This is a genomic window from Streptomyces sp. NBC_00442 (assembly GCF_036014195.1).
GTDB lineage: Bacteria > Actinomycetota > Actinomycetes > Streptomycetales > Streptomycetaceae > Streptomyces.
Window position 1 is genome coordinate 7,075,942 of the sequence record NZ_CP107918.1, and the last position, 227,225, is coordinate 7,303,166.

At 71.7% G+C, this 227,225-nt stretch carries 205 protein-coding genes, 4 pseudogenes and 3 riboswitches (2 of these 212 only partly in view); of the genes and pseudogenes, 98 read left to right on the forward strand and 111 right to left on the reverse strand.

Features of this window, described 5'->3' with window-relative positions; all coding sequences use genetic code 11:
* Positions 1-296 carry the start of a hypothetical protein gene (locus OG432_RS31805; protein ID WP_443058498.1) on the reverse strand. Its footprint begins 841 nt before the window's first position, so the window shows 296 of its 1,137 coding nt (coding positions 1-296); the start codon lies at positions 294-296; its stop codon lies off the left edge, out of view.
* 193 nt (positions 297-489) lie between these two features.
* Here OG432_RS31805 and OG432_RS31810 point away from each other — a divergent pair, with 193 nt between their 5' ends.
* The 5 genes from OG432_RS31810 to OG432_RS31830 all read left to right on the forward strand — a co-directional run bounded on the left by OG432_RS31810 (position 490) and on the right by OG432_RS31830 (position 5,698).
* The gene (locus tag OG432_RS31810) at positions 490-954 is read left to right on the forward strand and encodes a MarR family winged helix-turn-helix transcriptional regulator (RefSeq protein WP_328314404.1); all 465 of its coding nucleotides are present in this window, start codon (positions 490-492) and stop codon (positions 952-954) included.
* On the forward strand, positions 951-1,946 hold the full coding sequence (locus OG432_RS31815) for an ATP-binding cassette domain-containing protein (protein ID WP_328314405.1): 996 nt from the start codon (positions 951-953) through the stop codon (positions 1,944-1,946). Before OG432_RS31810 ends, OG432_RS31815 begins: the two co-directional genes overlap by 4 nt.
* Positions 1,906-2,781 (forward strand): ABC transporter permease, encoded by an 876-nt coding sequence (locus OG432_RS31820; protein ID WP_328314406.1) that lies wholly within the window; start codon positions 1,906-1,908, stop codon positions 2,779-2,781. The genes OG432_RS31815 and OG432_RS31820 overlap by 41 nt, the downstream gene beginning before the upstream one ends.
* A 28-nt stretch (positions 2,782-2,809) precedes the next feature.
* Entirely contained in the window at positions 2,810-3,610 is an 801-nt protein-coding gene (locus tag OG432_RS31825) for a class I SAM-dependent methyltransferase (RefSeq protein WP_328315331.1), read from the forward strand.
* Positions 3,611-3,754: 144 nt separating this feature from the next.
* Complete coding sequence (locus OG432_RS31830; protein ID WP_328314407.1) at positions 3,755-5,698, forward strand: hypothetical protein; 1,944 nt, start codon at positions 3,755-3,757, stop codon at positions 5,696-5,698.
* A gap of 117 nt (positions 5,699-5,815) precedes the next feature.
* Here the strand turns inward: OG432_RS31830 and melC2 are convergent, their stop codons facing one another.
* The 5 genes from melC2 to OG432_RS31855 all read right to left on the reverse strand — a co-directional run bounded on the left by melC2 (position 5,816) and on the right by OG432_RS31855 (position 10,682).
* Entirely contained in the window at positions 5,816-6,643 is an 828-nt protein-coding gene (melC2, locus tag OG432_RS31835; protein WP_328314408.1) for a tyrosinase MelC2, read from the reverse strand.
* Between the two features lie 54 nt (positions 6,644-6,697).
* Positions 6,698-7,090 (reverse strand): apotyrosinase chaperone MelC1, encoded by a 393-nt coding sequence (gene melC1, locus OG432_RS31840; protein ID WP_328314409.1) that lies wholly within the window; start codon positions 7,088-7,090, stop codon positions 6,698-6,700.
* Positions 7,091-7,475: 385 nt separating this feature from the next.
* On the reverse strand, positions 7,476-8,567 hold the full coding sequence (locus OG432_RS31845) for a phosphatidylinositol-specific phospholipase C domain-containing protein (RefSeq protein WP_328314410.1): 1,092 nt from the start codon (positions 8,565-8,567) through the stop codon (positions 7,476-7,478).
* A 146-nt stretch (positions 8,568-8,713) separates the two neighbouring features.
* On the reverse strand, positions 8,714-9,184 hold the full coding sequence (locus OG432_RS31850; RefSeq protein ID WP_328314411.1) for a subtilase-type protease inhibitor: 471 nt from the start codon (positions 9,182-9,184) through the stop codon (positions 8,714-8,716).
* A gap of 367 nt (positions 9,185-9,551) precedes the next feature.
* Positions 9,552-10,682 carry a D-alanyl-D-alanine carboxypeptidase family protein gene (locus OG432_RS31855; RefSeq protein ID WP_328314412.1) on the reverse strand — a complete coding sequence of 377 codons (1,131 nt, stop codon included), beginning with the start codon at positions 10,680-10,682 and terminating at the stop codon, positions 9,552-9,554.
* A 733-nt stretch (positions 10,683-11,415) separates the two neighbouring features.
* Between OG432_RS31855 and OG432_RS31860 the strand changes: the two genes are divergently transcribed.
* From OG432_RS31860 to OG432_RS31875, 4 genes are all read left to right on the forward strand, one after another.
* Positions 11,416-12,648, forward strand: a complete 1,233-nt coding sequence (locus OG432_RS31860; RefSeq protein WP_328314413.1) for a carbohydrate-binding protein — start codon at positions 11,416-11,418, stop codon at positions 12,646-12,648.
* Positions 12,649-12,900: 252 nt separating this feature from the next.
* Entirely contained in the window at positions 12,901-13,473 is a 573-nt protein-coding gene (locus OG432_RS31865) for an LPXTG cell wall anchor domain-containing protein (RefSeq protein WP_328314414.1), read from the forward strand.
* 64 nt (positions 13,474-13,537) lie between these two features.
* Positions 13,538-14,236, forward strand: coding sequence for an RNA polymerase sigma factor (locus tag OG432_RS31870; protein ID WP_328314415.1), 699 nt, complete (start codon positions 13,538-13,540; stop codon positions 14,234-14,236).
* Entirely contained in the window at positions 14,233-14,733 is a 501-nt protein-coding gene (locus OG432_RS31875) for a hypothetical protein (protein WP_328314416.1), read from the forward strand. Before OG432_RS31870 ends, OG432_RS31875 begins: the two co-directional genes overlap by 4 nt.
* A 52-nt stretch (positions 14,734-14,785) precedes the next feature.
* On the opposite strand, the gene lepB is transcribed toward OG432_RS31875, so the two are convergent.
* The 3 genes from lepB to OG432_RS31890 form a co-directional block, all read right to left on the reverse strand.
* Positions 14,786-15,772 carry a signal peptidase I gene (lepB, locus tag OG432_RS31880; RefSeq protein WP_443058499.1) on the reverse strand — a complete coding sequence of 329 codons (987 nt, stop codon included), beginning with the start codon at positions 15,770-15,772 and terminating at the stop codon, positions 14,786-14,788.
* A 50-nt stretch (positions 15,773-15,822) separates the two neighbouring features.
* Positions 15,823-16,929, reverse strand: coding sequence for an alpha/beta hydrolase (locus tag OG432_RS31885; RefSeq protein ID WP_328314417.1), 1,107 nt, complete (start codon positions 16,927-16,929; stop codon positions 15,823-15,825).
* A gap of 95 nt (positions 16,930-17,024) precedes the next feature.
* Positions 17,025-17,567, reverse strand: a complete 543-nt coding sequence (locus tag OG432_RS31890; RefSeq protein ID WP_328314418.1) for a YceI family protein — start codon at positions 17,565-17,567, stop codon at positions 17,025-17,027.
* Positions 17,568-17,735: 168 nt separating this feature from the next.
* On the opposite strand from OG432_RS31890, the gene OG432_RS31895 reads away from it, so the two are divergent.
* The 3 genes from OG432_RS31895 (at position 17,736) to OG432_RS31905 (ending at position 21,621) form a co-directional block, all read left to right on the forward strand.
* A complete protein-coding gene (locus OG432_RS31895; RefSeq protein WP_328314419.1) occupies positions 17,736-18,941 on the forward strand; it encodes a sensor histidine kinase in 1,206 nt (401 codons plus the stop codon).
* Positions 18,942-18,946: 5 nt separating this feature from the next.
* On the forward strand, positions 18,947-19,597 hold the full coding sequence (locus OG432_RS31900; RefSeq protein ID WP_328315333.1) for a response regulator transcription factor: 651 nt from the start codon (positions 18,947-18,949) through the stop codon (positions 19,595-19,597).
* A gap of 314 nt (positions 19,598-19,911) precedes the next feature.
* A complete protein-coding gene (locus OG432_RS31905; protein ID WP_328314420.1) occupies positions 19,912-21,621 on the forward strand; it encodes a ricin-type beta-trefoil lectin domain protein in 1,710 nt (569 codons plus the stop codon).
* Positions 21,622-21,628: 7 nt separating this feature from the next.
* Here the strand turns inward: OG432_RS31905 and OG432_RS31910 are convergent, their stop codons facing one another.
* On the reverse strand, positions 21,629-22,225 hold the full coding sequence (locus OG432_RS31910; protein ID WP_328314421.1) for a Type-2Aa cytolytic delta-endotoxin: 597 nt from the start codon (positions 22,223-22,225) through the stop codon (positions 21,629-21,631).
* Between the two features lie 283 nt (positions 22,226-22,508).
* Between OG432_RS31910 and OG432_RS31915 the strand changes: the two genes are divergently transcribed.
* The 3 genes from OG432_RS31915 to OG432_RS31925 all read left to right on the forward strand — a co-directional run bounded on the left by OG432_RS31915 (position 22,509) and on the right by OG432_RS31925 (position 27,199).
* On the forward strand, positions 22,509-23,996 hold the full coding sequence (locus tag OG432_RS31915) for an aldehyde dehydrogenase family protein (protein ID WP_328314422.1): 1,488 nt from the start codon (positions 22,509-22,511) through the stop codon (positions 23,994-23,996).
* A gap of 88 nt (positions 23,997-24,084) precedes the next feature.
* Entirely contained in the window at positions 24,085-25,635 is a 1,551-nt protein-coding gene (locus OG432_RS31920) for an APC family permease (RefSeq protein WP_328314423.1), read from the forward strand.
* Entirely contained in the window at positions 25,607-27,199 is a 1,593-nt protein-coding gene (locus OG432_RS31925) for a GMC family oxidoreductase (RefSeq protein WP_328314424.1), read from the forward strand. Before OG432_RS31920 ends, OG432_RS31925 begins: the two co-directional genes overlap by 29 nt.
* A 97-nt stretch (positions 27,200-27,296) precedes the next feature.
* Here OG432_RS31925 and OG432_RS31930 read toward each other — a convergent pair whose 3' ends face one another.
* Positions 27,297-27,770 (reverse strand): Lrp/AsnC family transcriptional regulator, encoded by a 474-nt coding sequence (locus OG432_RS31930; RefSeq protein WP_328314425.1) that lies wholly within the window; start codon positions 27,768-27,770, stop codon positions 27,297-27,299.
* Between the two features lie 59 nt (positions 27,771-27,829).
* On the opposite strand from OG432_RS31930, the gene OG432_RS31935 reads away from it, so the two are divergent.
* Positions 27,830-29,047, forward strand: coding sequence for a trans-sulfuration enzyme family protein (locus OG432_RS31935; RefSeq protein ID WP_328314426.1), 1,218 nt, complete (start codon positions 27,830-27,832; stop codon positions 29,045-29,047).
* A 16-nt stretch (positions 29,048-29,063) separates the two neighbouring features.
* Here OG432_RS31935 and OG432_RS31940 read toward each other — a convergent pair whose 3' ends face one another.
* The gene (locus OG432_RS31940; protein WP_328314427.1) at positions 29,064-29,582 is read right to left on the reverse strand and encodes a hypothetical protein; all 519 of its coding nucleotides are present in this window, start codon (positions 29,580-29,582) and stop codon (positions 29,064-29,066) included.
* 298 nt (positions 29,583-29,880) lie between these two features.
* On the opposite strand from OG432_RS31940, the gene OG432_RS31945 reads away from it, so the two are divergent.
* Positions 29,881-32,118 carry an RICIN domain-containing protein gene (locus tag OG432_RS31945; protein ID WP_328314428.1) on the forward strand — a complete coding sequence of 746 codons (2,238 nt, stop codon included), beginning with the start codon at positions 29,881-29,883 and terminating at the stop codon, positions 32,116-32,118.
* A gap of 19 nt (positions 32,119-32,137) precedes the next feature.
* On the opposite strand, the gene OG432_RS31950 is transcribed toward OG432_RS31945, so the two are convergent.
* Positions 32,138-32,554, reverse strand: coding sequence for a PPOX class F420-dependent oxidoreductase (locus tag OG432_RS31950; protein WP_328314429.1), 417 nt, complete (start codon positions 32,552-32,554; stop codon positions 32,138-32,140).
* A 207-nt stretch (positions 32,555-32,761) separates the two neighbouring features.
* Here OG432_RS31950 and OG432_RS31955 point away from each other — a divergent pair, with 207 nt between their 5' ends.
* A complete protein-coding gene (locus tag OG432_RS31955; protein ID WP_328314430.1) occupies positions 32,762-33,796 on the forward strand; it encodes a methyltransferase in 1,035 nt (344 codons plus the stop codon).
* Positions 33,797-33,820: 24 nt separating this feature from the next.
* On the opposite strand, the gene OG432_RS31960 is transcribed toward OG432_RS31955, so the two are convergent.
* From OG432_RS31960 to OG432_RS31975, 4 genes are all read right to left on the reverse strand, one after another.
* Complete coding sequence (locus tag OG432_RS31960; RefSeq protein WP_328314431.1) at positions 33,821-34,294, reverse strand: hypothetical protein; 474 nt, start codon at positions 34,292-34,294, stop codon at positions 33,821-33,823.
* 80 nt (positions 34,295-34,374) lie between these two features.
* Positions 34,375-34,830 carry a hypothetical protein gene (locus OG432_RS31965; protein ID WP_328314432.1) on the reverse strand — a complete coding sequence of 152 codons (456 nt, stop codon included), beginning with the start codon at positions 34,828-34,830 and terminating at the stop codon, positions 34,375-34,377.
* 68 nt (positions 34,831-34,898) lie between these two features.
* Positions 34,899-35,639, reverse strand: a complete 741-nt coding sequence (locus tag OG432_RS31970; protein WP_328314433.1) for an SDR family NAD(P)-dependent oxidoreductase — start codon at positions 35,637-35,639, stop codon at positions 34,899-34,901.
* A 95-nt stretch (positions 35,640-35,734) separates the two neighbouring features.
* On the reverse strand, positions 35,735-36,259 hold the full coding sequence (locus OG432_RS31975; RefSeq protein ID WP_328314434.1) for a MarR family winged helix-turn-helix transcriptional regulator: 525 nt from the start codon (positions 36,257-36,259) through the stop codon (positions 35,735-35,737).
* A 137-nt stretch (positions 36,260-36,396) separates the two neighbouring features.
* Between OG432_RS31975 and OG432_RS31980 the strand changes: the two genes are divergently transcribed.
* Positions 36,397-36,813, forward strand: coding sequence for an organic hydroperoxide resistance protein (locus tag OG432_RS31980; protein WP_328314435.1), 417 nt, complete (start codon positions 36,397-36,399; stop codon positions 36,811-36,813).
* Between the two features lie 21 nt (positions 36,814-36,834).
* Here the strand turns inward: OG432_RS31980 and OG432_RS31985 are convergent, their stop codons facing one another.
* The 4 genes from OG432_RS31985 to OG432_RS32000 all read right to left on the reverse strand — a co-directional run bounded on the left by OG432_RS31985 (position 36,835) and on the right by OG432_RS32000 (position 41,870).
* Positions 36,835-37,788 carry an NAD-dependent epimerase/dehydratase family protein gene (locus OG432_RS31985; RefSeq protein ID WP_328314436.1) on the reverse strand — a complete coding sequence of 318 codons (954 nt, stop codon included), beginning with the start codon at positions 37,786-37,788 and terminating at the stop codon, positions 36,835-36,837.
* A 264-nt stretch (positions 37,789-38,052) separates the two neighbouring features.
* Positions 38,053-39,555: an MFS transporter gene (locus OG432_RS31990; protein WP_328314437.1), complete on the reverse strand. Its 1,503-nt coding sequence runs from the start codon at positions 39,553-39,555 to the stop codon at positions 38,053-38,055.
* A gap of 132 nt (positions 39,556-39,687) precedes the next feature.
* Entirely contained in the window at positions 39,688-39,891 is a 204-nt protein-coding gene (locus tag OG432_RS31995) for a hypothetical protein (RefSeq protein WP_328314438.1), read from the reverse strand.
* Positions 39,892-40,085: 194 nt separating this feature from the next.
* Complete coding sequence (locus OG432_RS32000) at positions 40,086-41,870, reverse strand: M4 family metallopeptidase (protein ID WP_328314439.1); 1,785 nt, start codon at positions 41,868-41,870, stop codon at positions 40,086-40,088.
* 397 nt (positions 41,871-42,267) lie between these two features.
* Here OG432_RS32000 and OG432_RS32005 point away from each other — a divergent pair, with 397 nt between their 5' ends.
* The 3 genes from OG432_RS32005 to OG432_RS32015 all read left to right on the forward strand — a co-directional run bounded on the left by OG432_RS32005 (position 42,268) and on the right by OG432_RS32015 (position 47,573).
* Positions 42,268-46,032 (forward strand): nSTAND1 domain-containing NTPase, encoded by a 3,765-nt coding sequence (locus tag OG432_RS32005; RefSeq protein WP_328314440.1) that lies wholly within the window; start codon positions 42,268-42,270, stop codon positions 46,030-46,032.
* Positions 46,033-46,225: 193 nt separating this feature from the next.
* Positions 46,226-47,110, forward strand: coding sequence for a C40 family peptidase (locus OG432_RS32010; protein WP_328314441.1), 885 nt, complete (start codon positions 46,226-46,228; stop codon positions 47,108-47,110).
* 76 nt (positions 47,111-47,186) lie between these two features.
* On the forward strand, positions 47,187-47,573 hold the full coding sequence (locus OG432_RS32015; RefSeq protein WP_328314442.1) for a hypothetical protein: 387 nt from the start codon (positions 47,187-47,189) through the stop codon (positions 47,571-47,573).
* Between the two features lie 116 nt (positions 47,574-47,689).
* Here OG432_RS32015 and OG432_RS32020 read toward each other — a convergent pair whose 3' ends face one another.
* Complete coding sequence (locus tag OG432_RS32020) at positions 47,690-48,739, reverse strand: trypsin-like serine peptidase (protein WP_328314443.1); 1,050 nt, start codon at positions 48,737-48,739, stop codon at positions 47,690-47,692.
* Between the two features lie 285 nt (positions 48,740-49,024).
* Between OG432_RS32020 and OG432_RS32025 the strand changes: the two genes are divergently transcribed.
* Entirely contained in the window at positions 49,025-50,062 is a 1,038-nt protein-coding gene (locus OG432_RS32025; protein ID WP_328314444.1) for a PHP domain-containing protein, read from the forward strand.
* Between the two features lie 137 nt (positions 50,063-50,199).
* On the opposite strand, the gene OG432_RS32030 is transcribed toward OG432_RS32025, so the two are convergent.
* Positions 50,200-50,385: a hypothetical protein gene (locus OG432_RS32030; protein ID WP_328314445.1), complete on the reverse strand. Its 186-nt coding sequence runs from the start codon at positions 50,383-50,385 to the stop codon at positions 50,200-50,202.
* A 182-nt stretch (positions 50,386-50,567) separates the two neighbouring features.
* Between OG432_RS32030 and OG432_RS32035 the strand changes: the two genes are divergently transcribed.
* A complete protein-coding gene (locus tag OG432_RS32035; RefSeq protein WP_328314446.1) occupies positions 50,568-51,269 on the forward strand; it encodes a ribonuclease H family protein in 702 nt (233 codons plus the stop codon).
* A gap of 72 nt (positions 51,270-51,341) precedes the next feature.
* Here OG432_RS32035 and OG432_RS32040 read toward each other — a convergent pair whose 3' ends face one another.
* Together OG432_RS32040 and OG432_RS32045 are read right to left on the reverse strand one after the other, a co-directional pair.
* Positions 51,342-52,031 (reverse strand): hypothetical protein, encoded by a 690-nt coding sequence (locus tag OG432_RS32040; RefSeq protein WP_328314447.1) that lies wholly within the window; start codon positions 52,029-52,031, stop codon positions 51,342-51,344.
* A gap of 148 nt (positions 52,032-52,179) precedes the next feature.
* Complete coding sequence (locus tag OG432_RS32045) at positions 52,180-53,337, reverse strand: glutamate--cysteine ligase (RefSeq protein WP_328314448.1); 1,158 nt, start codon at positions 53,335-53,337, stop codon at positions 52,180-52,182.
* Between the two features lie 338 nt (positions 53,338-53,675).
* Here OG432_RS32045 and OG432_RS32050 point away from each other — a divergent pair, with 338 nt between their 5' ends.
* The 8 genes from OG432_RS32050 (at position 53,676) to OG432_RS32085 (ending at position 68,078) form a co-directional block, all read left to right on the forward strand.
* Positions 53,676-54,113 carry a DUF6299 family protein gene (locus tag OG432_RS32050; protein ID WP_328314449.1) on the forward strand — a complete coding sequence of 146 codons (438 nt, stop codon included), beginning with the start codon at positions 53,676-53,678 and terminating at the stop codon, positions 54,111-54,113.
* A 340-nt stretch (positions 54,114-54,453) separates the two neighbouring features.
* Positions 54,454-55,872 carry an MFS transporter gene (locus tag OG432_RS32055; RefSeq protein ID WP_328314450.1) on the forward strand — a complete coding sequence of 473 codons (1,419 nt, stop codon included), beginning with the start codon at positions 54,454-54,456 and terminating at the stop codon, positions 55,870-55,872.
* Between the two features lie 178 nt (positions 55,873-56,050).
* The gene (locus OG432_RS32060) at positions 56,051-57,343 is read left to right on the forward strand and encodes a condensation domain-containing protein (RefSeq protein WP_328314451.1); all 1,293 of its coding nucleotides are present in this window, start codon (positions 56,051-56,053) and stop codon (positions 57,341-57,343) included.
* Positions 57,344-57,541: 198 nt separating this feature from the next.
* Positions 57,542-60,823: a non-ribosomal peptide synthetase gene (locus tag OG432_RS32065; RefSeq protein ID WP_328314452.1), complete on the forward strand. Its 3,282-nt coding sequence runs from the start codon at positions 57,542-57,544 to the stop codon at positions 60,821-60,823.
* Positions 60,823-62,739 (forward strand): amino acid adenylation domain-containing protein, encoded by a 1,917-nt coding sequence (locus OG432_RS32070; RefSeq protein WP_328314453.1) that lies wholly within the window; start codon positions 60,823-60,825, stop codon positions 62,737-62,739. Before OG432_RS32065 ends, OG432_RS32070 begins: the two co-directional genes overlap by 1 nt.
* 46 nt (positions 62,740-62,785) lie before the next feature.
* Positions 62,786-64,579, forward strand: a complete 1,794-nt coding sequence (locus OG432_RS32075) for a non-ribosomal peptide synthetase (RefSeq protein ID WP_328314454.1) — start codon at positions 62,786-62,788, stop codon at positions 64,577-64,579.
* Positions 64,569-67,466, forward strand: a complete 2,898-nt coding sequence (locus OG432_RS32080; protein ID WP_328314455.1) for a condensation domain-containing protein — start codon at positions 64,569-64,571, stop codon at positions 67,464-67,466. Before OG432_RS32075 ends, OG432_RS32080 begins: the two co-directional genes overlap by 11 nt.
* Before the next feature lie 117 nt (positions 67,467-67,583).
* Positions 67,584-68,078, forward strand: a complete 495-nt coding sequence (locus tag OG432_RS32085) for a DoxX family protein (protein ID WP_328314456.1) — start codon at positions 67,584-67,586, stop codon at positions 68,076-68,078.
* A gap of 24 nt (positions 68,079-68,102) precedes the next feature.
* Here OG432_RS32085 and OG432_RS32090 read toward each other — a convergent pair whose 3' ends face one another.
* Positions 68,103-69,509 carry a lipase maturation factor family protein gene (locus OG432_RS32090; protein WP_328314457.1) on the reverse strand — a complete coding sequence of 469 codons (1,407 nt, stop codon included), beginning with the start codon at positions 69,507-69,509 and terminating at the stop codon, positions 68,103-68,105.
* A gap of 463 nt (positions 69,510-69,972) precedes the next feature.
* On the opposite strand from OG432_RS32090, the gene OG432_RS32095 reads away from it, so the two are divergent.
* On the forward strand, positions 69,973-70,377 hold the full coding sequence (locus OG432_RS32095; RefSeq protein ID WP_328314458.1) for a peptidase inhibitor family I36 protein: 405 nt from the start codon (positions 69,973-69,975) through the stop codon (positions 70,375-70,377).
* Positions 70,378-70,556: 179 nt separating this feature from the next.
* Here the strand turns inward: OG432_RS32095 and OG432_RS32100 are convergent, their stop codons facing one another.
* A complete protein-coding gene (locus OG432_RS32100) occupies positions 70,557-71,132 on the reverse strand; it encodes a TerD family protein (RefSeq protein ID WP_328314459.1) in 576 nt (191 codons plus the stop codon).
* 147 nt (positions 71,133-71,279) lie between these two features.
* Positions 71,280-72,332, reverse strand: a complete 1,053-nt coding sequence (locus tag OG432_RS32105; protein WP_328314460.1) for a trypsin-like serine peptidase — start codon at positions 72,330-72,332, stop codon at positions 71,280-71,282.
* Between the two features lie 282 nt (positions 72,333-72,614).
* Here OG432_RS32105 and bla point away from each other — a divergent pair, with 282 nt between their 5' ends.
* On the forward strand, positions 72,615-73,601 hold the full coding sequence (bla, locus tag OG432_RS32110; RefSeq protein WP_328314461.1) for a class A beta-lactamase: 987 nt from the start codon (positions 72,615-72,617) through the stop codon (positions 73,599-73,601).
* Positions 73,602-73,605: 4 nt separating this feature from the next.
* Here the strand turns inward: bla and OG432_RS32115 are convergent, their stop codons facing one another.
* A complete protein-coding gene (locus OG432_RS32115) occupies positions 73,606-74,166 on the reverse strand; it encodes a uridine kinase family protein (protein ID WP_328314462.1) in 561 nt (186 codons plus the stop codon).
* A 135-nt stretch (positions 74,167-74,301) separates the two neighbouring features.
* Between OG432_RS32115 and OG432_RS32120 the strand changes: the two genes are divergently transcribed.
* Positions 74,302-74,631, forward strand: coding sequence for a LuxR family transcriptional regulator (locus tag OG432_RS32120; protein ID WP_328314463.1), 330 nt, complete (start codon positions 74,302-74,304; stop codon positions 74,629-74,631).
* Between the two features lie 166 nt (positions 74,632-74,797).
* On the opposite strand, the gene OG432_RS34985 is transcribed toward OG432_RS32120, so the two are convergent.
* A complete protein-coding gene (locus OG432_RS34985) occupies positions 74,798-75,187 on the reverse strand; it encodes a scabin-related ADP-ribosyltransferase (RefSeq protein WP_443058620.1) in 390 nt (129 codons plus the stop codon).
* Positions 75,188-75,718: 531 nt separating this feature from the next.
* Between OG432_RS34985 and OG432_RS32130 the strand changes: the two genes are divergently transcribed.
* The gene (locus OG432_RS32130) at positions 75,719-76,510 is read left to right on the forward strand and encodes a phosphodiesterase (RefSeq protein WP_328314465.1); all 792 of its coding nucleotides are present in this window, start codon (positions 75,719-75,721) and stop codon (positions 76,508-76,510) included.
* A gap of 45 nt (positions 76,511-76,555) precedes the next feature.
* Here the strand turns inward: OG432_RS32130 and OG432_RS32135 are convergent, their stop codons facing one another.
* A complete protein-coding gene (locus OG432_RS32135) occupies positions 76,556-77,635 on the reverse strand; it encodes a hypothetical protein (protein WP_328314466.1) in 1,080 nt (359 codons plus the stop codon).
* Positions 77,636-77,786: 151 nt separating this feature from the next.
* Here OG432_RS32135 and OG432_RS32140 point away from each other — a divergent pair, with 151 nt between their 5' ends.
* Positions 77,787-78,125, forward strand: a complete 339-nt coding sequence (locus tag OG432_RS32140; RefSeq protein ID WP_328314467.1) for a thioredoxin family protein — start codon at positions 77,787-77,789, stop codon at positions 78,123-78,125.
* A 38-nt stretch (positions 78,126-78,163) separates the two neighbouring features.
* Here OG432_RS32140 and OG432_RS32145 read toward each other — a convergent pair whose 3' ends face one another.
* Positions 78,164-79,459 (reverse strand): PP2C family protein-serine/threonine phosphatase, encoded by a 1,296-nt coding sequence (locus OG432_RS32145; protein ID WP_328314468.1) that lies wholly within the window; start codon positions 79,457-79,459, stop codon positions 78,164-78,166.
* 123 nt (positions 79,460-79,582) lie between these two features.
* Here OG432_RS32145 and OG432_RS32150 point away from each other — a divergent pair, with 123 nt between their 5' ends.
* Complete coding sequence (locus OG432_RS32150; protein WP_328314469.1) at positions 79,583-80,521, forward strand: maleylpyruvate isomerase family mycothiol-dependent enzyme; 939 nt, start codon at positions 79,583-79,585, stop codon at positions 80,519-80,521.
* Positions 80,522-80,669: 148 nt separating this feature from the next.
* On the opposite strand, the gene OG432_RS32155 is transcribed toward OG432_RS32150, so the two are convergent.
* From OG432_RS32155 to OG432_RS32165, 3 genes are all read right to left on the reverse strand, one after another.
* A complete protein-coding gene (locus OG432_RS32155; RefSeq protein ID WP_328314470.1) occupies positions 80,670-80,837 on the reverse strand; it encodes a hypothetical protein in 168 nt (55 codons plus the stop codon).
* A 169-nt stretch (positions 80,838-81,006) separates the two neighbouring features.
* A complete protein-coding gene (locus OG432_RS32160; RefSeq protein WP_328314471.1) occupies positions 81,007-81,411 on the reverse strand; it encodes a hypothetical protein in 405 nt (134 codons plus the stop codon).
* 344 nt (positions 81,412-81,755) lie between these two features.
* On the reverse strand, positions 81,756-82,673 hold the full coding sequence (locus OG432_RS32165; protein WP_328314472.1) for a MurR/RpiR family transcriptional regulator: 918 nt from the start codon (positions 82,671-82,673) through the stop codon (positions 81,756-81,758).
* Positions 82,674-83,467: 794 nt separating this feature from the next.
* Here OG432_RS32165 and OG432_RS32170 point away from each other — a divergent pair.
* Positions 83,468-84,259 carry a DUF305 domain-containing protein gene (locus tag OG432_RS32170; protein WP_328314473.1) on the forward strand — a complete coding sequence of 264 codons (792 nt, stop codon included), beginning with the start codon at positions 83,468-83,470 and terminating at the stop codon, positions 84,257-84,259.
* Positions 84,260-84,407: 148 nt separating this feature from the next.
* On the opposite strand, the gene OG432_RS32175 is transcribed toward OG432_RS32170, so the two are convergent.
* Positions 84,408-85,073, reverse strand: a complete 666-nt coding sequence (locus OG432_RS32175) for a TetR/AcrR family transcriptional regulator (RefSeq protein ID WP_328314474.1) — start codon at positions 85,071-85,073, stop codon at positions 84,408-84,410.
* A gap of 122 nt (positions 85,074-85,195) precedes the next feature.
* Between OG432_RS32175 and OG432_RS32180 the strand changes: the two genes are divergently transcribed.
* Together OG432_RS32180 and OG432_RS32185 are read left to right on the forward strand one after the other, a co-directional pair.
* The gene (locus tag OG432_RS32180) at positions 85,196-86,419 is read left to right on the forward strand and encodes a cytochrome P450 (protein WP_328315334.1); all 1,224 of its coding nucleotides are present in this window, start codon (positions 85,196-85,198) and stop codon (positions 86,417-86,419) included.
* A gap of 20 nt (positions 86,420-86,439) precedes the next feature.
* Positions 86,440-86,631: a ferredoxin gene (locus tag OG432_RS32185; protein ID WP_328314475.1), complete on the forward strand. Its 192-nt coding sequence runs from the start codon at positions 86,440-86,442 to the stop codon at positions 86,629-86,631.
* A gap of 210 nt (positions 86,632-86,841) precedes the next feature.
* Here the strand turns inward: OG432_RS32185 and OG432_RS32190 are convergent, their stop codons facing one another.
* Positions 86,842-87,450 (reverse strand): TetR/AcrR family transcriptional regulator, encoded by a 609-nt coding sequence (locus OG432_RS32190; protein WP_328314476.1) that lies wholly within the window; start codon positions 87,448-87,450, stop codon positions 86,842-86,844.
* Positions 87,451-87,561: 111 nt separating this feature from the next.
* Between OG432_RS32190 and OG432_RS32195 the strand changes: the two genes are divergently transcribed.
* Positions 87,562-88,752 carry a cytochrome P450 gene (locus OG432_RS32195; protein WP_328314477.1) on the forward strand — a complete coding sequence of 397 codons (1,191 nt, stop codon included), beginning with the start codon at positions 87,562-87,564 and terminating at the stop codon, positions 88,750-88,752.
* Between the two features lie 5 nt (positions 88,753-88,757).
* The gene (locus OG432_RS32200) at positions 88,758-88,976 is read left to right on the forward strand and encodes a ferredoxin (protein WP_328314478.1); all 219 of its coding nucleotides are present in this window, start codon (positions 88,758-88,760) and stop codon (positions 88,974-88,976) included.
* An 88-nt stretch (positions 88,977-89,064) separates the two neighbouring features.
* Here OG432_RS32200 and OG432_RS32205 read toward each other — a convergent pair whose 3' ends face one another.
* The 6 genes from OG432_RS32205 to OG432_RS32230 all read right to left on the reverse strand — a co-directional run bounded on the left by OG432_RS32205 (position 89,065) and on the right by OG432_RS32230 (position 96,181).
* Positions 89,065-89,685, reverse strand: a complete 621-nt coding sequence (locus tag OG432_RS32205; protein ID WP_328314479.1) for an L-threonylcarbamoyladenylate synthase — start codon at positions 89,683-89,685, stop codon at positions 89,065-89,067.
* Between the two features lie 94 nt (positions 89,686-89,779).
* Positions 89,780-90,955, reverse strand: coding sequence for an alanine--tRNA ligase-related protein (locus tag OG432_RS32210; RefSeq protein ID WP_328314480.1), 1,176 nt, complete (start codon positions 90,953-90,955; stop codon positions 89,780-89,782).
* Between the two features lie 326 nt (positions 90,956-91,281).
* On the reverse strand, positions 91,282-91,782 hold the full coding sequence (locus tag OG432_RS32215; RefSeq protein WP_328314481.1) for a histidine kinase: 501 nt from the start codon (positions 91,780-91,782) through the stop codon (positions 91,282-91,284).
* Between the two features lie 218 nt (positions 91,783-92,000).
* Positions 92,001-93,542 carry an FAD-dependent oxidoreductase gene (locus OG432_RS32220; RefSeq protein ID WP_328314482.1) on the reverse strand — a complete coding sequence of 514 codons (1,542 nt, stop codon included), beginning with the start codon at positions 93,540-93,542 and terminating at the stop codon, positions 92,001-92,003.
* 182 nt (positions 93,543-93,724) lie between these two features.
* Positions 93,725-95,452, reverse strand: a complete 1,728-nt coding sequence (locus OG432_RS32225; RefSeq protein ID WP_328314483.1) for a TIGR03767 family metallophosphoesterase — start codon at positions 95,450-95,452, stop codon at positions 93,725-93,727.
* Positions 95,453-95,788: 336 nt separating this feature from the next.
* Positions 95,789-96,181, reverse strand: coding sequence for an SH3 domain-containing protein (locus OG432_RS32230; protein ID WP_328314484.1), 393 nt, complete (start codon positions 96,179-96,181; stop codon positions 95,789-95,791).
* A 251-nt stretch (positions 96,182-96,432) separates the two neighbouring features.
* Between OG432_RS32230 and OG432_RS32235 the strand changes: the two genes are divergently transcribed.
* Positions 96,433-97,089 (forward strand): peptidylprolyl isomerase, encoded by a 657-nt coding sequence (locus OG432_RS32235; RefSeq protein ID WP_328314485.1) that lies wholly within the window; start codon positions 96,433-96,435, stop codon positions 97,087-97,089.
* Positions 97,090-97,240: 151 nt separating this feature from the next.
* Here the strand turns inward: OG432_RS32235 and OG432_RS32240 are convergent, their stop codons facing one another.
* On the reverse strand, positions 97,241-98,353 hold the full coding sequence (locus OG432_RS32240) for an alpha/beta hydrolase (protein ID WP_328314486.1): 1,113 nt from the start codon (positions 98,351-98,353) through the stop codon (positions 97,241-97,243).
* A gap of 202 nt (positions 98,354-98,555) precedes the next feature.
* Positions 98,556-98,993 (reverse strand): DUF4345 domain-containing protein, encoded by a 438-nt coding sequence (locus tag OG432_RS32245; RefSeq protein WP_328314487.1) that lies wholly within the window; start codon positions 98,991-98,993, stop codon positions 98,556-98,558.
* An 86-nt stretch (positions 98,994-99,079) separates the two neighbouring features.
* Here OG432_RS32245 and OG432_RS32250 point away from each other — a divergent pair, with 86 nt between their 5' ends.
* Positions 99,080-99,688: a TetR/AcrR family transcriptional regulator gene (locus OG432_RS32250; protein ID WP_328314488.1), complete on the forward strand. Its 609-nt coding sequence runs from the start codon at positions 99,080-99,082 to the stop codon at positions 99,686-99,688.
* Between the two features lie 107 nt (positions 99,689-99,795).
* Here the strand turns inward: OG432_RS32250 and OG432_RS32255 are convergent, their stop codons facing one another.
* A complete protein-coding gene (locus tag OG432_RS32255; protein WP_328314489.1) occupies positions 99,796-101,679 on the reverse strand; it encodes an ABC transporter ATP-binding protein in 1,884 nt (627 codons plus the stop codon).
* Between the two features lie 117 nt (positions 101,680-101,796).
* Positions 101,797-102,045, reverse strand: coding sequence for a chaplin (locus tag OG432_RS32260; protein WP_443058621.1), 249 nt, complete (start codon positions 102,043-102,045; stop codon positions 101,797-101,799).
* Positions 102,046-102,346: 301 nt separating this feature from the next.
* Here OG432_RS32260 and OG432_RS32265 point away from each other — a divergent pair, with 301 nt between their 5' ends.
* The 3 genes from OG432_RS32265 (at position 102,347) to OG432_RS32275 (ending at position 104,119) form a co-directional block, all read left to right on the forward strand.
* On the forward strand, positions 102,347-102,988 hold the full coding sequence (locus OG432_RS32265) for a hypothetical protein (protein ID WP_328314491.1): 642 nt from the start codon (positions 102,347-102,349) through the stop codon (positions 102,986-102,988).
* Positions 102,985-103,719, forward strand: a complete 735-nt coding sequence (locus tag OG432_RS32270) for a hypothetical protein (RefSeq protein WP_328314492.1) — start codon at positions 102,985-102,987, stop codon at positions 103,717-103,719. Before OG432_RS32265 ends, OG432_RS32270 begins: the two co-directional genes overlap by 4 nt.
* Before the next feature lie 112 nt (positions 103,720-103,831).
* Complete coding sequence (locus tag OG432_RS32275) at positions 103,832-104,119, forward strand: hypothetical protein (protein ID WP_328314493.1); 288 nt, start codon at positions 103,832-103,834, stop codon at positions 104,117-104,119.
* 1 nt (position 104,120) lies between these two features.
* Here the strand turns inward: OG432_RS32275 and OG432_RS32280 are convergent, their stop codons facing one another.
* Positions 104,121-104,615, reverse strand: a complete 495-nt coding sequence (locus OG432_RS32280) for an NUDIX hydrolase (RefSeq protein ID WP_328314494.1) — start codon at positions 104,613-104,615, stop codon at positions 104,121-104,123.
* A gap of 181 nt (positions 104,616-104,796) precedes the next feature.
* On the opposite strand from OG432_RS32280, the gene OG432_RS32285 reads away from it, so the two are divergent.
* Both OG432_RS32285 and OG432_RS32290 read left to right on the forward strand, forming a co-directional pair.
* Positions 104,797-105,141 (forward strand): hypothetical protein, encoded by a 345-nt coding sequence (locus tag OG432_RS32285; RefSeq protein WP_328314495.1) that lies wholly within the window; start codon positions 104,797-104,799, stop codon positions 105,139-105,141.
* A 617-nt stretch (positions 105,142-105,758) separates the two neighbouring features.
* Entirely contained in the window at positions 105,759-107,231 is a 1,473-nt protein-coding gene (locus tag OG432_RS32290) for a condensation domain-containing protein (protein ID WP_328314496.1), read from the forward strand.
* 99 nt (positions 107,232-107,330) lie between these two features.
* Here OG432_RS32290 and OG432_RS32295 read toward each other — a convergent pair whose 3' ends face one another.
* From OG432_RS32295 to OG432_RS32305, 3 genes are all read right to left on the reverse strand, one after another.
* Positions 107,331-107,984 carry a hypothetical protein gene (locus OG432_RS32295; RefSeq protein WP_328314497.1) on the reverse strand — a complete coding sequence of 218 codons (654 nt, stop codon included), beginning with the start codon at positions 107,982-107,984 and terminating at the stop codon, positions 107,331-107,333.
* A gap of 90 nt (positions 107,985-108,074) precedes the next feature.
* The gene (locus tag OG432_RS32300; RefSeq protein ID WP_328314498.1) at positions 108,075-109,490 is read right to left on the reverse strand and encodes an FtsW/RodA/SpoVE family cell cycle protein; all 1,416 of its coding nucleotides are present in this window, start codon (positions 109,488-109,490) and stop codon (positions 108,075-108,077) included.
* A gap of 342 nt (positions 109,491-109,832) precedes the next feature.
* A complete protein-coding gene (locus OG432_RS32305; protein ID WP_328314499.1) occupies positions 109,833-111,383 on the reverse strand; it encodes an MFS transporter in 1,551 nt (516 codons plus the stop codon).
* Positions 111,384-111,684: 301 nt separating this feature from the next.
* On the opposite strand from OG432_RS32305, the gene OG432_RS32310 reads away from it, so the two are divergent.
* From OG432_RS32310 to OG432_RS32320, 3 genes are all read left to right on the forward strand, one after another.
* Entirely contained in the window at positions 111,685-113,121 is a 1,437-nt protein-coding gene (locus tag OG432_RS32310; protein ID WP_328314500.1) for a hypothetical protein, read from the forward strand.
* 173 nt (positions 113,122-113,294) lie between these two features.
* Entirely contained in the window at positions 113,295-114,635 is a 1,341-nt protein-coding gene (locus OG432_RS32315; protein ID WP_328314501.1) for an AAA family ATPase, read from the forward strand.
* Positions 114,632-115,903, forward strand: a complete 1,272-nt coding sequence (locus tag OG432_RS32320; protein WP_328314502.1) for a vWA domain-containing protein — start codon at positions 114,632-114,634, stop codon at positions 115,901-115,903. The genes OG432_RS32315 and OG432_RS32320 overlap by 4 nt, the downstream gene beginning before the upstream one ends.
* 172 nt (positions 115,904-116,075) lie before the next feature.
* Here the strand turns inward: OG432_RS32320 and OG432_RS32325 are convergent, their stop codons facing one another.
* From OG432_RS32325 to OG432_RS32340, 4 genes are all read right to left on the reverse strand, one after another.
* Positions 116,076-116,303: a DUF5133 domain-containing protein gene (locus tag OG432_RS32325; protein ID WP_328314503.1), complete on the reverse strand. Its 228-nt coding sequence runs from the start codon at positions 116,301-116,303 to the stop codon at positions 116,076-116,078.
* A gap of 133 nt (positions 116,304-116,436) precedes the next feature.
* Positions 116,437-117,432: an FAD binding domain-containing protein gene (locus OG432_RS32330; RefSeq protein WP_328314504.1), complete on the reverse strand. Its 996-nt coding sequence runs from the start codon at positions 117,430-117,432 to the stop codon at positions 116,437-116,439.
* The gene (locus tag OG432_RS32335) at positions 117,429-118,145 is read right to left on the reverse strand and encodes a 2Fe-2S iron-sulfur cluster-binding protein (protein ID WP_328314505.1); all 717 of its coding nucleotides are present in this window, start codon (positions 118,143-118,145) and stop codon (positions 117,429-117,431) included. The genes OG432_RS32330 and OG432_RS32335 overlap by 4 nt, the downstream gene beginning before the upstream one ends.
* A 93-nt stretch (positions 118,146-118,238) precedes the next feature.
* Positions 118,239-118,670, reverse strand: coding sequence for a nuclear transport factor 2 family protein (locus tag OG432_RS32340; protein WP_328315335.1), 432 nt, complete (start codon positions 118,668-118,670; stop codon positions 118,239-118,241).
* Positions 118,671-118,827: 157 nt separating this feature from the next.
* On the opposite strand from OG432_RS32340, the gene OG432_RS32345 reads away from it, so the two are divergent.
* Entirely contained in the window at positions 118,828-119,397 is a 570-nt protein-coding gene (locus tag OG432_RS32345) for a PadR family transcriptional regulator (protein ID WP_328314506.1), read from the forward strand.
* A 180-nt stretch (positions 119,398-119,577) separates the two neighbouring features.
* Positions 119,578-120,408, forward strand: a complete 831-nt coding sequence (nadE, locus tag OG432_RS32350) for an ammonia-dependent NAD(+) synthetase (RefSeq protein WP_328314507.1) — start codon at positions 119,578-119,580, stop codon at positions 120,406-120,408.
* A gap of 85 nt (positions 120,409-120,493) precedes the next feature.
* On the opposite strand, the gene OG432_RS32355 is transcribed toward nadE, so the two are convergent.
* From OG432_RS32355 to OG432_RS32375, 5 genes and pseudogenes are all read right to left on the reverse strand, one after another.
* The gene (locus tag OG432_RS32355) at positions 120,494-120,847 is read right to left on the reverse strand and encodes a hypothetical protein (RefSeq protein ID WP_328314508.1); all 354 of its coding nucleotides are present in this window, start codon (positions 120,845-120,847) and stop codon (positions 120,494-120,496) included.
* Positions 120,848-120,946: 99 nt separating this feature from the next.
* Positions 120,947-122,287, reverse strand: coding sequence for an efflux RND transporter periplasmic adaptor subunit (locus OG432_RS32360; RefSeq protein ID WP_328314509.1), 1,341 nt, complete (start codon positions 122,285-122,287; stop codon positions 120,947-120,949).
* A gap of 1,204 nt (positions 122,288-123,491) precedes the next feature.
* Positions 123,492-123,645: pseudogene (locus OG432_RS32365) on the reverse strand (maleylpyruvate isomerase N-terminal domain-containing protein); the annotation flags it as partial.
* Between the two features lie 81 nt (positions 123,646-123,726).
* Positions 123,727-124,227 carry a diadenosine tetraphosphate hydrolase gene (locus OG432_RS32370; protein WP_328314510.1) on the reverse strand — a complete coding sequence of 167 codons (501 nt, stop codon included), beginning with the start codon at positions 124,225-124,227 and terminating at the stop codon, positions 123,727-123,729.
* Between the two features lie 98 nt (positions 124,228-124,325).
* Positions 124,326-124,796 (reverse strand): annotated as a pseudogene (locus OG432_RS32375) (GNAT family N-acetyltransferase); the annotation flags it as partial.
* Positions 124,797-124,823: 27 nt separating this feature from the next.
* On the opposite strand from OG432_RS32375, the gene OG432_RS32380 reads away from it, so the two are divergent.
* From OG432_RS32380 to OG432_RS32390, 3 genes are read left to right on the forward strand one after another with little or no spacing between them, the layout of a single operon-like run.
* Positions 124,824-124,979: a hypothetical protein gene (locus OG432_RS32380; RefSeq protein ID WP_328314511.1), complete on the forward strand. Its 156-nt coding sequence runs from the start codon at positions 124,824-124,826 to the stop codon at positions 124,977-124,979.
* Between the two features lie 50 nt (positions 124,980-125,029).
* Entirely contained in the window at positions 125,030-125,269 is a 240-nt protein-coding gene (locus tag OG432_RS32385) for a hypothetical protein (RefSeq protein WP_328314512.1), read from the forward strand.
* On the forward strand, positions 125,269-125,643 hold the full coding sequence (locus tag OG432_RS32390) for a toxin Doc (RefSeq protein WP_328314513.1): 375 nt from the start codon (positions 125,269-125,271) through the stop codon (positions 125,641-125,643). Before OG432_RS32385 ends, OG432_RS32390 begins: the two co-directional genes overlap by 1 nt.
* A 40-nt stretch (positions 125,644-125,683) precedes the next feature.
* Here OG432_RS32390 and OG432_RS32395 read toward each other — a convergent pair whose 3' ends face one another.
* Positions 125,684-126,481, reverse strand: coding sequence for an aminoglycoside N(3)-acetyltransferase (locus OG432_RS32395; protein ID WP_328314514.1), 798 nt, complete (start codon positions 126,479-126,481; stop codon positions 125,684-125,686).
* A 277-nt stretch (positions 126,482-126,758) separates the two neighbouring features.
* Between OG432_RS32395 and OG432_RS32400 the strand changes: the two genes are divergently transcribed.
* Both OG432_RS32400 and OG432_RS32405 read left to right on the forward strand, forming a co-directional pair.
* A complete protein-coding gene (locus OG432_RS32400; RefSeq protein ID WP_328314515.1) occupies positions 126,759-127,394 on the forward strand; it encodes a TetR/AcrR family transcriptional regulator in 636 nt (211 codons plus the stop codon).
* Positions 127,395-127,515: 121 nt separating this feature from the next.
* On the forward strand, positions 127,516-129,702 hold the full coding sequence (locus OG432_RS32405; RefSeq protein ID WP_328314516.1) for a HelD family protein: 2,187 nt from the start codon (positions 127,516-127,518) through the stop codon (positions 129,700-129,702).
* Between the two features lie 49 nt (positions 129,703-129,751).
* Here OG432_RS32405 and OG432_RS32410 read toward each other — a convergent pair whose 3' ends face one another.
* From OG432_RS32410 to OG432_RS32430, 5 genes are all read right to left on the reverse strand, one after another.
* Complete coding sequence (locus OG432_RS32410; RefSeq protein WP_328315336.1) at positions 129,752-130,993, reverse strand: nitrate/nitrite transporter; 1,242 nt, start codon at positions 130,991-130,993, stop codon at positions 129,752-129,754.
* Between the two features lie 172 nt (positions 130,994-131,165).
* Positions 131,166-132,926: an ABC transporter ATP-binding protein gene (locus OG432_RS32415; protein ID WP_328314517.1), complete on the reverse strand. Its 1,761-nt coding sequence runs from the start codon at positions 132,924-132,926 to the stop codon at positions 131,166-131,168.
* The gene (locus OG432_RS32420; protein ID WP_443058622.1) at positions 132,923-134,569 is read right to left on the reverse strand and encodes an ABC transporter ATP-binding protein; all 1,647 of its coding nucleotides are present in this window, start codon (positions 134,567-134,569) and stop codon (positions 132,923-132,925) included. Before OG432_RS32420 ends, OG432_RS32415 begins: the two co-directional genes overlap by 4 nt.
* A 403-nt stretch (positions 134,570-134,972) precedes the next feature.
* Positions 134,973-135,680, reverse strand: coding sequence for a DUF899 domain-containing protein (locus OG432_RS32425; RefSeq protein WP_328314519.1), 708 nt, complete (start codon positions 135,678-135,680; stop codon positions 134,973-134,975).
* Positions 135,681-135,845: 165 nt separating this feature from the next.
* Positions 135,846-136,205 (reverse strand): hypothetical protein, encoded by a 360-nt coding sequence (locus OG432_RS32430; RefSeq protein ID WP_328314520.1) that lies wholly within the window; start codon positions 136,203-136,205, stop codon positions 135,846-135,848.
* A 224-nt stretch (positions 136,206-136,429) separates the two neighbouring features.
* Here OG432_RS32430 and OG432_RS32435 point away from each other — a divergent pair, with 224 nt between their 5' ends.
* The 5 genes from OG432_RS32435 (at position 136,430) to OG432_RS32455 (ending at position 140,650) form a co-directional block, all read left to right on the forward strand.
* Positions 136,430-136,912 (forward strand): hemerythrin domain-containing protein, encoded by a 483-nt coding sequence (locus tag OG432_RS32435; RefSeq protein ID WP_328314521.1) that lies wholly within the window; start codon positions 136,430-136,432, stop codon positions 136,910-136,912.
* A gap of 58 nt (positions 136,913-136,970) precedes the next feature.
* Complete coding sequence (locus tag OG432_RS32440) at positions 136,971-137,423, forward strand: hypothetical protein (RefSeq protein ID WP_328314522.1); 453 nt, start codon at positions 136,971-136,973, stop codon at positions 137,421-137,423.
* A 317-nt stretch (positions 137,424-137,740) separates the two neighbouring features.
* The gene (locus OG432_RS32445) at positions 137,741-139,030 is read left to right on the forward strand and encodes an APC family permease (RefSeq protein ID WP_328314523.1); all 1,290 of its coding nucleotides are present in this window, start codon (positions 137,741-137,743) and stop codon (positions 139,028-139,030) included.
* Between the two features lie 178 nt (positions 139,031-139,208).
* Entirely contained in the window at positions 139,209-140,012 is an 804-nt protein-coding gene (locus tag OG432_RS32450) for a hypothetical protein (RefSeq protein WP_328314524.1), read from the forward strand.
* A 103-nt stretch (positions 140,013-140,115) separates the two neighbouring features.
* A riboswitch (cobalamin riboswitch) is annotated at positions 140,116-140,242 on the forward strand.
* On the forward strand, positions 140,216-140,650 hold the full coding sequence (locus OG432_RS32455) for an enoyl-CoA hydratase-related protein (protein WP_328314525.1): 435 nt from the start codon (positions 140,216-140,218) through the stop codon (positions 140,648-140,650). (Overlaps the previous riboswitch by 27 nt.)
* Here OG432_RS32455 and OG432_RS32460 read toward each other — a convergent pair.
* From OG432_RS32460 to OG432_RS32485, 6 genes are all read right to left on the reverse strand, one after another.
* Positions 140,637-141,398 carry a (2Fe-2S)-binding protein gene (locus tag OG432_RS32460; RefSeq protein ID WP_328314526.1) on the reverse strand — a complete coding sequence of 254 codons (762 nt, stop codon included), beginning with the start codon at positions 141,396-141,398 and terminating at the stop codon, positions 140,637-140,639. The genes OG432_RS32455 and OG432_RS32460 overlap by 14 nt on opposite strands.
* The gene (locus tag OG432_RS32465; protein ID WP_328314527.1) at positions 141,395-142,261 is read right to left on the reverse strand and encodes a CbtA family protein; all 867 of its coding nucleotides are present in this window, start codon (positions 142,259-142,261) and stop codon (positions 141,395-141,397) included. Before OG432_RS32465 ends, OG432_RS32460 begins: the two co-directional genes overlap by 4 nt.
* 27 nt (positions 142,262-142,288) lie before the next feature.
* Positions 142,289-142,495, reverse strand: coding sequence for a CbtB domain-containing protein (locus tag OG432_RS32470; RefSeq protein ID WP_328315337.1), 207 nt, complete (start codon positions 142,493-142,495; stop codon positions 142,289-142,291).
* A gap of 49 nt (positions 142,496-142,544) precedes the next feature.
* A riboswitch (cobalamin riboswitch) is annotated at positions 142,545-142,684 on the reverse strand.
* Positions 142,685-142,788: 104 nt separating this feature from the next.
* Positions 142,789-145,113, reverse strand: a complete 2,325-nt coding sequence (metE, locus tag OG432_RS32475; protein ID WP_328314528.1) for a 5-methyltetrahydropteroyltriglutamate--homocysteine S-methyltransferase — start codon at positions 145,111-145,113, stop codon at positions 142,789-142,791.
* A gap of 167 nt (positions 145,114-145,280) precedes the next feature.
* Positions 145,281-145,505, reverse strand: a riboswitch (cobalamin riboswitch).
* Positions 145,506-145,637: 132 nt separating this feature from the next.
* Positions 145,638-146,855: a metallophosphoesterase gene (locus tag OG432_RS32480; RefSeq protein ID WP_328314529.1), complete on the reverse strand. Its 1,218-nt coding sequence runs from the start codon at positions 146,853-146,855 to the stop codon at positions 145,638-145,640.
* Between the two features lie 100 nt (positions 146,856-146,955).
* Entirely contained in the window at positions 146,956-148,176 is a 1,221-nt protein-coding gene (locus tag OG432_RS32485) for an epoxide hydrolase family protein (RefSeq protein ID WP_328314530.1), read from the reverse strand.
* 103 nt (positions 148,177-148,279) lie between these two features.
* On the opposite strand from OG432_RS32485, the gene OG432_RS32490 reads away from it, so the two are divergent.
* From OG432_RS32490 to OG432_RS32500, 3 genes are all read left to right on the forward strand, one after another.
* Positions 148,280-148,882, forward strand: coding sequence for a CGNR zinc finger domain-containing protein (locus OG432_RS32490; protein WP_328314531.1), 603 nt, complete (start codon positions 148,280-148,282; stop codon positions 148,880-148,882).
* A 34-nt stretch (positions 148,883-148,916) separates the two neighbouring features.
* Positions 148,917-149,162, forward strand: a complete 246-nt coding sequence (locus tag OG432_RS32495; protein WP_328314532.1) for a DUF6243 family protein — start codon at positions 148,917-148,919, stop codon at positions 149,160-149,162.
* A 281-nt stretch (positions 149,163-149,443) separates the two neighbouring features.
* The gene (locus tag OG432_RS32500) at positions 149,444-150,115 is read left to right on the forward strand and encodes an NAD(P)H-binding protein (protein ID WP_328314533.1); all 672 of its coding nucleotides are present in this window, start codon (positions 149,444-149,446) and stop codon (positions 150,113-150,115) included.
* A 247-nt stretch (positions 150,116-150,362) separates the two neighbouring features.
* Here OG432_RS32500 and OG432_RS32505 read toward each other — a convergent pair whose 3' ends face one another.
* Genes OG432_RS32505 through OG432_RS32515 form a run of 3 tightly spaced genes read right to left on the reverse strand, consistent with a single transcriptional unit; the run spans position 150,363 to position 152,921 of the window.
* Entirely contained in the window at positions 150,363-151,130 is a 768-nt protein-coding gene (locus OG432_RS32505) for an FAD:protein FMN transferase (protein WP_328314534.1), read from the reverse strand.
* Positions 151,123-151,545: an FMN-binding protein gene (locus OG432_RS32510; RefSeq protein WP_328314535.1), complete on the reverse strand. Its 423-nt coding sequence runs from the start codon at positions 151,543-151,545 to the stop codon at positions 151,123-151,125. Before OG432_RS32510 ends, OG432_RS32505 begins: the two co-directional genes overlap by 8 nt.
* Positions 151,546-151,556: 11 nt before the next feature.
* Complete coding sequence (locus OG432_RS32515) at positions 151,557-152,921, reverse strand: ferredoxin reductase family protein (protein ID WP_328314536.1); 1,365 nt, start codon at positions 152,919-152,921, stop codon at positions 151,557-151,559.
* Between the two features lie 170 nt (positions 152,922-153,091).
* On the opposite strand from OG432_RS32515, the gene OG432_RS32520 reads away from it, so the two are divergent.
* Both OG432_RS32520 and OG432_RS32525 read left to right on the forward strand, forming a co-directional pair.
* Positions 153,092-153,826 carry a response regulator transcription factor gene (locus OG432_RS32520; protein WP_328314537.1) on the forward strand — a complete coding sequence of 245 codons (735 nt, stop codon included), beginning with the start codon at positions 153,092-153,094 and terminating at the stop codon, positions 153,824-153,826.
* Positions 153,823-155,247 (forward strand): sensor histidine kinase, encoded by a 1,425-nt coding sequence (locus tag OG432_RS32525; RefSeq protein WP_328314538.1) that lies wholly within the window; start codon positions 153,823-153,825, stop codon positions 155,245-155,247. Before OG432_RS32520 ends, OG432_RS32525 begins: the two co-directional genes overlap by 4 nt.
* A 77-nt stretch (positions 155,248-155,324) precedes the next feature.
* Here OG432_RS32525 and ppdK read toward each other — a convergent pair whose 3' ends face one another.
* The 4 genes from ppdK to gap form a co-directional block, all read right to left on the reverse strand.
* The gene (gene ppdK / locus OG432_RS32530; RefSeq protein WP_328314539.1) at positions 155,325-157,982 is read right to left on the reverse strand and encodes a pyruvate, phosphate dikinase; all 2,658 of its coding nucleotides are present in this window, start codon (positions 157,980-157,982) and stop codon (positions 155,325-155,327) included.
* 177 nt (positions 157,983-158,159) lie between these two features.
* Positions 158,160-160,553: a glycoside hydrolase family 65 protein gene (locus tag OG432_RS32535; protein WP_328314540.1), complete on the reverse strand. Its 2,394-nt coding sequence runs from the start codon at positions 160,551-160,553 to the stop codon at positions 158,160-158,162.
* Entirely contained in the window at positions 160,550-161,287 is a 738-nt protein-coding gene (locus tag OG432_RS32540) for an HAD family hydrolase (RefSeq protein WP_328314541.1), read from the reverse strand. Before OG432_RS32540 ends, OG432_RS32535 begins: the two co-directional genes overlap by 4 nt.
* Positions 161,284-162,297, reverse strand: coding sequence for a type I glyceraldehyde-3-phosphate dehydrogenase (gene gap / locus OG432_RS32545; RefSeq protein WP_328314542.1), 1,014 nt, complete (start codon positions 162,295-162,297; stop codon positions 161,284-161,286). The genes OG432_RS32540 and gap overlap by 4 nt, the downstream gene beginning before the upstream one ends.
* A gap of 770 nt (positions 162,298-163,067) precedes the next feature.
* Here gap and OG432_RS32550 point away from each other — a divergent pair.
* A complete protein-coding gene (locus OG432_RS32550; protein ID WP_328314543.1) occupies positions 163,068-163,940 on the forward strand; it encodes a universal stress protein in 873 nt (290 codons plus the stop codon).
* 13 nt (positions 163,941-163,953) lie between these two features.
* Here the strand turns inward: OG432_RS32550 and OG432_RS32555 are convergent, their stop codons facing one another.
* Complete coding sequence (locus OG432_RS32555) at positions 163,954-164,700, reverse strand: polyphosphate kinase 2 (protein ID WP_328314544.1); 747 nt, start codon at positions 164,698-164,700, stop codon at positions 163,954-163,956.
* On the opposite strand from OG432_RS32555, the gene OG432_RS32560 reads away from it, so the two are divergent.
* Entirely contained in the window at positions 164,699-166,411 is a 1,713-nt protein-coding gene (locus tag OG432_RS32560) for a sensor histidine kinase (RefSeq protein ID WP_328314545.1), read from the forward strand. The genes OG432_RS32555 and OG432_RS32560 overlap by 2 nt on opposite strands.
* A gap of 9 nt (positions 166,412-166,420) precedes the next feature.
* On the opposite strand, the gene OG432_RS32565 is transcribed toward OG432_RS32560, so the two are convergent.
* Positions 166,421-167,113, reverse strand: coding sequence for a response regulator transcription factor (locus OG432_RS32565; RefSeq protein WP_328314546.1), 693 nt, complete (start codon positions 167,111-167,113; stop codon positions 166,421-166,423).
* A gap of 239 nt (positions 167,114-167,352) precedes the next feature.
* Between OG432_RS32565 and OG432_RS32570 the strand changes: the two genes are divergently transcribed.
* The 3 genes from OG432_RS32570 to OG432_RS32580 all read left to right on the forward strand — a co-directional run bounded on the left by OG432_RS32570 (position 167,353) and on the right by OG432_RS32580 (position 171,566).
* Positions 167,353-168,222, forward strand: coding sequence for a universal stress protein (locus OG432_RS32570; RefSeq protein ID WP_328314547.1), 870 nt, complete (start codon positions 167,353-167,355; stop codon positions 168,220-168,222).
* Between the two features lie 127 nt (positions 168,223-168,349).
* Entirely contained in the window at positions 168,350-170,692 is a 2,343-nt protein-coding gene (locus OG432_RS32575; RefSeq protein ID WP_328314548.1) for a phosphoketolase family protein, read from the forward strand.
* A 25-nt stretch (positions 170,693-170,717) separates the two neighbouring features.
* Positions 170,718-171,566, forward strand: a complete 849-nt coding sequence (locus OG432_RS32580) for a universal stress protein (RefSeq protein WP_328314549.1) — start codon at positions 170,718-170,720, stop codon at positions 171,564-171,566.
* A gap of 54 nt (positions 171,567-171,620) precedes the next feature.
* On the opposite strand, the gene OG432_RS32585 is transcribed toward OG432_RS32580, so the two are convergent.
* Complete coding sequence (locus OG432_RS32585; protein ID WP_328314550.1) at positions 171,621-172,265, reverse strand: CBS domain-containing protein; 645 nt, start codon at positions 172,263-172,265, stop codon at positions 171,621-171,623.
* Between the two features lie 350 nt (positions 172,266-172,615).
* Between OG432_RS32585 and OG432_RS32590 the strand changes: the two genes are divergently transcribed.
* Both OG432_RS32590 and OG432_RS32595 read left to right on the forward strand, forming a co-directional pair.
* On the forward strand, positions 172,616-173,689 hold the full coding sequence (locus OG432_RS32590; protein ID WP_328314551.1) for a zinc-dependent alcohol dehydrogenase family protein: 1,074 nt from the start codon (positions 172,616-172,618) through the stop codon (positions 173,687-173,689).
* Between the two features lie 19 nt (positions 173,690-173,708).
* Positions 173,709-174,389: a helix-turn-helix domain-containing protein gene (locus tag OG432_RS32595; protein WP_328314552.1), complete on the forward strand. Its 681-nt coding sequence runs from the start codon at positions 173,709-173,711 to the stop codon at positions 174,387-174,389.
* Between the two features lie 153 nt (positions 174,390-174,542).
* Here OG432_RS32595 and OG432_RS32600 read toward each other — a convergent pair whose 3' ends face one another.
* Entirely contained in the window at positions 174,543-175,529 is a 987-nt protein-coding gene (locus tag OG432_RS32600; protein ID WP_328314553.1) for an Acg family FMN-binding oxidoreductase, read from the reverse strand.
* A gap of 272 nt (positions 175,530-175,801) precedes the next feature.
* Between OG432_RS32600 and OG432_RS32605 the strand changes: the two genes are divergently transcribed.
* The 3 genes from OG432_RS32605 (at position 175,802) to OG432_RS32615 (ending at position 179,391) form a co-directional block, all read left to right on the forward strand.
* Positions 175,802-176,701 carry a universal stress protein gene (locus OG432_RS32605; RefSeq protein WP_328314554.1) on the forward strand — a complete coding sequence of 300 codons (900 nt, stop codon included), beginning with the start codon at positions 175,802-175,804 and terminating at the stop codon, positions 176,699-176,701.
* Entirely contained in the window at positions 176,698-177,564 is an 867-nt protein-coding gene (locus OG432_RS32610) for a universal stress protein (RefSeq protein ID WP_328314555.1), read from the forward strand. The genes OG432_RS32605 and OG432_RS32610 overlap by 4 nt, the downstream gene beginning before the upstream one ends.
* Positions 177,565-177,651: 87 nt before the next feature.
* On the forward strand, positions 177,652-179,391 hold the full coding sequence (locus OG432_RS32615) for a sensor histidine kinase (RefSeq protein ID WP_328314556.1): 1,740 nt from the start codon (positions 177,652-177,654) through the stop codon (positions 179,389-179,391).
* Positions 179,392-179,401: 10 nt separating this feature from the next.
* On the opposite strand, the gene OG432_RS32620 is transcribed toward OG432_RS32615, so the two are convergent.
* The 3 genes from OG432_RS32620 to OG432_RS32630 all read right to left on the reverse strand — a co-directional run bounded on the left by OG432_RS32620 (position 179,402) and on the right by OG432_RS32630 (position 181,348).
* The gene (locus tag OG432_RS32620) at positions 179,402-180,094 is read right to left on the reverse strand and encodes a response regulator transcription factor (protein ID WP_328314557.1); all 693 of its coding nucleotides are present in this window, start codon (positions 180,092-180,094) and stop codon (positions 179,402-179,404) included.
* 103 nt (positions 180,095-180,197) lie between these two features.
* Positions 180,198-180,845, reverse strand: a complete 648-nt coding sequence (locus OG432_RS32625; protein WP_328314558.1) for a CBS domain-containing protein — start codon at positions 180,843-180,845, stop codon at positions 180,198-180,200.
* A gap of 38 nt (positions 180,846-180,883) precedes the next feature.
* The gene (locus OG432_RS32630) at positions 180,884-181,348 is read right to left on the reverse strand and encodes a Crp/Fnr family transcriptional regulator (protein WP_328314559.1); all 465 of its coding nucleotides are present in this window, start codon (positions 181,346-181,348) and stop codon (positions 180,884-180,886) included.
* Positions 181,349-181,591: 243 nt separating this feature from the next.
* Here OG432_RS32630 and OG432_RS32635 point away from each other — a divergent pair, with 243 nt between their 5' ends.
* A complete protein-coding gene (locus OG432_RS32635; RefSeq protein ID WP_443058505.1) occupies positions 181,592-183,490 on the forward strand; it encodes a PAS domain S-box protein in 1,899 nt (632 codons plus the stop codon).
* Between the two features lie 350 nt (positions 183,491-183,840).
* The gene (locus OG432_RS32640) at positions 183,841-184,299 is read left to right on the forward strand and encodes a DoxX family protein (RefSeq protein ID WP_328314561.1); all 459 of its coding nucleotides are present in this window, start codon (positions 183,841-183,843) and stop codon (positions 184,297-184,299) included.
* 462 nt (positions 184,300-184,761) lie between these two features.
* On the opposite strand, the gene OG432_RS32645 is transcribed toward OG432_RS32640, so the two are convergent.
* Positions 184,762-185,268: a cupin domain-containing protein gene (locus OG432_RS32645; RefSeq protein WP_328314562.1), complete on the reverse strand. Its 507-nt coding sequence runs from the start codon at positions 185,266-185,268 to the stop codon at positions 184,762-184,764.
* Between the two features lie 147 nt (positions 185,269-185,415).
* On the reverse strand, positions 185,416-185,952 hold the full coding sequence (locus OG432_RS32650) for a dihydrofolate reductase family protein (protein ID WP_328314563.1): 537 nt from the start codon (positions 185,950-185,952) through the stop codon (positions 185,416-185,418).
* Positions 185,953-186,041: 89 nt separating this feature from the next.
* Here OG432_RS32650 and OG432_RS32655 point away from each other — a divergent pair, with 89 nt between their 5' ends.
* From OG432_RS32655 to OG432_RS32670, 4 genes and pseudogenes are all read left to right on the forward strand, one after another.
* On the forward strand, positions 186,042-186,545 hold the full coding sequence (locus OG432_RS32655; protein ID WP_328314564.1) for a MarR family winged helix-turn-helix transcriptional regulator: 504 nt from the start codon (positions 186,042-186,044) through the stop codon (positions 186,543-186,545).
* A gap of 43 nt (positions 186,546-186,588) precedes the next feature.
* Positions 186,589-186,813: pseudogene (locus OG432_RS32660) on the forward strand (ISAzo13-like element transposase-related protein); the annotation flags it as partial.
* Between the two features lie 83 nt (positions 186,814-186,896).
* Positions 186,897-187,004 (forward strand): annotated as a pseudogene (locus tag OG432_RS32665) (DUF5655 domain-containing protein); the annotation flags it as partial.
* A 273-nt stretch (positions 187,005-187,277) separates the two neighbouring features.
* Positions 187,278-187,784, forward strand: coding sequence for a hypothetical protein (locus OG432_RS32670; RefSeq protein WP_328314565.1), 507 nt, complete (start codon positions 187,278-187,280; stop codon positions 187,782-187,784).
* 957 nt (positions 187,785-188,741) lie between these two features.
* On the opposite strand, the gene exaC is transcribed toward OG432_RS32670, so the two are convergent.
* The 7 genes from exaC to OG432_RS32705 form a co-directional block, all read right to left on the reverse strand.
* On the reverse strand, positions 188,742-190,265 hold the full coding sequence (gene exaC, locus OG432_RS32675) for an acetaldehyde dehydrogenase ExaC (protein ID WP_328314566.1): 1,524 nt from the start codon (positions 190,263-190,265) through the stop codon (positions 188,742-188,744).
* A 141-nt stretch (positions 190,266-190,406) separates the two neighbouring features.
* Positions 190,407-191,708 carry a GAF domain-containing protein gene (locus OG432_RS32680; RefSeq protein WP_328314567.1) on the reverse strand — a complete coding sequence of 434 codons (1,302 nt, stop codon included), beginning with the start codon at positions 191,706-191,708 and terminating at the stop codon, positions 190,407-190,409.
* Between the two features lie 111 nt (positions 191,709-191,819).
* Positions 191,820-192,395 (reverse strand): N-acetylmuramoyl-L-alanine amidase, encoded by a 576-nt coding sequence (locus OG432_RS32685; RefSeq protein ID WP_328314568.1) that lies wholly within the window; start codon positions 192,393-192,395, stop codon positions 191,820-191,822.
* On the reverse strand, positions 192,392-193,453 hold the full coding sequence (locus tag OG432_RS32690; protein WP_328314569.1) for an acetamidase/formamidase family protein: 1,062 nt from the start codon (positions 193,451-193,453) through the stop codon (positions 192,392-192,394). Before OG432_RS32690 ends, OG432_RS32685 begins: the two co-directional genes overlap by 4 nt.
* A complete protein-coding gene (locus OG432_RS32695) occupies positions 193,450-194,952 on the reverse strand; it encodes an APC family permease (RefSeq protein ID WP_328314570.1) in 1,503 nt (500 codons plus the stop codon). The genes OG432_RS32690 and OG432_RS32695 overlap by 4 nt, the downstream gene beginning before the upstream one ends.
* 155 nt (positions 194,953-195,107) lie before the next feature.
* Positions 195,108-196,379, reverse strand: a complete 1,272-nt coding sequence (locus OG432_RS32700) for an SWF or SNF family helicase (protein WP_328314571.1) — start codon at positions 196,377-196,379, stop codon at positions 195,108-195,110.
* Positions 196,376-199,231, reverse strand: coding sequence for a DEAD/DEAH box helicase (locus OG432_RS32705; protein ID WP_328315338.1), 2,856 nt, complete (start codon positions 199,229-199,231; stop codon positions 196,376-196,378). Before OG432_RS32705 ends, OG432_RS32700 begins: the two co-directional genes overlap by 4 nt.
* Before the next feature lie 271 nt (positions 199,232-199,502).
* Here OG432_RS32705 and OG432_RS32710 point away from each other — a divergent pair, with 271 nt between their 5' ends.
* From OG432_RS32710 to OG432_RS32720, 3 genes are all read left to right on the forward strand, one after another.
* Positions 199,503-200,567, forward strand: a complete 1,065-nt coding sequence (locus tag OG432_RS32710; RefSeq protein ID WP_328315339.1) for a fatty acid desaturase family protein — start codon at positions 199,503-199,505, stop codon at positions 200,565-200,567.
* An 88-nt stretch (positions 200,568-200,655) separates the two neighbouring features.
* Complete coding sequence (locus OG432_RS32715; protein ID WP_190026176.1) at positions 200,656-200,838, forward strand: hypothetical protein; 183 nt, start codon at positions 200,656-200,658, stop codon at positions 200,836-200,838.
* 140 nt (positions 200,839-200,978) lie between these two features.
* Positions 200,979-201,530, forward strand: a complete 552-nt coding sequence (locus OG432_RS32720) for an MOSC domain-containing protein (RefSeq protein WP_328314572.1) — start codon at positions 200,979-200,981, stop codon at positions 201,528-201,530.
* Positions 201,531-201,667: 137 nt separating this feature from the next.
* On the opposite strand, the gene OG432_RS32725 is transcribed toward OG432_RS32720, so the two are convergent.
* The 3 genes from OG432_RS32725 to OG432_RS32735 form a co-directional block, all read right to left on the reverse strand.
* A complete protein-coding gene (locus OG432_RS32725) occupies positions 201,668-202,666 on the reverse strand; it encodes a hypothetical protein (protein WP_328314573.1) in 999 nt (332 codons plus the stop codon).
* A 117-nt stretch (positions 202,667-202,783) separates the two neighbouring features.
* Positions 202,784-203,065, reverse strand: a complete 282-nt coding sequence (locus OG432_RS32730) for a hypothetical protein (RefSeq protein WP_328314574.1) — start codon at positions 203,063-203,065, stop codon at positions 202,784-202,786.
* Positions 203,066-203,226: 161 nt separating this feature from the next.
* Complete coding sequence (locus tag OG432_RS32735) at positions 203,227-203,826, reverse strand: class I SAM-dependent methyltransferase (RefSeq protein ID WP_328314575.1); 600 nt, start codon at positions 203,824-203,826, stop codon at positions 203,227-203,229.
* A 259-nt stretch (positions 203,827-204,085) separates the two neighbouring features.
* On the opposite strand from OG432_RS32735, the gene OG432_RS32740 reads away from it, so the two are divergent.
* From OG432_RS32740 to OG432_RS32755, 4 genes are all read left to right on the forward strand, one after another.
* On the forward strand, positions 204,086-204,508 hold the full coding sequence (locus tag OG432_RS32740; RefSeq protein WP_328314576.1) for a roadblock/LC7 domain-containing protein: 423 nt from the start codon (positions 204,086-204,088) through the stop codon (positions 204,506-204,508).
* A gap of 122 nt (positions 204,509-204,630) precedes the next feature.
* Positions 204,631-205,614, forward strand: a complete 984-nt coding sequence (locus OG432_RS32745) for a DUF6397 family protein (RefSeq protein WP_328314577.1) — start codon at positions 204,631-204,633, stop codon at positions 205,612-205,614.
* A 104-nt stretch (positions 205,615-205,718) separates the two neighbouring features.
* Positions 205,719-206,657: an ATP-grasp domain-containing protein gene (locus OG432_RS32750; RefSeq protein ID WP_328314578.1), complete on the forward strand. Its 939-nt coding sequence runs from the start codon at positions 205,719-205,721 to the stop codon at positions 206,655-206,657.
* Positions 206,658-206,701: 44 nt separating this feature from the next.
* Complete coding sequence (locus OG432_RS32755; RefSeq protein ID WP_443058623.1) at positions 206,702-207,604, forward strand: ATP-grasp domain-containing protein; 903 nt, start codon at positions 206,702-206,704, stop codon at positions 207,602-207,604.
* A gap of 90 nt (positions 207,605-207,694) precedes the next feature.
* Here the strand turns inward: OG432_RS32755 and OG432_RS32760 are convergent, their stop codons facing one another.
* The 5 genes from OG432_RS32760 to OG432_RS32780 form a co-directional block, all read right to left on the reverse strand.
* Complete coding sequence (locus tag OG432_RS32760; RefSeq protein ID WP_328314580.1) at positions 207,695-208,303, reverse strand: histidine phosphatase family protein; 609 nt, start codon at positions 208,301-208,303, stop codon at positions 207,695-207,697.
* A gap of 297 nt (positions 208,304-208,600) precedes the next feature.
* On the reverse strand, positions 208,601-209,803 hold the full coding sequence (locus OG432_RS32765) for an ABC transporter permease (protein WP_443058508.1): 1,203 nt from the start codon (positions 209,801-209,803) through the stop codon (positions 208,601-208,603).
* Positions 209,800-210,582: an ABC transporter ATP-binding protein gene (locus OG432_RS32770; RefSeq protein ID WP_328314581.1), complete on the reverse strand. Its 783-nt coding sequence runs from the start codon at positions 210,580-210,582 to the stop codon at positions 209,800-209,802. Before OG432_RS32770 ends, OG432_RS32765 begins: the two co-directional genes overlap by 4 nt.
* A complete protein-coding gene (locus OG432_RS32775) occupies positions 210,579-211,643 on the reverse strand; it encodes a peptidoglycan-binding protein (protein ID WP_328314582.1) in 1,065 nt (354 codons plus the stop codon). The genes OG432_RS32770 and OG432_RS32775 overlap by 4 nt, the downstream gene beginning before the upstream one ends.
* Positions 211,640-212,158, reverse strand: coding sequence for a hypothetical protein (locus OG432_RS32780; protein ID WP_328314583.1), 519 nt, complete (start codon positions 212,156-212,158; stop codon positions 211,640-211,642). The genes OG432_RS32775 and OG432_RS32780 overlap by 4 nt, the downstream gene beginning before the upstream one ends.
* Positions 212,159-212,336: 178 nt before the next feature.
* Between OG432_RS32780 and OG432_RS32785 the strand changes: the two genes are divergently transcribed.
* Both OG432_RS32785 and OG432_RS32790 read left to right on the forward strand, forming a co-directional pair.
* Complete coding sequence (locus OG432_RS32785) at positions 212,337-213,035, forward strand: response regulator transcription factor (protein ID WP_328314584.1); 699 nt, start codon at positions 212,337-212,339, stop codon at positions 213,033-213,035.
* Positions 213,035-214,198, forward strand: a complete 1,164-nt coding sequence (locus tag OG432_RS32790) for a sensor histidine kinase (RefSeq protein ID WP_443058624.1) — start codon at positions 213,035-213,037, stop codon at positions 214,196-214,198. Before OG432_RS32785 ends, OG432_RS32790 begins: the two co-directional genes overlap by 1 nt.
* A gap of 29 nt (positions 214,199-214,227) precedes the next feature.
* Here OG432_RS32790 and OG432_RS32795 read toward each other — a convergent pair whose 3' ends face one another.
* Positions 214,228-214,725 carry a DUF2000 family protein gene (locus tag OG432_RS32795; RefSeq protein ID WP_443058510.1) on the reverse strand — a complete coding sequence of 166 codons (498 nt, stop codon included), beginning with the start codon at positions 214,723-214,725 and terminating at the stop codon, positions 214,228-214,230.
* On the opposite strand from OG432_RS32795, the gene OG432_RS32800 reads away from it, so the two are divergent.
* Complete coding sequence (locus OG432_RS32800) at positions 214,724-215,524, forward strand: helix-turn-helix transcriptional regulator (RefSeq protein WP_328314587.1); 801 nt, start codon at positions 214,724-214,726, stop codon at positions 215,522-215,524. The genes OG432_RS32795 and OG432_RS32800 overlap by 2 nt on opposite strands.
* Before the next feature lie 33 nt (positions 215,525-215,557).
* Here the strand turns inward: OG432_RS32800 and OG432_RS32805 are convergent, their stop codons facing one another.
* The 6 genes from OG432_RS32805 to OG432_RS32830 all read right to left on the reverse strand — a co-directional run bounded on the left by OG432_RS32805 (position 215,558) and on the right by OG432_RS32830 (position 222,187).
* Entirely contained in the window at positions 215,558-216,157 is a 600-nt protein-coding gene (locus OG432_RS32805) for a hypothetical protein (RefSeq protein ID WP_328314588.1), read from the reverse strand.
* Entirely contained in the window at positions 216,154-217,401 is a 1,248-nt protein-coding gene (locus OG432_RS32810; protein WP_328314589.1) for an MAB_1171c family putative transporter, read from the reverse strand. Before OG432_RS32810 ends, OG432_RS32805 begins: the two co-directional genes overlap by 4 nt.
* Positions 217,402-217,444: 43 nt before the next feature.
* Positions 217,445-218,089, reverse strand: coding sequence for a toxin (locus OG432_RS32815; RefSeq protein ID WP_328314590.1), 645 nt, complete (start codon positions 218,087-218,089; stop codon positions 217,445-217,447).
* Positions 218,090-218,170: 81 nt separating this feature from the next.
* A complete protein-coding gene (locus OG432_RS32820; protein WP_328314591.1) occupies positions 218,171-218,638 on the reverse strand; it encodes a hypothetical protein in 468 nt (155 codons plus the stop codon).
* 517 nt (positions 218,639-219,155) lie between these two features.
* Positions 219,156-219,731 (reverse strand): DUF2165 domain-containing protein, encoded by a 576-nt coding sequence (locus OG432_RS32825; protein ID WP_328314592.1) that lies wholly within the window; start codon positions 219,729-219,731, stop codon positions 219,156-219,158.
* 167 nt (positions 219,732-219,898) lie between these two features.
* Entirely contained in the window at positions 219,899-222,187 is a 2,289-nt protein-coding gene (locus OG432_RS32830; RefSeq protein WP_328314593.1) for a D-alanyl-D-alanine carboxypeptidase, read from the reverse strand.
* 189 nt (positions 222,188-222,376) lie between these two features.
* Between OG432_RS32830 and OG432_RS32835 the strand changes: the two genes are divergently transcribed.
* Positions 222,377-224,239 (forward strand): immunity 49 family protein, encoded by a 1,863-nt coding sequence (locus tag OG432_RS32835; protein WP_328314594.1) that lies wholly within the window; start codon positions 222,377-222,379, stop codon positions 224,237-224,239.
* On the opposite strand, the gene OG432_RS32840 is transcribed toward OG432_RS32835, so the two are convergent.
* A complete protein-coding gene (locus OG432_RS32840; RefSeq protein ID WP_328314595.1) occupies positions 224,236-225,243 on the reverse strand; it encodes a LacI family DNA-binding transcriptional regulator in 1,008 nt (335 codons plus the stop codon). The genes OG432_RS32835 and OG432_RS32840 overlap by 4 nt on opposite strands.
* Positions 225,244-225,655: 412 nt before the next feature.
* Between OG432_RS32840 and OG432_RS32845 the strand changes: the two genes are divergently transcribed.
* Positions 225,656-227,225, forward strand: partial view of a GH92 family glycosyl hydrolase gene (locus OG432_RS32845; RefSeq protein WP_328314596.1) — the 5' portion only. The gene runs 1,613 nt beyond the window's last position; 1,570 of the gene's 3,183 nt are visible here — the first part of the coding sequence; it begins with the start codon at positions 225,656-225,658; its stop codon lies beyond the right edge, outside the window.

Genomic DNA, 227,225 nt, shown 5'->3' on the forward strand with positions numbered 1-227,225 from the left:
ATCACCAGGCCGAGCACCGACATGAGCAGCGCCGCGAGGAACTGCCCGGTCCGCTCGGGGAAGGGGTTGAACATGCCGGCCGTCAGAAAGCTGACGGGCCCCATCTGGAGCTCGGGGTGGTGGGCGTAGAGGTTGAGACCGCCGGTGCCGTCGCCCGAGGGGCCCTGGTAGATGAGTTCCCCGCCGGCCCGCAGATAGTGCCAGGAGAAGCCGCCGTTGGGCTCCACCAGGGCGAACCAGAGCGCGGTCCATGCGGAGAGCAGGATCAGATGCATTCTCTGACTGATGGCCGGCACGTGCGTTCAGCTCCTGTTTCCCTGCCCGATGCGAATGGCGTTCCGTGGAGCGCGCGGGGGCCCCGGGGAAAGATGTCATGCGGCCCCGGTCCGTTCTCACAGTGGGTCCACATGTGCTGCGCGCCACACCGTGCGGTCCGTCGGCGCCGACGCCCTCTGGCCGATACCTCTCACCCAGAGGTAAAATCGCCTCATGGCCGCCGAAGAGGCACAAGCGCTCGACGACTCGTTCGCGGACGTGCTCGCGGGCGTGCAGCGGCTCATCAGGAGACGGCTGCGGGGCGGCCTGGGCGTGCCCCGGCTGCGCGGTGCCCAGGTCGAGTTGCTCCGCCTGGTCGCCGCCCGGCCCGGCATCGGCGTTTCGGCCGCCGCCAAGGAGCTCCACCTGGCGGGCAATTCGGTCTCCACGCTGGTCAACCAGCTGGTGCGGGACGGCTACATGAGGCGCGAGACCGATCCGGGCGATCGCCGCTCGGCCCGGCTTCACGCGACGCCCGCCGCCCTCGGACGGCTGGGTGACTGGCAGCGCCGCCGCGCCGCGCTCGTACGGGAGCAGGTGGCGCGCCTGGACGCCGCAGACCGGGCAGCCCTGGCCGCCGCCCTCCCGGCACTGCGCCGGCTCGCCGACAACCTGCACGAGGAATCGGAGGGTTCATGAGCGACGACGACGCGGTGCGCGGTGACGACGCGGTGCGCGGTGACGACGCGAGGCGCGATGACGAGGCGCCGAGCGATGACCAGGCGCTGCGCGACGGCGGCGCGGTGCCGGGCGACAAGAGTGCGGGGCGCCCCGCCGACCGGGGCGACACTGCCGGGCCGGTCCACGCGGCGGTGCGCTGCGAGGGACTCGCGTACGCCTTCGGCGGGACCCGTGCGGTCGACGCGCTCGATCTGACCGTCGCGGCCGGCGAGGTCTTCGGGCTGCTCGGCCCGAACGGCGCGGGCAAGACCACCGCGATCCGCTGCATCACCACCCTGCTGCCCGTGCCCGCGGGCCGCGTCCACGTGTTCGGCCACGACGCGGCGAAGGAGCCGATGGCGGTGCGCCGGCTGCTCGGCTACGTACCGCAGCAGCTGTCGGCCGACGCGGGCCTGACCGGTCGGGAGAACGTGACCCTGTTCGCCCGGGTCTTCGACGTCCCGCGCAGGGAACGCGCCCGCCGCGTCGAGCAGGCCCTGTACGCCGTCGACCTCACCGAGGCCGCCGACCGCATGGCCAAGACCTACTCGGGAGGCATGATCCGCCGCCTCGAACTCGCCCAGGCCCTGGTCAGCGCGCCCCGGCTGCTCATGCTCGACGAGCCGACGATCGGCCTCGACCCGATCGCCCGCACCAGTGTGTGGGAGCACATCAACGCGGTGCGCCGGGCCACCGGAATGACCGTCCTCGTGACCACCCACCACATGGACGAGGCCGACCAGTACTGCGACCGCCTCGCCCTGATGCACCGCGGAAGGATACGAGCCCTCGGCACCCCCGAAGGCCTCAAGTCCGAGCTGCGCGAGCGCATCGGGGGCGCCACCCCGGACGATCCGCCGCCCACCCTGGAGGACGTCTTCCGCGACGTCGCCGGCAGCGGCCTGGACAGCAAGGGAGGTGACTTCCGCGATGTCCGCAGCACCCGCCGCACCGCAGCCCGCCTCGGCTGACCCCGGCGCCGCCGCCCTCGACGCCGACGGGAAGCTCGACCTGCTCCTGGTCCCGCCGCGCCCCCGCACCGGGTGGCGTGTGCTGCCCGCCCGGGTCGCCGCCCTGTGCGCGGTCGAGCTGCAAAAGCTCCGGCACGACCGCGCCGAGCTCTACACCCGGGCCGTGCAGCCCGCCCTCTGGCTGCTGATCTTCGGCGAGACCTTCACCCGCATCAAGGCGATCCCCACCGGCGGCATCCCCTACATCGACTATCTGGCGCCGGGCATCATCGCCCAGTCCGCCATGTTCATCGCCATCTTCTACGGCATCATGATCATCTGGGAGCGGGACTCGGGCATCCTGACCAAGCTCCTCGTCACCCCGACCCCGCGCTCCGCGCTCATCACCGGCAAGGCCTTCGCGGCCGGGGTCAAGGCGCTGATCCAGGCCGTCGTGGTGATCGTGATCGCCGCACTGCTCGGCGTGGCCCTCACCTGGAACCCGCTGCGGCTGCTCGGCGTGGCCGTCGCCGTGATCCTCGGCTCCGCGTTCTTCTCCTGTCTGTCGATGACCATCGCCGGGATCGTGCTGACCCGCGACCGCCTGATGGGCATCGGACAGGCCATCACCATGCCGCTGTTCTTCGGCTCCAGCGCCCTCTATCCGGTGTCGATCATGCCGGGCTGGCTCCAGGCCGTCAGCAAGGCCAACCCGCTCAGCTACCAGGTCGACGCCCTGCGCGGACTGCTGCTCGGCACCCACGCCCATCTCGCCCTGGACTACGGGGTGCTGGCCGTCGCGGCCGCGCTCGGCATTCTCGCGGCCTCCTCGCTCCTGGGCCGCCTGGCCCGCTGAGCACTGCCATCATGATCCCATGGCCCCCGTGAGCGACGACGACGGATACCTCCTGGACAACCGGCGCACCGAAGCCGGCGAACGCTTCGACGCGCTCGCCGAACTCTTCGACGCCTCGACGTTCCGCCACTTCGAGGCCCTCGGCCTGCGCCCGGGGCACCACGTCTGGGAGGTGGGCGCGGGAGGTGCCTCCGTGCCGCGCGGCCTCGCCGAACGGGTCGGGCCCCAGGGGCGGGTGCTCGCCACCGACCTCGACACCGGCCGGATCGCCGGAACCGCACTCCCTGCGCAGGCCGAGGTCGCCCGCCACGACGTGGGCCGGGACCCGGCACCCGAGGGCCCCTTCGACTTCGTCCACGCCCGCCTCGTCCTGGTCCACGTCACCGACCGGGAGCGCGCCCTGCGCACCATGGCCGGGGCGCTGCGCCCCGGCGGCGTCCTGCTGATCGAAGACGCGGATCCCGCGCTCCAGCCCCTGCTGTGCCTCGACGAGTACGGCCCCGAACAGGAACGCGCCAACCGCCTGCGCCGGGGCTTTCGGACACTCCTCGCCGAACGCGGCGCCGACCTCTCCTACGGCCGCAAACTCCCGCGACTGCTGAGGGAGTTGGACCTGGAGCAGGTCGAGGCCGACGCGTACTTCCCCGTCACGTCGCCCGCCGGCGCCGTCCTGGAAGCCGCGACGGTGCGCCACGTCAGGGCGCTGCTCGTCGACCGGGGCCTCGCCACCGACGAGGACATCGAGCGCCATCTGGCGAGCGTCGCCGCGGGCCGCCTCGATCTGGCGACCTCCCCGATGATCTCCGCCTGGGGCCGCCGCCCGGCCTGACCGACGGGCCCCGACGCGGAGCCGCGTCGGGGGGCCGAGGGCCGAGCGGCCGCCCCGGGAAGCGCTCGCGGTGTGACTGTCATCCGATTCGCTCGTTTGTAGGGCATCGACACAGCGACCGCCAGCCGGAGAAGGTGCCCCGCCATGCCAGCCTCTCAACGCGAGCGTCATCCCCGTCCCGCCGGACCGGTGCCCGGCCTCGGCCAGGCGGAGGCGACGCTCGTCGAGCACTACCCCAGGCTCGTCCGGCTGGCCTACCTCATCCTTCCGCCTCGGCTCGGCCGCCACCGGCGCGTGCTCGCCGCGCACGGCGTGGTGCAGAGTGCGCTGCCCGCCCGTCCATCGCCGGCCAAGCAGGGGCCCGTACCCGTACCCGGACCACGGAGTGAGGAGGCTCCGGCGCTCGGCTGGATCCTGCGGCGCGTGGTCGGCAACGCGCTGTCGTACGAGCACGGGGCCGCCCGCTGGCGCAGGGCCGTACGGCCCGCGCTGCCCGCCGTGTGGGGGCTGAGGCTGACGCCCCGCATCGGCGGCGCGGAGGAACTGGCCCTCGAGCAGCAGCTGGCGACCGTCCCCGCGGCGGTCCGCGCGGCCTTCGTGCTGCGCCACCTGGAGGGATGTACGCCGGATGTCGCGGCCGAGCTCCTGGCGGCGGCCGGAGCCCCCGATCCGGCGGCCGCACTGCGCGATGCCGAGCGGCTCGGCCCGCGGGACGGCACCCGGGCCGGAGCGCTGCTCGACTCCGTCGAATTCGACCCGTGCACCGTGCAGGCCCGGCCGACGGATCTGCTGCGCCGCCGCCATTGGCGGCGTGGGGGTGCGGCGGCCGCCCTGCTCGTGGCGGTGATGCTGACTGTGGGCCAGAGCGCCAGGGGCCCGGGGGCGCCGGATCCCACCGGCCGCGCCGCCGTCGCGATCCCGTCGGTCGACGCGGCGTCCCTGATGCGCGCCCCCGCCGACGCCTGGCAGTCGAGCTCACGCATCGACTTCACGGTCTGGCCGGCGCGCGGCGCCCTCACCGGCGACCGTGCGCTCCTGGACCGCGCGCTGCGGGCCTGGGCGCGACCTGGCCCTGGCGTCCATGTGTCGGCCGCACCCAGGACCGGGACCGGACCTCCGGCCGCCGCGCCCCAACTCCTGTACGCGGGACGGGCGGACGACGCCGACGTGGTCCTCCTGTACGACGGCGAACGCGTCGTGCGCTATGCGCAGACGGCGGGGCGGCCGCCAGAACTGGCCTTCTCCCGCGCCGACAACGCCGATGTCACCACGGCGGCCGCCCTCGTCCTCACCCGCACCGGACGCGGGACGCGCTTCCTGCTCGCCCCCTGGGTCGCCGAGTCGACCACCCGCGACCTGCTGGCACCCGACACCCCGGCCCGCCCGCTGCACACCGCCGACGACGGCGTCAGCGACGCGGTGACGCCCCCGGGCCTCGGCGGCCCGTGCTCCAACTGGCCCGCCCTGCAACTGCGTTCGTCCGAGCGCATCGCCGAGAAGCACGCCTTCCTACTCACCGACCTCGGCGGCCTGTCACCCGTCCACCTCACCTACACCCCGCCGCCGGGCGGCGGCGCCCCGGCCCGCGCTCCCCGCGAAGCCACGAGCGCGGCGGCCTTGGTGAGCTGGGCCCATACGGCCTGCGCGCTGCGCTCCACGGCCGGAGGCGGCGTACGTGCCGTGAACAACTGGGTGTTCGCGCAGCAGCAACTGCCCGAGGGCGCGGGCACGGCGGCATGGCTGTGCTCCAGGGCCGACACCTGGAACGGACCGGGCCGGGCCGTCGTACGGTTCCAGCCGCCCACGACGCCGGCGCGGGAGCCCGGCACCCTGATCGCCGACGCGCGCGACACGTCGTACTGCAGCCGCTTCAACCAGCACATCCTCGCCGACACCCGCTGGAGCTCCCCTTCGGGCGCCCCCTATCTCCTCGCCGCGGGGAGCCGAGCCGTCACCCGGATCAGCGTGACCGGGCAGGTGCGCGCCGACGTCACCGGTACGACCCTCGCGGTGAAGGCGGCCCCGGACCGGTCGGCCCGGCTCAGCGCATCGCTGAGCACCGGAAGGACGCTCGGCGCGGTCCGGTGAGGCGGCGAGCGCGCCGCCCGGCCGTCGGGCGGCGCGCACCGGCGTGGTGCTGGGTCGTGTCTTCGAAGTCCCCTCCGGCCCGCCCTACGGGTGGAGACGCCACGTCGAAGACACTTCCTAGGCCACGGTGTCGTAGGTGTAGAACCGGGTGTGGTCGAGCAGGTCCGCCGGGGTCACGTCGTTCCAGGGGCGCATGGTGTCGTGCAGGTCCACCACATCGCGGGTGCCGGCCGCCGGGAGGTAGGGCGAGCCCGGGTGGAGGGCCTGCCACCGCGCCCAGAGCCGGTCCACGAACGCGTGGTGCAGCCAGAACACCGGGTCGTTGGGGGAGGCCCCCGTCGCCATGTTGCCACCCACCCAGACATGGACGCGGTTGTGCAGATTGACCCCGCGCCATCCCTCCAGATGGTTGCGGAAGCCGTCGGACGCGCTGTTCCACGGTGCCATGTCGTACGTCGTCATCGCGAGGACGCCGTCGACCTGGGCCGGGGTCGGCAGCTGGGCGACCGAGGAGCCGAGGGTCCGGCGCAGGTAAGTGCGGCCGTCCACACGGGTGTTGAGGGGCCAGGCGCCCGCGCCGTGCGCGAAGGGGCCGTCCATCACCTGCCCGTCCCGGTCGCGTCCGGTGCCGCCCAGGAAGTCGGCGGCCCACAGGGAGGCGCCCGGTGTGCGGTCGGCCGTCCAGTCCCAGTAGGGCAGGGTGACCGACGGCTCGACCGACTGCAGGGCCCGCTCGAACTCGATGAGGAACCTGCGGTGCCATGGCAGGAACGACGGCGAACGGTGACCGACCCGGTCGCCGGTGTCGGTGTCGCTCATGATGAAGGAGTTGTGGGTGCGGACGAAGGCGTCGTACCTCCCGTCGCGCTTGAGCTGAAGCAGCGCGTCGACGAGGCGGCGCTTCTCCGGGGCGGTGAGATCCGCCTGATTCTTGCGAACGGCCATGGTGGAGCTCCTGGTTGAGCCGGCGTACGGACGAAGCGGACGTGGGGGCGCGGGTCAGACGAGCGGGACGAGGGCGGCGCCCTGGAGCTCCACCACGGCGGCGCGAGCGATGGCGAGGGGCGTGGCGGAGGGCTCGTAGTGGTTCACTACGCTGATCCAGGTGCCGTCGGCGTTCCGCATCACATGCAGCTCCTCGCCGTCTATCCGCACGGAGTAGCCGCCGCCGTGGTGCGGGTGCCCGGAGCCCGGCAGGCCCTGTATCCGGCGTCCCTGGAAGACCTCGTCGAAGGGGCCTGGCGCGCCGTGCGGGGCGTCGCCGGCGGTGCGGGCGGGGGGCGCGGTCGCGGCGTGCGCCGTGCCGGCGAGGGTGAGCCCGGCGAGCGCGCCGGCGGTAACGCCGATGGCCTGGCGGCGCGTGGGCCGCGACGGTACGGATTGGTAGGACATGCCAAACCCCTTGGGCGTGCGGTCGGTTGGCGCGGCCGGGCCCGGTGCGGGCCCCGGCCGGCGAGCGGTACGCCCCCATGCCTACCGGCCGCGGCCCCTGCACGAGAAGTGAGAGCCAACTGGTTGGCCGCTATGCGGACATGTCCAGATTCGTAGTGCAGTGTTCAACGGCGGGAATCCTGTTGGCGCCGCCTCACCGGTGGGCTCGATACAGAAAATTCCTCTGGAATATGCCAACTCCGTGCAGATCTTGCTGTCCTGGCGCCGGGCGTGTGGCGGCCCCCACGCGGTGAAGGTGACCGGATCGGTGCACCGCGGTCCGGCCAGTGGCCGAAAGGCCCGAGCCCCCAGGTCGGCGCCGACCTGGGGGCTCGGGCCTTTCGCGTCAGTTCGCCCCGCGCGGCAGCGCGAGCGACTGGATCTGGGGGAGGGCGGTCCAGTCGTTGGAGGCGACGCTGGCATGGGCGGCGGCGAGCCGCGCCACGCGTGCCTGTGCGTCCGCCGGTGACGGGTTCTTGTCGTCGAGCGCCGGTGACACGTTCTGGGCGTCGGTCATGACGAGAAAATAGTGGTGGGTGTCGTACCAGGCGGTGTCGATGGTGCCGTTCAGATACGTTGCCGCGTCGCCGTCGAAGACGACGAACCACGGCCGGATCGAGGTGTCCGCGTAGCGTGAACGAGGGTCGCCCGCCTGGGCGTTGTGCACGGCGGGGAAGACCTGGGCCTGCGCGGCGTGGCCCGCCGCCGTCAGGTCGCGCAGGTAGCGCGCGTACTCCACGTCCGTCCACAGCCGGTCGGTGGGGTTGCCCTCCTCGACGGTGCCCGGAATCACCTCCAGCATCACCTTGCCCGCGAGCTGCTCCCGCGTCGGCCAGTTGCCCGCGGCCGCCGCTTCGTCGAGGGTGGCGTACTGTCCACCGCCCGGCTTGGCGAGCAGGTCCGCGGGCCGGAACACGGTGGAGCCGAGATGGGCGGCGATGGCCTGGTCGAGCTGGGCGGGGCCGAGCCCGAAGGTGGACTGGAAGCCCGCCTTCATCTCCAGCTTGATGACGAGCGGCGGGTGCCCGGGGTGGGCCCCGAGCCAGACCCGTACGTCGTCGAGACAGCTCTCCAGATCCTTGTTGGCGCCGCCGGAGTAGAGCTGGGCCGGCGTCGAGGCGTCGACGCAGTTGTTGCTGTTGCCCAGGGGGTTGGAGTGGCTGACCTTCCATTCCTTGGTGATGAAGTCGTCCCACACGTCGAGCTCGATCATCGACGTGCCGGTGTCCAGGGCCTGTGCGAGATGGGGGAAGGCGGCCGGGTCGTAGGTGTTGTGCAGGCCGGAGACGGTGGCCCCGGACAGCGGCAGGCTCCCGGGTCCCGCGGCTTGTGCGCTGTTGCCGACGCCCGCCGTGGCGAGCGCGAGGCAGGCACCGAGCGCGCCGAACAGGGCTGTCCGAAGCCGGGGCGTGAAGCGACTGGGCCGGGGATCCGACACGGTTCCTCCAAGTGGGGGGCGGCATTCCATCGGTACGGTGCCATCGCCGAGTGAACCGGCGACGACATGCCAAGTAACACGAGAGGGAATGCGGTTGTCACCCCCTGCGGCAGGCCCGGCCCGCGGGGGGCGCCCCGCAGGGCAGGTCAGAAGTTGAAGACGGCTTCCGAACCGGCGTCCTTCATACAGGAGTTGCCGTAGGTCTGGACGTGGGTGACGTGCTTGCCCTCCCAGACGCCGTCGGCCCGCACCGTGACCGGGTTCCACAGCTTGTTGCACAGGCGGGGGGCGCCGGGGGCGACGAGCACGGTGAAGTCACCCTGCGCACGCTTGAGTTCAGCGCACGCCGCGGCGGGCGTGGGGTGCGTGCCGGAGGGCTTCGGGGCGCAGCTCAGGGTGACCGCACGCTGGACGGCGTTCTGCTGGTCGCCGGTGCCGGGCTCGATCGTGAGCACGAGCGCGGACGGCGCGTACAGGCTCATCGGCTGCGCGGCACCGGCGTTGGCCGGAGCCGGAGCCGGAGCCGGAGCCGGAGCCGGGGCCGCGACCGCGGTGCCGACCAGTCCATTGGCCAGCAGAGCGACGGCGACGGCACTGACTGCTGCGATCTTCCGCATTTCGAACACTCCTGGGGGTTGGTTTCCGAAGAACGAACAGGAGTCTGTCCCCCCGGGGTGGCGTCCGCGTGCCGCGACGGACACATTCGGTCACGGGAAGTCACCCGGCGCAGCCGCGTTCGTGCAGGGCGCCGCAGGGGTGCGCAGGTCGCCGCGTCGGGCAAGGTCGGCCAAAAGAAAGGTGTATTGACGGGGGTTGCGTCGTTTTCAAGGCAGTCGGAGACTCAATTCTGCGATTCTTAGGCCTGATTGAGGGGTGGTCAGGACGCGATCCGGCGCGATGCCCTCCCGGACCGTGGCCGCGCGACGCCTTCCCGGACCGCGGCGGCGCCATGCCGGCGAGGTCGCGGTCCGGCCGCGCGGGGACTCACCGCGGGTGGCGTCCCGCGGCCTTGCGGCTCGTGCGACGGCGCACCAGGAGGAGGACCGTCGTTCCGCCGGCCAGGGCCACGGCGGCGGACCCGGCGGCCGACCAGGACGACTGGTCCTCGCCGGCCCCCTCGGAGGGCTTGACCGCCGCCACCCGCGCGGCGCGCACTTGGGCGTGCTGTGCCGACTTGGTGGGCCGCACCGGTTCCAGGGAGCCGACCGCGTCCACGTGGTCCCAGGCTCCGAAGCCCCAGTCGAGCAGGGCGCGGGCCTCCTCGTAGACCTCGAATCCGCCGCCGGACTGCGGGTTCATGACGGTCACCAGCAAGGTGCGCTCACCTTGCTTCGCCGCCGCGACCAGGGTGTTGCCCGCATTGCTCGTGTAGCCGTTCTTGACGCCGATGATCCCCGGGTAGCGGCCGACCCCGTCGGCGCCCGAGAGCAGACGGTTGGTGTTCATGATTCCGTACGAACCGCCCCCGCCGGGGAACTGTGCCGACGAGGTCGAGCAGTACTCGGCGAAGTCCGGGCGGGCGAGCCCCGCGCGGCCGAACACCGCGAGGTCGAACGCGGACGAGACCTGGCCGGGGGTGTCGTAGCCGTCGGGCGAGACGACCTCGGTGTCCAGGGCGCCGAGCCGCCGGGCCTCGGCCTGCATCTGGGCCGCGGTCTGCTCCCAGCCGCCGTTGAGCGACGCGAGCACGTGAACGGCGTCGTTGCCGGAGCTGAGGAACACCCCGCGCCACAGGTCGGACACCTGGTAGGTGTGCCCGGCCTCCACCCCCACCAGGCTGCTGCCCGCGCCGATTCCGGCCAGGTCCTCCTCGGAGACGGTGTGCCGGTCCTCGGCGCGCAGATGGGGGAGCGCGGTGACCGCGAACAGCGTCTTGAGCGTGCTGGCCGGCGGCAGCTTGCGGTGGGCGTCGCGGGCGGCGAGGACCTTGCCGGTGCGGGCGTCGGCGACCACGAACGAAAGGGCCGACACGTCACTCGGAAGGGCGGGGGCGCCGGGCCGCGGCCGGACCTGCTGGCCCGCCCCCGGCCCCGGCTGGGGCACGGAGGCGGAGCTGTCGGGCGTCGGAGCGAGGCAGCACAGACCGATGGCGGCAGTGGCGGTGAGCACTGCCATGGAACGGAATCCGGACCTGATGACCATTCAGCCACCGTAGGAACAGAACGGACATTCCGCAGGTCGGCTTGTGCCGTCCGGCCTACACGAAGCCATCCCGCGGCGGCGAGTCCGGCACCGGGCGGTCGGTTGCGCCGGGGTGGACGGGGGCTGGGGGATGCCGGTGCCGTGGTGGGTGCGGGGGTCGGTGGGTGCCGGTTGCCGTGCGGCGGCGTGCGGCGTGGGCGGGAGTTCGCCGGGAAGGAGGCGTGCGGTCCGGTGGCCCCGCGGGGCCGGTTCAACGTCCTGGGTCCGCACCTTGGACCCCGCTGGGTCGGGCCGGCCTTGGTTCGGCGAGCTCGTGCTCCGCGCCGTCGGGCCCAGCGTGGCCAGGTCAACGCCTTGGACCGGCGCGGTCGGCCCCGCATGGTCAGGTCAACGCCTTGCGCCGGCGCGGTCGGCCCCCGCGCGGTTGGCGCCGCGCAGCCGGGCCAACGCCTTGGGCCCCGCGTTGGGCCCCGGCGTAGTGCCCCCGACCTCCGCCCCTGCGGGGGGATCCGCATCGGCTCAACGGCCTTGGACCGGGGGGGGCATGGGGGCGCCGTCCCTGCCGGGGTGTCCCTTGTGGCCGGATCTGTGGGTGCGGGGTCGGTTCCGTTCGTTCAAGGAATCGCAATGGTCTAGTCCAAGTCGTTGACGTGTTCCGGCCACCGGCCAATTCTGGGAGCCCCTCCCACCCCCAGGAGACCTCGACATGAAGCCACTTCGTGCTCTCCTCTGCGGCGCCGCGAGCGCCGCTCTGGCCGCGGCCGGCCTCACCTCCTTCGTGGCCGGCCAGGCCTCGGGCGCGACCGCCGACGCGGCCGGGCTCGGCAGTCGCTGGTACGCCGCGGCGCCGTATCTGATGCCCCTCGACAACGATCCGCCCAACGCCCCCGCCATCATGGACGCCACCGGCCTCAAGGCCTTCCAGCTGGCCTTCGTGCTCGCCCCCAACGGCGGTGGCTGCAGCCCGACGTGGGGCGGCACGGCCCCCGTCTCCTCCGACACCGCCGTCGCCGGCGTGATCTCCTCGATCCGCGCCAAGGGCGGAGACGTCTCGGTCTCCGTGGGCGGCTACGGCGGCACCAAGCTCGGCCAGAACTGTTCGGACGCGGCCACCACAGCCGCCGCGTACCAGCAGGTCATCACCAAGTACGGACTCAAGGCGATCGACTTCGACCTCGAAGAGCCCGAGTACGAGAACACCGCGGCCATCGCCCACGAGATAGGCGCCGCCAAGATCCTCCAGCAGAACAACCCCGGCCTGTACGTGTCGGTGACCACCGCCGGCACCGCCGACGGCACCGGCTGGTTCGGCAAGCAGATGCTGAACGAGGCAAAGACGCAGGGCTTCGTGCCCGACAACTTCTCGATCATGCCGTTCGACGGCGGGTTCAGCGGCGCCGCCGCACAGACCAGCGCGCTGACCAACTTCAACTCCGTACTCCAGTCGACGTTCGGCTGGAACGCGGCGACCGCCTACGCCCACGAGGGCTTCTCCGGCATGAACGGGCGCAGCGACTCCGGTGAGTACTTCTCGCAGGCCGACTTCCAGACGGTCCTGGACTACGCGACGAGCCACAACATGGCCCGGTTCACCTTCTGGTCCCTCAACCGGGACCGGCAGTGCACCCCGCCCGACAACGGCGGCAGGACGTCCGGAACGTGCAGCAGCGTTCCGCAGGGAGCCTGGGACTTCGCGAAGTACTCGGTGAAGTTCGCCGGTGCCACCCCGCCCGACTCGCCCCCGCCGTCCTCCCCGCCGCCCTCCTCGCCCGGCGGCGGCACCTGCGCGGCGGCGGCCTGGACCTCTGGCGCGGTCTACACGCAGGGCAACGAGGTCTCCCACAACGGCCACACGTGGAAGGCCAAGTGGTGGACACAGAACGAAGAGCCCGGGACCACGGGGGAGTGGGGGGTCTGGCAGGACGAGGGCTCCTGCTGATCTCCCGCAGGACGGCTCCGGCCCGCGCACCGCACCGCGCCGGCCGGAGCCGCCGTCGTCCGCGCACTGGATCGGCCCGCCGGACTCCGTCCGCCCCGGTCCGCCCCGGTCCAGCGAGGGGAGGGGAGGGGAGGAGGGTGCGGCCGTGCGCGGAAGTTTTTCCGGTCCGTCGGCAACCCCCGTCGCCGCCGCACGTCGTCAGGGGTGAAGGCGCGATTCCGCGCCGCACCGCCGACCGTGGAGATGCACAACGTGACCGTCCCCCAGCACACTTCCGCCACCACCGCGCCCCGCGGCCCGCGCCGCCTCAAGGGCGCCGCGGCGGCGACCGGGCTGCTCCTGGCCCTCGCCGTCCCCGCGCTCGCCGGCCCCGCGCACGCCGACGGGCCGGGCGTCGCGCCCAACGGCGTCGCCCCGGCCGCGATGGCCGGGCCGCGCAGCGCCGTCGTCTCATCGCCGGTCAAGCGGGCGGGCCAGAGCAAGCCCGTGGCCGTGCGGCCGTCGGCCAAGCCGTCGGCGACCGAGCCCCCGTCGCAGCCGCGTCCCGCGCCGGCCGCGGCGACCGAACCGCCCTCCGCCGCACCACAGGTCAAGCAGCCCGCGGGGGCCGAGCCCGCGGCGGCCCCGGCCGGGAGCGCCGCCGAGCCCAGCGCGGCGCCCAGGCCGCCGGGGGCCGCCCCGGCCCCCGCTCCGGCCGGCCAGAAGGAACTCGCCCATACTGGGGCGTCGTCCAAGGCCACCACGATCATGGGCGTCGGAGCCGGCGCGCTGATCCTCGCGGGCGTCGGCGCTGTGTTCGCCGTCCGGCGCCGGCACGAGAACTGAGGCATGCCACGGCCCCGTTCCGCGGCGCGCGGGGCGGGGCGCTGCCCGCGCACCCGAGGAACTGATGGAGCACACCGCCCTACTGCACCCGGCCCCCCTCTTCCCGCGCGTCCCCACGTCCTGGTGGCGCGTACTGCTGCGCCGGAGTCCTGCCGCGCGGGGCGACGCGCGCGCTGAGCCGTTCACGCCGGGAGCGGCGGGACCGCGGCCTTTCACACCGGGAGCGGTGACGCCGGACCGGAGCGCCCGGGGCGCGGCCCGCGATCCGGGCGCCGCGCCGCCGACCGTCAGCGAGCTCTACCACGCCCACCGGCTGAAGATGGTGCGTCTCGCCGTCATGCTCGTGGACGACCGGGCCGCCGCCGAGGACATCGTGCAGGACGCCTTCACCGCGCTCTACCGGCGTCACGGCGAGCGGATCGAGGAGATCGACAACGCCCTCGCCTATCTGCGCACCGCCGTCGTCAACGCCTCGCGCTCCGTGCTGCGCCGCCGCCGCACCGCACGCGGCTACACCCCTCCTCACGTACCCGACGCGCCCTCCGCGGAGGAACGCGTGGTGCTCGACGAGGAGCACCGCGAAGTGCTCGCCGCTCTCGGGCAGTTGACGCCGCGCCGACGCGAGGTCCTCGTCCTTCGGTACTGGAGCGACCTCACGGAGGCGGAGATCGCGGCGACCCTCGGCATCAGCCGGGGCTCGGTCAAGTCCATCGCGAGCCGCGCGCTCGACGCGCTGGAGAAGATCCTGGAGGCACGGGCATGAGCGGCCACTGGAGCGAGCCCGAGGACCCGGGGCGCCCCGTCGAGCGCCGGCTGCGCGCGGCACTCGCCGCTCGCGCGGACGGCATCACCCTCACCGGCCTGCGCCCCGCCGAACCGCCGGGACCCCCTCTGCGCCGGACCCCGCTGGCGCGGCTGAGGCTGCGCCGGTTCGCCCTGCCGCTGGCCGGGCTCGCCACGGCCGCCGCCGTGGTCATCGGCTACGTCTCGGTCACCTCGGGCCCCGGCGAGCAGCGGCAGCTCCCCGCGAACTCGCCGGGACCGGTGCAGTCCCCGCCCGCGCCGGCGCCGTCCGGAACGCCCAGTCCCGAGCCCTCGCCGCCGTCCAGCGCCCTGCCGTCGGTCGCCGGCTCGTCGCGTCCCGGCCGGACGCCCCCGGCCGAGCCGTCGAAGGCCCCGGCGCCACCGCGGGCGGCGGGGTCCTCGCGGGGCGCCGAACCGGGCCGGCCCCTCCCGTCGTCGCGGCCCGTCGCGCGCTGACGGCCCCGGCGGCGCGCGAGGGCGTACCGGGGCCGGCGGTTCCCCGCGCCGGTCAGGCCTCGCGGCCGCCGGTGCGGCGCCGGTGCCACAGGACCGCGGGCGCCGCACCCGCCAGGGCGAGCGCGCCCGGCGCGAGGGCGCCCGCCGCGTTGATGCCCGCCTGGTCGAAGGTGGCGGGGACGGGCAGCGTGGCCCAGCGGGTCACGGGCCAGGCGATCACGAAGGCGCGGCCCACGGCCTCGTCGACCGGGACGAGCCCGTGGTTCTTGTCGGTCTGGTGGTAGCGGGAGTCCTCCGAGTCCTGCCGGTGGTCGCCCATCACCCACATCTTTCCCTTGGGCACGGTCACCTTGAACTGGCCGCCGTCCTGGTCGACGGTGCACGGGGTGTTGCCGGGGTAGACGTACGGCTCGTTCAGGGGCTTCCCGTTGACCGTCACTGGCCCGGTGCCCCTGCACTCCACGGTGTCGCCCGCCACCCCGATGACCCGTTTGATCAGGTCGTGTTCGTTGGCCGACGGCAGCACGCCGATGAACGACAGGGCCTTCTGTACGAGGTTGGGGTCCGAAGTCGGCTGATCGCGCAGCCAGTTGTCGGGATCGTGGAAGACGACGACCTCGCCGCGCTCCGGCCGGGCGCCGAACCACGGCGTCAGCTTGTCGACGAGGACACGGTCTCCGGGCTGCAGCGTGTTCTGCATCGACTCCGACGGAATGGAGAACGCCTGCACCAGGAACGTCTTGATGAGGAGGGCGAGCACCAGCGCGACGCCGATGAGGATCGGCAGTTCCTTCCAGAAGGAGCGGTGCCTGCCGCGCCGGGCGTCACGCGGACCGTCCGGCTCCACGCCGCCGGCCCCCGTGCCAGCGCCGCCGGCCCCCGTGTCCCCGCCCGCACCGACCGCTGCATTCCCCACGCCTGCTCCTTCGCTCCCTTGTGCGGTCCGTGCGCCTGACGTCCTGGACCCGCGCCGTGCCCGACGAACGGTAGTTCCCGTCCGCCCCGATCCCCGGGGGCTTCGGGGGGTGTTCGGCCGCATTCCTGCATCCGAAGGACGCGGGCCCGGCCCCGGCGCCCGGCCCGCGCCGCTCAGGAGGCGGGGACGGGGCCCTCCATGTGCTGGCTGATCCACTGGATCAGGCCGCCCGTGGCCATGTTCGGCACGTACGTCTTGGCGTTGTGGCCGCCGCCCTGGATGACGCTGAGCTTCGTCTTGACCGGGCCCTTGGTGTACTTGGCGATGAACTGCTCGATCTTCGGCTTGGCCTCGGCGTCGGAGCCCACGGTGCCGACCTGGAAGGCCAGATAGACGTCCGGGCTCTTCGCGGCGATCAGCTTCTGCGCGAGGACGTTCGGGTTGTTCTCCGCCTTCTCCTTGTCGTGCCCGGCCCACAGGCGGGAGTCGGGGACGATGTCGGGTCCTGAGGCGATGACCGCCTTGAACTGGCCGGGCTTTTGCAGCACGCTCTTGAGGCCGGCGAAGCCGCCGGTGGAGGAGCCCATGAAGGCCCACCCGTCACGGGACTTGACCGTGCGGAAGTTGGCCTTGATCAGGTCGGGCACGTCCTCCGTGAGCCACGTGCCCATCTTGGGCTGACCGGGGATGTCGCTGGCGTCCCAGTACAGGCCGCCCGTGTCCGGATGGGGGTTGAGGACCGGCATCGCGAGGATGAACGGCAGGCTCTTGCCCTCCTTGGACCACGTGGAGATGCTCGACTCCAGCTTGAGGTCGGTGCCCATCCAGTAGTTGGTCGGGTAGCCGGCGCCGCCGGGCAGCGCCACCATCACGGGGAAGCCGCTCCCGGCGTACTTCGGATCCTTGTACTCCGGCGGGACCCACACCCAGACCTTGCCCGTGAAGCCCGACTTCTTGCCCTCAAGGGTCGTCACAGCGATCTTCGTCCCGTTCTCGGGGACCGTGCCGGCCACCGTGAACTTGGCCTCGGGTCCCGTCGGCATGAGGACCTTGGAGTCAGGCTTCCCCGCGTCGCCGCCCCCCGGCTTGTCGCCGCCGCTTCCGCCCGGACCAAAACTGATCGCGTCGCCCTTGTCGGAGAAGACGTCGAAGTAGTTCAGGACGGGCCAGGCGATCAGGCCGAGTACGGTGACGGCGACCACGCCGAGTATCCAGTGTTTGGCGCGCCTGGCCCGGCGGTGGCCCCGAGACTGGTAGGCCCCGTTGCGGGGGTGGGTCATTGCGATCGCTCCGGGTGGTTCTGTGGCCCAAGGGCATGGGTGTTCGTTCCACCAGGGCTGATGGGCACAGAGGGCCGAAGGGTTCCGGATTTGTCTTACAAATCTTGGGCAAGGGGCCTTCCGCCGCGCACGCACCGGACCCGTACCGCCACGTCGAGGTGACGGCCGGCCATGCCACGGGACGCGGTCACCCCGAACACGGTGCGGTCGACGCGGGCCGTGGCGCGGGCCGTGAACGACCCGGCCGACGAGGCGGACTCCGCCACGGACAGGTGCACCGGCCGGGCGATGCCGCGCACCGTGAGGGTGCCGTGCAGCGTCGTACCGTCCAGGCGGTCCGCGGCGAAGGTCATCAGTGGGTGGCGGGCGGTGTCCAGGAAGCGTGCCGAGCGCACGGCGTCGTCCCGCTGCCGGCTGCCGGTGGCGAAGCTCGCCGCGTCGAGCTCCACGCGGACGGCACAGTCGTCCAGCGGCTCGTTGATGTCGATGCTTCCCGAGCGGATCGCGAAGGTGCCGCGCACCGGCAGGAGCCCGAACACGTGCCGGGTCGTGAACTCGATGATCGAGGCGTCCGGGTCGATCTCGTAGTGCCCGAGGGCCGGCGCCGCCGTCGTGTGGGTTGTCCGGTTGGTGTCCATGCCTCCGATTGCACCGCGGGGGGCGCGCCGCGCGGCAGAGCGGGCGGGAGGGATACGGCCCGACGAAAGGAGTGCGGCCGGGGGCGGCATGCGACTTTCGTAGGGGGTGCGGGGCCGGACGTCGGCTGTCCGGGGGCGTTCGCCCGTCCGTGACCTACCGTGAACGGCATGAGTGAAGGACGCTGGCACCGCCGCCATCCGATCGCCGTGGACACGGCGATCGCGCTCTGCTTCACGCTGGCCGACACCGCGGCCACGCTGACCGGCGCGACCTGGTGGCCCGAGCGGCCCGGCACCCTCGCCTGGGTCCTGCTCGGCGCCCAGGCGCTGGCCTGCCTCACGTTGGTGGCCCGCCGCAGGGCGCCGCTGACGGTGGTCGCGGTACTCGGCGCGTTCACCCTCGCCGTGACCCTGCTGATCTCGCCCCTCGACGCCCTGACGCCCGCGCACCCGGGCAACGTCTGGGCCCCGTTCTCGACGGCGCTCGCGGCCTACGGTCCGGTCTTCTACGGCAGGACCGCCCGCAACCGGCGTACGGCGTATCTCGTGCTCGGCCTCTTCACGCTCGTCGTCGCCCGCCCCTGGGAGCCGTCCTTCACGGTGATCACCGTCGGTCTGCTGCGCACGGCGGTCGGCCCCCTGCTCGCCCTCTACTTCGACGCGCGCAGGCGCCTGGTGTGTGCCCTGACCGAGCGCGCCGAGCGGGCCGAGCGGGAGCGCCATCTGCTCGCCGAGCAGGCGTGCGCCGAGGAACGCGCCCGGCTCGCCGGCGAGATGCACGACGTGGTGACGCACCGGGTGAGCCTCATGGTGCTCCAGGCCGGCGCGCTGCGGGTGACGGCGTCCGACGAGGCGACCCGGCGGGCGGCGGAGGAGCTGCGGGCGGCCGGCTGCCAGGCCCTTGAGGAACTGCGGGATCTGGTCGGCATCCTGCGCACCGCGCCGGAGGACGACCGCACCCCCACGCCCGACGGGCTCGGCGCCCTCGTCGCCGAGTCGACCGCGGCGGGCGTGCCGGCCGAACTGGTCGAGCGGGGCGACCGCTCGCTCGCCTCCCCGGTGGTCGGCCGCACCATGTACCGCATCGTGCGCGAGGCGCTGACCAATGTGCACAAGCACGCCCCGGGCGCCCGCGTCGCCGTGCGCGTGGAGTACGAGGAGAGCCGGGTGTGTGTCGTCGTCCGCAACACCGCTCCGGCCGGGCGGCCCGACAGCGAGCTGACGCGCACCGGATCGGGCCTCGGCATCACGGGTCTTCGCCGGCGCGTCGAACTCGTCCATGGCAGCCTGCGGGCGGGACCCGAACCCGACGGCGGGTTCTGTGTGGCGGCCGACCTGCCCGCCTATGTACCGACAGCGGAAGCGGTGGCGTGAGAGCAGTGGTGCGCGTGGTGGTGGTGGACGACGAGGCGATGGTCTGCGGGTTCCTGCGGACCATCCTCGGCTCGGCCGACGACATCGAGGTGGTGGCCGAGGCGCACGACGGCGCGGCGGGCGTGGCGGCGGTCCAGCGCCACCGGCCCGACGTCGTCCTGATGGATCTGCGGATGCCGGGCATGGACGGGATCACCGCCATCGAGCGGCTGGCGCGCGGCGGGGACATGCCGCCGGTCGTGGTGCTCACGACGTTCGACGCCGACCAGTACGTCCTGCGGGCGCTGCGCGCCGGCGCCTCCGGCTTCCTGGTGAAGTCGACCCCGCCGGAGGATCTCATCGGCCTGGTACGGGTGGCCGCCGAGGGGCACACCGTGCTGTCGCCCGCCGCGGCCCGCCGGCTCGTCGCGGCCTCGACCGACGCCCTGTCGGCCCGCGACCGGGCCCGCGACCGGGTCGCCCGGCTGACAGAGCGGGAGGTCGAGGTCCTCGCGGGCCTGGGGGAGGGGCTCTCCAACGCGCGGATCGCGGCCCGCCTCCATCTGTCGGAGGCGACCGTCAAGGGGTACGTGTCGCGCATGCTCGACAAACTGGAATGCGCCAATCGCACCCAGGCGGGTCTGCTCGCCCACGACGCGGGCATCGTGGCCCCGTAGCGGACCGTCTCAACTGCCTTGAGCGATAGGCGAGTTGCGCCCGAGGGGCCCCCGGCCTGCGCGGGCGGGCGCGGCGCCGGGTGACGACGACGCGACGGCCGGCCCCGGACACGCCGTGGCAATGCGGGGCCCGGCGCCGGGCGCGGCGGATGCTTGTTTCTGCTCGCTCGATGGGAGCCATTGACAACAACGAGCGTCAGTACTGCACTGGCGGGTGCCCTCCGGCAGGCTCGTGCCGGCGGGATCGGCACCTTCCCCTGCCCTCCTACGCATGGCGCCCGGCCCCCATCGGCCGGGCCAGGAAGGAATCTGTCGTGCCGTCACCTTCGCTCCGCCGGACCGGAGCCGCAGCCCTGCTGGCAGCCGCCCTGACCGTCCCGCTGACGGCGACCGGGGCCTTCGCCTCGCCCGCCTCCCCCTCCGCCCCGACCACGGCCGCCCGCAGCGCGCCGTCGGCCGTCACCCCGCCGATGGGGTGGAACAACTGGGCCCACTACATGTGCGACATCAGCGAACGGACCGTCGTGCGCAACGCCGACGCGCTGGTCTCATCGGGCCTCGCCGCCAAGGGCTACTCCACCGTCACCGTGGACGACTGCTGGATGGCCAAGAGCCGGGACGGCGCGGGCCGTCTCGTGGCCGACCCGGTGCGGTTCCCGCACGGCATGGCCTGGCTCGGCTCCTATCTGCACGCGCGCGGCCTGAAGTTCGGCATCTACGAGGACGCGGGCTCGGCCACCTGCGAGGGATACCCCGGCAGCGGCCGTCCCCAGGGCGGCGGGGACGACCACTTCGCCCAGGACACCGACACGTTCGCGTCGTGGGGCGTCGACTACCTCAAGCTCGACGGCTGCAACATGTACGTGGCCCCCGGCCAGAGCAAGGAGGACGCCTACCGTCAGGCGTACGACAGCGAGGCCGCGGCCCTGCGGGACTCCGGCCGCGACATCGTCTTCTCCGAATCGGCCCCCGCCTACTTCCAGCCGAACACCGAATGGGGCAGCCCCGACTGGTTCTCCGTGCTGTCGTGGGTCGGCAAGGACGGCCAGCTGTGGCGCGAGGGCACCGACATCGTCGTCTACAACCCGCAGAAGCCGAACGCGAGCCGCTGGGCGAGCGTGCTGCACAACTACGGCTACAACCGCTGGCTCGGCCGCTATGCCGAGCCCGGCAACTGGAACGACCCCGACTTCCTGCTGGCCGGAGACCCCGGCCTGAGCGCCGACGAGGGGCGCAGCCAGGTGGCGCTCTGGGCGATGATGGCCGCCCCGCTGATCCTCTCCTCCGACGTGGCATCCCTGACCCCGGCCGGGCTCTCGGCCCTCGGCAACGCCGGGCTCATCGCCGTCGACCAGGACGCCCTCGGCCGGCAGGCGGGGGTGGTCGCCACCGACGGCGCCACCGATGTGCTGGCCCGGCCGCTCGCCGGCGGTGACAGGGCCGTGGCCGTGCTCAACCGCTCGTCCGCCGCGCGGACCGTGTCCACGAGCCTCGCCTCCATCGGCCTGCCCGGCTGCCGGGTGAGCGCCAAGAACCTGTGGACCGGGGCGCGTTCGTCCACGTCGTCGGCGCTGACCGCGACCGTCCCCGCCCACGGCACCGCGATCTGGCGGCTCACCCCGGGCGGCGGGTGCGCCCCGGCGGTCCCGACGGGGCAGCTCACCGGCAACGGCGCGAACTGCGCGGACGTGTCCGGCGGCGGCACCGCGAACGGCACCCCGGTGGTCCTGAATCCGTGCACCGGCGGCGCCGGCCAGCGCTGGACCCTGGCCGGCGACTCCACCGTGCGCTCGCTCGGCAAGTGCCTGACCGCGAGCGGCGGCGCGGGCGGCGCGGCCGTCCTGTCCTCGTGCACGGGTGACGACGCCCAGCGCTGGACGCCCGACCCGGACGGCGCGCTGGTCAACGCGGGCTCGGGACTCTGCCTCGATGTGTACGGAGGTGGCACGGCCGCCGGCACCAGGCTGGACGCCTGGACCTGCGGCGCCCATCAGTCCAACCAGACCTGGGCGCTGCCCGTGTGAGGACGGATCAGCCGGTGGGGGCGAGCTCCTGGCGCACGCTGATGGCATCGACGCGGAGGGTCACCGCCACGGTGTCCTCGGCGCCGAGCGACAGGAGCGCCGCCCTGTCCGCGCCCACGGTCACCTCGACCCGGAAGGCGACGAGGTAGAGGTGACCGTCGGTCTCCTCGTCCTGGAGCGCGAAGAGCAGGTTGCAGAAGTAGCGGGTGCCGTCGGCGCCGTCCCGGAAGGTCAGGTGGGCCTCTCCCTCCTGGTCGCCGAGGCCGAGGAAGACCTGGGCCAGCGCGGCGTCGGTCCGCTCCCAGAAGGCGTGGTTGCCGAACGGCTCGACCAGGGCCTGGCGCACGGCCTGCTTCAGCGTGAGCACCATGACCTGGACGGGGGCGGTCTCCTGGAGGCCGAAACCGGGGATGATCTTGACGAGGGTGCTGTCCGGCAGGGCGCGCGCGGCCGAGCGCACGGCGCCGAAGTCGAAGTCCCCGGTCGCGGGGGCGATCGCCTCCTGGAGCACGGCCTCGGCGGCGCGCACCTGGCCGAGCGCGTCCTGGCCGACTTCGACGACCGTCTTGAACGCGGCCCTTGTGGTGGTGGCCCGGTCAACCATGGCTGCTCCCGAGGAGATTGGAGGTGATCAAATGCCGACGCGCCAGTATGCCCAAGCGGTCACGAAGCGGCGGAGCGGTCTCACATTCCGTACGTGAAACGCCCCGTATGCTCCACCGGCGACCGCGATGTGGCGGAGTGTCACCGAAGTGACCTCGCCTGACCTGCGAAGACCACACAAAGTGACGCCCGTCACTTCGGGTGATTATTTCGGCATAGTCCCCGCGCGTACGGGCAGGGGCGCAGATGGCCCTGTCCCAGCACCGCATCGGAGGATCCGAACCATGCCCGAGCTCTTCATCGACGGCCAGTGGAGTGCCGCCGTCGACGGGCGGACCCGTGAGATCCGGTGTCCGGCCGACGGTGCCCTGGTCGCCACGGTCGACGAGGCGGGACCCAAGGACACCGCGCACGCCATCGCCGCGGCCCGAGCCGCCTTCGACCACGGGCCGTGGCCGAGGACGGCCCCGGCCGAGCGCGGTGCGCTGCTCCTTCGCGTCGCCGACCTCCTCGTGCGCGACAAGGAACTCCTCGCGCGGGCCGAGTCGCTCGACACCGGCAAGCGGCTCGTCGAGTCCCGCTACGACATGGACGACATCGCCAACTGCTTCCGCTACTTCGCGACTCTGGTGGGCGCCGAGGGCGCGGGCCGTGTCGTCGACACCGGCAACCCGGTCGTCGACAGCCGCGTCGTGCACGAGCCGGTCGGTGTGTGCGGCCTGATCACGCCGTGGAACTACCCGCTCCTCCAGACCGCATGGAAGGTCGCCCCGGCGATCGGCGCGGGCAACACCTTCGTCCTGAAGCCCAGCGAGCTGACCCCGCACACCGCGATCCACCTCATGAAGCTCCTGACCGAGGCGGGTCTTCCGGCGGGCGTCGCCAACCTGGTGCTCGGCGCGGGCTCCGAGGCCGGCGCGCCGCTCGCCGAGCACCCCGACGTCGACCTCGTCTCCTTCACCGGCGGGCTCGTCACCGGCCGGCGCATCATGGCCGCCGCCGCGCCCACCGTGAAGAAGACCGCCCTCGAACTCGGCGGCAAGAACCCCAACATCGTCTTCGCCGACGTGGCCACGACCGGGGCGAGCTTCGACGCCGCCGTCGACAACGCGCTGACCGCCGTGTTCCTGCACTCCGGCCAGGTGTGCTCGGCCGGCACCCGGCTCCTGGTCGAGGACGCGCTGCACGACCGCTTCGTGGACGAACTCGTACGCAGGGCCCGACTGATCCGGCTCGGCGGCCCGTTCGACGAGCGCGCCGAGACCGGCCCGCTGATCTCCGCCGCCCACCGCGAAAAGGTCGAGGCGTACGTCGCCGCCGGAATCACCGAGGGCGCCGTCCTTCGCTGCGGCGGCGAGCGCCCCGACTCCCCGGACCTGGAAGGCGGTTACTACTATCCGCCGACCGTCCTCGACGAGTGCTCGGCCGACATGAGCGTGGTGCGGGACGAGTCCTTCGGCCCGGTCCTGACCGTCGAGCGCTTCACCGACGAGGACCAGGCCGTGCGCCTGGCCAACGACACCGTCTACGGTCTGGCCGGCGCGGTGTGGACCACCGACGAGGCCAGGGCCCGTCGGGTGGCGGCCGGCCTCCGGCTCGGCACGGTATGGATCAACGACTTCCACCCGTACGTCCCGCAGGCCGAATGGGGCGGCTACAAGCAGTCGGGCACGGGGCGCGAACTCGGGCCCGCGGGCCTGGCCGAATACCAGGAGACCAAGCACATCTGGCGCAACACCGCCCCCGCGCCCCAGGGGTGGTTCGAGAGCTGAGCCGCTGACACCCGACCGGCCGTTCCCGCGACGGCCGGTCACCCCATCCGTGCCCCCTCCTGAATCCCTGCCTACTTGGAGTCTGGTCATGAGCATGACGAAGGATGACGACGATCTCCGGGAGTTCGGTTACAGACCCGAACTCAAGCGCACCCTCGGCAACTTCCACACGTTCGCCGCGGGCATCAGCTACATCTCGATCCTCACCGGTACCTTCCAGTTGTTCTACTTCGGCTTCGGCTTCGGCGGCCCCGCCTACTGGTGGTCCTGGCCGCTGGTCTTCGTCGGCCAGCTGATGGTCGCCCTGTGCTTCGCCGAACTCGCCGCCAAGTACCCGGTCGCGGGCTCGGTCTACAACTGGGCGAAGAAGCTCGGCGGCCCGCACGTCGGCTGGCTGGCCGGCTGGATGATGCTGATCGCCTCGATCGTGTCGATCGCCGCGGTGGCCCTCGCCTACCAGGCGACCCTGCCGCAGATCTCCAAGGTGTTCCAGATAGTCGGCGACGGCACCGGCACCTACGACGTCGCCACCAACGCCGTGATCCTCGCCGCGGTCCTGATCCTCTTCACCACCCTGGTCAACGCGTTCGGCGTCAAGCTGATGGCCCGGATCAACACGGCCGGCGTCTTCCTCGAACTCGTCGCCACCGTCGTCCTGATCGTCCTGTTCGCCGTCCACGTCGTGCGCGGTCCCTCGGTGGTCCTCGACACCCACGGCCACGGCGGCAGCGGCAGCTTCGGCTACATGGGCGCCTTCCTCACCGCCGCCCTCGCCTCCGCCTACGTGATGTACGGCTTCGACACCGCTGCCTCGCTCGGCGAGGAGTCCGTCGACCCGTCCCGCAACGCGCCGCGCGCCATCCTGCGTGCCCTGCTCGCCTCGTTCGTGCTCGGCGGCCTGATCCTGATCCTCGCCCTGATGAGCGTCTCCAGCCTCGACGGCAAGGGCATCACCACCGACGGCCTGCAATACGTGGTGCTCGACGTGCTCGGCGACACCGGCGGCAAGCTGATGCTGTGGTGCGTCCTGATCGCGGTCACCGTGTGCGCGCTCGCCGTGCACACCGCCGCCATCCGTCTCGCGTTCGCGATGTCCCGGGACAACAACCTGCCCGCCGCGTCCCTCATGGCCAAGGTCAGCCCGCGCTTCCAGACGCCCGTGCTGCCCGCCGTGGTCATCGGCGTACTGGCCCTGGCGATCCTCCTGGTGAACATCCGCCAGCCGCAGATCTTCTCGGTGGTCACCAGCATCGGCATCATCATGATCTACGTCGCCTATCTCCTGGTGACCCTGCCGATGCTGATCGCGCGACTGCGCGGAAAGTGGACCCCGGCCGGCGACGGCAAGTTCTCGCTCGGCCGCTGGGGCCTGCCGGTGAACATCGTCGGCGTGCTGTGGGGCGGCGCGATGACCATCAACCTGGCCTGGCCGCGCGCCGAGGTCTACAACGCCACCGCGCCCTACCACTGGTACCTGCGCTGGGGCGCCTTCCTCTTCGTCGGAGCCGTCCTGCTCGGCGGCTTCGCCTACTACTGGTTCGTGCAGCGCCACAAGACCGGCGTCCTCGCGAGCCACGCCGCAACGGAAACCGAAAGCGAGTCGCAAACCGATGCCGACACAGTCCACACAGCCCACTGAAACCCCCGCGCTCACCGAGGAGTTCGACTACGTCGTCGTCGGCGGCGGCACGGCGGGCAACGTGGTCGCGGCCCGGCTCAGCGAAGACCCCTCGGTCACCGTCTGCGTCCTGGAGGCGGGCCCCTCCGACGTCGGCGACGACAACGTCCTCAAGCTGGACCGCTGGATGGGCCTGCTCGAATCAGGCTACGACTGGGACTACCCGGTCGAGCCGCAGTCCCACGGCAACAGCTTCATGCGCCACGCCCGCGCCAAGGTGCTCGGCGGCTGCTCGTCGCACAACTCCTGCATCGCCTTCTGGGCGCCCGCCGAGGACCTCAACGCCTGGGAAGCGGCGGGCTGTTCGGGCTGGGGAGCCGACGACATCTTCCCGCTCTACCAGCGCCTGGAGACCAACGACGCCCCGGGCGACCACCACGGCCGCAGCGGCCCGGTGAAGATCCGCAACGTCAAGTCGTCCGACCCGTGCGGCGCCGCGCTGCTCGAAGCGTGTGCCCAACAGGGCATCCCCACCACGCAGTTCAACGACGCCAGGACGGTGATCCGGGGCGCCAACTGGTTCCAGATCAACTCCGACGAGAACAACACCCGCCAGTCCTCATCGGTCGCCTATCTGCACCCCGTGATGGACAAGCGCCCCAACCTCGTCGTGCGCACCGGTGTGCGCGCCAAGAAGCTCGTCATCGACGAGAACCGCCGCTGCACCGGCGCCGAGTACCTCGACCCGGACCTCATCCACACCCGCACGGTCACCGCGCGGCGCGAGGTCATCGTGTCCTGCGGCTCGATCGACACCCCCAAGCTGCTGATGCTCTCGGGCATCGGCCCCGCCGCCCATCTGCGCGAGGTGGGCGTGGACGTCCTGGTCGACGCCCCGGGCGTCGGCGAGAACCTCCAGGACCACCCCGAGGGCGTCATCATGTGGGAGGCCAAGCAGCCCATGACGACGGCCTCCACCCAGTGGTGGGAGATCGGCATCTTCGCCGACACCCAACCCGGCCTGGAACGGCCCGACTTGATGTTCCACTACGGTCAGGTGCCGTTCGACATGAACACCGCCCGGTACGGCTACCCCACCACGGAGAACGCGTTCTGCCTCACGCCCAACGTGACGCAGGCCAAGTCGCGCGGCACCGTGCGCCTGCGCACCCGCGACTACCGGGACAAGCCGATGGTCGACCCGCGCTACTTCACGCACGAGCACGACGAACGCGTCATGACGTACGGCCTGAAGCTGGCCCGCGAGATCGCGGCGCAGCCCGCGCTGAGCGGCTGGGCGGGCGCCGAACTGGCCCCGGGGCCCGACGTGCGCACCGACGACGAGCTGCTCGACTACATCCGTAAGACCCACAACACCGTCTACCACCCCGCCTCGACGGTGAAGATGGGCGCCGACGACGACGCGATGGCGCCCGTCGACGCCCGGCTGCGGGTCAAGGGCATCGACGGACTGCGGGTCTGCGACGGCTCGATCATGCCCGACCTCGTCACCGTCAACCCGTGCATCACCACGATGGCGATCGGCGAGAAGTGCGCCGACCTGCTGAAGGCCGACGCGCGCTGACGTCCGCCGACCGGTTCCGGGCCCCTGCGAACGGGGCTCGGAACCGGGCCGGGCGGCAGCCGTTCCGGCCGGCCGCACGGGACTTCGACGACGCGACCTAGGCCGGGGGAAGCAGCGGCCCGCACTCCCACTGCTGGAAGATCAGCCGGGTCTCCACCCGCGCCACCTCGGGCCGCGAGGTGAACTCGTCCAGGACGAGCCGCTGGAGGTCCGCCGTGTCCGCGACGGTCACGTGCACCAGATAGTCGTCGGGTCCGGTCAGATGGAACAGCGACCGGGACTCCGGCAGCGCCCTCACCCGCTCCACGAACGGGCCGATCAGGTCGCGCCGGTGCGGACGCACCTGCACCGACAGCAGGGCCTGAAGCCCCCGCCCCAGCTTCGCGGGATCGACGCGCAGCTGATAGCCGAGGATCACGCCGGCGCGGCGCAGCCGTGCGACGCGGTCCAGGCAGGTGGAGGGCGCCACACCCACCTCGGCGGCCAGATCACGGTAGGTCGTGCGGGCGTCGTTCTGCAGAAGCCGCAGAATGTGCAGATCCACCGGGTCAAGTACGACGGATTCGGCCATGGCCCGAACGTAACACGGAGTGCGGCGCCGGGAGCCCGCTGACTGTTCACAGTGGCCCCATGGACGCCGACACCACACCTGTGGACGCCAGAGCCGTGGACACCCTCGCCGTGCACGCGGGCCGCGAAGACCTCGCAGGCCTCGGACTGCACGCCCCGCCCATCGATCTGTCCACCACCTACCCCTCGTACGACAGCAGGGGCGAGGCCGCCAGGATCGACGCCTTCGCCGCCACAGGCGAGGCCCCCGAGGGACCGCCGGTCTACGGCCGGCTCGGCAATCCGACCGTCGCCCGTTTCGAGTCGGCGCTCGCCACCCTGGAGGGCACCGAGTCCGCGGTCGCCTTCGCCAGCGGCATGGCCGCGCTCTCCGCCGTCCTGCTCGCCCAGCACGCCACGGGCCGGCGCCACGTCATCGCCGTGCGCCCCCTGTACGGGTGCAGCGACCACCTCCTGACCGCGGGACTCCTCGGCACCGAGGTCACCTGGGCCGACCCCGAAGGCGTCGCGGACGCGATCCGTCCCGACACCGCGCTCGTCATGGTGGAGAGCCCCGCCAACCCGACGCTCGCGGAGGTGGACCTGGCCGCGCTCGCCGAAGCCTGCGGGACGGTGCCGCTCCTGGTCGACAACACCTTCGCGACGCCCGTGCTCCAGCGGCCCGTCCAGAGCGGCGCCCGCCTGGTCCTGCACAGCGCGACCAAGTACCTCGGCGGACACGGCGACGTCCTCGGGGGAGTCGTCGCCTGCGACGAGGCCTTCGCCCGCCGGCTGCGCCAGATCCGCTTCGCCACCGGCGGCGTCCTGCACCCGCTCGCGGGCTACCTCCTCCTGCGGGGCCTCTCGACCCTGCCCGTACGGGTACGGGCCGCCTCCGCGACCGCCGCCGCACTCGTGGCGCGCCTGGCCGCCGACCCCCGGGTGCTGCGCGTCCACTATCCGAAGGTGGGCGGCGCCATGGTGGCCTTCGAGACGCTCACCGATCCGCACGAGGTGATCGCCCAGGTGCGGCTCATCACGCCGGCGGTGAGTCTCGGCAGCGTCGACACCCTCATCCAGCACCCCGCCTCGATCAGCCACCGCATCGTGCCGGAGGACGACCGCGCCGCCTCGGGCGTCAGCGAACGGCTGCTGCGCATGTCGGTGGGGCTCGAAGACGTCGAGGACCTGTGGCGCGATCTGGACCGGGCGCTCGGCGAGTCGCTCGCCACGCCTGTCCCGACCGACGGAGTGCGGGTCCTGCACCCGACGACGCAGGCGGAGCTCGCCGACGCGTGAGGGGCAGGGCGGGCGCTCAGCCTCGGGTCTTGTTCCGGGTGAACTCGTCCTTGCCGAATCCGGCCCAACTGACCTCCAGCTTCGACCCGTTGAGCCGGGCCGTGCCCCGGGTGCGGCTGGTGTTGCCGTCCTGGCAGGTCAGATGCAGCGTCGCCGTACCGGCGGCGCCGCTCGTCGTTCCGCTGCACTGGTGCTCGCCCAGCACGGTGGCGCTCTTGCCCGTGATGACCAGCGCGACGGGCTTGTTCTGGGTCACCGCCACCCAGTTGCCGTCGAGCGCGCCGGCCGCCGGGGCGCCCTTGCCGGGGGTGCCGTTCCCCGTGGAGCCGGGGGGAGTCGAGGCGCCCGGACGGGACGGTGTCGCGGCGGGCGGCGGGGTGTCCGTCGCCGGGGCCTGCCCGGACGCGGTGGCCGACGGACCGCCGGACGGCTTGTCCGACGCCTTGTCCGAGCCGCCGCTGCTGCACCCCCCGGCGAGGAGAGCGGCGGCCAGCCCCACGGAGGCGAGGCCGGTGGTACGCAAGAACCTGTGCACTGCTGATCGTCCCCTTGCGACGCAATTTCCGGACGCGTCAAGCTATCAGCCGACGGCCGCGCGCACCTGAACTTCTTCCGTACCTGAACTCTTGACGGGCTCGCCGCGCCCTCCTAACTTCACACCTTGAAGAAAGCCGTGAACCCCACGGTCACCAAGAACGCCCCGCGCACCTCCCCACTTCTCCCGCGCACCTCGTGCCTTCTCCCGCGCACCTCCCCACTTCTCCCGCGCACCTCGTAACTCCTCCCGTACACCCCCCACTTACTCCGTGCATGCCGCGGTACTGGAGAGACGTATGAGAATTCCCGGCACCCCCACCAGGCCCCCGCACCCCGGAGCCCGGTTGCTCAGGGCGGGCCGCCCCACTCCGCTCCTCGCCCTCGGCGCCCTGCTCGCCTCCCTCGTCTCGGCGACCGCCCTCGCCCCCGCGGCGCAGGCCGCCGCCGTGCCCACGGGCTGGGTCACCGTGGCCGCGAGGAACAGCGGGAAATGCGTGGACGCGGCCGCGGCCGGCGCCGCCGACGGCACGGCAGTCCAGCAGTACGCCTGCAACGCGAGCGCCGCGCAGCAGTGGCAGTTCCAGGCGACGGACGGCGGCTATGTCCGCGTCGGCAACCGCAACGACGCGAGCAAGGTGTGGGACGTCACCGACGTCTCCACCGCCGACTCCGCGCCGGTCCAGCTCTGGACGTACGGCGGAGGAGCCAACCAGCAGTGGCTTCCCGTCCAAGAGGCGGGCGGCACCTACCACTTCGTGAACCGCAACAGCGGCAAGTGCCTGGACGTGCCGAGCGCCTCGACGGCCGACGGCGCCCGCATGCAGCAGTACGCCTGCAACGGCAGCGCGGCACAGTCCTTCGCCCTTGACGCCGCGAGCGGACCCCAACCACCCTCCGGAACACCGGACTTCGGGCCCAACGTCACGGTCTTCGACCCGTCGATGCCGGCCGCCACGATCCAAAGCAGGCTCAACCAGGTCTTCGCGCAGCAGGAGAAGAACCAGTTCGGCGCCCAGCGCTATGCCCTGCTCTTCAAGCCCGGCACCTACAGCGCCGACGCCAGCGTGGGCTTCTACACCCAGGTCGCGGGGCTCGGCCTCTCGCCGGACGACGTCACCATCAACGGCGCCGTGCACGCGGAGGCCGACTGGTTCCAGGGCAACGCCACCCAGAACTTCTGGCGCTCCGCCGAGAACCTGTCGGTCAACCCCACCGGGGGCAGCGACCGTTGGGCGGTCTCGCAGGCCGCCCCCTACCGCCGCATGCACGTGCGCGGTGACCTCCAGCTCGACGACGGCGGCTGGTCGAGCGGCGGCTTCATCGCCGACTCCAAGATCGACGGACAGGTGCGCTCCGGCTCCCAGCAGCAGTGGCTCTCCCGCAACACCCAGTGGGGCAGCTGGAACGGCTCCAACTGGAACATGGTGTTCGTCGGCGACGTCAACGCCCCCGCGGGCACCTTCCCCAACCCGCCCTACACGACGGTCGCGCAGTCCCCCGTGACCCGAGAGAAGCCCTTCCTGTACGTGGACGGCGCGGGCGCCTACAAGGTGTTCGTGCCTGCTCTGCGCACCAACACCCAGGGCACGACCTGGTCGGGCGGCAACCAGAGCGGCGGCTCGCTCGGGATCGACACCTTCTTCGTCGTGAAGCCGGGAGCCACCGCCACCGACATCAACCAAGCCCTCGCCCAGGGCAAGAACCTCCTGTTCACGCCCGGCGTCTACCACCTCGACCAGACCCTGAACGTGACCCGGCCCGACACCGTGGTGCTCGGGCTCGGACTGGCCACCCTGGTCCCCGACAACGGCATCACCGCGATGAGCGTGGCCGACGTCGACGGCGTGAACCTTGCAGGGCTGCTCATCGACGCCGGTACCACCAACTCCCGGACGCTGATGCGGATCGGGCCGGACGGGTCGAGTGCCCGGCACGGCGCCGACCCGACCTCGCTGCACGACGTCTTCTTCCGCATCGGGGGCGCCGGCGTCGGCAAGGCGACCCAGAGCCTCGTCGTCAACAGCTCGGACGTCATCGGCGACCACATGTGGCTGTGGCGCGCCGACCACGGCAGCGGCGTCGGCTGGACCAGCAACACCGCCGCCAACGGCCTCGTCGTCAACGGCGCCGCCGTCACCCTGTACGGCCTGTTCGTGGAGCACTACCAGCAGCACCAGGTCATCTGGAACGGCAACGGCGGCCGCACCTACTTTTTCCAGAACGAAATGCCCTACGATCCGCCGGGCCAGGGCTCCTGGATGAACGGATCGACCCGCGGCTACGACGCGTACAAGGTGGCGCCCGGCGTGACCAGCCACGAAGCGTGGGGCCTCGGCAGCTACTGCTACTTCAGCTCCGATCCGTCCGTGGCGGCCGACCGCGCCTTCGAGGCCCCCGCCGCGCCAGGGGTCCGCTTCCACGACATGGTGACGGTCTCCCTCGGCGGTACCGGAACCATCGGCCACGTCATCAACAACGAGGGAGGGCCCTCCAACGCGGCGAGCAACGTGGCCGACCTCGTGTCGGGCCCCTAGAACGGGCCGTGTCGGGCCCCTAGAACGGGCCCTGGTCCCGCTGAGCCGGCCCGGCGCCGAGGGTGATCCGCAGGGCCACCGTGCCGCTCGTGCCGCGCCTCACCCTGCTGCCGAGCAGGGTGAGCCGGCCGAGCACCCCGTACTTGCGGGCCAGCAGCGTCCGGCAGGCCGCCGTGGTGGCGGCGTCGCACACCACGGCCGTCGCCGGGTGCTGTTCGCCGGTCGGGTTGCCACGCACGTCGCACGGCCCGACCAGCACCCCGGGCCGGTTGCGGACGCGCTTGACCTTCCAGGAATCGGTGACCGTCCAGACCATCAGGGCGTCACCGTCCCGGACCACCCACACCGGCGTCGCGACACCCGTGCCGTCCTTCTTGTAACTCGTGACGAGGAGGTACTTGCCGGCGCCGAGCCGGTCCAGCACATCGGCACTCATGACGCCATCCTTGGGGTCGCGAAGCGTGGAAGGCCTTTGTAGCAGGCGGGCGCCGGAACAGGCCCGCGCGGACCTGTTCCGGCCCACGGGGCGCGCTGTGACCGGAAGGCGACTTGACCCTCATGCGCCCCGGTGAACCCCCACCGTCGCACGCCCGGCACTGCCACGATGGGAGGACACCTTCCTTGTGATGACAGGAGCAGACCCTTGGCGACCAGCTCGGACCACCCGACCGGCCCCACCGACCGGTTCTCGCCCTCCCCGCTGAACCAACTGCTGTACGGCCACATCCACTCGGCCGCGGTCAGGGCCGTGGCCGAGCACCGCATCGCCGACCGCCTCGCCGACGGGCCCCGTACCGCCGAGCGGCTCGCCGCCGACAGCGGGCTGCACGCCGACACGCTCCGGCGCGTCCTGCGGCTGCTCGCGGTCCACGGGCTGTTCACCCAGGACGCGGAGGGTGCCTTCGGTCTCACCGAGGCGGGCCAGGCGCTGCGCACCGACGTACGCGGCTCGCAGCGCACCGCGGCCCTGCTGCTCACCGACGAGATGTTCCGCCGGGCGGCCGACGGAATCCCGGACGCCGTGCGGACCGGGAGGACGCCGTTCGAAGCCGCCTACCACGTCTCGTTCTTCGACCACTTGGCCGCCTCGCCCGAGCAGCGCGCGCTCTTCGACTCGGGGATGGCCTCGATGTCCGGCCGCACCGACGACCTCATCGTGGAGAGCTATCCCTTCCCCGCCGACGGCACCGTCGTCGACGTCGGGGGCGGACGCGGCAGCTTCCTGCACGCCGTGCTCCGTCGTGAACCGGCCCTGAACGGCGTCCTGTTCGACCTGCCCGACACCGTGTCCGACCACGAGCTGGACACCGAGGAGGTGAAGGGGCGCTGGAGCGTGCGGGGCGGCGACTTCTTCTCCGGCGTACCCGAGGGCGGCGACCTCTACCTGCTCAAGCGCATCCTGCACGACTGGAGCGACGAGGAATGCCTGCGCATCCTGGCGGCGGTCCGCGGGGCGATGGCGCCGGGCAAACGGCTGCTCGTCGTGGACTCGGTACTGCCGGACAACGGCGAGGCACACCCCGCGGTGGAACTGGACATCATCATGATGATGCTGGTGACCGGAAGGGAGCGCACGGCCGGGGAGTTCGAGGACCTGCTCTCCCGGTGCGGGTTCCGCCTGAACCGGGTCCTGCCGACGCCGTCCCTGCCCTCGATCCTGGAGGCCGAAGCCGTGTGACGGCTCCGGGCCGCGCCGCCGTCCTCAGAGCGCCGCCACCACATTGCGCAGGAACAGTGCGACGAGCGAGGCGACGGCGAGGATGACGACCCAGGAGGCGAAGCCGGTGTGCCGGCTCTTGCGGTTCTTCGTGCGGTTCTTCGTGCGGTTCTTCGTGCGGCCGGGTCTTGGCTGTCCCGGAGCCCGCACGCCGTCGTAGGCGGACGCGCCCACCGCGGCGTCGGCGAGCAACCTGCGGCAGACCGCGGCGAGTTCACTCGTGCCGATCGTGAGACTGACCACCGCTTCGGAGCGGGCCGGAGCGGTGGTGCCCCCGTCGAGGATCCGGCCCGCGCGGATCAGTACCTGGTCCTTGCCGCCGGTGGGGGAGAGGCTGATCCAGCGCTCGACGTGTGCCCCGCGGATGACCACGCCGCCCGTCCGCTCCCGGTACACGGTGTGCTCCCGCCACAGCAGACCGGCCAACTCGCTTGCCGTGTCCCGCAGTTGTGCGCTCACGCTTCCCCCCACATCCCCATGTGTTCGAACAAGCATCGCACTCTAGCGGGAGCGGTGGGTGGCGCGCGAACCCGGCTCACTCACCCGTCGGGTTCGACTTCGAGGTAGTGGTGGCGGCGCGGCCCGCGGTAGGCGAGGGCCACCCATCCGAGCGGCCGCAGCGCGGTGGCGCAGCGCCCGAGCGACGCGCCAGCCTCGTACTCGGCGCCGCTGCCGGGCGGCCCGAGCCATTCCACACGAACGCTCCCCGGGCGTTCGGCGGCGCTGGCGCGGTAGCCGGTGGTGATGCGTGCGCCCTCGCCGTCGACGGCGGAGGGCGGGATCCCCGCGGCCTCCAGCGCGATGGCGATCGCGCGTACGGGTTGGAGCCGCTCCCACGGCGCCGGAGCCGATGCGGCGGGCCCGGCCAGCACCCGGCGGATGCGCAGCAGCCCGTCGAGGGCGGCCCGTACGGCGGCCTCCCGGTCCGCGCCGGACACGGCCGGTCCCTCTCCCGTGGCCGGTTCGAACGGCCCCGTCGCCTCGCCGTCGGCCATGGCCCACCTCCCTGGATCCTCAGCATGCCGAGGGCCCCGGCCCCTTGTCGAGCGAGGAGAGCTCGGGGTCACCGGCCGCCGGAGACCCGCAGGACCGTGCCGGTGGTGTACGAGGCGTCGGGGGAGAGGAGCCAGGCGACGGCGGCGGCGATCTCGGACGCCTCGCCGGGACGGCCCAGCGGGATGCCGGCGGCCGCCCGTGCGGGGCGGCCGGGGTCGCCCATCGTGGCGTGCATGTCCGTGTCGATGATGCCAGGGGCGACCGCGTTGACCCGGATGCCGTCCGGCCCGAGTTCCTTGGACAGGCCGATGGTGAGGGCGTCCGTGGCGGCCTTCGACGCGGCGTAGTGCACGTAGTCGCCGGGACCGCCCAGGGTGGCCGCCGCGGAGGAGATGTTGACGATGGCGCCGCCGCCCAGCGCGGCCATGTCGCGCGCCGCCCGCCGGCAGCACAGGAGATACCCGATGACGTTGACGTCCATGACCCGGCGCAGGTCCTCGGTGCGGGCGTCGGCGAGACGGCCGAGCGGCCCGGTGACTCCGGCGTTGTTGACCAGCCCGCTCACCGCGCCGAGTTCCGCGGCCGCGGTGTCGAACAGTCGCTCCACGTCCGCCTCGTGCGAGGTGTCGCACCGCACGGTGACGCAGCGGGCCCCGGTCTCGCGCACCGTCTCGGCCACCTCCTGAGCGGCGACGTCGTTGCTCAGGTACCCGAGGGCGATGTCGTGCCCGTCGGCGGCGAGCCGGACGCAGGTGGCCGCCCCGATTCCCCTGCTGCCCCCTGTGACGATGGTGACCGGACGTGCCACGTGCTGCCTCCCGCGTTTGCGCTGCCGATGATCTTCCGGCCCCCAGTCCTACCGCACGGGCCGCGGATCGCGGCGGGGCGCCCCCTCGGTGTGGATCACTCTCCGGCGCAGACCGCCCCGTCGACGTCGCCGTCGTGGTCGGTCACCGGCGGCGTCTGTGCGGCGTCGAGTCCCTCGGTCAGGGTGGCCAGGAGGGTGCGCAGGGTGCGGAAGTCGTCCGGGGGAAGAGGCACGGCTTCGGCGATGCGGTGCGGCACGGCACGGGCGCGTTCGCGCAGCGCGGTGCCCCGGTCCGTGAGGCGGATGGTGACGGAGCGCTCGTCCGCCGGGCTGCGCCGCCGTTCGACGAACCCCGCCGATTCGAGGCGCTTGAGCAGCGGCGACAGGGTGCCCGAGTCCAGCCGCAGCTTGGCGCCGATGCTCTTGACGGGCAGCTCGCCGTGTTCCCAGAGCGTCAGCATCACCAGGTACTGCGGATAGGTCAGCCCCAGATCCTTCAGGAGCGTGCGGTAGACGCCGTTGAAGGCGCGCGATGCCGCGTGCAGCGAGAAGCAGAGCTGGAGGTCGAGCCGCAGGTAGTCCTCGTCGTCGTGCGTGCGGGCGGGGGGCTTGGTCACCATGCGGCCAGGCTAACACGCACGCCATTTAGTTGTGCACAACTTAATTGTGTGCTTCAGTGGGTTCCGGGCAGCCGAGGCTTTCCCCGTACGGAGCCGCACCGGCTCCGTACGGACGGACACGAGAGGAACCGATTCCCATGGACGCGCTCTACACCGCAGTGGCGACCGCCAATGGCCGCGAGGGCCGCACCGTCAGCTCCGACGGCCGGCTCGACCTGCCGCTCGCCTTCCCGCCGGCCCTCGGTGGCAATGGCGAGGGCACCAACCCCGAGCAGCTCTTCGCCGCCGGATACGCGGCGTGCTTCGCCAGCGCCATGGGGTCGGTCGCCCGTCAGCTGAAGCTCGACGTCAAGGACGTCTCGGTCACCGCCGAGGTCGGCATCGGCAAGGACCCCGCCGACGGCGGCTTCGGCATCGGAGTCGTCATGCGCGTCGAGCTCCCCGAGCACCTGGAGGGGGACAGCGGCGCCAAGCTCGTCGAGCTGACCCACGCGGCCTGCCCGTACTCCAAGGCGACCCGCGGCAACATCCCGTTCGAGATCGTCATCGAGTAGTGGTCCGCCCGCACGCCACGGTCAGGCGTGCTCGGCCAGCAGGCCGCGGTACCACGCCAGGGTGGCGTCAAGGGTGTCGCCCATCGGGACCGGGGATGTGGCGAACGCGGCCTCGAAGGCGCCCGAGTTCATGATCTGCGGCTCGGTGTGCTGGTAGAACATCTCGGCGTACGCGTCCACGAAGACCTGGTCGAACGGGCCGAAGGGGCGCAGCTCGTCAAGGGTGACGATCTTCAGGGGGCCTCCGACGCGGTCCTCGATCATCCCGAGCACCTCGCGGGTGGTGAGGGTCGGAGCGGTGGGCAGGTGCCAGACGCGCCCGTCGCCCCGCGGGCTCTCGCCGAGCGTGGCGAGCCCGGCGGCCACGGCCCGGATGTCGGTGTAGCTGTGCGGCAGATCGATGTTCCCGAGGGTCAGCACCTCGCCGCCGGTCAGCGCCGCGGGGAAGACGGCCCCACCGAGGGTGGAGTTGAGGACGCCGGGCCCGATGAAGTCGGCGGACCGGCCGAGCACCACCGACGCCCGGCCCTCGCGGTGGGCGGCCAGGTACTTCTCGTCCAGCTCCGCACGCATCCTGCCCTTGTGCGTGGTGGCGCGCCACGGGGAGTCCTCGGTCATGACGTCGCCGTGCGTCTCGCCGTACGGGTAGAGCGTGTCCAGGACGACGAGGCGGGCCCCCTGCGCCTCCACGGCGCCCAGCACGGCCTCCTGGATGCGGGGCATGACGTCGACCTGGAGGTGGTAGGCGACGTTCACGCAGTGGTAGACGACCCCCGCTCCCGCCACGGCGGCCGCGGCGCCCTCGCGGGTGCCGACATCGCCCTTCACGCGGTCGACGCCCGTCATCGCGGCGCCGGTTCCCGACCGGTCGACGAGGCGGACGGGGTGCCCCCGGTGGGCGAGTTCGGCGGCGACCGCGGTGCCGGCCGGGCCCGCGCCGAGGACCACGTGCAGGTCGCTGTCGTTGTGCTTCATGTCGGTTCCCCTCGTGGGCCGGGCGTCGTTCTCGCACCGGCTTTGTTATGTGGCGTGCCGTTAGTTAGAGACTATAACGCTCGCGATCGCCTCATGCAATACGTGCTTCCCGGCGCACGGAGGGGCACGTGAACACGTCGCATGGCACGTGAACACGTCGGATCGCAGGCGAACACGACGAAGGGCGGCGAGCACGTGCTCGCCGCCCAACTGGCCTTCCGGTCCTGATCGCCGCCCGCTTCGGTCACGAGCACGCGGTCGCGCTCACCCCGCGGGCGCCGCCGGCGGGGTCTCGCCCTTCGCGCCCAGCCGCGCCGAAAGCGGGGCCGCGATGTCCTCGAGGGACTTGCCCTCCGCGTCGATCGCGAGGAACGCGGCCACCACGCCGGCCGCCGTCATCAGTGCGGCGCCGATGCTGAAGGCGATGACGGCGTCGCCGACGACTCCGCTGGACGTCAGTGCCGAGAACACCAGCGGTCCCGAGATGCCGCCCGCGGCCGTTCCGATGGCGTAGAAGAAGGCGATCGCCATGGCCCGGGTCTCCATCGGGAAGATCTCGCTCACCGTCAGATACGCCGAACTGGCGCCCGCCGAAGCGAAGAACAGCACCACGCACCAGCACGCCGTCATGGTGGTCGCGCTGAGCCACCCCTGCGCGAAGAACCACGCGGTGACGAAGAGCAGCAGACCGGACAGCACATACGTCCCGGCGATCATCTTGCGGCGGCCGACGGTGTCGAAGAGTTTGCCGAGGAAGAGCGGCCCCAGGAAGTTGCCGAAGGCGATCACGGCGAAGAAGTAGCCGGTCGTTCCGCTCGACACGTCGAAGAACTTCACCAGGATCGAGCTGAAGCCGAACGTGATCGCGTTGTAGAGGAACGCCTGACCGATGAACAGGGAGAAGCCGAGCACGGCCCGCTTGGGATACGAGCGGAACAGGGTCCGGGCGATCTCCAGGAACCCCACGCTGGTGCGCTGCTCGATGGTGATCGAGCTCCCCGGCTCCGGCAGCCGCTCGCCCTTCTCCTCCTCCACCGTGTGTTCGACGTCGTCGAGGAGCTGCTCGGCGCCCTCCTCGCGGCCGTGGATGAACATCCACCGGGGGCTCTCCGGCACGTGCCGACGCACCAGCAGGATGACGAGACCGAGGACCACACCCAGGGCGAACGTGAGCCGCCAGCCGATGTCCTTGGGCAGGAGGTCCGTGTTGAGGGCGAGGACGGAGAGCAGCGCGCCGCCCATCGCGCCGAGCCAGTAGCTCCCGTTGATGATGAGGTCCACCCGGCCGCGGTACTTGCTCGGGATCAGTTCGTCGATGGCGGAGTTGATGGCCGCGTACTCGCCGCCGATGCCGAAGCCGGTCAGGAAGCGGAAGAGGAAGAACCACCACGCGGTGAAGGACAGCGCCGTCATCGCCGTCGCGGCGAGATACACCGCGAGGGTGACGAGGAACAGCTTCTTGCGTCCGAACCGGTCGGTCAGCCAGCCGAAGAACAGTGCCCCGAAGCAGGCGCCCGCCACATACAGCGCGGCGCCCAGGCCGGTGACCTGGGCGTCGCTGATGGCGAGCCCACTGCCGGGCTCCGAGAGCCGGCTCGCGATGTTCCCGACGACGGTGACCTCGAGCCCGTCCAGGATCCACACGGTGCCCAGGCCGATCACGATCATCCAGTGCCAGCGCGACCACGGAAGCCGGTCGAGCCTGGCCGGAACAGAGGTCGTGATGGTTCGTGGCTCGGGCCCGGGGCCCTGCACCGTGCTGCTCATGAACTGCCTCCTGCCGCCGCGATCCGAACCGCATCTGCCGGACGCGAGTACCCGGCGTGCGCCCGTCATACTCCCCGCAACCACCGGCCTGACGGCGGACCCCGGGCCCAGGGTCTGTGCGCCGGACGGGCCCTACGGGACCTCGCGAAGGAACAGTGCGCCGCACGTGTGGCAGAACGGGTGGGCGCGCTCGGTCCCCCAGGCCTCGGCGGGCAGTTCCGCCACGCCTTCGGCGACCTCGCGTCCGCACATGGAGTGTTGCTCCTCGCCGCGCACCATGTGCCATTCCTTGACCACGCCGTCCGGAAGCTGTTCGGCCACGATGTAGTGCCGCACCGGTCACTCCTCATCCGTCTCGGTCCGCGTCCACTCGCACGCGTCCACCTGCGCGGCCGCGGACGCCGGGCAGGTGCCCCGGCCCTTGTGACCCTGTCACCGCTGCCACGCCGACGCATGCCGGACCCCGCCGAAGGGGGCAGAGCATGCCACTGCCGCCCCGCGGTTCGCGGGGCGGCAGAGGTGGGGCTGGATCAGCTGCCGGCGGGGGCGTTCGCCGGGGTCACGTTGACGGCCGCCCAGGCCTTGTCGACCGTCTTGTACTCGGTGCTGCTCGCACCGTAGAGGTCGGCGGCGGCGCTCAGCGTTGCGGTGCGGGCGTCGTGGAAGTCGGTCGTGGAGACCATGTACCGGGTGAGTGCCCGGTAGAAGATCGCCGTCGCCTTGTCCCGGCCGATACCGGTCACCGTCGAACCGTCGTACGTGGGCGAGTCGTAGGCCACGCCGTTGATGGTCTTCTTGCCGCTGCCCTCGGCCAGCAGGTAGTAGGCGTGCGAGGAGACGCCGGAACCGGCGTGGACCTCGGTGTCGTAGGACGCCTTCGACCAGTAGTCGACGGTGCCTTCGAGCTTGTCGAGGGACGGCTTGTCCAGGCGGCGCAGGAACTTCTGCTGGAGCCCGAGCTTTTCGCCCATCAGGTAGTTCGGCGGGTTGTTGGGGTTGTTGGTGGCGAACTCGACGTTGCTGCCGAAGATGTCGGCGAGCGACTCGTTGAGCGCGCCGGGCTCGCCGAACTGGTTGTCGTCCGCGTCGACGCGGGTCGGCTGGAGGTTCGCCGTCGCGTCCACGACGCCGTGGGTGAGCTCGTGGCCGGTGACGTCGAGGACGACCAGCGGCTGCGCGAACGTCTGCCCGTCGCCGTCGCCGTAGAGCATGCAGCCGCAGTCGGAGGACCAGAACGCGTTGCCGACCTTGCTGCCGAAGTGGACGAGCGCGTGGGCGCCGGCGCCGTCGTTCTTGATGCCGTTGCGGCCCAGGGTCTTCTTGTAGAAGTCCAGGGTGCTGGTGATCCCGTACTGCGCGTCGACGGCGACCGTGGCGCGGTTGCTCGTTCGGCCGGTGCCCCAGCTGTTGGTGGTGCTGGTGAAGGCCTTGCCGCCGGAGAACTGGTCGAGTTCCTTGTTGCCGGCGTCCCGGGTCTCGGTCTGGCCGCGGCTCGGGTCCTTGAGGGTGAAGGCGCTCTTCGCGGTCTGGGTGGTGGTCAGCGGCACGCTGCCGACGAACAGGGACGAGCCGGTGCCGGTGGCCGCGGCGGGGAAGCCGGTCGCCCTGGAGGAGGCGAACGGGGCGGGGGAGGGGGAGCTCAGCGACGGGCTGAGGGTCTGCCCGCTCTTGCGGAGCTTGTCCTGGACGGTCGGCGAGATGAAGGAGTCGCCGGCCGGGGTGTTGCTGAGGACGGCGCCGCTGGCCGCGTCGACGACCACGGTGCGGGCGCCGGACTCGGCGGTGGAGCTGTTGGTCACCTGTATCTGGTAGGCCAGTGCGGTGCGTCCGGCTCGGGCGTCCACCACGAGCCGGGCGGAGCCCGCCGTGCCCTTGGCGGTGGCCGCGGCCTTCGCCTGCGCCTGTGCGGCCGTCACCTTGGCGCTCGTGGTGGTCACGGCCACCTGCCGGCGCAGGGCACGCGTCACGCCCGTGTAGGCGGATCTGTTGTCGAGGTGGATGACGAGATCGCCGCCGAGGACGGGGAGTCCGCGGTGCGAGCGGACGAAACGGACGTGCTGCTTGCCGTCCGGGTCGACCAGGACGTCGGTGGCCTGAAGCGTGTCGTCCTTGCCGACCCCGGTGGCCGAGGAGTGGGCGACGGCCGCGGCGCGGGCCGCGTCGATCACCGGCTGGAAAACGGCGGTCGCGGCGGGGGCGGTGGCCCCCGTGGCGGTCGGAGCGGCGAAGGCCGTGGCCCCGCCTCCCGCCGTGATGGTGATGGCCGTGGTGACGGCCAGGGATATCGCGAGGCTGCGTATGTGGGGTGTACGCACGGTGGGGGGTCCTTAGAGGTGCGGGGGCGGTCGGCTCAACAACCACCCGTACGCACGGTGCTGTTGTGCACCGCGGGGACCATGAGGTCCCGGCCGGAACCCTGCTATGCCTGGCATGAACATGTAAAGAGGGATGATCGAGTTTCTGTGCTCCCGGAACCGGGATTTAACAATTGGTCCGGACTCGGTGGCCGGAAGGTGTCCAAACTCCCCGGCTGTGGGCACAGATGAGCGATCGCGCGGAAAGGTTGCCTCGCCCCGCCCGCGGCCTCGCGGGGCCCCGCCGGGGACCGGCCCCGCCGAACGGATCGTGCCCGTACGTCCGTTGACGACCGGAACCGGACGGAGTTCATCCTTTTCAGGCGTACGCCCCGTCCGTCACGGAAAGGTAGGACCCGTGCCAACGGACGACGAAACGGCCGGGGGATTCGCAGCGGAGCTGCGGCGCCTGCGGTCCCTGCGCAAGGTGTCCCTCACGGGACTCGCCCGCTCGATCCACTACAGCAAGGGGTACCTCAGCAAGATCGAGAACGGCAGCAAACCGCCCACCCTGGACGTCGCCCGCCGCTGCGACGACGTACTCGAAGCACGGGGCGCGCTCCTGCGCCTGCTGCCGAGACAGGCGGCCCCGCCGACGGCCCGCACCGGACACCCCAGTGATCCCGACCCGGGCGTGTGCCCCTACCGCGGACTCGCCGCGTACGGGCCGCAGGACGCCGCCTGGTTCTACGGTCGCGAGAGCGCGACGGCCCATCTCACCGGCCGGCTCGCCGAACGGATGGGCCGCGGACCGCTCGCCGTGGTAGCGCCCTCGGGCGCCGGCAAGTCCTCGCTCCTCCAGGCCGGCCTGCTGCCCGCCCTGCGCCGCGGCGCGCTGCCCGTACCCGGTTCGGACCAGTGGCCGGTCGTCGTGTGCACCCCGACCGCCCACCCGCTCAAGGAACTCCTGCGCTGCGCCGCGGACGTGCTCGGCGCCGCGGGCTCGCAGATCACCCCCGAGGCGCTCGCCGAGCGGCCCGGCGTGCTGCTCGACGCCTGCGCGGCGCGCGGCCCGCGCCGCGGTCTCGTCCTCGTCGTCGACCAGTTCGAGGAGGCCTTCACCCTGTGCGGGAGCGACCGCGAGCGCCGCGAATTCGTCGCCGTGCTCCATGCCCTGGCAACCGCACGCGACACCGACGGCACCGCCGCCCGCGCCGCCGTCGTCATCGGCCTGCGCGCCGACTTCTGCGGCCGCTGCCTCGACCACCCCCACCTCGTGGACGTCTTCACCCACGGCCTGTTCGCGCTCGGCCCGATGTCCGGCGCCGAGCTGCGCCACGCCATCACGGGACCCGCCGAGCGGGCCGGGCTCACCCTCGAACCGGGCCTGGTGGAACTGCTGTTGAGGGACCTCGGCAACGACTGCGCCACCTCGGCCGGCTCCCTGCCCCTGCTCGCCCACGCCCTGCTCGTCACCTGGCAGCAGCGCGCCGGCCGGATCCTCACGGTCAGCGGCTACGAGACGACGGGAGGCATTCACGGAGCGGTCGCGCGCACCGCCGAGTCGGTGTACGGGCGGCTCGACCCCACCGAGCGATCGACGGTACGCCAGCTCCTGGTGCGCCTCGTCAATGTCGCGGAGGACAGCGCCCAGACCCGCAGGCCCGTCGAACGCGCGCTCCTGATCGGGCAGTTGAGCGACCCGGACTCCGGCATCCGCGCCCTCGACGCGTTCGTGCGGGCCCGGCTCGTCACGGCCGGCAGCGAGACGGTGGAGATCACCCACGAGGCGCTCCTTTACGCCTGGCCGCGACTGTGCGGCTGGATCGACGCCGACCGGGCGGGCCTCGTCCTGCGCCAGCAGGTCTGCGACGCCGCGAACCAGTGGGCGCGGGCCGGCCGGGACCCGAACCTGCTCTACCGCGGCGCCCGCATCGCCGCGGTGCGCGATCATGCGCACCAGGCCACCGAACGCGACCAACTCGGCCCGCTGGAGCGGGAGTTCCTCGACGCCTGCGAGACGGAGGAAGCGCGCGGCACACGTCAGGCGCGACGCCAGACCCGGATCCGGCGCGCCCTGCTCGCCACCCTCGTGGGCCTCCTCGCCCTCGCGGTGACGGCGGGCTCCCTCGCCTTCCAGCAGCGCCGGCGCGCCCTCGACCAGAGCCGCACCGCCCAGTCGCAGGCCCTGGCCGTGCGGTCCGGAGCCCTTGCCGCGGGCCGGCCGGAAGCCTCCATGCTGCTCGCCGCCGACGCCTACCGCACCGACCGCACCCCGCAGGCACGCGGCGCCCTGCTCAGCACCCAGGCACAGTATTTCGACGGGCGGCTGCGCGGCCATGCGGGTCCGGTCAACTCGGTGGCGTTCAGCCCCGACGGAACGACCCTCGCCTCGGCGAGCTCGGACGCCACCGTGCGACTCTGGGACACCACGAAGCGCCGGGTCACCGCCGTCCTGAGCGGCCACACCGGGGCGGTCACCGCGGTCGCCTACGGCGCCGACGGCACACGCATCGCGACGGCCGGCGCCGACGGCACCGTACGGCTCTGGGACGCGGCGACCCACCGGATGACCGCGACCCTGCGAGGACACCAAGGGGCCGTGCGTTCCGTGGCGTTCAGCCCCGACGGCCAGACGCTGGTATCCGGGGGAACCGATCGCACCGTACGCCTGTGGAACGTACCGGGCGCGACGGCGCGCACGGTCCTCACCGGGCACGACGACGCCGTGATGTCCGTCGCCTACAGCCCCGACGGACACAGCGTCGCCTCGGCGTCGATGGACCGCACCGTACGGCTCTGGGACGTCACGGGCAGCCTGCCGCCCAAGGTCCTCACCGGGCACAGCGACCAGGTGCTCGGTGTGGCGTTCAGCCCCGACGGGCACACCCTGGCATCGGGCGGCGCGGACCGCACCGTCCGGCTGTGGGACCTGCCCGAGGGGACGGCGCACGGCGTGCTGACCGGACACAGCGACGACGTGAACGCCGTGGCCTTCACCCGCGGCGGCGACACCGTCCTCAGCGCGGCCGGCGACGGCACCGTCAAGCTGTGGGACGCCGTCAACCACCGCGTGGTCGCCACCCTGTCCGGCCACACCGACTACGTTCTCGCCATCGCCGCGGGACCCGGCGAACGCCTCGCCACCGGCGGCTTCGACCAGTCCGTCGTCCTGTGGGACCCCGGCCGCCCGGCGCTCACCGCCCGCCCGTTCACCGAGGCCTGGCAGTCGGCGTTCTCCCCGGACGGCACCCTGCTCGCCTCCGCGCAGGCGGACCGCACCGTCCGGCTGTGGGACGTGGCCCGCCACCGGCTGCGCACCACCCTCACCGGCCACGACGGATCGGTGTTCGCCGTGGCCTTCTCGCCGGACGGCCGCCTCGTCGCCTCGGCGGGAGCCGACCGCACCGTGCGGCTCTGGGAGGCCGCGACCGGCCGGCTGCGAGCGACCCTGACCGGCCACGACGGGTCGGTGTTCGCGGTCGCCTTCTCGCCCGACGGGCGGCTGCTCGCCTCCGCGAGCGCCGACCGCACCGCGATCCTGTGGGATGTGGCGACCCGGCGCCCCCGCGCCCGGCTCAGCGGCCACGAGGACTTCGTCAACGCCGTAGCGTTCAGCGCCGACGGCCACACTCTGGCCACCGGAAGCGACGACTTGACGGTCCGTCTGTGGAAGGTGCGCGACCCGGTCGGCGGGCCGGGTCCGGTGCTGCGCGGCCACGCCGGTTCGGTGCGCTCCGTCGCCTTCGCCCCCGACGGGCGGACCCTGGCCAGCGGTGCCAACGACGGCACCGTACGCCTGTGGGACCTCGCACACCGCACCACGGCCCACACGCTGGCGGGCCACAGCGGCTCGGTGCGCGCGGTCGCCTTCAGCCCCGACGGCGCGACGCTCGCCTCCAGCGGCAGCGACCAGACGGTACGGCTGTGGGACCCCGCACGCGCCGCACACCTCGCCACGCTCAGCGGACACACCGGCGCCGTCTGGGGCGTCACCTTCGACCCCGGGCGGCCCGGCACGCTGGCGAGCAGCAGCAACGACGGCACCGTCCGGCTCTGGAACACGGACGTGCCGCGCCAACAGGCCCAGGTGTGCCGCCTATTGGGCGACGCGGGGCCCGACCGCTGGGCGCGCCTACTGCCCGACCTGCCCTTCCGGGCCCTGTGCCCCGACCCCGGGTGAGCGGCGCGGGCGTGCTGTTTCCCGGGTGTTTCCCGTTTCCCGTCGGCACAGGAGACGCCCGCCTCCTCGACAGCGCCGCCCGGCACGGCACAGTCTCGAACCACCGCGGCAGGAGATCCCGTTGAGCACGGGAGACCGGTCGCGGTCCGCCGGGCGGCAGCCCGGCGCACGCACGACGAAACGGGGAAACGACATGCACCACACCCTTGCCAGAGCCCGCCGCACCCTCGCCGCCGCCGGCGTCCTGGCGGCCTGTGCGATCGTGCCGGCCGCACACCTCTCGACGGCCGCGCCCCACGGCACGGCGGCACAGGCCACCCGCGCCGCGGCCGGCGGCTGCGACGTGCTCGCGCCGGGTGCGTCCGCCGCCGCCGAGGCAGCCGTGCGGGCCGCCTGCTCGCAGCTCGGCGTCTGGTACACCTGGGGCGGCGGCCACGGGCCCCAACCCGGCGCCACCTACGGGCAGGTGGACCCCACCGACCCGGCCAGCGACCACGACCCGGAGCGCCGCGGCTTCGACTGCTCGGGCCTGGTGCGGTACGCCTACGCCCAGGCCACCGGGCAGGACATCCTGGCCGGCACCGCCAACAGCCAGTACCACTCCTCGCACGTCACCGCCCGCTTCGACGCGGGCCAGGGCACCGGGCCGCTGCTGCCCGGAGACCTGATGGCGTGGGGCGGCGCCGACTCCATCCACCACATCGCCGTCTATCTGGGCGCGGGCAAGATGGTCGAGGCCCGCCAGTCCGGCACCCATGTGATGGTCAGCGACGTGCGGCTCGGCGGCGACTACAACGGCGCCGTACGCATCGGCGGATCCCCGGGCCAGGAGGGGAACTTCTCCACCTGGGGGACCGACGTGTGGACGCACACCCAGCCGTCGACGACCAGCGCCCGCGTCAACAAGTTCGCGGGGCCGACCCGCGTGAAGATCGCCTGCCAGAAGCACGCCCAGCTCGTCGAGGCCGACGGGTACCGCAACGACGCCTGGTCCTACCTGCCCGACTACCGGGCATGGATCACCAACATCTACATCCAGGGCCCCGCGTGGCTGGACGGCGTCCCCACCTGCGCCTGAACCATCCCCCCCCCCACACACACGTACGCCACACGCCACACGCACGACATCACACCCGATACGCGAGGAGTTCGCAGTGAACGCACGCAAGAAGATCGCCCTGTTCCTCTCCGCCACCGCGCTGACGGCCGGTCTCACCACGGCCGGTCTGCCCTCCGCCGTCGCCGCGCCCGCCAAGTCGGCCGGGCCCGCCGCCGAGTGCGGGGTCCGCTCGGACGGCCGGTTGTACTGCGGCAACGCGGTCGGCGCGAAGGGCTACGCCGACCGCTCCTACCGCTCGGCCACCCGCGGCACCCTGACCACCGGGTTCAACTGGTTCGTGTGCTGGGGCCACGGCGACCCGCACCAGGGCGGCAACGACATCTGGTACTGGACCCAGCTCGACAACGGCGCCTGGGGCAATGTCCCGGCCGTCAGCGTGAAGACCGGCCAGGACCCGGCCCCCGGCCTGCGCCAGTGCTGAGCGCACCGTCCCCCTGAGACACCGGGCCGCCCGTCGAATCCCCCGACGGGCGGCCCGGCCGTGTTCTCGACCAGGCTTTCACTGAAGGCAGTTGAGTCATCAAAAGCCGCGACGCGTCACGGCAGGAGCAGGGAGTCCTGGGGCCCGACCCCCTGGGCCCTCTCGAACAGGGCGCCGATCCCCGCGTCGAAGCGCGCCGTGTACGAGACGTCGGACAGGAAGCCGCCACCGCGCTCGGCGCCGCCCAGTACCCCGACCACGATGCCCTCGCCCTCCTGCGCCGAGATCACCCACGGGCTGCCGGACACCCCGCTGGAGAAGCCGGCGCAGCGCGCCTGCCGGAAATCGCCGTACGCGGGCTCGGAATCCACGGTGCAGATGTGCTGGCCCGGCCGGTTGTGCGGATAGCCGATCAGTGTGACCCGGCCGAGATCGGACGGTAACCGTTCCGGGTGCGGCGGCACGTGGAAGGCCGAGCCCACCGCCTCCTGGACGCTTCGCCCGCCCACCCGGGCCACCCGCACGAACGCCCAGTCGTACGGCCAGTGCTCCGCCCCCTTGCGGGCCTCGGCGAACCGGGGGTCCGCGAGCGAGGCGAGGACCGGCCACCGGCCCCGCGGGGCGATGCCGTCGTGGTAGCCGGGTGCGAACGACGCGCCGTCAAGCGGAAGACAGTGCGCCGCCGTCACCAGCAGATCCCCGTGCCGGCTGTCCACCACGGCCGCCGTGCACGTCTTCTGGCCGCCGGGCCGCAGAAAGACCCCCACCACCGGATACGAGCACGCCGGCCGCACGTCGTGCGGATCGGGGCGGCGCCGCTCCGCGGCACAGCCCGCGGGTGCCTCCCGCGGCGGGCTCCGGTACTCCACACTGCCGGCTCCGGCTCCGGCTCCGGCTCCGGCTCCGGTTCCCGCGGGCGGCCCTGCGTGGGGACTCGCCGGACGCACCCCCGTCCGCAGCGGCGTCGACGCGGCCGAGGGGCCGGCGCGCACGGCCATGGCCTCGTTCCCGGAGCCGGCGGGGGAGGACGAGGAAGACAGGGAGGACGGGTAGGACGGCGAGATCATCAACGGGCCGGTCACCAGCAGGAGCACGGCGGCACCGAGGAGCAGGCCGCCCGCCCTTCCCGGCCGGTACCCGCCACGAGCATCTCTTCGCACAAGCACTCTTTCGAGGCTAGGGCCGGGTCGGCGATGGCACCCGCCCCGACACGGCCGCCGAGGGGGCGCACCACGGGCACGGCCAAGCGCCCCTCCCCGCGCGGGCGCGGGCGCCCCCTGCCCCGCGCGGCTGCGGGCCACCCGGGCCTGAGGGAAGCTGGGAGGACGGTCCCGACGGGGCGGATGCCGCTGCCGTGCCCCGCACAAGAATCGGCGGCCCCCGCGGGGTCGAGCCACACAGACGTCGGTCCCACCGTCGTCGGCCCCACCGTCCGCACAGGAGGTGTGTGCATGGATCCCGTGTCGGCCCTCAAACGGATCGCCTTCCTGCTCGAACGTGCGCAGGAGGCCACCTACCGCGTCCGTGCCTTCCGTACCGCGGCCGAAGCGGTCGCGGAGATGCCTCCGGACGAACGCGCGGCGCGCGCGGCGGTCGCCGGGCAGCTGGAAGCGGTGAAGGGGATCGGGCCGAAGACCGCCCGTGTGGTGCGTGAGGCGCTCGCGGGCGAGGTGCCGGGCTACCTCCAACGGCTTGAGGCCGACGTCGAAGCCGCGGCGCCGCTCGTCGAGGGCGGCGACAGGATGAGGGCCGCCCTGCGGGGCGACTGCCATCTGCACTCCGACTGGTCGGACGGCGGCAGTCCCATCGCCGACATGGGCCGCGCCGCCGCGGACCTCGGGCACGCATGGGCGGTACTCACCGACCACTCGCCCCGGCTGACCGTCGCGAACGGCCTCAGCGCGGACCGGCTGCGCCGCCAGCTGGACGTGGTGGCGGGGCTGAACGAGGAGTGGGCCCCGTTCAGGCTGCTCACCGGCATCGAGTGCGACATCCTGGACGACGGCTCCCTCGACCAGGAGGACGAGTTGCTCGACCGGCTCGACATCGTCGTCGTGTCCGTGCACTCCAAGCTGCGTATGGACGCCGACGCCATGACCCGGCGCATGGTCGCGGCGGTGAGCAACCCACTCGCGGACGTCCTCGGGCACTGCACCGGTCGCCTGGTCACCGGCCGCGGGCGTCCCGAGTCCCGGTTCGACGCCGACGCGGTCTTCGCGGCGTGCGCCGACGCGGGGACCGCGATCGAGATCAACAGCCGGCCGGAACGGCTCGACCCGCCGCGCCGGCTGCTGACCCGGGCCGTCGAAGCGGGCGTCCTGTTCGCCATCGACACCGACGCACACGCGCCGGGTCAGCTCGACTGGCAGGTCTACGGCTGCGCCCGTGCCGAGGAGTGCGGTGTCCCGCCGGAGCGCGTCATCACGACGTGGCCCGTCGACGACCTGCTGTCCTGGGCCCGCACCCGCGCGGTCCCCGCGAAGGCGTGAGCCCCAGTACGAGGCCGGGGGCAGGCGCGGGCGCTCTCACATGCGCGGTGCGAGACCCCGCACAGCCGGAAGCCGGGGCGCTCGCCCCGCTTCGGGCGGGCGCCCCGGCTCCCGTGTCATGCCGTGCCGGGAGGGAGTCAGGAGTGGTCGGTCTCGGCGTTGCGCGTCAGGCGCTCCGCCCGCTCCTGGTCCTCACGAAACTGCTCCATGGGGTCCTCGGTGAGCCCGGACGTCCGCTCCCGGGTCCGGGACGACTTCGACTTCCCCTTCGCCTGCTCGGCGGCTTGCTGTGCCTTGTCCCTGAACTTCTCGGCCTTGCCCATGGAGCGTCACTCCTGCTGGTGGGTGGGATCCAACCCATCCACCGTGGCACGCCCCCGCGGTCACCGCGCGGCCAGTGGTCACGCTGGTGGTCACACACGGTCCCCTGGTCACACACGGTGATGAGGTCGGGTGGTGAGGGCCGGCGGTCCGGGCGGGGTGACGGCGGTGGGATGATGGCCCGATGTCTGATCGTGTTGTTGTTGCCGCGTGTGATGGGGCGTCGAAGGGCAACCCGGGGCCCGCCGGCTGGGCCTGGGTGATCGCCGATCCGCAGGGCCGGCCCGAGCGCTGGGAGGCGGGTCCGCTCGGCACCGCCACCAACAATGTCGGTGAACTCACCGCCCTTGAACAGCTCCTCGAAGCCGTCGACGCGGGCACCCGCATGCAGGTGCGGATGGATTCCCAGTACGCCATGAAGGCGGTGACCCAGTGGTTGCCGGGCTGGAAGCGCAACGGCTGGAAGACCTCAGCGGGCAAGCCGGTCGCCAACCGTGAACTCGTCGAGCGTATCGACGAGTTGCTCACCGAGCGCCATGTGGAGTTCGTCCATGTGGCCGCGCACCAGGTCGGTGGGGACCCGCTGAACGCGATCGCGGACCAGGCCGCGAGCGACGCGGCCACCTCCCAGCGTGCCGCCGGGACCGCTCTGGGTGACCTGGAGTTGCCGGTACCGGCCCCGGCTCGCGCGTCCGCCACGCGCGCCCGGCCCGCCACCGCGCGCAAGGCGTCGTCCACGGCCGGGTCGGCGCCGTCGGGCAAGCCGCGGACCATCAAGGCGAAGTTCCCCGGACGCTGCCCGTGCGGTCAGCCGTACGCCGCCGGCACTCCCATCATGAAGCGCGACGGAGGCTGGGGTCACCCGGACTGCAGCCCTGTGGCGTGAGGCACGGGGCTGCTTGTCACCTCTCCGGTCGACGGCCGCGCGTGTGCCGGGCGACCCGGCACCACGCACCGGTCAGTTGGTGGCCGCGGGGGTGACCGCGTCGGCCTCCTTCTTGACGTCGGCGTCCGCGGACCCGGTGGACGTGGCGGCGGCGGTGGCGTCGGGAGCCGTGTAGAACACGGAGCGGTTCTGCCGGGTGCGCTGCGCCTCGCCCTTGGCGACGAGGTTTTCGAGGGTGTTGCGCACCACGGTGCCCGCGATGGTGCGGTCGGGGTGTGCCTCGGTGAGACCCGTCGTGATCTCGGCCGCCGAGCGCGGCTCACCGCTCTGGGCGAGGTGGGCCGCGACGAGGTCCCGCAGCGTGGTGGGGGTCGCGGACGATGCCTTGCCGGACTTCGCGGCCTTGCCCGCCTTGGTCCCGGCCTTGGTCGCCGCGGCTGCCTTGCTCGTCCTGGCGGCGGGCGCGGCCTGCTTCTCGGCGGCGCGACCTGCGGACTTCCGCGCGGAACGGGCCTGCGGGATCCGCGTCGCGGACGCCGCGGCGGCCTTCTTGGACGACGCCTTCCCGGCGGCCGGCGCGGCGGGCCCGCCCACCGCCTGCTGCATGGAGGCGAGCAGCGCGTGGTTGTTCTCCAGGGTGGTCAACTGCTCCTGGAGCGCGCTGATCTGGGCGGAGATGTGTTCGCGTTCGGCGACGTTGCCGTCCAAGTCGCTCTGGATCTGGGCGGCGTACTGGGACTGGAGTGTGGTGCTGTCCGGCACGGGGGTTCCTCCGAGGTGTGTGCGTACGTGATTGTTGCCGGATGTTACGCGTCTCGTCTGTGTGAGGTACCCAGTTCACGGGAGATGAGACCGGTCGGGGCCATGGGGCGGTATGAACCCATGGCCCCGGCCGCCATCGAGTGATGTCTCACCCCGAGGGTGTGGGGCGTGTCCAATCCGGTGCCGGGTAACGGAGTTGGCGTTCGCCCAGGGTGTGCCGCACACATGCTGCGACCACATCGCTGAGACTCCCGGTATGGGCGAACAGGGCGCGCTGGATGCGGGCACCATTGCCTCGGGCCTGGAGTTCGGCGGTCGTCTTGCGGGCCCAGGCGAGGTCCCCGCTGTCGTCGAGTGCCTCCCGCACGTGGTCGAGCAGGGCCGCCGCGACCACCTGTGGGGTGGCCGGCCGCATGGTCAGCGGGTGCAGCAGGTCGCCGTCGAGCCCCGAGCGCGCGGCGCGCCACGCGGCGAGCCGCAGCAGGCTCACCCCGTGCACCAGGGGTTCGTTCCCGCTCCGCCAGTCCCGTGCCGCGGTCTCGACCAACGCACGGGACAGACATGCCACGAGCAGGGTGGTGGTGGCCTCAAGACAGACGTCCGCGACGCGGATCTCCACGGTGGGATAGCGGTGCGAGAGCCGGGCGTCGAAATAGATCATGCCCCGGTCGCGGATCACACCGCTGGTCACCATGGCGTCGACCTGGGCGTGGTAGCGCTCCGCGGAGCCGAACGAGCCCGTGGGTCCCGACATGGGCCACCGGCCCCACACCCTGCTGCGGTAACTGCTGTACAGGGTGTCCGTGCCCTGCCAGTACGGCGAGTTCGCGCTGAGCGCGGTCAGGACGGGCAGCCACGGCTGGATCCGGTCCACCACCGCGACGCCCTCCTCGTCCGATGCCACCGACACATGCACATGGCAGCCGCAGGTGAGCTGTTCCTGGGTCGTCAGACCGAACTGCTCCTCCATCCACTGGTACCGGTGACTCACGTTGACCGCGGGCCGGGCCGGGAGGGGAGAGGTGGCCAGCGCGGCGAGCGCGACTCCCGCCTGCCGCGCGTGACGGGCCGCCACGCGCCGCCAGCGCACTATCTCGACTCCCAGCTCGTCCATGTCGTGCTGCGGACGTGTGCCGAACTCCAGCTGATGGCCCTGTAGTTCACGGGCGAACACGCCTGCAGGGACGCCGCCCTCCCCGGCGGCACACTTGGTCAGCCGGTCGAGCACCTCCACGGCGCGGGCGCATGGCGCTCCGGTGCCCGGATCGACAAGGAGCAATTCCTCTTCCACGCCTACGGTGCGCACATCGACGCTCCCATCCTGTCGCGCGACCCCCGTCGGGCGGCACGGAAAACGGCCGGGGAACCAGCATGCACGGCCGGTGGCGCCCCCGGCTCGCGGAGATGGGGCCCTCTTTCGGTCATGCGCGGGCAGACCGGTTCCCCCCGGCCACAGCAGCGCCGCGACACACCCGCGGTCACTCGCGCCACCCCCCCCGTGTCCCCGGTGGACACGCCGGGGACCGGGGAGGATCCCCGACGGTCGGGCGGGTTGGCGGTATTGGTTGGGCCCGGGGTGGGCGCGGACCGCGCCCACCCCGGGCCCAACCCACAGAAACGCAGTGACAAAGGAGAGACTTGCCGATGCGCGTACGTCTTGTCGCCGCCGGGGCGGTCGCCGCCGCCGGAGCCCTTCTCGGCGCGGCCTCGGGCCCGGCCGGGGCCGCCCTCTCGGACACCGTGACCGCAAGCCCGAACGGGACGGTCGCCAAGGACGGCACCGTCACCCTGTCGGGCACCTACAGCTGTTCCCCGCCGACGGGGTCCGGCCCGATCTTCGTGTCGAGCGGGGTGCTGACCGGTTCCGTGCTCCACGGGATCGGCGGTACGCCGGCCACGTGCGACGGCGCGGAACACACATGGGTCAACACCGAGAAGCTCAGCCACCCGGAAACGGTGCCGCCCGGCGAGGCCGTGGTCCAGGCGACCCTGATGCGTCTGGACACGCGGACCGGCCTGCCGCTGCCCGTCGTCCTCGCCACCGACCGGCACGCCGTGGACCTCCGCGCCGTCGAGGGCTGAGAGGCCGGGGCCCGTCACTCCCGACGCGGCCCATTGCCTCCGACGAGGCTCGTCACCCCCGACGTCTGAGCGGGCATGTGGTTGCTTCCGCAAGTGTGGGGGCGGTGAGTTTCGGACATACCTGCATCGATGGGGTGTGAGGGCCTGCCGCCCCCTGGAATCACGTGCCCCGGGGGCCAGGAAGTCCTGTGCCATCGGGCCCCAACACCTACGATTCATCCGGCCGTTGCCCGGTTCTGGCCTACGATTTTCTTGATCGAGAGCCAGAACGGCACAAGAAACGACTGAAAGTGTCCTGTTTGTTTTGACTCCTGATCGGCGCGCGGTGAAGGTCTCGTGCATGTCCCCTTCGTCCCGGGCCGCTCCCAGCGGTCTGCTCCGTATGCGCGATTTCCGTCTGCTGCTCGCCGGAGCCGCGGCCGGGCAGGCCGGCGCCCAAGTCACCCTGGTCGCCCTGCCGTTGGTGGCCGTCCTCGAACTCGAAGCGCCCGCCTTCCAGGTGGGGCTGCTCACCGCGGCGGAGACCGCGGCGTTCCTGCTCATCGGTCTGCCCGCGGGGGCCTGGGTCGACCGGATGCGCAAAATACCCCTGATGATCCGCGCCGATCTGATCCGCTCCCTGGCGATGGCCAGCATTCCGGCCGCCGCCGTCGCGGACGCGCTGACCATGGCACAGCTCTATGTGGTGGCCCTGGTCACCGGCGTCGCGACGGTCTTCTTCGACGTGGCCCACCAGAGCTATCTGCCCCATCTCCTGCCCAGGGAGCAGTTGGTGGCCGGCAACGGGGCGCTGGAGACGGTACGTTCCTCGGCCCAGGTGGCCGGGCCCGGCCTCGGTGGCGGCCTCGTCCAAGCTGTGGGGGCGCACCTGGCGATCGTCGCCGACGCGGTCGGCTACGCCGTCTCGGCCCTGTTCCTCCTGGCCATCCGCCGCCCCGAGGCCGCACCCGAACCCGTACCCGGCGCGTCCCTGCGCAAGGACGTCGTGGAGGGCCTGCGCTTCGTGCTCGGTCAGCCGCTGCTGCGGGTGATCGCGGGTACCACCGGGCTCGGCAACTTCTTCACCGCCATGCTGATGGCCACCCAGACCATCTTCCTGGTCCGCGTCCTCGGCCTGGCGCCGGCGGCGGTCGGCGTCATGCTCTCGGCGTCGGCCGTCGGCGGCCTCGCGGGTGCGCTGAGTGCGGGGCGCTTCGCCGCCCGCTTCGGCCAGGCCCGCCTGATCTGGCTGTCGGCTCTCGTCAGCGGGCCCTTCGCCCTGCTGTGGCCGCTTTCGGGCAGGGGCGCCGCCGCCGCGCTGTTCGCGCTCGGCTCCGCCGTGGTCTTCTTCGGCGCCGTCGTCTACAACGTCGCCCAGGTGAGCTTCCGTCAAACTCTTTGCCCACCACGCCTGTTGGGCCGGATGAACGCGACCCTGCGCTTCGTCATGTGGGGCACCCTTCCGCTCGGCGCCCTCGTCGGCGGCGCCGTGGCCGACGCGTTCGGAGCGCGTGCGGCGCTGTGGATCTGCGCGGCCGGCTTCCTCGTCGTCCCGCTGCCCCTGCTGCTCTCGCCGCTGCGCCGAATGCGGGACCTCCCCGCGCCGGCGCACTCCGAGGACACCGTGCCGCAGGGTACCGAGCGACACGACGACGGGCGACACGACGCCGAGCGACACGACACCGAGCGACACGACGCCGAGCGACACGACGCCGAGCGACACGACGACGGGCGGCAGGACGTCGCGCACGGTCACGACGAGAACGTTCCTGTCGCCTGACCGTCACCGGCCGGGCAGGGCAACACCCCTTGGCGGCGCACCGGTTCGAACGCGCCTGCGGGGGAGGGCCCCCGCCCTCGACAGCCCCTCGACGGCCCCACCCTCGGACAATCCCGTCCCGACAGTCCCGCCCCCGACAGTCCCGCCCCGACAGTCCCCGACCCCGAGAGAGGATCACGTGCACCCCAGCATCACGGGCCAGTACCTCGCCCGCTACCAGCGCCTCGGCGCGGGTGACCCGGCCCCCGGACTGCTGCCCGTCACCGGAGCCCAGCGGCGCTTCCTGCTCGTGCGCGCCCTGGACCCGGCCGGCCGCGCCGACATCGTCCCGATGTTCTTCGCCTTCCCGCGCGGCACCGTCGACCCGGCGCGCCTGCGCGCCGCGGCGAACCACCTGGCCGCCCGCCACCCCGTCCTGCGCTCCCGGGCCTGTGTCGTGCGGGGCACGCCCGTCCTGCGGCCCGAGCCCGCCGACGTACCGCTGGAGCACATCGCCCCCGCGCCCGGCGAGGACGCGCGGGACGCCTTGCGGCGCGCCCTGGCCGGGTGGGTCGCCGACGGTCCGCCGCTGCGGCTCCTCCTCGCCCACGACGGCCCGAACGCCGAGGAGGAGGTGCTCGCCGTCGTCCTCGACCACACCGCATGCGACGGCCAGTCCCTCGCCCGCGTCGTCGAAGAACTCGGCGCCGCCTACCGCGACCGCACCGGACCCCACGACCTGCCGCCCGCCGACGCGGCCGCCGAACTCGCCGCCTACAAGGACGCCGTACTGAGCCAGCTCGCCGCCGAGGACCGCGCCGCATCGCCCCGCGCGCTGGCCTACTGGGCTGAGCGACTGCACCCCGCCCACGAGCAGGCGCCGCTGCCCGGAGCGCGGCGCATGTCGGCGGAACTGCCCACAGGCGCAACGGAGTTGCTGCTCCCCTCGCCTCCGGGAGGCGTACCCTTCCCGGCTCTGCTCGACGCCTGCCGGGCGGCGGCCTCGGCCCTGTACGGAATCGGACCCGTCTCGCCCATCGGCTACCCCTGGGGTGGCCGCCCGGCCGGCGCCGGGCCCGTGCTCGGCTGCTTCCTCAACACCGTGGTCTTCCCCGCCGACACCGCGAACACGCCCGCGCCCGAGGTGACGGCCACCCAGTGGTGGGACGACCTGGACCGCGCCGACACCCCCTTCGACGACGTGGTGCGGGCGGTCCGGGCCGGCGGTTCCGCCTGGTCCGGCAGGCTCGACGGGCTCCTCACCGTCGACGACGCCCGCTACCTGACCCCCCTGCGGCTGGGTGCGACACCGGGCCGTGAGGTGCACATCGACGGCCGGCAGCTCCGCGCGCCCTTCGCGGTCTCCGCCACTCAGGGGCCCGAACTCCACCTCCGCATGGTGTGGGACCGCGCGGTCCTCGACGACCGTGCCGCCGAAGACGCCTTCGCGGCCCTGTGCGCGGCGCTGCCCGCCGGTGAGCCCGTCCACTGACACCGCCCGCACGCGCCGCGCCGTACGCGGCAGCCGACGCGCGACCACGTGACTCCCGACAGCCCAGCCGCACCCAGCCACCGCCAGTCACACCCCGACATCCGGCCGGCCGCGCGATCCGCGACCCGGCCGGCGCACCGCCGTGCGGGCGCACGACCGCGTCCCGCACTCCCGACCCGACAACCCAAGGGATCGCCCATGCTCCCCCTCTCCTCCTCGCAGGAGATCGTCTGGCTGCACGAACAAGTGCAGCCGGGCAGCCGCGCCTACAACTTCACCGCCTCCCTCGACCTGTGGGGCACCCTCGATGTGGACGCGCTGCGCAGCGGCCTCACCGCCACCCTCGCCCGCCACCCCGGTCTCCGTCTCGAACTGGTGCCCGTGGCGGGCGCCATGCCCGGCCAGCGGGTCGCCGACGTCTGCACGCCGCGGCTGCGCACCGTGGACATCACCTGGGAGGCCGACCCCGAGGCCGCCTTCGAGGAGCTGCTGAGGGCCGAGGCGGAGACCCCGCTCGACACCTTCGACGCACCCCTGCTGCGCTGGACCCTCGTCAAACTCGGCGAAGACCGGCACCGGCTCATCCACGTCGAGCACCATCTGATCCACGACGGGCACTCGTTCGCCATCCTGCTGAACGACGTCTTCAGCGTCTACAGCGCCCAAGTGCGCGGTGAATCCATTCAGTTGGGCGAGGCGAGCTCATACGCCGACCATGTGCGGGACCGGGCCGGCGACGTACGGGCCGAGGAGCTGAGCGCCGGCCTGGAGTACTGGGCGGACACCCTGCGCGACGTCTCGTACGACATGCCGCTGCCCGGACTCGCCCGGCCGGGGGCACGGCGGCGCCACCACGGCGGGCAGCTGCGCCAGTCGATCGGCGCGGACCTCGCGGAGCGGCTGCGCGCCCACACCCGTGAGCGCGGCCTCACTCCGTTCGCCACACTCCTCGGACTCTTCGCCGAACTGCTGCGGCGCCACAGCGGACGCAGCCAGATGGTGGTGGGAACCGCCGTGGGCAACCGCCCGCGCGGCTACGAGGACGCCGTCGGCATGTTCGTCAACACCATCCCGCTCCGTCTCGACCTGGACCCCGGCGCTCCCGCCGAGGACACCATGGACGAGGTCACCGACACGCTCATCCGTGCGCTCCCGCACCAGGAAGTGCCGGTCCAGGAGCTGACCCGGGCCCTCGGGCTGCACACGTCGGGCGCCGACAACCCGCTGTTCGACGTCATGTTCAGCGCCCACGACGCGCCGCTGCCCGAACTCGACGTGCCCGGCCTCGACATCACCCTCTTCGAGGGCTTCAACACCGGCACCACCCGCTTCGACCTCGACGTGGTGCTGCTCCCCGACGACCGCCGCGGCGTGAGCCTGCGCCACGGCGCGGCCGGCATGACCCTCGTGTGGGACTACGACGCCGATCTCTTCGGCGAAGATGTGGCGAAGCTGCTCGCCGGACGCTTCCTCGACCTGCTGCGCGCCTATCTCGACGCCCCGGCCACCGTCCTCGCCGACCTGGCGCTCCCCGCGGCGCCCCCTCAGGCGGACCCCGCGCCCGCCGTGGCGGCCGGCCGCGATCCGCTCGACCCGGCCGCCGCCCAGGATCCGTCGCTGCCCGCGTTCCTCATCGGTGCCCGCCGGATCACCTACGGAGAACTCGACGACCGGGTGACCTCGCTCGCCGGGCGGATGCTGGCCGCCGGCGTGAGCGCGGGGCAGCCGGTCGCCGCGCTGCTGCCGCGCGGCGCCGACTCGGTCGTGGCGCTGCTCGCCTGCCTGCGGACCGGCGCGGTGTACTGCCCGCTGTCGCCGTCCGATCCGGCCGCCCGCCGTGAGCTGCTGCTCGACCGGTTGGCACCCGCCTTGGTCCTCACGGCCCCGGGCACCGCGGTGAGCGTCCCCGCGGGCCTGCCGAGCGCGGCGGTCGACGCGGCCGTCCTGCCGGATGCCCGCGCGGCGGACGTGGTGCCCGATGCGGCGTACGTCATCCACACCTCCGGCTCGACCGGCACACCCAAGGCCGTCGCCGTCGGCCGGGCCGCCCTGGTCAACCATCTGACCGGGGCGGCCGAGCGGTTCGCGCTCGCGCCGGGCGACCGTGTGCTGCTCTTCGCCCAGCCGTCGTTCGACGTGGCCCTCGAAGAGGTGCTTCCCTCGCTGTACGCGGGCGCCTGTCTGGTCGTACCGGAGCAGGACGTACCGACCGGCGGGGAGCTCGCGCGGACGCTCGCCGCCGCCCGCGTCACCGTCGCCAACCTGCCCACCAGCTACTTCCTCGCCACCCGCCAGGACCTCCTGCCGGCGCTCACCGAGGGACGCTGGGCGCCGCGGCTGCTCGTTCTCGGCGGCGAGCGCATCCCCGCCGACGTGATGCGTACGTTTTTCGCCGAGGCGGGCACGGACCGCGAGCCCGGCTCCCGAACGGGCGCGCACACCGGCACCGGCATCAACTCGGGCACCGGGACCGGCCGCCCCGCGTTCACCGTGCTCAACGTCTACGGCGTCACCGAAGCCGCCATCAGCTCCACCGTGCACGAGATCACTGCGGACAGCCTCGTCGAAGGCGCCGAGATCCCGCTCGGCAGCGAGCTTCCCGGCGAACGGATCCACATCCTGGACCAGGCGCTGCGTCCGCTGCCCACCGGCGCGGTCGGCGAACTTGCCGTCGCGGGCGCCGGCCTCGCCGAGGGTTACGTCAAGAACCCGGAGGCCACCGCGGCCCGCTTCGTCACCGTCGGCGCACTCGGCGGTGAGCGCGTCTACCTCACCGGAGACCTCGGCTACCGCGGCGAGGACGGCCTGCTGCGCTTCCTCGGACGGCGCGACAACCAGATCAAGCTGCGCGGCCACCGCATCGAACTCGAAGAGGTGGAGGCCGCGGCCTCCGCGGCGCTCGGCGGCCGGTCCTGCGCCGTCGTCCTCGACCGCGAGGCCGACGGCGGCCCCCGTCTCGTCGCCTTCCGCGAACGCGCCGACGAAGTCGAGGAATGGGACGAGCGGGCGCTCCACGCCGAGCTGAGCCGCCGCCTGCCCGGCGCCCTCGTGCCCTCCCGCTGGGTGCTCCTCGACACCATGCCGACCCTTGCCGGAGGAAAGCCGAACCGAGTGGCCCTGGCCCGCACGGCGGCCGAGACGGCGCCCGTCGCGCCCATCGAGGAGGCGGCCCCGATGTCGGACCCGGCCCGCTCCGGCGACCCGGCCGTCGTCCTGCTCGCCGAAGGCTGGCGCGAGGTGCTCGGCCACGACCGCTTCGATGAGACCTCGCACTTCTTCCACATCGGCGGCCACTCCCTGCTCGCCGCGCAACTGGCGGCCTGGCTCGAACCGCGCCTGGGCGAGCGCCCCTCGTTGCGCCTGCTCTTCCAGCACCCGGTCCTCGCCGACCAGGCCCGCGCCCTCAGCGAGACCGCACGCACCGAGACCGCCCGCACCGAGACGACCGTCCCCGCCCTCAGCACGCCGAAGGAGTCCTGATGACACAGCAATTGAGGAACCGTCAGTCCGGGGAGCGTCCCGGCGACGTCCGGTCGGGTACCGCCCCGAGCATCCTGCGCGGCGCCCCCCTCGCCGAGCCGGCGGCTGCCGGCCGGGGAGTCCTCGCGCGCTACGAGGAGTGGGTGCGCCGCTCACCCCAGGCCCCCGCGGTGATCGACGGGGAGCACCGGTGGTCCTATGCGCGGCTCGACGAGGCCGCCGACGCGGTCGCCGCGACGCTGACGGGCCGTGTCGGGCCGGGGGACATCGTCGGGGTGTGCCTCGACCGGTCGGCCGCCCTGGTCGTCACCGCGATCGCGCTGGCCCGCATCGGGGCGGTCTACCTGCCGCTCGGCCCGCGCCCCGGAGAGCGCCGCATCGCGGCGGTCGCCGAAGACATCGGCGTCGCCTGCCTCATCGGCGCCCCGGACGTTCTGACGAAGCATCACCAGGCAGACGAAATGGTCGAGTTGCCGGTGTCCGGCAAGGGAGCCAACGCGGCTTCCTCCGTCGTGGCCGCCTTCACGCCGGTGACGCCCGGCGCGCGCACCGCGCCCGTCGAGGCCCTGTACGCGGTGCTCACCTCCGGCTCCACCGGCCGGCCCAAGGCCGTCACGGTCGCCGGGGCCGCCCTGGCCGCCCTCGTCGACTGGTACCGCGAGGAGACCGGGCTCGCCCCTGGCGACCGCCAGTCCCTCCTCATCGGTGTCGCCTTCGACCCCCACCTGCTGGAACTGTGGTCGGGCCTGACCTGCGGCGCGGCCCTCATACCCGCCCCCGACGAGGTCCGTTGGGACCCGGCCGCCCTCACCGACTGGTGGCGTGCGGCCGAGGTGACGGCCTGCGTCGCGGCCACCCCCATGATCGAGCCGCTCCTCGACCGGCCGTGGCCGCCTGAGCTGAAGCTCCGTCACCTCATGGTCGGCGGTGACCGGATGCGCCGGCGCCCCGGCCCGGACGTCACCGCCACCGTGTACAACGCCTACGGCCCGGCCGAAGCCACCGTCGTCACCACCACCCACGCCATGCGGGCGAGCGACCCGGACGTCGGCAGCGACGAGGCACCGCCGATCGGCACGCCGATCGCGGGCGCCACCGTCGCCGTCACCGACGCCGAGGGCCGCGTCCTCGCGCGCGGCGAGGACGGCGAGCTGCGCATCGGCGGAACCTGTCTCGCCCTCGGCTATCTCGACCCCGAGCTGACCGCCCGCCGCTTCACCGTCCCGCCGGCCGAACTCGCCGGCCTGGAGCGCATGTACCGCACCGGTGACCGGGTGCGCATGCTGGACGACGACCGCCTGGTCTTCCTCGGACGCCTCGACGACCAGGTCAAGATCAGCGGGGTGCGGATCGAACCCGCCGAGGTCGAGGCCGCGTTCGAGCAGCACCCCGCGGTCCGCAGCGCCGTGGTCACCGCACCGCGCGACGCGCGGGGCCGCGCCCGGCTCGTCGCCCACGTACTGCCGGTCCCCGGTACCACGCCCGGCGCCGACGACCTCCTCGCCGGCGTCCGGGCCTGGCTGCCCGAACAGGCCGTCCCCTCGACCGTGCGGATCGTGGACGACTTCCCGCTGGACGCCAACGGCAAGGTGGACCGGCCCGCCCTCCTGAAGCAGGCCGAACAGGAACCCGGGGCCGGCACGGCCGAAACCGCCGTGCCCACGGACGCCACCCCCGACGAACGGCTCGTGCTCGCCACCGTCCGCGACCTGCTCGGCCGCCCCGAAACCACCCTCGACGACAACTTCTCCGACGCCGGCGGCACCTCCCTCCTCGCGGCCCGCCTCCTGGAAGCACTGGAGAAGGCGACCCGCGTACGCCTGAGGGCGCCGGAGCTGCTGCGCCAGCCCGACCTGAGGGCGATCGCCGCGGTACTCGACAAGCGCCGCGCCGCGGCCCGCACACCAGGGCCCTGACGTGAGAGCCCACAAGACCCTCACCGACGACCGGAAGGAACCGACCGTGACCGTGACCCGGACCGGCCTGCCCGCCCTGGTGGCGCGCCACGCCGACCGCACCCCGCACGCCCTGGCCGTGGCGGACGGCGACACCACGCTGACCTACGCGCAGCTGGCCGCGTCCGCCCGCCGGCTCGCCGCCCACCTCACGGAACACGGCGTACGTTCCGGTGACTCCGTGGCGCTCCTGATGCCCCGCTCGGCCAGGACCGTCGTGGCCCAGCTCGCCCTGTGGTGGGCGGGCGCGTCCTGCGTACCGCTGGACCCGGCCCATCCCGCGCCCCGCACCGCGGCCGTGCTCGAAGACTCCGGCGCGACCCTGACCGTCGGCGACGGCAAGCTGCTCGAAGCCGCCGCGCCACCCGGCGCCATCCTCGCCCTGCCGGACGACGAGCGGCTGACCGATGCACGGACCACGACCGAGGAACCCGGCCCCGACGACACCGCGTTCGTCATGTTCACCTCCGGCTCCACCGGCCGCCCCAAGGGCGTCGCCGTCCGCCACGGCGCCGTCGCCGAACTCGTCACCGACCCCGGCTACGTCACGGTCACCGCCCGCGACCGGGTCCTGCTGCACTCCCCGGCGACCTTCGACGGCTCCACGTTCGAGGTCTGGTCCGCGCTCGCCAACGGCGCCGCCGTCGTGGTGTGCACCACCGAACGACCCTCGTTCGAGGACCTGGCCAGGGATGTGGAACGGCACGGCGTCACCGTCGCGTTCTTCACGACGGCCCTGTTCCACCAGCTCGCCATGCGCCGCTCGCGCCTCTTCGCGCTGCTGCGCACCGTCGTCGTCGGCGGCGAGGCGATGGCCGCCCAGCACGCCCGCGCCGTCCTGCGCGCCTTCCCCTGGGTCGAACTCGTCAACGGCTACGGACCGACCGAGACGACCACCTTCGCCACCGCCCACCGCGTCACCGACGCCGACTGCGACGGCCCGGTCCCCATCGGCCGCCCCATAGCCGGCGCCACCACCCACATCCTCGACGAACAGGGCCGGCCCACACCCGACGGCACCCGCGGCGAGCTGTGGATCGGCGGGAGCCGGCTGGCCCGCGGCTACACCCGGCGGCCCGAGCTGACCGCGGAGCGCTTCGTCGACCACCCGGAGCTCGGCCGCCTGTACCGCACCGGCGACCTCGTGTCGGCCCGTCCCGACGGCACCCTCGACTTCCACGGCCGCACCGACGATCAGATCAAGGTGCGGGGCTTCCGGATCGAGCCCGGCGAGATCGAGCACGCCCTGCGCGAGCAGCCCGGGGTGGACGACGCCGCCGTCACGCTGCGCCGCCCCACCCCCGAGGACGCCCGCCTCGCCGCCTACGTGGTGGCCGGGCCCGGCCCCGTACCGCGCTCCGAGACGCTCCGGGCCCGCCTCGCCGCCGTCCTGCCCGCGCATCTCGTCCCGGACGAGCTCACGTTCGTCGACCGCCTGCCGCTCACCGGCTCCGGCAAGGTGGACCGCCGTGCCCTCGCCGAGCCCGGCACCGCAGCCCGGACCGCGGGCGCCGCCGCACCCCTGACCCCGCTCCAGCAGGCCGTCGCCGATGTGTGGAGTCGCTCGCTCGGCTGCGAAGTGACGCGGCCCGACGCCGGCTTCCTCGACCTCGGCGGCCACTCCCTGCTCGCCCTCGTCGTCGCCGAGGACCTGCGCGAAGAACTCGGGGTCGAGCTGACCCTCGCCGAGTTCTTCACCGCCCCCACGGTGGCCGGACACGCCGCCCTGGTCGAGCGCGCCCTGCTCGCCGCCCACACCGATCCGCACTCCGACGCGCTCGAGGACACCGATGGCCACTGACACCTCCGCCGCCCTGCAGGAAGAGCTGCTGCGCAGGGCCCGTGCCCGCGCCGCGGGTCGTCCCGCGGCCCAGGCGCCCGCAGCCGTCCGCGAGTTCGGCCCCGCCCCGCTCACCCACGCACAGCGCCGCATGTGGCTGATGGAACGCCTCGGCCAGAACGGCGCCCAGTACAGCGTGCCGTTCGCCACCCGGCTGCGCGGCCCGCTCGACCTGGACGCCCTGAGCGCGGCGCTCACCGAGCTGGTACGCCGCCACGGGATCCTGCGTACCCGCTACGGACGCGACGGCGACGAGCCCTGGCAGGAGACACTCCCCGCCCCCGACACCCTCACGGTCGACCTCGTCGAATCGCCGGGCGACGGCGACGGCGACGGATCCGGTCTCCTGGCCGCCGAGGCCCGCCGCCCCTTCGACCTGGCCGACAGCACCACCCCGCGCGCCCTCGTCCTGCGCCACGGACCGCAGGACCACACCGTCCTGCTGACGTTCCATCACATATCGATCGACGGCGGCTCGTTGGAGACCGTGGCCCACGAAATCGCCACCCTCTACGCCGCTGCGCGCGACGGCCGCACCGCCACGCTGCCCGAGCCGCCGCAGTACGCGGACTTCGCGCGCCGTGAGCACGCCGACGCGGCCCGCCTCGACGCCGGCCTCGCCCACTGGACCCGCACGCTCGCCGGAGCCGCCCCGCCGCGGCTGCCCCGGCCCGCCGCGCCGCCCGCGGATGCGGCACGGCGCCCGGCGGCGACCCGCACCGCCGCACTCGCCGACCACGTGCTGCCCGCCCTGCGCGAGCTCGGGCGCACGCGCCACGCCACCGTCTTCACGGTGGGCCTCGCCGCCGCGTTCGCCGCACTGCACCGGCTCACCGGCGAGCGGGACCTCGTCATCGGCTGCGCCGCCACCCACCGTGAGGGCCAGGCCATGCGCGGCCTGGTGGGGCTGTGCGTCAACACCCTCCCGGTACGCGTCGACCTGTCCGGCGACCCCGGCTTCGCCACCCTCGTCGAGCGGGTTCGCGACGCGCTGCTCGCGGCCCAGCAGCACCGCGACGTGCCCTTCGACCTGATCCTGGAACGCCTCGGGGCCGGAGCCCGGGGGGACGACGGCACCGCCCTGGTGCGCGTCACCACCGACGTCGTCGGCGCTCCGACGGCCCTCGAACTGCCGGGACTTGAGGCAACCGCCGTCGATGTCGGCCTGGGCGAAGCCAAGTTCGACCTGACGCTCGGCCTCCTGGACACCCGGCGCCCCGAGAGCCTCGTCCAGTACGCGCGGACCGCCCTGGACGACGAGACGGGTGAGGCACTCGGGACGTCCTTCGCCGAACTGCTCACCGCCGTCGCGGCCGATCCCGCTCTCCCGCTCTCCCGCCTGCCCGGCCGCCTCGCCGAACCCCCGTCCGTCCAGGGGCACCCCGCACAGGCCCGCCTCCTGGCCCACCCGGACGTGGCCGACGCACACGTACCGGATCCGCAGGGCGGCCCGCTGCTCGCGTATGCCGTACTGGACCGCATCGGAGGGCCCTCACCCGTCCAACTCCGCAGCCATCTGCGCGACGTTCTCGGGCGTGACCTCGTGCCGGCGGCCGTCATGCTGCTGGACGCGATGCCGCGTGCGGCCGACGGCTCGGTGGACACCGCCCGGCTGCCCGCAGCCCCGCGCACCACGTCGCCCGGAAGCCGCCACATCGAAACGGTGACGGAGGCGTTCGCCGGGCTCCTCGGCCGGCGGCCGGGACCGGACGACGACTTCTTCGCGCTCGGCGGCCACTCCCTGGCCGCGGTCCAGCTCGCCGAACGCCTTCGCTCCACCCTGACCCTGCCGCTGATCGGCCTCGACATCATGCAGACCCGTACGCCACGGGCCGTCGCGGCGCTTCTCGACGCGCGCGCGGCGCAGCGGGCGGCAGCCGCCGCGGCGACGGCATCGTCATCGACGGCGTCGCCCCGGCCGCGCCGGGTGCGGGAAGGCACGGTCCTGGTGACGGGCGGCACGGGCGGGGTCGGCGCGTTCGTCCTGCGCGAACTCGCCGCCCAGGGACGGCCGGTGATCGCGCTGGCCCGGCCCGAGTCCGCGCACCTCGTCGCCGGCGACGGCATCGACGTGATCGAAGGTGACCTCGGCGACCCGGACAGCCTGCGCGCGGCCGTCGAGAGCGCCGACGCGGTGATCCACGCCGCGTGCACCTTCACCCGTCCCGAGGTGGACGTCGCCGCGATGCGGGCCATGGCCGACGCCTGGCGCGCCGGCCCCTTCGTGTTCGTCAGCAGCGTCGACGCCTACGGCCACCCGTCGGCCGCCGAGGTCGCGGAGGAGTCGCCCTCGCAGGCGCCACTGAGCGCGTATGGACAGGCCAAGCTGGACTGCGAACGGCTCCTGCTGCGCGCGGCGGGCACCGGCGGCCGGGGCGGCGCGAGCGCCGTGCGCTCACCCATCGTCTGGGGAGCCCACGACCGGCTGCGCGACCAACTGCGCTGGGGCGCAACGGGATTGCTGTACCAGGCCGCGCTCGCCGGACGGCCCGTCGGACTGCCGGCCCCCGGCGCCGGCGGACACGACTGGTACGGGGCGCCCTGGGTGCACGCCGCCGCCCTGGCCCGCGCCGTGACCTCCTGCCTCGACGCGCCCGTCCACGGCGTGGCCAACGCGGTCGGCGGGCACGTGGCGTGGTCCGACCTGACCGCCGAGCTGGTGACTTTGCTCGACAGCGACAGCGCCGTCACCTTCGACGACGCGGTGCACCAGGACCTCGACCACCGCTGGCACTACCGCGCGGACCGTCTGGCCACCGCCCTGCGGCCCGCTCCGGGTGAGGACCTGCACACGGTGCTCGCCTCGATGATCAAGCCGACGGGGGAGCGGCCTTCGTCGGGGGCCTGAGAAGAAAAGTCAGGGGCGGGCGGTGGGGGCGATGAGTTCCGGCCGGGCGTCAGGTCTCTCCTCCTGAACGCCAGGGCCGGCCGTCGGCCCGCGCGCCACCACCCCCAAGGAGTCCCCATGACCCACAGCGAAGCCCCCGCCGCCCGCACCGCCGCCACCTCCTCCACCGGTGCGGGCGCCCCCTCCTCCTCCGGTGCGGCGGGTGCTGCGGGTGCGGCGTCCACGCGGCGCCGTCGCGCGGCCGTCGCGGCGACGACGGCACGGATCGTGCTCGCCCTGTTCTACGGGATCGCGAGCGCCCTGCCGAAGCTGCTGGCGTTGCCGGCGGCCGTCACGGTCTTCGACGAGATGGGCTGGGGGAGCGGCGGAATGTACGCCATCGGCGCCCTCGAACTCGCGGGCGCCGTCGGCCTGTTGATCCGTCCGCTGTCGAGCCTGGCGGCCCTGTGCCTGAGCGCCCTCATGGTGGGGGCGTTCATCACCCAGATCACCGTCATGGGCGGTGAGAACGCGGCGACCCCGCTGATCCTGACGGTCCCGCTCCTCGCGATCGCCTGGCACGAGCGGAGCCGGCTGTCCGGACTCCGGGATCTGCTGGGCGTGCGTCGTTGACGGGCCGTACGGCGCGCCCGACGATCACCGCAGGCTCGTCGGGGGCAGGAACTCGCGCGGTGACTCCCGGTGCCACCACGCGCCGGTGGTCCTCAGTTCCTGCCACGTGGTGAAGCGGTAGCGCCACACGCGGGCGCGGACGAAGAGCGGAGGGCCGTCGGGAAAGGGGTTGTGCCGCAGCAGGCGCAGCGTGTCGCGGTCATGGGTCAGGAGCCGCTCGACGAACGCGCTGAACCAGGAGTATCCGTACGAGGGCGAGAGTGCCACGAACCAGAGCATCCAGTCGAGCCGCAGATGGTAGGGCGCGAACTGGCGCGGCAGCCGCCGCACATCACCCGGCTTCCCGTGGAACGTGTACTCCCGCCACACCGTCTGCGGTGTGATCCTCGCGTCAGCCGTACCCTCGACGACCACCTCGTGGCGGATGCGCGTGATGCTCCCGAAGGCCCCGTAGGAGTTCACCACATGCAACGGCTCGTACGTGGTGTTCATGCGCTGCCGGCGCGACAGGAGATTGCGGGCGGGGCGGTAGCTCAGTGCCAGCGCGAGGACCGCGACGAGGACGACCACGGTCGCGTACCAGAGTGGGGGGCCGGGCAGCGGGGGTGCGCCGGCGAGGCGTGGGCCGTCCACGGCGGAGGCGGCCAGGACGATGGTCAGCCAGTTCAGCCAGGCGAAGTTCCCGGACAGGACCAGCCACAGCTGGGTGCACACGATGAGGACCGCGGCCGCGCCCGCCACCGGTTGAGGGGTGAACAGGGCCACCGGCACGACGAGTTGGACGACATGGTTGGCGGCGGCCTCGACGCGGTGGACCGGTTTGGGAAGACGATGGAAGAACCAGCTCAGCGGACCCGGCATCGGCTGGGTCTCGTGGTGGTAGTACAGGCAGGTGAGATCGCGCCAGCAGGAATCACCGCGCATCTTGATGAGACCCGCACCGAACTCGACACGGAACAGCACCCACCGCAGCAGCCACATGAGGATCACGGGCGGCGCGACCTCGTCGTTGCCCAGAAAGACGGCGAGGAAGCCGGCTTCGAGCAGCAGCGACTCCCAGCCGAAGCCGTACCAGGTCTGACCGACGTTGACGATCGACAGGTACAGCGCCCACAGGACCGCCCAGAACAGCATCGCCGCCCAGAGGGGCACGGCATCCGCGGCCCCCGCCACGACGGCCGCGGCGAGCAGCGCTCCCGCCCAGGCGCACGTCGCGAAGAGCCGGTCCGAGTACCGCAGATGAAAGAGGCTGGGCGCATCACGGAACGGCACGCGCCGAACGAAGTCGGGCACGGGCAGCATGCCGCGTTCACCGATCAGCGCGCGGAACTGACGCGCCGCCGCGACGAACGCCACCAGATACACCGCCGCCAGAGAGCGCTGGAACACGAGCCTGCCGAGCCAGTACGCCGGCGACGAGAACCACTCCACGGCGGGGACGCCTCCTGGTCAGGGCGGTCAGGGCGGTCAGGGCGGTCAGGGCGGTCGGGCGAGCGGGCCGGGCGAAGGTCTGTGGGCCCTTCGTAGCGGGGATCGGCGTCCCAAGTCCAGGCGAGTGACGACCACATCACCCGCGCGCACGAGAACCCTGATCATCGGAAGAGGCCGGGCGGGCACCGCCCGCATCGAGCCGACACCTCACACGAGGCGCGGCGAACGGCTGGCGGTTTCGTTCCGGGGCGCCCGCCGCACCCCATGCCCCGGCGGGACCACATGGGGCGGTGCGCCATGTGGGGCGGCCCCATGGAACGTGCGCCGTGCCGCCCAGTGGTCCCGGCGGGCGATATCGCGACAGCCGGTATTCCCCTCGTCGGCGAGCCCGGTGCGTGCGAGCGTCTTTGCGTCGTGGACCGGCACGGGACCGGTCCCGTCCATCCCGACAGGGGACATCAGCATGGCCATACGCAAGGCGACCAGGGCCGCGCTCGGCATCGGCGCCATGACTCTCTGCCTGGCCGCGGCGACCTCCGGGGTCGCGTTCGCCGGACCGGGCAACAACAACGGCGCCACCGTGACGGGCGTGACCGGCGTCAGCCCGGACGAGGGGTGCACCCCCGGATACTTCTGTATCTACACGGGCGCCAACTACACCGGAACCATGTTCCGCATGTACCACTGCGCCGAATACAACCTCAACTACTGGAACGGCGTCGGCTCCTGGATCAATGACAACACCGGCGGGGCACACGCCCTGATCCAGGACCGGAACTACACGACGCTGGTCAACACCGACCCGACCACCAACTGGTACAACGGCAGCTACAACTTCTCGTCCGCGTGGCACGTCAAGGCGTGCTGACGCGTCGCGGCCCCCGGAGCACCGGCCCCCGGCGAGCCGCCGCCCGCCGCCCGTGGAGAGACCCGCGGGCGGCGGGACGTACGACATGGCGCCGCGCCCCCTCCGACTGACTGCTCAGGCGCCGAGCGCCAGGTGTCAGGTGTCAGGTGTCAGGGTGCCGGGTGTCAGGGCCCCGGGTGTCAGACGTTGACGCCGAAGTCCGAGGCGATCCCGGCGAGTCCGGAGGCGTACCCCTGACCGACGGCGCGGAACTTCCACTCCGTGCCGTGGCGGTAGAGCTCACCGAAGACCATGGCGGTCTCGGTCGAGGCGTCCTCGCTGAGGTCGTAGCGGGCCAGCTCGGCGCCGCCCGCCTGGTTGATCACGCGGATGTAGGCATTGCGTACCTGGCCGAAGCTCTGGCCACGGGACTGCGCGTCGTGGATGGACACCGGGAAGACGATCTTCGCGACGGGCGCGGGAACCGATGTCAGGTCGATGTTGATCGTCTCGTCGTCGCCCTCGCCCTCACCGGTGAGGTTGTCGCCGGTGTGCTGGACCGAACCGTCGGGGCTGGTCAGGTTGTTGTAGAAGACGAAGTGGCTGTCGGAGAGCACCTTGCCGCTCTCGTTGCACAACAGCGCGCTGGCATCGAGGTCGTGGTCCGTGCCGGTGGTCGTCCGCACGTCCCAGCCGAGGCCGACGGTGACGGCGGTCAGGCCTGGGGCTTCCTTGCTGAGCGAGACATTTCCGCCCTTGGCGAGGCTCACGCCCATGTTGTTCCTCCGTGGTTGTGCCGGATGCGTCCTCGAATGAGAACGCCCGGCACGGCGCTACGGTTCCATGGTTGCGCAATCCCTGAACTGTGGGTGTGGCCGCCGCACCCAGCGTCCAGGGCCGGCCCGGCCCGACGGGCCCGGTCCTCAGGAGGCGGGTCCGGCCGGCGGGGCCCCCGAGGTCGCGGCCTCGTACAGGTCCTGGATGGCGGTGCCGAAGTACGCGCTGTAGGAGACCTGAGGGGTATTGCCCCCGGTGTGGTAGCCGCCGATCACCCCGACCACGGCCCAGCCGTCCGTCCACGGCACCAGCATGGGCCCGCCGCTCGTGCCGCCCACGAAGCCGTCACAGGCGATGCGCGAGAAGGTGCCCGGGTCGGCTTCGTCGTCGCTGACCCACCGGGTGGTCCGGCTCACACACTCCAGCGGCTTCTGCGCGTTGCCGGGGTAGCCGATCATCCGCACCGGGGTGTGGGAGTACCCGGACCCGGTGAGCAACTCGACCGAGCCGACCGCATCCTGGAGCCGCTTCCCGTCCTCGTTGGGCTCGGTGACCGCGAACCCGAAGTCATAGGCGGCGCCCGCGTGTTCGCCCCGGTCGTAGTACTCCTGGGAGACGTACACACCGTTGTCCTTGACGGGGAAGATCCCGAACGGCTTGAGGCCGTCGTGGTACTGCGGCACAAAGCCCAGGTGGTGCAGCGGCGAGGTGCCGGCGTACCCCTTGAGGCAGTGTCCCGCGCTCAGCACCAGATCGTGGCCGGGACTGCGCACCACCGAGCCGCTGCAGGTGCGCCCGGTACCGGAGGCGTCGGTCCAGAAGAACGTGCCGGCCTCGGGGATGCCGTCGAAGCTCCTGCTCGGCGGGATGACTTCGCCGGGCCGGGGCCCGTCCACGGAGGGCGGGGCGGTGCGGGCCCCCGGTGCCCCGTTCGTGTCGCCGGCGTCGGGCCGCGCGGCCGCCATGCGCGCGGCGCTCCAGTAGTCACCCAGGCGCGCCGCCTCGCGGTTCGGCCCGCCCGCGGAGGCTGCGGAGGCCGGGAAGCCCGCGGAGGTCGAAGGGGTCGGGGAGCCCGGGGACGCCAGGGGCGCGCCGGGAGCCGGGGACGCCGCGAGCGCCGTGGAGCCGAGCCCGGCCGAGACCAGCAGGGCGGCCGCCGTCACGGCGGCGTGTCGGATGATCCTGACCTTGCGCACCATCGATTCCCCTCTGCCTGGACCCATGTGACGATTCACCATACGGCGACGCGGTGATGGGCAGAAGCGTCCGAAGTCACCCGGGCGCGGCGCCGCGGTGACCGGACGACAGGGCGTGTGCCGGGCCGTCGCGACGGTGTCCCGCGCGCTTCCCGCATCGTCCCCGCATCATCCTTGCCGCGCCCGCGTGTACGCGGCCGGAGCAGCGGCGATAGGCGGATCGCTATGGCCGCGTTTCCCGGTCGCCTCTTGGACGCGGCGTCGCGCGCCTGTTCTGCTGGAGGCATGCGAGACAACACGACACGCCTTGCTTCCCTGCGCCACGCCCGCACCAAGGGCCCCGCGGTGCTGCTCGCCCTCATGGCGTTCACCACCACCGCCGCCTCGACCGCGCAGGCGGCCGAAGCCCGAGAAGCGGCGCCTGACCACACCCGCTCGGTACAAGCGCCACATGGTGTGCCCGGCACACATGTGGCCGACGAACTACGGCAGTTGGAGGCGACCCAGCATGTGCGGATCGGCGCCTTCGCCCTGGACACCGGTACGGGGCGGACCGTCTCCTACCGGGGCGGCGAGAGCTTCCCCTCACTGTCCACGTTCAAGGCGTTGGTTTGCGCCGCGGTTCTCGACCGGGCGCGGCACACGGAACCGGGGCTCATGGACAAGGTGGTCCACTGGACGAAGGCCGACGAGGTCGCCAACTCTCCCCTCACCAAGGGCAACGGGGAGAAGGGCATGACGGTCGCCGAGCTCTGCCGTGCGGCCATCACCCGGAGCGACAACACCGCGGGCAACCTGCTGCTCCACCAGGTCGGCGGTCCCGCGGGCCTGACCCGCTACTACCGTTCCCTCGGCGACCCGGTCTCCCGACTGGACCGCTGGGAACCGGAGTTGAACGACTGGCGGCCCGGCGAGCGACGGGACACCACCACGCCCGCGGCGGTGGGACGGGACCTCGCCAAGACCTCCCTCGGCTGCGCTCTGGTGCCGCAGGACCGGGACCGCCTGAACACGTGGCTCCGCGCCACCTCCACGGGCGACGCCCGCATCCGCGCCGGTGTTCCCAAGGACTGGACCGTCGGCGACAAGACCGGTACCAGTGACGCCTACGGGTCCGCGAACGACATCGCGGTCGCCTGGCCCCGCTCCGGTCGTCCGGTGATCATCGCGATCTACACCAACCACACGACCGCCGACGCGGCCACGGACGACGCGGTGGTCAAGAACGCCGCGACGGCGCTGGTGGACGGGTTGGGACTGTCGGCCAGCTGACGGCTCAACCGCCGGGTGGGCGGTCCGCTTGGGCGGCGGCCTCCCACACGGCACGGGCCAGCACTGTGGGTGCGAGGGTGGCGTCCACCGTCAGGTCGCAGGAATGGCGCAGCGGCTCGACGTGCCGGGCGTGGGCGTCCCGACGGTGGTCGAGGTAGTTCCGGAGGAGCACGTCGAGGGGGAACCCCTCGCGCAGACATTTGCGCGCGATCTTGCGTGCCAGCCGGAGATCGGCCGGCAGATCGACGAACACATCGAGGCGGGCATGCCGCGTTCTAGGGGCTACGTGGTGGGCAAACATGCCGTCGACGACCACGTGGGTGGCGTCGCCCAGGGCAGTGCCGGTGTCGCGGCTCAGGCGGTCCATGTCCATCGAGCGGGGATCTCCCACGTCCAGGCGCGGGACTCCCATTGCGTCGCGGGTCCACACGCCTCGCTCCGGGGTGCGCACGTAGTAGTCGTCGCCGTGCAGGACCCGTACGGGCCCCTCGGGTGCTTCGGCCAGCAGCGCCGCGGCCAGCGTCGTCTTGCCGGCGCCCGCCCCGCCGGTCAACGTCAACAGCATCCGGTTCCCCCGTTCGCGGCGAGATCCGATGATCGCACGGTCCTGCGCGCTCCGGCGCGTCCTGGCGTGCCGCCGGCGCGCGGTTCTGCCATGGTCGGCCTGTACGTCGTCGCGCGCAGGAAGTGAGAGCAGGACATGGAGAAGTTTTCCCTGGAAGCCATCGCCCGAGCTCAGCTGAGGGCCGCCCGGGAGTCGGGAGCGGGGCGCAGCGCGTCCACCGTGATCGGCGGGCACGAACGCGTACTGCGTCAGACGGTCATCGCCCTGACCGCGGGGCACTCGCTGAGCGAACACGCGCTCGGAGGTGAGGCGACGCTCCTGGTGTGGTCGGGCCGGGTCAGGCTCGCCTCGGGTACGGACACCTGGGAGGGGCGCGACGGCGACCTTCTGGCCGTGCCGGGCACGGCGCACACCGTGGAGGCGCTGGAGGACTCGGCGTTCGTACTGACCGTCGCCATGACATGAGACGGCCCCATGACATGAGACGGCCCCATGTCGTGAGACGGCCCCATGACGTGTGACGGCCTCATGACGTGTATCGGCCCCTGAGGTGAGACGGTCCACTGTCGTCCGGCCGGGCCCGGCGTGAGCGAGTCCCTCGGCGGTGGGGGCGTGTGCTGTGCCCGAGCGGTCAGCGAGTGGCCGTCACGGACAGCTGGTAGTGGCGGTTGAGCTGACAGCCGAGGGCCTCGTAGCTGTTCACCTTGGTGGCGGGGCCGGTCTTCAGAAGCCGGTACTTGCACGCCTTCTTGATGTGGTTCCCCTGGATCCCGCCGGGAAGCCGATCTCCTGTGTTCCACAGGTAGGGCGACCTGCACCCGTTGACGCGGGCCGTCGCGTTCACGTCGATGCCGCCCGGGGCCTCGATCTCGTACATCCACCCCGTCCTCGTCGCACCGTAAGTGGCGAACTTCTGTGCCACCCACTGCGCACAACTAGTGCTGACGTGCGCGGTGTTCTGGCCGCCGCCCTTGACGATGTACTCGGCGAGCGGGGTGACTTCTCGCCCCGTGGGGTGAATCCGTCCTCGAAGAGCTGCCGCACGGTGTCACGGGTGTCGCCCCGCCGGAGTGTGTTGGTGTCGTCGCGCCACTGCCAGTGCTCGGCCGTCGCGGCCTGCCGGATGGCCGGAGCGATCAGGAGCGCGGTGGTGGTGCGGTACCAGCCCGAGGAGCGGAACCGGCCCACCGGCCCACCGGCCCGCAGGGACCCGTATCCGGCGACGAGGCCGTCGATGACGGCGCGTGCCGACCCGTCCCGCCGACGGGGGCGGCGACCGCCGGTGAGGTGACGGGAAATCAGTCATATCGGCCCGCCCCTTGCCCGACGTCGGCTGCGTCCTCTGCCCGATCCGTGGCACCGTCCCATGCCCAAGCGGCGACACGCCCCCTGCGCAGGCGATGCCCAGGCGGCGACACCGCCCCCTGCGCAGGCGATGCCCAGGCGGGGAGACCGTGCCATCCGGAGCGGCGTCAAAGCCCCTGCCCCAGGCGCGCGTTCGCCGTCGGCGTGACCGGCCGTGGGTCGTGGCGCGGTGGGGAAGGGTACGAGGATGACCTTGGCGATAGCTCACCTCAGCGATCCGCACATCACGGCAGGCGCACTGGCCGGGGGCCCGGCCGCATCGCTGAGCCGTGCGCTGGGCCGCGTCCTCGCACTCGACCCGCAACCGGACGCCGTGGTCATCACGGGTGATCTCGTCGACCGTGGCCGGATCGAGGAGTACGCGGTCCTGCGTGAAATCCTCTCCGGATTCCCCCTGCCGCTGCATCTGGTCGTCGGCAACCACGACGACCCCGAAACGGTGCGGGCCGTGTTCGGCGGCACCACGTTCCTCGGCGGCGCTCAGGAAACGCACTACGCCGTGGAGCATCCCGAGTTCACTCTTGTCGTGGCCGACTCCCAAGTGCCCGGCTCGCCGGCCGGCCGCCTGGGTCCGGCTCAACTCGGCTGGCTGGACGCGGCACTTGCGCGCCGTCCGGACGTTCCCGCCCTCGTCTGTCTGCATCATCCGCCTCTCCCCGTCGGGATCCCGTTCCTGGACGCCATGGGACTGGCGGACGGTGCCGAACTGGCGGAGACGCTGCGGTCGCATCCCCGCGTGGCACGTGTGCTCGCGGGCCACGTCCACCGCACTGTCACCGCGAGCTTCGCCGGTACCACCCTGGCCATCGCCCCCAGCGCGCACCTACAGAGCGGGCTCGCCATGAACGGCGGACTCCCCAACTATCTCGACGAGCCGACCTCGTTCCTCCTGCACCTGCGCGCGGGAGCCGAGTGGGTGACCCACGTCGTCGCCGTCAGTCACGCCGGTGCGCCGGTGGCTGCCTGGTCCGGGCCGTGACCGGCGACCGTTGCGCCACGAGGAGCCGCCATATGTGACGCACCGTCAGGAATTGAATCCAACATGCACGTGGTCGTGGTGGGTGTCGTCCGAGAAGAACTGGTTCACCGTGGCGCCTCCGGTGAGCCGCACGGGGCCGCCGACGTTGTACGAGCCGGCCGCGGCCGCGGCCCGCATGAACGAGGTGATCAGCGTGCGAGAGGTCGCGGGGTCGACCACGGCGCGGCCGTCGATGCGCCACACGTCGAAGGCCCGGCCCAACGGGTGGTCACTGGGGCGGTCGGTGCCGAACACGTCCAGCGGGTGTCCTGAGCGTACGACACTGACCGACAGGCGGTAGGCACCGGCGAGTTGGAGCATGGCGCGCAGTACGCTCTCGTGCACCGCGCCGCTGCGGATGTCGGCGACGGAGGCGGGCGGAAGCTCGATCCGGGACTGTGCGAGGACCTCCCGCGCCGCGGGGGACAGCGGGCCGGCGGGGCCCGGCGCAGCGGGGTGCAGCGTGGTGACGCGCCAGCCGTCCGATGTGCGATCGAGCCGCACATCGACTGTCGTGCCGCCGGACTTCACCCTGGTGCCCTCAAGGGTCGGTTGGTCGCAGACGACCAGAACGCTGGCCGTGTCGGACAGGATCCCGCCGTACTGGGCGTCGATGACGCGGACGACCGCCGCATCCGCGGAAGGCCTCAACGATCCCGTTTCACGGGCGAGTCGAGAGGCGGATTCTTCGGGGATGCCCAGCGTGGCGGCCCGGCCGGCCGCCGCGTCCTGACCACCCTGCCCGACCGGCCATGTGCCGAGCGCCTCCACGAGCCTGACGGCGGCGACCTTCGCCGCGGGATCGATCTCGCCGGGGCCGGGCCGCCACGCCACGGCATGGGGCAGTTCGGAAGGGGAGCTCGCGGAAGCCGGGGGTGTGGACGGCCCGGCGGTGGGTGATGTGGTGCCGGGAACCATGGTGGCAGACGGGGAGCGGGCCGTCGTGGGTCTGGCGGTGGGCGATGCCGTGTGCGGCCCGCCCGAGCAGCCGGTGGCGCTCAGGCACCAGGCCGCCGTGCCCAGCAGGACCGAACGGCGGGCGACATCTCCGGCCAGGGGCCCGGAAGGCGGGGGAGGCAGGACCATGACCGGCTCCTTGGGCGGGCGGCGGACGCAGTGCCGTCAGTATCCGCCCCACGAGCCGGACGTCGGCGCACCTCGCCGGGCGGCCGCCGGAATTCGATCGACGACGGGTCATGATGGGGGCCGTAGTGCGGATCGGAACATGAGGAGCGCCATGGCCCGCAGGGTTCACCAGCCACGGGAGAACGAAGAATTCGCTTTCATCCTCGCGATGGCCGAAAGCCCGGTGCTCGCCTACTTCTACGGGACGTGGCCCAAGGCCGTCGAGGCGTGCAAAGCGATGAGCGCCGTCGTGGATGACGCCGCCGAGGCCTACGCCGAGCGCCTGACGGTGGTCAAGGTCGACATGACCCGCTGCCCCGAACCCGTACGGCGTTACGGTGTCACCGGCGCGCCCACCGTCGTCCTGATCAAGGAGGGGGAAGCGGCGGCCACCGGCACCGGCCCCATGGACCGGGCGACGCTGACGCGATTCCTGGACGCCGTCATCTGAGCGCGCCGTCGGCCTGTGATCCGCCGGAAACCCTTGGGTCAGCGACTGGAGGGCGAAGAGGGCGAAGGGGGCGAAGAGGGCGGAGTTGGAGGGGCTGGGGGAGCCGGAGGAGCGGGCGGACCGAGCCGCTCGATCGCCACCATCGCGGCGTCGTCGCCCAGAGACCGGGCGGGAGTGTGGGCGAGCAGGTCGTCCCGCAGGTGGCTCAGCAGGGCGCGGGGCCCGGTGCCGCGCCAGGCGGCGGCACGCTCCGCCAGCGGGTAGAAGTCGCCGCTCGCGTCGCGGGCTTCCAGCACGCCGTCGGTGTAGAGCAGCAGGATGTCACCGGACTCGAACGGGAAGGTCTCGGCGATAAGTTGGGACGGGGCGAGGCTCAACAGACCCAGCGGCGGTGCCGGCTGGGTCACCTCCAGGGGGACGACGCGGTTGCCGCGCAGGAGCAGCGGTGGTGGATGGCCGCAGTTGACGAGCCGCAGTGTTCCACCGGTGTCGGGAATGTCGAGCAGGGCCGCCGTGATGAACGCCTCGCTGTGGTCGCCGGCGCCAGGCCCGACGGACCCGCCCTCCCCATCGGCGCCGACATGGGTGTCGAACCCATCCTCGCCCCGGTTGTGGGTGTCGAACCCATCCTCGCCTTCGGAGCTCACCGCGTGTTCCTGGGCGCCGTCCAGGTCGGGGGCCACCGCACGTTCGAGGTAGGCGGCAAGTGACGGCAGGTCGGCCTCCTGATGGGCCGCGGCACGGAAGGCGCCCAGCACGAGAGCCGCGTCCCCGACCGCTTCCAGCCCCTTCCCCCGTACGTCGCCGATGATGAGCCGGGTGCTGAGGGCGGTGCGGGCCGCCGCGTACAGGTCGCCGCCGATCCGTGCCTCGGCGGCCGCGGCCAGGTAGACGCTCGCCACACGCAGTGGCCCCAGTCGCTCGCGCAACGGCCGCAGCACGACCAGCTGCGCCGCCTCGGCGACGGAACGCAGCTGCACCAGCTCCTTCTCGTGCACTTCGCGCAGATGGGCGAAGACGGTCACGAACACCGAGATGAGGAGCAGCGTGATGATCTGGAAGGTGTGGTTGAGGTCGCTGACGCTGCCGCGCACCATCGCGACGATCACTTGGGCCAGCACGGCGACGGCACCGATGAGCGCGGTGGTGCGCGGCCCCGCGAACGATGCCGCCACGGCGGGGGCCGCGGCCAGGAACGGGCCGAGATGCACATCGGGCGGTGCCAGGAGGTCCACCACGGTGACGAGTGCGATCATCGCGAAGGGAACCGCGGGCAGCGCGTGCCGTGGCGCCAGGGAGCGAGGGCGGGCGGCGCGCGGTGCCTGGAGATCCATCAGTCCTGCATACACCGGACCGTGCTCCCCGCGCCGCTGGCGTGGCCGAACGGGTCATGACCAGCGCGCGGGCGTGGCGCCCCGGCGAGGGCGCGACCGACGAGACGAGGAAGAGTGCAATCGATGGACAGGGACGAGAGCGTGGACGGACGTATGAATGAGGACATGGGCACGGGCGCGAGCGCGAACACGGGCGAGGACGCGGGCGCGGGCGACGGCCTGGACGGCGGGGCCGGCCTGGACAGGGGAGCCGGCTCCCTCGATGCGCGGTGGGTGGCCGAGCCGGCGATCCACTGCGCCGCGGTGCTGACGGAGACCACTCGCTTCGTGACGGCCGTCGAGGGGGCCGACCTCGCGACGCCGGTACCGAGCTGCCCCGGCTGGACCCTCGTCGATCTGATCCGGCACACCGGAAGCGTGCAGCGGATGTTCTCCGGCCTGCTGCGCGGCCGCGTCCAGGAACGACCCCTCACCCGCGACACGGAACTCGATCTGCCGACGAGTGACCACGCATATCCCGCCTGGCTGCGCGCCAGTTCCCACGTGGCGGCCGATGTGTTCGCCGACACCACTCTGGACGCCCCGATGTGGGTGTGGGGCGCCGATCCGCATGCCCGGTTCTGGGTGCGGCGCATGCTCTTCGAGACGCTGGTGCACCGCGTGGACGCGGAACTCGCCCTGGGCTCAACGCCGTTGATCGACCCGGCCCTCGCGGCCGACGGGGTGGACGAGTTCTTGGTCAACCTGCCCTTCGCCGCGTCGTTCGCGCCCAGGACCAGCCACCTGCGCGGCACGGGCGAGGGCATTCGCTTCCGCTGCACCGACCGGGCGGGGGACTGGCTGGTGCGTCTGCGCCCCGACGGCTTCGGACTGGACCCGATTCCGGCCGACGCGGCGGGCGTCCCCCTCGCCGACACCGCTCTCGCCGACGCCACCGTCGAAGGGGCCGCCGCCGACCTGCTGCTGTTCCTGTACGGGCGCCTGGACCTCACGACGCGGGCCCTCACATCGTCCGGGGACGAGGCCCTGCTCAGGCACTGGGTGGCGAATTCCGCGTTCTGACGACGGCCGGAGGGCGGCGGTCGGAGGGTGACGGGCGAACGGCCGTGTGTGCTCGGCCCCAACAGGGCGAACGAGTGGCTTCCGGCGGTTTCCCGACACCACCCGCACGTCCCCAGGGTCAGGTCGTGTTCTCGCGAACCAAAGCCGCCTAGTTGTGTCCGAACTTCCGCGGGTGCTTGTGCGCGACCTCGGGCGTCGGGAGCGATCGCTCCGGTGTGCCGGGGGTCTTCGGCTGCTCGCTGGTCTCGGGGGTGGCGCTGCGATCGTGGCCGCCGGTGCGCGCTCCCCGGTTCTGGCGGGTCTGCTTCTTGCTCATGGTGGTCGCCCCCTGATGGGCACGTCGGGATTGAGCCACCTCCACGCTTCCACGCGTCCCGGTAGATCGCATGTCGGGCGGGGGCAGGCGCGCGGGGTGCGGGCCTCGGGCGTGGGAGTCGGGTGTGCGTACGACGTCCCTCGCCGTGCCCGCCCGGACGGTCACCCGCTCACCGTCGCTGCGCGGGTGACCTGCGGGGCGGCACGCCGTCGTCCACGAGGGCTTCCATGACGAGCCGGACGCCCCGGGCCAGGCGGCCCAGTTGTTCCAGTTCCATCGCGTACATCCTGATGGTGTTCTCGATGACGGCCGGGGCGACGCCCAGCGTGGGCAGTTCGGCGCGGCTGGTCTGCAGCGCGACGCGCACCGCGCGGATCTCGTGCTGCACCTGGATCTGGGCGTGCCGGGCCAACAGCACGTGGTGGCGCACCAGGGGTGAGTAACCGGCGTAGCGGGCCGGCAGCAGGTCGCGCAGCCAGCGTGTGGCGGTGCGTTCCCAGTCACGGCTCCCGGGCGGTTTTACCTGGCAGGGCCAGTCCGGGCTCAGCGTGGTGGTGGGGGCCGTAGGAGGCATGCTCGTCGCTTCCGGTGGGTGCCGACTCTGATCGAGAGGTGATGGGCGGCCCCGGCTCAGGGGTTAGCCGGGGCCGCCACGGGGGCCATCGGATCCGACTGCCTGGATCGGACATCCGGCGCGACGTGAGGAGGAGGGCGTCACGCCGGAAGTTCGTTCTCAGAGGGACTGGGGTCGCTCTCCTTGGCGTGGGGGGAGCGATGGCCGCCACGGCTCAGTAAACATATATACCGTTGAGTAAACAAGGGTATGAAAAATTTCATGCGCCGTGATGGTGTGAAGATCCTGCGGACCGACGGGGCGAATCCGGCCCTGAGGGAACAATCGGAAGGCTGACGGCCCCGTTAGAGGAAGAATCCGTGTTTGTCGGCGGCCTGCTCGTACTCCTCGAGCCGCGCCTGCGTCCGCTCGGGATCCGCGTCCGCCATCGCCTGCAGGATGGCCGCGGCGAGGACACCGGGCGCCGCGTACGAGTCGAACACCAGCCGGGAGCCGGTACCGGCGGTCAGCGCGACATCGGCCTCCTCGACGAGCGGGCCGAGGGTCGTGTCCGTGACCAGCGCGATGCGCAGTCCGGCGCTGCGGGCGGCGCGCATCGCCGCCAGCGTCTCCTTGGCGTGCCGCGGCATGGCGAACGCCAGTACCCAGGTCCCGCCCGCCGAGCGGGACTGCAACAGCGCGTCGTAGGCGACGCTGCCGCCGCGCGTCACCAGTCGCACATCGGGGTGGATGCGCCGGGCCGCGTACGCGAAGTACTCGGCAAGGGACACCGAGATGCGCAGGCCAAGGACGGTCAGCGGCACCGAGAGGGCAAGCTCGCGGCCGATCTCGAGGACTTGCGTGGTGTCGGCGACCAGGCGACGCACGTTCTCCAGGTTCTCGATCTCGGCGTCCACCGCGGCCTGGAGCTCGTTGTGCCGGCTCTCCTCGCGGCCCTCGGGCGTGCCGGCGACCGCGCTCAGGGCGATCGGCTGCAGCGCCTCGCGCAGGGCGGGGTAGCCGCTGTAGCCGAGCGACGCGGCGAAACGCGTCACGGACGGCTGGCTCACGCCGACCCGTTCGGCGAGTTCGGTGATCGAGAGGAAGGCGGCGTCGGTGAGATGGTCGATGAGGTACTGGGCGATGCGCCGCTGACCGGGGGAGAGACGGTGTCCGTCGAACAGCGCGCGGACCCGGTCCGCCGGGACACGCTCGTGGTGCGCGGAGTGCCCGCTCGGCGTGATCGCAGCCGACTGGGCGCGTACCTGCTGCCCCGATGACACCGACGGGCCTCCTTCTCGTGCCATGTGTGCTCAAAACATAGCCCACCCCTGGTGCGGACCAGCCCAAATTCCACCACTGACCTGGTTATTTCGGCCGAGCGCACAGACATGGCAGGGGTGCGGCACGTGCCGCTCGGGATGATCGTCCGAGAGGGGGCCACGCCGGGGCCGAGGTCCCGACGACTAAACCCGGTGGGGGTATCCTCGGGCCGGAACGCGGCAGTCGTACGAGTGAGAGGACCGGGGCGGCAGTGGATCGACGGCGCACGGACAGGGCGGCGGGTCCGTCCCGGCTGACCGTGCTGTGTGCCGTGCTGTTCGGGCTGTTCTCCATGCACGGGGCTCCGGCGAGCGCAGCTGCCGGCTGCCATGGACCGACGGCCATGTCGGCGCCCATGAGCGCGTCCCTGACCATGGGGCACGCGCCTATGTCCGCTCCGGCGGCCGAACACCCCGGACGCCCCGCACATCCCGGACAGCACGCCGCCCCGGTCGCCACCGTGGCGGCCGGGGAACTGTGTGTGTCCACCCCCGCCCGCGAGCGGTTGCCGTTGGCCGCTACCGGCCTGCTCGCCCTGCTCGGCCTGGTGGTCCTGGTGGTACGGGAACTCGCGGGACCCCGCTCGGCGCTCGGCTCGGCGCGGACCGCCGCTCGGCGGCAGAGGTCTGCTCCTTCAGGTGTGCGTCGCGCGGACGTGACGGACGCGGCCGGCCAGGCTCCCGGCCGGCCCGGTCACGTTCTCCGTCCGTTTCCGTGCCCCACCAGGGGCGCACCCACCCGAAGGAACCTTTCGATGTTCGCTTCCCACACCGCTGCCTCCCACACCGCTGCCTCCCAGGCCTCCGGCTCCCAGAGCGCCGCCTCCCAGACCTCCCGCTTCCTCGCCCGTCGCCGCACTCTCACGACCGTCGGGGCCGTCGCCCTTCTCGCGCTGGCGCTGACGGCATGCGGTTCGTCCAGCGACTCCGGGTCCGGCGACTCCGCGACGGCCGGCATGCACCACGGCCCGGCCACCACCCCGTCCTCCGGCGCCGCGCACTCCGCCGGCCCGTTCAACGACGCGGACGTGGCGTTCGCTCAGCAGATGATCCCGCATCACCAGCAGGCGCTGGAGATGGCACGGCTCGCCGGCGGGCGTGCGGCCGACCCGGAGGTCAGGAATCTGGCCGCCGCGATCGAGAAGGCCCAGGACCCCGAGATCGACACGATGAAGGGCTGGCTGAAGTCCTGGGGCAAGCCGCTGCCTTCGTCCCCGGCCTCGCCGTCGGCCTCGGCTTCGTCCTCGGCCTCGATGGGGGACATGCCGGGGATGAACCACGGCTCGGGCGGCACGGGCGGCGCCTCCGCCATGCCCGGCATGATGTCCGATCGGGACATGCGTGATCTCACCTCCGCCAAGGGCAAGGACTTCGACCGGAAGTTCGTCACCCTGATGATCGGCCATCACCAGGGCGCGGTCGCCATGGCCAAGGACGAGCAGAAGAAGGGCGACAACCCGGACGCGAAGCGCCTCGCCGGTAACGTCATCGCCGCGCAGAACGCCGAGATCGAGCAGATGAACAAGATCGTCGCCCGCCTGAAGTAGCACCTGCCGCAGACACAACACCTGTCGTAGAAGTAGCACCTGCCGTTGAAGTAGCGCCTCGCGCGGCGGAGGACGCGAGCGCGGGTGCCGCCACTCGCTTCGGCGAAGACCGGCACCCGCGGCCCGCGTGCTTCTTCGACATCGTCAACTAGTGCGCCTCGTCGGCCACTTGGGTGTGCGCCCGCCGGCAGGGGGGCGGGGTCAGCAGCAGCGGAAGGTACACGTCGTCGACGATGTCCGTGATGACCTCGTCCTCCACGGGGGCGCCGAACAGCAGGAACTGATTGCGCAACAGATCGGTCGCGACCGTGGCCCGCCGGGAGGTCAGCACCCACGGTTCCACCTCGCCACGGGCGACGGCGCGTTCGAGGACGACCCGGATCGTGGCGGGCCGCACGGTGTGGATGCGCTGGCGGATCAGCTCGGCCAGTTCGGGATCGCGGGTCATCTCCGCGAGGAGCCCTCGCATGATGTCGCCGAGCGGAGTGGCCATGGTGGCCGCCATCTGCCGGAGCAGGAGCAGTACGTCGCCGCGCAGTTCACCGGTGTCGGGGAGATCGACCTCGGAGATCTTCCCCACCTTGCAGGCGTCCACGACCAGTTGGGCCCGGCTCGGCCAGCGGCGGTAGACGGCCGCCTTTCCGGTACGGGCCCGGACGGCCACCCGCTCCATGGTCAGTGAGGCGTAGCCGACCTCGGCGAGCTCGTCCAAAGTCGCCAGCAAAATGGCGCTTTCCAGCTCCTCGCCGCGACGGCGCGGGCCTTTGCGGTGGTCAAGGGGTGGTCCGGTGGCCGGTTCGGCACGGTTGGGCACCCCCGCCTCCTGTGTCTGTCGCATAGGGGCCGTTGCGTTCTCCAGGGGGGACAGCCTAGCCTCCAACTTAGAGAACAGTCCGTTCTTTAACGTCTGAGGTTTCGAGGGTTTCGATGACCGAGATGACAGAGCACGCCACACCGTTCCCCACGCCGCAGGAGGCCCCGGCCTTTCCGGCGGACCGTACGTGTCCCTACCAACTGCCCGATACCTACAGCCAGTTGCGGGACGAGCCGGAGTCGCTGCGCCCCGTGACGCTCTATGACGGACGACGCGCCTGGGTGGTGACCAAGCACGAGGCGGCGCGCGCGTTACTCGCCGATCCCCGGCTGTCCTCCGACCGTCAGCACGCCGACTTCCCCAGCACCTCCCCGCGCCTCAAGGCGTTCCGTCAGGGCCGCCCCGCGTTCATCGGCATGAACCCTCCGGAGCACGGGACGCGCCGGCGCATGGTGATCAGTGAGTTCACGGTGAAGCGCATCAAGGGGATGCGTCCGGACGTCGAACGCATCGTGCACGGCTTCATCGACGACATGCTCGCCGCCGGGCCCACCGCCGACCTGGTCAGTCAGTTCGCGCTGCCCGTACCGTCCATGGTGATCTGCCATCTGCTCGGCGTCCCGTACGCCGACCACGAGTTCTTCCAGGACGCGAGCAGGCGTCTTGTGCAGGCCGTGGACGCCGCCGGCGCCGTCGCCGCCCGGGACGACTTCGAGCGCTACCTGGACGGGCTGATCACCAAGATGCAGTCCGAACCCGGCACCGGGCTCCTCAACAAGCTGGTGGCACACCAGTTGGCGGACGGTGAGATCGACCGCGACGAGCTGATCTCCACCGCGCTGCTGCTGCTCGTCGCCGGCCACGAGACCACGGCCTCGATGACATCGCTCAGCGTCATCACGTTGCTCGAACACCCCGACCAGCACGCCGCCCTGCGTGCCGACCCGTCCCTGGTGCCGGGAGCGGTCGAGGAGCTGCTGCGCGTGCTGGCCATCGCCGACATCGCGGGCGGCCGCTTCGCCACCGCCGACATCGAGATCGACGGGCAGCTCATCCGCGCCGGCGAAGGGGTGATCGTCACCAACTCCATCGCCAATCGCGACAGTTCGGTGTTCGCGGACCCGGACAGCCTCGATGTGCACCGCTCGGCCCGCCACCACCTCTCCTTCGGCTATGGCGTGCACCAGTGCCTCGGCCAGAATCTGGCCCGCCTCGAACTCGAAGTCATCCTCACCACCCTGTTCGACCGAATTCCGACCCTGCGCCTGGCCGTCCCCGTGGAGCAGTTGACGCTGCGCCCCGGCTCGACGATCCAGGGCGTCAACGAACTCCCGGTCACTTGGTGACCGGGAGGAAAGGAGGGCCCATGCGGGTCTCAGCGGACCGGGACGTCTGTGTCGGCGCCGGACTGTGCGCGCTGACCGCGCCCGGCGTCTTCGACCAGGACGACGACGGCCTCGTCGATGTGATCACCCCCGATCCCGACGGGGCGCAGCAGGCCGCCGCCCGCCAGGCCGGCAGTCTCTGCCCGTCGGGCGCGGTCCGCGTCACCGAATAGCGCGTCCGTCGAGGCGTACGACGCCGGATGGGACCGGACCCGCCGCGGCCGGCTTCAGGCCGGGACCGGACCCGCCCGGTCCGGACCCGCCCCGGCCGGCTTCGGCCCGGTCCGGCTCCGCACCCCGAGCCCGGTCCGTCGTCGTACGTCTCGGTGTGCCGAGGGCGCGCATATCCCTTTGTCCCGGGCGGAGTTGATGAGGGGCGAGCGTCATCGCGGATCGCTCTCGGGGGGAGCCGACCACAGGTGGTCGAGCGTGTCGACCACGAGGCGACAGACGGTGTCCGGATCCGCGCTCGCCAGCGGCTCGCGCGCGACGACCGTCCGCATGAGGCCGATGCCGAGCAGCCAGGCCATGGCCAGATCCGCACGCAGCGCCCCGTCCGCGGCGCCGGAGAGCGCGGCCAGCGCGCTCTGGTACTGCTCGCCCAGCTCCCGCAGTGTCCCGGTCGCCTCGTCGCCCCGGCCCATCGACCGCAGATAGACCTCCAGGGAGCGGTCCGCGGTCCCGGCCGCGCTGCTCGTCAGCATCGAACGAAGCGCCGTCTCGAAGAGTTCCTCCGGCGGCGTGGCGTGCAGCTGTTCCAGGCCGCCCTGGGCGACGACTTCCGTGAGCAGGCCCTGCTTGGAGCCGAAATACCGGAACAGCAATGCCTGGTTGGCCCCGGCCCGCTCCGCGATGTCGCGGACCGTCGTCCCTTCGTAGCCGCGCTCCGCGAACAGGTCACGGGCGGCGTCGAGCAGCCGACGCCGGGTGGCTCCGGCGTCGCGGCGGCGCTCGCCGACGGGCGCGCCGGGCGCATCAGGGGCGTGATCCATGGGGTCGGTCCTCTCAGACGGCCCGTCAGGATAACGGCCACAATGCGCCGTTGACCGCCCGGAGGGGCCGCCCTACCGTTGTAAGCAGCTGCTTACATCCGGGAGGCCGCAGTGACGACAGCCGACACCACACCCCTCGCCTACCCCTTCAACACCTCCGACGGGCTTCAGCTCGCCGACGCCTATGAGCGCGTACGCGAACTGCCCGGCCTGTTACGGGTCCAGATGCCGTACGGCGAGTCCGCCTGGCTCGTCACCCGTTACGCGGACGCGAGGCTCGTCCTCGGCGACCAGCGCTTCAGCCGGGCCGTGGGTGTCCTGCACGACGAACCCCGCCAGTCCGAAGGGCGCACCAACAGCGGGATCCTCGGCATGGACCCGCCCGATCACACCCGGCTGCGTTCCCTGGTGGCGCGGGCGTTCACCGTCCGTCAGGTCGAGAAGTTGCGGCCGCAGGTGCGCGATCTCACCGCGAGCCTGCTCGACGACCTGGAAGCGGCGGGCCCGCCCGCCGACCTGGTGGACACCTATGCGCTGCCGCTGCCGGTCGCGGTGATCTGCCGCCTGCTCGGCGTGCCCACCGAGGACCGCCCGCGCTTTCGGGTGTGGAGCGACGCGGCCCTGTCCACGAGCTCCCTCACCGCAGCGGAGTTCGAGGCGAACCGCGAGGAACTGCGCGCCTACATGGGCGAGTTGATCGCCATGCACCGGCAGGAGCCGCAGGACGACCTGATGACCGCGCTCATCGAGGCCCGCGACGGCGGCGACCGCCTCTCCGAGCTGGAACTCGTCGATCTGTGCGTGGCGGTCCTGGTGGCGGGACACGAGACCACCGCATCCCAGATTCCCAACTTCACCCTGACCCTGCTGGACCACCCCGACCAGCTGGCGCAGCTGCGGACGAGGCCGGAACTCGTCGCCAACGCGGTGGAGGAACTGCTGCGGTTCGTGCCGCTGGGCAGCGGAGCGAGCCAGCCCCGGTACGCCACCGAGGACGTCGAGGTGGGCGGCACCCTGGTGCGGGCCGGCACACCGGTCCTGGTGGCGACCGGCGCCGCCAACCGCGACGCGCTGCGCTTCACCGCCCCCGGAGTGCTCGACATAAGCCGCGAGGGCAACCAACACCTCGGTTTCGGCCACGGCGTCCACCACTGCCTGGGAGCCCCGCTGGCCAGGCTGGAGCTGCAGGAGGCGCTGAGCGCGCTCATCACCCGCTTCCCCGGCCTGAAACTGGCAGGCGACGTCACCTGGAAGTCCGAGATGCTGGTCCGGGGCCCGCGCGTCATGCCGGTCGCGTGGTGAGCGCCATGACCTGGACCGTACGTGTGGATCCACACCTCTGTCTGGCCTCGGGCATGTGTGCCGGGGCCGCACCCGACGTCTTCGCCCTCGACGGCGAGCACGCGCGGGTGCTGCCCGACGGGATCGAGCCGGACGAACGCATCCTGGACGTGGCCGACGCCTGCCCCGCCCAGGCGATCACCGTGCACGACGGCAGCACCGTCGTCGGCCCCCGCCGGGACTGAGATCCCGGCGGCCGGCGCCGTCGGAGCGGTCGTCGGCCGGTGCGGTGGTACGGGCTCCGGGCTCCGGGGAGCGGGCGGCCGCTGGTGGCTACTCGAAGCGCGAGGTGTCGCCCGCTCCCCGGCGTACGATCTCCAGCTCGCCGCTGGAGAAGTCGATCACGGTCGTCGGCTCGGTGCCGCAGTCCCCGCAGTCCAGGACGGCGTCCACCACGTGATCGAGGCGTTCCTTGATCTCCCAGCCCTGCGTCATCGGCTCGTCCTCGTCGGGCAGCAGCAGGGTGCTGGAGAGCAGCGGTTCGCCGAGCTCGGCGAGCAGGGCCTGAGCCACGGCGTGGTCGGGGATGCGGACGCCGACCGTCTTCTTCTTCGGGTGCAGCAACTGCCGCGGCACCTCCCTCGTCGCGGGAAGGATGAACGTGTAACTGCCGGGCGTCGCCGCCTTGATGGCGCGGAACACGTCGTTGTCGATCTGCACGAACTGACCCAGCTGGGCAAAGTTCTCGCATACCAGGGTGAAGTGGTGGCGGTCGTCCAGAGCACGGATGGACCGGATCCGGTTGATGCCGTCACGGCTGCCGATCTGACAGCCCAACGCGTAGCAGGAGTCGGTCGGGTAGGCGACGAGCGCGCCGGAACGGATGCTGTCGGCCACACTGCTGATGGTGCGCCGCTGGGGATTGTCGGGGTGCACGTCGAAGTACTTTGCCATTCGCCGAGTCTAAGGTCCCGGCCGCGGGGCGGCCCGTTCCGACGGGGGCGGGGCCTTGACACGGGCCCCGCCCCGGCGCCGGCCGATGAATGACTCACCCCAGGGCGTCCCCGCGCAGGCCGAGCACGAGGTCGCGGGGCAGCCCGTGGGTGTCGTGCAGGTAGCTGTAGTCCTCCTCGTCGAGCTGAGTGGAGAAGCGGGGTTGGGACAGGATGTGGCGGCCCCGTTCCAGGAGCCTGGTGAAGCGCAGCTCCTCGTCCAGCAGCACCTCGCGCACCCGACCGCTGGGCCCGTTCTGTCCGAAGTGGTCCAGGGTGTGCCGGAACAGTTCCTCCGGCAGATCACCGAGGGTGCGGGACGGATCGTCCCGCCACAGCGTGGTGAGTACCCGCCGGACGAGCCTTCGCAGCACGTATCCGCGCCCGGTGTTGGACGGCAGGACACCGTCGCCGATCACGACGATGCCGGACCGCAGGTGGTCACAGACCACCCGCAGCGGTTGTTCCGGCAGCTGCCACAGTGACGGCACCGTACGCATCCACGGCTCGAACAGATCGGTCTCGAAGACCGACTCCTTGCCCTGGAGGACGGCGACGAGCCGCTCAAGGCCGAGCCCGGTGTCGACGTTCGGCTGTGGCAGCAGGCCGAGGGTGCCGTCGTCGCCGCGGCGGTAACGCATCATCACGTGGTTCCACACCTCCACCCAGCGCTCGTCGCCGGTCGGTGTCGACTGCGGCGGGCCCTCTCCCGTCCAGACGAAGATTTCCGTGTCGGGGCCGCAGGGGCCGGTCGGACCGTTGGACCACCAGTTCTCCCCGGTGGTCAACTCGACCGGGACGCCGCGCTCCTGCCAGGTCCGGAGGGAGTCGGTGTCGGGGCCGGAGCGTTCGTCGCCGCCGAACACCGTGGCGTACAGCAGACCCGGGTCCACTTCCAGTCCCTCGACGAGCAGGTCGTGGCCCCATTCGATGCTCCGCGAACCGTCGTAGTCCCCGAGCGACCAGGTGCCGAGCATCTCGAAGACCGTCAGATGGGTGGAGTCGCCGACCTCGTCCAGATCCGTGGTGCGCAGACAGCGCTGCACATTGACCAGGCGCCGGCCGAGCGGATGGGGCCGGCCCTCCAGGTAGGGAGTGAGGGGATGCATGCCGGCGGTGGTGAACAGGACGGAGTCGCCGGGCGGCGAAAGCAGCGTCGACCCCGTGATGCGCCGGTGGCCCCGGTCCTGGAAGTACTCGACGAACGTGCGGATGACGTGTTCGGTGTTCATGACTGCGGGATTCCTTCGCTGCGGGGCAGCCGGAAAGGGACCGCGGTCGGCGTGGGATGCGCACAGGCTTCGGAACGGGAGTCCGACGATCCACCGGCGGGCCGTTTCCGGTCGCCGGGGGAGTGGGAAATGAGGTCAGGCGGCGGCAACCGGCGAGCTGGTCGCTCGCGCGGTCGAGTTGCCGATACAGATGATGACCTTCATGACGTCCACGGTAGCCGCCGGGGCGGTCGGGCGCACGCGAGTTCCGGTGGACGTGGGTGAGGTCACTCCTCGCAGGCCGGGAGACGGGGGAGCGGGCCGCCTGCCCGGGGCACGCCGGTGGCTCACGCCGTTCCGCTCTCCTCGGCAGCCCGCTCCGCCGCCTCGACCTGAGCGGTGAACTCCTCGGCGGACAGGCGTTCCAGGCTGCCGCCATGGCGCCGGGCCAGCTCGTCGGCCGGCTGCTGCGAGGACTCGTGCAGATCGACGACCAGCATGGACGCCCCGTCCTCGACCCGGCCGCTGAGCATGATCAGTCCGGCGCCGTCCTCCATGAGCTGACGGTTCTCCGCCGCGTTGGCCAGGGCGGCTCCCGCCGCGCTGCCCAGGAGCACTCCGATCGGGCCGCCCAGCAGCCCCACGAGACCACCGACCAGTCCACCGCCCACCGTCGGCACTCCCGCACCCCGCACATGGTTCTCCGGCACGTCCAGGACGCCGTCCGCCGACCGTTCAAGGACCGCCGCCTGGCGCAGCCCCGGCAGCGAGACCGCTTCCTCGTAGGCGGAACGGCACCGCTCGGGACGGGCGAAGGAGATCAGCAGAACGTGGTGGGTATCCGCCATCGCAGGTCTACTCCTCGGTGCGGGGCGTACGGCTCGGGCCCTCCCAGTGGACCGCCCCCGCCGCCGTCGCGCCAGGCGGACACGGCCGTCGGGAGGCTGGGTGCCCAGGGCCGGGCGCGCTCCAGGGGCTCCGGGTGCGCGGGCCGATCGCGGAGGCCGAGCGCGGAGGCCGAGCATGGAGGCCCCGGCGCGACGAAGGCGGGAGGGGCCGGGGCTGCTCAGGTCTCGGGGCCGCCGAACCACTGCCCGGCCGCTCGTTCGAACGCCGGCCGGTCGGGGACGCGATCGCCGGCCCAGGCCACTACGCCGTCGGGCCTGACCAGCACGGCGCCCAGGCCCAGGTCGTCCTTCGCGGGACCGGCCGCGTACCGGATCCGGGTCTCCCAGCCCCGCGCCGCATCGCGCAGGCGCCGGTCGTCGCTGAAATCGAGCGCGACGCCCCGTCCGTCCCGCGTCAGATCGGCGAGGCGGGTACCGTCAGCGAGGCAGAACTCCGGGACGCCGCGACCGACGAGCGGGTGCTCGTCGCCGAGGTCGTAGCGGATCCACGCGCCCGACAGCCGCTCGGACACATAGGCCGCTCCGTCGGGGGTCGCGATCAGGTCGCGCACCACATCTTGGATCGCTCGGCCATGTGGGTCGGGTCGCATGACCGCCACCTGGGCGCGCGACCAGTCGAGCACGGCCGCGCCGATGGGGTGCCGCTCGCGGGTGTACGTGTCGAGCAGCCCGTCCGGTGCGTGCTTGTGCACGGTCGCCGCGAGTTTCCACCCGAGGTTCACGGCGTCGCCGATGCCGAGATTGAGTCCCTGCCCGCCGAGCGGGGAATGGATGTGAGCCGCGTCCCCCGCGAGCAGGATGCGTCCTTGACGGTAGGTCGTCGCCTGCATCGCCCGGTCGGTGAAACTGGAGGCGAGAGCCACATCGCTCAGGGTCACGTCGGTGCCCGCTATGTGGCGCAGCACCGCTTGGAGGTGGTCCCGCGTGGGTGGCCGCGAGCGGTCGAAGGCACCGCCGTCGAAGTCCATCATGCCGATGTGTCCCGGCGAGAGCTGGAGGTACATGCCCGTCGGCGTCAGCGTGAACCCGAACTCCAACTTCTCGGGTTCGGCCACGGTGGCATGCAGGGCGTAGCCGGTGAACTGCGGTTCCGTACCGGTGAAGGCGAAGCCCACGAGCCCGCGCACCGTACTGCGCCCGCCGTCACAGCCGACGAGCCAGCGCGCCTCGTACGCGTGCTCACCCGCCCGTGCCACCACACCCTCGTCGTCCTGGGCGATGTCGGTCACCGTGACGCCGCGCCGGATGTCCACGCCGAGCCGGGACGCCTGCTCGGACAGCAGTGTCTCCACCGCTTCGAGGTGGGTCACCATGGGCCCCGTCGCCGGGGTGGGAAGCCGGTACGGCATGGCGGTGTCGTCCATCAGCGCCGGGTCGAGCATCATGCCGGCGAAATGGCCCCCACCGCGCCTGGGCGGCCATGCGCGTGCGGCAGGACCCGCCTCGACGCCGGTGACGACGTCGGAGCCGGGGATGTGGTCGGCACCCGATGCCGTGACCAGCCGGTCCAGCATCCCGCGCCGGTAGAACGCCTCGATCGACGCCGCGGACAGGCCCCGCAGACCGAGCGGCATCGCCTTTGACGGAGAGCCGGTTTCGCGCTCACGCTCCAGTACCAGGACGGAACAGCCCGCGAGGCCCAGCTCGCAGGCGAGGAACAGACCCACGGGGCCGGCACCCACAATCACGACGTCATGCATGGGGAATCCCCTTCACCAACCGACGGCCGGGCGGGACACCCGGCCTGACTCCTCCACGGTGCCGTCTCCCACCGACACCCGGCCTACAGTCCCCGACACGCCGCCGACACCACGGCTACGACGCCGGGACGGCCTCAAGTCGGCGCCACGGTCGGTGCTCGCTGGGCCCGCGAGGTGAGCGGCTACTTGGCCGGGTGGGCCAGGAGCAGCTCGGTGTTGTGGTCGATGGAGGAACCGAGCCTGGCGGTCGGCGTGCCATAGGGGTCGTTGTACGACAACTCGCGGTACAGGGCGGCGAGTCCGCGGTCGGAGGTGTCGCCGAAGTCCGTCGTGTAGGGCGCGGCCGACTCGATGAGCGTGGTGAACAAGGAGAGCGTCCCGTCCCCGTTGTCCGCGATCTCGATGATCCGGGCGTGCTGCGGATAGTCGACGTGCGACGCGGTGTTGATCTCCCAGAAGGCGCGCTCGGGGACCGCGTGGCCGTGCGGGGTGATCCGGTTCTCGTGGGTGTGGCCGTTCACCCAGGCCACCACGTTCGGGTAGCGCTGGAGCAGCGAGACCAGAGCGTTGCCGTCGTGGCGCCCCTCGAAGGGGTGGTACGGGTCGGGCAGCAGGTTGCCCATGGTGGTGCTCGTGTGGTGGCTGAACACCACGATGAGCGAGTCGTTCGAACCGCCGCGCACCACATGCCCGTCGGTGTCGTACCAGTGGCCGCTGTGCGACTTCAGGACCGCTTCGAGCCAGGCGAGCTGAGCGGTGCCGAGTGAACCGTCCGCGAATCCGGCCCGGTTGGTGGTGTCCAGGCTGATGCCCAGCACCCCGTTCGCGAGCGGGAAGGTGTAGTACAGATGGCCGCTGTGGGCCGCGTCGGACGTGAAGCCGTGGCCGACCGGGCCGGCGCCGGCGTACGCCGGGTCCAGGTGCGCCTTGGCGAACTCGGCCGGGGTGAAGGGGCGACGGCGCTCGTCCGGGGTCACCTTGCGGATGGCCCCGCCCTTGCCGAGCAACGTGCCGAGCAGGATCACCGCCTGGGCCGGGTCGTGGCGCAGGGCGGTAGCGAGCTTCGCCGCGGTGGCGTCGTCGCAGCCCTCGATCTTTCGGTCGCCGGTGTACAGATCGTTCAGCAGGCCGAGGTCGGGCAGGCTGCCCTCGATGCTGTCGTCGTGGTTGCCGACGGTCGTGTACCAGGGCACGTCGAGGCCGGGTGCGTCGAAGGCGCGGGTCGCGCCGGAGAGGAAGCCGGGTATCTGCGGGAGCCCCTTGGCCTTGTAGGTGTCCTGGAAGGACAGCTCGGGGTTCCAGTAGGAGGCGCTCCCGGAGTTCTGCACGCCTTCGTACCGGGCGGTGTCACCGCTGCTCGGGGTGACGCGGCCGCCGCTCATGACGCTCAAGTACCAGTCGAGCTCGATGAGTTCGTGGTTGTCGGTGTTGTCACCGGTGGCCATGACCGTGCTGAACGGCAGCCCGGTGTACGGTCCCTGGCGCACCGAGTTGACCCGCTCGACGAGCGAGGACGCGCCGCGCACCGTGAGGGCTTCCTGAGGGCGGTAGGCGCTGTCGTTGTACTGGGCCAGATACTCGAACCGGACCGGCGACTCGGTGTCCGCCAGGTGCAGGTCGGTGAACTGCACGAAGGAGGCGAGCCCGGTGCGCCGGTCGTCCCGGCCCGCGACGGCGCCGGCGAGCTCGCCGCGGACCACGAGCGGCCAGCCGGGGCCGGCCACCAGGCGCTTGTACGCGCCGGTTCCGACGGGTGCCGCGGCCTGTTCCAGCGTGGTTCCACCGATGCGTACGGCCCGCGCGGCGGTCACCGCCAGGGCCCGGTCCTGCGCCGTCGCCGACCACAGCGCGGCCCCCGCGGCCGCGGCGGACATCCTGGTGACGAACTGACGCCGGCTCATTCCGCGCATGTGGGATCCCCCTGGTGACGCTGACGGTCGATGGCGCGGCAGCCTTCGGAAGCGGCCGCGCGGGCACACACTACTGATGGGTAGCCGTATGTACAGGTGCCGGGGGGAAACTTGGGGGAAACAAAAAGCGGAAGGCTCCGCCGCGGGTGAATCGCGAGGCGCCCGGTGCGCCGCCGACGGGCGTCACGGGCTCACGGCCGCCCGGCGGCCGGTGGTGGCGTGCGGGTGGCCATGTCGACGGCCACTGGTCGGGCGGCTGTGCGGATGGCGCGGGGTGATACGGGTGCGACACGTCAACGGCCGCTGGCCGAGCGGCCGTTGACGCCTCGATTCACTTCACTTGCAGTACGGAACGGCCGCCAGGTTCTGCACGTAGCGTGCGGCGATCCAGCCGGACTTGCCCGCTCCGAGCCGGTACCAGAGCTTGTTGCCGTCCACGTTCTGGCCGGTCTTCTTGCACTGGAGTGCGGTGACCGTTCCATTGGGCAGCAGGGTGAGCCGCTTGGAGGTGGTGTTCGCTTCCTGGTGGACCCACAGGCCGCCGTTGGCGACGATCTTGCCCTTGGGCTCGGCCGCCGCCGGTGCGGCGCCCGCCGTCTGGACGGCAGGCGTGCCGTCGGCCGTCGGCGTCGCCGCCGACGCCCCGCCCGCTGCGAACAGGACCCCCGACCCCGCGAGTGCTGCGACGGCGCCCGCGACGACGGCCCTGCGCATGCCGGATACGTACATGCTGTTCCCCTTTTCTTCCCTTTGGGTGGTGCGCCCTGTAGGACAGCGGATCGTGCCGATCCGTTCCATCCGCAGTGAAGAACTTCCTTAGTGTGTAGGGCAGTTGATGTGACCAATGCCGGTGCGGTTGGTGGCGCCGGGCTGGTGGCGCCTGGGGCGCGGGATCACGCGTGAGGCGGCATGGCGCGCGGGCCGCCAAGAAGGAATGATGCGGCCATGTCACGCTCATTCCTTCGGAAGGATGCCGTCAAATGCTCCGCAGAAAAGGCGCGTTGCTCGCCGCTGTCGTCCTGATCCCGCTCGCCACGGCAACACAGGCCGGCGCGGCCACCGCGCCCGCACCGGCCGCCGGCTGCGCCTACACTCCGGCGGTCCCCGCCGACAACTACAAGGGGATTCCGAAGTTCGACCCGGTCAAGGCGGCCCGGCCCTTCAAGGCGACGCTGCGCACCGGCCAGGGCGCCGTCACCTTCAAGGCGCTGACCGACAAGGCGCCCTGCACGACCAACTCCTTCCGGTTCCTCGCCGAGAAGGACTACTTCAACGGCACGCACTGCCACCGGCTCACCACCGCGCGGCTGTACGTGCTGCAGTGCGGCGACCCGACCGGCACGGGCAGCGGTGGGCCCGGATACTCCTTCCCGGACGAGAACCTGACGGGGGCCACCTATCCGGCCGGAACGGTGGCTATGGCCAACGCCGGCCCCGACACCAACGGCAGTCAGTTCTTCTTCGTGTGGAAGGACACCAAACTGTCGCCCGCCTACACCCCGTTCGGGACGGTCACGGCGGGGCTCGATGTCCTGCAGAAGATCGCGGCCGGCGGCGAGGACGACCAGAACGGGCCGGGTGACGGCTTCCCCACGCTGCCCGTGAACATCAAGCGCGTCCAGATCAAGAAGGCGTGATCAGACAGGCGTGATCAGACAGGTGTGATCGAGCAGGTGTGAGCACGGGGGCGTGATCGGGAGGACGTCACCGTGCGGCCCGCGCCGTTCGTTCGGCTCGTGGGGCCCGCGCCGTTCGTTCGGCACGTTCGGCACGTTCGGCACGATCGGCTCACTCGGCGGAGAGGTGCGTGCTGAGCCACTGCAGGGACGGCGGGATCTCCCGGAGCCACGTGTTGAAGTTGTGGCCGCCGGACGCGAGCGTGATCGACGAGACGCGCGCGGGCTCCTTGACCTTGGCGATGAACTTCTGGGTGGCCCGGAAGTTGCTCTCGCCCTGGTGGGACGTGGTGACCAGGAAGGACGAGTTGCCCTGCGGCAGATGGTCGAGGCTCCACAGGAGGTCGGAACGGTTCTGCTCGTGCTTGTTGCCGTGGAACAGGTCCCCGGAGTCCATGTCCACGTCCGGCGCGTAGTCCGCGGACAGGCCGACGCCCGCCGCGTAGGCCTCCGGGTGTTGCAGGGCGATCTTCAGCGCGCAGTAGCCGCCCGTGGAGTCACCGATGAAGCCCCAGTTGCGCGGCTTCGTACCGACGCGGTACGTGCCGGAGATCGCCTTGCGCAGATCATCGGCGAAGAACGTCTCCGTCTGCGGGCCGCCCGGGATGTCGATGCACTGGGTGTTGCGCGGCGGGGCGACGGTGGGCCGCATCATCACCAGGATCATCGGCTGCGTCTTCTTCTGCTTGGACAGGGTCCACGCCGTCTTCGGGTAGTGCAGCCCCTTGATGAGGTTCTCGGCGGTGCCGGGGAAGCCGGTCAGCACGACGGTGACCGGGAAGCTCTTCGTCTCGTAGCCCTGCTGGAAATACTCCGGCGGCAGGTAGACATAAGCGGGCGTGACGATTCTGGAGCGCTGCCCCTGCACCGACACCCGCTGCACCTCGCCGCCGATGCTCGGCTTGCCGGCGCCCGGCACGTCGACCTTCTGCTTTCCGTCCACCGTGATCCCCGGGTTCGCGGCCGCCTGCGCGCCGAGAACCCCCACGCCGTCCTGCCGGCCGAACAGGTCGGCCCACGAGCCGTAGAAGAGGAACGTCTTGTTGGCCGCGAGGCCCACGGAGGAGAAGAGCAGGAGCTGGACGGCGCACATCAGGCCCACCCGCCCCACCACCGGCCGCCAGCCCCGCCCCGAGAGCCGTGGCCACTGCCATACGACGAGGAGGGACAGCAGGACCGTGGCGAGCACGGCCGTTGCCAGAGCGGTGGTACTGGTCAGCCCCATGGGATCAAGACACTCTCTGGAAAAGGTCGTCCCGGACGCGCGCCCGGTGGCGCCGCCCAGGTGCACCGCCTCGCGATGCGCACCGGACTAGACCGTGATCCGACCGGATTCGTTCCCTAGTGATCGACTACCTTTCGGCAACCTTTCGATCACGTACGGAATCCGGCGGATCGCGGTGCTCGCGCGGTGGGGGAGCCGGCCCTCAGGGTGTCGCGCGCGTCGCTGCGAGCGCCGCCTCCTCGGCCCGCCGGCGGCGTGCCGCCGTGTCCCGCTCGTCGGCGGGCGCCAGCCAGAAGTAGAGCGGCGGCAGGGCGAGTTCGATGCCCATCAGGACGAGCTGGAACCAGTCGGGACGGCCGAGCGCGGCCCAGGACAGCAGCCTGGCGGCGCCGCCGAGGAAGAAGATCCCGGCGAGCAGACGCACCGCGTTGGAGGGGATCGGTGACTGCCGTGCGACCCAGATCCACGCCACTCCGTACCCGAGGAAGATCGCCCCGAAGAACCGCATGAGGCTGTCCACGGTGGGGCCGGGCGAGCCGGCGCCGGGCACCGAATCCATTCCGACGACCAGATGCGTCGCGCCGATCGCCACATCGGCGATGCCCATCGCCCAGGAAAGCCACGTGAGGAGCTTCGCCATGGTGGAGTCCCTTCGCCTTAGTAGGCATGTGTCTACTAAGGCGACCATAGGATCGCTGGTAGACACACGTCAAGTAACCTGGCTCGGTGACCACGCGCCGCAGGCTGACCCCCGACGAGCGCCGCGCACAGCTGCTCGACGTCGGAGCCCATCTGTTCGCGGCGAAGCCGTACCACGACGTCCTGATGGAGGATGTCGCCCAACGGGCCGGTATTTCCCGGGCGTTGCTCTACCGCTACTTCCCCAACAAGGGCGCCCTGTTCGCCGCGATCTTCCAGCAGGCCTCCCACCGACTGCTCGACGGCACGCGCATCGACCCGGCCGGCCCGCTCATCGAGCAGCTGTCCGCCGGGCTCGACCTGCACTTCGACTACTTCGCGGCGAACAAGAACACCGTGCTCGCCGCCAACCGGGTGCTCGCGGGCGACCCGGTGATCCAGGCGATCATCACCGACGAACTCGCCGAGTTGAGCCGCCGCGTGCTCGACGCGACCGGGCTCGACGGCGCGGCCAGGGACCTGGTCTCGGCCGCGCTGACGAGCTGGCTGGTCTTCGTGCGGGCGCTGTGCGTGGAATGGCTCACGAGCGGGCCCTTCACCCGGGCCGAACTGCACGACATGTCCATCGGCGCCCTGCGCGGTGCGCTGGGTGCCGTCACCGACGTCGACCGGCTCCTGGGCGCCCCGGGCGGCTGAGCACCACGGGCACTCCGGGCGAGGTGCCCGGACCGGGCAGCCCGGGGGGCCGGCTCCCCCCCCCGGCTACCGCGGTCCGGGTCAGCCCAGGGCGGACCGCGGTCCGGTCAGCCCAGGGCGGGCGCGCCGCCGGGGCGCTCGAACTGGGTGCGGTACAACTCCTCGTACCGTCCGCCGAGTTCGAGCAGTGCGTCGTGGGTCCCGCTCTCCACGATCCGGCCGTCCTCGACGACCAGGATGTGATCGGCGGAGCGCACCGTGGAGAGGCGGTGGGCGATGACCACCGCCGTCCGCCCCTCCAGCGCTTCGCCGAGCGCCTCCTGCACCGCGGCCTCGGACGTGTTGTCGAGGTGGGCCGTGGCCTCGTCGAGGATGACGACACGCTGGCGGGCCAGCAGCAGCCGCGCGATCGTCAGGCGCTGGCGCTCGCCGCCGGAGAGCCGGTAACCGCGCTCGCCCACCACGGTGTCCAGGCCGTCGGGCAGCGAGGCGACCAGGTCGTCCAGACGGGCGCGGCGCAGCGCGTCCCACAGGTCGTCCTCGGCCGCGTCCGGCCGGGCGAGCAGCAGGTTGGCGCGCACCGACTCGTGGAAGAGATGGCCGTCCTGGGTGACCATGCCGATGGTGTCCCGGATCGAGTCCGCGGTCAGGTCCCGCACGTCGATGCCGCCGAGCCGCACCGTGCCCTCGTCGGCGTCGTACAGCCGCGGCAGCAGTTGGGCGACCGTCGACTTGCCCGCGCCGGACGATCCGACCAGGGCCACCATCTGGCCGGGTTCGGCCCTGAACGAGACGCCGTGCAGGACCTCGGTGCCGCCCCTGGTGTCGAGGCTGGACACCTCTTCAAGGGAGGCCAGGGAGACCTTGTCCGCGGAGGGATAGCCGAAGCGCACCTGGTGGAACTCCACGGACACGGGACCCGGCGGGACCGCACGGGCGCCGGGCTTCTCCGCGATGAGCGGCTTCAGGTCGAGCACCTCGAAGACCCGCTCGAAGCTGACCAGCGCGCTCATCACCTCCACGCGGGCACCGGCCAGCGACGTGAGCGGCGCGTAGAGGCGGGTCAGGAGCAGGGCCAGCGAGACGACCGCGCCCGCTTCGAGGGTGCCGTGCAGCGCGTAGTAGCCGCCGAGCCCGTAGACGAGGGCGAGTGCGAGGGCCGACACCAGGGTCAGCGCGGTGATGAACGCCGACTGTGCCATCGCCGTACGCACCCCGATGTCGCGCACCCGGCGGGCCCGCGCGGCGAACTCGGCGGATTCGTCGGCGGGGCGCCCGAACAATTTGATCAAGGTCGCGCCCGGCGCCGAGAACCGCTCGGTCATCCGGGTGCCCATCGCGGCGTTGTGCTCCGCGGCCTCTCGCTGGAGGCGCGCCATACGGGTGCCCATCCGGCGGGCGGGCAGCACGAACACGGGCAGCAGCACCAGCGCGAGCAGCGTGATCTGCCAGGAGATGCCGAGCATCACCGCGAGCGTGAGCAGCAGGGTCACCAGGTTGCTGACCACGCCGGACAAGGTGTTGCTGAACGCCCGTTGCGCGCCGATGACGTCGTTGTTGAGGCGGCTGACCAGCGCGCCGGTGCGGGTCCGCGTGAAGAACGCCACCGGCATCCGCTGCACATGGTCGAAGACGGCGGTACGCAGATCGAGGATCAGTCCCTCACCCAGCGTCGACGACAGCCACCTGCTCACGATGCCGAGCGCCGCCTCCGCTACGGCGATCACCGCGATGAACAGGGCGAGGTGGGTGACGGTCCCGCTCTCCTTCCCGCCGACGATCGCGTCGACGACCCTCCCGGCCAGCAGCGGGGTGGCCACCGCGAGCAGAGCCGTGGCGACGCTCACGACCAGGAAAAGGGCGATGCGTCGCCGGTGCGGGGCGGCGAACGCGGCGATGCGGCGCAAGGTGGCCCGGTTGAAGGGACGCTTGTCCTGCTGCGCGTTCATGACGTTGTGGAGCTGTGTCCACGCGGTGGCTTCCATACTCATGCGAGGAACGTACGACCTCGACATGGCTTGAGGTCAACGCGTGTGCGGGTGCACATCGCGCGACAGCGCCCCGGAACCTGAACGCGGTTCCGGGGCGGAGTGACGCGGTGTGACCGGTCAGTCGTTCTTGCAGGTGTTGCCGGCCGACGGGTTGAGCAGCCCGATGAGGTCGATGGTGTTGCCGCACACGGGGAGCTGAACACCGATGGGGACCTGGATGACGTCGCCGGACAGCACGCCGGGGGAGTTCTCCGCCGTGCCCGTGACGGGCGGCACCGGGTCGGCAGCGGCGGCGGCGCCGGCCGCGCCCATCACGGCGGTGGCGGCCAGGAACGTTGCGGCGAGTGCGGTACGGATACGCACGATTTCCTCCTGTTTGTGGGGAATGCTTATGAACAGACTCTCCGGGGTCGGGCCCCGGCGAAAGCCGCGTGACCCGTTGGGGTGAGAGGTGGGGGAGGGAACCATGTGTTACCGGCACGTAGGTTGATCGCTCAACCTGAGCACGCATCAGGTGTGTGCGGGCCATCCCGGGCACCCCCGCAAGGGCGTTGGCCGCCCCCACGTGAAGTCACTTGGCCCGTACCGGGTTTATTCGGCCGCGTCGCGCTCACTCGTACAGAGCGCCCCTGGAACGGGGGCGGTTCAGCGAGCGGGAAGGCAGGCCATGTCCAGTGGTGTCGTCATCATCCTGATAGCGGTCGCGGTGATCGTTGTCGCGGCGGTGGTCCTCGGCATGTTCGTCGCACGCCGCGGCAACGGGCTGCGCCGTCGGTTCGGACCCGAGTACGAACGGACGGTCGCCCAGCACCATGGCGACGTCAAGGCGGCGGAGAAGGACCTCGACGAGCGGGTGCGCCGCTACGGCAGCCTCAAGGTCGAGCCCCCGACGGCAGAGGCGCGCAGCCGGTACGCCGCCGAATGGGCACGTGTCCAGGAGGAGTTCGTGGATTCCCCGGCGCGGGCGGTCGCCGACGCCGAGGCGCTGCTCGGCCGGCTGGCGCAGGAACGCGGCTTCCCGGACGGAGCATCCGGGGAACAGCTCGCCGCACTCTCGGTGCACCACCCCGACCACCTCGACGGCTACCGCAGGATTCAGGGCGTGGCCCAGAACCCCGACGGGCGCCGCCGCAGCACGGAAGAACTGCGCGAGGCCCTTGTGCAGGCCCATGAGTTCTTCGCCGTCCTCGCCGGTGAACGCCGTGGGCACAAGGCCGGGGCCCTCGCGCCCCGGAACAACCGGCATGCGTCGCACACGTCCCGCGACGACCTGAACCACCGAGACACCGCCCGAGGGAGCCAGTCATGACCCACGCCGAGCAGCCCATACCCGACCGGCCCGCGACGGAGCGGCCCACGCCCGAGCGGCCCGTGTCGCAGAGCCCCGCGTCCGCCGGCCGGCCCGTCGAGCAGAGCGGCCCCGATCAGGGCGTGGGTGAGCGCCCCGCACGGCAGCCGTCCCTCGACGAGCGCCCCGCCGAGGTGCGACCCGCCGACGTGCGTTCTGCCGGCGGCGCCCCGGGCGTCACCGACCCGGCCGTACCGGGGCGCGCCGCGCAGGAGCGCGTCGTACCCGAGCGGGCCGCCGCCGGATCGCCCGTAGCCGGATCGACCGTGGCCGGGCACTCCCTCGACGGCCCCGGCGTCACCGAAGGCGACGTGCCCGGACGGGACGCACGGGGATCCGATGCGCTGCCCGGTGCCGGATCCCATGACCCGGCCGCCACCCTGGACGAGGCCGGGCAGCAGGGCGACGCCGTGCAGCGCGACGAGGCCGTGGTGCGGTCCGACGCACGAGACAAGCTTCAGCTCAGGCTCCAGCACGCGGTCGGCGGGTTCGTGGACGAGCCGCGCGCGGCCGTCGAGGAAGCCGCGTCGGCCGTCGACGACCTCGCCGAGCACATCATCGAAACGCTCGGGCACCGCCGTGGCGCGCTCCGGGCGTCCTGGCAGGACACGACCGGCGGGGCGGCCACCGAGGACCTGCGCATGGCCCTGCGCGAGTACCGCCGGCTCGCGGAGCGCCTGCTCAGCCTGTAGGCCCGGCGCTCATCGCATCGCGTGCGGCGCCCCGGCCGGATCCGCCCGGCAGGGCGCCGCGCACCCGTCACGAACCGAGGCTCAACCCTCCTGACACCGCAAGGAGTTGGACATGTCCAGACGCTATGGAGGAAACCCGGCGGCGACCGGCATCCTCATCATCGTGGACCTCATGGCGCTGATCCTGATCCTCTGGATCGCCTTCTTCCTGGTCAACGCCAACACGGCCAACGACGTCGTGTCCTGGGTACGCAATGCCGCGGACTGGCTCTCGGGCTGGTCGCGGGACATGTTCCACATCAAGTCCGACACCTGGCGCACGGTGGTCAACTACGGTCTGCCGGCGGTCGTCTACCTGCTGGTCGGCCACGCCGTCGCCGGCCGCGTCAGCCGGGCCTGACTCATCGCTGACGGGCCAGGTAACGGGCATAGGCGTCCCGGCTGTCCGAGACGAACGTCCAGCTCGTCATGGCCCGCTCCAGCTCGTCACCGGTCAGCCACCCGTGCCAGGCGACTTCGGTGGCGTCCGGTGCCAGGTCGCCCTCCTCCATCACGGCCTCGTGCACCGCGAACCAGTACGGGCTGAGCTCGCCCTGGCACAGGAACCTGAACAGCGGACGGACCTCCGCCTCGACGCCCAGCTCCTCGTGGAGTTCCCTGCGCGCCGCGTCCTCGTAGGACTCGGCCACGCCTACGGCTCCGGCCACCAGCCAGCTGTACTGGCCCGGGAACCGTGAGCTGGTGTCGGGGCGCCGGTGCACGAGATAGCGGCCCTCCGCATCGCGGCACAGCACCATCGCCATCCGGTACAGCCACCCCTCCCGCACGGCCTGGCCGCGCTCGACCACGCCGATGACGCGGTCCTGCTCATCCACACGTTCCACTCGCTCGCCCATGGCTCGATCGTCCACGATCACGCCTGTCAAGTGTGAGGCGGCCCCCGTGAACGTCACCACCGGGGCGCGGTGTGCCCGGCTCACTCGTTCGGCAAGGCCCAGTGGCCCTCGGACCCGGGGTGCCGAACAGTGGATCAAGAGTGGGGGTCACCCGGAGCCGACCATTGATGAGGAGCGCGTCATGCGCCGTTGTGCCATTGTTGCCGCGATCGTCCTGTGCGGTGCTCTCACCGCAGGGGCCACCGCACCTGCCTTCGCCGCCCCGCCGGCGCCCGCCGTGCCGGCCCCGGGGACGGCGCCGGGGGCCGATGAAAAGACCTGGCTCGCCGACCTCAAGAAGGAGATCGACAAGCTGATCGCGGATGAGAAGAAGGACGCGGCGGCCGACGTCGCCGACGCGAAGGCCGATGTGGCCAAGGAACTCAAGGAGATCGCCGACCTGGTCAAGCGCGAGAAGGCGCAGGTGAAGCCCGCGTCCACCGCGCCTTCGGCCCCGGCCTCCAAGCCCATGCCGCCGATCGGCTGATCCGCACGGCCGACCGCCCGTGTGCGGCGCGGCGCCCCGGGTCCCGGCGAGGCACGGACCGCCGGGGCGCCGGGGCCCGCTCGCGCGCTGAGCGGGGACGGGCAGGGGCCGCACGGGTCCGGTGGCCGACGGCACGGCGGCCTTCCGTGCGACCCGCGCTGATGTGCGGACCGTGCGCATGCGACTCGTTGGGGTGGTCCAGCGTGCCCGAGAGCGCTCCCGGCGCGTTGGTCACCGCATGACCGTATTTCCTGAGTTGCGGTGTGCGGACGCCGCGCTTCGCCTCACGGCTCCGCGAACGGGCGTCCCGTTCACGGGCGTTGGGGCCCGGCCGCACCGGCGACCGCCACGCGAGGCGGCCCCATGGCCGCGGCACACACAGGAGTCGGCGAGCCGTGGGGGAGCCGGCCCCGGCGCCGACGTGCTGAACCGATCCTCCGTCGGGCGCCCTCGGGAGTACCCGTCCGTACGGGCCCACCCGGCCCGTCACCCCTGCTCGGCCGGCCCCGAGACGCTCCGGACCACCGGCCCCGCAGGCCGGGCCCGCGGGCGGATCCGACCCTCTGCGGCCTGCAGCTCGCCCGTGTTCCCCGACAGTGTGTGAATGGAAGACTCCCGTGCGAATTACCGACATTCACGGCTGCGAGGTCCGTCCCGGACAGCTCGTCGAATGGACGCTGGACCCCGTCATGGTCGAGGCCGCCACCAGCCAGCCCGACGACTCCCGTCCCCCCGCCTATGTGCAGGAATCACACATCCGCACGGCCCGGTCGGTGCGGGAGGACGGCCTGTTCGTACCGACCTGGCTGGGCGCGGCATTCGACATCGCGGGGCCCGTCGACCTCGACCGTCTCGAAGCGGCCCTGCGGACCTGGACCCTGCGGCACGAGACGCTGCGCAGCGGCTTCCGCTGGGTCGGTGACGAGATGCGCCGCTTCACGGCCTCGTCCGACGCCGTGGCGCTGCGCCGCGAAGTGGTGGGCGACTTCCCCGACGCGGATGAGCTGAGCATCCACCTCCAGAACCGCTTCGATGTGGCCGCCGACGCCCTGGGATGGCCCAACTTCCTGTACACGGCCGTGGTGCGGGACGACTGCACCAGCGTGTACATGGCCTTCGACCACAGCAACGTCGACGCGTACTCGCTCCAGCGCATCCCCTCCGAGATCTCCGAGCTCTACGCGGCGCGCGCCGAGGGCCGCGCGGAGGAGTCGGTCCCCGTCGGCAGTTACGTCGACTTCTGCGAGATCGAGCGGGCCAGCGCGGACCAGGTCGACGACACCCACGCGATCGTGGCGCGCTGGCGGGAGTTCATCGCCCGCTGCGACGGCAGGCTGCCGGCCTTCCCGGTGGACCTGGGCCTCGAACCGGGCGGCGGGCTCCCGGAACAGAAGCTCCTGTACGAGATGCTCGTGGACGACGCCGACGCCGCAGCCTTCTCGGCGTACTGCCGCCCCTACGGCGGCGGTCAGATCGGGGTGCTCGCGGCCACCAGCCTCATCGTGCACGACATCGGCGGCGAGCCGGTCTACCGCACGGTGGTGCCGCTCCACACCAGGGCGAAGTCCCGGTGGGCGGAATCGGTGGGCTGGTACGTCGGCGGCGCACCGATCGAGATTCCCGTCGCGGGGGCCCCGGGCTTCGACGACGCGCTGACGATGGTCCGGGCCGCGCTGCGCGCCAACAAGTCCCTCGCGCACCTGCCGATCGCCCGCGTGCTGCGGCTGCTCGGCTCCGACTTCCGGCCCACCTCACCGGACCTCTACTCGATCGTGTCGTTCGTCGACGCGCGGGACATTCCGGGGGCACGCCAGTGGGACGCGCAGAAGGCGTACGCCATGCTCCGGGTGTCCTACGGTGACCAGGTGTGCGCATGGTTCACCCGCCTCCACGGCGGGCTCCAACTGGCCATCCGCTACCCGGACACGGCGATCGCACACAAGAACATCCATCGCTATGTGGAGCAACTGCGGGAGCTGATCACGTCCGTCGCCCGCAGCGGTCCAGCACGGCCCGCGGCCCAGGGACGGCGCGAGCACGCGCTCCCCGCGCCACGGCTCAGCAGTGAGGCGACCCGGCTGACGCTGTGAGCCGTCGGTGAACAAGAGCAGTGAAGGAGCCGGCCCAGGGCCGGCTCCTTCTGTGTGTGCGGCACGACTACTGCCTTGCGTTGCGTGTGTGCGGCACGACTACTGCTTCGCGGCGCAGATCACGTCGTAGGGCCGGCCGATGGCCATCGTCAGGCGCATGGGCTCGGTGGTCCCCGACGGGCACTGCGACGTCTCCTTGACGAGGCCGAGCACCTTGTACGCGTCCGAACCCGACGATGCGCAGGGCACTTCCTTCGCCGTGGAGGTGATGCAGTCGCCCTTGACCAGCTGGCCCCCGCCCGCTCCCGCGTCCCCGGGGTGGGTCGAGGACAGGTTGCGCCCGCACACCGTCTTGCTGGGGATGCCGCCGCCCGAACTCTTCTTGGACCCGTAACTGACGCTCACCTGGATGATGAGGTCCGTACCCGCCGGGCACTGGATGGCGTCGGGCAGGAAGCTGGCGGCCTGGACGTCGAGCGCCTTGAAGGTCGCCCCCGAGGCGCCGCAGTCGAACGCCGTGTAGCCGTTCGGGGCGTCGTCCGGGTCCGGGCCGCCGCAGTCACCCACCTTCCACTCGCCGCTCTTGTGGGACGCGGACGAGGACGCGGACGACGACTTTCCGTGGTCGTCGCCGAAGAGTTTGGACGCGCCGAAGCCGAGGCCCAACAGCACCGCGAGAATCACCAGGGCGGGGAGGCATCCGGCCCTTCTTCGGCGCGGGGCAGGGGGAGGCGTACTGCCCGGGTAGACCATGGTGTGTCTCCTCCTGGGAGTGATGGATGTCGTGACCACAGGGGTGGACGCGGCACGGACACCTCATGGTTCCGCTCGATGGTCGCCGGCTCACCCGGCCCGCGAAAAGACCCCGCGACCAGGGGAGTTCACCAGGTCGGGGGCACCGTACGGCGCGGCCGGTTCACGGCGCCGCTGTGCCGTGTCGCTGATGCGGATCAGGAGCGCCACCATCAGCCAGTTGGCGACCATCGAGGAGCCGCCCTTGGCGAGGAACGGCAGGGCCTTTCCGGTGAGCGGGATCAAGCCCGTGACGCCGCCCGTGACCACGAACACCTGGAGCACCAGGGCGCCGGCGAGCCCCGTGGCGAGGAGCTTGCCGAAGGGGTCGCGGCTCAGCAGCGCGGCATGGAAGGCGCGTTGGGCCAGCAGCCCGTACAGGAGCAGGACCGCCATCACGCCCGCGAGCCCCAGTTCTTCGCCGACCGTGGTGAGGATGAAGTCGCTGTTGCCGGCGAAACCGACGAGCTCCGGATGGCCCTGGCCCAGACCGCTGCCGGTGATCCCGCCGCTGCCGAAACTGAACAGCGCCTGCCCCAACTGGTCGGACACGCGCGCCGCGCGGCCCGCTTCGGTGAAGGCGTCCATCGGATGCTGCCACGCCACCACACGGCCGTGTACATGCGGCTCCATCGAACCGACCACCATCGCGCCGACCACGGCCATCAACAGGCCGCACACCACCCAACTCGTGCGTTCCGTGGCCATGTACAACATGATCACGAAGAGACCGAAGAAGATCAGCGAGGTGCCGAGATCCCGCTCGAAGATCAGCACCAGCAGGCTCAGCACCCAGATGGCGGCTATCGGCCCCAACTGCCGGCCGGGCGGCAGCCGCATGCCGAGCCAGCGCCGGCCGGACAGGGCCAGCGCGTCCCGGTTGACGGTCAGATAGCCCGCGAAGAACACCGCGATCATGATTTTCACGAACTCGCCCGGCTGCACCGACAGCGGCCCGAGCATGATCCAGCGCTTGGCGCCGAACTGGTCGGCGCCGGAGAACGCCGGGGCCATCAGGAGCACCAGCGCGACGGCCATCATCAGGTAGATGTACCGCTGGAGCCGTCGGTGATCGCGCAGGACGAGGAGCAGGACCGCACACGCGGCCACCCCGATCACCGTCCACATCAGCTGTCCGTCGGCCGCCGGGGTCATGTGCAGGCGGGGCTCCGCCACGTAGGTGATGTCCAGGCGGTGCATCAGGACCAGCCCCAGGCCGGTCAGGAGCAGGGCGAGCGGCAGGAGCAGCGGGTCGGCCCGCGCCGCCCAGCGGCGTACGGCAAGGTGCGCGACCACCGCGACCGCGACCATGGTGACCGCGAAGGTGGTGAATCCCCCGGGCAGCCGGCCCTGCATCGACAGACCGGTGCACGCAAGGCCACCCAGCGTGATCACTACGACGAAGCAGAGCAGCCAGGCCTCGGTGAGCCGCCTGTTGGGGGCCTGCGCCAGCGCCGCGAACGACATCGTGTGCGCGTAGGTGTCCTGAGGCGGGCCCGACCCCTGCGGGTTCTGGGGCGGTCCGTGTCCCGGCGCGCCATCGGCCCGGCCATGGCCCGGCCGGCCGTCCCTCGTCCGTCTCCGCACGACACCTCCAGCTCCCGCAACCACAGGCCGGGCTCTTCGTGGGCCCCTGTGCGCGGTGATCACACGCCGGAAGACGGACGAAGACCACGGGCGGTTCCCCTTCCGGGGGCGGCCGGGAGCCGGGTCACCGGCCGTCGGCATGCGGTCGGCCTCGCACCCACGACCGTGGCGCACTCCTCGATCCGGTCGCTCTGGAAGGCGGGCTCTGTATGGTCGTCCGGTTCAGGGGCCGGTCGGCCGTGCCCCCTGGAGACGTTCGAGGTCCGAGGGGCGGACCTGAATGGCGAACACGGCGATCAGGCCCGCCACCAGGGCGAAGATCGTGGCCACGACGAACGCGGTCGACACCCCGGAGGTCAGCACCTGGTCGCTCCACGGGCGGGGCAGGGTGCCGGTGCGCCGGAACATCAGGCGCTGGGCAGGGTCGGCCTGGCCCAGGAACTTGGGAACCTGGTCCCTCGCCTCGTTCCGGCTGGCCGTGCCGAACACGGTGACCAGAATGGACAGGCCCAGCGAACCGCCCACCTGCTGCGTGGCGTTGAGCATGCCGGAGGCGGCGCCCGCCTCGTGCGGAGGGACTCCCGACACGGCCATCAAGGTCAGCGAGACGAAGTTCAGCCCCATGCCGAGGCCGAAGACGAGGATCGGACCCAGGATGCTGCCCGCATAGGTGGAGTGGACGTCCGTCCGCGTGAGCCACGCGAGGCCCGCCGCGGCCAGCAGCGAGCCCGTCACCATGAAGGGCTTCGGGCCGTATTTCGGCAGGAGTTGGGAGGCCAGTCCCGCGCCCACCGCGATGATCGCGCTGACCGGAAGGAAGGCGAGGCCGGCCCGGAGCGGGGTGAACTCCAGCACGTTCTGCACGAACAGCGTCAGGAAGAAGAACATGCCGAAGATCGCGGCGGACAGGCTCAGCATGATGCCGTACGTGCCCGCGCGGTTGCGGTCGGCGAACATGTGCAGCGGGGTGATCGGCTGCTGCGAGCGCCGTTCCACCAGGACGAAGGCCGCCAGCAGCACCACCGCGGCGGCGAACGACCCCAGCGTGAACGTGTCGCGCCAGCCCTCCTGGGCGGCCCGGATGAAGCCGTAGACCAGCGCCACCATGCCGAGGGTGGAGGTCAGTGCTCCGGCGAGATCGAAGTGGCCGGAATGGCGCTCGGACTCCTTGATGTACCGGGGAGTGGCCAGCAGGATCAGCACGGCGATGGGTACGTTGACGAACAACACCCAGCGCCAGTCCAGCCATTCGACGAGCACACCACCCGCGAGCAGACCGATGGCGCTGCCGCCCGCTGAGACCGCCGCGAACACACCGAAGGCGCGGTTGCGTTCGAGGCCCTCGGTGAACGTCGTGGTGATCAGGGCGAGCGCGGTCGGCGATGCGATGGCGCCGCCGACGCCCTGGACGGCACGCGCCGCGAGCAGTTGGCCGGAGCTCTGTGACAGGCCGCCGAGCAGGGAGGCGAGCGCGAAGAGCAGCACGCCGCACATGAAGACCTTGCGTCGGCCGAGGATGTCACCGGTGCGCCCGCCCAGCAGGAGCAGCCCGCCGAAGGTGAGCGTGTAGGCGCTCACCACCCAGGCGAGCCCGGTGGTGGAGAAGTGCAGTGCGTTCTGGATGTGGGGGAGCGCGATGTTCACGATGGTGACGTCGAGCACCACCATCAATTGGCACGAGGCGATGACCAGGAGCGCGATCCCTTTACCGCTGCCTCCCCGTCTGCCGGGGGCCGTGGTCGCGATCGTGGGTGGCGGCTGCGAACTCGTCATGGCGGACCTTGCCCTCGCACGAGGAGCTGCGGACTCGTTCGTCCACTGTCCGACCTTATGCCCGGCCCCGGAGCGCCACCAGTCGATCAAGGCGGGCCCGCCACGACCGGCCGGCCATGGCGGGCCGGGGGAGCCGGCGCGGGCAGAGGAGGGGAGCGGAGCGGAGAGGAGGGGAGAGAGGTGGGGGCGGAGGGGCGGCGGCGAAATATCGACTGACACATCAGGAACGGGCGGCTATGCTCCCCGCGATGACTACTTCCACCAGCAGATTGGGGGACCCGTCCGCGCAAGGTGAGTGCTGATGCTCACTGAGATCGCGAACGAGGAATCCCGACTTTCCCTCTGGCTGCGCGTGCGCGAGTTCGCCGTGCCGCCCTCCATGATCGAGACCGCGACCGACCGCCGTTCCGCAGGGGACTGGGCCGGGGCCTGTGCTGCGGCACATGTCGACGTCGATCTCGACCTCCGCTCCCTGGCCCGTACCCACGGCCGGGCGCTCTCGTCTCAAGTCCGCGCGGATCTACGTCGGTTGGCGCCCGACCTGCTGCGCTGGCACATGCCGAGGATCGCCCCCGACGGGCTGTTGCGTCCAGGCCTGACCCTCACCCTTGCCCGCTACGGCGACGGCGGGGCGGGCGACCCCGAGAGCCCCGTGCACCTCGTCGTCCGCACGCCACCCGCCTGGGCGGACGCGGGGCAGCGAATCAGCCTCGCCCTGTGGCACGGTCCCCGGGCCGATGCGCCCGGTGCCGCCCGCCATCCCCGCCCACGCCCCCACCCGCGGTTCCGTCTCGACCTGCACCGACACCTGTGGGACGCGACCAGGACCGCCGAGCTGCGGACCCGGGCCGGCACCGCGGGGCCCGGTGCGCCGCCCTCCCTCGGCGACCCCGTACTGGACGCGCGGGTCGCGACCGCGGTGGCGCCGGGCAGGGCCTGCGCGGTCGGCCGCTGGGCCGCCGAGGCCGCCATCGCGCTGCGCGCGGACGGGCGGTCGAGCGGCCCGGTGACCGTGCGGCTCGGTCTCCGGGAGCGGCTGGCCCTCGAACTCGCCGCCGGCCCGGACGGCACCGGCCCTCCCGTCCTGCGCCTCGCCGAGCCGCGGGCGGTCACTGCCGCGGCGCCGCTGGTGCTGCCCGACGCGGCGACCTGGGAGACACCCGACGCGGAGCTGCTGCGCGCCGGTCGCATCACCGCCGACCGGCTGCATCCGCTCGTCGCGGCGGCCCTCGTACCGGAACACACCGAGCCCCCGCCTTCACGGGGCCGGAGCGGGCCGGGACGGGTGCGGTTCGTGGAGTGCCGGGGCCAACAGCACCGGATCGGGCTCCTCGACGGGGCGCTGTCCGCGCTCGACCACGACCCGGTCGAGGTCCGCAGGGAGGAGCTCCTGGCGGCCCTGAGCGGCACGCCACTGCCCTGCCTGCAGGCCATCGACGAAGCGCATCGCCGCCCGGAATGCCTCGTCGGCGTCCGTGAACGGCTCGACCACGGGGACATCGCCGGTGCCCTTGCCGTCGTCGAGCACCTCCTCGGCCCGGAGGCGGTGTTGCGCGGCGGTGGTCTCAAGGACGCCCTCGAGGACGCCGCCCAGGGGCGGATCGCGTACGGCCTCTACCGCTCCGGTCTGAGCGGACCCGCCCCCGACCGGCTGCCGCCCGCCTTCCTGTACTCCGACAAGCGCCGCTCACGCCCGAGCGACCACCGCTCACGTCCCCGGCACGCCCACACCTGCTGACCGGCCCGCGCCACACCACTTGGCACCACATCACTCGGCACCACACAACTCGGCACCACATCACGGTGCGCCGCGCCATACGCGCCACGCGACAACGCGCCACGGCGCGTTCAGAGCGCGGCACGGCGCGGCCTGCCCTGCCCGCCCCCCGACTACTCGACAGGTGATTCCACATGCCCACGCAGACCCCGATCGCATCCTCCGAGACCCGTCCGTCGGGCCCGGCCGACCCTCGTCCGTCCGGCCCGGCCGACCCCCGTACTTCAGGACCGGTGGCCGACGTCCACGCTGGCGACCAGGGCGACGCTCCTCAACTGGACTTCGCACAGGCCCTGTTGGGCCTACTGGGCGAAACGGCCACCGAACCGCGCCCCGACCCGCAGCTCGAAGCGCTCACCCTGACCGTCTCCGCCGACCTGCCGGTACTCCTGTGGGGCGAGCCCGGCATCGGCAAGACCGCCGCCCTGACCCAACTGGCCACCGCCCTCGATCTCCCGCTGACCACCGTGATCGCCAGCGTGCACGAGCCGTCCGACTTCTCCGGGCTGCCCGTCGTCGGCGACGACCCCGCCGAACAAGGCATCCCGATGGCGCCGCCGGACTGGGCCGTGCGACTCGTGCGGGCCGGCCGCGGACTCCTCTTCCTCGACGAACTGTCCACGGCGCCGCCCGCCGTTCAGGCGGCCCTGCTCCGGCTCGTACTGGAACGGCGCATCGGCGCCCTCCAACTCCCGCCCGGCGTAAGGATCGTGGCCGCCGCCAACCCGCGTTCGTCGGCCGCCGACGGCTGGGAGCTGAGCCCGCCGCTGGCCAACCGGTTCGTGCACCTCCAGTGGACCCACGACCACGAGGTCGTCGTACGCGGCCTCGGCGGGACCTGGCCACGGGCCACTCTGCCCCGCCTCGCCCCGGAAAAGCTGCCCGAGGCCGTGGACTTCGCCCGTCGCGCCGTGTGCGGGCTGCTCGCCGCACGGCCCTCACTCGTCCACCAACTGCCCAGCAGCGAAACACGCCGAGGCGGTCCGTGGCCCTCGCCGCGCAGTTGGGAGATGACCCTGCGCCTGACCGCCTTCGCCACCGCGGCAGGCGTCTCCCGCGACGTGCTCTCCCTGCTGGTCAGGGGAACCGTCGGAGACGGCCCCGGCCTCGAATTCCTGGCCGGCCTCGACCGCATGGACCTGCCGGACCCCGAGGACCTGCTCGCCGACCCCGCGGCCGCCACCCTGCCCGAACGCGGCGACCTGCGTCAGGCCGTACTCGACGGGGTGGTGGCGGCCGTACGCGCGCGCCCCGACAAGTCCCGCTGGGACGCGGCGTGGGCGCTCCTGGTCAACGCGCTGGAGAGCGGCCCGCCGGACCTGGTCGTCGTCCCCGCGACCACCCTCGCCTCGCTGCGCGAGCCGGGCTGGGAGGTGCCGGCGTCGATCGAGCGGCTCGCCGGAGCGGTATCCATATCCCGGCGCGCAGACGACGCGGCGGCCCGCACGCGCGCCGCCACGAAGGCACGCCGATGAGCCCGGACGCACCCGTCGCGCCCGGGACGCTCGACTACGGCAAACTCTTCGCCGCGCGACTGCATGCCGCCCGGGTCCGCCCCTATCTCGCGACGGCGCTCTTCGCGCTGCACCCCGTGGAGTCGCACCGCGTACCCACCATGGGCGTCGACCGGTACTGGCGTTGCTATGTGTCGCCGGCCTTCGTGGCCCGCACCCCGGTGGAGGAACTGGCCGGCGTATGGGTGCACGAGGTGTCGCACCTGCTCCGCGACCACCACGGGCGCAGCGACCGGCTCGCGCGGGAGCGAGGGCTGACCGGGCCGGCCCAGCGCCTGCGGATGAACGTGGCCGCGGACTGCGAGATCAACGACGACGTGTACGGCGACGGCCTCGCACGGCCCGCATGGGTCATCGACCCGGGGTCCCTCGGACTGCGCTCGGGTGAACTCATGGAGGACTACCTGCTGAACTTCCGGCTCGGTTCCACCACCCAGCTGACGGCCTGGCTCGACTGCGGCAGCGGCGCCGACGGCCTCGACCGGGAGTGGGAGCTGGGGCCCGACGGCGCTCACGGACTCAGCGACCAGGAGCGCGACGCGATCCGATTCCGGGTGGCCCACGGCATCACCGGCCGTCCGGGGACGGCTACGAGGGGGTGGCGCAGATGGGCGGAAGAGGCGTTCCATCCTCCGCAGGCGTGGCGCGAGTTGCTGGGAGCGGCGCTCCGCTCGGCCGCCTCGGGAGCGGGCGCCGGCCAGGACTACACCTACGGCCGGCCGTCGAGGCGTGCGGCCGGGATACCGCGCGTCGTCCTGCCCAGCCTGCGCGCCAAGCCGCCAAGGGTCTGCGTGGTCGTCGACACGTCCGCATCGGTCTCCGACGCCGAACTGGGCAGCGCGCTCCTGGAAGTGGCGGCGATCTCCCAGGCCTTGGGCGGCCGCCGCGATCTGGTCAGCGTGTTGTCGTGCGACGCGTCGGCCGGCCTGGTGCACTCGCTGTGCCGCGGCGAGGGAATTCCCTTGATGGGCGGCGGAGGCACGGACCTGCGCGAGGGATTCGCCAAGGCCCTGGCGGCCAGACCGCGACCGGACGTTGTCGTCGTCCTGACCGACGGCCAGACGCCCTGGCCGTCCACTCGCCCGTCGTGCCGCACCGTGGTGGGGCTGTTTCCGCGGGCAGGGGGCGTGTCGTCGTGGGACGAGAACAACCCCGACCGCGTACCGGTGGACACGGCGCCGCCGTGGGCGCGCGTCGTGGAGATCGGGTCGTCGTCGCGGGGGAGGTGAACCGAGGCCCGGCCCGGGTGAGTCCTGGGAGGGCGCCCAGCGCCTTTGAGTCACGGGAGGGGCCAGTACCTTCGGCGGCCCGCGGCGAGGCCGGGGCCGCCCCGAGGTCACCACCCTCAGGGTCCGAGGTCGTCAACCCCGAGGGTCCGTCAACCTGCGCAGCTGAGGTGCGTCAGGCGGTGAGCACCGAGTCGTCGAAGGTGCGCGCACCGGGCAGCCGGTGCCGCGCGGCGATCACGGCGGCATCGATGTCGCGCGTGCCCGTCGACACGCACAGGGTGTAGGTCACGTCGTCCAGCCGTTGCCGCGTCGATGCGTCGCCCTCGGCGGCGTTCAGCACGAGGAGCGCCTCGTACTCGTCGAGCAGATCGCGGAGCACTGCCGGATGCGCCATCAGCATGAGTGGAGACCTCTCCAGTCGACACGGTCACGATGTGTGCCAGCTGGTGCCCCCCTTTTCCGGACCTACACGTACCGACCACCGAACTCGGCGCAAGGGAATGCCCGTTGGGGACCGCCGGTCGTCGGGTGTCTCAGGACCGGCGGGGCCGTGTGGTGAGCGAGCCGAGCATTTCGCGGGCCAGGCCACGGGCCAGGTCCACCTTGTAGCCGTTGTGCCGCAGGGGAACGGCATCGGCCAGCTCCGCCTCCACCGCCCGCTCGATGGACTCGGCGGTGGGTGCGGTCCCGAGCAGCGCGGCCTCGGTGCGCCGGGCGCGCCAGGGGCGGTGGGCGATCCCGCCGAAGGCGACGGCGATGTGGTCCACCACTCCGCGCTCAAGATGCAGCACCGCGGCGACGGACGCCAGCGCGAAGGTGTGGCCCGCCCGGTCGCGTGCCTTGCGGTAGCGCGAGGCGGTCCCTTCGCGCAGCGGCGGCAGCAGGACGCCGGTGACGAGTTCACCGGGCCGGAGCACCGTGTCCTGCTCGGGCCGGTCCTGGGGCAGCCGCATGAATTCCGCGACCGGCACGCTGCGGGTCCCCGTGGAGCAGGCGAGCTCGACCGAGGCATCGAGCGCCGCGAGAGCCACCGCGAGGTCGGAAGGGTGGGTGGCCACACAGTGCGGGGAGTGACCGAAGATCGCGTGGTCACGGTTGACGCCGTCGAGTGCCGCGCAGCCGCTGCCGGGCACCCTCTTGTTGCACGGCCTCGACAGGTCCTGGAAATAGCCGCACCGGGTGCGCTGCAGGAGGTTTCCCGCGGTGGTCGCCATGTTGCGGAGCTGCCCCGAGGCGCCGCTGAGCAACGCCTGCGGCAGCACCGGATAGCGCTCGACGACCGCCGGATGGGCGGCGAGATCGGTGTTGCGTACCGTCGCTCCGACCCGCAGTGAACCGTCCGCCTGCTCTTCGATCAGGCCCAGCGGCAACCGGGTGATGTCGACGACGACGTCAGGACGCTCAATGCCCTGCCGCATCAGGTCGACGAGGTTGGTGCCACCCCCCAGATAGCGGGCCTCCGGACGGCCGCCGTGGGCGGCCGCCGCCTCGGTCACACTAGTCGGACACACATAGGCAACCGGCTTCATGTGGTCACCTCCTGTATGGCCATCCCCTGTGGGGACGCCTCCCGTGAGGGCGTGGCCGCGGCCTGTGCGCCCGCGGTTTGTGCGCCGGGGGTCTGTGCGCCGGGGGTCTGCGTCTCCGCGCCGTGAGCGTCCATGTCTTGCAGTGCTTCGGTGATGCTCGGGTAGGCACCGCAGCGGCAGAGGTTGCCGCTGAGCTGCTCCCGGACCTCGACCGCGGTCAGCTGTACCGCGGCCTCGGCCGGCAGGTCCATTTCGCTGATCACGGAGGACTGGCCCGCCGCGGCCCCGGCGGGTGTGCCCGCGGCCGCCGACGACTGGCCGGGGGCGCAGTAGCCGCACCGCACGGTGTCGCGGTCGGGTGCGGGGCTCCGCAGCGGATGGGTGTCGTCGTCCGGGCCGACCGGGGCGGCCAAGCCCTCGATCGTGACGATCTCGCGCCCTTCCTGCCCGGCGGCCAGCAGCAGGCAGCTGGCGACGCGGCGCCCGTCGAGCAGCACCGCGCACGCCTCGCACCCGCCGTCGTCGCACCCCTTCGCCGAGCCGGTCAGGCCCAGATTGTCGCGAAGACACTCCAGGAGGGTGACGCGGTGGTCCAGTTCGATCCTGTGGGTGGTGTCGTTCACCCGCAGGGTCACGTGCGACTCGGTCGCACCAGGTTCGGTCTGGGCGCCCGATGCCGGGCCCCCGTCGCTCAGGCCGTGTCTAGGTTCCATCGTCGTGGGCTCCTCGATCCGGACAGTCGGCAGCTCGACCGCGCTCCCACCCTCGTACAGCTCGCCGCCTCCGGCATCTTGAGCGCCGCCCTGCTAGTGGTCCCCGGGCGCGGGTGCGAGTCCGTCGGCGACCAGCCCCGCCAGCACCGCCTGGCCGAGCGCGTGCACGGCGGACTGGGGGCGCACCATCACCGTGAACTCCTTGATCCGGCCCGATGCGTCGAAGTGGAGCAGGTCGATGCCGTGGATCTCCTTGCCGTCCACCGTGGCCCGGAAGGGCAGGACCGCCGACGGGGCCTCCGTGCCGTCGACGCTGGTCTCGGCGGTTCCTTCGTAGTGCCCGATGTAGCGCAGGTCCGCGAAGACGCGCACCAGGACACCGAAGAGGCCGAGCACCATCGGCCTGCCCTCGAAGGGCACGAACTTGACCGGGCTGTACAGCCGGACGTCCTCCGTGAAGAGGTCGTCGAGCGCGGCGAGATCCTGCTTCTCCACGGCGGCGCGGAAGAGTGTGGCCGTCTTCATCGGGCCCGTGCGGTCCGTTGGGGCCGTGGAGTGGGTGGGGTTCGTACGGTCCGTGGCGGAGGTGGCTTCCATGTGTGCTCCCCATACTCAACAAAGTGACTAGTCAGTTTCATGAGTAGGATGCGGCAGGGAGCGAGGAAAGGGAAGGGGGTCCGCGATGGCCTTGCGACATGCCGTGCTGGCGGCGCTACTGGACGGTGAGTACAGCGGCTACCAGCTGGCCAAGGCGTTCGACATCGGCGTCGCCAACTTCTGGCACGCCCTGCCGCAGCAGCTCTACGCGGAACTCGCCAAGCTGGAGAAGGACGGACTCGTCGCGGGCCGCCAGGTGGTCCAGGAATCCCGGCCCAACAAGCGGCTCTTCAAGGTCACCGAAGCCGGCCGCGCCGAGTTGGAGACCTTCGCCGAGGCCGCCTCCAAACCCTCGTTCATCCGCGACGACCTCCTCGTCAAGGTCCAGAGCGCCGACAGCATCGGCACCACGGCGGTGATCGCCCAGCTCGAGGAGCGGGCCGCGGCCGCCGACGCCAAGATCGCGCTGCTCGCCGCGCTGCAGCGGCAGTTGCGGGGGGAAGCGGACGAGGAGGAGTTCCTGCTCCACGGTCGGCGGATCGGCCCGTATCTGACGTGCCTGCGCGGTCTCGCCTTCGAGCGGGAGCACCGGGACTGGTGCCGGCGGATCGCGGCGATCCTGCGCCGGCGGCAGAGCGTCGGCGCGGAGGGATGAGATCGGAGCGTCGGCTCGAGCGGCGGGCCGGGCTTTGGCGCCCGGGACGCGGGTCGCAGCGCGGTGAGCGCGTGCCGAGCGGCCCTGGCGTACGTTCCGGGAACCGCGCCCGACCTGGTGAACCGGCCTTGGTTAGGCTGGGCGTGACAGCATCTACCCCCACCGCAACGAGGAGCAGACGTGAGCGAGACGGCGTCCATCGCCCTGCAACAGGAGATCGCCCGGGAACTCCAGGTCGCCACGGCCTTCGACGCCGAGCGGGAGATCGAGCGCAGGGTGGCCTTCCTCGCCGAGCGGCTCACCTCCACCGGTCTGCGCTGCCTGGTCCTCGGCATCAGCGGCGGAGTCGACTCCACGACCGCGGGCCGGCTGTGCCAGCTCGCCGTCGAGCGTGCCAGGGCCGCCGGCCACGAGGCGCGCTTCTACGCGATGCGACTGCCCTACGGCGTGCAGGCGGACGAGCACGACGCACAGATCGCGCTCTCCTTCATCCAGGCCGACCAGGTGCTCACCGTGGACGTCAAGCCCGCGAGCGACGCGGCGCTCCAGGCCGTGCTCACCGCCGGAGTGGGCTTCGCAGGCGACGGCCACCAGGACTTCGTCCTCGGCAACATCAAGGCGCGCCAGCGGATGATCGCCCAGTACGCGGTGGCCGGTGCCCACAGCGGCCTGGTCGTCGGCACCGACCACGCCGCGGAGGCGGTCTCCGGCTTCTTCACGAAGTTCGGCGACGGCGCCGCCGACCTGGTTCCGCTGACCGGTCTGACCAAGCGCCGCGTCCGTGCGGTCGCGGACGCGCTGGGCGCGCCCGCCGAACTGGTCTGGAAGGTCCCGACCGCCGACCTGGAGACCCTCGCGCCGGGCAAGGCCGACGAGGACGCGCTCGGCGTCACCTATGACGACATCGACGACTTCCTGGAAGGCAAGCCGGTGGACCAGCGGGTCTTCACGACGATCGTCGACCGCTACCGACTCACCGAGCACAAGCGCCAACTGCCCGTCGCCCCCTGACAACGCCTGCCCGCCCCGTGTGCGGGATCGCGTGAGGCGGGCCCCGGTTTTCCGGAGGCCCGCCCTACGCGTACGGCGCGTGTGCTCAGGGGAGTTGGTGCCGCTCCACCAGCGCGCCCGCGATGAAGCCGAGCGCCGCCACGATGCCTACGGCCAGCAGGAGCGTCAGCCACGGCACCGTGACCCAGGAGGCGATGCCGCCCTTCTTCGCGTCGTCGTCCGGCGCCTCGGCTCCTGGTGCGGTCCGCGGCGACAGGGGCTGCGGCTGCGTGACGGTGCCTGTCCCAGGAAGGGCGGTGGTGGCGTCCAGCGCGTCACCGGCTCGCTCTTGGTGCGCCGCGGGGACCGCGTTCAGGACGGGCGAGGCGGTGGTCGCAGGCGAGGCCGCCGCGGGGTCCTGGCCGTCGGCCTTCGTGAACGCGTCACGGTCTCGGGCCATGTCTTCGGTACTCCCTTGTCCCTATGTGGGGTGTCCCTATGTGGTCTGCCCACGTGTGGTGTGCCTAGGTGCGGTGTGCCACGTGTGGGCGCCGTCGCCTCAGGGGGCGACGGTGGTGATCCGCACCTTCTGACCGAGCGTCAGGCCGCCGGTGATCTGGGTGTTGGTGTCCGACTCGACGCCCACCGTCACCTCGGCGGAGTGCGCGGCGCCGTCGGGCGCGACGACCGTCACGGTGCGCCGGGGACCGGTGCCGCTCAAGGCGGCCGTCGGCACGAACAGGGCGTCGGACGCTTCGCCGGCGATTATCTGGACGCTGACGCCCTGCCCGGTGTGCAGGTCCTTGGTCGGTCCCATGATGTCGAGCGTCACGGGGTACTGCGGGGCGTTGGCCGGGGCGCCGCCGTTGACGGCCAGCGTGCCGACCGACAGGACCTTCGCGTTGAGCACGGTGGTCGACTGCGCGGTGAGGGTGACGGTGGCGGACTGACCCGGCTTGAGCCGCAGAGCGTCGGCCTCCGAGACGTTCGCCTTGACCTGCATGCCGGTCGGATTGGTCAGGACGATGAAGCCGCTCGGCGCGGCAGGGGTGCCGCCCGCGGCGGGGTTGCCCGACGCGCCGGGCGCCGGCACCGTACCCGGAACGGCGCCCGCTCCTGCGGTGTACGTCGTACCGGTCACGGTCTGGCCGACGGTGGCGCCCACGGACGCGACGGTGCCGTCGACCGGTGCCGTCAGAACGGTCCCGTCGAGCGTGCGCTGCGCGGTGTCCACCACGCTCTGCGCCTGCGCCACCTGGGTCTGGGCCTGGAGGAGTTGAGCGGGGTCCACGGACGGCGCCGCGGCGGGGACCACCCGCACGTACGAGACGTCGTGGACGAAGGACACGTCGTCCGCGGCACCGGGAGAGGCCGAGTCCGAGGGCGTCGCCGTGGGTTTGGAGGGCGTGGGAGTGGGGGTGGGCGTCGGGGTGGTCTTGGGCGTAGGACCGGTGGAGTGGGTCGCCCCGCCCGTCGGGTTGGTACCGGTACTGGGCGACGGGCCGGCCGGCTGGCCCTGCGCCACCTTGTCGAGGTACGCCTTGGACGCGGCCAGCGAGGTCTTGGCCTCGGCGAGCACCAGGCGCGCCGCCTTGTCGTCGACCTTCGCCAGCACCTGGCCCTTGGCGACCTTGTCACCGGCCTTGACGTCGACCTTGGTCAGCTGACCACCGGTGGTGAAATTGACGCCGGCGTCGCTCGGCGACGCCAGCAACCCGGCCCCGGCGACGGTCGCCTGCACCTTTCCCGTGGAGACGGCGGCCGTGCGCGTGTCCGTGCGCGCGTGAGCGGAACCGGGAGTGTCCACCACCGCGTAGGCACCACCCACGGCCGCGATGAGCACTACACCGAGCGCCGAGTTCAACAGGACGGCTTTATGCAGCCGCGGAAGGACCTTCATACGGGGAGCCTGTCAGCCGCCCCCTGCACCCGCCATGACCGCCCGGCCAAGCTTACGTACCAGTAACTTAGCTGAACGGGCAGGCCTTTGGGGTCGGACGGCCCTACGCGGCGGGAACGGCCGCTCGCCCTACGTGGTCACGTCCGCCCCACCCTTCACTCTGCCCGACCGAACCCCCGAAGTGAAGAGGAATTTCAACGCCGCGTCGTCAAGACGCGGGGGCGGCAAGGGCATTGAAAGGCACCCTGACGCAAGGGACCCGGCTGTGTCAGTGCGCGCGCAGCCGATTCGTCCACCCGCCCGCACGGCCCGCCCTCCGCAAACCGGTTGCCACGCGGACGTGCGGCCACACCGTGCCTCCTCCGTCCACCGTCAACACCGCACCGGTGACGAAGGACGCTTCCTGGCCGAGCAGCTAGCTCACGGCGTCGGCGATCTCCCTCGGCTCGCCGATGCGACCCGGCGGCCGGTCGGCGCCGCCTCGGCGTAGAACTCCGCTACCGGACGGCCGAGGTGCCCGCACGGGCCCGTCCGGTCGCGGACCGGCCCCTGGCACGCTCATCCCACGGCCCCCTCGCGATCCTGAACTCTGGGAGCTCTCGGCAGGGTTCAGGATCGCGAGGGGGCCGTCTTCACACTCGGCGGTCGCCGACGCCGAAACGGCGGGCACGACCCAAGCCGCATCAGACCGCTGAGACGGCTTGGGCCATGGCCCGGAGCTCCGCCCGGCTACTTGGCGGGCGGTGTGACCGGGAGAGAAGGCGGCGTCACGGGGAGGGCCGGCGGTGTGACCGGGAGAGAGGGCGGCGTCACGGGGAGGGCCGGCGGGGTCACCGGCAGAGAAGGCGGCGTCACGGGGAGGGCCGGCGGGGTCACCGGCAGAGAGGGCAATGCCGGCGGGGCGACCGGGGGCGTGGGGTCTGTAACAGCCGTAGCCGGGCTGACGGACAGAGCGAGTACAGCTGCGGCAGCCAGTCCGGTGACCGAAGTGGCGATGCCGGTTCGAATACGCATGACAATCCTTTCGTGCGACACGGCTTGGGTTTTCGTGTCATCTCCACTCAACGACGGACACCAGGCCCTGCAACACGGCAGGGACTATATGGGGGAACCGGCCACGCATTCGACGGAGATCCTTGATCCTCAACTCCGCGGCGGGGCGCGCAGCCGAACTCGCCGATCGCCACCTGCGGATCACCACCCAGGAACCGACGTCGTCCAGGTGGAGCGTGAGCAGCCCGACTTCCTCGTACGCGGCGGCCAGCCCGGACGATCAGTGCGTCGAGCGGACCGTCACCGGTGGGCGCCTGGTCCGCCACGCTCCAGTAGGTCACCGCGTCGGCCGTCGGTGCCGTGTCGGGACCGGCGTGCGAAAGGTCCACACCGGCACGGTAGTGCGGCGGCGTACGAGCGCGAGCAGGGAAGGGCCCGGACCGCCGTCAGGCCTCTTGGGCCGCCCGGTCGAGTTCGCTCGTGATCCGCTCGCGCAGGGCGTCGTGCCGGTGAGCCAGGGCGTGGCGTACGTCCCTCCAGTTCTCGTGCGGGTAGAGCCAGACCGGGAGATGGACCAGGTCGGCCGGTTCCCAGGAGAAGCGTGGCCACACGTGTGCGTGCAGGAACCCGTCGGTGTTGCCGAGGATCTCCAGATTGACCCGGCGAAACGCCGGGTCCAGCGCACGGCACGCGGATTCGACGGATTCGCCCAGCGCGTCCATGTCGGAGAGGAAGGCCAGGCGTTTCGCCCGCGGGAGTTCGGACAGGCGTTCCACGCGCGGATCGTCCACCAGGAGGACCGAGTAGCCCGGCAGGAACTGCACATCCCCGATCACCGCGAATCCGGCCCTCAACCGCCGCATCACGGTGGGGTTTTCGCCGCGCAGGGCGGCGCCGATCCGGTCCGCACGCCAGTCGACGTCATCGCTCATGATGGCATCGCTCATGACGTCACCGTGACCGAGGCTTGTGCGGCGCCGCCCACCGAGGTCAGGGCCGGAGCCCCTCCTTCTCGTCCTTCGTGTTCTCGAAGCGGGCCCGCGCCGGGTCGGCGCACCATGAAGACGTCGACGGGGTCCTGCGCCTCCACGGTGAAACCATGGCGTGCGTACAGCCGTTGGGCGGCGCTGCCCTGAAGGACGTTCAAACGCACGGGCGTGCCGTCGGCGTCGGTCCGCCGCAATACGGTCCGCAGCACGGCGGATCCGACTCCGCGGCCCTGGAGGCCGGGGGCCAGGTAGAAGTGTTCCAGCCACTGCGCGTCCTCGGCCGGGCGCAGCGCGACGCAGCCCGCGAGGGCGCCCTCGATCACGACCACCGACGTGTGCCGGGGCACGAAGGCGTCGCGCAATCGCCGGCGCACCCGGTGCTCGTCGTAGCGTCCCAGGCGCTCCAGGTCCGGACGCATCACCACGGCCCGCAGCTCCGCGATCGGCTCGACGTCCGCGGGCTCGGCCGCACGCAGCGTCCATGCGACGGGCTGTGCCCCGCCGAGTCGGCCCGGCCCGCGACCCATCGGTATCTCGGCCGTACCCGTACCCGTATGCGTATCCATGGCGGCGAGTATCTCAGCAGGCCCGAAAGTCCGCGTACGCGCTCCCTGACGGGCCCGGACGTCCGGACGACCGCCGTGGCCGAGGGCGAGGCGCGCGGGGCGCCGGAGTCGACCGCCGTCGGCGACGCCCCGCGTCAGGAGTAGGTGCCGTCCCCCCGTGGCAGGGCAGGTACCAACTAGGTACCATCGGCTGTATGCCGTCTTTGAACATCACCTTCACCGATGAGGAACTCGAAGCGGTCCGGGCTGCCGCGGCCGCCGAGGGGAAGTCCCTCAAGCAGTACGTGCATGATCTGCCGCTGCGCGAACAGCAGCGTCTCCAGTTCGTCCGCTACGCCCTCTCCTGGGGGGAGCAGCAGCGCGCCGAGTTCGACGACGCCTTTCCCGACGAGGCACCACCCGGATCCCGGGGCCGGGGGGCGGACGCCGCCTGATGGCCCTCTACATCGATGTCCCGTGGCTCCTTGACGTGCAGGAGCAGGCCGTCCCCGAGGACGTGAGCGTCGCCGACTACTCCGCGCTCGTCGCGGCCGTGGCCCGCCACAGGACCCGCATCCCCCGCCCTTCCACCGCCGACCCCGAACCCGCGTGGCGGGCCGCCGCCCTCCTGCACACGCTGGTACGGCTGCAGCCCCTGCCCCACCGGAACAGCCTGTACGCCTGCCAGGTCACGGCCGCGTACATGTACGCCTCCGGCGAGGGCATCGACCCGCCGTACGGTGCCATGGTCGACCTCGTACGCGACATTCAGGCCGGCAAGGTCAGCGTGTACCAGGCGGCCGAACGGATCCACGCCTGGCGCATCTGACGGAGCGGTGGCGCGGTCGGTGACCGTGTGCGGAGCCGGGTCAGTTCTGTCCGGCGGCCAGGAGTTCGGCCAGGCGTCGCGTGGCGAATTCGGTGAGCGCGCGGCTGCTCATGAGCAGGCAGGGCGCCTGGCCGACCGTGTGTGCGCGGACCTGGCCGGTGGCGGCGAACTCCTCGCCGACGCGCGGGAAATGGGTGCTGTTGTCGTCGCCGACATCACGCGCCTCTACCCACACGCGCTGGTCACCGACGACGTAGGGGAAGCGGCGCAGCTTGCGGCGGTGGTGGGGCACCCGGGACTCGGCGTAGTGGAGAAAGGAGTTGCGGTTGTGCCCCACGCCGAGCAGGAGGATGTCGGCGTCCAGGTCGTGCAGAACGTCGAAGGGCGAGCCCGCGCCGAGGGCGTACGCGAGTGGCTGACGCCGGGTGATCTCGTGGGCGGCGGGCCCGACGGCGGCGACCGATGCCTGGGGATGGGCGCCACGGATCCGCCCGGGATGGGCGAGGACGGCGGAGGGGACGGCCCCCATCGACGTCGGCAGGGCGTCGTGGAAGAGAGGCGTCGCATCGCGTGCCGCCGCCACGTCGTCACTGGTCGGCGCCGGGTCCAGCGGACAAGGGTCGGTGACCTCGGGCGTGAAGGCCGGCACGACCAGGGTGCCGGTGGGAGTGAGGCAGTCCAGGAGCGCGCCGACCACGGCCGCCGCCCCGCCCTCGACGCGCCCGACAGCGGACAGCGAGGCGTGCACGATCAGAGCCGAGCCCGCCCGGACGCCCAGGCGGCCGAATTGCGCCGACAGGTGGGCCCGGTCGAGCGGGGCGACGGTCGGATGGTGCACGGTTCTCCCACGTTCTGGACTGGCTGGGTGGCTGTGTGCGGGGTGGCTGGGTGGTGCAGAGCCGGGCGGCCCACGTCCCTTTTCTCGGCCCGACGTGGCCGACATGTCCGATGTGGCCGGCATATGGGCGCGCGCCACACGTCGTGTCGCACCGGATCTCGGGTCGTCCGTCGGCACTGGCCAGGATTTTGACACGCGAGGCTTGCGAGCGGGCAAGCGGGTCCCGAGGGGCGGGCCTCGGCGCCTCGCCGAGCCGTGGCCCCCGTACGCTCGTCCCATGGGTGGCGAGATGGGTTTGCGGGAGCTCAAGAGGCAGCGGACGTACGAGTCGGTGTCGGACACGGCCGTCGCGCTGTTCCTCGAGCGGGGCTTCGACGGGGTGTCGGTCGCCGAGGTGGCGGCGGCGGCCGGGATCTCCAAGCCGACCCTGTTCCGCTACTTCCCCGCCAAGGAGGACCTGGTCCTGTACCGGTTCGCCGATCATCAGGACGAAGCGGCACGCGTCGTGGCCCAGGGCCGCACCGACGGACTCGCGCCCCTGCCCGCCCTGCACGCCCACTTCCGCCATGGTCTGCGAAGCCATGATCCGGTGACTGGCTTGAGCGACAACCCACATGTGCTCGCCTACCACGGGCTGTTGTACGGCACCCCGAGCCTGGTGGCCCGGCTGTACGGCTACCAGGACAGGTCCGAGCAGGCCCTCTCCGCCGAACTCGGTGACGGGCTCGACGCCCGGATCGCGGCCGGCCAGATCATCGCGGTCCAGCGCATTCTCGCCCTGGACAACTGGCGCCGGATCGCGGCGGGGGAGAGCGCGGCGGCGCTCTACGCGCAGGCGGTCGAGGCGGCAGACCGTGGGTTCGAGCAGCTGGGGGAGGGGCTGGGCGGCAGGTACGGCGAGAAGTCCCGCTGAGCGGCGCAACGCCCGCCCGCCCGGTCGTCCCGGCGTGGCAGTGTGCCGTTCGGCAGGCGTGGTGGATCGCGAAAACGTTACTAAGTTAAAAATGTAACCGGGTTGCGGTATCGTGATCCGCATGACGTCACATGACCAGGATCCGGACCGGATTCCGGCTCGGGATCTGGCTCGGGATCTGGCTCAGGATCCGGCTCGGGATCCGGCTCGGGATCCGGCTCGGGAACTGGGCCGGGAGCGCGCCTATCACGACGCCTGTCGAGCCGCCCTCGCCGCCATGACCGAGGGTGCCGGGCAGTGCGTGGTCATCGGCGAGAACGCCTTCGCCTCCGGTGCCGACGCGGAAGTCCTCGGGTATCAACTCCGTAGCTGGGCGAAGGAGTTGAGGGAGATGCCGGAAGGGCCGCTGTTCTTCGGCCGCCTCGACTTCGGCGCATCGCCGTCCGCGGCAGGCGATCACGCCGGCCAGAGCTACCACATCGGCCGCCGCCGCATCGGCGAACACCCCTCCGCCCCGCCCCTGGTCGTCGACTGGCGCGCCCCGGTCTCGCGCCGCTTCTATCAGGCGAGCGCCCGCGACCCGCAGGGCGTCGCAGTCCGTCGCCGCTTCGGCTGGGCGCAGGGCAGTACGGGTGTCGCCGAAGAACTGACGGGCTTGGAGGACGAGCCTCTGGCGGCGCCGGGCACACCGGCCGCCGCGACGACCACCGGCACTGCCCCCACCGGCACGGCCCCCACCGGCACGATTCTCGCCGGGGAGATCGAGCGTCCCCGCGTCGGCCCCATGCGGGACATCGCGGCGACCATCCAGCCCGACCAGGACGATCTCGTGCGGGCCGAACTCGCCCGGTCCTTCTGTGTGCAGGGTGCGCCCGGCACCGGCAAGACCGCCGTAGGGCTGCACCGAGCGGCGTACCTCCTCTACACCTATCCGCAGCGCATCCAGCGCCGCGGCCTTCTGGTGCTCGGCCCCAACCGCACTTTCCTCGCCTACGTCTGCGAAGTGCTTCCCGCGCTCGGCGAGAACGACATCCGTCAGTCGACCGTGGACGAGGAGATCGTGCGCGAGACCCGCGGCCGTGAGGTTCGTGCCGTCGACGAACCGGCGGCGGCGCTCGTCAAGCACGACGCGCGCATGGCCGACGTGGTCCGGCGCGCGCTGTACGGCCACATCGTCGAACCCCTCAACTCCCTGGCGCTGCGCGAGGGTTCGTACACCTGGAGGGTGGCGCGGAGCGAACTCGCGTCCATCGTCCGGGAGGTACGGGCCGAGGCGCCGCCGTACGCCACCGGGCGGGAGCGGGTGCGCAGCCGGGCGGTCAGGGCGATGCAGCTCCAGGCCGAGCAGCGGACCGGACCCCTGAACAGCACCTGGCTCCAGAAGATCACCCGGGCGCGCCCGGTGACGGAGTACGTCGATGCCGTGTGGCCGAGGGTGAAGCCGGAGGAGGTCGTCGCCGCGTTGTTCACGGACCCCGACGCGCTGGCCGCGGCCGCCGACGGCATCCTGGACCCGGCCGAACAGAAGACGCTGCTGTGGGCGAAGCCGCCCCGGTCGTGGAAGTCCGCGAAATGGTCGGAGGCCGACCTGGTGCTCCTCGACGAGGTGTCCGGTCTCATCGAGCACCCGCCGGGGTACGGGCACATCGTCGAGGACGAGGCGCAGGACCTGTCCCCGATGCAGTGCCGCGCGATCGCACGGCGGGCCGTGTTCGGCTCGCTGACGGTGCTCGGCGACCTGGCTCAGGGCACCACGCCGTGGGCGGCCCGCGACTGGCGCACCCAACTGGGCCACCTCGGCAAACCGGAGGCCGCGGTGGTGCCGTTGACCACCGGGTTCCGTGTGCCGGCCGCGATCGTGGAGCTGGCAAACCGGCTGCTTCCCGCGCTCGACGTGGACGTACCGAGCGGGCGGTCCCTGCGCGGGGACGGCCGGCTGAGCCGTCGCGAGGTCACGTCCCCGCGGGGTCTGGCCGATGCGGTGGTCGAAGCGGTGCGGGCGGCCCTGGGCCGCGAGGGGTCGGTGGGCGTGATCGCCGCCGACGGCGCCGTACGCGAACTGGAAGCGGCCCTCACGACGGCGGGCCTTTCCGCGAGCGCCGGGGGACGCCTCGCGCTGCTGCCCGCGTCGCTGGCCAAGGGCCTCGAATACGACCACGTCGTGGCCGTGGAACCGGCCGAGATCGCGGCGTCGGAGGACCGCGGACTGCACCGCTTGTACGTGGTCCTGACGCGGGCGGTGTCGGGGTTGGAGATCGTCCACTGCCGGCCGTTGCCCCGGCAGCTGAGGGAACCGGAACGCGCCTGACCGCCCGTGGGGGCGTGGCCCGCCCCCACGCGGGGTTCACAGACACGACCTAGCGCGCGTCCCGCGCCTGTTGCCCGGTGTCACCCGGAGTCCGCTGCCCGAGGTCCTCGGGCGCCCGCCGCCCGAGGTCGGGGGCCGGTGCGGCGCCGGACTCGACGGCCGGGCGGCTCGTCCGCATCCGGGCGTAGGCATAGACACAGCCGGCGAGCGCCAGGTCGGACAGGAGCATGAAGCCGATCGAGTACGAGTCCTTCGCGCTGTAGATCGCGCCCATGACGAGCGGCGGCACGAACCCGCCGAGGCCGCCCATCGCTCCCACGATGCCGGTCACGCTGCCCACCTGGGGCTGTGGCGTCACCTGGGAGACCAGGGCGAAGACGCTGCCGCTGGCCGTGCCGAGTCCCGCGCCCATGCACAGCAGGGCGATCGTGCCGCCGGGGTACAGCGTGGGATCGAAGGCCTGCACGATCGCGAGCAGGGCCACCACGCCCAGCGCCCCGGCGGTGACCACAGCGGGGTGGACGCGGTCCGAGAGCCAGCCGCCGATCGGTCGGAAGATGACCGTGGCCAGGGCGAATCCGGCCGCCTTGGATCCCGCGTCGGTCGGCGACAGCGCGTACCACGTCTTGAGATACGTGGGCAGGTACACGCCGAAGGCGACGATGCCGCCGAAGCCGATCGCGTACAGCGCCGAGAGCTCCCAGGTCACCCTCAGCCGCCCGGCCTGGCCGAGCCGCGAGGCCAGGGTGGCGGTCGGGACGGGCCGGTCCGGACGGTCCGTGATGAGCAGCGCCGCGAGCACGGCGTACGCCGCGAGGGCGATCGCCACGACGAGGAACGGAACGTTGTAGCCGTGCTTGGCGATGCGGGGCGTGAGGTATCCGGAGAGGGCCACGCCCCCCATGCCCATGCCGAACACGCCGAGCGCGAGGCCCCGCTTGTGCGGCGGGAACCAGGAGTTGACCAGGGGGATACCGATCGCGAACGTCGTGCCGCCGAGCCCCAGCAGGAACCCGACCACCAGCATCAGGCCGTAACTGTTGCGCGCCGGGATCAGCAGCAGTACGGGCACGATGGTCAGCGCGGACATCAGCGGGAACATCAGCTTCGCGCCGTACCGGTCGGTGAGCGCACCCACCGGGATCCGCCCCAGCGACCCGACGAGGACGGGGACCGCGACCAGCAACGACTGTTGGAGCGAGCTGAGATGCAGCCGGTCCTTGTAGTCACCGGCCAGCGGAGCGATCAGGTCCCACGCCCAGAACGTGAGCGTGAACCCGATTGTCGCCATCACCAGGTTCCGGTACGCGGCAGCGGAGGGCTTCGAGGTGTCCACGCCCACAGTCAAGGGTGCCCTGCGGAGCAAGGCGCGCCGGACTGAGCCGTATGGGGTACGTCCGGGCCGGGGTCGGGGTCCGGCCCGGGGCGGAGAGCCGGCCCGGAGGACGGGCGGCGGCCGGGGCTCAGCCTTCGCCGTTCCACGCCCGCCACAGTGCCGCGTACGCCCCGCCCGCGCCGACCAGTTCGTCGTGCGTCCCCAGCTCGACGATGCGACCGGCCTCCATGACGGCGACGCGATCGGCGTCGTGTGCGCTCTGGAGGCGGTGGGCGATGGCTATGACGGTGCGGTCGGATCGGACGGCGGCGATCGCCCGCTCCGCCTGGCGGGCCGTCGTCGGGTCGAGGAGCGAGGTGGCCTCGTCCAGGATCAGCGTGTGCGGATCGGCCAGCTGCACCCGGGCCAGCGTGAGCTGCTGGGCCTGCGAGGCCTCCAGGTCGAGGCCGCCCGCGCCGAGCCGGGTGTCGAGTCCGTCGGGCAGATCCGCCGCCCAGTCCGCCTCCACCAGGGCGAGCGCCGACATGATCGCCTCGTCGTCGGCATCCGGCGCGGCCATGATCATGTTGTCGCGCAGGGTGCCCATGAACACGTGGTGCTGCTGGGTGATGAGGACGACGCGGTTGCCCAGCTCGCCCGCCGCGGCCAGGTCGGCCACGGGGACGCCGCCGAGCAGGATCGATCCGGCGTCGGGGGCGTCCATACCGGAGAGCAACGCGCCGAGGGTGGACTTGCCGGCCCCGGACTGGCCCACCACCGCGAGGCGTTCGCCGGGACGTACCAGCAACTCGACGTCCCTCAGGACGTCGTGCGGGGGGAGGTAGGCGTAGCGCACACCCTTGACCTCGATGACGTCGTCCGCCGGGGACGGCACGGAAGCGTCCGGCGTGCGGGACACCAGGCCGACGCCCTTGATCCGCGCGAACGCCGCGCCGCTGCGCTGCAACTGCTCGACCCAGTACAGCATTTGATTGAGCGGGTCGACCAGCTGCCACATGTAGAGGCCGGCCGCCACCACGGAGCCCAGGGGGATTGCCCCGTCGAGATAGCGCAGGCCGCCCACGAGCAGGATGAGCGCCATGGGCACGGTGTGCGCGAACTCAGTGAGCGGAAACAGCACGGTACGAAGGGCGAGGGTGCCCCTGCCGGCACGGTAGGTGGTGTCGATGGCCTGGTCGAGAGCCCGGTTCTGCCGTGCGCGCAGCCCGTACGCCTCCACGGTGCGGGCGCCGTGGGCCGTGGAGTTGAGGATCTCGGACACCTCGCCGCCGGCCGCGCCCTCGGCCAGATAGGCGGCGCGGGAGCGCGCCAGGTACCAGCGGCTCACGAGCCACACGAGGGGGAGGCCCACCACGGAGCACAGCCCGAGCAGCGGGTCGAGCAGGATGACCGCGCCGAACATGAACACGACCTGGACGCCCGCGATGAAGATGTCCGGGGCCGCCGTGCGCAGCGTGGCCGCCACGGTCGAGACGTCCAGGGTGGAGCGGGTCACCAGGTCGCCGGTCCCCACCTTGTTCGCGATGCGCCCCGGCAGGGCGAGCGCGCCGTCGACGACCTCCTCGCGGAGCCGGGCCAGTGCGCGCTCGCCGAAGCGGTGGGACAGGAGCCGGGCGCAGCGCGTCAGGACCAACTGGGCGGCCGCGAAGCCCAGAACGGTCGCGGCCAGCGCGTCGACTCCCGAGGAGGACAGGCCGCCCCTCTCGACGCCGGTCACGATGCGGCCGAGGAGCCATGGCCCGGCCGCGCCGGCCGCCGCGGCACAACACGTCAGGAACAAGGTTGCCAGGACGGCGCCCCGGTCGTCCCTGAGGAGACGCAGAGCGGCCCGACGTGCCGTCCCGGCGTCCGCTATCGGCAGCCGTGGTGTCGTGTCGGCGCGGCTCATCGGGTCTCTCCCGCGCCGAGCCGCGCGGCGACGGCCGGGCCGTGCGTCCCCGTCGCCGCGGTCGTCGCCGTCGCCTCGCTGCCCGAGGAGCGGAACACCAGGGCCGCGTAACCGGGTTGGCGGGCCAGGAGGTGGCGATGGGTGCCGGTCGCCCGCACCTTCCCGTCCACCAAGTAGGCGACTTCGTCGGCGTGCCCGAGCACGAGGGGCGATGTGGTGACGACGAGCGTCGTACGCCCGCTGCGGCGCTCCGCCAGCCGGGCCGCGACGGTCGCCTCGGTGAGCGCGTCGAGGGCCGACGTCGGTTCCACCAGGAGGAGCACCGCGGGATCCGCGAGCAGGGCGCGTGTCAGCCGCAGCCTTTGGCGCTGGCCACCCGACACATTGCGGGCCCGGTCCTCCAGGTGGGTGTCGAGGCCGTCCGCCGAGGCTTCGACGATGTCGTCCGCGGCGGCGGCACGCAGGCCCTGCACAATGTCGGCGTCGGTGTGGTCGGAGGGCCCCGAGACGACGGTGCGTAGGGGGCCGGCGAACATGTAGGCATCGTTGTCGGCGAGCAGGATGTGGCGCCTCAGCGCCGTGCGGTCCCACTCGGAAAGTGTGGCGCCGCCCCACGAGACGTCGGAGTCGGTGTAGCCGGCCAGGCGCTCCACCACGGCCCGTGACGCACCGGGCCGGGCCGCGACCAGAGCCGTCACCTTCCCCGGGGAGAGCAGCAGGCCCGACTCGGGATCGTGCAGCGCGGCGGGCGGGGCCGGCGGATCGAGCCGGGTCCTGTGGTCCTCGTCGGCCGGCCCGAGTGCCAGGATGTCGACCACACGCCGTGCGGACACCAGCCCGCGCGGCAGGTCGTCGGCCCCCTCGATGAAGAACGCGACGGGGGCCAGCAGCGCGGCGACATATCCGTACACCGCCACGAGTTCACCCACGCTGATGGTGCCGGCGACGGCCATCCGCGCGCCGAGCCACGTCACGACGGCGAGGAACATCACGGGCAGACACGTGGTGAGTGCCTGGACCCAACTGGTCACGGCGGCGATGCGGTAGCCGAGGGGCACGAGCGCCCGGGAGCGTTCCCGGTAGCGCCCGGCGAACATGGGCTTGCCGCCGATTCCGCCGAGCACGCTCAGGCCGGACACCATGTCGCCGGCGAGAGCGGTGAGGGCGCCCTGCTCCTCGCGATAATGGTTCTCGGCGTTGTGCAGCTTTCCCAGCAGGGGCCCCACGGTGAGAGCGAGTGCCGGAACGCCGAGCAGGATCACCACGGCGAGAACGGCGGAGATCCGGAACAGCAGCACGGCGGTGACGACGTAGGCGATGGCGGCGCCCACGCCGGGCCCCGTGATGGTGAGCGTCTGGGCGATCCTGCCTATGTCACCGGCCTGGAGATGGGCGAGTTCGCCCGCCGACACCTGGCGGGACAGGGCGGAGCCGAGGCGGGTGACGTGGCGCGTCACCACCTGCACCGTGCGGTAGGCCGCGTCCACACGGACCAGCGTCATGGTGCGGTGCCGCAGAATGCCGAGGACGGCGACGACGGCGCCCGTGACGAGGACCGCGCCCGTCCACAGGATCAGCGCCCGCGTGTCACGGGCCCGGAGTCCGGCGTCGATCGTCCTGGACAGCAGATACGGCGGCACCATCAGCGCGCACATCCATGTGCTCCCCCAGAGGGCGCCGAGGAGCACCCGGTTGCGCTGACTTGTCGTGAGCCACCACAGGAAGCGCAGCGGACTGCGGTGATCCGGCAGTCCGGGGTCCTCGTAGGGCACCCGGCGTGCGGCTGCGGACAGGCCTGCTCCGTGCGTCATCTCGGTCGTCCTTGCGTGCGGTTGGCGGCGAAGTCGCCCGACCTCCGTGGCGGGTCCCGGGTGCGGCCGGCCCGGCCCGGTGGCGGTACCGGTTGCTCGCGATCGTATAAGGACGGCCCTGTGCCCCTCGGACGCAGGGTTACGAGAGGGCTATGAGGGAGGGCACACAGCACGAAGCCCCGCCGGTCGACGGCGGGGCCCGCTGAGCGGCTCAACCCTCCACGTGCTCGCCCGCTTACGCTTGCGCTCCCTCGCCCCGCGCATCCGGTCCGTAGAGGGCGGCGATGTCCTCGGAGCCGCTCCACCGGCTGTACGTGGGGGACTGGGGCCAGCCCTCGGGGGAGTCCTGCCACTCCTCCTGGCGCCCGTAGGGCAGGAGGTCGATCAGGGCGAAGGTGTGGCTGAGCTGCTCCGTGCCACGGCCCGTCGTGTGCCACGTGCGGTAGACGGTGTCGCCATGGCGCAGGAACACATTGACCGCGAAGCCACCGCCGGGCGGTGCGCCGACGTCCGCGCCGAACGGGCTGTTCGCCGTGGAGTACCAGCTCATCCGGTTGCCGACCCGGCGCTTGTACGCGAGGGCCTCGTCGATCGGGCCCTGGGTGACGATCACGAACCGGGCGTCGTAGGCATCGAGGAAGCCCAGCCGGGTGAACTGGGACGTGAAGCCCGTACAGCCCGAGCACTGCCACGCCTTGCCGGGGAACCACATGTGGCTGTAGACGATGAGCTGGGACTTGTCGCCGAAGACATCGGCCAGCCGGACCGGCCCCTCTTCGCCTTCGAGCGTGTAGTCGGGCATCTCGACCATCGGCAGCCTGCGACGCTGGGCGGCGAGGGCGTCGAGTTGCCGGGTGGCGGCCTTTTCCTGGACGCGCAGCTCGTCCAGCCGGCGCTGCCAGGTCGCGGCGTCGACTACGGGCGGTAGTGCCTGGGCGGTCATGGACTCCTCCAAGGTTCACGCCACAGCATGTGGCTCACACCCATAGACCCCGCCCGCCCGCGAAACTCATCGCCCGCCGCCCGCCCGCCCGTCCGCCCGTCCGCCCGGCGGTGCGGGCGCCCTGATGTCACGAGGGCATCCTGATTGCACGCGGACACCGTGACGTCAGTGGTCGATGTAGCTGAAGTCGCCCATCGTCCAGGCGCTGACGTCCTTGATGGCCACGCGGTACATCCCGCCCGTCTCCGGGATGCCCACCGAGCCCTGCAAGATCCGCGCGACATGGAAGTGCAGGTACTGGGGCGGGCCGTCCTTGCGCGGGCCGGCCGTGAACACGGCGGCGAAACCACTTAGCTGGTCCGAGTCCGCGAGGACCTCCGACACGCGCTGGCGCCACACCGCCTCGGGAGCGAGCCGGCCGGTAAGGACGGCGCCACCGGTGACCACGGTCAGAGACATCTGATTGCTGTGCGCGGTTTCCACCAGAGCGGCGACGTCAACGAGCAGTTCGTCAGGCCTCGACATGGAAGAGGATTCTAGCGACCGGCCGCGGGCCGGGCTTCCGCCGACGAGACCGTCCGGGACGCGAAGGGGCGGCAGCGCGGCGCCGCACGGCCCGACCGGCGTTCGCGCGACGCTCCGTAGCGCGGGAAAGCGGAGAGTCGCCCTGGGTGCAAGACGTGTGGCCGTCTGGTTTGCCGGGTATCGGCGTGTTACGGAAGTGAGTCCTGAGCCTCGGGGAGCTGCTTATGCCCACCAGCGACGCGATCGTGATGCTGCGGGAAGGCCACAAGGAGATCAGGCGGCTGATCCGCTCCTATCGGGCCGGCCGGGATCCCGATGCGGTCGAGCAGCTGCTGCGTGCGTTGGCCGTGTACACGTTCATCGAGTGCGAGGGCATGTATCCGCGCGTCGCCGTCCTCGCCCCCGAGGCCGAGCCGACGATCCTGACCCTGCGGGAGGAACACCACATCGCCGAGGTGCTGGCCGCGGAGCTGCACGACATGCGCCCCGACGAGCTCGCCTTCGACGCGAAGGCCCGCCTCCTGATGGACATCGTGGAACGGCACATGGACACCGAGGACACCCTGTGGTTCCCCCACGTGCGGGCCACCGTGGGCCGCAGGGAGCTGCGGGAGATCGGTGCGTGGATGACGGTACTGGCCGAACGTGCCCCGCGGCGGCCGCGCCGCGTCGCGCAGCAGAAGGCCTGGGACGCGGTGGCGGCCTGAACCGCCCTGCGGCCCTCCCCGCCCCAGCGGCCGCACGGCCGATGCAGAAGGGAGCAGCATGGCACCCGTCCGTCATGATCTGGACCGCGCATGGGAGTTGGCCACCAGCGCGAATGACGTGCCCGAGTGGGACCCCGAGCCGGAGTTCCTGCAGGTCCATGTGCCCGGCTGCGCCGCGGCGTGGTCCTGCGGCGCTCGACGACGGGTTCTGTGGCGGCTCCACCTGCCCGCCGGGGATCTGCGTCCGGTCGATGTGAAGCTGGTCACGGCCGATCAATGGCGGGGCGCCGTCTCGGAGTTGGCCGTCGACGTCGATCCGGCTCGTGGCGGTACGGCCATCACGGTGCCTCACGTTCCTCCGGGCACGTACTGGATTCAGGTGGCGCGGGGCAGCAGGCTGCTCGCCACCAGCCGCCCCTTCGCTATCGGCCCGGTCGCGAGCGCCCGCCAGGGCTACGGTCACCGCCGTTCGCGGCAGGGGTCGCCACGGGGCCCGCGCCGGTCGCACTGAGAGCGCCGCCCGCACCGGGATCCCGCGCCACCCGCGCAGAGACGGGCCCCCTCGCCATGGGCTCGCCCGCGCCCCTCGGATATCCCGCACGTGTCCTTGGGCATCCGCACGTGCCCTCGGGGCGAGGAAAGGCGTGCCGTGAGGGAAGAGCGTGCCGTGGGGGTACGCGTTACCGATACCCCTAGCCCCGACCCTTAAGAACGGATGCCGACGATGCCCCACGTTCCCTACCGCAAGGCCGCGCGTGCGGCCGTCCAGGGCGGTCTGCCGCACGCGTTACCGCTCACGCACGAGTCACCGCTCAAGGAGGGTCCGGCGTGAGCGGCCTGCAGAAGTCGCTCGGCGGGGTCGTCGGAACGTTCCTCGCGCTCTCCACGATCCTGGGCAGCGGCATGATGATCCTGCCCGGCACCAGCTACCAGGAGCTCGGCCGCTCGGCCTGGATGCCCTGGGCCGTCGCGGCGGTGTCGGTCGTCCCGCTGCTCTACTGCTACGCCTGGCTGGGCCGCCGCCACCCGTCGGCGTCCGGCGTGGCGCACTACTGCGAGGTCGCCTTCGGCCGGTCGACGGGGCGTTCCGCCGGGCTCCTCGCGATGCTCGCGCTGGTGGCCGGCATCCCGGCGACCGCCATCACGGGCGGGCGCTACGTCGCCGAGTTCGCCGGCGTCCCGAGCCTCGCCTGGGTCTTCCCCGTCGCCGTCCTCGCCGCGGCCACCGTCATCGGATGCCTGGGCGCCAACGTGTCGGGACGGGTCCAAGTGGCGCTCGTTCTGGCCCTGTTCGCCTTGGTCACCTGCACCGCGCTGCTGGCACTCGGCGTGCACGGTGTGCGGGCCCCGAGCGTCGCGGTGCCGCCACTGGGCGAACTGGGCAGTGTCCTGACCGCGGTCTACGTCGCCTTCACCGGCTGGGAGACCGTGGCCTTCACCTTCGAGGAACACAAGCGCCCGGACGCCATCCCGCGCATCTTCGCGGCCTCGTACGTGATCGTGGTCGCCCTGTACGGGCTGGTGCTGCTCGGCCTGTTCAGCGCGGTCGACTCCGCGGACCCGGCGCTGGACCGGGCCCCGCTGCTGCGCCTCGCGGAACGCTCGCTCGGCGACTTCGGCAGGCCGGTCACGCTGGCCCTGGTCGTCGCCGCCATCGCCGCGAACGTCTGCGCCTCCGTCCTGGCCCTGTCCCGGCTGGTGTTCGGCATGGCGCGCAGCGGCTATCTGCCCCGCGCCCTGAACCGCGTACGGGAACGGGACGCGAACCCCGTCACGGCCGTGCTGGCGGTCGGCGCGGTCCTCGCCGCCATCGCGCTCCTGGGCGCGACCGGGGTCATGTCGTTCCAACTGCTCTTCGTGCTGTCCGGCGGGATCTATTTCGTGCTGTACGGGCTGGGCGCGGCCTCGTACACCAAGCTGGCCGGGCACGGGCCGCCCAGGGCCGTGGCTGCCCTGTGCGCCGTCACGGTGGTGGCGGTGACCGTGCTCGCGGGGCCGCCCATGTGGATGTGCTGGGCGCTGTTCGCGGTCGTCCTGCTGGTGACGGCGCTCCTGTCCCGCCGGCCGTCGCACCGGGATCCGAGCGCGGGCGCGCCGGCGCGGGAACCCGCGAGGTGAGCACTCCGGTGCCTCTTCGGCCCCGGGAAATTCCTCAACTCCCATACTGGGAAAGGGAATTGTCCGGTCCGGGTTACCGGTCGGCCGTGGCGCTGTACGGTGACGTCGGATGTGCCGAACATGTCGTCAGTTCACCTGCTCCGCCCCGGTTTCCGCTGTTCCGGCCGAAAGGAACCCCGTGAGCACCCACACCGAACCCGTCGAGCCCGCGGAAGAATTCAGCCTCAAGCACTTCTCGGAGAAGGACGGCACGCTCCTCTACAAGAATGTCGCCGTCTTCGGCACGGTCCAGGGCAGCCGTCAGCAGTTTCTCGTCGGCACGGGCGGCCGGCTCTACGTCGCGAGCGCGGACCATCAGTTGAAGTGCTGGGTGCAGAAGCCCGGTGGCGGCGACGCCACGGCCCAGCAGGTCGTCGGTGTGGTGGCCGACGAGCAGGCGGGGGGCTACACGGCGCTGCGCGCGGAGGGCGTGAGCGGCTGGGAGCACTCGTACGGCGGTGACCTGACCAAGCCGCTGGGGCTGATCCAGGCGATCTCGAAGAGCAACGCCTTCGCCGCGATCACATGGGGCGCCCCGTACTGCACGGCGGGATGGGTGGCCTCCCTGATGCCGACCCTCAGCTCGCTGGGCACGGTCAAGGTTCCCGGCGGATCCGTGGTGATCGGACAGAACGTCCACTCGTCGACCGTGGTGGGCAGCTCCTGGCTGAAAGGCGTCGTCGCCACCGACTGCCGGCAGGAGGACTTCCCGGCGGAGTGGATGTCCGGGGTCGTCGCGACCCTGTGCCCCCGGGCCACGGGCCACGGCGACCTCGCGAACATCAAGGTGTTCTGCGACCTCCTGAAGGCGGCCGGGTTCAGGCCCGCGCAGAAGGCCGACCTCGCGGCCCGGATCCGGTACGTCCTCACCAACTACCCGCAGCACGAGAAGACGTTGCGCGCGCTGCCCAACATCCAGCAGTACTACGCCGGCCTCTTCTGATCCGGCGATCCGGTGACGGTGTACGCCCTCCTGACGCCAGGAGGGCGTACACCGGGGTCCCCTGCGGGACCCGCCCGGAGGGGTGGACCTACTAGGACGCGGGGAAGCCGGTGTGAATCCGGCGCGGTCCCGCCACTGTGACCGGGGAGTGTGTCGCCGAGCGGTACGCCACTGACGTGCCCAGCACGTCGGGAAGGCGGGCGATGTGCGCTGATCCGCGAGTCAGGACAACGGCCGTGGGGTGTTCCGTGTTGTCCACGAGGGTGGAGCTCGCGGCCGGTATCCCCCACTCCCAGCGGCTGACCCGGGCGTCGGGCAAGGCCAAGGCGATGGAGCTGTGCCTCACCGGCAGGACCATGGGCGCGGCCGAGGCGGAGCGCGCCGGGCTCGTCTCGCGCGTCGTGCCGGCCGCGGACCTGCTCCAGGACGCGCTCGCGGTGGCCGGGACGGTGGCCGGGATGTCCGCCCCCGTCGTCATGATGGCGAAGGAATCCGTCAACCGGGCCTTCGAGACCACCCCGGCCGAAGGAGTCCGCTTCGAACGCCGCCTGTTCCACGCGGTGTTCGCCACCGTGGACCAGAAGGAGGGCATGACGGCGTTCACGCGGAAGCGGCCACCGGAGCTCAGTCACCACTAGCGCGGATCCAGCCACCGCCCCGTGGCCCTCGGGCGGGGCGGTGGAGGACGCAGTCGCCGCACAGCGCGCCCTTGCGATCCGGGGCGGCGCGGTAGATCAGGCAGCAACTCCCGCGCTGGAAGCCGCCGTTGGCGGTGCTCCTGGCGGAGCCGCACAGTGCGGGGCCGGCCAGGGCGAGGCCGACGGCGGCGCGGCTCCGTGCCGCCAGGTCTGGCCTCGCAGCGGCGATCATGGTGGCGGCGCCGTTGAGCGCGGAGGCGAGATTGCCGCGGAGGATGGGGGAGGAGAGCGAGAACGGCCGCATCGCGTCCGAGAGTTCGGCCAGCGGTCCGTCCAGGAGCGCCCCGAGGCCTTCCGCCGCCGGGGAGGCGGCCCGCACGGCCGTCGCGGGAAGCGACAGGGGCACGGGACCGCCGAGGACCGGCTGCCAGTGCACGTCCGCGAGGTCGAACGCGAGAACACGGTCGTGCAGAACGAGGGCGGCCAGCGCGGGCGACAGCAGGCGCGCCGCCAGACCCAGGTGGGTGACCGACGCGGCCACCCGCACTTCGACGGCGTCGGGCGACTGGTGGCCCGCCGAGGCGAGCCATTGCCGTACGGCCGTCACGCGCGCCTCGATCAGCGGGCGGGACATCGCCACCCAGGGCTCGACCGGAGGGACGCCCGTGGCGTGGGTGCTCAGGGAGAAGAACGGTCCGAGCGCGGTGACCTCGGCGATCACCGCGCTCGTCGGAGGGACGGTCGTCATGCAGGGACGGGGGCCGGGCCCTGCGCGGGGACGTCGGAGGATTCCCGGCGGGTGCTGAGGAGCCGCTCGGCCAGGGGCCCGAAGAACAGGCCGATCGCGGCCCAGAGCAGGAGCTGGGCGGCGACGGAGAAGAAGCGGAAGGAGAACAGGACGTCGGCGGGGAAGCCGGGGTAGACGATCGCGCCCTTGGAGTCCTTGAGGGGCAGCGGCGTCTCGGTGGCCTGGTTGCCGAAGTTCTCCCTGTTGTAGGCCAGGTGACCCAGCGAGGGCAGCACCAGCATCACGATCCCGATCGCGACGACGAACGCGGCGCCGCCGATCAGCGTGGCGTTCCAGTTGCCGTAGCGGACCTGGAGCCGCTTTCCGAGCCAGACCGCCGCCACCAGGAAGGCGATGGAGCACACCACCATGATCAGGTAGAGGCCGCTGCGCTGTTGGATCGTCTCCTCGTGGCCGATCGCCGGCGGGTTGGCCGGGTACTTGAGGAACGGGACCAGATACATCGTGAGGAACCCGCCGCCGGCCACGAGCAGCGCGAGGGTGCGGGCGCGCAGCGCGCCGGACCGGCCCAGGCAGACCGTGTAGGCGACCGCGAACAGCGCGCCCATGGCCATGCCGAAGAAGATCATGCCGACGCCGATCCCGACGTTGGCCTGGATGGTGCGGCTGAACAGATCGGGGTCGGCGCTGTCGACGGGCAGACCGGCCGCCTTGTCCAGCGCGCTCTGCGCGGCGTCACGACCGCTCTCGTAGTCGATGGCCTTCGCGATCTGCGGCTCGGCGAAGATCCGTGCGAAGACGAATGCGAGCAGCCCTGCCACTGCGCCGGCGAGAACGCCGCGCAGTATCAGTTTCTTTTCCATGTCGAGTTGTCCGTACTTCCGTGTGGGTCAGTGGCAGGGGAAGCCGAGGAAGTGACGCCCGTCGTGGACGAACTCGTGGATGTGCATGTCGTTGCCGAACACCGAGACGGCGCCCTGGTCGACACCGATGAAGTAGTAGACCGCCAGCGCGATGATCGCGGTACCGACCAGCCACAGCACCGACTTCGAGACCGGCAGGACGATCGGCGTGGAAGCCGGACGGGGTGTGGACATGCTGCTCAAGGCGAAGCCCTCCTTCACGGGATCTTGCGTCCCTTTGAACCAATGGGGCGAAGCGATGGAAAGTGTCTGACTCGTCGGCCGCCCTCGCGGGCGGTCGGCTCACAGTGGCGCGACCGTGCTGGATTCTCACCAGCTTCCTTACCTCATCACTACACGTGGAGCATAGGGGCGCCCAACCGAACGGGTCAATGAAGCCGTCGCCACGTCTTGCGCCGCTCCGCGCAGCGCCCGACGGGTGCCGGCCGGGGCACAGGGCCGCCCCGGCCGGCACCGCCCGCGGCCGGTCAGGACGTGGGCGTCTCCAGTTCGCCGCGCACCGTGCGGGCGGCGGCCACCAGGTTCTCCAGGGAGGCACGGGTCTCGGGCCAGCCGCGGGTCTTGAGCCCGCAGTCCGGGTTGACCCACAGCCGCTCGGCGGGAATCGCCTCAAGTCCCGTGCGCAGCAGGGCGGCTGCCTCATCGGCGCTCGGGACACGGGGCGAGTGGATGTCGTACACGCCGGGGCCTGCCTCACGCGGATAGCCGTGCTCCGCGAGCTCACGGGCGACCTGCATGTGCGAGCGGGCGGCTTCGAGGCTGATGACATCGGCGTCGAGGTCGTCGATGGCCTGGACGATGTCGCCGAACTCGGCGTAGCACATGTGCGTGTGGATCTGGGTGTCCGGCCGGACCCCGGACGTACTGAGGCGGAACGCCTCGGTGGCCCAGGCCAGATAGGCGGGGTGGTCGGCGGAGCGCAGCGGCAGGGTCTCGCGGAGCGCGGGTTCGTCGACCTGGATCACCGAAGTGCCCGCCGCCTCAAGGTCGTCGACCTCGTCCCGCAGGGCGAGCGCGACCTGACGGGCTGTGTCGCCGAGCGGCTGGTCGTCGCGGACGAAGGACCAGGCGAGCATCGTGACGGGGCCCGTGAGCATGCCCTTGACCGGACGGTCGGTGAGGGACTGGGCGTAGGACGTCCAGCGGACCGTCATCGGCTCGGGGCGGGAGATGTCGCCGGCCAGGACCGGCGGGCGGACGTAGCGGGTGCCGTACGACTGGACCCAGCCGTGCTGGGTGGCGAGGTAGCCGGTGAGCTGCTCGGCGAAGTACTGCACCATGTCGTTGCGTTCGGGCTCGCCGTGCACGAGGACGTCGATGCCGGTCTTCTCCTGGAAGGAGATCACGTCACCGATCTCGGCCTTGATGCGCTCCTCGTAGCCGGCCGTGCCGATGCGTCCGGTCCGCAGGTCGGCGCGGGCCGTGCGCAGCTCCGTGGTCTGGGGGAACGAGCCGATGGTGGTGGTCGGCAGCAGGGGAAGGCCCAGGTGGGCGCGCTGGGCCGCGGCGCGTTCGGAGTACGGCTGGGAGCGGCGGGCGTCGGCGTCCGTCACGGCCTGGGAGCGGGCGCGTACCGCCGGGTCCCGCGTGATGGGCGAGGCCGCCCGGGACGCCAGGTCGGCGCGGTTCGCGGCGAGTTCGGCCGTGATGCTGTCGGTGCCCCGGGAGATTCCCCTGGCGAGGGTGACGATTTCGGCGGTCTTCTGCCGGGCGAAGGCGAGCCAGCGCAGGATCTGCGGCTCGATGTCCCGCTCTGCGGCGGCGTCGAGCGGGACGTGGAGCAGGGAGGACGACGCGGCGACGTCGACCCGGTCGGCGAGCCCGAGGAGGGTGCCGAGGGTGGACAGCGACTTCTGCAGGTCGTTGATCCAGATGTTGCGTCCGTCGACGACGCCGGCGACGAGCCGCTTGCCCGGAAGCCCGCCGACGGCGGCCAGGGCGTCCAGGTTGGCCGCGGCCGAGTCCGTGAAGTCGAGGGCGAGGCCTTCGACCGGCGCCTTGGCAAGCACCGGCAGGGCTTCACCGAGCTGGTCGAAGTAGGAGGCCACGAGCAGCTTGGGCCGGTCGGTGAGGGTGCCCAGTTCGCGGTAGGTCCGCTCGGCGGCGTTCAGCTCGGCGGGGGTGCGGTCCTGGACAAGGGCGGGCTCGTCGACCTGTACCCACTCGGCGCCGGCGGCGCGCAGGTCGGCGAGGACCTCGGCGTACACGGGCAGCAGCCGGTCTAGGAGGGTGAGCGGTTCGAAGTCGGCGGCGACGCCGGGAGCGGGCTTGGCGAGCAGGAGATACGTGACGGGACCGACAAGGACGGGCCGCGCGGTGAGACCCAGGGCAAGGGCTTCCTCGAGCTCGGCGACCTGCTTGGCGCAGTTCGCGGCGAAGACGGTGTCGGGCCCCAACTCCGGTACCAGATAGTGGTAGTTGGTGTCGAACCACTTGGTCATTTCGAGCGGCGCGACGTCCTGGGTGCCGCGCGCCATGGCGAAGTAGCCGTCGAGCGCGTCGGCGTCGACCGCGGTGCGGTGCCGCTCGGGGATCGCCCCCACCATGACCGTGGTGTCGAGGACGTGGTCGTAGTACGAGAAGTCGCCGGTCGGCACCTCGTGGATGCCGGCGTCGGCGAGCTGTCGCCAGGTGCCGCGCCTGAGCTCGGCCGCGGTGTCGCGGAGGGCGTCGGCGCTGACGCGGCCCTTCCAGTAGCCCTCGATGGCCTTCTTCAGTTCACGGTTGCGGCCCTGACGGGGGTAGCCGTAAACGGTGGCCCGTGCTGCCGCGGCTGCGGTCTTGGTGGTCACGCGGATCTCCTTCGAGAGACGTATCCGTGAGATCCCGGAGACGGCCGCGGCAAGAAGAGGAGTGGCACACCGGCGGACCGACCTCGCGCGATGCGGCGACACGGTCGTCCGTTCGATATGTACGCCGACCCGCCCACGAGGTCACCGGGACATCCGCACACGCGTAGGGCGTGCGCGGACAGTTGGCAGGTCTTCGGACTCGCGGGCACGCCCTCCCCTTCCGGAGGACACCTACTGGCCGTCGCTTCCCAGGCCCGGTATCTCGGACCCAGTGCGTATGACGGCGGTCGTTCCCGCTCACCGCTGCGGGGCAGTCCCGGATTCGCACCGGGTTCCCTCTTGCGACGCATCCCGCCTGGCGGACGGGGCGAACCAGCTGTGGGGCCACCCTAAGACGCTCACGATCGGGGTGTGACGACGTGTCCGGCATCCGGATCGTGAAATGAGACACGTTTCGGGCCCACACCGTTCACGACCGGGGCCCTTCGGCTCCGGGCGGGGCCGCCCGGAGCCAGCCGCCCGGGTTACGGCGAGGGGGAGCGCTGCGGGGAGCGCAGGACGAGCAGGGTGATCTCGCTGGGGGCGAAGACGCGGAACGGCGGACCCCAGAAGCCGGTCCCGCGGCTGGTGTAGAGGAGCGTGCGGGCGCCGTGGCGGCTGAGGCCGGCGAGGGCGGGCTGGTCGATGCGGACCAAGTGGTGGAAGGGCCAGATCTGGCCGCCGTGAGTGTGCCCGGAGAGCTGGAGGTCGACGCCGTCGGCCGCCGCCCGGTCCACGAACTTGGGCTGGTGGGCCAGGAGCAGGACGGGGTGGCGGGGATCCGCGCCGCGCAGGGCTCCGGCGAGGTGGGCGCGGTGGCCGGCGAGGCCGGAGGACTGCGCGGTGACGTCGTCCACGCCGGCGACCACGAGGGTGTCGCCACCGCGTTCGAGCAGCAGATGCCGGTTGCGCAGCGGCTCCCAGCCCAGCTCGTCCATCAGGTCGACCCAGCCCTGGGCCCCGCTGTAGTACTCGTGGTTGCCGGTGACGTAGACCCGGGCCCGGGTGGCCCGGACGGTGCCGAGCGGGGCGGCCTGGGCGCGGCGGCGTTCGGCCGTGCCGTCGGCGATGTCCCCGGTGTGGCAGACCAGGTCGGCCTCCAGCGCGTTCACCCTCTCGCAGACCCGCGCCGACCAGCGGGCTCGGTCGAGCGGGCCGTAATGGGTGTCGGTGACGAGGACGACGCGCGTGCCGTCGAGGCCCGCGCCCAGGCGGGGGAGCGGTACGTCGAGGCGGCGTACCCGTGGCACCCGGCGGGCCTCGACGTACCCCCAGGCGAGCAGCACGGCGGCCGTGCCGAGGACCACCCAGGTGATGACCCGGGCCCGGTCCTGCCCGTCGCCGCCGGTCGCGATCAGGACGAGCCGCAGCAGACCGCCGAGCAGGACCGACCACGTGAACACGACCCAGGCGACGCCCAGCAGGGTGTCCCCGACGATCGCCGCCCAGTCCTGCTGCCGCCGGCCGTGACCGCGCATCATCGCGAGCGGCATGCCGAAGAGGCCGAGGAAGAACACGGCGGTGCCGGCCAGCGTGACGGGAAGCGGCCAGTGCTGGCCGGCGTGGAGAAGCAGCCAGCAGGGGACGGCCCACAGCAGAACAGGGGCGATCAGGGGGAGCAGGCGCATCAGGCGGTGCAGCCGGCTCGGCCGCGTCCCGTGCGCCGCGCCGTCGGCGGATCGGGACTCGCTGGTGTCGGTCACGCTTCCCCTTCTCCATCGACCGGGCTCACATCGACCGGGCTCACATCGACCGGGCTCATATCGGCCGGGCTCATATCGACCGGACTCATATCGGCCGGGCTCACCTTGATCCGGCTGTCGTCGGGCGCACTGTATCCGGTCGCCTTCGGGCCGGTCGGGCGGCCAGCACCGCCGCGAGGCCCTCTTGCAGATCCTTGACGAAATACTCGGGAACCTCCAGCGAGGGGAAATGCCCCCCGTGTTCGGGCGCCGTCCATCGGACGATCTGTCGGTACCGCTCCTGTGCCCAGGGACGCGGGCACTTCTCGATGTCACGGGGATACATGGTGATGGCCGACGGGACATCCACCCGGAGTTCGGGGTCCAGCGAGTCATGGCTCTCGTAGTAGATGCGCGCCGCCGACGCGCCGGTCCGCGTCAGCCAGTACAGGGTGACGTCGTCCAGCACGCTGTCCAGGGACAGCGTCTCGAACGGGCTGTCCCCGGTGTCCGACCACTCGGCGACCTTGTCGAGAATCCAGGCGAGGAGCCCGACCGGCGAGTCCACGAGCGAGTAGCCGATGGTCTGTGGCCGGGTCGCCTGCTGCTTCGCGTATGCCGCGCGGTGGCGCCAGAAGTGGCGGGTCTCCTCGGCCCACGCGCGCTCGCCCGCCGTGAGCCCGTCCGTGGTCGAACCGGGCGGCGCCTGCGCGAACGTGGTGTGGATGCCGAGCACGTGGGCCGGGAACCTGCCGCCGAGCACCGTGGTGATGTTGCCTCCCCAGTCGCCGCCGTGGGCCAGGAACTCGCCGTAGCCGAGCCGTCCCATCAGCTCCACCCACGCGGCCGCGATCCTTTCGGTCCCCCACCCGGTGGCGGCCGGTTTGTCGCTGTAGCCGAAGCCGGGCAGGGAGGGGACCACGACGTGGAACGCCGGCGCGTCCGCGTCCCGCGGATCCGCCAGCTCGTCCACCACCTCGGTGAACTCGGCAATGCTGCCCGGCCAGCCGTGGGTCAGGACCAGAGGAGTGGCATCCGCGCGCGCGGACCGGCGGTGCAGGAAGTGGATTCCCAGACCGTCGACGGTCGTACGGAACTGGCCGATCCGGGCGAGGCGCGCTTCGAAGGCCCGCCAGTCGTAACCGGTCCGCCAGTAGTTCACGACCTCGACGAGGTCGGCGAGCGGAACGCCCTGATCCCATCGGCGAGGGCCGGGCGCGGCGCCCACGACCGTCTCGGCCTCCGGCAGCCGCGCCGCGGCAAGTCGCGCGCGCAGATCGTCGAGGTCGGCGTCCGTCGCGCGGGCTTCAAACGCCTGCACGTCGCTGTGTGTACGGGGCATCGGACCTCCTGGCCGTCGTGGAACCGGCTGCCGCCCGTCGGGAACCGGCTAAGACGGTTCTAACAAGGATCTGGGCCTGCGCGCAACCCGCTAAGGTGGTTCCATGCGTGCTGAGTTTCCTGACTTCCGCCTCGGTAGCGTGCTGGCGACCAGCTTCACGGGGACTCTCTCGGAGCGTCACGGCAACGCTGTGGAGCGCATTCCCACGCCGCGTCGACTCGTCGACTGGCTGGCGGTGAGCGGCCTCGCCGTGGACTCCTGCACCCCCGCCCAGCTCGACCTCGCCCGGGAGTTGAGGGAGTCGATCCACGCCGCCGCGACGGCGGCCGCCGCCCAGGACGCCTTTCCCGAGTCGGCGGTCCAGGTCATCAATGACCGCAGCGCCCAGGGCCGGGCCGCGGCCGTCCTGACGCCCGGGGGCGAGCGGCGATGGCGGCTCGGTTCGGCCTCCCGCGTGGACGGCACCTCCCGCGTGGAGGACGCACTCGGCGTGATCGCCGCCGACGCGATCGGCATCCTCGCCGGCGAACGGGACGGAAGGCTGGCGTTGTGCGCATCGCCCACCTGCCGAGCCGCGTTCTTCGACACCAGCCAGAGCCGCACCCGCAAATGGTGCGACATGAACACGTGCGGGAACCGTCAGAAGAAGGCGCGATTCCTTGCCAACCAGAGCAAGAACCCAGATCGGGGGAGTGATCGTTCGTGAGGGGGATCGCTTCACATCACAACCGGGAGAATCCATGACCGTGAGCAAGAACATCAACAACCCCGTGGGCATGGGCGGAGGCCAGCGCAAGAGGCTGTCCCGAGCCGAACGGCAGAACAACGGCCCGCACCGTAACCTCGACCGCCAGGGTGCCGCCGACCAGAAGGCCGAGCTGGTGCGCAAGATGCGCGAGAAGGCGGGCGCGGCCCAGGACGGCGCGGCTCAGGACGACGCGGCCCAGGACGGCGGGCGACCGAGCGGCGACTCCGAACAGAGCTGAGGACTGGCGTAGGGGGCGTGCGGCGGGGGCGAAGGAGGTGAGGGCGTCGACGGGTACGGCCGGGGCCTCCGGCCCGCGTGCGCGGGATCGCCCACGTCGGCCCGCCCCGGCGTAGCCCCACCGCGCGCGCTGATCACCCACGCGTGCAGGGAGGCCTCGTCCGCGGCCACGCGCCCGGATCTGTGCCCGTCGCCTGCCAAGTCGCCTGTCGTTTGCGTCACTTGGCCCAGGGGAGGCGCAGTCGCGGGTGTCTGCCCCCGCGACGAGAACGGACGTGCGCCATGGATGTGTTCATCATCGGGATCACGGGCAAAGTGGGCGGCCTGCTGGCGCGGGAGCTCGTCTCCGGGGGAGACGCCGTGCACGGTCTGGTACGCCGTGACGAACAGCGCCCCGCCCTTGCCGCGCTCGGCGTCGACGCGACCGTCGGTGATCTCGCCGGCATGTCGGTCGAAGCCCTGGCGGCGGCCTTCGGTGACGCGGACACCGTCGTGTTCGCCGCGGGCTCCAACGGTGGTAGCGCACAGGACACGAAGGCGATCGACGGCGACGGCGTCGTGAAGGCCATCGAGGCGGCTCGCCGCGCGGGCGTCGAACGGCTTGCCCTGGTGTCGGTGCTCCCGGAGTCCTGGCGAGAGCGCGACCTGGGCGAAGAGGTCGAGTACTACTTCGCGGTCAAGAAGGAGGCGGACATCGCGCTCAGCCGAAGCGATCTGGACTGGGTGATCCTCCGTCCGTCCTTGCTCGTGGATGACGTCGGGACCGGGACCGTGTCGCTGGGGCCCGCCGAGTCCCACGGCGAGATCGCCCGCGCCGATGTCGCCGCGACGCTGGCCGCGGTGCTGCGCGAACCCCGCATCGCCCGGCAGATCCTCGAACTCGACGAGGGACCCGTCCCGATCCGCGAAGCCGTCCGGGCCAACGTGCCCCGGCCGAGCCGCGCGACCACATGAGCCGGGCAGCCCGCGCGGCCATCTCTTCGGCATGGGGCGCTTGCCTGTGAGGATTCCACTTCAGGGCCGTTGCCGGCTCCCCCTCGGGACGGCGACCGAACGCGTTGGTCGTGCGCGGTGCGAGCCGGAGGGTGTCATCGTCGCGGCCCCGCCGCCACCGCTTTGAGGGAGCTTCACCTGCGGCGATGGCGAGCGGGGGTGGGTGGGGGTGCCCGCGCGCGTGCTCACCCACGCCGAGCGGTCCGCCTCACGTCCCGTAGCGGCCGAACCCCGCGGTGCGCCACTGCCGGCCGTCGGGCAGGACGGCGAGGGCCTCGTAGCCGTCCAGTGCCTCCAGCCACTCCCGGGCGCCGTCGCCTCTGGCGAAGGCCGCGGTGGCGTAGGTGTCGGTCAGGGTCAGGCGGGGGCCGACGAGGGTGAGGGAGGCGAAGGTGTGGGCGGGTGCGCCGGTGTGGGGGTCGAAGATGTGGTTGCCGCGTTCGAAGGTCCCGGAGGTGGCGACGGCCAGGTCGTGGGGGGCGCTGACGACGGTGAGGAGTTCGCCCGGCCTCAGCGGGTGTGCGACGCCAACCCGCCACACCGAAGCGGGAGTTGGGCGGCCGCGGAGCTGGAGATCGCCTCCGCCGTTCACACAGGTGTGGTGCGCGCCTGCCTCGTACAGGAGTTGGGACACCGCTTCGGCGGCCCAGCCCTTGACGAGACCGGAGGGGTCGAGGGTGCCTGCCGGGACGACGCTGAACCATCCCTCACTGACGTGCGCGGCCTGGGCGCAGAGCGACATGACTTCGCGGACTTCGGGTGGACAGTCCGCCAGATGGATCTCGCCGCGGTCGAGCCGGCTGATGTGGCTGTCGGGCCGGTAGGTGGAGAACACGGCGTCCACACGGTGGAGTTGCCGCACGGCCGCGGCGAGGGCTTGGCGGATGGCGGGCGTGGGCTCGTCGCGGATGTCGAAGGAGAAGACGGTGCCCATCACGTGCTCGACGTGGCGCAGCCCGGTCGAGGTGTCAGGCATGGGCTTGGTCCAGTGCGCTCTGGAGGGACTGGATGTAGCCCTCGCTGGTGTAGCTGGCTCCGGAGACGGCGTCGATGTGGGCGCTCTGGGAGCCGAGGGCTTCCTGGGTGAGGCGGGGCAGGGCGTAGGAGGCGATCCGTTGATCGCGGCCGTTCTGGTCCGGAGCCCGGAGGACCTGGACGGCGGTGATCTTTCCATGGGTCAGGGTGGCGGCGACCTGCACGGGCCCGTACTGGGTGTCGATGACATCCCCGGTGAACGTGCCGGTTCCGGTGGAGGTGCCCGTGGGGGTGCGGACGGTCGTGGGAGACCGGTGAGTCACTCCGGCGAGGGCGGGTGACTGGTGGGGTTTGAGGGCGAGCAGGGTGACGACCAGGGCGCTGATCCCAGTGGTGGCGAGGACGGCTCGGCGCATGACGGTACTCCTCAGAGGGCGAACGACTCGTGGTGGATGCGCCGGACCGGCACACCGGCTTCGCGCAGGGCCCGGATCGCGGCCTGCGTCATCCCGGGCGGCCCGCACAGGTAGACGTCGTGCGCGGCCAGGTCCGGGACCAGGGCGCTCAGCGCGCGTGCGGTGAGGGGCGAGGAGTATGCGGCGGGTTCGTCGACGACGTAGTGGACGGTGGCTCGTCGGCGGGCGGCTATGGCATCGAGCTCACCGCGCAGGGCGAGGTCTTCCGGGCGGCGTGCGCGGTAGACGAGCGTCACCTGGCCGGGCAGGGTTTCGAAGAGCGTGCGCAGAGGGGTGATGCCGACCCCGCCGGCGAGGAGCAGGACCTTGGGAACGGTGCGGCGGTCCGCGGTGAACGAGCCGTAGGGGCCCTCGGCCCACACCCGGGTGCCGGGCGCCAGGCGTGCGAGGGCCGCGCTGTGTCCGCCCGCCGTTTTCACCGTGATGCGCAGGTGGCCCGGGTGGGCGGGGGCCGAGAGGGAGTAGGGGTTCGCGGTCCACCACAGCCCGCGGGCCAGGAAGCGCCAGCGCAGGAACTGCCCCGGCGCACCCCCGAGTTCGTCGAGGCGGTGGCCGGTGAGGTGGACGGAGACGATGCCCGGCGCCTCGGGGTGGACTGCGGCCACCCGCAGACGGTGGCGTAGTCCGCGGCGGACGGGGACGGCGAACCTGTACCAGGCGATGAGGGACGCGACCCCGAGGAACAAGGCGTACCAGGCCACTTGGGCGGTTCGGTTTCCCACGAAGTCCGCACCGTTGGACAGCTGGTGCCCGAAGGTGAGGAAGACCGCGAGGTAGGTCGCGAAGTGCAGGTAGTGCCAGGTTTCGTAACTCATCCTGCGGCGCGCCGCACGGGCCGAGAGGACTCCGGTCAGCAGGAGGAGCAGGAAGCCGATCGTGCCCTTGAGCAGATCGGGGTAGTCCAGGACGAGCGTGGAGGTCTCGCGCACCACGTTCGTGTGGGAGGTCAGCGAAGAGCCCCAGATGATCAGCAGGGTGTGGGCGAGGGCGAGGGAGACGGTGCAGCGGCCCCCCAGCGCGTGCCAGCGGGCGAGCCGGTCGGTGCCGACGGTGTGGTCCAGGAGTGGCACGCGGGCCATCAGGGCCAGAAGGACCGCGCAGGCATAGCCGGCCAGCAGCCCGGTGATGCGGCCCGCGCCGGTGAGCCAGCCCGACGGGCCCACGACCGACGATGTGTCGCTCCACCACAGGGCCAGTACCCCCGCTGCACCGGCCCAGATCACCAGCGGCACCAGGTACGGGACGGCGCTGCGGCGCGCGCGGCGATGACGCAGTCCGCGGCTCGTGGCCGTGGTGGGTGTGAAGGTGGCGGTCATGCGACTCCTCCGGATGGGACGCGCTCCGGCGATGGGCGGCCAGCCTCACAGCCCAACCTCTGAGTAACCTCTGAAACGGCCCCCTCCGATCCCCTCAGCGCTGATTCAGAGGAAACTCAGAGACTCGGCCCGCCCCGCCCCGGTACGCATCGGGAGATGCTGAAGGAACCATGGACGAACCACACACCACCCCGCTGTTGCACCGCCCGGACGGAGAGCCCGTGCGGATCCTCGTCGTCGACGACGAACCCGACGTCACGGACGTCCTGTCCGGAGTCATGGCCGGCGAGGGCTGGCAGGTCCGGACCGCGGCCGACGGCACGACCGCCCTCGCCACCGCACGCGACTTCCGGCCCGACGCGGTGGTCCTGGACTGGATGCTGCCCGACCTCGACGGTCTGCAGATCCTGCGCGCACTGCGCCGCGAAGCACCGCAGGTGTGCGTGCTGTTCCTCACCGCCCGCGACGCCGTGGAGGACCGCATCGCAGGGATCACCGCGGGCGGCGACGACTACGTCACCAAGCCGTACAGCCTGGAGGAGGTACTGGCCCGGCTGCGGGGGCTGCTGCGGCGGGCCGGGATGACAGCGGAGCCGGGTGCCGACAGGATCACCGTCGGGGACCTCACGATGGACGAGGAGGCCAGAGAGGTGCGGCGTGGCGGAGTCGCGGTCGATCTGTCGCGCACCGAGTTCGAGCTCCTGCGGTTCCTGATGCGCAACCCCCGCCGGGTCCTGTCCAAGGCGCAGATCCTCGACCGGGTCTGGGCGTACGACTTCGGCGGACGCGCCCACGTCGTGGAGCTGTACATCAGCTACCTGCGCAAGAAGATCGACGCCGGACGCACGCCGATGATCCACACGGTGCGCGGGGTCGGCTACGTGCTCAAGCCGGACTCGCCGTGAAACGCCCCCTGCCCCGCACCCTGCGCGGCCAGCTCACCGCCGGACTCGTCACCCTGCTCGCCCTCGCCTGCCTCGCGGTCGGCATCACCACGGCCCTCGCCCTGCGCGGCTTCCTGGTGGGGCGCCTCGACGAACAGCTCGCCGCCTCCGGCGGCCGGTTCGCCGCCAGTCTCGAACACGAGGCCAGGCCCGACGCCGACAACCGCCCCGACACCCGGGGCCAGGCCGAACGGACCTTCGGCGCCCGCCTGCTGAACGGCACCACCACCCAGGCAGCGGTGGTCCACGACGCCACCGACCGCACGGTCCGCCTGACCTCCGGGGACCGCCGCGCACTGGCCGGCGTCCCCGTGGACGGAAACGGGCACAGCATCCGCCTCTCCACTCTGGGCAAGTACCGGGTCACGGCGGTCGACGGTGACGACCAGGACGTCATGATCACCGGCTTGCCCCTGCACCCGGTGGAGGAGACCGTGCACCGCCTCGAAGCCGTCGAGGCCGTACTCTTCGGCGCGGCACTCCTGGCCACCGGCATCGCGGGGGCCCTGTGGGTACGGATCTCGTTGCGCCCCCTCCAGAAGGTCACCGCACGGGCGGCGGAAGTGGCCCGACTGCCGCTCGCCAGTGGCGAGATCGCCATGCCGGGACCGCTGCCCGACACCGATCCCCGCACCGAGGTCGGACAGCTCGGCACCGCCCTCAACCACATGCTGGGCCACGTCGAGGACGCCCTCACCCGACGCCACGCGAGCGAGGAGAGGCTCCGCCACTTCGCCGCCGACGCCAGCCACGAGCTGCGCACCCCCGTGGCCAACATTCGCGGCCACGCCGAACTCGCCCTGCGCCACCGCGGAGCCGTGCCCGCCGAGGTGCGTCACGCGCTGGAACGCATCGGCGGCGAATCGCAACGGATGACCCGGCTCGTCGACGACCTGCTGCTCCTCGCGCGCCTGGATGCCGGACGCCCCCTCGAACACGAGCCCGTCGATCTGACCCTGCTGATCCTGAACGCGACCGACGACGCGCGCGCCGCCGGCCCCGGTCACCGCTGGCTCCTCGACCTGCCCGAAGAACCGGTCACCGTCACCGGCGACGCCCACCGCCTCCAGCAGGCCATCGGCAACCTCCTCGCCAACGCCCGCACCCACACCCCGCCCGGCACCGACGTGACCATCACCCTGGCCACCGACGAGCGGGGCGTCCGGGTGGACGTGTCCGACAACGGCCCCGGCATCCCCGAAGAACTCCAGCCCGAGGTCTTCGGCCGCTTCGTCCGCGCCGACCACGCACGCTCCCGCAGTACGGGAAGCACCGGCCTCGGTCTCGCCATCGTCCACGCCGTGGTCACCGCCCACGCCGGAACCGCCACCGTCACCAGCCGTCCTGGACGGACCACCTTCCGGATCACACTGCCCGGCTGACACGGGGGCGGCGAATGACCGGTCACACCTGGACCGTTGGCGCCGACGGCCACCCGATGCGGCGTCGGCCGCTCTTTTCACGTGGCGGCCAGGGCGGCCCTGCCGGCTTCGAGCCGCGCCGACGGAACGCGGAACGGCGAGCAGGAGACGTAGTCGATCCCGGCGCGGTGGAAGAAGTGGACGGAGGCGGGTTCGCCGCCGTGTTCACCGCATACGCCCATCGTCAGGTGCGCTTTGGCGGCTCGGCCTTCCCGCACGGCGATGGTGACCAGCCTGCCGACGCCCTCTTCGTCGAGGGTCTCGAACGGTGAACCGGTGAAGAGTCCCGTGTCCGGACAGCCGGGGAAGGACGACGCCTCCGCGTCGTCGCGCGAGAGGCCCCACGTCGTCCGGGTCAGGCCGTTCGTGCCGAAGGAGAAGAAGTCGGCGTGTCGTGCGATGCGGCCGGCCGTGAGAGCCGCACGCGGTAGCTCGATCATGGTGCCGATCGGGCACCGGACGGCCTGCCCCGTCTCGGCGGCCACCTGGGCCAGCACCTGTTCCGCCTCGGCTCGTACGAGGCGCAGTTCCTCGACGGCTCCGACGAGCGGGATCATGATCTCGGCTCGCGGACTGCCCCCGTCCCGCATCCGCTGGGCGACGGCCTCCGCGATCGCCCGCACCTGCACGGCCACCAGGCCCGGCACCGCCAGGGCTAGGCGCACGCCGCGCATACCGGGCATGGCGTTGCGCTCGTGCATGCGCTCCACAGCGGCCAGGAGCCGGACATCGCGCGGGTCGGGGGGCGTGGCGGTGGCGACGCGGACGGCGAGCTCCGTGCGGTCGGGGAGGAACTCGTGGAGGGGCGGATCCAGCAGCCGGATCGTCACTGGCAATCCGTCCATCGCGGCCAGGATCGCCGTGAAGTCCGATCGCTGCGGTGGCAGCAGGTCGGCCAGCGCCTCCTCGCGTGCCGATTCCCCGTCGGCCAGGATCATCGCCTCGATCAGAGCTTTGCGTTCGCCGAGGAACATGTGCTCCGTGCGGCACAGCCCGATGCCCTGAGCGCCGAGGCGGCGGGCCCGCGCCGCGTCCTCGGGTGTGTCGGCATTGGCCCGTACGTCGAGGCGGCGGACCACGTCGGCATGGGACAGCGCGCGCAGTACGGCTTCGGACAGCGGCCCCGACTGCTCTCCCGTCTCGAGAGCCCGGCCGACGTCGGAGGCGGCGAGGGGCAGGGCGCCCAGGTGGACCGTTCCTGCGGTGCCGTCCACCGAGACCGTGTCCCCCTCGTGGACCAGGACCCCGGAACCGGTGGTCAGGCGGCGGCCCTCCTGGTCGACGACCAGGGACGCGGCTCCGCAGACACACACCCTGCCCATGCCGCGGGCGACGGCGGCGGCATGGCTGGTCCTGCCGCCGCGGGTGGTGAGGACGGCCTGCGCGGCGATCATGCCGGGGAGGTCGTCGGGAGTTGTCTCCTTGCGTACGAGGACGGCGGGCTCTCCCGCCGCCGCGCGACGGACCGCGGTCGCGGAGTCGAAGACGACGGCGCCCACGGCCGCGCCCGGTGAGGCGGCGATCCCCGTCGCGAGCGGCGCGTTGTCCGCGTCGGTGGCGAAGCGCGGGAAGAGCAGACGCGTGAGGTGTGCGCCGTTCACGCGCGACAGTGCCTCGCGGCGGTCGATGAGCCCCTCGTCCAGCAGGTCGTACGCGATTCGGAATGCGGCCTCGGCGGTCCGCTTGCCGATACGGGTCTGGAGGATCCACAGCTTGCCGCGCTCCAGGGTGAACTCCACGTCGCACAGATCCTGGTAGTGACGCTCCAACGTCCGCAGATGATCGCTGAGTTCGATGTAGGAGCGCGGGGCCAGACGCTTCAGTTCGGCCAGCGGCACGGCGTCGCGGACGCCCGAGACGACATCCTCGCCCTGGGCGTCGGGCAGGTAGTCGCCGTAGAGACCCCGCTCGCCGGTGGCCGGATCGCGAGTGAAGGCGACGCCGGTGCCGGAGTTCACGCCGAGGTTGCCGAAGACCATCGCCTGGATGGTCACGGCGGTGCCGAGGTCATCGGGAATGTGGTCCCCTCGGCGGTGGATCCGCGCGCGCTCACCGTTCCAGGATGCGAACACGGCACGGATGGCGCGGTGCAGTTGGTCGACGGGATCCTGGGGGAACCGCTCACCGCTCTCCCGATGGATGATGGCCTTGAACTTCTCGGTGAGCAGGATGAGATCGACGGTGGCCAGTTCGTTGTCCTCGGTGGCGCCGCGCGCTGCCTTGAGACCGGTGATGGTCCGCTCGAAGAGTCCGGAGTCGACGCCCATGACCGTCTGGCCGAACATCTGGACGAGCCGGCGGTAGGAGTCCCAGGCGAGGCGCTCCTGCCCCGTGGCCTTGGCCAGCCCGGTGACGGTGGCGTCGCACAGACCGATGTCGAGGATCGTCTCCATCATTCCCGGCATGCAATAGCGCCCGCCGGAGCGCACCGAGAGCAGGAGCGGGTCGTCGGTCCGGCCGAGGCCGCGTCCGGCCGTCCTCTCCAGGGCGGCCAGTGCGCGAGCGACCTCGGTACCCAGCTCGGGCGGTTCGGTTCCGGTGGTCAGGAAGGCCCGGCAGGCCCTGGTCGTCACCGTGAACCCGGGCGGGACGGGCAGTCCCAGGCGGGTCATCTCCGCGAGGCCGGCGCCTTTGCCGCCGAGCAGGTCGGCCATCTCCCGGTTGCCTTCGGCGAACTCGTAGACGTAATGGTTCATGACCGTCCTCTCAGGCGTGCGCATGGCATCGGGCGTGGGCCCCGGCAGCGGTCGGCCGGTGTGCACGTGCGGCTCCGGCTTCCGCGTCAGGGATGTCGCGAGATCTCGCGAGGGAGGGGCCGCAGGGGGTATTCGACGGGTCCGTACGGCCCTGCCGGCCGCGCGGCGGGGGCGTGGTCAGCCGGACCGCGGCGCTGTGCGCTCCGGGAGGGCCAGCTCGCAGTTCTCTCCGGGGGCGACGGAAACGGTCCGGTCCGGCAATTCGATGGCGATCGGAGCCCGGTCGGACGCGGGAACGTGCACATGCAGCTGTCCCGGCCGCAGCTGAAGCCGTACGCCCCAGTGACCCTGGTAGCGGATCGTGAAGCCGTACTCGGACAGCTCGGGCAGCGGCACGGGGTCCAGCCGCAGCGCGCCGCCGTGGGGCTCCAGACCGGTCAGTCCGCGCTGGACCAGGTCGAGGGTGCCCGCCATGGCTCCCAGATGAATGCCCTCGCCCGTGGTGCCGCCCTGTACATCGGCCACATCGCCGTTGAGTGCTTCGTGCACGTACGCCCACGCGTCGGACCGTTTGGCCCTCGACAGCACCCACCCGTGCACGAGACCGCTGAGGGTGGAACCGTGGCTGGTGCGGTGCAGGTAGTAGTCGACCGTGCGGCTCCACGTCTCGTCGTCCAGCCGGTGACCGAGCCGTGTGAAGAGGCCGCGCAGCTCGGCGGGGGAGAAGAGGTAGCCGAGCATCAGCACGTCCGCCTGCTTGGACGCCTGGTAGCGGTTGACCGTGTCTCCCTCGGCCTCAAGGATCCGGTCCAGCCTGCGGATGTCCCCGTACCGGGTGCGGTAGCGGTCCCAGTCCAGCGGGGCGAGGTCCGCGTAGCCCTCGAACTGGCTGATCACTCCGGAGTGGAAGGGGACGTACAGCTTCCGCGAGATCTCCTCCCACTGGGACGGAGCATCCCGGTCGAGGCCGATGCGTTCGGTGAGCTCGCGCCTGCACGGTTCGGGCAGGGTGCCCAGGAGCTCCACGGCACGCGCCAGCACCCAGGCGGCGGTGACGTTCGTGTACGCGTTGTCGTCGAGGCCCGGTTCCTTCACGTCGGGATAGCTGTCGTGGTACTCGTCGGGGCCGACCACACCCCGGATGCGATAGCGGCCGAGCCCTTCGTCGTAGGTGGCGGAACCGGCCCAGAAACGGGCGATCTCGACGAGCGTCTCGGCGCCCTTGGTGTGCAGGAACTCCGTGTCGCCACTGGCTTCCCCATAGCGCCAGATGTTGTACGCGACGGCCGAGCCGACGTGGTGCTGCAACCGCGAGTGGTCGGGCAGCCAGCGTCCGGAGCGAGGATTGAGATGCATCTCCTGGGTCTCCTCGCGGCCGTCGCTGCCGCTCTGCCAGGGATACATCGCACCGGGCCTGCCGATCTCCCGTGCGGCGTCGCGTGCCGCCCCCAGGCGACGGTGGCGATAGGTGAGCAGGGCCCGGGACACCTCGGGGAAGTGCAGGTTGAGATAGGGCAGCACGAACAGTTCGTCCCAGAAGACGTGGCCCCGGTACGCCTCGCCGTGCAGGCCTCGCGCCGGTACCCCGACGTCCAGCTCGGCGGTGTGCGGCGACAGAGTCTGCAGGACGTGGAAGAGATGCAGCCGCAGAATGTGTCCCGCTTCCCCCGGAACGGTCAACTCGGCCTTCTGCCACAGGTGTTGCCAGGCCAGTCGGTGCGAACTCAGCAGGGCGGGGAATTTTCGGGCACGCGCCACCCGGTCGACGGCCGCGTCGCGCGGATCGCCGATCGCGGGATCGCGCGAGGTGTGCAGGGAGACGGTCTTGTCGACCGTGACCGGCCGGCCGTGCATCAGGTGCAGGCCGATGCGCTGGACGGCCCTGCGTGCCTCGGTGAGAACCCGCACGGACGCTCCGGGCGCGGTCGTGCGTTGTGCCACGCCGACGCGGATCCCGGATGTACTGGTACGGCAGCGCAGCCAGACAGTTTCGGGGTGCGCGATACCGGTCTCGACCTGCGTCAGGTGCGAGGCGTTCAGTTCTCGGTAGCGCTCGACACCGGAATTGGTGACCGATGCGTCGAGGGCGGACTCCACCTCCAGCTCACCGGACCAGCCCTCGGCGGTGAACTCCGTTCGCAGCGCGGCGAGATGAGGATCGGCCATGTGCACCAGACGGAGCTGCCGCACGTGCAGGGTCCGGCCCTCCTCGACGAGGTAACGGGACTCGCGCTCGAGCACGCCCGCCCGGAGGTTGAGCGACTGGCGGTGCGACAGGAGCGCCTCGGTGTCCGGAGTGAACCATGCCCCGCCCGGTAGCCGGAAGCGCAGCGGCAGCCAGTTGGGCAGGTTGACCAGATCCTCGTTCTCGACCTCCCGGCCGGCCACCGTGGAGGTCAGGCGGTTGTAACAGCCCGCCGCGTAGGTTCCGGGATAGTGCACGGTGTCGGCCGTGCACTCCGGGAGCGCGCCGCGCGTGGCGAAGTAGCCGTTGCCCAGGGTGCACAGCGACTCCCGCAGGCGCTCCTGGCCGGGGTCGTAGCCCTCGTACGGCCATACCGGGTCCGTCATGCCGTGCCCTCTTCGGTGAGCAGGTCGCCGAGGTCCCGCACGACCAGGTCCGCGCCGTGCTTGAGCAGTGCCTCCCCGGACCCCGGTCCTTCCGTCCGGTCCACCCCGATGACGAGGCCGAATCCGCCGCGGCGGCCCGCTTCGACGCCGGCCAGGGCGTCCTCCACGACGGCCGTCCGTGACACGGGAACGCCGAGTCGTCGGGCCGCCTCCAGGAACAGGGCTGGATCGGGCTTGCCCGGAAGCGCCAGTCGGGCCACCTCCGTGCCGTCGACCAAGGTTTCGAACAGGTCCAGGACCCCGGCGTGCGTGAGGAGCTCCCGCGCATGACGTGAGGCGGACGCGGCGGCGAGGTGGACCCCCTCCCGGCGCAAGGCCCGCAACAGCCGGATCGTGCCCGGGTAGGCATCGATGCCTCCCGCCCGCAGCCGTTGGACGTACCTGCGCTCCTTGTCCGCGGCGACCTCTTCCGCCATACCCGCGTCGGTCCGCAGACCACGGGAGGCCAGGAAAGCGACCGCGCCGTCGATGCGTGACTTGCCGTCGACGTACTGGAGGTAGTCGTCGCGGACGTCGAACGGCCGCCGCTGGGCCGGGTCCCCTGGCCGATCGCGCAGGAGATGGGCGTCGAACGCCGCCTTCCAGGCTTCGGCGTGCACCCGGGCGGAGTCGGTGATCACTCCGTCGGTGTCGAGGACCACGGCACCGACGCCGTGCAGCGTCTTGGAGATCACAGTCGCTCCGCAACGAAGGCAGTGAGGTCGAGCAGGCGGTTGCTGTAGCCCCACTCGTTGTCGTACCAGCCGAACACCTTCACCAGGTCGCCGTGCGCCTGGGTGAGCCCCGGGTCGAAGAGGCACGAGGCCGGATCTCCGATGACGTCCCGGGAGACGATCGGTGCGTCGGCCACCCGCAGGATGCCATTGAGCCGTCCTTGCGCGGCTTCGGAGAACGCGGCGTTGACCTCGTCGGCGCTCCCTTCGTGGCGCAGCACCACCGTGAGGTCCGTGAGCGAGCCGTCCTCGACCGGTACGCGTACAGCGAGGCCGTCCAGCACTCCGTCGAGCTTCGGCACGACCGCGCCGACCGCGCGGGCGGCCCCCGTGCTGGTCGGGATGATGCTGAGCGCGGCCGAGCGGGCCCGGCGCAGATCCTTGTGCGGGCCGTCCAGGAGCGCTTGGTCGTTGGTGTAGCCGTGGATGGTCGTCATCGTACCTTTGGCGATGCCGAACCGCTCGTGCAGAACGACCGCCATCGGCACGACACAGTTGGTGGTGCAGGAGGCGGCGGAGATCACGTGGTGGTGGACCGGGTCGTAGGTGTTTTCGTTGATGCCCATCACCACCGTCAGGTCCGCCTCCTTGCCGGGGGCCGAAAGCAGCACCTTGCGGGCGCCCGCTTTGAGGTGGAGCGAGGCGTGCGGGCGGTCGCGGAAACGGCCCGAGGACTCGATGACCACGTCGACCTGGTGCGCGCCCCAGTCCAGGGCCCCGGGGTCGCGCTCCGCGGTGACGGAGATGCGGCGGCCGTCGACGGTGAGCGAGGTGCTGTCGTGCGCGACGGGGTACGGGAGCCTGCCGTAGGTGGAGTCGTACGTGAGGAGGTGGGCCAGCGTGCTGGAAGCGGTGACGTCGTTGATGGCCACCACCTCCACTCCGGTGGCGTCGCGGCCCCGCTCGAGCAGGGCACGCAGATAGTTGCGCCCGACCCGGCCGAATCCGTTGATGCCCACGCGCACGGTCATGGAGCGCTCCTTGGCTTGGCGGAGGGATGTCTGCCACGGTCGTGCGTGCCGGCGCCGGCGAACAGGGGCCGATGCGGACTTGGTTGGGGCCGTACGGCCCACTGTTCGAAAGTGCGCGCGGCGATCGCGGCCGGCCCGTGAAGGGGAGCCGATCCACTTCCGTCACCGGCCGTACGTCGTCGGTGCCCCCGGCCTCGGCGGGTCGTGCGCCGCTGTGCTCGGCGACCTCACGGGTGGAGCCGTTCGGAGTCGCGTAGCCGACCAGGGTCTCCACGCATCACACGGACAGCACGCGGAGCCCCGTGTTCCGGCAGCGGGCGGTCTCGAAGGCCCCGAGAGCGGCCGGCGCACACGAGGACCACCGGCAACTGGAGCATCATCACCACCTCCTCCGCTTCCAGCGTGCTGTGCCGGCTGACCCCCGACGAGGTGCCAGTGGGCACGGGCGGGGGTCGTGAGGGGTAATCGGCGGTCGCGACGGAGCCGCACGGCACCCTCTTTGGCCCATACGGCCCACGGCGTTCCGGCGCCGCCGGGAGTCCCATGGAGATGGCACCAACCGGTGCCGGGCCCGAGGAGGCCGCAATGATTCCTCTCATCCTGTTGGGCGCGGCCGTCCTGGGCGCAGTCGTGATCTTCGGCTACAGCTCGTTCGCCGTGGTCTTCCTGCTTCTGGAGGACCACCAGCGCTGTCGCAGCTGAAGGGGGTGCGGCGCCCTGTGCGTCCCACCCCGGCGCATTCGGCGTGCTGTCTGGAAGGAGAAGGCGCCATGGAGCAGCCACTGGTCGTCGGAGTGGACGGTTCGGAGCAGGGTCTGGAGGCGGTGGACTGGGCGGCCGACGAAGCCGCGCTGCGCGGACTGTCGCTCCGCATCGTGTACGCGTCGCTGTGGGAGCACTACGAAGGTGCGGCATACGTCTACAGCGCGCCGTACGACTCGGACCGAGCGGTGGCCGACGCCATTGTGTTGGCGGCGGGTGAGCGGGCGCGGGCCCGGCGGCCCGGTGTCCGCACGACGTCCGTCGTGCTCCCGCAGGAGCCGGCCGACGCGCTCCTGCGGGAGAGCGATCTCGCCGCCGCGGTCGTCGTCGGCTCGCGCGGGCGGGGCAGCATCAAGGGAATGCTCCTGGGCTCGGTCGGCCTGGCGGTCGCCTCCTGGGCCCGGTGCCCGGTGGTCGTCGTGCGGGGCGACTCGGCGGCCGCCGAGGGGCGGCACGAACGGATTCTGCTGGGGGTGGGCCACCCCGACCGGAACTCGTCGGCCGTCGACTTCGCCTTCCAGGAGGCCGTCACCCGGGGCAGCACCCTCGACGCGGTACGTGCGTGGCGCGGCCCCGCGCGGGGCCGCGGCGCCGGCGCGGTCTCCCACGCGACGTCCGACGACCCCGACGAGGCCAAGGCCGCGGCAGAGCTCGACGAAGCGCTGCGCGGGACGCGGGCCCGGCACCCCGAGGTGCGGATCCGCCCCGTCACGGTCGAGGGACACACCCACCGGGTGCTGGTCGAGCGGTCGTCCGCGGCCGACCTCCTGGTGATCGGAGCTCGTCGGAACAAGGGACTCGGGCTTCAGTTGAGCCGGACCGGCCACGCGGTGCTCCAGCACGCCGCCTGCCCGGTGGTCGTCGTCCCGCAGCACGGCTGAACCGCCGTGCGCCTCACCGCCCGATCGACGCCGCGTGATCGGGCACGTAGCTCTGCGGTTCCCTGAGGGGCCGCACGTACCCGGCGCGGGGCGGCCGTTGGGGAAGGTCGAGCGGTGGGCTCGGCACCGTGCGACGGGGAACCGTGGACAACAGGTGGGCGATCATGTCGAGGCGGGCCGACCGCTTGTCGTCGCTCTCGGCGACGAACCAGGGCGCCTCGGTGATGTCCGTGTGGACGAACAGGCCGTCCTTCGCCCTCGAACAGGCCTCCCACCTGCTGATCGACTCCATGTCGATGGCCGAGGGCTGCCAGCGTCGGGTGGGATCCTCCAGACGGCGCCGGAAACGCTCTTCCCGCACCGAATCGCTCATCGGGAACCAGTACTTCCGCAGCAGGATTCCGTCCTCGACCAGCATCCGCTCGAAGACCGGGCACTGGCGCAGGAAGCGCTGGTGCTCCTGGCCGGTGCAGAACCCCATGATGTGCTCGACCGCGGCCCGGTTGTACCAACTGCGGTCGAACGGGACGATCTCGCCGCCGGCCGGCAGATGCTGGACGTAGCGCTGGAAGTACCACTGCCTCGGGTTCCGCCATGTGCCGCGTGCGGTACACCCCTTGGACCCCTCGGCGGGAGGCCGACCGGGCAGGACGTTTCCCGGCCGTCCTCGTAGGGGGAGGGCTTCCTGGGCCGCCTCGCCGTTACGGTGTGGGGGAGCACTGTGCTTGTTCTGCTCGGACCAGGTGGGGGGCGGTTCCATGACCACGCGGGAGCGGGACGGCTCCGGGGGCCGGCTGGGCAGACTGCGGCTCGACGAACTGCTCGACGAGCTCCAGGTGCGGATCGATGCCGTGCGAGGCACCCGGGACCGGCTGCACAGCCTCTTGGAGGCCGTGCTGTCGGTGGGGCGTGAACTCGACCTGCCGCAGGTGCTGCGGGGCATCGTCGAGGCCGCTGTGGTGCTGGTCGACGCCGAGTACGGGGCGCTGGGCGTGATCGGGCCGGGCGAGATGCTGTCGGAGTTCCTTCCGGTGGGCATCGACGACAAGCTGCGGGCGCGGATCGGTGAACTGCCCTCTGGCCACGGCCTGCTGGGGGAGCTGATCAGGCATCCTGACGCGCTCCGGTTGGCGGAACTGTCCGAGCACCCGGCGTCGTCGGGCTTTCCGGCGCACCACCCGCCCATGCACTCCTTCCTCGGCGTTCCCATCCGGGTACGGGGTGAGGTGTTCGGGAACCTCTATCTGACGGAGAAGCGCGGGGGCGCGGAGTTCGACGACGAGGACGAATCGGTGCTCGCCACCCTCGCTGTGGCGGCCGGAGTGGCCATCGAGAACGCCCGGTTGTACGCCGAGGCCCGGCTGCGGGAGCAATGGCTGGCAGCCAGTGCGGAGTTCACCGCCGGCCTGCTGTCCGGAATGCCGGAGGCCCGGGTGCTGGAGGCGATGGTCGAGCAGGCGAAGGACATCACCTCGGCCGAGCTGGGCGTCGTCGAACTGGTGGAGGACGGGGCGGACGAGTTGCGCGGCGTGCTGGCACTGGGACGGCGGGCGCAAGCCCACCGCGGGCTGCGGGTGCCGCGCGATGGGACCATGGCAGGAGCCGCACTGGCCGAGCGGGGGCTCGTCGCCACCGTGGACGTCAGCACCGATCCCCGGATGACGTACCAGCCCGAACGCTGGAAGGGCATGGGGCCCGCGGTCGCGGTGCCGATGGGAGAGCGAGGGGTGCTGCTCCTGGCGCGCGAGTCGGGCCGGCCCCCCTTCAGCAGGGCCGAGACGGCTCCGCTCCCCGCATTCGCGGGACAGGCCGCGCTCGCCCTCGAGTTGGCCGACCGCCGCCGCGACGCCGAACAGGTCAGCCTGCTGGAGGACCGCGACCGGATCGCCCGCGACCTGCACGACCTCGCCATTCAGCGCCTGTTCGCGACCGGCATGACCCTTCAGAGCGCCCAGCGGTTCGTCGACCACCCGGAAGCGGGCGAGCGGCTGAACCGGGCGGTCGACGATCTGGACGAGACCATCAAGATCATTCGCTCGACCATCTTCGGGCTGCGGTCACACGAGGTGAAGGGGCAGGGAGCCGGTCTGCGGGTGCGGGCGGTGCGGGTGCTGGAGGGAGCGGTGACCTCGCTCGGGTTCACCCCGGCCCTTCGGATGGAGGGACTGCTGGACACCGACGTTCCACAAGGGGTCGCGGACGAGGTGGTCGCGGTGATCGGCGAGGCGCTGACCAACACGGCTCGTCACGCTCGGGCGTCGCGGGCCGATGTCTCCCTGGTGGTGCGCAGGGGGGAGCTGACGGTCGACGTCGTGGACGACGGCGTGGGCATCACCGACGGCGGGCGGAGCGGTGGGCTGCGCAACCTCGCCGAGCGTGCGGAACGGCTGGAAGGGGAGTTCACGACGGGGGCCGGCCCCGAGGGCGGGACCCGACTGGTGTGGAAGGTTCCCTTGTCCGGACCGGCATGAGCCGGTGTGTCAGTGGTGTTCGTCCGCGGCATGGTCGAACTGCGTGGCGAGTACCGCCGCCTGGATGCGGCGCTCGACTCCCAGCTTCGCCAGCAGCCGGGAGATGTGGTTCTTCACGGTCTTCTCGGAGAGGTAGAGCCGCCGGCCGATCTGCCGGTTGGTCATCCCCTCACCGATCAGGGCGAGGATCTCGCGTTCGCGGTTCGACAGGCCCGCGAGGCGGGGGTCTTCGTTCGTGGCCTCCTTGTCCGGTCCGCGCAGACTGCTCATCAGCCGGGCGGTGGTGGCGGGGTCGAGCATGGACTGGCCGGAGGCCACGGTCCGTACGGCCTCGACGAGGTCCGAACCCTTGATCAGTTTGAGGACGTACCCGGCCGCGCCCGCCATGATCGCGTCCAGGAGCGCATCGTCGTCGTCGAACGACGTCAGCATCAGACAGGCCAGGTCAGGCACCCGGGAGCGCAGTTCGCGGCAGACGGTGATGCCGTCGCCGTCGGGCAGGCGGATGTCGAGGATGGCGACGTCCGGGCGCAGCGCGGGGCCGCGCGTCAGTGCCTGCTCGCTCGTGCCGGCCTCGCCCACCACTTCGATGTCCGGCTCGGCGTCGAGCAGGTCGTGCACCCCGCGCCGCACGACCTCGTGGTCGTCGAGAAGGAAGACCCGGATCGGGTGTTGCGGAGAGAAGGCCCGTGCGTCGCTCACGTCGGTGTCCCCTGACTGTCGATGGCCATGGCTTGAGAGTGCCCCGGTGCGGGGCCGGTACGACAGGGGCCGAACGGCCCCATGGACCGCCCCGACCAGCGCGGGCGGCTCTCTCGCTCCGGCCGGCAGGGGCCGAACGTCCCCCACTGGGGCCGGTTCGCCCCTCCCCGCCCGTCCACGGCGGTGGAAACGTCCCCCCTGGACGCCCCGAACGCGGGCGAGCCCGGAAGGGGTGGCACGTGGACAGGCCAGTGATCGTGGGTGTGGACGGCTCGGATCCGAGTCGGCGAGCCCTCGACTGGGCAACGGACGAGGCGGCCCGGCACGGCCTGCCCCTGTGTGTGGTCCATTCCCAGGCATGGGGATGGTACGAGGGCTACGGCCCGTCGTTCACCACCGACCGGAGCGCCCTTCGTGCCTACGGCGAAGACCTCATCGGCTCGGCCATGGAACGTGTCGGCCGCCGTGCCGCGGCCGTGAAGGCCTACGGGGAACTGGTCGTCGACGACCCCGCCGATGTACTCACCAGACTGAGCCGGGAGGCGTTCGCCGTCGTCGTGGGCGGCCTGGGCGCGGGCGGAATCGCCGGACTGCCGCTGGGTTCGGTGAGCCTCGCGGTCGCCGCCCGTGCGCAGTCCCCGGTGATCGTCGTACGCGGCGACGAGAGGCACCTGCGCCGTGGTTGCGGCCGGATCGCCGTCGGCATCGACGCACCCGAACAGGCGGGCCCTGTGGTGGCGTTCGCGCTCGGGGAAGCCGAGGCGTGGAGCGCCTCACTGGTCGCGGTGCACGCCTGGCGCTGCCCGGCCCGGGAGGTCGCCGACCACCCGGACCACCGTGCGGACGTGGAGCGGCACCGTGTGCTGGCGGAGGATGCGCTGACCGAAGCCCTGCGTCGGGCCACCCGAGTGGCGGCCGAGGTGGACGTGCGGCCTCGGACGATCGAAGGCCAGGCGCGCAAGGCACTCCTGGACACCGCGCTCACGGCCGATCTGCTCGTTGTCGGTGTCCGCCGTCGCAAGAGCCACATCGGGATGCAGATCGGGCCGGTCAACCACGCCGTGCTGCACCAGGCGGCCTGCCCGGTCGCCGTGATTCCGCACGCGTGAGCACGTCTCGTACGCGGTACACATCCCTACCCGATCCCACTGGCACGCCCGATCCCGCCGGCATCACGGGCCACGGATCGCGGACCGCCGACCACGGACCACGGACCAATGAGACCGAGGACAGACCATGACCAAGAACCAACCGGCTGACCTGGCCGCCCTGGACGCCCATTGGAGGGCGGCGAACTACCTGTCCGCCGGGCAGATCTATCTGATGAGCAACCCGCTCCTGACCGAACCGCTCGCGCCCGAGCACATCAAGCCGCGCCTCCTCGGTCACTGGGGGACCTCGCCCGGCCTCAACCTGGTCCACACCCACCTCAACCGCGTTATCAAGGACCGCGGTCTTGACGCCGTATGCATCTGGGGACCGGGCCACGGGGGACCCGCCGTACTGGCCAATTCGTGGCTGGACGGCTCCTACAGCCAGGTCTATCCGGATGTGGGCCGGGACGCCGCGGGCATGGCCGAGTTGTTCCGCCAGTTCTCCTTCCCGGGTGGCGTGCCCAGCCATGTGGCTCCCGAGACGCCGGGATCGATCCACGAGGGCGGCGAACTCGGCTACTCCCTCGCGCACGCCTACGGCGCCGCCTTCGACAACCCCGGGCTGCTGGTGACCTGCGTGGTCGGGGACGGCGAAGCGGAGACCGGGCCGCTGGCCGCGTCCTGGCACGCCAACAAGTTCCTCGATCCGGTCCACGACGGCGCGGTCCTGCCGATCCTGCACCTGAACGGGTACAAGATCGCCAACCCGACGGTTCTCTCCCGCATCCCCGAGGCCGAACTCGACGCCCTGCTGACGGGGTACGGCTATGAGCCCCTGCACGTGACCGGCTCCGACCCCGACAAGGTGCACCTCGCCATGGCGCGGGCGATGGACCACGCGCTGGAGCGCATCGCGGAGTGCAAGCGGGCGAAGGGCCGCCCTCGGTGGCCGATGATCGTCCTGCGGACGCCCAAGGGCTGGACGGGCCCTGCGGAGGTCGACGGGGTGCCGGTCGAGGGAACATGGCGCGCCCATCAGGTGCCCCTGGCAGGCGTCCGGGAGAACCCGGAGCACCTGCGGCAGTTGGAGGCGTGGCTCCGCTCGTACCGTCCGGAAGACTTGTTCGACGCCGAGGGGCGGCCGGCCGATCAGGTTCTGTCCTGCGTGCCGGACGGCGAACTGCGCCTCGGTGCGAACCCGCACGCCAACGGTGGCCTGCTCACCCACGCCCTGCCCGTTCCGCCCCTCGAGCACTTCGCCGTGCCCGTCGACAAGCCGGGCGCGACCCTGCACGAACCGACCCGGGTCCTGGGCGGCCTGCTCGCCCAGGTCATGGCCGACACGGCCGGGCAACGCAACTTCCGCGTGGTCGGACCGGACGAGACCGAATCCAACCGTCTGGGCGCGCTGTTCGAGGTCACCGGCAAGGCATGGCAGGCAGAGGTCCTGAAGACCGACGAACACCTCAGTTCCGACGGACGCGTGATGGAGATCCTGTCCGAGCACGTCTGCCAGGGCTGGCTGGAGGGCTACAACCTCACCGGCCGCCACGGACTGTTCTCCTGCTACGAGGCGTTCGTCCACATCGTCGACTCCATGGTCAACCAGCACATCAAGTGGCTGAAGACCGCGCGGCAACTGCCGTGGCGCGCCCCCGTGCCGTCCCTGAACTATCTGCTGACCTCGCACGTCTGGCGCCAGGACCACAACGGCTTCTCGCACCAGGACCCCGGCTTCGTCGACCACGTGCTCAACAAGAGTCCGGACGTGGTGCGCGTGTACCTGCCGCCGGACGCCAACACGCTGCTCTCGGTGGCGGACCACGTCCTGCGCTCCCGTGACTACGTCAATGTGATCGTGGCCGGGAAGCAGCCCTGCTTCGACTGGCTCACGCTGGAGGAGGCCCGTGCCCACTGCGCGCGCGGTGCGGGGATCTGGGAATGGGCCGGGACCGGGGACGGAACCCTGGAGCCCGATGTGGTCCTCGCCTGCGCCGGCGACGTACCCACTCAGGAAGTGCTGGCCGCGGCCGCGCTGCTGCGAAGCCATCTGCCCGATCTCGCGGTACGGGTCGTCAACGTCGTCGATCTGGCGAAACTGCTCCCGCACGAGGAACACCCGCACGGAATGGCCGACTTGGAGTACGACGCGCTGTTCACCCGCGACAAGCCGGTGATCTTCGCCTACCACGGCTACCCCTGGCTGATCCACCGGCTCGCCTATCGCCGGGCCGGCCACGCGAACCTCCACGTCCGCGGTTACAAGGAATCCGGTACCACGACCACACCGTTCGACATGGTCGTACGCAACGACCTGGACCGGTACCGCCTGGTCATGGACGTCATCGACCGCGTCCCCGGCCTCGCCTCCCGCGCGGCCTCCGTCCGCCAGGCGATGGCCGACCACCGCACCCGCCACCACGCCTGGATCCGCGAACACGGCACCGACCTGCCCGAGGTCGCCGACTGGACCTGGACCGGATAACCCCTTCGCACCAAGGAGGTGCGTCATGCGGCGCATCATCACCGCAGGGATCGACGGATCCGCCGAGAGCATGGACGCGGCCGACTGGGCAGCCCGTGAAGCCCTTCGCCGTGGAGTGCCGCTCCTCCTGCTGCACGCAGGGGACGCCCCCGAGTCCCACACCGGCCTGCCGGAGCTGGACGCTCCGGCCGACCGGACGGGGAACGCGCTCGACCGAGCGGCCCGAGCGCTGGCCTTCGCCCATCCCAGCCTCGAGATCAGCCGCCGCCAGGTGGCCGGGCCGCCGGTCGCGGCCCTCCTGGACGCGGCCGCCTCCTGCGAGACCGTTGTTCTGGGGTCGCGCGGATTCACCGGCTTCGCCGGGTTCCTCGTCGGATCGGTGGCCCTGGCGGTCGCGGCCGGGGCGACCTGCCCGGTCGTTCTCGTCCGGGCGGGAGAGCGGACCGAGGACGAGCACGGGGACTCGGCGGCCGGACCGTACCGTCCGGTCGTCCTCGGTATCGATCTGGACCACCCGTGCGACGAGCTCATCGAGTACGCCTTCGAAGCGGCCGCAGCACGCCGAGCGCCCCTGCACGTCCTGCACACGTGGGCGTTTCCCCTGGCCCCGTCCGGGTCCGCGGTGGACCCCGGAGAGGAGCAGCTGCGTCACTTGGCCGCCACGCTGGACCCCTGGCGGCACAAGTACGCGGACACGGAAGTGACGGAGCGGACGATCCATGGCCGGGCAGCTCACCATCTGCTGATGGCCTCGACCAAAGCGAGCCTGCTGGCTGTCGGCCGACGCATCCCAAGTGGCCCCAGGCTGGGCCCGGTTGCGCACTCGGTGATCCACCACAGCCTGTGCCCGGTGGTGGTGGTGCCGCACGCCTAGCGATTGAGCCCGCTGACCGGGCGGGGCCGTCGCGGACGCGACGGCCCCGCCCGGTCACGGACCGGTGAGCAGGCAGGTCACGGAGACCACACCTTCGACGGTGTGGGCAAGGCGTTCGGCGACCGGGATGAGACCGCTGTCCCGGACGGCTCCCGAGAGCGTGACGACGCCGTCCTGCACGTCGATCCGCACGCCGTGGTGCGAGACGGGGAACAGCCGGTCGACGACCTCGCGCCGTACCTCCAGGGCGAGTTCGGCGTCCGGCCGGAGGAAGATCTTGAGCAGGTCGGCCCGGCTGACGATGCCTTCGAGCACACCGTGGTTGTCCACCACGGGCAGTCGTTTGACGCCCCGGCCCGCCATCAGACGAGCAGCCTGTGCAATGGTGGCGTCGGCATGGACCGTGACGGCCGGGGACGTCATCAGCTCCCGGGCCCGTGTCGATCCCGCCTTCGCGGTGTCGTCGAGCCGCCTCATCTGCTCGATCATGCCGGGGCCGTGCCGGCGGAACTCCTCCTTGGTCAGCAGGTCGGCCTCCGAGATCACACCCACGACCCTGCCTTCGCCCTCGATGACGGGGACGGCCGCGACTCGCCACCGTTCCAGGGCGGCGACGATCTCCTTGAATCCGGCATCCGGGGTGACGGTGACGACGGTCGTGGTCATCACGTCGGCGACGGAGTAGCGGCTGGTGGCCATGACGCGGTCCTCACTGGGGGCGACGGGCGGTGTTCGCTGGTTCTCAGCATGCTCTCGGCCGCACCGTCCGCAAGGGGCCGAGCGGGCACTTCGCAGACCTGCAGGGTGCGGACCGGCACGCCCTCGCCCGATCGCGGGGCGACCGCCGTCCAGCCGAGTGCGTCGTCGATCCGGTTCGTCAGGGCCTCCTGGTGCAGAACACGTCCGCCGGTCGTCGCAGTCGCGGGACGGGAGGTGAGGGGCCCGTCAGGTCCCCGGAGGGGACCGTCCGGCCCATGCGGGTGAGCCGGTCACCGCGACAGCCTGGGGCTGACGCCCATCGGAGCGCAGTCAGGAAGAAGGACGATGTCATGAAGGCACTCGTTTTCCAGGGACCCGGGCAGACCTCGTGGCAGGACGTGCCGGACCCGAGCGTCAAGGACGCCGGGGACGCGATCGTCCGCGTCGACGCGGTGACCATCTGCGGGACGGACCTGCACATCGTCAAGGGGGACGTCCCGGAGGTGGAACCAGGCCGGATACTCGGGCACGAGGCCGTCGGCACCGTCGTGGAGACCGGCGGGGACGTCACGACGGTACGCCCCGGTGACCGCGTGCTGATCTCCTGCATCTCCGCGTGCGGCCGTTGCCGGTTCTGCCGGGAGTCCCGGTACGGCCAGTGCCGCGGAGGCGGCGGCTGGGTGCTCGGCCACACCATCGACGGCACCCAGGCCGAGTACGTACGGGTGCCCTTCGCCGACCTGTCCGTCTACCCGCTGCCCACTGCAGTGGACAGCCATGACGCGGTCCTGCTCGCGGACATCTTCCCGACCTCCTACGAGGTGGGAGTCCTGAACGGAGAGGTGCGGCCCGGGGACACCGTCGTCGTGGTCGGAGCCGGACCGATCGGACTCGCCGCGATCGCGACCGCCCGGCTGTACTCGCCGAGTTCCGTCATCGCGGTGGACCTCGCGGAGTCGAGGCTGGAAGCCGCGCGGGCACTGGGCGCCGACGCGACCGTGAGCGCCGCGGAGGAACCGGAACGCCTGGTCGCTGACCTCACAGAAGGACTCGGCGCCGATGTCGTCATGGAGGCAGTGGGTGTTCCGGAAGCCTTCGAGATGTGCACTCGCATGGTCCGCCCCGGCGGCCGGGTCGCGAACATCGGGGTCCACGGCAAGCCCGCCACCCTGCACCTCGAAGACCTGTGGATCAAGGACGTCACCATCACGACGGGGCTCGTGGACACCCGGTCCACCCCGCTACTGCTGCGCATGATGGCGGCCGGCCGGCTTCCCTCGTCCTCGCTGATCACCCATCGCTTCGAGATGGGGCAGATGGAGGAGGCGTACGAGGTGTTCTCGCGTGCGGGGGAGACGGGCGCGCTGAAGGTGGTGCTCGGCGGTGCCCAGCACACGGCCGTGTCCACAGCGGCCCAGGTATGAGCCGGAGGAGATGACGATCATGACTTTCAACAAGACCGGGTCGGCTGGAGCCACAGAACCGGTGGGCCGCAGTGACCTCGGGCGACGGATAGCACAGCGGCGGCAGGTGCTCGGGCTGAGTCGCGAAGAGGTGGGCGAGCGCAGCGGAGCGGCCCCCTCGTACATCGCCTATCTCGAAGAACGCGCTGCCCAGCCGGGCCGGGGCGTCATGCTGCGCCTTGCCGACGCGCTGAGCACCAGTGTGGGCGAGCTGGCCGGAACCACCGTCGACCTTCCACCGGGCGGGGCGACCGCCGCCAGGGACGCCGAACTGGTGCCCCTGGACGAGGCGGAGTGCCGACGGTTGCTCTCGACACACGGTGTGGGAAGAGTGGCGACGTACAACGCCGAGGGACCGGCCGTGCTTCCGGTGAACTACGTGGTGGCCGGGACCGCGCTGGCCTTCCGTACGTCGCCCGGGGGTGAACTCGCCGCCGCCGCGGGAACCGAGGTGGCGTTCGAGGTCGACCACATCGACGACGCCATGCGCAAGGGCTGGAGCGTGCTGGCCGTCGGACAGGCCGAGACCGTCGCGGACAGCGCCGCCGTCCGGCGACTGGACGACATGGCACGCTCCTACCCCTGGGCCGGCGGCGATCGCCGCCTGTGGATGACGGTCACACCCCGGAGGATCACCGGACGCCGCATCCAGCACGGCTGATGTGTGAGGCCGTGACGTGGAGCCAGCCATGTCGCACACAGCAGAGTGGAAGGTCCGGCTCCACCTCTTCGAGGAACGGGGCCGGCCCAAGGACCCCTTCGGAACTGGACGCTCGGTCGGCGAGGGCCGCCGACGGGGGCATGACCCGTCACGTCACGCGATGTCCAGCACCTCGGTCACAGGCCGACGGGGAGTGGCCGGCCCCGCGGGGCCGTAGCCGAGGCGGATGATCATGTGGACGTGACCCATCGTGGAGCCCGGATCGCGTACCGCCCACCGCAGCTCCGGCCATTCGAGGGGCTGCGTGGTCATGGAAGCCACGAGGCCGTCCAGGGTTGCCTGGAGCAGAACGCGCTGCAGGGCCTGTCCGGCGCGGAGCCAGTCCGAGGGAGTGTCGTCCGGCGTGCCCAGAATCGCGATCTGGGGGTGCTGCTCGAACGGAGCGGTCGGGCGGTCGGTACCGGGTCGCCAGCCGCTGAAATCCCGTACCGGCGTGCCGGGGTACTGGGGGCGCGGGCCGTACGCGTACGCGGGGATGCCGTCGCTGCGCCCGTAGGCCGTGGCGTCCGGCACCGTCCAGCGCGCCGTCTCTTCCCGGACAGCCGGATCACCGGACTCGTACTGCTCCGAATCCCGGACCAGGCCGAGTACGACTTCGGTGTGCCACAGGTCGGGGACGAGCAGGCGGGCGCCCTCCATGAGGGCCGCGGCCCGGAGTCCGTCGAGGACGGCCCCCGGGATCTTCTCGTCCGTGAACGGGAAGCGGCTCGTGTGACGCCGGCGTATCGCGGGATACAGCGGGGAGAGGCCGTCGTCCGGCCGAGCCGGTTCGCGGAGTTCCACGTCCGCCAGGTGCCAGGGGTCGTCGGGGGAGGGCAGCAGCCGCGTGACCGGCTCCCATCCGGCGTTCGCCGCGCCGACCCTCAGGTTGAGGAGCGCGGCCGCGCAGCCCAGATGCAGGGACCGCCCCTCGGGATCGCTGTGGGGCATGGTCCGCTCGGGATCGCCGTGCAGTTCGACCGTGCGTGTGCCGGGCCGGTGGAGGAACTTCCACGGCTGGGCATTGTGCATGGAAGGCGCTGTGACGGCGTCCTCGACCAGAGAGATCACGGACGTCGTGTCCAGATGTGGTGTGAGCACGGGACCATCCTGTCTGTGCGGAGCGACCGGGGCGCGGTGACAGCTGCACGGCACCCCTCAGCAGTCACCATCCACCGGCGACCCGGGGCCCACCGAGGGCCGAACGGGTCCGTGCTGGGGCCGACCGGGCCACGGAAGGGGCGGGAGTGAGGGGCGCTGGGAGCCGGAAGGGACCTTTGGTCCCGGGGCCGCCCCTTGCGGCCCTCTCGCACGGACGTCTCCCGGTGCCAGCGTGAAGAACAACCTCGCTCGGCACTGGGAGAGGAGAGGCCATGAAGGACTTCACGAGGGGGCCGGAGCCCGGCCCTGTAGTGGTGGGAATCGACGGTTCGCAGCAGGCCCGCACGGCCGCGCTCTGGGCGGCCGACGAGGCCGTACGGCGCGGGCGCCCCCTGCGCCTCGTCCATGCGACGGACACCGACGGCCGCGAGGCGTTCCTCCACGAGAGCGACGTTCTCCGCATCAGCGGCGAGGGACGCGAGCTGCTCGACGGCACCGCTGCGGCCGTCGAGGAGCGCCACCGCGGCCTGCCGGTCACCACAGAGCTCAGCCACAGTGCCCCTGCGGCAAGCCTCCACGCGGCGGTGCCGGGCGACGGCGTCCTCGTGGTCGGCCATCGCGGCCTCGGCGGATTCACGTCGCTGCTGCTCGGCTCGGTCGGGCTGAAGGTCGCGGCAGGTGCCGGCACAGCCGTGATAGTGGTGCGGGGCACGGCCGCGGCCGAGACCAACACGGTGCTGGTCGCCGTCCGTGACGAGCACGACCTGGTCTGCGCCCGGCACGCCGCCCGCACAGCCGACGCACGCAAGTCGGCGCTGCGGATTCTCCACGTGTGGAACGTCCTGCAATCCGTCGGGAGCGTCGCGACCATGCTCGACGGCATGGACGACATCGCCCAGGGCCGTATGGGCAGCGTGGCGGCGGTCGCCGACGTGATCCGGGACGAGTTCCCCGAGCTGACCGTCCACGTCGATGCCGAATCGAGCATGTCGGTGGCGGCCGTCCTGATCGAAGCCTCGCACCACGCCGATCTCCTGGTGATGGGAGGCAGGCGGTCGCCCGGATACATCGGACCGACCCTCGGACGTGTGACGCACACCCTCATCCACCACGCTCACTGCCCCGTGGAGCTGGTCCCCCGGCACAAGCCGCGACACGGGAGCTCGTCGTGACGGACATCGCGGAGGGGCGCGACCTCGTCGTCGGCATCGACCCGACCGGCACTGGCGAATTGGCCCTCGCCTGGGCAGTGGACGAAGCCAACCGCCGCAAGGTCCGGCTCCGGCTGGTAACCGCTGTGCCGCTCCGCCACGACACCCAGCACGTCGACGACGGCCCGCACCAGGCTGCCCTTCAACACGCGGGCAAGGATGCGCTGAAGAAGGCAGCTGTGTGGGCGGACGCGCGCCACCCCGATGTGGAACTCACGCTCGACCTTCTGGCCGGCGCCCCAGCACCCGTGCTGTGCAAGCTGTCCCGGCATGCCCGCATGGTGATCCTGGGATCACGCCACCTGAGCAGGGTGCACGAGGCTCTCGACGACGGTGCCGTGGTGCTCCCCGTCACCGCACGGGCGCAATGCCCCGTCGTGGTGGTCGGCGACGCGGAGCACGTCACCCAGGAGTCCGCCCATCTCGTGGTGGGCGTCGACGGCAGCGAGCCTTCCAAGGCGGCCATCGACCTGGCCTTCCGAGAGGCGAGCCTGCGCGGCTGTGCGCTGCGGGCCATCTCCGTATGGCACGCCCCGGCCTTCTCGTTCCAGGAGGACGCCGCTGCCCGCCAAGCGCAGCGGCGCATGCTCTCGGAAGCCGTAGCGGGCTGGTCCGAGCAGTACCCGGACGTCGCGCTCACCCACGAGGTGTCCGCCGGACATCCCGTCGAGGTGCTCGCACAGGCCGCCGAGCACGCGCTGGCCCTGATCGTGGGTCGCCGGGGCAACGGCGGCTACACGGGCATGCGCCTCGGATCTGTCGTTCACGGGCTGCTGCACCGTGCGCACTGCCCAGTGATCACGACGCCGACCGCGCCGCGATGAGGCGGTTGCCGACGTGAAGCCGCACCGAGCGAGGCCTACGGTGGGAGTGAGCAGTGTGTGCTGCCGCCCTCGACGTCGGAGGTATCCATGGCCGGGGAGGGTGGGGCTTCGGCCCGAAACGGGGTTCCGAGCTTGAGACTCGACGAACTCCTGGACGAACTCCAGGCCCGTATCGACGACGTGAGAGGCACCCGTGACCGGCTGAACGGCCTGCTGGAAGCCGTCATGTCGGTGGGACGTGAACTCGACCTCGCACAGGTACTGCGAGGCATCGCCGAGGCGGCTGTCATCTTGGTTGACGCGGAGTACTGCGCCCTCGGCGTCATCGGAACCGACAAGAAGCTGGCTGAATTCCTGCCGGTCGGGGTCAGTGACGAGCAGCGGGTACGGATCGGTGACCTGCCGTCCGGGCACGGGCTGCTGGGTGAGCTGATCCGGCACCCGGAACCCCTTCGACTCGCGGAGCTGTCCGAGCATCCCGCCTCGGCCGGCTTCCCCGAGCACCATCCGCCGATGCACACCTTCCTCGGAGTTCCGATCAGGGTCCGCGACGAGGTGTTCGGCAACCTGTACCTGACCGAGAAGAGGGGTGGCGCGGACTTCGGTGCGGAGGACGAGGCCCTCCTGTCCACCTTGGCCGTGGCCGCCGGCATCGCGATCGAGAACGCCCGCCTCTTCGAGGAAGTGCGGCTCAGGGAACGCTGGCAGCAGGCGAACTCCGACTTCACCAGTGCGCTGTTGTCCGGCTCCGGTGAAAGCGCCGTCCTGGAAGGCATGCTGGCGCGGGCCAGCGACATCACGCAGGCCGAGCTGTGCGTCTTCTACCTCGTAGGGCCGAGCGGTGAACTGCGCGGGTCGTTGGCACTGGGCGAGGGGGCAGAGGCACACCAGGGCATCGTGCTGCCGAGCAGCGAGGGGACACTCGCGTCCGCCGCGGCCGGCACGGAAAAGGGTCTGGTCACGGTTGCCGATGTGGCCACGGACGAGCGCGTCACGGTACAGCGCGACAGTTGGAAGGGGTTCGGCCCGGCGGTGGCGGTCATCGTCGGGACCAAGGAGAAGTCGAGTGGCGTGCTGATTCTGGCGAGGCGCTCCGGGCGACCGCCGTTCGCGGCGGCCGAGGTCGAGCCGCTGGCGGGGTTCGCAGGCCAGGCGGCCTTGGCCCTGGAGCTGGCCGACCGACGCCGTGATGCCGAGCAGATGAGTCTGCTGGAGGACCACGAACGGATCGCCCGCGATCTGCACGACCTGGCCATCCAGCGGCTGTTCGCCACCGGCATGACCCTCCAGAGCATGCAGCGGCTCGTGGAACATCCCCTGGCCGCGGAGCGGCTCACGCGGGCGATCGACGACTTGGACGCCACCATCAAGATCATCCGCTCGACCATCTTCGGGCTCAGGGAGCACGGGGAGAGTGGAGCGGAGGACAAGCTGCGACTGCGTGTCGCGCGGGCCGTCGGCGCGGCCGCCGCGGTGCTGGGGTTCACCCCGGCCCTGCGTGTCGAAGGGCTGATCGACACGGATGTACCGCACAGGGTTGCGGACGATGTCGTGGCAGTGATCGGCGAGGCGCTCACCAATGTGGCCCGGCACGCCCGTGCCACGCGCGCGGAGGTGACCATCACCCTCGCCGAGCGCGTGCTGACAGTCGTCGTGGGGGACGACGGGATCGGTCTCGGGGAAACCGGCCGACGCAGCGGGCTGCGCAACCTCGCTGAGCGTGCCGAGCGACTGGAGGGCGAGCTGACGATCGCGCCGTACGCGGGCGGGAGCGGCACCCGGCTGGCGTGGCGGGTTCCGGTCGAACCCGACGGGCGGCCGGGGTGAGGCGCAAACGTCAGAGTGACGTTTCGTCGTGCCCGTGTACCTGGGCCGCGATCACAGCCGCCTGGACGCGGCGTTCGACGCCCAGCTTGGAGAGCAGCCGGGAGATGTGGTTCTTGACCGTCTTCTCGGACAGGTAGAGGCGCCCCGCGATCTGCCGATTGGTGAGGCCCTCGCCGATGAGCTGGAGCACGGAACGCTCCCGCTCGGACAGCGCGGCGAGGCGTTGGTCCCGGGGAGGCTTGTCGGCCTCGGGATCCCGGAGCGAATGCATCAGGCGGGCAGTGGTTGCCGGATCGAGCATGGACCGACCGGTCGCCACCGCGCGTACGGCGGAGATCAGGTCGCTCCCATTGATCTCCTTCAGCACGTACCCTGCGGCCCCTGCCATGATCGCGTCGAGCAGGGCGTCCTCGTCGTCGAAGGACGTGAGCATGAGGCAGGCGAGATCCGGCATGCGGGAGCGCAGCTCGCGGCACACGGTGATGCCGTCACCGTCGGGCAGCCGAACGTCCAGCACCGCGACGTCCGGTCGCAGAGCCGGGCCCCGGGCCAGTGCCTGCTCGGCCGTCGACGCCTCGCCGATCACTTCGATTCCGGGTTCGGAGTCAAGGAGGTCGTGCAGGCCGCGCCGAACGACCTCGTGGTCGTCGAGGAGGAACACCCGGACGGGTACCTCGGCGGATTCTGCTGGTGTCTCGGACATCCGTGCCCCTGGGTCGTCTCGGGGTCCCACCTGAATTGTCCCAGCACTCCGGGGAAAACACCCGCCGAGCCGGATTGTCGCAAGAGCCGCCGGGGAGCGCGCTTCAGGAGGTCGTGACCTCCGTTCCTTCCCGTTGCATGCGCACGTCGACCACGCCCTCCACGGCGAGGACGGCACGCGCCAGCAGAGGCACGAAAGCTCCGCCGCCCCGGCGGCCGAACCGGAGGGTGACGACGCCTTCCTCGACCGAGCACTCGACAGGCGCCGGCGGTCTCGGTTCGCCGAGGACGGAGTCATGGATCTCGCTCCGGATCTCCTCGTCCGGCCGCAGGAACACCTTCAGCAGGTCGCCCCGGCTGACCACGCCTTCCAGCATCCCGATGTCATTGACCACGGGAAGTCGTTTGACGCCCTTGCGGGCCATGATGCGCGCGGCTTCGGAGACCGTGGCGGCCGGATGGACGGTGACGGCCGGGCTGGACATGAGGTCCTCCGCGAGGACTGCCCCGGCCTTGGCGGCTTCGTCCCGTCGCTCCGCGGGGGCCGGCTCGGCATGCCGGAACTGCTCCTTCACCAGCAGGTCGGCCTCCGACACCACGCCCACGACACGGCCTTCCCCCTCCAATACCGGTACGGCGCTCACCTTCCACTGGTGCAACACCTCGACGATCTCCTTGTAGGAGGCCCTGCGGCCCACCGCCACGGCCGTGTGGGTCATGACGTCGCTGACGGTGTACTGAAACGTTGACATCGACAACTCCCTGTGAATCCGGGGCGGCCGGGGAGCCTTCACCGCGTGCTACCGCTGCCGTAGGGGGCGAAGCTGTCCAGCAGCCGGATCCTGGCGGAGGTGAGACGCCGGGCGAGGACCTGGCCCACCCAGTGACCGACGTCGGCGCTGAAGGCGGGATCGGCGTCCATCATCATGCGCACGGCCACCGCGTCGAACTCGTAGGTACGCAGGGGGGTCCGTGCTTCGGCACCCAGATGCCAGAGGTGGGGACGGAACAGCCAGGACCAGCCGACCAGTTCATCGCGGTCGAGGCGGTCCACCACGGCAGGCTGCCTGCCGGGCACATGGACGTCCAGCGCGACGATGCCCGAGCGCACGATCCAGAAGCGGTCGGCGCGACCGCCCTCGTTGAACAGGCGTGTCCCGGCGGGAAAGTCCACTTCCTTGGCGAGTCGCATCAGGCGGGCCCGGTGTTCGTTCGACAAGGTGGCTGTGATCCGTGTCCGGGATTGGGCGCTCATGGTGGCCTCCTTCGCGTCTGTTTCGAGTTTCCGTCCCGAGCGGCGCGTGCGGGGAGGGCCGACCGGTCCACTCAGGGGGCTGGACGGTCCCCGCGCATCCGCGCCAGGACCTCCGGGGTGGGCGGCCTCATTGCGGGCGCCGAATACATCAGAAACGGAGAATTCGCGACAAGCCCCTCGCGCAGGCCTCGAAGGATGCTGAAATGCGCCATGGAACCGGGCAATGACAGAGCACCATCCCGCATGATTTCCGTGACCCAGGAGCCTTTCCGCGCCCTGCTGGAGGCGGCTCCAGACGCCATGGTGATCGTGGACGACGCCGGTGTGATCCGGCTGGTCAACGCGCAGACGGAGACGTTGTTCGGCTATCCCCGGGACGAACTGCTCGGCCGCCCCATCGAGGTCTTGGTCCCGCAGCGCTTTCGAGCGCACCATCCGGGCCACCGCATGGGCTATTCCGCCAACCAACAGGTCCGGCCCATGGGCGCGGACCTCGAACTGTACGGACTGCGCCGCGACGGAGCCGAGTTCCCCGTCGAGATCAGCATCAGCCCGTTGCAGACCCCGGACGGGTTGTTGATCTCCGCCGCGGTGCGCGACGTCAGCGAGCGCAAGGCGGCCGAGGCGCGGTTCCGTGCCCTGCTGGAAGCCGCTCCGGATGCCATCGTGATCGTGGACGACGCCGGAACCATCCAACTGGTCAACGCGCAGACCGAGGCCCTCTTCGGCTATCAGCGGGAAGAACTCCTGGGACGCCAGGTCGAAGTCCTGGTCCCCCAGCGGTTCCACCATCACCATCCGTCCCACCGCCACGGTTATGTCGACAACCGACGCGTGCGCCCCATGGGTGCCGGCCTGGATCTGTACGGGTTGCGCCGGGACGGGGTCGAGTTCCCGGTCGAGATCAGCCTCAGCCCGCTGGAAACGCCGGACGGGACGCTGGTGTCCGCGGCCATCCGCGACGTCAGCGAGCGCAAGAAGGCGGAGGCCCAGCTCGCCGAACTCTACGAACAGCAGCGCCACGTCGCCCTGACACTGCAACGCAGCCTGATGGGCTCACCCGCCCCGCTCTCCGGCATCGACACCTCAAGCCGCTACTTCCCCGCACGGCAGGGCCTGGGGGTAGGAGGGGACTGGTTCGACCTGATCGCCCTCGGCGGCGGCCGGGTCGGGGTCCTGATCGGCGACGTCATGGGCCGCGGCCTGGAGGCGGCGGCCGTCATGGGACAACTGCGCTCGGCCTCACACGCCCTGGCCAAGACCGGTATGCCGCCCTGGCAGCTGATGCGGGCTCTCGACGCGGTCGTCAGTGAGCTTCCCGACCAGCTCGTCACCTGCTGTTACCTGATCCTCGATCCGGACGAGAGCGCCCTGACCGTGTGTTCAGCCGGCCACCTGCCGGTGCTGCTCGTCGATCCCACCGGACACGTACGAAGACTCCCGGTCCCCGTCAGCGTGCCGCTGGGGGTCGGCGAGGTCCCTCACCAGGAGACGAGGCTTACGGTGCCACCCGCCTCGGTGCTGGCCCTCTACACCGACGGCCTGGTGGAGACCCCCACCAGCGACATCGAAGCGCAGATCGATGCTCTCGCCATCGCACTGGAGAAGGCCATTGCCGACGCGCCGTGCCTGGAGCGGGCGGCGGACTCCGTGCTCGGTGCCCTTCTGCCCGATCCCCAGGACTACGCCGATGACGTGACGTTGCTGCTCGCCCGCATCCCTCCCGCGCCGATGACCGCGGTTTCCGCCGATCTGCCGGCGCGGCCGATCAGCGTGGGGGAGGGGCGCCGCTTCCTGCGTCGGACCTTGCAGGACTGGGAGTGCGATGACCTGATCGACACCGCCTGCCTGCTCGCGTCCGAACTGCTCTCCAATTCGGTTCGCCACGCCTGCGACCCCCTGCGCCTGCGACTGCGCAGGGCCAGGGACGAGCTCAACATCGAGGTGTGCGACGGCAGCCCGGTGCTGCCCCAGGCCAGGACCGCGGAGCTCGACGAAGAGTCGGGGCGTGGGCTGGCCCTGCTCGACCAACTGGCCGCGTCCTGGGGGACGGTGCCCACCCAGGAGGGCAAGGCCGTGTGGTTCGCGCTGCCCCTTCCTGGCCCCGGCCGGCTGGACGGGGGAGACCGGGACGGTCGGTGACCTGCTCGCACGGACCGTGCGGCCCGTGGCCGCGGCTCGCCAGTCGCCGCAGCCCGGCGCCGCGGCCGAACGTGCCGCGCCGGGCTTTGTCGTGGAAGTGATCGGTGCCGACGGCGGCCGATGAATTGACGAGCCATCAATTATGTGCGTCGCGGAACGAATTGCGCATGTTTTCCGGAAGGGGGTCGCGAGCGTAAAGGGAGTTGTGCTCGCGATCTCGGATTCAGAGGGGATTCAGAGGTTTGAGCGGCTGGTGCGGGCGAGCGGATCGCGTCCATCATGACTTGTCGTGCTCATGATGGATGTCTCGGTCTGTCGCCGGGCTTCCCCGAATCGAGGAGCAACCCCCCATGAACGTCTCGCGCCCGATGAACATACCTAGCGCCGGCCCGGTGGTGCAGGCCGCGTTCCGCCTGGTGACAGGATTCCTGTTCGCCTGTCATGGTGCCGCGTCCTTGTTCGGCGTCCTCGGCGGTGCCCACGGTGGCGGTACCGTCCCCCTCCTGCAGTGGCCCGGATGGTGGGCGGCTCTCATCGAGTTGGCAGGCGGACTCCTGGTGGCCCTGGGCCTGTTCACCCGTACTGCTGCCGTCATCTGCTCCGGTTCCATGGCCTACGCCTATTTCAGCGTCCATCAGGCGAACGCATTGCTCCCGATCGGCAACGGGGGAGAGCCGGCCGTCCAGTTCTGCTGGGCGTTCCTGCTGATCGCCTGTCTCGGACCGGGAGCCTACGCGGTGGGGACCCTCCTGAAGCGGGGCCCGGCTGTCGAGGCCGACGATCGAGTGGCGCCGGTGCCCACTCCCTAGGCTCCGGCACGCACGGGGCCGGACATTCCGGCCCCGTGCGGTGCACGGAGGTGCCGTTGTGGGTGGGGCGTCCGGATGCCTCCGGCGCCGTCAGTCGGGAATGCGGGACAGAACGGCCTCCAGGCCGAAGGCGAAGCGCTCGTCGAAGTCCTGCCGGAGATGGGGCAGGACGCAGCATCTCCAGGCCAACTGAGTCACAGAACACGACCCCAGGCAGCGGATGGAGTTGATCGTCTCGACCCATGAGGCAGATGCGATTTCCCCTGCAGGGGTGCGACGTCCTGCTCAGCCTTGGGTGACTGTCGCGGTAGCGAAGCCAGTCATCGGCCAGAGGCCGATGCCAGCCAGGCTCAGTGGATGCGTACGGTTGGGAGCATGGGTGGTGCGTACGGCGGTGGCGCGTCCGCGGTGAGCGACCAGCCTCCCCACCTCTGTGTTCTGCAGCTGATTCTCTTTGCCGCTTCACGTTCCAGGCCTTGGCCGAAGGGTGTTCCAGGCGGCGCTGTTGTGGAAGTAGGTGTCGTAGAGTTCCTGGACCTCCGGCAGGCTTTCCGGTGGGACCTTGCCGTGGGCGATGCGTTCCAGGTGGCGGAAGTATTCGAAGCGTTCCACGCCGGGGGTGATGACGATGAGGATGTCGGCGTTGTGGCCGGGGGCGGCGGCGAAGGCGTGGGCTGTTCCGGGTGGTACGACGACCAGGTCGCCGGTCTGTGCGGTGACGATCCGGTCGCCGGACAGCAGTTGGGCCGTGCCGTCGAGCATGTAGAACAGTTCGGCGGCGTTGGCGTGGTGGTGGGGTCTGGCACCGTCGGCTCCGTCGGTGAGGGTGACCCGTTGGGTGGACAGGGCGCCGCCCGTGGAACTGCTGTCGGCCAGCAGGCGGATCGTGGTGGGGCCCTGGCCGATGACCTCGGCTTCGCCGCCGCGTACGACAACGGATTCGGCGAAGTCCGCGACGATGAGTGACATGGTGCTGCTCCGTGGGGTTGGGATCGGGGTGGTCCAGGAGGCGAACAGCAGGCCAAGACCTGGATGCCGGCAAGCACGAGGTCAGAGTGATGATCTTTGGCCGCCACGGTCGCGACCTGACAGCTGGCCGCGGGCCGGCGGAGGTGGTCAGGAGGCCTGCGTGTAGGTCTGGTGGATCACTCCGGTGGAGAAGGTCTGGGCCGATGCCAGTCGCAGTTCCACGGTGTCGAGGTCGTCGAACCACCGGGCGCCCTTGCCGAGCACGATCGGGTGGACGAACAGTTGCAACTGGTCGAGCAGTCCAGCGGTGAGCAGTGATCGCACGAGGGTGAGGCTGCCGGTCACGGCGATGTCCTTGCCCTCGGAGTTCTTGAGCGCCTGGAGCCCCGCGAGCACGTCGCCGCTGATGATCTCGGTGTTGTTCCAGGTTGCCTCGGTCAGGGTGTTGGTGACGACGTACTTCTTCTGGCTGTTCATGAAGCCGGCGAACTCGTCCTCACTGGAGGGCCAGAAAGCCGCGAACTGCTGGTACTGGACGCGGCCGAGCAGCATGGCGTCGGACTCGGCCATGGCCGCGCCGACGGCGTTGCCCATCTCGTCGTTGAAGTAGGGGAAGTGCCAGGTGCCGGGAGCCTCGGCCACGCCGTCGAGGGACACGAACAGGCTCGCGATGATCTTACGCATGAGGACCTCCAGGTATGCGGAACGCGTGTAGTTCGATGTATGGATAGTAAGACGTCGAACTATCTCTCGTCAAACAGTATGATGGCGGCATGCGTGAGAACGATGAGGTCGACAAAGTGATCGAGCAGTGGCGGCGCGAGCGGTCCGACCTGGACTTGTGGCCGGTCGAGGTCCTGGCGCGGGTGACGAGGTTCGCCGCCGTCATGAACCGTTCCTTTGACGACGTTTTCGCCCGCCACGGCCTGCGAAACGGAGAGTTCGACGTGCTGGCCGCGATCCGCCGGTCCGGGCCGCCCTACGTGGTGACCCCATCGGGACTGTCTGAGCAACTGATGCTGTCACGGGCAGCGATGACCAACCGCCTCGACCGGCTCGACCGGGCCGGCCTGATCCACCGGCGGTTGGACCCCGAGGATCGCCGCAGCTTCCTGGTGACACTCACCGACAAGGGCATGGCGACCGTCGAAGCGGCCATGAGTGACCATGCCGCCAACGAGGCCGCGCTGCTGTCCGGGCTGTCCCAACGGCAGCAGCACCAACTGGACGACGCGATGTACACCCTGTTGCAGGCGGTCAAGAACCGCGACATCTGAACGGGCTGAGCGGCCGCACCTCGCCGTTGCTCGGCCGGTTCACCAGGACGGCGGCCGTGAGCGGCAGCCGCAGGGAGCCCCGGCCCAGGTCAAGAACATGACTTCCTGGACCGGCAAGGACCGGGCAAGGCGACCCCGTACGGGATCTACGGCATCGCCGCGAACACCGGCCGGGTGAGCGTCGGCACCGACAGGCACCACAGCCTTCGCCGTCGCCTTCATCCGCCGCTGGTGGCAAGCCCATGGAAACCGCTACTGCCCGCAGGCCACTTTGAGATCTCAGGACTTCCTTGACGGTCTTTCGGCGGCAACGTTCACCACGGAGGTGTCGGTGGCGGGGGTGAGCTGACGGGAGACGGCGCCCACGGCACGGAGGACCTGGAGGTCCAGCTCCGCACCCAGAGGGACGTGGAGCGGGCGCGAGATCTTTGCCGCACCCTTGCGCCGGCCGGCTCCTGAACCCGCGAAGACCCGCCCGGCCGCGGTGCCCCCTGCGGTATGACCGACCGCCCCTCGTCCTGGCGCAGGGCCGCCATCCATAGGCAGCGAATTCCCGCTGTACGGGGTACCGGTTTACCGAGGGCCGTCAAACGTCTGGCCCTGCTCCCTCCGACGGCGTAGCGTCGGTCGCGCCCCCAGCCCCTGGGCTTCTTGGTGACTGCGGGGCAGGGAGCCAGCCCGCCCCCGCAGCCCCCGCCGTGGTCATGACCGTGGATCCGAGGGGAGCAGTCGATGGGACGCACCGTCAGCATGAGGGGCCTGCCCCGCATTGAGGACCACAGCACCACACCAGCCACCCGGATCCCCGCGCAGCACGTGACGCTGTCCTTCGAAACCCTGCGACTGCCCGGCAGTCAGGCGGCCCTTGCCGACGTCGCCACCACGGCCCTGTCCGCCGCCGCACTCCCTGCGTGGCTGGCCCGCAAGCTCAGCGAAGCCGCCCGCGTGTCGGCCCAGTTCATCTACGGCCACAGCCATGCCCCCCGCTACCGCCTCCTGATCGTCTCGGACGGCAACGGGATCACTGTCGCGGTCACCGACTACGAGGACCTGCCGGGCGGGCGGCCCGCCTGGCTGGACGTCACCCGCGCCAACACCCTTCAGCACGACGGCATCCAGCCCGGAATCGACCCCCTCACCCGCCACACCCCCGACGACGGCCTGCGCCTGCACCGCACCCCCGACGGGCACATCCGCCTCGGCTGCCACGCTCCCTGGAACACCCCGGCCTGCACCTGACCCCAGACCCGGCCCGGCCGCACCCCCGTGCACCAAGCGGCCAGGGCCCGCAGGGCGTGCGACCGCCATGGGGGTTGGGGGCCGGTCACACGTCAGAGGTGTGCTGTGCGGCGTAAGCCCGCCGCACAGCACACCACCAACCCGAACGAAGCCGTTGTCGCGCCTTGACGAGACGCGGTCGCATCTCGTCGTCGGGTTCCAGGTCGCCTCAGTCCCCTCGATCGCACTCCGGTCGCTCGGCGGTTACCTCCAGTCTGGCCGCCCCGAAGGCACCGTGAGACAGCGAAACGCCTCGGGGAACGCGGCATACGTAGTCCAACCAGCCTGATGCGACTGGACTTTGGCCGAAATGGAATCGGGGCGAAGGAGGGCGGCGGGGGCTGGCGCTTGCCAGCCCCCGCCGCCCTCCAAGAACGCGTCCGGGACCTCGCCTCAACGCTGGTGCCACCGAGAGCCACCCCGGATAGCGGGGTAGAAGCGCCTTCGGTCCGGCCAGACGCCTACGAGCAGGACTGGAGCCGTCCGCTCGGTGCCGCAGTCGGCATCGCGTGCAGCGAGTCGGCTGCCGCAACAGGCACATCGCAGGACCGGGTGCTTGGCACGGCTGGGTGCGAAGGTCTCGAAGCTGATGGACGCCTGGTACTGCTGGCCCTGCTCGTCCTCGAGCGCGACGCTCAAAGGCCGCGGGTGGCCGGCCTCCGGGGCCGGCCACCGGTCAACGCGGGGGCTATCGGGTCGCTCGTGTGCTCGGGGTGGCGCGCGCGGCCGTGGCGGTCGGCGGGCCGGCGCGTGTGGTGGCCGCCCGCTGCCACAGCTGGTCCGGAAGAGCTGGTCAGCAGTGGGGTACCGAGGTCGGAGGAAATGGGAGACAAGGCGTGAATCGCGCCTCGCTTCCAGTGGAGGGAGCGGAAGGCGCCCGACGGGAAAAGCCCAAGTCGGGCGCCTTTGTCCGTACCCCTAGAAGAATCCCAGCTTCTTCGGCGAGTACGACACCAGAAGGTTCTTCGTCTGCTGGTAGTGATCCAGCATCATCTTGTGGTTCTCGCGCCCGATCCCCGACTGCTTGTAGCCGCCGAAGGCGGCCGCCGCCGGGTAGGCGTGGTAGCAGTTGGTCCAGACGCGGCCCGCTTGAATGGCGCGGCCCGCGCGGTAGGCGATGTTCATGTCGCGGGTCCACACGCCCGCGCCGAGGCCGTACAGCGTGTCGTTGGCCGTGGCGATCGCGTCGTCGAGGTCGGTGAACGAGGTCACCGCCACCACGGGGCCGAAGATCTCCTCCTGGAAGATCCGCATGCGGTTGTCGCCCTCGAAGATGGTCGGCTGGACGTAATAGCCCCCGGCCAACTCGCCGTCATGCATGACCTGCTGACCGCCCGTCAGGATTTTGGCGCCTTCCTGCTGGCCTATGTCCAGGTAGGACAGGATCTTCTGGAGCTGGTCGTTGGAGGCCTGGGCTCCGATCATGGTGTCGGTGTCCAGCGGGTGCCCGGGAACGATCTGTTCGGTACGGGCGATCGCCGCCTCCAGGAACTCGCCGTAATGGCCGCGCTGGATCAGGGCGCGGGAGGGGCAGGTGCATACCTCGCCCTGGTTGAGGGCGAACATGGTGAAGCCTTCGAGTGCCTTGTCGCGGAAGTCGTCGTCCTTCGCCCATACGTCGTCGAAGAAGATGTTGGGGGACTTGCCGCCCAGTTCGAGAGTGACCGGCTTGATGTTCTCCGAGGCGTACTGCATGATCAGCCGCCCCGTCGTCGTCTCGCCCGTGAACGCGATCTTCGCGACGCGCGGGCTCGACGCGAGCGGCTTGCCGGCCTCCACGCCGAAGCCGTTGACCACGTTCACCACGCCCGGCGGCAGCAGGTCTCCGACGATGCTCAGCCACACATGGATCGAGGCGGGCGTCTGCTCGGCGGGCTTCAGGACCACCGCGTTGCCGGCCGCCAGCGCCGGGGCCAGTTTCCACACCGCCATCAGGATGGGGAAGTTCCACGGGATGATCTGGCCGACCACACCGAGCGGCTCGTGGAAGTGGTAGGCGATCGTGTCTTCGTCGAGCTGGCTCAGCGAGCCCTCCTGCGCGCGCAGCGCTCCCGCGAAGTACCGGAAGTGGTCGATGGCCAGCGGAATGTCGGCGGCCAGCGTCTCGCGGACGGGCTTGCCGTTCTCCCAGCTCTCCGCGACCGCCAGCTCCTCCAGATGGTCCTCCATCCGGTCCGCGATCTTGAGCAGGATGTTCGCGCGGGACTCCGGCGACGTACGCCCCCAGTCGGGCGCGGCCGCGTGGGCCGCGTCCAGGGCGATCTCGATGTCCTCGGCCGTGCCGCGCGCGATCTCGGTGAAGGGACGGCCGTTCACGGGACTCGGGTTCTCGAAGTACTGGCCGCGCCGCGGCGGCACGTACGCGCCGCCGATCCAGTGGTCGTAGCGGGACTGGAACGAGACGAGCGCACCCTCGCTGCCGGGCGCTGCGTAACGGGTCATCTCCGTGGCCTCCCTCTGCCGCGCCGCCCGCCCTTGGACGGCGCACGGAACGCAGACTAGGCACGGGGACGTTGCAACCCCGTTGCGCGACCTCGCTCTGCCGTACGGTCCCGCTCCGCCGTCGGGGCCCGCTCTCCGCCGTCAGAGGCCCGGTAGCGCCGTCAGGGCCTGCTCCGCCGTCAGAGCGCTCAACCGCGATTGCACCGAGGCCCGTTGGCCGGTGGGCAGCGCGGCCGCCAGGGCCTGCCACACCGGGAGGTCGTCCTCTCCCCAGGGGCTGTACGCCCAGTCGGACAGGAGCCCCGGGTCCGCGCGGGCGATGAGCGCGGCCCGCAGCTGGTCGCCGAGTCGCCTGCGCAGCCGGGCCACCGCCGGCGCTTGTGACCCCGGAAGTAGCGGTCCGCCGTAGACGTTCATCGCGGCGGCGACCGCGCCGGAACCGAGCCGCCGGGCCACCGTGTCGAAGTCCGCGTCCACGGGCGCGGTCAGCCGGTAGGGGCGCGATGCGAGCAGGTCCGGCCCCAACAGGCGCCGCATCCGGCACAGTTCGGCGCGCAGCGTCACCGGCTGCACCGCGTCGTCCTCGTACAGGGCCAGGAGGAGCGCGTCGGTGCTCAATCCCTCGGGGTGGCACGCCAACAGGACCGCGATCTCGCTGTGGCGCCGGCTCAGGCGCACGGTTCGGCCGTCGGCGACGAGCAGTGCCTCGTCCCGGCCCAGGGCGCCGAGACGGATCGTCTCCCGGGTGGGCGGCGGGGCGAGCAGCGCCAGTTCGGCCTCGGCGGCCCGTGCGACGGCCTGGACGAATCCCAGGCTGTGCGGGTGGGCGAGGCCGTCGCCCCCGGTGAGGTCGACGGCGCCGAGCAGCCGCCCGGTCCGCGGATCGTGCACCGGCGCGGCGGCGCACGTCCAGGCCTGCACGGGGCGGCGGAAGTGCTCGGCGGAGAACACCTGCACCGGGCGGTCCTCGGTCAGCGCGGTGCCGGGCGCGTTGGTGCCCACCGCCGACTCGGCCCAACGGGCGCCGGGTACGAAGTTCATCCGGGCGGCCGCCGCGCGGGGCCGGGGATGCCCCTCCACCCACAGGAGCCGCCCCTGCGCGTCGCACACCGCCACCACGTGTTCGCCGTCCCCGGCGTAGGCACCGGTCAACTCCCGTACGACGGGCATGACGCGGGCCAGCTGATGACTGTCGCGATACGCGGACACGTCATCCTCGCCGAGCTCCACCCGGGCCGCGCCGTCCGGGCTGACCCGGGCCCGTGCGGAGCGCTGCCAGGACGCTGCCACCAAAGGGCGCACCGGCCGCACCACCCGTCCGGCGGAGGTGAACTGCGCGTGTGCGCGCCGGAGTTGGCGGCTCGTCTCCGCCGGGTCGGCCCCCGTGTCCAGGGCCACCCAGGACTCGTCCCGCCTGTCCGTCACCGCGGCCTCCCCGCACATCGAATGCGCCGCCCCCCATCGTCGTCGTCGCCCCGTAGTCCGGCAAGACGCACGGAACCGGCCACGCACGCGGGGCCGTGTGGGGTCATCGGTGCGGCAACCGCAGGGCGGTCAGGCGAAGTTGACCAGACGGATGTAGCGCACCCAGTCCCACTCCGGTCCCGGATCCGTGTGGTCGGTGCCCGGCACCTGGTAGTGGCCCAGGATGTGGTCGCGGTCCTTGGGAATGCCGTACCGGTCGCAGACCGACGCCGTGAGGGCCGCCGACTGCTCGTACATCGCGTTGGTGAAGTAGGCGGGCTTGTCGACCCACCCTTCGTGCTCGATGCCGATGCTGCGGGTGTTGTAGTCCCAGTTCCCGGCGTGCCAGGCGATGTCGTGCTCCCGGACCATCTGCGCGATGTATCCGTCGGCCGAGCGCGTCACATAGTGCGCGGACACCTTCTTCGCCGGGTTCTGGAAGATGCCGATCGTGTTCGACCAGGTCTCCTGGGTGACGTGAAGAACGACGCGGTCGATCGCGTATGCCGAAGGCCTGCTGGACGCCGTGTAGTTGGACGCCGACGCGGGCATCCAGTGCGCCCGCGGATCGTCGGTCGCGCCGTCGGCGGCCGCCTGCGGCGCCGGGAACAGCAGGCCGGCGGCGACCGAGCCGGCCGCGCCCTGCAGAAGTCTTCTTCGGTTCATCGCGGCACCTCTGTAGCGGACGTCGTGAACGGGTTCAGGAAATGGGCGAGTTGGGACGAGCGCTCGCGCAGGTGGCGGTGCAGGCCCCGGTGCGGCTCGTTCCCGCCGGGCAGCCACTCCTTGCGGATCTTGGCGACACAGGTGTAGTTGGTGTCGCAGACATTGGCAAGCGGAGCCTCACCCACCTGGCTCACGAACTGGTACGCGTCAAGCGCGGACAGGCCGTAGTCCCGCTCCAGCCAGCGCACCAGGTCCACCTGCGAGATACGGAACGCGTCTTCGAGCGGACGCGCCGATCCCGTCGACATGATGTGGGTGTCCGACTCGATGCGCGGCCACGGCGTCGCGACTCCCTTGAGCAGCTCGACCACGACCACCGTGTTCATGGCGCACTCCACGGCCACCCCGCACGTCTCGCCCTCGCCCTGGCGGGCGTGCCCGTCGCCCAGACTGAAGAGCGCGCCCTCCACATTGACCCCCAGGTAGCAGGTCACTCCCGCACGCATCTCGGGAGTGTCCATGTTCCCGCCGTGCGCGTCGGGGACGAGCGCGGAACGCACCTCCAGATTGGCCGGCGCCACCCCCACCGTCCCGTGCATGGGGTCCATGGGCAGCTCCACCTCGATGTCGCTCTCGCGGGCCCGGAACAGACAGGTGCCGCGCGCCCGGTCGAGTTCCCACATCCACACCGTTTCCGGGAGCGGCGGCTGGAGGGTCGCCGTGGCATGCGTCGAGGTGAGGGCGCCGAACAGGGGGACGGTCGTCGAGGCCGCCCAGTCCCGCGCGGGCCGCACGGACACGAAGTGCACGGCCAGGGTGTCGCCCGGCTCGGCACCCTCGACGTAGAACGGCCCGGTCTGCGGATTGAGGAAGGGGAACTCGCAGACGCGCGAGACCAGATCACGCTCGGAGCGCACCCGGCCGGCGAAGCAGTCCTCGGTGTACAGATCGAGGACGGTCCCGGGCGCCACCCGGGCGACGGGCGGCGCACCGCCGAACGTCCAGGCGTACTCGCCCTCCTTGGGCCGCACGGTCAGGATCCGCGGGTCGTCACTCATCCTCGTACCGCTCCTGTCTCTTCGTGGTCCATGGGGTCGTCGTGAGGGCCGACGAGGTGGACGCGCCCGGTCTGCGCCAGCCGCTCCGGGTGCCGGCGCGCCAGCACCACCAGAACGACGCCTCCCGCCGCCATCCAGACCCCGACGACCGGTCCCGCGTACGACACCGGTGGCGAGAGCTCGGCGACGAAGGAGAATGCGGGGATCCCGGCCGCGGTCAGCAGCGCCGGCACGAATGCGGCGATGCCGAGGACCGGGAACACCACGTGCCGCAGGGGACTGAACAGGTCACGGCGCCGCCGCAGAAAGTATCCGGCGCAGGCGAGGTCCACCACGATGTACACGCCGATGATCACGGTCACGATGACGGTGGCCAGCAGCGTGAACGCCGTGACCGGGCCATAGCGGAGGCCGAGGCCCAGGATCGCGGCCACCGCCACCACGAACTGCACGGCGATGCCCGTCACGGGCGAGCGCCGCCGCGGATGGAGGCGGGCGAGCGAACGGGGGAACACGCCGATCCGGCCGAGCGCGAACGCCGTGCGCGTCGAGACGTTGGCACAGGCGTTGGCGTTCGCGACGGTCGAGTTGACCACGGCGAGGAACAGAACCACCCAGAAGAGGCCGAACGAGGCGCGCGCCACGCCCTCCCAGGAGGCGTCGCCGGACGCCCCGAACCCGGCGAACCTGCCCGGACCGAAGTACACCGCCATCGCGTACGTGGTCAGGACGTAGACGACTCCGATGGCCAGGGCCGCCCCGAACACCGCGCGGCGCATCGTGCGGCGCGGGTCGCGGGCCTCCTCGGCGAGCGGCGCCGCGGCCTCGAACCCGGCGAAGGCGAGCACCGTGTACACCGACCCGGCGAAGACTCCGCCGAAGCCCCCGTAGCCGGGCGCGGTGTGCGACGTCCCGAAGACCGTGAGGGAGTTGTCGGAGCCCGCCGCCACGATCAGCATCACCGCGAACGCGACGAACACCAGCACCTCGAAAACGCCGAGCACCGTCCCGAAGCGTGCCGAGGCCCGCACCCCGAGGAACCCCGCGGCCGCGATCACCACCGCCCCGGCGAGCGACCACGGCCACCACAAATTGGCGGGCGAGGAGGCCCACTGCTCGTGCAGGGTGCCCGCCGTGGTGAAGCCCAGCTGCAGCAGGAGCAGGGGCGGCACCAGCGCCTCCACGAACACATAGCCCCAGCCCACCAGGAAGCCCACGGCCGGATGCAGCCCCTGGGCACTGTAGGTGGCGACCGAGCCGGCCGCGGGCAGCTCCTGCGCCAGCTCCGCCACGCACGACGCCGTGAACAGGCACGCCACGAGCGCCACCAGGACCGACAGGGGCAGGCTGCCGCCCGCGAACGCGGCACCCGCCGGAATGGACGCGGCGACGGCGGCGGCCGGCGCCATGGCGGTGACGCTCTGGAAGAGGACCTCGCGCAGACCGACCGCGTCGCGCGCGAGGCCGGCGTCCGAACCCGTACGGGATGTCCCCGGCACAGCCGACTCCCTCGCTCGCCCAACAGGCGGACCACGTCCGGGAGTTACCGTACGGTCCGAGGTGCGCGTGGTGGAAGGGGACGGCCGGTGGGCGTGGCGCGCCGGGGGCGTCGGACCGGCCGCATTCCCGGGCCGTCCGCCGCGAACGGACCGGTTCAGGCGTCCGCGTCGCCCTCCGCCGTCGCGGTCATGGCGGCGAGCGCCGCCGCCGGGTCCCGGTCCGGCGGGCCCGCCGGGGTCCAGCGGCCGCGCTCCTTGCGGTAGGGCCACCAGCGGCCGTCCCGGCCGAGCCGCAGCTGGGCGTCGCGGCCGGTCACCGTCCACCGGTTGCCGGCCGCACGCAGGCCCGGCCGCTCGGTGTCGGCCCAGGCCAGGTCGAGGTCCGCGGCGGCCCGGACCAGGTCCTGCGCCCCCGGAACCCACTCCTCCTCCAGTACGCGCAGCGACGCGCCGCCGCCGAACCGCCAGGCCCGTACCGCGGCGGCCAGCTCGGCGGGACGGCGGCCCGAAGCGGTGGCGAGCCGTGCGGAGAGACGGCTGTCCGAGCAGCCGGCCGCGAGGCGCACGATGTCCTGGTCCTCGGTCAAGTCGGCCGGAAACGGGCGGTGTTCATGCCCGGCGGCGAGGGCTTCCGCGAGCAGATGGTGCGCCCGTCGCGCGGCATCGGCGGCCAGGAGTTCCAGTGCCGCCGGGTCCACCCCGGGCTCCGGCGCGGTCTCGGTGTCCAGGCGTGCGGGCCTGCCCGGCTCCGGCGGCGGTGAGGGCGCTGCGGGGAGCGGCGGGACGATGTCCCGGGCCGCGAAGGCCTCGTGGGCCGGAACGCCGTGTGCCGTCGGGATCGCGCCGGTGGAAGGGGCGGTCCCGCGCTCCTGGAGGGCGTCGAGGAGCGCCCGTTCCGGACGTCCGCGCAGCAGGAGCAGGACGAACGGGTCCCGGTCCAGGAGCCGTGCCAGCTGGTAGCAGAGCGCCGCGGTGTGCGGGCAGTGGTCCCAGGCGCCGCAGCCGCATGCGGCATCCAAGTCGCCTATTCTGGGCAGGAGTTCGATGCCTTCGCTCGCGGCGTCCTCCACCAGGTGCGGCGGCATCTCGCGGTCGAGCAGGGCTGCGATGTGCCCGGCGCGCTCCGCGGTCATCGTGAGGAAGCGGTCCCAGTCGTCCTCGTCCAGTTCCTGGAGCAGTACGTCGCTGCGGTGGTGCGATCCGTCCCGGTCCCGCACGATCGCGGTGATCCGGCCGGGGCGCACCGTCACCGCTCCGACGGCCCCCGCACGGGCCAGGCGGCGCCCCTGCTTGAGCTGCTGCCCGTCGAGCGCCGTGTCCTCCAGGGCCTTGAGCCATGCGTGGCCCCACCAACTGACGGCGAAGGCACGCCCGTCCACGGGCGGCAGCGACTCGAAGGTGCGCTCGTTCTCATACGTGTCGCTCATCGTCCGCTCCTTCGCAGCGCCACCAGATCCGTCAGCTCGGCATCGGACAGTTCGGTCAGCGCGGACTCGCCCGAACCGAGCACCGCATCGGCCAACTCCCGCTTGCGGGCCAGCATCTCGGCGATGCGGTCCTCGATCGTGCCCTCCGCGACGAGGCGGTGCACCTGTACGGGCTGGGTCTGGCCGATGCGGTAGGCGCGGTCGGTGGCCTGTGCCTCCACGGCCGGGTTCCACCAGCGATCGTAGTGGATGACATGACCGGCCCGGGTGAGGTTGAGGCCCGTGCCCGCGGCTTTCAACGAGAGCAGGAACACCGGCACTTCACCGTCCTGGAACGAGCGCACCATCTCCTCGCGCCGCTCCACCGGAGTGCCGCCGTGGAGGAACCGCGTCGGTACGCCGCGCGCCGAGAGGTGCTCCTCGACGAGCCGCGCCATGCGGACGTACTGCGTGAAGACGAGCACCGCGCCGCCCTCGGCGAGGATGGTGTCCAGGAGCTCGTCGAGCAGCTCCAGCTTTCCCGACCGGCCGGCGATCGTCGGATCGTCCTCCTTGAGGTACTGCGCGGGGTGGTTGCAGATCTGCTTCAGCGCGGTCAGCAGCTTGATCACCAGGCCGCGCCGCGCGAATCCGTCCGCCCCCGAGATCTCGGCGAGCGTCTCGCGCACCACGGCCTCGTACAGGCCGGTCTGCTCCACCGTGAGGGAGACGGCGTGATCGGTCTCGGTCTTCGGCGGCAGCTCGGGGGCGATGCCCGGGTCGGACTTGCGGCGCCGCAGCAGGAAGGGGCGCACAAGCCGCGCGAGCCGTTCGGCGGCCGCCGGATCCTGGCCGCTCTCGGCAGCGGACGCGTACGCCGTGCGGAACGCGGCGAGCCTGCCGAGCAGTCCGGGGGTGGTCCAGTCGAGGATCGCCCACAGCTCGGAGAGGTTGTTCTCGACGGGGGTGCCGCTCAGCGCCACCCGGGCCCCGGCCCCGATGGTGCGCAACTGCTTGGCCGTCGCGGAGTACGGGTTCTTGATGTGCTGGGCCTCGTCGGTGACGACCATGCCCCAGGACGCGGCGGCCAGTTTGGCGGCGTCGAGGCGCATCGTGCCGTACGTGGTGAGGACGAATTCGCCGTCGGCGAGGGAATCCAGGGAGCGGGCCGTGGCGTGGAAGCGGCGGACGGGCGTGCCGGGTGCGAACCGCTCGATCTCCCGCTGCCAGTTGCCCATCAGGGACGTGGGACACACGACGAGGGTCGGCCCGGCCGTCGCCGCGTCGCCCTGACGGTGCAGATGCAGGGCGATGAGGGTGATGGTCTTGCCGAGCCCCATGTCGTCGGCGAGACAGCCGCCCAGGCCCAACGATGTCATGTCGGCCAGCCAGTTGAGGCCGCGCAGCTGATAGTCGCGCAACCGCGCGGCGAGCGCGGCGGGTTGGGGGACCGGCTGCTCGCGGGCGGCCTCGGGGGCGGCGAGCCGGTCGCGCAGACGGGCGAGCCAGCCCGTCGCCTCGACGTCGACCCGCCGCCCGTCCACCTCGGTCGACCCGGTGAGAACGGCCGCCAGCGCGTCGAGGGGCGTCACCTTGCGGTCCTGGACGGCGCGGGCGCGCCGCACCTCCTCGGGGTCGATGAGCACCCACTGGTCGCGCAGCCGCACCACGGGCCGGCTCGCCTCGGCGAGCGCGTCCAGCTCCTCGCGGCTCAACTCGCTGTCGCCGAGCGCGAACCACCAGGTGAAGCCGAGCAGCGCGTCGGCGGACAGCACCGGGGGCGCCGCCGACTCGATGCGCTCGGGCCCCCGTTCGTTCGGGCCGATCACGGCACGTGCCGTCAGCTTGCGGGAGATGCCCTTGGGCCAGTGCACCTGGACACCGATCGCGGCGAGCGCGCGCGAGGCCGTACCGAGCAGTTCGCCCGCCTCCTCGTCGGCGAGTTCGACCGCGTCCGGTACGGCGGCCGAGAGGAGCGGCGCGAGCGGCGGCCAGGCTCGGGCCGCCCGGCGCAGCGCGAGCAGCGCGTCCATGCGGGCCCGCGGACCGAAACGGGCGGCCGCGCCGGACCCCGCCCACACCTCGGCGGCGTCGGCGACCAGCGCGGGATCGCTGACGCTGTGCATCTGGAGCACCACGCGGAACACCGGCCCGGCGCTCATCGGGTCCGCCGACGCGAGCCCCGGCAGCTCCACGCGCAGCGAGATCCGTACGCCGGCGTCGTGGCCGGCCGCCACGTCGGCGGCCCAGGCCCGCTGCTCGGGCAGGCGCTGGGGAGCCTCGGCGGCGAAGGCGGGCGAACCGGCGGCGCGCGCCGCGCCGGGCGTGCGCGGCAGCCCGTCGGCGACGGCGTCGAGGAAGGCGCGCACGAGCCGCTCGGGATCGGGCAGCAGCACGGGTTCCGCCGGGGCCGGCAGCGGGGTGGCGTGTGCTTCGGGAGGCATCGCGGCGGCGAGGTCGCGCACCTTGTCCAGCTCGTCGGCGCCGAGCGGACCGACCCGCCACGCGTCGTGGTCGCTCGTGGTCAGGCCGGGCAACAGCAGCCCGCGCGCCGCGAGTTGGAGGGCGAGCAGCGCGGCCGAGCCCCAGAAGGCGGTCGCGCGGGACGCCTGGGCGAGGGCGCGGGCGCGGGTGAGTACGGGCAGGGCGTCCCGGACGGGCAGGAGCAGGGCGGGGACGATGTGGGGGACGATGTCGGCGCCGACCACGGTCAGCTCTTCGACGGAGCCGGGAGCGGCCGGGAGCGGTTCGCCGTCGGCCTGCCAGAAGGCGACGCGGCCGGTGCGGGAAGGGTCGGCGGGCAGGAAGGTGACGCAGCAGCGGGCGAGTTCGGCGAGCTGGGACGGCGACGGAGCGGGGGAGCCTTTGCACAGCGAAACGCATTCCTCAAATTTGACTACGTTGGCCGAAGTCGCCGAGGGTACAGCACAACTCGGCGGAGCGAGAGCGCCAGGTCGGTGACCCGCATCACACGCGGGGGCGCGGGTGCTGTCAGCACCACCAGCGGGCTCGGGGTAACCCCCCGCGCACAGCCGGGGGGTGGCTCCATGGTCAACAGCGGCGCCGCTCCATAGGTTCATGGGGACCAGCGCAGGCAACTGCGGGGGAAACCCGATCACCGGAGACGTCATGTCACAGGCGACCATGCCGCAATCCGCCACGGGCCTCGGCGCCCCGGCCCGGCCACGGACGGGCAGCGAGTTCGGCCCGCTGCTCAAGGCGGTGAAGGGGCAGGGCCTGCTCGACCGGCGCACCGGCTGGTACGCGAGGGCGATCGCCGTCAACCTCCTGGCCCTCGGCGCGACGGTCACCGCGATGGTGCTCACCGGCGACAGCTGGTGGACCCTGCTGTTCGCCCTGCCGCTCTCCGTGTTCTGGGCCCGCAGCGCCTTCATCGGGCACGACGCCGGCCACGCCCAGATCACCCGGGGCAAGGGAGCGGGCCGGATCATCGGCTTGTTCCACAGCGACCTGCTGCTCGGCATGAGCTACGCCTGGTGGAACGACAAGCACAACCGCCACCACGCCAACCCCAACCATATAGAGAAGGACCCGGACGTCGGGGTCGGCGCCCTGGTGTGGACCCAGCGCCAGGCCGAGCAGCGCGAGGGCTTCGCCCGCTGGCTCACCCGCAACCAGGCCCGGCTCTTCTTCCCGATGCTGCTCCTGGAGGGCATCGCCCTGAAGGTGTACGGATTCCAGGACCTCAAGCGGCAGCCGTCCCGCGAGCGGGCCGTCGAGGCGCCCCTGCTGCTCGCCCACCTCGCGGGCTACGTGACCCTGCTCCTGTGTGTCATGTCCCCCGGCAAGGCCCTCGTCTTCGCCCTCGTGCACCACGCGCTGTTCGGCCTGCACCTCGGCATGACCTTCGCACCGAACCACAAGGGCATGGAAATGCCCGACCCGGACGACGCCGAGGACTCCTCCTGGGGACACCTGCGGCGTCAGGTCCTGACCTCGCGCAACGTAAGGGGCGGACCGCTCACCGACTGGCTTCTCGGCGGCCTGAACTACCAGATCGAGCACCACCTGTTCCCGAACATGCCGCGCCCGCACCTCAGGCTCGCCCAGCCGATGGTCCGTGCCCACTGTGCGGCACTCGGCATCGCGTATGCCGAGACCTCCCTGACGGACTCCTACCGCCAGGCGCTCGGGCACATGCACGAGGTCGGCGCACCGCTGCGGAACCGGCGCACGAGTGGCGCATAGTGGAAGACAGCTGGAACCAGTCGGCGTCGCCGTGCGTTGTCTGGACAGGAAGAGCGGCCCACAGGCCGCGCGAAGGAAGGCGACGGACATGTCGAAGCGCGCGATGATCGCCGTCGGTGGAGTCGTGGCGGGGCTCATCCTGATCCCTCTGATCGGATTCTGGCTCGCCCTGCTGGTGCTGATCGGCGTCCCCGTGGCGGCCTACCTCATGCTTGATCCCAGCCAGCGGCGCAGGCTGCGGCACATATCCCGCAAGGAGCTCGGCCGCTAGGGAGTGTCTTCGAAGTGGCGTCGTCCGCCCGCCGGCCGGACGGGACTTCGAGGACAGGACCCAGGCGCTCCCTCGGCCGCGACGACCGGCCGGGTTGGGCTCGAACCGAGGATTGGCACGGCAGAGGGGAGCTCCGCGCGATGAGCGGCGCCAGGGGAACGGTCACGGCGGTCAGCAGCAATGGTGTGTACTCCTTCACCAAACCGAACCGGGAGAGCATCACTCTGCTCCCCGGGCTCGGCGTGGCGGGGGACGTCCACGCGGGAGTGACGGTCAAGCACCGCTCCCGCGTAGCCCAGGACCCGACGCAGCCGAACCTGCGCCAGGTCCACCTGATCCACGGCGAGCTCTTCGACGAGGTCGCCGAGCGCGGCTTCCACGTGACCCCGGGCCAGCTCGGCGAGAACGTGACGACGCACGGCATCGACCTGCTCTCGTTGCCGACCGGCACCCTGCTGCGCATAGGGGCCGAGGCGGTCGTCGAGGTCACCGGGCTGCGCAATCCGTGCCTGCAGATCGACGGCTTCCAGAGCGGCCTTCTGAAGCAGCTCGTCGGCCGCGACGACGACGGGAACATCGTGCGCAAGGCCGGGATCATGAGCGTGGTCCGCGCGGGCGGCGAGATCCGACCTGGCGACGCCATCCTGGCCGAACTGCCGACGGGGCCGCATCGCCCGCTGGAGCGGGTCTGAGTCCTGCCCCGGCCGAGGCAGGAGAGTCGGGCCTCAACTGAGGCGCGCCGTCGGTGAGTCGAGGTCCGCGTGCCGTACGGCGGGCGCGGAGCCTCGTTCGGCGTTCCCGGTCGGTCCGGGCCGGGGGCGGGCCTTCCTTACGAGGGCCGTACCGCCATCGCCTCCAGCGATTCGAGGAGGGCGGGCAGGTCATCGACCCGGCCCACCGGGTGGACGTCGCCGGGGCATTCGTCGAGCAGGACGAAGGCGACGTCGTCGGTCCTGGCCACCAGGGACCAGCCGGGCCCGTCGGCGCGCAGGGTGCGGGCGCCACCCGGCGCGAAACCGGAGCGCACCCGCCCGACCGGGGGAGCGGCGTCGAGATACCCGCGCAACTCGGCGAGGACGCGACGGACCCCCGACCGCTCACCACTGTCGTCGTCGTGGTGGTGTCCGGACTCCGTGCCTGACTCGCTCCGCTCGGGCATGCCGTTCTTCTCGCCGGGCGTCGTGGACGCGTCCGACTCGTTCGATGCGTCCGACTCGCCGGACTCCGTGGGCGCGGTACCGCCCGGCTCCACCGGGCTGTCCGGGGCCGCCGCCGAGGTCGCTTCCGCTGGGGCCGGCGCCGCTGTCGGGGCCGGGCCGAAGGTGGCGTCGTCCAGCTGTTCCCGCCACGTCGTCCACTGCACGGCGACCGCGTCCGCGCCGAGCCGGCGCTGTGCCGGGCCCCATTGGGTCGTGTCGGGCGGCGTGAGGGTGGCGGGGCCCTGCGGATCGGGATCGGGGTCGTGCGGTGCCGGGACGTTCGGCGCCGAGACGACCAGCTCCAGCGGCCAGCCGGGCAGCGCCGCCACCACCGTGCGGTCGTCCGGCGACAGGTCGTACTCCATACCGCAGTCCCAGGACGCGATCGCGACCGCGACGAGCGACACGTCGTCCACGACCACCGTCCAGCGCGCGCCCGTGCCGTCCTGGCCCAGGACGAGACCGTAGCCCTGTGCGTACGGCCCGAGGCCGAGCGCCGCGCAGGCCTCGGGGTAGTCGTCGCCGAGCACGCTCGGGAACTGCGCGGGCGTCAGGAGCGCCGCCGTGAGTACGTAAAGTGCCTCGTCTGCGGCGGTTGCGGCCGCTTCGGCCTCGTCCGTCCCGGTCACGGAATCCTCCCCTTCGGTTCGCTCGTCGGCGCACCTTAACCAGTGGGTAACGCAGACGTCGAGAGTCGCGAACGCGAACTTCCCCCACCGGGGCGCCCGTCAGGAACCGGGATGCCGTCAGGAGGCGGGCAGCCCCATCAGCTCCTCGGTCACCGCACGCGGGGACCGGCCCTGTTCGCGGGCCAGCGCGACGACGGCCCGGCAGGCGAGTTCGCGCACCCCGAACGAGAGGGCTTCCGGCGACACCCAGCCCGCAGCCTCGTCGAGCGCCTCCTGGTCGTCCTCCGCGCACGCCGCCACATACGCGGCCGCGGCTTGGAAGATGTTGGGGTGACGGATGTCGGGGTGACGTTCGCCGGCCCGCTGGGGGCGGGACGTCTTACGGAACCTCGCGAACATGAAGGCCACCTTTCCCTGAACGGTCCCCGGCGTGACGCGATGCGCCGGCGTGCGAGGCGAATCCGCGCGGTGCGTCGGAGGGATCTTTGAAACGGTCCCGCCCAACGTAGAGTCGGACCCCGTCCGGCAGATAGGGGGCGGGGGCCGTCAACTCCCGCCGGTCAGCCCTCGCGTACCGCTACCGCGAGATAGCGCTCGTCCTCGTCGGCGTACGAGTGGAGCCGCCAGCCGGCCGAGGCGAGCAGCGGCCCGAGGCGGGGCTCGGCGCGCAGGTCGTCGTCGGTGAGCCGGCGGCCGTGGCGTGCGGCGAGCGCCGCCCGTCCGATGGGGTGGAACAGGGCGAGACGGCCCCCTGGCCGGGTGACTCGCGCCAACTCCCGCAAGTCCCGCGCCGGTTGGGGCAGATGCGAGATCAGCCCCGCGCCGAAGACCACGTCCAGGCAGGCGGGGCGCAGCGGCAGCCGGCTCACGTCGGCGCGCAGCAGTGCGGCGTACCGGTCGCGCCCGGCGCGGGTGGCCTCGGCGAGCATCTCGGGGGTGAGGTCCACGCCGATGACCGTCCCCCGGGAGCCCACCGCGTCCCGCAGCGCCGGCAGGGCACGGCCCGTGCCGCACCCCGCGTCGAGGACGGTGCTGCCGTGGGCGGGCCCCAGCTCCGCGACGGCGGCGGCGTAGGCCGGGCCGTCGTCGGGGAACTTGCGGTCCCAACCGGCCGCTCGTGCGGCGAAGAATTCCTGGACGTGTGCGTGGTCCTCGGCCATGCGGCCATGATCCCTCACCCCGCCACCGGCCGGAACGTGACGACGCCGGTACCCCGTCGCGTGGGGGAGGGGCCCGCGACGCGCCAGTGCGCCGGGCGCGCCCCCAGCGCACGCCTGTTCCGAGCGGTCGGCGCGTGCTCCGGCCCGCCGCCTGCGTGCGACTCACCGGGCTTCTGCACCGCTTGCCCGTGGCGCGCCCGTGGTGAAGGGTGGCAGGAGAACGGGGAAACGGGGAATTGCATGAACGGGGAGGCCTGACATGGCACTGAGCAAGGAACTCGACTGGCTGCTCGACGACCTGACCCGGCGGGTCGAGCACGTACGGCACGCGATAGTCCTGTCCAACGACGGCCTGGTCACCGCCGCGGGCTCCAGCCTCGAACGCGAGGACGCGGAACACCTGGCGGCGGTCTCCTCGGGACTGCACAGCCTCGCCAAGGGCTCGGGCCTGCACTTCCGGGCCGGCAAGGTCCGCCAGACCATGATCGAATTCGACGAAGGCGTCCTGTTCGTGACCGCGGCCGGTGACGGCAGCTGTCTGTGCGTGCTCAGCTCCGCGGAGGCCGACATCGGCCAGATCGCGTACGAGATGACCCTGTTGGTCAATCGCGTGGGGGAGCACCTCTCGGTGGCGGCCAGGCAGCCGGGAGACTATGGCGACTTCGGGGTCGCACGCCGCTGAACTGCGCTTTCCTGCGGTCGGCTTGAGTTGTCCACAGGCCGGGCGAGATGTCGGCACGGTGGGTTACGGTCGTCACCGAGAGTATTCGTTCCGAGTGCTCGTTCCTCACGGGGGAGGATTCGATGACCGTAGTCACCATCAAGAACGCCGTCGTGCCGACGGGGGCCGCGGGTGCGACCGCGCCGGCCGTGCCGCGGCTCGCGCCCGGCGCCGCGGCTCGTGAACTGGAGCTGAGGCGCGGCGAGTTCGAGCTGGCCGTCCAGCTCGGCCACATTCGAACCGTGCCGGATCCGGGCGGTGGCCACCGCCGGGTCACCGCGCGCGAGGTCGCGCGCCTCAGGGCCGCGCGGGACTTTCCGGAGGCCTTGCGCGAAAAGGTGCGGACCGTCGGTACGAGCGAAGGCGCCGATCTGCTGGGTGTCGCACCGGGCCGCTTCACCAGGCTCGCCCGCACCGGCCGTCTCACGCCCGTGCGGTGCTACCTCAACCGCTATCGGGCGGTCGTCTGGCTCTATCTGGCGGACGACGTGGTCGAACTGGCCCTGCGCGAGCCGGAGGTGCTGAGCGGGCGCCATCCGGAACCCGACCGCGGGCAGGACTGGCGTCCGCGCAACTGGCGCGGGCGAAGGATCGCCATGCTGGCCCGGCAGAGCGACGACCAGTGGGAGCTGGCAGCCGCGATCGCCTCCGCCCTCGATGGCGCGCACCTCGCCGACATCGTCCAGGACCCCTACGAACGGGCCTGCCTGAGGCGGCTGTGCCCCGACACCCTCCGGCTCCATCCTGAGTCCGCGATCGCCCAGGGCGTCGTCGACAGGCTGCTCCTGGCGGACGATCCGGACGAGATCGCCTGGTACCGCTCGCGCCTCGGGGAGGCGGTAGCGGACGCCCGGGACCAGTGCCCGGCCCCGCGCCCGGTCCAGGACCCGGCAGCGGAGCCGAGCACCCTGGCGAGCGGGGCCACTTCGGCGCCGTACGGCGCCGGAGCTACCGGTCCGGACCACGCCGTCCCCCTGCCGGACGCCGACCCATGGGGGCCCGAGCCGAAGGCGGGAGGAGCGCCGGTACAGCGAAGTCTGCTGAGGCGGCTACGGCGGCGAAAGTAGCCGGGCCGGGCCGGGAGGCGACCCGGCCGGGGTTCATGACATCCTGTGGCGTCACAGCTCGCCGGACGGGATCGGCGGACGTCCGGGCGTTACGGGGAAGGTCGATGAGGCTCTGCTTCCTGGTGGAAGAGCACTACCGCCATGACGGCATGCCCGTGGAGGTGATTCGCCAACTCGACGCCTGGGGCCACCAGGTCGACGTGGTGAGGCCCGGCGGCTCCCTGCTGCGGATGTCCGAGGCGGTCCGCGCGGGCAGCCACGACGCCTGGGTGCTCAAGACCGTCTCCGGCGGTCCGGGGCTTCCGCTCCTGGAAGCGGCAGCCGCGGTCGGGCTGACCACGGTCAACGACGTCCGGTCCATCCGCGGCGTGCGGGACAAGGCGCTCGCGTCGGCCATCGGACGCAGTCGCGGCCTCCCGGTGCCGATGACGTACGCGGCCGCCCGGCCCGAACTGCTCATGGAGATAGCTGAGTCGGAGTACCCGCTGGTGGTGAAGCCCGCCGACGGAAGCTCCGGGCGGGGCGTCCACCTCGTACCGTCGCCGGACCGGCTGGCCTCGATGCTGCCTTCCCTCGCCGGGGAAGGGATGCTCATCGCCCAGCCCTACGTCCCCAACGCCGGCATCGATCTGAAGGTGTACTGCGTCGGGGGAGAGCTGTACGCCACGGAGCGCCGTTCGCCGCTCCACCCCGACCGGGGCGTCCACGAACGGCATGTGCCGCTGCCCGCCGAAGTGGCCGCCATCGTCGACCAGGTCGGCGCGGTCTACGGCCTCGACCTGTACGGCGTGGACGTGCTGCTCGGCCCGGACGGACCCGTGGTGGTCGATGTGAACGACTTCCCGAGTTTCCGCCAGGTGCCGGACGCGGCGGCCAAGGTCGCCCGAGCGGTGCTCGAACTGGCCCGCACGGGCAGTGCGGTCGCCGCCGCGGCCTTCGTCTCCAGCGCGGGACGCATCCCGGCCCAGCCGCTGGGGAACGACGGGCCGGCCGCCGACACGCGCCCGGTCCGGACATCGGCGGGGGCGGGCGAGGCCCGATGAGCAACGCGGGGGCGGGCGGGCGACAACGCGTGGGCAACGCGACGATGCTGGGGCGAGGGCAGGTGGGGAACGCGAGGACGGTCGGATTCATCACCCCGGAGCCGGACCATCCGCTGCTCGCCGCCACGAGGGAGCTGCTGGGGCGGGAACACCGGGTGGTGACCGTCCACCCGGAGACGGCCGGCCCTGCCCTGCCGGGGCCGTTGGCCGATGTCTACCTGCTCAAGTCGCGCACGCCGCGCGCCCTCGCGCTGGCTCGGTCGCTGGAGTCGCAGGGGGTGCCGGTGGTCAACTCGGCCGATGCGACCGAGCTGTGCCAGGACCGCACCTCCATGGCCGAGCTGGCCGACGAGGCGGGGCTGCCGTTCTCCGCGACCCGCACCTTCGGCTCGCTCACCGAACTCACCGCTTCCATCGGGCGGGCCGGGCAAGCCGACCACATGGAGCGGGCCGAGCGGGCCGAGCCCGCTTCCTCCGGGGCTCCGATGGGCCCGCTCGTGGTGAAGAGCCGACACAGCAGGCGGCACGACCTTGTGACCCGTGTCGACAGCCGGGCCCAACTGGCCGAGCTGGCCGATGTATGGGGGGAGGAGCCGGTCGTGGTGCAGGAGTTCGCGGAGAACAGCGGATACGACCACAAGCTGTGGGTGATCGACGGAACGGTCTTCGCGGCGCTGCGCCGCTCCGAACTCGCCCCCGAGGGGCGCGGTACGACACGGTCGCTCGGCCTCGATGAACTGCCGTGCGGATGGCCCGAGTTGGCGGTGTCGGTCGGCGAGGTGTTCCGCCTCGACGTCTACGGGGTCGATGTCATCGACACGGGAGGCGGCGCCCCGCTGATCGTGGACATCAACGCCTTTCCCGGGATACGGGGGCAGGCGGGCGCCCCGGAGGCCCTGGCCGCACTGGCGCTGCGCAAGGCCCGTGAGTCGGTCGCGGCGGCCTGAATGCCGCGGCCGGGCTCCGTCGGAACGCTTCGCCCCCGCTGTCGCTCGGGACGCCGGCGGGGTGCGTGAGACGGGGCCCAGGCTCCGACGTCAGTGCGTGGTCGGCTCCAGCACCGTGTTCCATGCGGTGATCACCGGGCGGCCGTGTTCGCGGCCCAGCCGCGACATCGCTCCCGTGTCGAGCACGACCAGCGCGCCGCCCGAGGGCGGAAGGCCCAGGTAGCGGGCCGTCAGGACGCGCAGGAAGTGGGAGTGGGCGATGAGCACGACGTCTTCGTCGCCCCCTCGCAGCATGGGCGCGGCCTCGGCCAGAACCCGGTCGGCCCGCTCGGCGACCTCCGCGGGGCTCTCTCCGGGATGTCCGGCGGGGCCGGGCGCGACTCCGTCGGTCCACAGGTTCCAGTCGGGGCGGTCGCGGTGGATCTCTTCCGTGGTGATGCCCTCGTAGCCGCCGTAGTCCCATTCGTGAAGATCCGGGGTGATCCGGGGGCTCTTGACTCCGGCCAACTCCGCGGTGTGTATGGCCCGTTGCAGCGGGCTCACCAGGGCGAGCCCGATGGGCCTGTCGGCGAGCAGCGGCGCCACCGCACGCGCCTGCTCCTCCCCGTGCGCCGTGAGCGGCAGGTCGGTGTAGCTCGTGTGCTGTCCCGACCGCGACCATTCGGTCTCCCCGTGACGTACGAGGATCAACTCACCCATGGCTGTGTCTTCCGTTCTCCCTGTGCGTCCCCCGGACCGGTATCGCCCCGGCCATACGCGGGGACAACCCTAGGAGAGGCGTGGGCATTCCTTGCGGATGGGGGTGTCGGGCGTTGAGTGCGTCACGTGAGTCCGGGCGCAGGGCCGGGAGTGGCCCGCGCGCCGAGACGCCCCTGGGCCGGGTCCGGGCCGGGGCGTGACGGATGCGCCCGCCCCGCCCCGCCCCGGCCGGTCCCGCCCCCCTTGCGCGTACCCGCATCCGCATTCGGACCGGGACCCGGACCCGCGCCGACCCGCTCAGGCGGAGTGCAGTGCGAGCGTCGGTGACAGCCGTGAGGCGCGGACCGCGGGGTAGAGGCCGGCGATCGTTCCGATGACCAGGGTCGCGCCGAACCCGCCGACGACCGCCCACGGCGGAATCACCCAGGGGATGCCGCTCGACAGGGAGTAGGCCGCTGTCGCCGCGCCGCCGAGGACGATGCCGGCGACGCCGCCGAGTCCGGACAGGAGCAGGGACTCGGTGACGAACTGTCCCCTGATCTGGCCGCGGGTCGCGCCGATGGAACGGCGCAGGCCGATCTCGTAACGCCGCTCCAGAACCGAAATGATCATGGTGTTGGCCACGCCCACCCCGCCCACCAGGAGCGCCACTCCGCCGAGACCGAGCAACAGGCTGCTGAAGGCGCCCTCCGTGGCGGCCTTCGCCTGGAGGCCCGAGGACGGGTCGGTGACGCCGACATCGCGCGGGGTCTGCGGCGATACGGTGCGCGGGATCAGATCGTGCACCCGGTCGACCAGGGTGTCCGCGGACCGTTCGTAGACCGCTGTGGGCCGCCCGTCGAATCCGAGCCGGCTTTCGGCGACGTCCCAGCCGACCAGGGCCGAGCGGGCGATGTCCGGTGCCAGCGGCAGCGGGTCGAGGATGCCGAGCACGGCGAAGTACTGACCGTTGATGAACACCTGCTGGCCGGGCGCGGTGATACCGAGCCGCCGCGCCGCCACGTCGCCGAGGACCACCGACGGGTACTTCCCGGTGGCCGAGTTGAGGAAGGTGCCGCTGCGCATCCTCCCGCGCAGCGTCGTGAGCAGGCCGTCCGTGGCCGCCTGGACCTGGATGCCGCCTGTGATGGTGTCGGGGATCCTCTCCGAGCGTCGGACCGTCTGCGGCACCGAGCCCGTCGCGCCGACGTGCTCCACCCCCGAGATCCGCGCCACCCGTCCGGCCGCGTCCTTCGCCATCGGCACCGTCTTGCCGGTCAGCAGGTCCGTGCCGGGCGTGACGACCAGCATGTTGGTGCCGAGCTTGTCGAGCTCGCGGAGCAACTGCTCCTTGCTGGACGCCGAGATCCCCACCACCGCGATCATCGTGGCGATGCCGATCGCGATGCCGAGCGCCGACAGCACCACCCGAAGTGGCCGGCTGCGCATCCCCGCGGCCCCGGTGTGCAGGATGTCGCGCTGGCCGAGCCTGGCCGGCCTGAGCACCGGCCGCCCGCTCACCGGACCTCCCCGGACAGCGGGTCCGTGCCCGAGCCGGCGGCGCGGACCGACCGGCCGTCCGGGGCATCCGGGCCGCCGCTGTCCTGGACGACCCGGCCGTCCCGGATCCGCACCTGACGCGGCAGCCGGGCCGCGATCTCCGTGTCATGGGTGATCACAGCGATGGTCGCGCCCTCCATGTTGAGTTCGTGGATGAGCTGCATCACGGCTTCGCCCGACGCCGAGTCGAGGGCACCGGTGGGCTCGTCCGCGAGCAGCAGATCGGGCTCGCCGACGACCGCGCGGGCGATGGCCACCCGCTGCTTCTGCCCGCCGGACAGCTCGTGCGGCCGGTGCTTCATGCGGTCCCCGAGCCCGACCCGTTCCAGGGCACGCGCCGCCCGCCTGTGGCGTTCCGCGCGCGGAAGGCCGGAGTAGAGCAGGCCCTCCGCGACATTGTCCTGGGCGCTGATGCCGGGGACCAGATGGAAGGCCTGGAAGACGAAACCGATGTGCTGCGCCCGCAGTGCCGAGAGCCTGCGGTCGCTGAGGGCGGCCGCGTCATGACCCGCGATGGTCACGGAGCCGGCGGTGGGCAGATCGAGGGTGCCGACGATGTGCAGCAGGGTCGACTTGCCGGACCCGGACGGGCCGACGATCGCAAGGAGTTCGCCGCGGACGATGGTGAGATCGACCCCGCGCAGCGCGGCGACGCCGCCCGGATATTCCTTGGTGACCCCGGCCAGTTCGACCACGGGCGGCTCGGCGCCGGGCTTTTCGACGGGGATGGCAGTGCTCATGTCGAGGGCACCCCGACCCGCAGGCCCGAGCGCAGCCCGGTGCCCGATATCTCGACGCGCCCCTGCGCGAACATGCCGAGCCGCACCCGCACTTCGCGCGTCCTGCCGTCCTCCACCACCTGCACTCCGAACGAGCCGTCGTCGAGCGCGAGCAGCGCCCCGACCGGCACGCTCAGAACGTGGTGACGGGTCTCGCCGCTGAGCTTCACGGTCGCGGGAGACTTGTCGATTCCCTTGACCTTTCCGGGGTCGTCGAAGGTGACGGTCACGGCGATGCGGGGCGTCTTGTCGTTCGGGTCGTCGCCCGCCTTCGCGGTCGCGCCGACCGACGACACCGTGCCGGAAGCGGTCGTGCCGTCGGGCAGCTCCACCGCGACCTCGGCGCCGTCCTTGGCGAGCGCGGCGTCCGACACCTTCAGCTGGAGTTGTACGACCCGGTCGGAACTGGTCGTCGTCATGATCTTCTGGCCGGGTGCGGTGCGGTCCCCGGCCGTGGCCTCCGCGCTCTGCACCCGCACCGGTCCGGTGGCGAACGCGATCTGCTCGGGCCCCACCCGGCCGCTCCGCGCCACACCGTGCGCCTTCTGCCAGCGCTTGACGGCATCGACCGTTCCGGGCGTGAACGTCGCGTCGTCGGCGAGCGCGCTCCCGTACCCGAGGGCCCGCAGGTTCGCCTTCAACTGCCGTACGTCGCCGCCTTTGTCGCCGCTCTCGAGGACCCGGTACATCGGCTCTGTCCCGTACATCAGGCGGACGTCCTTGCCGTCGACCGCGTACAGCCTGCCGTCCCGCTCGACGGTGGAGCCGCCGCCCGCGATCCAGGTGAGGGTCCCGGCCGCGCCCGCGTTCAGCTTGCTCTCGCGGGAGTAGCCGAGGGTGCCGTCGACGCTCGTGCTGCTCACCAGATCGCCCTGCTCGATGGCGGCGGTGGCGGGCGGGAGTCCCGTCTGCTGCGTCGCGGAGTCCTTGGACCCGGGCTGGGCCAGGCCCGCGACGGCGATGCCGCCGCCCGTGACGGCCGCCACCGTCACCACCGCCGCGATCACGGTCCGGGGCCTCATGCGGCACACTCGTTGAGGGCCTTCATGAACGTGTCCTGGTCCGCCCCTTCGGGGATCTTGAAGCCGCTGCTGCGGTTGCCCTCGACCTTCGGGTCGGGCATGTCGAAGCCCTTGCCCCGCAGACACTGCGCGATCTTGACCTGCTGGTCCTGCCGCGCCGGGTCCGGGGCGCCCGAGCCGTCGCCCCCCTGGACGCCCGATCCGCACGCCTGGAGTGCCTGGTTCCACTTGTCCGTCGAGGCGCCCTGCGGGGGCGAGAGGATCTGGGCGTTCGGGTTCTCGCCCGGCTTGAGGTCGGGCACGTCCATGCCCTGCTTGCGCAGGCAGCTCCGCAGTGCCTGCGCCTTGTCCGCGGCCCCCGAGTCGCCGGACGCCGAATTCCCGGCCGAGCCGTTGTCGCTCGGGCCCGCGTCCTTGTCCGCGCCCCCGCCCGACGAGCCCGAACAGCCGGAGGCGAACAGGGCGAGCCCCGCCATACCGGATGCCAGGACCAGGGTGAGCCGGTGGTTCCTCATCGTTTCTCTCCTCGCGGACATGCGTGGACGCGGCACGGCGGCACGCGCCGGCCGCTGGAGAGCGGCCGAGGAGAGCGTCCAGGAACCCGCTGTTTCGTTTCCCTTACGGGCCCCGCACGATCCGTGGCGCCGCCGCGCGTAACAACGACGAAACGCCCGACTCCGGTAGACAGGGTGCATGCGCGTACTGGTGGTGGAAGACGAGACGTTCCTGGCGACGATGATCGCCGAGGGGCTGCGCCGCGACGCGATCGCGGTGGACGTCGCCCTCGACGGGCTCACCGGGCTGCGCAAGGTACAGCTCGGCGACTACGACGTCCTCGTACTCGACCGCGACCTGCCGGGCCTGCACGGCGACGACGTCTGCCGCGCCGTGGTGGCCGACGGGCTGCTCACCCGCGTGCTCATGCTCACCGCGTCGGGAGCCGTTCGCGACCGGGTCGAGGGCCTCGGGCTCGGCGCCGACGACTACCTCACCAAACCGTTCGCGTACGACGAGCTGCTGGCCCGGGTGCTCGCGCTGGGCCGCCGCGCCCGGCCCGCGCTGCCCCCGGTCATCGAGCGCGCCGGAATCGTCCTGGACACCGCACGCCGCCAGGCCCGCCGGCATGGCGGTGAACTCGCCCTCACACGCAAGGAGTTCGCCGTCCTGGAGACACTGATGCGGGCCGACGGCGGTGTGGTCAGCGGCGAGGACCTGATCGAGCAGGTGTGGGAGGAACACGCCGGGTACGACACCAATCCGGTACGGGTCGCCCTCAGCCGGCTGCGGGCGAAGCTCGGCGACCCACCGGCGATCGAAACCGTTCCCGGAGCGGGCTACCGCATCGCCCGGCACCCGGGCACCGCACCCGGTGCCCTGCGGGGCGAGCGGTGATCCGCCGCCTGCTCCCCGCCACCGAGCGGGCCCGCCTGACCGCCCTGTACGGCCTGCTTCTGCTGCTCGCCGGCTGCGTCCTGGTGGCCGTGATCTACGTGTTCGTCCAGTACGGTCTGGACAACCGGATCGGCAGCGCGTTCACGGGAGTGGTGCCAGGGGGCCGGAGTTCGGCGTCGCCCGTCGCGCCGCCGCCCGCCGACCTGGTGCCGTCCGAGCGGGCGGGCAAGTACGCGAGGACCCAGGTCGTCCAGGTCGTCGCGGCCACCACGCTCAACCGGCTGCTGACCGTGTCCGGCATCGCCCTCGCCGTCTTCGCCGTACTCTCGCTGTTCCTGGCCTGGTGGATGGCGGGCCGGGTGCTGCGTCCGGTCGGCCTCATCACCGCCACCGCGCGCAAGCTCTCCGGCGAGAACCTCCATCAGCGCATCGACCTCAAGGGTCCTCCGGGAGAGCTGAAACAACTCGCCGACACCTTCGATCAGATGCTGGGCCGGATCGAGCAACTCGTGGGTGCGCAACGCCGATTCGCGGCGAACGCGGCACACGAACTGCGCACACCGCTCGCCGTGCAGCGTGCCGCCGCCGAGATCGGCCTCGTCGACCCGGATCCCGAACGGATCCGGTGGATCCGCGACGAACTCCTCCAAGTGGCCGACTCCAGCGAGCACTTGATCGAGTCGCTCCTCCTGCTCGCCGCATCCGACCAGGGTCTCGAACATCGTGAACCGGTCGCGCTCGACGAGAGCGTCAGCGCCGTCGCCGACGAACACCGTGCCGAGGCGAGCGAGCGGGGCATCGCCGTCACGACGGCCCTGGAGCCCGTGAGGGTGGCGGGCGACCCGGTGCTGCTCACGCATCTGATCCGCAACCTGATCGGCAACGCGCTCCGCTACAACCACCGGGGCGGAACCCTCCACATCACCCTCGCCCGAGCCGACCGTACGCTCCGCGTCACCAACACCGGCCCCGCCGTGCCGCCCGACGCGGTGGCGGACCTCTTCGAACCGTTCCGCCGCCTCAACGAGCGCAGGCACGCACCCGGCGAGGGAGCCGGACTGGGGCTCGCGCTCGTCGCGTCCATCGCGCGGGCCCACGGCGGCGGGGCCACGGCCGAGGCGAACCCGGGCGGCGGTCTCACGGTGACCGTACGTCTGCCCTGACCCGCGCCGGCCGTGTTCGCGCGGCCCCGTCAGGGGTGCATGCGCGCCCCCTTGAGGATCTTGTCGACCGCGTTGCGCGGCCCGTAGACGGCGAGCCCGACCAGATCCAGGTCCGCGCCGGGGACGGCGCGGACCGCCGCCCGGTTGTCCGCGTCGTTGCCGGTGCGGAACATGTCGCTCGTGAACACCGCACGGGGAACGTCACGGCTCAGGGCCCGGGTGTGGGCCGCCCGCAGCACCTCCTTGCCCCCCTCGAAGACGAGGACCGGCTGGCGGAACAGCGGCAGATAGGGGGTACCGTCCGCATCGGCGTACGGCTCGCCGATCGTCTCGGGCAGCCGCGTGCCGAGGCCGCTGACCAGGAAGGCCGTCACGTTGAGGCGCTGCCATGTCTCCAGGTCGTCGCGGAGCAGCACCGCGATCTTGGTGTCGAAACGTACGGGCGGGCTGTCCGGTGTCATGGAGTCCGATGTCATGGACTGAGACTGCCGAACCGGCGAGGTCCGCGTCTTGTACGTTCTTTGCATGACGGCAGGACAGGAGATCTCCGCTTGGCGCCCCCGGGTCGCGGGGGTCGTGGAGGTCTTCCACGCCCGGTTCACCGAGCACTCCTACCCCATGCACGTCCACGACAGCTGGACGCTGCTGATCGTCGACGACGGCGCCGTCCGCTACGACCTGGACCGCCACGAACACGGCACTCCGGGGGACGCCGTGACCCTGCTGCCTCCCGACGTTCCGCACAACGGGTCCCCGGCGACCGTCCACGGCTTCCGCAAGCGCGTGGTCTATCTGGAGCGCACCCAGCTCGACGACAGTCTCATCGCCCCGGCGGTCGACGGCCCCGATGTGGTGGACGCCGTACTGCGGCGCAGGGTCGGGCAGTTGCACACGGCCCTCGCACACCGGGGCGAGGAACTGGAGGCCGAGAGCAGACTCGCGCTCATCGCCGAGCGGCTGCGGGGCCATCTGAGTCCCCGGTTGGTGACCGGCCCGCGGCCGCAGGGCCGCTCCCTCGCGCGGCGGCTGCGCGAGCTCCTCGACGCCCGCGTCGTCGAGGGGGTGGGCCTTGAGGAGGCCGCCCGGCTGGTGCACGCGCACCCCACGCATCTGGTGCGCGCCTTCACCGCGGAGTTCGGCATCGCGCCGCACCAGTACCTGACATCGCTCCGGGTCGACAGGGCCCGCGGGCTGCTGCTCGACGGGCGGGCGCCCGGAGACGTGGCTCGGGCGACCGGCTTCTACGACCAGTCCCATCTGACCCGCCACTTCAAGCGGGTGGTGGGCACCGCGCCGGGCCGCTACGCCCGCGGCGGACCCGCCTGACGGATCATCAGGCAGGTCCGACGGACGAGTCCGTCAGGCGAACAGGAACGCCGCCGAGGTGGCCGCGCCGAGTGCGGCGCCCGCGACGGTCTGCATGACGGTGTGGTAGGTCAGGACGACGCGCGACCAGCAGACCGCGACGGTGATCGCGTAGGCGAGCAGCCACCACGGGGAGTGGACCACGGCGAGCAGGGCGACGACGGCCGAGGCGACGGCGGAGTCCACCGAGATCTTCCAGACCGTGTTCACGGCGAGCAGGAAGACGGTCATCACCCACAGGGCGAGCATCGCGGTCAGGATTCCGCTCGGGGCATGGCCGAGCACCATGACGAGCGAGCCCGCCCCGATCGAGCCGAGGATCACGAAGAAGATCGGCGCCCTCTTGGTGCGGTCCACGACGTGCCGGTCGCCCCAGGTGCCGCGTTTGCGCTCCCACTCGATGTAGCCGGCCGGGACGAGGCCCGCGCACAGCGCGCCGAGCAGCCCCCACAGCAGTCCGGTCCACTCGCCGGCCGCCGCCAGGCCGATCCCCAGCATCCCCATCAGGAGCACGTTGCGGGGCTGCAGGATGTCGGTGACGGCGCGGGCCGTGGCCGCCGCGCGGTCCTCGGTCCCGGTCAGGGTGTCGCTCACGCGGTCTTCTCCAGGGAGTCCAGGACGCCGCGGGCACGTTCGCCGCCGACGGTCCGGAAGGCGGCGGCCACCCGCACCAGCCGGGCTACTTCGCCGTCCTGGTCGGTGGCGTGGTTGGTTTCGACGGCGGCGGCGCTGCCCGCAGGTGCCCCGTCGTTCTTGGCGGTGAGCGCCGCCTTGATCCAGTACGCCTCGGCCAGCGGCCCCGCGTCCCGTGCCTGCGGAACAGCACGTGCGGCGGCCTGCTGGGCCGCGGGCAGCAGCGCGTCCGGCACGTAGTGGCGCAGCTTCTCGACCGCGTCCGCGATGTCGGCGGCCCAGCGGTCGATCCTCAGGTCGGCGGGAGTGCCGAAGCGGGTCAACTCGCGGACGAGTGAGGCGGGCGGCTCGAAGGGCTGGTCGGGGAAGGCGGTCATGAGCTCCCGCCACAGCGGATGGAGCCGGGCCTGCGCACGCCACAACCGCACCCGGCGCCAGCCCTTGCTGAACGCGGGCAGGGAGGCGCCCAGGGCGAAGAACGCGAACAGGACGACCTGCGCGGCCTCGGTGACCTCGTCGAACTGCAGGGCGAAGGCGGGGCTCGGCCGATCGACGACGCTGACCCACATGAACAGGGTGCGGCTGACGGTGTAGCCGACGCCGATGAACATCGCGAACGTCATCATGCCGAGCCCGACCCGAAGGTGACGGGCGTCCGCGCCCGCGGTGGCCAGCGCCCACTGGTAGGCGCAGACGGCGGAGGCGGCCCCCAAGTACAGGTAGAACACGCTCATGTAGAGCGTGGCCCCCCACTGGCCGGCGTGGTCGGAGACGAAGCGGTCCGAGGCGTACGAGCGGTCGACCACCGTGAAGAAGAGCACGGTCAGCAGGATCAGCGTGGCGACGGAGGCCTTGGCGGCCACCTGCTGGATCAGGCGGGCGAACCGGACGTGGCGCGGGATGACCCCGCCCTCCGGGAAGTGGCCGTAGATGGCCACGATGTAGCTGAGGATCGCCAGGATCGCGATCGTCGCCGTGTAGTGCTTGATCAGCACCGCGAGGTCGACCACGGGGCTGTTGTTGAGCCCGATGCGTACGACCTTCGTCTTGGTCCACAGGGCGACGGCGAAGCCGGCGTAGCAGCCCCACAGGGCGCGTCTGCGTTTGTCCTCCTCGTCGCCCCACAGTGCTGCGGGCATCCGCCACAGGGCGACGGCGGTCATCAGGCCGGCTATGAGATAGCCGGCAAGGTCCAGCGCGGTCACGGGCATTCCTCGGGGTCACGAGCGGGGGACGGACGAAGATGGGCTACGAGCGGCGGAAGAACCCGCGGCGCCGGTGGGCCACCGGGCGGGAGAGGGAGTTGGCGAGACGGCCCACCATGTCGTCGCTCGTCACGTCGCGGGCCAGGCGTGGGATGAGGGACGCGCCGAATTCGGCGATGCGCTCGTCGTGCGTGTCGTACTGGGCCCGCGCCTGGATGGGGCCGCCGGAGCGGAACGCCTCGGTGACGGCGGGGGGCAGGTCGCCGGCCGCCGTGGTGTCCGGCACCGGGGCCGCGGCCGGATCGGCCCGCCGGTCCGGTTCGTCGGTGGTGAGAACACGCTTGATCAGCGAAGTGTTGAACACGGGCAGCAGGTGGCGCAGCTGGGCCGCGCTCAGGGTCGTGCCGTGGTCGAACCACTCGTGGCACAGCTCGTGCAGGATCACGTGCTGGGTCTGGTAGGCCGTCGGACGCCGGCGGTAGAGCACGAAACTGGTGCCGCCCGACTTGAGGCGCAGACCGCAGGCGGCGTTCACGCGGGCCAGACGGTCGGGCAGTTCGTGCAGCACGATGGTGCGGCCGCGGGCCTCTTCCATGTTGGCGACGAGAGCCGGAATGCTGAACGGGGCCGGGATGGGCAGATCCGCCAGTCCGGCTTCGCATTCTTTCCGCAGCTCGCGCATGGACATTGAGACCTCTTGATCATAGTCACGCGTGTGTGACATGCGGTCTGCGATCCTAGCCAATCAAGATGAACGCACTGCGGCCTGCTACCCGGCCTGTCCGCCAGGGGTGGCTTCGCGCCCGTTGTCCCGCCCGTCCTTGCTGTCCTTGTTGTCCTCAAGGAGGGAAAGGACGAACTGGAGGAGTTCCGGGTCGAGTCCGTCGTCGTCGATGCCCCGGCCCGCCAGACCGCTGATTTCCCCGGTCCGTCGCTTCGCGAGGAACTGAAGGCCCGAGACGACGTCGTCGACGACCTCGGACTCGTCCTTGAAGAAGCGCCAGTCGACGCCGAAGCCGAGCCCGAGCGCCTTGAGGATCTCCTCCGAGGGGTTGGTGACCTTGCCGGCGAGGATGTTGGAGAAGTAGCTGTGGGAGAGGGAGCCCCCGCGCTCCTTGACGAGATCGGCGAAGACCCGGCCGGACATCTTCTCCCCGGGGAAGGTCTTTTCCACCATGTACTCGACCTTCTGCCGCAAGGTCCTCAGCTCGGGAGTGCGCTCTTCGCCGTTGTCCATCAAGGTCCCCACGTCCACGTCCGCCGCTCGTGCGCTGTCCGACGAAGCGCGATGTTCGATTCGGTCAACGAATTGGTACTTTAACCGAACTTGGTACATGAGCCCCGTCGATGGGCGGGCGGTCGGCCAGGGAAGGCGGGCGACAAACGGGAGCATCTCGCTCCGCGATCGGAACCGCGATCGGAATCGGACTTGCGGAAACACTCTACGTCACTGTTAACTCGAAAAAACGCGGACAAGGAGCCACGAGGGGAGTTCCTTGCTCGAGTGGCTGCCGCGCCCTGCGCGCCTCATGAGCGCAGGACGCACGGCCACGGCTGGCAGGTGTAGCCCTTCGCGACGGGGGACGCGCGAAGGGCTACACATGCATTATGCACCTTGTCTGCGTGGTCCGGCGACCGACTTCGTCGACGAGTCGGCCGGGTCCGTCCGGCCTCCAGTGGAATTCGACCACTCGTGGCGCGGCGGTGCGAGCGTGGCAGCCGCGACTTGGCCGGGAAGTGCCGTTCTCGTGCCCTCAATCTCCCTGTTTCGCCGACGAGTTGGCGCCCGGTACATGGACGAGCACGAGAACGATGCCCGCCACCGTGACATTGCGGGTGGCCGCATCGAGGCCGTTCCAGGACTTGGACTGCCACATCGCGAACCACTCGCCGCCCACTGCCAGGAAACCCGCCCCGAACAACAGCAGCACCATCAGCAGCCCCGCGCTGCTCAGCCACCGGGCCCGGTCGAACCCGGCCCGGCCGCGCAGCCCGGCCACCCACGCGGCCGTCCCCGCCACAAGGACCAGGGCCGCCACCGTCTCCCAGGCGATGATCAGGACGTACGCGATGTCCTGCAGCGTGTGCGAGGTGATGGCCCGCCACATCAGATCCGGGTCCTTGAACGTCGTGTCCATCGCCAGGACATGACGGACGAACTGTCGGTTGGTGTCGAAGTCCGTCATGTTGCCGAAGGCGACGAGCGCCATGTACAGCGCGACGGTCGCGGTGAGCAGCGCCGTGGCGAGCGGCAGCGCGGGCAGCCGGCCCGCGCTCTCGTGCCGTGTGCCGGCCGCCCCGCGCGCGCCGAACGTGAACCTGGACGTCATCGCGGACTCCCTTGTCGGACGGACCGGGTCGGTTTCCCGGTGCCGGACACGCACCCGGTACGCGCACCCGCCGTTCAGCATGCCCACCATGGTGGCGGCCACCACTGACAACCGACCCGGCCGGTGCCGATCCGCCCCGCCAGTCCTGAGACGACGTCACTCCCGGGTCAGTTGAGCCGGGTGACCTTGGCCCCGAGCGACGGCTCGGACAGATCGCCCTTCAACGACACCGGCACGTTCACCTCGCCGATGCCGCCGCCCACGCTCAGCGTGCCGACGACCGTGCCGGCCTTCGCTGTGTGCGGCAGCTTCTTGCCGCCGTCCGTTAGCTTGATCCCAACGGAGGCGCCGGCCCAGACTGGGACGGCCAGGTCCTTGTCGGCCACGACGGGGACCGTGTCGCCCAGGCCGTCCTCCACCTGGCCGACCACGTCACCCTTCTTGATCACCGTCTCGTTCCTGAGCGCCTTGTCCGCCGCCAGGATCAGACTCTTGCTGGCAGCCGTCGCCGTCTCGATGATGCTTGGCTTGTGCTGGCCGAACACGGCGCCGACGACCAGCTGCCTGGTGTCACCGACCGGCGTCTCGGCGGCGAACAGCAGATTGCCGCCCGCCTTCGTCGTGGACCCCGTCTTGATGCCGACGACCCCGTACAGCGGGACGAGCTTGTTGAAGTTGTGCTGGGTCCTGGCCGTCTCCACGGTGGAGCCGCCCGACGTGGTCGTGGACGTGTACGACGGAAGCTTGGCGATCTGGCGGAACACGGGGTCGGCCATGGCGCGCTTGGCCAGGGTCACCTGGTCCTCGGCGGTGCTCACCGTGGACTCCTTGAGACCGCTCGCATCCGTGTACGTGGTGTTGGTCATCCCGAACGACTTGGCGGTGTCGTTCATCTTCTTGATGAAGGCCTCCTCCGTCGAGGCGTCCCAACGGGCCAGCAGGCGGGCCACGTTGTTCGCCGACGGCAGCATGACGGCCTGGAGCGCCTCCAGTTCGGAGACCTGCTGGCCCGTCTTGACCTCGACCACCGACTCCTTCTCCGTGACGCCGTTGGTGTAGTCGTCCTGTGCCTTCTGGTCGACCGGAACCAGGGGTCCCTTGTCGCCCGGCTTCAGCGGGTGGTCGCGCAGGACGAGGTACGTGGTCATCACCTTGGCCACGCTGCCGATGGGGAGCGGCTTCATCTCCCCGTACGAGCCCATCCGGCCGAGGCCGTTGATGTCGACCACGGCCTGGCCCTCGGTCGGCCACGGCAGCGACAGGGCGCCCCCGTCGGCGGTGTGGTTCGACGCGCCGGTGAGTTTCAGGGTGGGCGTCGGAAGCGGACGCAGTGCCTGGACGGCCACCACCACGATGGCGAGCAGCACGACAAGCGTGCCCCAGATCTTGACCCTGCGCGCCGCCGTGCGGGCCGGCGTCTCGGGCTTGGGCGGCGTGTTGGTGAGCTGAGCGAGCAGGTCGAGCGGGGGCGGCGGGCCCGCCGGGCCACCGGGGCCCGACGCGTCCGTGGGTGCGGCGACGGCGGGTGCGGCGACCGGGGGTGCGTTGACCGCGGGTGCGTTGACCGCGGGTGCGGCCGGCCGGGCCAGGGCCATCGTGCGATCGTCGCCCGCGCTCGCCGGGGCGCCGAACTCGCGGGTGCGCTCGGACTCCTCAGGCGCTTCGCCGGCCGTACTCGCGGACCACGCGTCGGACCACGAAGGGGCGGGCCGCCGGGCCGCGGGGCCCGCCGCGGACGCGGCCGGCAGGTCCGGCTTCAGAGCGACGAACTCGCTGGTCCGCTCGGATTCCGTCTCCTTGCGGGCCGCTCGTGCGGGAGGCGTGCCGCGGCCCTCGGCGACAGCTTTCGGCGCGGGCGCGGGCGCGGGCGCGGTGCCGGTGTCGCCGTTGCCGTCGGCGTCGGGGCCGGGCTCGGCGGAGGCGTCCGCCGCTCCGGGCGCCACGGACGTCGCGGGAGCACCGGGCGCTTCAGAAGCTCTGGGTGCTCGGGGCGCTTCGGATGCTCCTGGCGTCGCGGACGTGTGCGGTGCCTCGTCTGCCTCGTCTGCCTCGTCTGCCTCGTCCGCCTCACGGTCCGGTTCGCCGCGACGATCCTTCGCGTCGCCGGAACCCGGGTGGTCCTCGGGGTCCTTGGGGGCCCCGGGGTCCTCGGAGTCCTTCCCGGCCACGTCGTCCACGGGGTGTTCGTGGCTCGTGTGCCGCTCAGGCTTCTCGGCGTGCACCGGCGCGGCCCGCTCGGCCCGCTCCTCGGGAGCCTCGCGACGCGTTCGGGATTCGTGCGTCCCGGAAGCGGCTGCCGCGGGGGGTGCCGCGGACTCGGCCGCCGTGGGAGCCGATGTGCCGGAGACCGAGGTCCCCGTTGGCGCTGTCCGGGGTGCGGCCCCGTCGGCGGGCTCACCGGCCACGTCCGCCGTGTCGAAGACCTCGTCAGCCTTCGCGTCGTTCTTCTGGTTCATACGCAGTGCAGCCCGCCTTGCCGATCTCGCTCTGTGCTCGTGCACCACGATCGCACGTCCGTATGACCAAACGGTGACAGCGGCACGGGACCCACCGTTCGGGCCCGGCGCCCGCCTGGCCGGGCGTTGTCAGACCCCCTTCCTATGCTGGCAAGGCAAGATCGAACGGGGATTCGTGGGGAGGCCGGGGTGCGGATCGAGCGTCATCAAGTCGGTGCGGCGGCGTTGGCCACCGCGGAGGCGGATTTCGCGGAGCGGATCGCGGGGGACGTGCACCGGATGCGGCACGAGGAGCATCCCGCGTCGGGCTGGCGGGCGCTGGCCGGTGTCTTCCTCGACTACCTCGGTGCGCGCTCCCTCGCACGGCCCGAGCTCGGCGGGAAGGACGCGCGGGTGGCGCTCGGCTCCGCGGCGGCCGCGGCCGTGGGCGCCCTGGAGTCGACCCGCTTTCCGGGCCGGCCGCTCGACGTGTTCATCGCCTATGCCGGGGCCGGGGTGACGTACTGCGGGGAGTTCGAGCGGGTCGTTGAGGGTGAAGAGGGCCAAGAAGGCGAAGAGGGTGAAGAGGGCCAAGAAGGCGAGGAGGGCGAACAGGGAGAGGTGCGGGGGGCGCGGTCCGTGCGGGGCCGGCGGATTCCCACGGTTCGCAGCTACGAGTGGCTGGACGGGCTCTACCTGGCCGTCCTGGCGCAGGCCGCGGACCGCGCTGCCGATCTCTTCGTCGATTCGGCGCCGCCGTGGCGCGGCAATGAGGGGCGAGCCGATGTGGCACTTGTGCACGCCCTGATGGCGTACGTCTTCGGGCGCGAGGAGGGACCGGCCGCTGTGGCCTCTCCAGGTCCTGTGCGGGCCATCGAGAAGTGCGCGCTGATCGACATGGTGGTCGCGACGCTCGGCGAGGGCGACGACTGGCCGGGCCACCGCGCCGTTCTCCATACCCTGCGTGCCCTGGCGGCGGGAGATGAAGAGAGCTTCACCCGGTGCCTGGCGGCGCAGCTCAAGCAGCACCGCGATCGCTGCGCGGGGCGGACCGCGGCGCCGCGCAGCCTGCTGCCCCTCGACGCCATGGCGCTCATGGCGCTGGCCCACCGCCGCCATGGCTGGCCCGTGCGCATCGAGTCCGGTTACCTGCCGCGGGCGGTGGTGACCGGGTTCGCGCCGCCCGCGCCCCGGGTGCGGGCCTACGGGCGTGACCAGCGGCCCGACGCCGTGGCCGAGCTCGCCGCCGGGCCCCTGGCCGTCGAGCGGCCGCTCCACGCGCTCGCAGGAGGGTCCGGGCACGACCCGGCCCCGTACGACGAGTTGGCGGCACACGGGATGGCGCGCTTCCGCGATCCGGCCGAAGACCCGAAGGCGCTCGCCAGGGACCTGACGTCGCTCATGACGGACCAGCGTCTGCGGTTCCTCGCGCGGGCGGCGCTCGATCCGGACGGTACGGATCCGCGCCAGCACGAGGCGCTGCTGCTCGGGGCCCAGGCGGGCGCGGGCGCGCTGCGCGTGGCACGGGCCGAACGCGGCACCGAGGTGGAGGTATCCATCGGCGCCACTACGCGCACCGTGCCGGCGTGGCGGGGTTCCTACCGTCCCAACCCGCACCAGTGGCACCAGGCGGTGGCCCTCGCGCTGGTCGTCGGTGCGCGCGGCCCCCTGGCGGACTGTGTGCTGATCGAGCCCGAGTTCTTCGCCGAGGGCGATCAGCCGTCGCCCGGCGGGGCGTACTGCGCGGCGCTCCACGACTATCTGCGGGGCGTCGACCCCGAGCCCGCGATGGACCACGCCCTGGAGACCGCGGCCCGTATGGCCGACGGCACCTTCCTCGCCCCGCCGGCCGTCCTGCTGTCCCAGCTCGTCGAGGGCGATCGCCGGGGTTTCGCGCTGGCGTTGGCCGACGCCCTGGAGGAACACCACGAGCACTTCGGGGTGGGGAGCCGCGGCAAGGACGTGGAAGCGGCCGTCGATCTGGACGTGCTGGGTCTGGCCTGTCACGCCCGCCGGATCGGCTGGACGGTGCCGGTCAGGTCGCCCCAGCTGCCCGGGGGGCTGCTCCGTTAGCCGCGCGTGCGCCCTCCCGGTCCCGAGCCCCGTACGACGAGCCGGGTCAGCAGGACCACCGAGCGGGGAGCCGAGCGGTCGCCCTCGATCCGGGAGAACAGAAGGCTGGCGGCGGTGGCGCCCAGCGCGACCGGGTCCTGGCTGACGACGCTCAGCGGCGGGCTGAGCCGGTCGGCCAGCGGAAAGTCGTCGAAGCCGACGAGGGCGACGGGATCGGGACCGCCGAGTCCGTCCATCACCCCCATGGTGATGAGGTCGTTGGTGGTGAAGAGCGCCGTCGGGGGAGCGGGCAGCGCCCGCAGCTCGGCGAGGGCGGCCGCCGCGTCGGACTGGGAGCGCAGTTCGTGGCGTACGAGGGCGGCGTCCTCGGGTATGCCGTGGGAGCCGAGGGCGTCGAGGTAGCCCGCGTGGCGTTCGCGCTGGGTCCAGATGTCGAACCGGTCACCGAGGTACGCGATCCGGGTGTGCCCGTGGCCGAGCAGGTGGCCGACGGCCCGCTCGGCCCCCGCACGGTTGTCCACGGTCACGGTGTCGACGGCCAGCCCCTTGGCGGGCCGGTCCACGCAGACGACGCAGGTGCCGCCCTCCATCGGCTGCTTGAGAAAACCGTGTCCGCCGTTGGTGGGGACGAGGATCAGGCCGTCCACCTGACGGGCGGTGAAGGCGCCTATGACCTCGCGTTCGCGCCGGGGCTCGTCATTGGTGCTGCCGACCAGTACGAGGAAGCCGCGCCGATGCGCCTCGTCCTCGACGGAGCGGGCCATGAGCGCGTAGAACGGGTTGGCCAGGTCGTCGACGACGAGCCCGATCGTGGAGGTGCGCAGGCTCTTGTGCCGCAGGTTGCGGGCGTTGTCGTTGCGCTGGTAGCCCAACTGCCGTACGGCTTGCTCGACTCGGGCGGCGGTGTCCGGTGAGACGCCCGGCTCGCCCGAGACCGCACGCGAGACGGTCATGGGACTCACTCCCGCCGCGCGGGCCACGTCCTTCATCGTCGGGCGCTTCACGGGCCTCCTCATGGACCGGTCCGTGCCCGGTCCGGCACGGCGACGCGTCGATGATGGCAGACGGCGCCCCACGTCAAGCGGCCCGAGGTGCGTCTGGGGCGGCCGGGCCGCAGGCGCGGGAAGAGACGCTCGGGATTGGTAACGTTCCCATCGTCGCGTACCACGACGTCATGCAGAGCTGATCAACCGTCAATTGCGGTGTGCCGTCCGGTCGTTGCGTCCAAGGAGTGAGAGGATCCGTGGCGCCGGAGGATGCGGGGCCCGAATTCGTTCCCCGCCCTTGACGGGTGGTCAGGGACACCTCAACAATCCTGAGTTGATTGGTAACGTTCACATGCCCACCGAGCATCCCCCGTCCCGAGGCCGCCCGCCGGACGGCGAGCGGTCCTTTGCGAGAAGGTGGTCCCCCCTCGTGCTCCGCTCCCTGCCCTCCTCCGGATCCTTCGTCCGGTCCGGACGCCTCAGCCGGTCCAGATGCCTCAGTGCCCTCGGCGCGCTGGCCCTGTCCGTCGCGGGGGTGGCCGGCATCGCCGCCGCGCCCGCCCACGCCGGGACGCTCGCGCTGACCCAGTACGTCGACCCGTTCATCGGCACCGACGACAGCAACGCCCCCAACCCCGTGCCCGGCGGCGCCGGGGGCAGCACCTACCCCGGGGCCGTGGTGCCCTTCGGCGGAGTGCAGGTCGGCCCCGACACCCCCACCGCCTCACCGTCCGGCTACCGCTACAAGGACACCTCCGTCGAGGACTTCAGCCTCACCCACTTCGACGGCGCGGGCTGCCCGAACAACGAGGACCTGCCGCTGCTGCCGGTCACCGGCGCGCTCGGTAGCTCACCCGGCACCGACTGGACGAGCTACGCCTCCGGCTACACCAAGGCGAACGAGATCGCCGAGCCCGGCTACTACAAGACCCGCCTCGACCGTTACAGCACCGACGTGGAGCTGTCGGCCACCACGCGCACCGCCATGGGCAAGCTGACCTACCCCGCGTCGGCCGCGTCCCGGCTGCTGATCAACACCGGGCGCAGCGCCACCGGAAACCGCGCGGGAACGGTGCACGTCAACGGCAACGAGCTGACCGGAAGCGTGACCGCCGGCGGGTTCTGCGGTTCGTCCAAGACGTACCAGATCTACTTCGACGTGCGCTTCGACCGGGCGCCGACCGGGTTCGGAACCTGGTCGGGCGCCGCCGTGAGCGACGGTTCGGCCAACGCCTCCGGCACCAACACCGGCGCCTACGTCACCTTCGACACGACCAGCAACGCGACGGTCCAGTTCAAGGTCGGGCTTTCGTACGTGAGCGTCGCGGGCGCGCAGGCCAACGTGAGCGCCGAGAACGGCGGATGGGATTTCGGCGCGGTGCGCACCGCGGCCGACGACTCCTGGAACCAGATGCTCAACCGCGTCCAGGTGGGCGGGGGCAGCGCCACCGAACGCCAGAAGTTCTACACCGCCCTCTACCACGTGCTCCAGAGCCCCAACGTCTCCAGTGATGTCAACGGCGACTACCGGGGCTTCGACAACGCCGTCCACAATTCGGCGCGGCCCGTCTATCAGAACTACTCCGGCTGGGACATCTACCGTTCCTGGGCGGCGCTGATCGCCCTGATGGCGCCGACGGAGGCGAGTGACATCGCGAAGTCGATGGTCCTGGACGGCCAGCAGGGCGGTCTGCTGCCCAAGTGGTCGCAACAGACCAACGAGGACTTCGTCATGACGGGCGATCCCGGACCCATCATCGTCGGCAGCATGTACGCCTTCGGGGCCCGCGACTTCGACACCGCGGCCGCCCTGTCCCTGATGGAGAAGGCGTCCAACGGCGGCACCGCGCAGGGCGACGCCATACGCGGACGCCAGTCCGCGTACACGAGCCTGCACTACCTCGACGACCCCTCCGACTCCCTCGAATACTCGGCGTCCGACTTCGCGGTGGCCCAGTTCGCGAAGGCGCTCGGCAACACATCGAGCTACACCACACACA

Bases quoted from the DNA above. Each gene is read 5' to 3' on its own strand.
- OG432_RS31950 (WP_328314429.1), bottom strand. From the start codon at position 32,554: ATGAGTGCCGATGTGCTGGACCGGCTCGGCGCCGGCAAGTACCTCCTC.
- OG432_RS32830 (WP_328314593.1), bottom strand. From the start codon at position 222,187: ATGAACCAGAAGAACGACGCGAAGGCTGACGAGGTCTTCGACACGGCG.
- OG432_RS32340 (WP_328315335.1), bottom strand. From the start codon at position 118,670: ATGAAGACGGCCACACTCTTCCGCGCCGCCGTGGAGAAGCAGGATCTC.
- OG432_RS31830 (WP_328314407.1), top strand. From the start codon at position 3,755: ATGCCAGCCTCTCAACGCGAGCGTCATCCCCGTCCCGCCGGACCGGTG.
- OG432_RS32470 (WP_328315337.1), bottom strand. From the start codon at position 142,495: ATGTCCACACCCCGTCCGGCTTCCACGCCGATCGTCCTGCCGGTCTCG.
- OG432_RS32035 (WP_328314446.1), top strand. From the start codon at position 50,568: ATGTCTGATCGTGTTGTTGTTGCCGCGTGTGATGGGGCGTCGAAGGGC.
- OG432_RS32755 (WP_443058623.1), top strand. From the start codon at position 206,702: ATGCTGGGGCGAGGGCAGGTGGGGAACGCGAGGACGGTCGGATTCATC.
- OG432_RS32495 (WP_328314532.1), top strand. From the start codon at position 148,917: ATGACCGTGAGCAAGAACATCAACAACCCCGTGGGCATGGGCGGAGGC.
- OG432_RS32095 (WP_328314458.1), top strand. From the start codon at position 69,973: ATGGCCATACGCAAGGCGACCAGGGCCGCGCTCGGCATCGGCGCCATG.
- OG432_RS32580 (WP_328314549.1), top strand. From the start codon at position 170,718: ATGCGGCGCATCATCACCGCAGGGATCGACGGATCCGCCGAGAGCATG.
- melC2 (WP_328314408.1), bottom strand. From the start codon at position 6,643: ATGGCCGTTCGCAAGAATCAGGCGGATCTCACCGCCCCGGAGAAGCGC.
- OG432_RS32730 (WP_328314574.1), bottom strand. From the start codon at position 203,065: ATGTTCGCGAGGTTCCGTAAGACGTCCCGCCCCCAGCGGGCCGGCGAA.
- OG432_RS32370 (WP_328314510.1), bottom strand. From the start codon at position 124,227: ATGAGCGATGCCATCATGAGCGATGACGTCGACTGGCGTGCGGACCGG.
- OG432_RS32085 (WP_328314456.1), top strand. From the start codon at position 67,584: ATGACCCACAGCGAAGCCCCCGCCGCCCGCACCGCCGCCACCTCCTCC.
- OG432_RS32520 (WP_328314537.1), top strand. From the start codon at position 153,092: ATGGACGAACCACACACCACCCCGCTGTTGCACCGCCCGGACGGAGAG.
- OG432_RS32740 (WP_328314576.1), top strand. From the start codon at position 204,086: ATGGCACTGAGCAAGGAACTCGACTGGCTGCTCGACGACCTGACCCGG.
- OG432_RS31910 (WP_328314421.1), bottom strand. From the start codon at position 22,225: ATGGTTGACCGGGCCACCACCACAAGGGCCGCGTTCAAGACGGTCGTC.
- OG432_RS32355 (WP_328314508.1), bottom strand. From the start codon at position 120,847: ATGGCCCGAGACCGTGACGCGTTCACGAAGGCCGACGGCCAGGACCCC.
- OG432_RS32115 (WP_328314462.1), bottom strand. From the start codon at position 74,166: ATGCTGTTGACGTTGACCGGCGGGGCGGGCGCCGGCAAGACGACGCTG.
- OG432_RS31885 (WP_328314417.1), bottom strand. From the start codon at position 16,929: ATGACCCACCCCCGCAACGGGGCCTACCAGTCTCGGGGCCACCGCCGG.
- OG432_RS32330 (WP_328314504.1), bottom strand. From the start codon at position 117,432: ATGAAGCCGGTTGCCTATGTGTGTCCGACTAGTGTGACCGAGGCGGCG.
- OG432_RS31925 (WP_328314424.1), top strand. From the start codon at position 25,607: ATGCCGACACAGTCCACACAGCCCACTGAAACCCCCGCGCTCACCGAG.
- OG432_RS32585 (WP_328314550.1), bottom strand. From the start codon at position 172,265: ATGGCCACCAGCCGCTACTCCGTCGCCGACGTGATGACCACGACCGTC.
- OG432_RS32780 (WP_328314583.1), bottom strand. From the start codon at position 212,158: ATGAGGAACCACCGGCTCACCCTGGTCCTGGCATCCGGTATGGCGGGG.
- OG432_RS32735 (WP_328314575.1), bottom strand. From the start codon at position 203,826: ATGGCCGAGGACCACGCACACGTCCAGGAATTCTTCGCCGCACGAGCG.
- OG432_RS31870 (WP_328314415.1), top strand. From the start codon at position 13,538: ATGGAGCACACCGCCCTACTGCACCCGGCCCCCCTCTTCCCGCGCGTC.
- OG432_RS32380 (WP_328314511.1), top strand. From the start codon at position 124,824: ATGCGTATCCATGGCGGCGAGTATCTCAGCAGGCCCGAAAGTCCGCGT.
- OG432_RS32825 (WP_328314592.1), bottom strand. From the start codon at position 219,731: ATGACGTCCAGGTTCACGTTCGGCGCGCGCGGGGCGGCCGGCACACGG.
- OG432_RS31920 (WP_328314423.1), top strand. From the start codon at position 24,085: ATGAGCATGACGAAGGATGACGACGATCTCCGGGAGTTCGGTTACAGA.
- OG432_RS32190 (WP_328314476.1), bottom strand. From the start codon at position 87,450: ATGGATCACGCCCCTGATGCGCCCGGCGCGCCCGTCGGCGAGCGCCGC.
- OG432_RS32515 (WP_328314536.1), bottom strand. From the start codon at position 152,921: ATGACCGCCACCTTCACACCCACCACGGCCACGAGCCGCGGACTGCGT.
- lepB (WP_443058499.1), bottom strand. From the start codon at position 15,772: ATGCGGCCGAACACCCCCCGAAGCCCCCGGGGATCGGGGCGGACGGGA.
- OG432_RS32555 (WP_328314544.1), bottom strand. From the start codon at position 164,700: ATGGAACCGCCCCCCACCTGGTCCGAGCAGAACAAGCACAGTGCTCCC.
- OG432_RS32685 (WP_328314568.1), bottom strand. From the start codon at position 192,395: ATGAACCGAAGAAGACTTCTGCAGGGCGCGGCCGGCTCGGTCGCCGCC.
- OG432_RS32025 (WP_328314444.1), top strand. From the start codon at position 49,025: ATGGATCCCGTGTCGGCCCTCAAACGGATCGCCTTCCTGCTCGAACGT.
- OG432_RS32335 (WP_328314505.1), bottom strand. From the start codon at position 118,145: ATGGAACCTAGACACGGCCTGAGCGACGGGGGCCCGGCATCGGGCGCC.
- OG432_RS32140 (WP_328314467.1), top strand. From the start codon at position 77,787: ATGGCCCGCAGGGTTCACCAGCCACGGGAGAACGAAGAATTCGCTTTC.
- OG432_RS32435 (WP_328314521.1), top strand. From the start codon at position 136,430: ATGCCCACCAGCGACGCGATCGTGATGCTGCGGGAAGGCCACAAGGAG.
- OG432_RS32630 (WP_328314559.1), bottom strand. From the start codon at position 181,348: ATGAGCGCCCAATCCCGGACACGGATCACAGCCACCTTGTCGAACGAA.
- OG432_RS31980 (WP_328314435.1), top strand. From the start codon at position 36,397: ATGGACGCGCTCTACACCGCAGTGGCGACCGCCAATGGCCGCGAGGGC.
- OG432_RS32055 (WP_328314450.1), top strand. From the start codon at position 54,454: ATGTCCCCTTCGTCCCGGGCCGCTCCCAGCGGTCTGCTCCGTATGCGC.
- OG432_RS31990 (WP_328314437.1), bottom strand. From the start codon at position 39,555: ATGAGCAGCACGGTGCAGGGCCCCGGGCCCGAGCCACGAACCATCACG.
- OG432_RS32490 (WP_328314531.1), top strand. From the start codon at position 148,280: ATGCGTGCTGAGTTTCCTGACTTCCGCCTCGGTAGCGTGCTGGCGACC.
- OG432_RS32640 (WP_328314561.1), top strand. From the start codon at position 183,841: ATGAACGTCTCGCGCCCGATGAACATACCTAGCGCCGGCCCGGTGGTG.
- OG432_RS32225 (WP_328314483.1), bottom strand. From the start codon at position 95,452: ATGCGCGGAATGAGCCGGCGTCAGTTCGTCACCAGGATGTCCGCCGCG.
- OG432_RS32420 (WP_443058622.1), bottom strand. From the start codon at position 134,569: ATGGTGCCGCCGTATCTGCTGTCCAGGACGATCGACGCCGGACTCCGG.
- OG432_RS32255 (WP_328314489.1), bottom strand. From the start codon at position 101,679: ATGAGTATGGAAGCCACCGCGTGGACACAGCTCCACAACGTCATGAAC.
- exaC (WP_328314566.1), bottom strand. From the start codon at position 190,265: ATGACCCGTTACGCAGCGCCCGGCAGCGAGGGTGCGCTCGTCTCGTTC.
- bla (WP_328314461.1), top strand. From the start codon at position 72,615: ATGCGAGACAACACGACACGCCTTGCTTCCCTGCGCCACGCCCGCACC.
- OG432_RS32305 (WP_328314499.1), bottom strand. From the start codon at position 111,383: ATGACGAGTTCGCAGCCGCCACCCACGATCGCGACCACGGCCCCCGGC.
- OG432_RS31875 (WP_328314416.1), top strand. From the start codon at position 14,233: ATGAGCGGCCACTGGAGCGAGCCCGAGGACCCGGGGCGCCCCGTCGAG.
- OG432_RS32245 (WP_328314487.1), bottom strand. From the start codon at position 98,993: ATGGCGAAGCTCCTCACGTGGCTTTCCTGGGCGATGGGCATCGCCGAT.
- OG432_RS32690 (WP_328314569.1), bottom strand. From the start codon at position 193,453: ATGAGTGACGACCCGCGGATCCTGACCGTGCGGCCCAAGGAGGGCGAG.
- OG432_RS32595 (WP_328314552.1), top strand. From the start codon at position 173,709: ATGACTTTCAACAAGACCGGGTCGGCTGGAGCCACAGAACCGGTGGGC.
- OG432_RS32050 (WP_328314449.1), top strand. From the start codon at position 53,676: ATGCGCGTACGTCTTGTCGCCGCCGGGGCGGTCGCCGCCGCCGGAGCC.
- OG432_RS31855 (WP_328314412.1), bottom strand. From the start codon at position 10,682: ATGGCAGTGCTCACCGCCACTGCCGCCATCGGTCTGTGCTGCCTCGCT.
- OG432_RS32180 (WP_328315334.1), top strand. From the start codon at position 85,196: ATGACAGAGCACGCCACACCGTTCCCCACGCCGCAGGAGGCCCCGGCC.
- OG432_RS32590 (WP_328314551.1), top strand. From the start codon at position 172,616: ATGAAGGCACTCGTTTTCCAGGGACCCGGGCAGACCTCGTGGCAGGAC.
- OG432_RS32625 (WP_328314558.1), bottom strand. From the start codon at position 180,845: ATGTCAACGTTTCAGTACACCGTCAGCGACGTCATGACCCACACGGCC.
- OG432_RS32070 (WP_328314453.1), top strand. From the start codon at position 60,823: ATGACACAGCAATTGAGGAACCGTCAGTCCGGGGAGCGTCCCGGCGAC.
- OG432_RS32185 (WP_328314475.1), top strand. From the start codon at position 86,440: ATGCGGGTCTCAGCGGACCGGGACGTCTGTGTCGGCGCCGGACTGTGC.
- OG432_RS32310 (WP_328314500.1), top strand. From the start codon at position 111,685: ATGCTCACTGAGATCGCGAACGAGGAATCCCGACTTTCCCTCTGGCTG.
- OG432_RS32465 (WP_328314527.1), bottom strand. From the start codon at position 142,261: ATGGAAAAGAAACTGATACTGCGCGGCGTTCTCGCCGGCGCAGTGGCA.
- OG432_RS32410 (WP_328315336.1), bottom strand. From the start codon at position 130,993: ATGGCGACAATCGGGTTCACGCTCACGTTCTGGGCGTGGGACCTGATC.
- OG432_RS32750 (WP_328314578.1), top strand. From the start codon at position 205,719: ATGAGGCTCTGCTTCCTGGTGGAAGAGCACTACCGCCATGACGGCATG.
- OG432_RS31945 (WP_328314428.1), top strand. From the start codon at position 29,881: ATGAGAATTCCCGGCACCCCCACCAGGCCCCCGCACCCCGGAGCCCGG.
- OG432_RS32415 (WP_328314517.1), bottom strand. From the start codon at position 132,926: ATGAGCCGCGCCGACACGACACCACGGCTGCCGATAGCGGACGCCGGG.
- OG432_RS32440 (WP_328314522.1), top strand. From the start codon at position 136,971: ATGGCACCCGTCCGTCATGATCTGGACCGCGCATGGGAGTTGGCCACC.
- OG432_RS32295 (WP_328314497.1), bottom strand. From the start codon at position 107,984: ATGGTCTACCCGGGCAGTACGCCTCCCCCTGCCCCGCGCCGAAGAAGG.
- OG432_RS32785 (WP_328314584.1), top strand. From the start codon at position 212,337: ATGCGCGTACTGGTGGTGGAAGACGAGACGTTCCTGGCGACGATGATC.
- OG432_RS32645 (WP_328314562.1), bottom strand. From the start codon at position 185,268: ATGTCACTCATCGTCGCGGACTTCGCCGAATCCGTTGTCGTACGCGGC.
- OG432_RS32710 (WP_328315339.1), top strand. From the start codon at position 199,503: ATGCCGCAATCCGCCACGGGCCTCGGCGCCCCGGCCCGGCCACGGACG.
- OG432_RS32150 (WP_328314469.1), top strand. From the start codon at position 79,583: ATGGACAGGGACGAGAGCGTGGACGGACGTATGAATGAGGACATGGGC.
- OG432_RS32615 (WP_328314556.1), top strand. From the start codon at position 177,652: ATGGCCGGGGAGGGTGGGGCTTCGGCCCGAAACGGGGTTCCGAGCTTG.
- OG432_RS32285 (WP_328314495.1), top strand. From the start codon at position 104,797: ATGCGCCGTTGTGCCATTGTTGCCGCGATCGTCCTGTGCGGTGCTCTC.
- OG432_RS32800 (WP_328314587.1), top strand. From the start codon at position 214,724: ATGACGGCAGGACAGGAGATCTCCGCTTGGCGCCCCCGGGTCGCGGGG.
- OG432_RS32405 (WP_328314516.1), top strand. From the start codon at position 127,516: ATGACGTCACATGACCAGGATCCGGACCGGATTCCGGCTCGGGATCTG.
- OG432_RS31890 (WP_328314418.1), bottom strand. From the start codon at position 17,567: ATGGACACCAACCGGACAACCCACACGACGGCGGCGCCGGCCCTCGGG.
- OG432_RS32815 (WP_328314590.1), bottom strand. From the start codon at position 218,089: ATGTCCATGCGCGAGCTGCGGAAAGAATGCGAAGCCGGACTGGCGGAT.
- OG432_RS32010 (WP_328314441.1), top strand. From the start codon at position 46,226: ATGCACCACACCCTTGCCAGAGCCCGCCGCACCCTCGCCGCCGCCGGC.
- OG432_RS32460 (WP_328314526.1), bottom strand. From the start codon at position 141,398: ATGACGACCGTCCCTCCGACGAGCGCGGTGATCGCCGAGGTCACCGCG.
- OG432_RS32280 (WP_328314494.1), bottom strand. From the start codon at position 104,615: ATGGGCGAGCGAGTGGAACGTGTGGATGAGCAGGACCGCGTCATCGGC.
- OG432_RS32715 (WP_190026176.1), top strand. From the start codon at position 200,656: ATGTCGAAGCGCGCGATGATCGCCGTCGGTGGAGTCGTGGCGGGGCTC.
- OG432_RS32760 (WP_328314580.1), bottom strand. From the start codon at position 208,303: ATGGGTGAGTTGATCCTCGTACGTCACGGGGAGACCGAATGGTCGCGG.
- OG432_RS32680 (WP_328314567.1), bottom strand. From the start codon at position 191,708: ATGTGCGGGGAGGCCGCGGTGACGGACAGGCGGGACGAGTCCTGGGTG.
- OG432_RS32235 (WP_328314485.1), top strand. From the start codon at position 96,433: ATGCTCCGCAGAAAAGGCGCGTTGCTCGCCGCTGTCGTCCTGATCCCG.
- OG432_RS31985 (WP_328314436.1), bottom strand. From the start codon at position 37,788: ATGAAGCACAACGACAGCGACCTGCACGTGGTCCTCGGCGCGGGCCCG.
- OG432_RS32215 (WP_328314481.1), bottom strand. From the start codon at position 91,782: ATGGCGGATACCCACCACGTTCTGCTGATCTCCTTCGCCCGTCCCGAG.
- OG432_RS31935 (WP_328314426.1), top strand. From the start codon at position 27,830: ATGGACGCCGACACCACACCTGTGGACGCCAGAGCCGTGGACACCCTC.
- OG432_RS31915 (WP_328314422.1), top strand. From the start codon at position 22,509: ATGCCCGAGCTCTTCATCGACGGCCAGTGGAGTGCCGCCGTCGACGGG.
- OG432_RS32205 (WP_328314479.1), bottom strand. From the start codon at position 89,685: ATGGCAAAGTACTTCGACGTGCACCCCGACAATCCCCAGCGGCGCACC.
- OG432_RS32820 (WP_328314591.1), bottom strand. From the start codon at position 218,638: ATGGACAACGGCGAAGAGCGCACTCCCGAGCTGAGGACCTTGCGGCAG.
- OG432_RS32605 (WP_328314554.1), top strand. From the start codon at position 175,802: ATGAAGGACTTCACGAGGGGGCCGGAGCCCGGCCCTGTAGTGGTGGGA.
- OG432_RS32270 (WP_328314492.1), top strand. From the start codon at position 102,985: ATGACCCACGCCGAGCAGCCCATACCCGACCGGCCCGCGACGGAGCGG.
- OG432_RS32030 (WP_328314445.1), bottom strand. From the start codon at position 50,385: ATGGGCAAGGCCGAGAAGTTCAGGGACAAGGCACAGCAAGCCGCCGAG.
- OG432_RS32385 (WP_328314512.1), top strand. From the start codon at position 125,030: ATGCCGTCTTTGAACATCACCTTCACCGATGAGGAACTCGAAGCGGTC.
- OG432_RS32100 (WP_328314459.1), bottom strand. From the start codon at position 71,132: ATGGGCGTGAGCCTCGCCAAGGGCGGAAATGTCTCGCTCAGCAAGGAA.
- OG432_RS32170 (WP_328314473.1), top strand. From the start codon at position 83,468: ATGTTCGCTTCCCACACCGCTGCCTCCCACACCGCTGCCTCCCAGGCC.
- OG432_RS32160 (WP_328314471.1), bottom strand. From the start codon at position 81,411: ATGCCTCCTACGGCCCCCACCACCACGCTGAGCCCGGACTGGCCCTGC.
- OG432_RS32065 (WP_328314452.1), top strand. From the start codon at position 57,542: ATGCTCCCCCTCTCCTCCTCGCAGGAGATCGTCTGGCTGCACGAACAA.
- OG432_RS31810 (WP_328314404.1), top strand. From the start codon at position 490: ATGGCCGCCGAAGAGGCACAAGCGCTCGACGACTCGTTCGCGGACGTG.
- OG432_RS32320 (WP_328314502.1), top strand. From the start codon at position 114,632: ATGAGCCCGGACGCACCCGTCGCGCCCGGGACGCTCGACTACGGCAAA.
- OG432_RS32670 (WP_328314565.1), top strand. From the start codon at position 187,278: ATGGGACGCACCGTCAGCATGAGGGGCCTGCCCCGCATTGAGGACCAC.
- OG432_RS31860 (WP_328314413.1), top strand. From the start codon at position 11,416: ATGAAGCCACTTCGTGCTCTCCTCTGCGGCGCCGCGAGCGCCGCTCTG.
- OG432_RS32425 (WP_328314519.1), bottom strand. From the start codon at position 135,680: ATGACCGCCCAGGCACTACCGCCCGTAGTCGACGCCGCGACCTGGCAG.
- OG432_RS32775 (WP_328314582.1), bottom strand. From the start codon at position 211,643: ATGAGGCCCCGGACCGTGATCGCGGCGGTGGTGACGGTGGCGGCCGTC.
- OG432_RS32300 (WP_328314498.1), bottom strand. From the start codon at position 109,490: ATGTCGTTCGCGGCGCTGGCGCAGGCCCCCAACAGGCGGCTCACCGAG.
- OG432_RS32210 (WP_328314480.1), bottom strand. From the start codon at position 90,955: ATGAACACCGAACACGTCATCCGCACGTTCGTCGAGTACTTCCAGGAC.
- OG432_RS32325 (WP_328314503.1), bottom strand. From the start codon at position 116,303: ATGCTGATGGCGCATCCGGCAGTGCTCCGCGATCTGCTCGACGAGTAC.
- OG432_RS32200 (WP_328314478.1), top strand. From the start codon at position 88,758: ATGACCTGGACCGTACGTGTGGATCCACACCTCTGTCTGGCCTCGGGC.
- OG432_RS31965 (WP_328314432.1), bottom strand. From the start codon at position 34,830: ATGGCCGACGGCGAGGCGACGGGGCCGTTCGAACCGGCCACGGGAGAG.
- OG432_RS31895 (WP_328314419.1), top strand. From the start codon at position 17,736: ATGAGTGAAGGACGCTGGCACCGCCGCCATCCGATCGCCGTGGACACG.
- OG432_RS32275 (WP_328314493.1), top strand. From the start codon at position 103,832: ATGTCCAGACGCTATGGAGGAAACCCGGCGGCGACCGGCATCCTCATC.
- melC1 (WP_328314409.1), bottom strand. From the start codon at position 7,090: ATGTCCTACCAATCCGTACCGTCGCGGCCCACGCGCCGCCAGGCCATC.
- OG432_RS31815 (WP_328314405.1), top strand. From the start codon at position 951: ATGAGCGACGACGACGCGGTGCGCGGTGACGACGCGGTGCGCGGTGAC.
- OG432_RS32120 (WP_328314463.1), top strand. From the start codon at position 74,302: ATGGAGAAGTTTTCCCTGGAAGCCATCGCCCGAGCTCAGCTGAGGGCC.
- OG432_RS32390 (WP_328314513.1), top strand. From the start codon at position 125,269: ATGGCCCTCTACATCGATGTCCCGTGGCTCCTTGACGTGCAGGAGCAG.
- OG432_RS32500 (WP_328314533.1), top strand. From the start codon at position 149,444: ATGGATGTGTTCATCATCGGGATCACGGGCAAAGTGGGCGGCCTGCTG.
- OG432_RS32455 (WP_328314525.1), top strand. From the start codon at position 140,216: ATGTGCGCTGATCCGCGAGTCAGGACAACGGCCGTGGGGTGTTCCGTG.
- OG432_RS32315 (WP_328314501.1), top strand. From the start codon at position 113,295: ATGCCCACGCAGACCCCGATCGCATCCTCCGAGACCCGTCCGTCGGGC.
- OG432_RS32745 (WP_328314577.1), top strand. From the start codon at position 204,631: ATGACCGTAGTCACCATCAAGAACGCCGTCGTGCCGACGGGGGCCGCG.
- OG432_RS32770 (WP_328314581.1), bottom strand. From the start codon at position 210,582: ATGAGCACTGCCATCCCCGTCGAAAAGCCCGGCGCCGAGCCGCCCGTG.
- OG432_RS32635 (WP_443058505.1), top strand. From the start codon at position 181,592: ATGATTTCCGTGACCCAGGAGCCTTTCCGCGCCCTGCTGGAGGCGGCT.
- OG432_RS32220 (WP_328314482.1), bottom strand. From the start codon at position 93,542: ATGCATGACGTCGTGATTGTGGGTGCCGGCCCCGTGGGTCTGTTCCTC.
- OG432_RS32155 (WP_328314470.1), bottom strand. From the start codon at position 80,837: ATGAGCAAGAAGCAGACCCGCCAGAACCGGGGAGCGCGCACCGGCGGC.
- OG432_RS32575 (WP_328314548.1), top strand. From the start codon at position 168,350: ATGACCAAGAACCAACCGGCTGACCTGGCCGCCCTGGACGCCCATTGG.
- OG432_RS31850 (WP_328314411.1), bottom strand. From the start codon at position 9,184: ATGCGGAAGATCGCAGCAGTCAGTGCCGTCGCCGTCGCTCTGCTGGCC.
- OG432_RS32345 (WP_328314506.1), top strand. From the start codon at position 118,828: ATGGCCTTGCGACATGCCGTGCTGGCGGCGCTACTGGACGGTGAGTAC.
- OG432_RS32130 (WP_328314465.1), top strand. From the start codon at position 75,719: ATGACCTTGGCGATAGCTCACCTCAGCGATCCGCACATCACGGCAGGC.
- OG432_RS32080 (WP_328314455.1), top strand. From the start codon at position 64,569: ATGGCCACTGACACCTCCGCCGCCCTGCAGGAAGAGCTGCTGCGCAGG.
- OG432_RS32795 (WP_443058510.1), bottom strand. From the start codon at position 214,725: ATGCAAAGAACGTACAAGACGCGGACCTCGCCGGTTCGGCAGTCTCAG.
- OG432_RS32505 (WP_328314534.1), bottom strand. From the start codon at position 151,130: ATGCCTGACACCTCGACCGGGCTGCGCCACGTCGAGCACGTGATGGGC.
- OG432_RS32135 (WP_328314466.1), bottom strand. From the start codon at position 77,635: ATGGTCCTGCCTCCCCCGCCTTCCGGGCCCCTGGCCGGAGATGTCGCC.
- OG432_RS32360 (WP_328314509.1), bottom strand. From the start codon at position 122,287: ATGAAGGTCCTTCCGCGGCTGCATAAAGCCGTCCTGTTGAACTCGGCG.
- OG432_RS32105 (WP_328314460.1), bottom strand. From the start codon at position 72,332: ATGGTGCGCAAGGTCAGGATCATCCGACACGCCGCCGTGACGGCGGCC.
- OG432_RS32620 (WP_328314557.1), bottom strand. From the start codon at position 180,094: ATGTCCGAGACACCAGCAGAATCCGCCGAGGTACCCGTCCGGGTGTTC.
- gap (WP_328314542.1), bottom strand. From the start codon at position 162,297: ATGACCGTGCGCGTGGGCATCAACGGATTCGGCCGGGTCGGGCGCAAC.
- OG432_RS32265 (WP_328314491.1), top strand. From the start codon at position 102,347: ATGTCCAGTGGTGTCGTCATCATCCTGATAGCGGTCGCGGTGATCGTT.
- OG432_RS32560 (WP_328314545.1), top strand. From the start codon at position 164,699: ATGACCACGCGGGAGCGGGACGGCTCCGGGGGCCGGCTGGGCAGACTG.
- OG432_RS32655 (WP_328314564.1), top strand. From the start codon at position 186,042: ATGCGTGAGAACGATGAGGTCGACAAAGTGATCGAGCAGTGGCGGCGC.
- OG432_RS32510 (WP_328314535.1), bottom strand. From the start codon at position 151,545: ATGCGCCGAGCCGTCCTCGCCACCACTGGGATCAGCGCCCTGGTCGTC.
- OG432_RS31930 (WP_328314425.1), bottom strand. From the start codon at position 27,770: ATGGCCGAATCCGTCGTACTTGACCCGGTGGATCTGCACATTCTGCGG.
- OG432_RS32145 (WP_328314468.1), bottom strand. From the start codon at position 79,459: ATGGATCTCCAGGCACCGCGCGCCGCCCGCCCTCGCTCCCTGGCGCCA.
- OG432_RS31975 (WP_328314434.1), bottom strand. From the start codon at position 36,259: ATGGTGACCAAGCCCCCCGCCCGCACGCACGACGACGAGGACTACCTG.
- OG432_RS31820 (WP_328314406.1), top strand. From the start codon at position 1,906: ATGTCCGCAGCACCCGCCGCACCGCAGCCCGCCTCGGCTGACCCCGGC.
- OG432_RS32535 (WP_328314540.1), bottom strand. From the start codon at position 160,553: ATGACGGACCCGGTATGGCCGTACGAGGGCTACGACCCCGGCCAGGAG.
- ppdK (WP_328314539.1), bottom strand. From the start codon at position 157,982: ATGAACCATTACGTCTACGAGTTCGCCGAAGGCAACCGGGAGATGGCC.
- OG432_RS32700 (WP_328314571.1), bottom strand. From the start codon at position 196,379: ATGAGCGACACGTATGAGAACGAGCGCACCTTCGAGTCGCTGCCGCCC.
- OG432_RS32550 (WP_328314543.1), top strand. From the start codon at position 163,068: ATGGAGCAGCCACTGGTCGTCGGAGTGGACGGTTCGGAGCAGGGTCTG.
- OG432_RS32720 (WP_328314572.1), top strand. From the start codon at position 200,979: ATGAGCGGCGCCAGGGGAACGGTCACGGCGGTCAGCAGCAATGGTGTG.
- OG432_RS32485 (WP_328314530.1), bottom strand. From the start codon at position 148,176: ATGCCCCGTACACACAGCGACGTGCAGGCGTTTGAAGCCCGCGCGACG.
- OG432_RS32400 (WP_328314515.1), top strand. From the start codon at position 126,759: ATGGGTGGCGAGATGGGTTTGCGGGAGCTCAAGAGGCAGCGGACGTAC.
- OG432_RS32650 (WP_328314563.1), bottom strand. From the start codon at position 185,952: ATGCGTAAGATCATCGCGAGCCTGTTCGTGTCCCTCGACGGCGTGGCC.
- OG432_RS32240 (WP_328314486.1), bottom strand. From the start codon at position 98,353: ATGGGGCTGACCAGTACCACCGCTCTGGCAACGGCCGTGCTCGCCACG.
- OG432_RS32230 (WP_328314484.1), bottom strand. From the start codon at position 96,181: ATGTACGTATCCGGCATGCGCAGGGCCGTCGTCGCGGGCGCCGTCGCA.
- OG432_RS32430 (WP_328314520.1), bottom strand. From the start codon at position 136,205: ATGTCGAGGCCTGACGAACTGCTCGTTGACGTCGCCGCTCTGGTGGAA.